The sequence below is a fragment of the Sphingopyxis sp. H073 genome (assembly GCF_001468395.1).
Classification (GTDB): domain Bacteria; phylum Pseudomonadota; class Alphaproteobacteria; order Sphingomonadales; family Sphingomonadaceae; genus Sphingopyxis.
In genome coordinates this window covers 53,349-277,441 of sequence record NZ_LNSG01000006.1, presented here as the reverse complement: position 1 = coordinate 277,441, position 224,093 = coordinate 53,349, and the positions used below count along the sequence as shown (strand labels likewise).

224 protein-coding genes, 1 tRNA gene, 1 pseudogene and 1 riboswitch (1 of these 227 only partly in view) are annotated in these 224,093 nt (G+C 64.2%); of the genes and pseudogenes, 117 read left to right on the top strand and 109 right to left on the bottom strand.

Annotation, left to right across the window (positions count from 1 at the left end; all coding sequences use genetic code 11):
• Together dnaJ and dnaK are read right to left on the bottom strand one after the other, a co-directional pair.
• Positions 1 to 503 carry the 5' portion of a molecular chaperone DnaJ gene (gene dnaJ, locus ATE64_RS13905; protein WP_058454985.1) on the bottom strand. Its footprint begins 634 nt before the window's first position, so only the first 503 of its 1,137 coding nucleotides appear in the window; its start codon is at positions 501 to 503; its stop codon lies off the left edge, out of view.
• 57 nt (positions 504 to 560) lie between these two features.
• Positions 561 to 2,465 (bottom strand): molecular chaperone DnaK, encoded by a 1,905-nt coding sequence (dnaK, locus tag ATE64_RS13900; RefSeq protein WP_058454986.1) that lies wholly within the window; start codon positions 2,463 to 2,465, stop codon positions 561 to 563.
• Positions 2,466 to 2,619: 154 nt separating this feature from the next.
• Here dnaK and ATE64_RS13895 point away from each other — a divergent pair, with 154 nt between their 5' ends.
• The 5 genes from ATE64_RS13895 to ATE64_RS13875 are packed head-to-tail and all read left to right on the top strand — an operon-like array spanning position 2,620 to position 6,130.
• Entirely contained in the window at positions 2,620 to 3,177 is a 558-nt protein-coding gene (locus ATE64_RS13895) for a copper chaperone PCu(A)C (RefSeq protein ID WP_058454987.1), read from the top strand.
• A 6-nt stretch (positions 3,178 to 3,183) separates the two neighbouring features.
• Entirely contained in the window at positions 3,184 to 3,681 is a 498-nt protein-coding gene (locus tag ATE64_RS13890; protein ID WP_058454988.1) for a hypothetical protein, read from the top strand.
• Positions 3,678 to 4,253, top strand: coding sequence for a hypothetical protein (locus ATE64_RS13885; RefSeq protein WP_058454989.1), 576 nt, complete (start codon positions 3,678 to 3,680; stop codon positions 4,251 to 4,253). Before ATE64_RS13890 ends, ATE64_RS13885 begins: the two co-directional genes overlap by 4 nt.
• Before the next feature lie 27 nt (positions 4,254 to 4,280).
• Positions 4,281 to 4,724 (top strand): PH domain-containing protein, encoded by a 444-nt coding sequence (locus ATE64_RS13880; protein ID WP_058454990.1) that lies wholly within the window; start codon positions 4,281 to 4,283, stop codon positions 4,722 to 4,724.
• Between the two features lie 50 nt (positions 4,725 to 4,774).
• Positions 4,775 to 6,130 carry a DNA recombination protein RmuC gene (locus ATE64_RS13875; RefSeq protein ID WP_058454991.1) on the top strand — a complete coding sequence of 452 codons (1,356 nt, stop codon included), beginning with the start codon at positions 4,775 to 4,777 and terminating at the stop codon, positions 6,128 to 6,130.
• Between the two features lie 32 nt (positions 6,131 to 6,162).
• Here the strand turns inward: ATE64_RS13875 and ATE64_RS13870 are convergent, their stop codons facing one another.
• The 8 genes from ATE64_RS13870 to ATE64_RS13835 all read right to left on the bottom strand — a co-directional run bounded on the left by ATE64_RS13870 (position 6,163) and on the right by ATE64_RS13835 (position 12,314).
• Positions 6,163 to 6,858 carry an META domain-containing protein gene (locus ATE64_RS13870; protein ID WP_058455134.1) on the bottom strand — a complete coding sequence of 232 codons (696 nt, stop codon included), beginning with the start codon at positions 6,856 to 6,858 and terminating at the stop codon, positions 6,163 to 6,165.
• Between the two features lie 170 nt (positions 6,859 to 7,028).
• Positions 7,029 to 7,847 (bottom strand): RNA methyltransferase, encoded by an 819-nt coding sequence (locus ATE64_RS13865; RefSeq protein WP_058454992.1) that lies wholly within the window; start codon positions 7,845 to 7,847, stop codon positions 7,029 to 7,031.
• Between the two features lie 4 nt (positions 7,848 to 7,851).
• Positions 7,852 to 8,130, bottom strand: coding sequence for an HPr family phosphocarrier protein (locus ATE64_RS13860; RefSeq protein ID WP_058454993.1), 279 nt, complete (start codon positions 8,128 to 8,130; stop codon positions 7,852 to 7,854).
• Positions 8,127 to 8,555 carry a PTS sugar transporter subunit IIA gene (locus tag ATE64_RS13855; RefSeq protein WP_058454994.1) on the bottom strand — a complete coding sequence of 143 codons (429 nt, stop codon included), beginning with the start codon at positions 8,553 to 8,555 and terminating at the stop codon, positions 8,127 to 8,129. Before ATE64_RS13855 ends, ATE64_RS13860 begins: the two co-directional genes overlap by 4 nt.
• A 14-nt stretch (positions 8,556 to 8,569) precedes the next feature.
• The gene (rapZ, locus tag ATE64_RS13850) at positions 8,570 to 9,511 is read right to left on the bottom strand and encodes an RNase adapter RapZ (protein ID WP_058454995.1); all 942 of its coding nucleotides are present in this window, start codon (positions 9,509 to 9,511) and stop codon (positions 8,570 to 8,572) included.
• A complete protein-coding gene (locus tag ATE64_RS13845) occupies positions 9,508 to 9,954 on the bottom strand; it encodes a serine kinase (RefSeq protein WP_058454996.1) in 447 nt (148 codons plus the stop codon). Before ATE64_RS13845 ends, rapZ begins: the two co-directional genes overlap by 4 nt.
• Positions 9,955 to 10,009: 55 nt before the next feature.
• Complete coding sequence (locus ATE64_RS13840; protein WP_058454997.1) at positions 10,010 to 11,614, bottom strand: ATP-binding protein; 1,605 nt, start codon at positions 11,612 to 11,614, stop codon at positions 10,010 to 10,012.
• Positions 11,604 to 12,314 (bottom strand): response regulator transcription factor, encoded by a 711-nt coding sequence (locus tag ATE64_RS13835; protein WP_058454998.1) that lies wholly within the window; start codon positions 12,312 to 12,314, stop codon positions 11,604 to 11,606. The genes ATE64_RS13840 and ATE64_RS13835 overlap by 11 nt, the downstream gene beginning before the upstream one ends.
• Positions 12,315 to 12,561: 247 nt before the next feature.
• Between ATE64_RS13835 and ATE64_RS13830 the strand changes: the two genes are divergently transcribed.
• Complete coding sequence (locus ATE64_RS13830; RefSeq protein ID WP_058454999.1) at positions 12,562 to 14,163, top strand: phosphoenolpyruvate carboxykinase; 1,602 nt, start codon at positions 12,562 to 12,564, stop codon at positions 14,161 to 14,163.
• Positions 14,164 to 14,210: 47 nt separating this feature from the next.
• Complete coding sequence (locus tag ATE64_RS13825; RefSeq protein ID WP_058455000.1) at positions 14,211 to 14,663, top strand: hypothetical protein; 453 nt, start codon at positions 14,211 to 14,213, stop codon at positions 14,661 to 14,663.
• Here ATE64_RS13825 and ATE64_RS13820 read toward each other — a convergent pair.
• Positions 14,660 to 16,504: a DUF885 domain-containing protein gene (locus tag ATE64_RS13820; protein ID WP_058455001.1), complete on the bottom strand. Its 1,845-nt coding sequence runs from the start codon at positions 16,502 to 16,504 to the stop codon at positions 14,660 to 14,662. The genes ATE64_RS13825 and ATE64_RS13820 overlap by 4 nt on opposite strands.
• 128 nt (positions 16,505 to 16,632) lie before the next feature.
• The gene (locus ATE64_RS13815) at positions 16,633 to 17,049 is read right to left on the bottom strand and encodes a DUF3597 domain-containing protein (RefSeq protein ID WP_058455002.1); all 417 of its coding nucleotides are present in this window, start codon (positions 17,047 to 17,049) and stop codon (positions 16,633 to 16,635) included.
• A gap of 179 nt (positions 17,050 to 17,228) precedes the next feature.
• On the opposite strand from ATE64_RS13815, the gene ATE64_RS13810 reads away from it, so the two are divergent.
• A complete protein-coding gene (locus tag ATE64_RS13810; RefSeq protein WP_058455003.1) occupies positions 17,229 to 17,849 on the top strand; it encodes a DUF937 domain-containing protein in 621 nt (206 codons plus the stop codon).
• Positions 17,850 to 18,048: 199 nt separating this feature from the next.
• Here the strand turns inward: ATE64_RS13810 and ATE64_RS13805 are convergent, their stop codons facing one another.
• The 3 genes from ATE64_RS13805 to rplU form a co-directional block, all read right to left on the bottom strand.
• Positions 18,049 to 18,648, bottom strand: a complete 600-nt coding sequence (locus ATE64_RS13805) for a GNAT family N-acetyltransferase (protein ID WP_058455004.1) — start codon at positions 18,646 to 18,648, stop codon at positions 18,049 to 18,051.
• 241 nt (positions 18,649 to 18,889) lie between these two features.
• On the bottom strand, positions 18,890 to 19,159 hold the full coding sequence (gene rpmA, locus ATE64_RS13800) for a 50S ribosomal protein L27 (RefSeq protein WP_058455005.1): 270 nt from the start codon (positions 19,157 to 19,159) through the stop codon (positions 18,890 to 18,892).
• Positions 19,160 to 19,207: 48 nt separating this feature from the next.
• Complete coding sequence (rplU, locus tag ATE64_RS13795) at positions 19,208 to 19,672, bottom strand: 50S ribosomal protein L21 (protein ID WP_058455006.1); 465 nt, start codon at positions 19,670 to 19,672, stop codon at positions 19,208 to 19,210.
• A 227-nt stretch (positions 19,673 to 19,899) separates the two neighbouring features.
• Here rplU and ATE64_RS13790 point away from each other — a divergent pair, with 227 nt between their 5' ends.
• Complete coding sequence (locus tag ATE64_RS13790; protein WP_058455007.1) at positions 19,900 to 20,421, top strand: hypothetical protein; 522 nt, start codon at positions 19,900 to 19,902, stop codon at positions 20,419 to 20,421.
• A gap of 106 nt (positions 20,422 to 20,527) precedes the next feature.
• Here ATE64_RS13790 and pspF read toward each other — a convergent pair whose 3' ends face one another.
• The gene (gene pspF, locus ATE64_RS13785; RefSeq protein WP_058455008.1) at positions 20,528 to 21,553 is read right to left on the bottom strand and encodes a phage shock protein operon transcriptional activator; all 1,026 of its coding nucleotides are present in this window, start codon (positions 21,551 to 21,553) and stop codon (positions 20,528 to 20,530) included.
• 176 nt (positions 21,554 to 21,729) lie between these two features.
• On the opposite strand from pspF, the gene ATE64_RS21730 reads away from it, so the two are divergent.
• The 10 genes from ATE64_RS21730 to ATE64_RS13740 all read left to right on the top strand — a co-directional run bounded on the left by ATE64_RS21730 (position 21,730) and on the right by ATE64_RS13740 (position 25,438).
• Complete coding sequence (locus ATE64_RS21730; RefSeq protein WP_156416522.1) at positions 21,730 to 21,870, top strand: hypothetical protein; 141 nt, start codon at positions 21,730 to 21,732, stop codon at positions 21,868 to 21,870.
• An 87-nt stretch (positions 21,871 to 21,957) separates the two neighbouring features.
• Positions 21,958 to 22,620, top strand: a complete 663-nt coding sequence (gene pspA, locus ATE64_RS13780) for a phage shock protein PspA (RefSeq protein ID WP_058455009.1) — start codon at positions 21,958 to 21,960, stop codon at positions 22,618 to 22,620.
• Between the two features lie 12 nt (positions 22,621 to 22,632).
• Positions 22,633 to 22,914: an envelope stress response membrane protein PspB gene (pspB, locus tag ATE64_RS13775; RefSeq protein WP_058455010.1), complete on the top strand. Its 282-nt coding sequence runs from the start codon at positions 22,633 to 22,635 to the stop codon at positions 22,912 to 22,914.
• Positions 22,915 to 22,916: 2 nt separating this feature from the next.
• The gene (gene pspC, locus ATE64_RS13770) at positions 22,917 to 23,297 is read left to right on the top strand and encodes an envelope stress response membrane protein PspC (RefSeq protein ID WP_054731198.1); all 381 of its coding nucleotides are present in this window, start codon (positions 22,917 to 22,919) and stop codon (positions 23,295 to 23,297) included.
• Between the two features lie 41 nt (positions 23,298 to 23,338).
• Positions 23,339 to 23,638: a hypothetical protein gene (locus ATE64_RS13765; protein WP_058455011.1), complete on the top strand. Its 300-nt coding sequence runs from the start codon at positions 23,339 to 23,341 to the stop codon at positions 23,636 to 23,638.
• Between the two features lie 14 nt (positions 23,639 to 23,652).
• Positions 23,653 to 23,970, top strand: coding sequence for a hypothetical protein (locus ATE64_RS13760; protein ID WP_058455012.1), 318 nt, complete (start codon positions 23,653 to 23,655; stop codon positions 23,968 to 23,970).
• Positions 23,971 to 23,980: 10 nt separating this feature from the next.
• Entirely contained in the window at positions 23,981 to 24,229 is a 249-nt protein-coding gene (locus ATE64_RS13755) for a hypothetical protein (RefSeq protein WP_058455013.1), read from the top strand.
• 48 nt (positions 24,230 to 24,277) lie between these two features.
• Positions 24,278 to 24,550: a hypothetical protein gene (locus ATE64_RS13750; protein WP_058455014.1), complete on the top strand. Its 273-nt coding sequence runs from the start codon at positions 24,278 to 24,280 to the stop codon at positions 24,548 to 24,550.
• Positions 24,551 to 24,576: 26 nt separating this feature from the next.
• The gene (locus ATE64_RS13745; RefSeq protein ID WP_197410121.1) at positions 24,577 to 24,834 is read left to right on the top strand and encodes a hypothetical protein; all 258 of its coding nucleotides are present in this window, start codon (positions 24,577 to 24,579) and stop codon (positions 24,832 to 24,834) included.
• A gap of 193 nt (positions 24,835 to 25,027) precedes the next feature.
• Positions 25,028 to 25,438 carry a SufE family protein gene (locus ATE64_RS13740; RefSeq protein WP_058455015.1) on the top strand — a complete coding sequence of 137 codons (411 nt, stop codon included), beginning with the start codon at positions 25,028 to 25,030 and terminating at the stop codon, positions 25,436 to 25,438.
• A 265-nt stretch (positions 25,439 to 25,703) separates the two neighbouring features.
• Here ATE64_RS13740 and ATE64_RS13735 read toward each other — a convergent pair whose 3' ends face one another.
• The 6 genes from ATE64_RS13735 to ATE64_RS13710 form a co-directional block, all read right to left on the bottom strand.
• Positions 25,704 to 28,391 carry a TonB-dependent receptor gene (locus ATE64_RS13735; protein ID WP_058455016.1) on the bottom strand — a complete coding sequence of 896 codons (2,688 nt, stop codon included), beginning with the start codon at positions 28,389 to 28,391 and terminating at the stop codon, positions 25,704 to 25,706.
• A 296-nt stretch (positions 28,392 to 28,687) separates the two neighbouring features.
• A complete protein-coding gene (gene clpX / locus ATE64_RS13730; RefSeq protein ID WP_058455017.1) occupies positions 28,688 to 29,956 on the bottom strand; it encodes an ATP-dependent Clp protease ATP-binding subunit ClpX in 1,269 nt (422 codons plus the stop codon).
• Positions 29,957 to 30,145: 189 nt separating this feature from the next.
• Positions 30,146 to 30,796, bottom strand: coding sequence for an ATP-dependent Clp endopeptidase proteolytic subunit ClpP (gene clpP / locus ATE64_RS13725; RefSeq protein ID WP_058455018.1), 651 nt, complete (start codon positions 30,794 to 30,796; stop codon positions 30,146 to 30,148).
• A 400-nt stretch (positions 30,797 to 31,196) separates the two neighbouring features.
• Entirely contained in the window at positions 31,197 to 31,535 is a 339-nt protein-coding gene (gene fdxA / locus ATE64_RS13720; RefSeq protein ID WP_058455019.1) for a ferredoxin FdxA, read from the bottom strand.
• A gap of 173 nt (positions 31,536 to 31,708) precedes the next feature.
• Positions 31,709 to 32,008, bottom strand: coding sequence for an RNA-binding S4 domain-containing protein (locus ATE64_RS13715; RefSeq protein WP_058455020.1), 300 nt, complete (start codon positions 32,006 to 32,008; stop codon positions 31,709 to 31,711).
• Positions 32,009 to 32,018: 10 nt separating this feature from the next.
• On the bottom strand, positions 32,019 to 34,814 hold the full coding sequence (locus tag ATE64_RS13710; RefSeq protein ID WP_058455136.1) for a helicase-related protein: 2,796 nt from the start codon (positions 34,812 to 34,814) through the stop codon (positions 32,019 to 32,021).
• A 295-nt stretch (positions 34,815 to 35,109) separates the two neighbouring features.
• Between ATE64_RS13710 and ATE64_RS22345 the strand changes: the two genes are divergently transcribed.
• The 5 genes from ATE64_RS22345 (at position 35,110) to ATE64_RS13685 (ending at position 41,068) form a co-directional block, all read left to right on the top strand.
• Positions 35,110 to 36,648, top strand: coding sequence for a peptidoglycan DD-metalloendopeptidase family protein (locus ATE64_RS22345; protein WP_058455021.1), 1,539 nt, complete (start codon positions 35,110 to 35,112; stop codon positions 36,646 to 36,648).
• A 61-nt stretch (positions 36,649 to 36,709) separates the two neighbouring features.
• Complete coding sequence (gene hemB, locus ATE64_RS13700) at positions 36,710 to 37,708, top strand: porphobilinogen synthase (protein ID WP_058455022.1); 999 nt, start codon at positions 36,710 to 36,712, stop codon at positions 37,706 to 37,708.
• Complete coding sequence (locus ATE64_RS13695) at positions 37,705 to 38,247, top strand: GNAT family N-acetyltransferase (protein WP_058455023.1); 543 nt, start codon at positions 37,705 to 37,707, stop codon at positions 38,245 to 38,247. The genes hemB and ATE64_RS13695 overlap by 4 nt, the downstream gene beginning before the upstream one ends.
• Positions 38,244 to 40,517, top strand: a complete 2,274-nt coding sequence (locus ATE64_RS13690; protein ID WP_058455024.1) for a fused MFS/spermidine synthase — start codon at positions 38,244 to 38,246, stop codon at positions 40,515 to 40,517. The genes ATE64_RS13695 and ATE64_RS13690 overlap by 4 nt, the downstream gene beginning before the upstream one ends.
• Positions 40,514 to 41,068, top strand: a complete 555-nt coding sequence (locus ATE64_RS13685; RefSeq protein WP_058455025.1) for a gamma carbonic anhydrase family protein — start codon at positions 40,514 to 40,516, stop codon at positions 41,066 to 41,068. The genes ATE64_RS13690 and ATE64_RS13685 overlap by 4 nt, the downstream gene beginning before the upstream one ends.
• 195 nt (positions 41,069 to 41,263) lie before the next feature.
• On the opposite strand, the gene ATE64_RS13680 is transcribed toward ATE64_RS13685, so the two are convergent.
• The 6 genes from ATE64_RS13680 to ATE64_RS13655 all read right to left on the bottom strand — a co-directional run bounded on the left by ATE64_RS13680 (position 41,264) and on the right by ATE64_RS13655 (position 47,292).
• On the bottom strand, positions 41,264 to 41,836 hold the full coding sequence (locus ATE64_RS13680) for a urate hydroxylase PuuD (protein ID WP_058455026.1): 573 nt from the start codon (positions 41,834 to 41,836) through the stop codon (positions 41,264 to 41,266).
• A 78-nt stretch (positions 41,837 to 41,914) separates the two neighbouring features.
• The gene (locus ATE64_RS13675; RefSeq protein WP_058455027.1) at positions 41,915 to 42,592 is read right to left on the bottom strand and encodes an inner membrane-spanning protein YciB; all 678 of its coding nucleotides are present in this window, start codon (positions 42,590 to 42,592) and stop codon (positions 41,915 to 41,917) included.
• Positions 42,589 to 43,515: a signal recognition particle-docking protein FtsY gene (ftsY, locus tag ATE64_RS13670; RefSeq protein ID WP_058455028.1), complete on the bottom strand. Its 927-nt coding sequence runs from the start codon at positions 43,513 to 43,515 to the stop codon at positions 42,589 to 42,591. Before ftsY ends, ATE64_RS13675 begins: the two co-directional genes overlap by 4 nt.
• Positions 43,512 to 44,807: a MiaB/RimO family radical SAM methylthiotransferase gene (locus ATE64_RS13665; RefSeq protein WP_058455029.1), complete on the bottom strand. Its 1,296-nt coding sequence runs from the start codon at positions 44,805 to 44,807 to the stop codon at positions 43,512 to 43,514. Before ATE64_RS13665 ends, ftsY begins: the two co-directional genes overlap by 4 nt.
• On the bottom strand, positions 44,804 to 45,610 hold the full coding sequence (gene dapF, locus ATE64_RS13660) for a diaminopimelate epimerase (RefSeq protein WP_058455030.1): 807 nt from the start codon (positions 45,608 to 45,610) through the stop codon (positions 44,804 to 44,806). The genes ATE64_RS13665 and dapF overlap by 4 nt, the downstream gene beginning before the upstream one ends.
• A 50-nt stretch (positions 45,611 to 45,660) precedes the next feature.
• A complete protein-coding gene (locus ATE64_RS13655; protein ID WP_058455031.1) occupies positions 45,661 to 47,292 on the bottom strand; it encodes an EAL domain-containing protein in 1,632 nt (543 codons plus the stop codon).
• A 246-nt stretch (positions 47,293 to 47,538) separates the two neighbouring features.
• On the opposite strand from ATE64_RS13655, the gene ffh reads away from it, so the two are divergent.
• From ffh to ATE64_RS13635, 4 genes and pseudogenes are all read left to right on the top strand, one after another.
• A complete protein-coding gene (gene ffh, locus ATE64_RS13650) occupies positions 47,539 to 48,999 on the top strand; it encodes a signal recognition particle protein (RefSeq protein WP_058455032.1) in 1,461 nt (486 codons plus the stop codon).
• 40 nt (positions 49,000 to 49,039) lie between these two features.
• Positions 49,040 to 49,510: pseudogene (gene rpsP, locus ATE64_RS13645) on the top strand (30S ribosomal protein S16); the annotation flags it as partial.
• A gap of 222 nt (positions 49,511 to 49,732) precedes the next feature.
• Positions 49,733 to 50,242 (top strand): ribosome maturation factor RimM, encoded by a 510-nt coding sequence (gene rimM, locus ATE64_RS13640; RefSeq protein WP_058455034.1) that lies wholly within the window; start codon positions 49,733 to 49,735, stop codon positions 50,240 to 50,242.
• A 160-nt stretch (positions 50,243 to 50,402) separates the two neighbouring features.
• Positions 50,403 to 51,917, top strand: a complete 1,515-nt coding sequence (locus tag ATE64_RS13635; protein WP_058455035.1) for a serine hydrolase domain-containing protein — start codon at positions 50,403 to 50,405, stop codon at positions 51,915 to 51,917.
• A 54-nt stretch (positions 51,918 to 51,971) separates the two neighbouring features.
• Here ATE64_RS13635 and ATE64_RS13630 read toward each other — a convergent pair whose 3' ends face one another.
• Positions 51,972 to 52,193: a hypothetical protein gene (locus ATE64_RS13630; RefSeq protein ID WP_058455036.1), complete on the bottom strand. Its 222-nt coding sequence runs from the start codon at positions 52,191 to 52,193 to the stop codon at positions 51,972 to 51,974.
• A gap of 100 nt (positions 52,194 to 52,293) precedes the next feature.
• On the opposite strand from ATE64_RS13630, the gene ATE64_RS13625 reads away from it, so the two are divergent.
• The 7 genes from ATE64_RS13625 to ATE64_RS13595 all read left to right on the top strand — a co-directional run bounded on the left by ATE64_RS13625 (position 52,294) and on the right by ATE64_RS13595 (position 57,618).
• The gene (locus ATE64_RS13625; protein WP_058455037.1) at positions 52,294 to 53,211 is read left to right on the top strand and encodes a LysR substrate-binding domain-containing protein; all 918 of its coding nucleotides are present in this window, start codon (positions 52,294 to 52,296) and stop codon (positions 53,209 to 53,211) included.
• Positions 53,208 to 53,945, top strand: a complete 738-nt coding sequence (gene trmD, locus ATE64_RS13620) for a tRNA (guanosine(37)-N1)-methyltransferase TrmD (RefSeq protein ID WP_058455137.1) — start codon at positions 53,208 to 53,210, stop codon at positions 53,943 to 53,945. The genes ATE64_RS13625 and trmD overlap by 4 nt, the downstream gene beginning before the upstream one ends.
• Positions 53,946 to 53,950: 5 nt before the next feature.
• Entirely contained in the window at positions 53,951 to 54,328 is a 378-nt protein-coding gene (rplS, locus tag ATE64_RS13615; protein ID WP_058455038.1) for a 50S ribosomal protein L19, read from the top strand.
• 113 nt (positions 54,329 to 54,441) lie between these two features.
• The gene (locus tag ATE64_RS13610) at positions 54,442 to 55,035 is read left to right on the top strand and encodes a DUF1287 domain-containing protein (protein WP_058455039.1); all 594 of its coding nucleotides are present in this window, start codon (positions 54,442 to 54,444) and stop codon (positions 55,033 to 55,035) included.
• A 46-nt stretch (positions 55,036 to 55,081) separates the two neighbouring features.
• A complete protein-coding gene (locus tag ATE64_RS13605) occupies positions 55,082 to 56,107 on the top strand; it encodes an aspartate-semialdehyde dehydrogenase (RefSeq protein ID WP_058455040.1) in 1,026 nt (341 codons plus the stop codon).
• A gap of 40 nt (positions 56,108 to 56,147) precedes the next feature.
• Positions 56,148 to 56,960 carry an arginine deiminase family protein gene (locus tag ATE64_RS13600; protein ID WP_231729085.1) on the top strand — a complete coding sequence of 271 codons (813 nt, stop codon included), beginning with the start codon at positions 56,148 to 56,150 and terminating at the stop codon, positions 56,958 to 56,960.
• A 49-nt stretch (positions 56,961 to 57,009) separates the two neighbouring features.
• The gene (locus ATE64_RS13595; RefSeq protein ID WP_058455041.1) at positions 57,010 to 57,618 is read left to right on the top strand and encodes a hypothetical protein; all 609 of its coding nucleotides are present in this window, start codon (positions 57,010 to 57,012) and stop codon (positions 57,616 to 57,618) included.
• A 288-nt stretch (positions 57,619 to 57,906) separates the two neighbouring features.
• On the opposite strand, the gene ATE64_RS13590 is transcribed toward ATE64_RS13595, so the two are convergent.
• Genes ATE64_RS13590 through ATE64_RS13580 form a run of 3 tightly spaced genes read right to left on the bottom strand, consistent with a single transcriptional unit; the run spans position 57,907 to position 61,041 of the window.
• Complete coding sequence (locus ATE64_RS13590) at positions 57,907 to 59,490, bottom strand: DHA2 family efflux MFS transporter permease subunit (protein ID WP_058455042.1); 1,584 nt, start codon at positions 59,488 to 59,490, stop codon at positions 57,907 to 57,909.
• A 4-nt stretch (positions 59,491 to 59,494) separates the two neighbouring features.
• Positions 59,495 to 60,601: an HlyD family secretion protein gene (locus tag ATE64_RS13585; RefSeq protein WP_058455043.1), complete on the bottom strand. Its 1,107-nt coding sequence runs from the start codon at positions 60,599 to 60,601 to the stop codon at positions 59,495 to 59,497.
• Complete coding sequence (locus ATE64_RS13580) at positions 60,601 to 61,041, bottom strand: MarR family transcriptional regulator (RefSeq protein WP_058455044.1); 441 nt, start codon at positions 61,039 to 61,041, stop codon at positions 60,601 to 60,603. The genes ATE64_RS13585 and ATE64_RS13580 overlap by 1 nt, the downstream gene beginning before the upstream one ends.
• A 127-nt stretch (positions 61,042 to 61,168) precedes the next feature.
• On the opposite strand from ATE64_RS13580, the gene ATE64_RS13575 reads away from it, so the two are divergent.
• From ATE64_RS13575 to ATE64_RS13565, 3 genes are all read left to right on the top strand, one after another.
• Positions 61,169 to 61,816 carry a 2-hydroxychromene-2-carboxylate isomerase gene (locus ATE64_RS13575; RefSeq protein ID WP_058455045.1) on the top strand — a complete coding sequence of 216 codons (648 nt, stop codon included), beginning with the start codon at positions 61,169 to 61,171 and terminating at the stop codon, positions 61,814 to 61,816.
• Between the two features lie 42 nt (positions 61,817 to 61,858).
• Positions 61,859 to 62,611: an alpha/beta hydrolase gene (locus ATE64_RS13570; protein ID WP_058455046.1), complete on the top strand. Its 753-nt coding sequence runs from the start codon at positions 61,859 to 61,861 to the stop codon at positions 62,609 to 62,611.
• A 73-nt stretch (positions 62,612 to 62,684) separates the two neighbouring features.
• A complete protein-coding gene (locus ATE64_RS13565) occupies positions 62,685 to 64,508 on the top strand; it encodes a M2 family metallopeptidase (protein WP_058455047.1) in 1,824 nt (607 codons plus the stop codon).
• A gap of 50 nt (positions 64,509 to 64,558) precedes the next feature.
• Here the strand turns inward: ATE64_RS13565 and ATE64_RS13560 are convergent, their stop codons facing one another.
• Positions 64,559 to 64,885, bottom strand: a complete 327-nt coding sequence (locus ATE64_RS13560) for a metalloregulator ArsR/SmtB family transcription factor (protein ID WP_058455048.1) — start codon at positions 64,883 to 64,885, stop codon at positions 64,559 to 64,561.
• Positions 64,886 to 64,933: 48 nt separating this feature from the next.
• Here ATE64_RS13560 and ATE64_RS13555 point away from each other — a divergent pair, with 48 nt between their 5' ends.
• The gene (locus ATE64_RS13555) at positions 64,934 to 65,416 is read left to right on the top strand and encodes an SRPBCC family protein (protein ID WP_058455049.1); all 483 of its coding nucleotides are present in this window, start codon (positions 64,934 to 64,936) and stop codon (positions 65,414 to 65,416) included.
• Positions 65,417 to 65,545: 129 nt separating this feature from the next.
• On the opposite strand, the gene ATE64_RS13550 is transcribed toward ATE64_RS13555, so the two are convergent.
• On the bottom strand, positions 65,546 to 65,983 hold the full coding sequence (locus tag ATE64_RS13550; RefSeq protein WP_156416521.1) for a helix-turn-helix domain-containing protein: 438 nt from the start codon (positions 65,981 to 65,983) through the stop codon (positions 65,546 to 65,548).
• Between the two features lie 72 nt (positions 65,984 to 66,055).
• On the opposite strand from ATE64_RS13550, the gene ATE64_RS13545 reads away from it, so the two are divergent.
• Positions 66,056 to 66,859: an SDR family oxidoreductase gene (locus ATE64_RS13545; RefSeq protein ID WP_167541769.1), complete on the top strand. Its 804-nt coding sequence runs from the start codon at positions 66,056 to 66,058 to the stop codon at positions 66,857 to 66,859.
• A gap of 791 nt (positions 66,860 to 67,650) precedes the next feature.
• Here ATE64_RS13545 and ATE64_RS13535 read toward each other — a convergent pair.
• The 3 genes from ATE64_RS13535 to ATE64_RS13525 all read right to left on the bottom strand — a co-directional run bounded on the left by ATE64_RS13535 (position 67,651) and on the right by ATE64_RS13525 (position 70,484).
• Positions 67,651 to 68,412: an SDR family NAD(P)-dependent oxidoreductase gene (locus ATE64_RS13535; RefSeq protein ID WP_058455052.1), complete on the bottom strand. Its 762-nt coding sequence runs from the start codon at positions 68,410 to 68,412 to the stop codon at positions 67,651 to 67,653.
• Between the two features lie 28 nt (positions 68,413 to 68,440).
• On the bottom strand, positions 68,441 to 69,928 hold the full coding sequence (locus tag ATE64_RS13530) for an AMP nucleosidase (protein WP_058455053.1): 1,488 nt from the start codon (positions 69,926 to 69,928) through the stop codon (positions 68,441 to 68,443).
• 73 nt (positions 69,929 to 70,001) lie between these two features.
• A complete protein-coding gene (locus ATE64_RS13525) occupies positions 70,002 to 70,484 on the bottom strand; it encodes a peroxiredoxin (RefSeq protein WP_058455054.1) in 483 nt (160 codons plus the stop codon).
• A 137-nt stretch (positions 70,485 to 70,621) separates the two neighbouring features.
• On the opposite strand from ATE64_RS13525, the gene ATE64_RS13520 reads away from it, so the two are divergent.
• Positions 70,622 to 71,185 carry a YqgE/AlgH family protein gene (locus tag ATE64_RS13520; RefSeq protein ID WP_058455140.1) on the top strand — a complete coding sequence of 188 codons (564 nt, stop codon included), beginning with the start codon at positions 70,622 to 70,624 and terminating at the stop codon, positions 71,183 to 71,185.
• A 3-nt stretch (positions 71,186 to 71,188) separates the two neighbouring features.
• Here the strand turns inward: ATE64_RS13520 and ATE64_RS13515 are convergent, their stop codons facing one another.
• A complete protein-coding gene (locus tag ATE64_RS13515; RefSeq protein ID WP_058455055.1) occupies positions 71,189 to 71,584 on the bottom strand; it encodes a hypothetical protein in 396 nt (131 codons plus the stop codon).
• Positions 71,585 to 72,002: 418 nt separating this feature from the next.
• Here ATE64_RS13515 and ahcY point away from each other — a divergent pair, with 418 nt between their 5' ends.
• From ahcY to trxA, 9 genes are all read left to right on the top strand, one after another.
• Entirely contained in the window at positions 72,003 to 73,418 is a 1,416-nt protein-coding gene (gene ahcY, locus ATE64_RS13510; RefSeq protein ID WP_058455056.1) for an adenosylhomocysteinase, read from the top strand.
• A gap of 170 nt (positions 73,419 to 73,588) precedes the next feature.
• A complete protein-coding gene (locus tag ATE64_RS13505; protein WP_058455057.1) occupies positions 73,589 to 76,624 on the top strand; it encodes a TonB-dependent receptor in 3,036 nt (1,011 codons plus the stop codon).
• 207 nt (positions 76,625 to 76,831) lie between these two features.
• Positions 76,832 to 79,189: a PAS domain-containing sensor histidine kinase gene (locus ATE64_RS13500; RefSeq protein ID WP_058455058.1), complete on the top strand. Its 2,358-nt coding sequence runs from the start codon at positions 76,832 to 76,834 to the stop codon at positions 79,187 to 79,189.
• A complete protein-coding gene (gene tsaE, locus ATE64_RS13495; RefSeq protein WP_058455059.1) occupies positions 79,186 to 79,635 on the top strand; it encodes a tRNA (adenosine(37)-N6)-threonylcarbamoyltransferase complex ATPase subunit type 1 TsaE in 450 nt (149 codons plus the stop codon). The genes ATE64_RS13500 and tsaE overlap by 4 nt, the downstream gene beginning before the upstream one ends.
• Positions 79,620 to 80,609 carry a phosphotransferase gene (locus tag ATE64_RS13490; protein WP_058455060.1) on the top strand — a complete coding sequence of 330 codons (990 nt, stop codon included), beginning with the start codon at positions 79,620 to 79,622 and terminating at the stop codon, positions 80,607 to 80,609. The genes tsaE and ATE64_RS13490 overlap by 16 nt, the downstream gene beginning before the upstream one ends.
• Complete coding sequence (locus tag ATE64_RS13485) at positions 80,606 to 81,325, top strand: nucleotidyltransferase family protein (RefSeq protein ID WP_231729084.1); 720 nt, start codon at positions 80,606 to 80,608, stop codon at positions 81,323 to 81,325. Before ATE64_RS13490 ends, ATE64_RS13485 begins: the two co-directional genes overlap by 4 nt.
• 100 nt (positions 81,326 to 81,425) lie before the next feature.
• A complete protein-coding gene (gene addB / locus ATE64_RS13480) occupies positions 81,426 to 84,395 on the top strand; it encodes a double-strand break repair protein AddB (protein ID WP_058455062.1) in 2,970 nt (989 codons plus the stop codon).
• Positions 84,392 to 87,868 (top strand): double-strand break repair helicase AddA, encoded by a 3,477-nt coding sequence (gene addA / locus ATE64_RS13475; protein WP_058455063.1) that lies wholly within the window; start codon positions 84,392 to 84,394, stop codon positions 87,866 to 87,868. Before addB ends, addA begins: the two co-directional genes overlap by 4 nt.
• Positions 87,869 to 87,901: 33 nt before the next feature.
• The gene (trxA, locus tag ATE64_RS13470) at positions 87,902 to 88,222 is read left to right on the top strand and encodes a thioredoxin TrxA (RefSeq protein ID WP_058455064.1); all 321 of its coding nucleotides are present in this window, start codon (positions 87,902 to 87,904) and stop codon (positions 88,220 to 88,222) included.
• A gap of 39 nt (positions 88,223 to 88,261) precedes the next feature.
• Here trxA and ATE64_RS13465 read toward each other — a convergent pair whose 3' ends face one another.
• The 13 genes from ATE64_RS13465 to ATE64_RS13405 form a co-directional block, all read right to left on the bottom strand.
• Complete coding sequence (locus ATE64_RS13465) at positions 88,262 to 88,873, bottom strand: glutathione S-transferase family protein (protein ID WP_058455065.1); 612 nt, start codon at positions 88,871 to 88,873, stop codon at positions 88,262 to 88,264.
• Between the two features lie 6 nt (positions 88,874 to 88,879).
• A complete protein-coding gene (argJ, locus tag ATE64_RS13460) occupies positions 88,880 to 90,106 on the bottom strand; it encodes a bifunctional glutamate N-acetyltransferase/amino-acid acetyltransferase ArgJ (protein WP_058455066.1) in 1,227 nt (408 codons plus the stop codon).
• Positions 90,107 to 90,312: 206 nt separating this feature from the next.
• Entirely contained in the window at positions 90,313 to 91,749 is a 1,437-nt protein-coding gene (locus tag ATE64_RS13455) for an aldehyde dehydrogenase family protein (protein WP_058455141.1), read from the bottom strand.
• 95 nt (positions 91,750 to 91,844) lie between these two features.
• Positions 91,845 to 93,155, bottom strand: coding sequence for a M20/M25/M40 family metallo-hydrolase (locus ATE64_RS13450; RefSeq protein WP_058455067.1), 1,311 nt, complete (start codon positions 93,153 to 93,155; stop codon positions 91,845 to 91,847).
• A gap of 55 nt (positions 93,156 to 93,210) precedes the next feature.
• A complete protein-coding gene (locus ATE64_RS13445) occupies positions 93,211 to 94,680 on the bottom strand; it encodes a PQQ-dependent sugar dehydrogenase (RefSeq protein ID WP_058455068.1) in 1,470 nt (489 codons plus the stop codon).
• An 80-nt stretch (positions 94,681 to 94,760) separates the two neighbouring features.
• On the bottom strand, positions 94,761 to 95,282 hold the full coding sequence (locus tag ATE64_RS13440) for a hypothetical protein (RefSeq protein WP_058455069.1): 522 nt from the start codon (positions 95,280 to 95,282) through the stop codon (positions 94,761 to 94,763).
• Positions 95,283 to 95,436: 154 nt separating this feature from the next.
• Positions 95,437 to 96,849 (bottom strand): type I glutamate--ammonia ligase, encoded by a 1,413-nt coding sequence (glnA, locus tag ATE64_RS13435; protein WP_058455070.1) that lies wholly within the window; start codon positions 96,847 to 96,849, stop codon positions 95,437 to 95,439.
• A gap of 75 nt (positions 96,850 to 96,924) precedes the next feature.
• A complete protein-coding gene (locus ATE64_RS13430) occupies positions 96,925 to 97,263 on the bottom strand; it encodes a P-II family nitrogen regulator (protein WP_058455071.1) in 339 nt (112 codons plus the stop codon).
• 239 nt (positions 97,264 to 97,502) lie between these two features.
• Entirely contained in the window at positions 97,503 to 99,686 is a 2,184-nt protein-coding gene (locus ATE64_RS13425; protein WP_058455072.1) for a PQQ-dependent dehydrogenase, methanol/ethanol family, read from the bottom strand.
• Between the two features lie 214 nt (positions 99,687 to 99,900).
• Complete coding sequence (map, locus tag ATE64_RS13420; RefSeq protein ID WP_058455073.1) at positions 99,901 to 100,740, bottom strand: type I methionyl aminopeptidase; 840 nt, start codon at positions 100,738 to 100,740, stop codon at positions 99,901 to 99,903.
• A gap of 176 nt (positions 100,741 to 100,916) precedes the next feature.
• On the bottom strand, positions 100,917 to 103,253 hold the full coding sequence (gene clpA / locus ATE64_RS13415) for an ATP-dependent Clp protease ATP-binding subunit ClpA (protein WP_058455142.1): 2,337 nt from the start codon (positions 103,251 to 103,253) through the stop codon (positions 100,917 to 100,919).
• A gap of 165 nt (positions 103,254 to 103,418) precedes the next feature.
• Positions 103,419 to 104,627 carry a cation:proton antiporter gene (locus ATE64_RS13410; RefSeq protein WP_058455074.1) on the bottom strand — a complete coding sequence of 403 codons (1,209 nt, stop codon included), beginning with the start codon at positions 104,625 to 104,627 and terminating at the stop codon, positions 103,419 to 103,421.
• 82 nt (positions 104,628 to 104,709) lie between these two features.
• Positions 104,710 to 104,907, bottom strand: a complete 198-nt coding sequence (locus tag ATE64_RS13405; RefSeq protein WP_058455075.1) for a DUF1192 domain-containing protein — start codon at positions 104,905 to 104,907, stop codon at positions 104,710 to 104,712.
• Positions 104,908 to 105,039: 132 nt separating this feature from the next.
• Between ATE64_RS13405 and ATE64_RS13400 the strand changes: the two genes are divergently transcribed.
• The 5 genes from ATE64_RS13400 to ATE64_RS13385 all read left to right on the top strand — a co-directional run bounded on the left by ATE64_RS13400 (position 105,040) and on the right by ATE64_RS13385 (position 109,547).
• Positions 105,040 to 106,041, top strand: a complete 1,002-nt coding sequence (locus tag ATE64_RS13400; RefSeq protein WP_082657654.1) for an NAD(P)H-quinone oxidoreductase — start codon at positions 105,040 to 105,042, stop codon at positions 106,039 to 106,041.
• A 46-nt stretch (positions 106,042 to 106,087) separates the two neighbouring features.
• The gene (locus ATE64_RS13395; RefSeq protein ID WP_058455077.1) at positions 106,088 to 106,711 is read left to right on the top strand and encodes a glutathione S-transferase family protein; all 624 of its coding nucleotides are present in this window, start codon (positions 106,088 to 106,090) and stop codon (positions 106,709 to 106,711) included.
• 71 nt (positions 106,712 to 106,782) lie between these two features.
• A complete protein-coding gene (locus tag ATE64_RS21725; RefSeq protein WP_156416520.1) occupies positions 106,783 to 107,172 on the top strand; it encodes a hypothetical protein in 390 nt (129 codons plus the stop codon).
• A gap of 593 nt (positions 107,173 to 107,765) precedes the next feature.
• On the top strand, positions 107,766 to 108,401 hold the full coding sequence (locus ATE64_RS13390) for a DUF1013 domain-containing protein (protein ID WP_058455143.1): 636 nt from the start codon (positions 107,766 to 107,768) through the stop codon (positions 108,399 to 108,401).
• A gap of 3 nt (positions 108,402 to 108,404) precedes the next feature.
• Complete coding sequence (locus ATE64_RS13385) at positions 108,405 to 109,547, top strand: MBL fold metallo-hydrolase (protein WP_058455078.1); 1,143 nt, start codon at positions 108,405 to 108,407, stop codon at positions 109,545 to 109,547.
• Between the two features lie 328 nt (positions 109,548 to 109,875).
• Here the strand turns inward: ATE64_RS13385 and ATE64_RS21210 are convergent, their stop codons facing one another.
• The 3 genes from ATE64_RS21210 to lptF all read right to left on the bottom strand — a co-directional run bounded on the left by ATE64_RS21210 (position 109,876) and on the right by lptF (position 112,793).
• A complete protein-coding gene (locus ATE64_RS21210; protein ID WP_082657664.1) occupies positions 109,876 to 110,136 on the bottom strand; it encodes a hypothetical protein in 261 nt (86 codons plus the stop codon).
• Positions 110,137 to 110,488: 352 nt separating this feature from the next.
• Positions 110,489 to 111,583, bottom strand: coding sequence for an LPS export ABC transporter permease LptG (gene lptG, locus ATE64_RS13380; protein WP_058455079.1), 1,095 nt, complete (start codon positions 111,581 to 111,583; stop codon positions 110,489 to 110,491).
• Between the two features lies 1 nt (position 111,584).
• Complete coding sequence (gene lptF, locus ATE64_RS13375; protein WP_082657653.1) at positions 111,585 to 112,793, bottom strand: LPS export ABC transporter permease LptF; 1,209 nt, start codon at positions 112,791 to 112,793, stop codon at positions 111,585 to 111,587.
• Between the two features lie 123 nt (positions 112,794 to 112,916).
• Here lptF and ATE64_RS13370 point away from each other — a divergent pair, with 123 nt between their 5' ends.
• Genes ATE64_RS13370 through ATE64_RS13360 form a run of 3 tightly spaced genes read left to right on the top strand, consistent with a single transcriptional unit; the run spans position 112,917 to position 115,236 of the window.
• Entirely contained in the window at positions 112,917 to 113,390 is a 474-nt protein-coding gene (locus ATE64_RS13370; RefSeq protein ID WP_058455080.1) for a DUF2141 domain-containing protein, read from the top strand.
• Positions 113,391 to 113,393: 3 nt separating this feature from the next.
• The gene (locus ATE64_RS13365) at positions 113,394 to 114,365 is read left to right on the top strand and encodes a diacylglycerol kinase family protein (RefSeq protein WP_058455081.1); all 972 of its coding nucleotides are present in this window, start codon (positions 113,394 to 113,396) and stop codon (positions 114,363 to 114,365) included.
• 10 nt (positions 114,366 to 114,375) lie between these two features.
• Positions 114,376 to 115,236 (top strand): hypothetical protein, encoded by an 861-nt coding sequence (locus ATE64_RS13360; protein WP_058455082.1) that lies wholly within the window; start codon positions 114,376 to 114,378, stop codon positions 115,234 to 115,236.
• A 66-nt stretch (positions 115,237 to 115,302) separates the two neighbouring features.
• Here the strand turns inward: ATE64_RS13360 and ATE64_RS13355 are convergent, their stop codons facing one another.
• The 3 genes from ATE64_RS13355 to ATE64_RS13345 form a co-directional block, all read right to left on the bottom strand.
• Positions 115,303 to 117,270, bottom strand: coding sequence for an ATP-binding protein (locus ATE64_RS13355; protein ID WP_231729083.1), 1,968 nt, complete (start codon positions 117,268 to 117,270; stop codon positions 115,303 to 115,305).
• 107 nt (positions 117,271 to 117,377) lie between these two features.
• Positions 117,378 to 118,580, bottom strand: coding sequence for an aminotransferase class I/II-fold pyridoxal phosphate-dependent enzyme (locus ATE64_RS13350; RefSeq protein ID WP_058455083.1), 1,203 nt, complete (start codon positions 118,578 to 118,580; stop codon positions 117,378 to 117,380).
• Positions 118,581 to 118,675: 95 nt separating this feature from the next.
• Positions 118,676 to 118,912 (bottom strand): acyl carrier protein, encoded by a 237-nt coding sequence (locus tag ATE64_RS13345; RefSeq protein WP_058455084.1) that lies wholly within the window; start codon positions 118,910 to 118,912, stop codon positions 118,676 to 118,678.
• A 163-nt stretch (positions 118,913 to 119,075) separates the two neighbouring features.
• Here ATE64_RS13345 and ATE64_RS13340 point away from each other — a divergent pair, with 163 nt between their 5' ends.
• Positions 119,076 to 119,645, top strand: a complete 570-nt coding sequence (locus ATE64_RS13340; RefSeq protein WP_058455146.1) for a Pycsar system effector family protein — start codon at positions 119,076 to 119,078, stop codon at positions 119,643 to 119,645.
• Between the two features lie 220 nt (positions 119,646 to 119,865).
• The gene (locus ATE64_RS13335) at positions 119,866 to 121,275 is read left to right on the top strand and encodes an MATE family efflux transporter (RefSeq protein WP_058455085.1); all 1,410 of its coding nucleotides are present in this window, start codon (positions 119,866 to 119,868) and stop codon (positions 121,273 to 121,275) included.
• Here ATE64_RS13335 and ATE64_RS13330 read toward each other — a convergent pair.
• Positions 121,217 to 121,789, bottom strand: a complete 573-nt coding sequence (locus tag ATE64_RS13330) for a hypothetical protein (protein ID WP_156416519.1) — start codon at positions 121,787 to 121,789, stop codon at positions 121,217 to 121,219. The genes ATE64_RS13335 and ATE64_RS13330 overlap by 59 nt on opposite strands.
• Before the next feature lie 70 nt (positions 121,790 to 121,859).
• Here ATE64_RS13330 and groES point away from each other — a divergent pair, with 70 nt between their 5' ends.
• The 3 genes from groES (at position 121,860) to ATE64_RS13315 (ending at position 124,829) form a co-directional block, all read left to right on the top strand.
• Complete coding sequence (groES, locus tag ATE64_RS13325; protein ID WP_058455087.1) at positions 121,860 to 122,147, top strand: co-chaperone GroES; 288 nt, start codon at positions 121,860 to 121,862, stop codon at positions 122,145 to 122,147.
• A gap of 63 nt (positions 122,148 to 122,210) precedes the next feature.
• Positions 122,211 to 123,854, top strand: coding sequence for a chaperonin GroEL (groL, locus tag ATE64_RS13320; RefSeq protein WP_058455088.1), 1,644 nt, complete (start codon positions 122,211 to 122,213; stop codon positions 123,852 to 123,854).
• Between the two features lie 222 nt (positions 123,855 to 124,076).
• Complete coding sequence (locus tag ATE64_RS13315; RefSeq protein ID WP_058455089.1) at positions 124,077 to 124,829, top strand: glutaminyl-peptide cyclotransferase; 753 nt, start codon at positions 124,077 to 124,079, stop codon at positions 124,827 to 124,829.
• On the opposite strand, the gene ATE64_RS13310 is transcribed toward ATE64_RS13315, so the two are convergent.
• From ATE64_RS13310 to ATE64_RS13295, 4 genes are all read right to left on the bottom strand, one after another.
• Positions 124,826 to 125,500, bottom strand: coding sequence for a DJ-1/PfpI family protein (locus tag ATE64_RS13310; protein ID WP_058455090.1), 675 nt, complete (start codon positions 125,498 to 125,500; stop codon positions 124,826 to 124,828). The genes ATE64_RS13315 and ATE64_RS13310 overlap by 4 nt on opposite strands.
• A gap of 21 nt (positions 125,501 to 125,521) precedes the next feature.
• Positions 125,522 to 125,603, bottom strand: a riboswitch (ZMP/ZTP riboswitch).
• A gap of 32 nt (positions 125,604 to 125,635) precedes the next feature.
• On the bottom strand, positions 125,636 to 125,836 hold the full coding sequence (locus ATE64_RS13305) for a hypothetical protein (protein ID WP_156416518.1): 201 nt from the start codon (positions 125,834 to 125,836) through the stop codon (positions 125,636 to 125,638).
• Between the two features lie 73 nt (positions 125,837 to 125,909).
• Positions 125,910 to 126,239 (bottom strand): hypothetical protein, encoded by a 330-nt coding sequence (locus ATE64_RS13300; protein ID WP_058455091.1) that lies wholly within the window; start codon positions 126,237 to 126,239, stop codon positions 125,910 to 125,912.
• Positions 126,240 to 126,856: 617 nt separating this feature from the next.
• Entirely contained in the window at positions 126,857 to 127,177 is a 321-nt protein-coding gene (locus tag ATE64_RS13295; protein WP_058455092.1) for a hypothetical protein, read from the bottom strand.
• A gap of 230 nt (positions 127,178 to 127,407) precedes the next feature.
• On the opposite strand from ATE64_RS13295, the gene ATE64_RS13290 reads away from it, so the two are divergent.
• The 5 genes from ATE64_RS13290 to ATE64_RS13270 all read left to right on the top strand — a co-directional run bounded on the left by ATE64_RS13290 (position 127,408) and on the right by ATE64_RS13270 (position 134,237).
• A complete protein-coding gene (locus ATE64_RS13290) occupies positions 127,408 to 128,394 on the top strand; it encodes a metalloregulator ArsR/SmtB family transcription factor (RefSeq protein WP_058455093.1) in 987 nt (328 codons plus the stop codon).
• Entirely contained in the window at positions 128,391 to 129,329 is a 939-nt protein-coding gene (gene metF / locus ATE64_RS13285; protein WP_058455094.1) for a methylenetetrahydrofolate reductase, read from the top strand. Before ATE64_RS13290 ends, metF begins: the two co-directional genes overlap by 4 nt.
• Complete coding sequence (locus ATE64_RS13280) at positions 129,326 to 130,375, top strand: homocysteine S-methyltransferase family protein (protein ID WP_058455095.1); 1,050 nt, start codon at positions 129,326 to 129,328, stop codon at positions 130,373 to 130,375. The genes metF and ATE64_RS13280 overlap by 4 nt, the downstream gene beginning before the upstream one ends.
• A 141-nt stretch (positions 130,376 to 130,516) precedes the next feature.
• Positions 130,517 to 133,141, top strand: coding sequence for a methionine synthase (metH, locus tag ATE64_RS13275; RefSeq protein ID WP_058455096.1), 2,625 nt, complete (start codon positions 130,517 to 130,519; stop codon positions 133,139 to 133,141).
• Positions 133,142 to 133,283: 142 nt separating this feature from the next.
• The gene (locus ATE64_RS13270; RefSeq protein ID WP_058455097.1) at positions 133,284 to 134,237 is read left to right on the top strand and encodes a right-handed parallel beta-helix repeat-containing protein; all 954 of its coding nucleotides are present in this window, start codon (positions 133,284 to 133,286) and stop codon (positions 134,235 to 134,237) included.
• Between the two features lie 4 nt (positions 134,238 to 134,241).
• On the opposite strand, the gene ATE64_RS13265 is transcribed toward ATE64_RS13270, so the two are convergent.
• The 5 genes from ATE64_RS13265 to ATE64_RS13245 all read right to left on the bottom strand — a co-directional run bounded on the left by ATE64_RS13265 (position 134,242) and on the right by ATE64_RS13245 (position 138,613).
• Positions 134,242 to 134,748, bottom strand: coding sequence for a YbjN domain-containing protein (locus tag ATE64_RS13265; protein ID WP_058455098.1), 507 nt, complete (start codon positions 134,746 to 134,748; stop codon positions 134,242 to 134,244).
• Positions 134,749 to 134,834: 86 nt separating this feature from the next.
• Positions 134,835 to 135,164 (bottom strand): accessory factor UbiK family protein, encoded by a 330-nt coding sequence (locus ATE64_RS13260; RefSeq protein ID WP_058455099.1) that lies wholly within the window; start codon positions 135,162 to 135,164, stop codon positions 134,835 to 134,837.
• 35 nt (positions 135,165 to 135,199) lie between these two features.
• Complete coding sequence (locus ATE64_RS13255; RefSeq protein ID WP_058455100.1) at positions 135,200 to 135,757, bottom strand: TspO/MBR family protein; 558 nt, start codon at positions 135,755 to 135,757, stop codon at positions 135,200 to 135,202.
• 76 nt (positions 135,758 to 135,833) lie between these two features.
• A complete protein-coding gene (locus ATE64_RS13250; RefSeq protein ID WP_058455101.1) occupies positions 135,834 to 136,574 on the bottom strand; it encodes a TlyA family RNA methyltransferase in 741 nt (246 codons plus the stop codon).
• Positions 136,574 to 138,613: a thioredoxin family protein gene (locus ATE64_RS13245; RefSeq protein WP_331458605.1), complete on the bottom strand. Its 2,040-nt coding sequence runs from the start codon at positions 138,611 to 138,613 to the stop codon at positions 136,574 to 136,576. The genes ATE64_RS13250 and ATE64_RS13245 overlap by 1 nt, the downstream gene beginning before the upstream one ends.
• Positions 138,614 to 138,749: 136 nt before the next feature.
• Between ATE64_RS13245 and ATE64_RS13240 the strand changes: the two genes are divergently transcribed.
• Together ATE64_RS13240 and proC are read left to right on the top strand one after the other, a co-directional pair.
• Positions 138,750 to 140,423, top strand: coding sequence for an alkaline phosphatase family protein (locus ATE64_RS13240; RefSeq protein ID WP_058455102.1), 1,674 nt, complete (start codon positions 138,750 to 138,752; stop codon positions 140,421 to 140,423).
• 21 nt (positions 140,424 to 140,444) lie between these two features.
• Positions 140,445 to 141,275, top strand: a complete 831-nt coding sequence (gene proC / locus ATE64_RS13235; protein ID WP_058455103.1) for a pyrroline-5-carboxylate reductase — start codon at positions 140,445 to 140,447, stop codon at positions 141,273 to 141,275.
• On the opposite strand, the gene ATE64_RS13230 is transcribed toward proC, so the two are convergent.
• Positions 141,272 to 141,781, bottom strand: coding sequence for a MarR family transcriptional regulator (locus tag ATE64_RS13230; protein ID WP_058455104.1), 510 nt, complete (start codon positions 141,779 to 141,781; stop codon positions 141,272 to 141,274). The two genes, proC and ATE64_RS13230, sit on opposite strands and share 4 nt — an antisense overlap.
• An 89-nt stretch (positions 141,782 to 141,870) precedes the next feature.
• Between ATE64_RS13230 and ATE64_RS13225 the strand changes: the two genes are divergently transcribed.
• From ATE64_RS13225 to ATE64_RS13215, 3 genes are all read left to right on the top strand, one after another.
• Positions 141,871 to 142,956 (top strand): branched-chain amino acid aminotransferase, encoded by a 1,086-nt coding sequence (locus ATE64_RS13225; RefSeq protein ID WP_058455105.1) that lies wholly within the window; start codon positions 141,871 to 141,873, stop codon positions 142,954 to 142,956.
• Positions 142,957 to 143,012: 56 nt separating this feature from the next.
• Positions 143,013 to 143,087, top strand: a tRNA-Gln gene (locus ATE64_RS13220).
• Positions 143,088 to 143,200: 113 nt separating this feature from the next.
• A complete protein-coding gene (locus ATE64_RS13215) occupies positions 143,201 to 145,279 on the top strand; it encodes an integrase (RefSeq protein WP_058455106.1) in 2,079 nt (692 codons plus the stop codon).
• Positions 145,280 to 145,712: 433 nt separating this feature from the next.
• Here ATE64_RS13215 and ATE64_RS13210 read toward each other — a convergent pair whose 3' ends face one another.
• The gene (locus tag ATE64_RS13210; protein ID WP_156416517.1) at positions 145,713 to 146,312 is read right to left on the bottom strand and encodes a hypothetical protein; all 600 of its coding nucleotides are present in this window, start codon (positions 146,310 to 146,312) and stop codon (positions 145,713 to 145,715) included.
• A 444-nt stretch (positions 146,313 to 146,756) separates the two neighbouring features.
• Between ATE64_RS13210 and ATE64_RS13205 the strand changes: the two genes are divergently transcribed.
• The 5 genes from ATE64_RS13205 (at position 146,757) to ATE64_RS13185 (ending at position 152,968) form a co-directional block, all read left to right on the top strand.
• Positions 146,757 to 148,493, top strand: a complete 1,737-nt coding sequence (locus ATE64_RS13205; protein ID WP_156416516.1) for a hypothetical protein — start codon at positions 146,757 to 146,759, stop codon at positions 148,491 to 148,493.
• Positions 148,490 to 149,113, top strand: a complete 624-nt coding sequence (locus ATE64_RS13200) for a hypothetical protein (protein ID WP_058455109.1) — start codon at positions 148,490 to 148,492, stop codon at positions 149,111 to 149,113. The genes ATE64_RS13205 and ATE64_RS13200 overlap by 4 nt, the downstream gene beginning before the upstream one ends.
• Complete coding sequence (locus ATE64_RS13195) at positions 149,110 to 151,545, top strand: AAA family ATPase (RefSeq protein ID WP_058455110.1); 2,436 nt, start codon at positions 149,110 to 149,112, stop codon at positions 151,543 to 151,545. Before ATE64_RS13200 ends, ATE64_RS13195 begins: the two co-directional genes overlap by 4 nt.
• 152 nt (positions 151,546 to 151,697) lie before the next feature.
• Positions 151,698 to 152,444: a hypothetical protein gene (locus ATE64_RS13190; RefSeq protein ID WP_058455111.1), complete on the top strand. Its 747-nt coding sequence runs from the start codon at positions 151,698 to 151,700 to the stop codon at positions 152,442 to 152,444.
• A complete protein-coding gene (locus ATE64_RS13185) occupies positions 152,441 to 152,968 on the top strand; it encodes a PIN domain-containing protein (RefSeq protein ID WP_058455112.1) in 528 nt (175 codons plus the stop codon). Before ATE64_RS13190 ends, ATE64_RS13185 begins: the two co-directional genes overlap by 4 nt.
• Positions 152,969 to 153,214: 246 nt before the next feature.
• Here the strand turns inward: ATE64_RS13185 and ATE64_RS13180 are convergent, their stop codons facing one another.
• Entirely contained in the window at positions 153,215 to 153,808 is a 594-nt protein-coding gene (locus ATE64_RS13180; protein ID WP_011540425.1) for a TetR/AcrR family transcriptional regulator, read from the bottom strand.
• A gap of 73 nt (positions 153,809 to 153,881) precedes the next feature.
• On the opposite strand from ATE64_RS13180, the gene bdcA reads away from it, so the two are divergent.
• Positions 153,882 to 154,595 (top strand): SDR family oxidoreductase, encoded by a 714-nt coding sequence (gene bdcA, locus ATE64_RS13175; RefSeq protein ID WP_003044917.1) that lies wholly within the window; start codon positions 153,882 to 153,884, stop codon positions 154,593 to 154,595.
• Positions 154,596 to 155,147: 552 nt separating this feature from the next.
• Here bdcA and ATE64_RS13160 read toward each other — a convergent pair.
• Both ATE64_RS13160 and ATE64_RS13155 read right to left on the bottom strand, forming a co-directional pair.
• Positions 155,148 to 155,939, bottom strand: coding sequence for a transglutaminase-like domain-containing protein (locus ATE64_RS13160; RefSeq protein WP_231729082.1), 792 nt, complete (start codon positions 155,937 to 155,939; stop codon positions 155,148 to 155,150).
• Between the two features lie 2 nt (positions 155,940 to 155,941).
• Positions 155,942 to 156,877 (bottom strand): VPGUxxT family thioredoxin-like (seleno)protein, type 2, encoded by a 936-nt coding sequence (locus tag ATE64_RS13155; protein ID WP_011540428.1) that lies wholly within the window; start codon positions 156,875 to 156,877, stop codon positions 155,942 to 155,944.
• Positions 156,878 to 157,347: 470 nt separating this feature from the next.
• Here ATE64_RS13155 and rpiA point away from each other — a divergent pair, with 470 nt between their 5' ends.
• Positions 157,348 to 158,034: a ribose-5-phosphate isomerase RpiA gene (gene rpiA / locus ATE64_RS13150; protein ID WP_058455114.1), complete on the top strand. Its 687-nt coding sequence runs from the start codon at positions 157,348 to 157,350 to the stop codon at positions 158,032 to 158,034.
• A 324-nt stretch (positions 158,035 to 158,358) separates the two neighbouring features.
• A complete protein-coding gene (locus ATE64_RS13145) occupies positions 158,359 to 158,853 on the top strand; it encodes a MarR family winged helix-turn-helix transcriptional regulator (RefSeq protein ID WP_231729081.1) in 495 nt (164 codons plus the stop codon).
• A 43-nt stretch (positions 158,854 to 158,896) separates the two neighbouring features.
• Here the strand turns inward: ATE64_RS13145 and ATE64_RS13140 are convergent, their stop codons facing one another.
• The gene (locus ATE64_RS13140; protein ID WP_003044933.1) at positions 158,897 to 159,523 is read right to left on the bottom strand and encodes a TetR/AcrR family transcriptional regulator; all 627 of its coding nucleotides are present in this window, start codon (positions 159,521 to 159,523) and stop codon (positions 158,897 to 158,899) included.
• A 59-nt stretch (positions 159,524 to 159,582) separates the two neighbouring features.
• Between ATE64_RS13140 and ATE64_RS13135 the strand changes: the two genes are divergently transcribed.
• From ATE64_RS13135 to ATE64_RS13090, 10 genes are all read left to right on the top strand, one after another.
• Complete coding sequence (locus tag ATE64_RS13135; protein ID WP_231292902.1) at positions 159,583 to 160,038, top strand: nuclear transport factor 2 family protein; 456 nt, start codon at positions 159,583 to 159,585, stop codon at positions 160,036 to 160,038.
• Entirely contained in the window at positions 160,031 to 160,876 is an 846-nt protein-coding gene (locus ATE64_RS13130; protein ID WP_058455116.1) for an NAD(P)H-binding protein, read from the top strand. The genes ATE64_RS13135 and ATE64_RS13130 overlap by 8 nt, the downstream gene beginning before the upstream one ends.
• A gap of 42 nt (positions 160,877 to 160,918) precedes the next feature.
• Positions 160,919 to 161,197, top strand: coding sequence for a DUF4863 family protein (locus ATE64_RS13125; RefSeq protein WP_003044946.1), 279 nt, complete (start codon positions 160,919 to 160,921; stop codon positions 161,195 to 161,197).
• Between the two features lie 352 nt (positions 161,198 to 161,549).
• Complete coding sequence (locus tag ATE64_RS13120) at positions 161,550 to 162,425, top strand: LysR family transcriptional regulator (protein ID WP_003044949.1); 876 nt, start codon at positions 161,550 to 161,552, stop codon at positions 162,423 to 162,425.
• A gap of 144 nt (positions 162,426 to 162,569) precedes the next feature.
• Positions 162,570 to 163,013, top strand: a complete 444-nt coding sequence (msrB, locus tag ATE64_RS13115) for a peptide-methionine (R)-S-oxide reductase MsrB (protein WP_058455117.1) — start codon at positions 162,570 to 162,572, stop codon at positions 163,011 to 163,013.
• A 1-nt stretch (position 163,014) separates the two neighbouring features.
• Complete coding sequence (gene msrA / locus ATE64_RS13110; RefSeq protein ID WP_003044954.1) at positions 163,015 to 163,554, top strand: peptide-methionine (S)-S-oxide reductase MsrA; 540 nt, start codon at positions 163,015 to 163,017, stop codon at positions 163,552 to 163,554.
• Between the two features lie 139 nt (positions 163,555 to 163,693).
• On the top strand, positions 163,694 to 164,398 hold the full coding sequence (locus ATE64_RS13105) for a glutathione S-transferase N-terminal domain-containing protein (protein WP_003044957.1): 705 nt from the start codon (positions 163,694 to 163,696) through the stop codon (positions 164,396 to 164,398).
• Complete coding sequence (locus tag ATE64_RS13100; RefSeq protein ID WP_003044960.1) at positions 164,395 to 165,363, top strand: magnesium and cobalt transport protein CorA; 969 nt, start codon at positions 164,395 to 164,397, stop codon at positions 165,361 to 165,363. Before ATE64_RS13105 ends, ATE64_RS13100 begins: the two co-directional genes overlap by 4 nt.
• A gap of 63 nt (positions 165,364 to 165,426) precedes the next feature.
• Positions 165,427 to 166,032 (top strand): hypothetical protein, encoded by a 606-nt coding sequence (locus tag ATE64_RS13095; protein WP_231729080.1) that lies wholly within the window; start codon positions 165,427 to 165,429, stop codon positions 166,030 to 166,032.
• A gap of 85 nt (positions 166,033 to 166,117) precedes the next feature.
• Entirely contained in the window at positions 166,118 to 166,570 is a 453-nt protein-coding gene (locus ATE64_RS13090) for a hypothetical protein (RefSeq protein ID WP_003044968.1), read from the top strand.
• Between the two features lie 22 nt (positions 166,571 to 166,592).
• Here the strand turns inward: ATE64_RS13090 and ATE64_RS13085 are convergent, their stop codons facing one another.
• The 7 genes from ATE64_RS13085 to ATE64_RS13055 all read right to left on the bottom strand — a co-directional run bounded on the left by ATE64_RS13085 (position 166,593) and on the right by ATE64_RS13055 (position 170,854).
• The gene (locus tag ATE64_RS13085; RefSeq protein ID WP_011540435.1) at positions 166,593 to 167,873 is read right to left on the bottom strand and encodes an MFS transporter; all 1,281 of its coding nucleotides are present in this window, start codon (positions 167,871 to 167,873) and stop codon (positions 166,593 to 166,595) included.
• Positions 167,870 to 168,118: a DM13 domain-containing protein gene (locus ATE64_RS13080; protein ID WP_003044972.1), complete on the bottom strand. Its 249-nt coding sequence runs from the start codon at positions 168,116 to 168,118 to the stop codon at positions 167,870 to 167,872. The genes ATE64_RS13085 and ATE64_RS13080 overlap by 4 nt, the downstream gene beginning before the upstream one ends.
• 3 nt (positions 168,119 to 168,121) lie before the next feature.
• On the bottom strand, positions 168,122 to 168,592 hold the full coding sequence (locus ATE64_RS13075) for a thiol-disulfide isomerase (RefSeq protein WP_011540436.1): 471 nt from the start codon (positions 168,590 to 168,592) through the stop codon (positions 168,122 to 168,124).
• Between the two features lie 49 nt (positions 168,593 to 168,641).
• On the bottom strand, positions 168,642 to 168,932 hold the full coding sequence (locus tag ATE64_RS13070; RefSeq protein ID WP_003044977.1) for a DUF2218 domain-containing protein: 291 nt from the start codon (positions 168,930 to 168,932) through the stop codon (positions 168,642 to 168,644).
• Positions 168,933 to 169,002: 70 nt separating this feature from the next.
• On the bottom strand, positions 169,003 to 169,296 hold the full coding sequence (locus ATE64_RS13065) for a DUF1330 domain-containing protein (RefSeq protein WP_231292903.1): 294 nt from the start codon (positions 169,294 to 169,296) through the stop codon (positions 169,003 to 169,005).
• Positions 169,297 to 169,355: 59 nt separating this feature from the next.
• Positions 169,356 to 169,787 carry a heme-binding protein gene (locus ATE64_RS13060; protein WP_003044986.1) on the bottom strand — a complete coding sequence of 144 codons (432 nt, stop codon included), beginning with the start codon at positions 169,785 to 169,787 and terminating at the stop codon, positions 169,356 to 169,358.
• A 53-nt stretch (positions 169,788 to 169,840) separates the two neighbouring features.
• On the bottom strand, positions 169,841 to 170,854 hold the full coding sequence (locus ATE64_RS13055) for a zinc-binding alcohol dehydrogenase family protein (RefSeq protein ID WP_041382899.1): 1,014 nt from the start codon (positions 170,852 to 170,854) through the stop codon (positions 169,841 to 169,843).
• Between the two features lie 503 nt (positions 170,855 to 171,357).
• Here ATE64_RS13055 and ATE64_RS13050 point away from each other — a divergent pair.
• From ATE64_RS13050 to gnd, 7 genes are all read left to right on the top strand, one after another.
• Positions 171,358 to 171,963 (top strand): sulfite oxidase-like oxidoreductase, encoded by a 606-nt coding sequence (locus ATE64_RS13050; protein WP_003044992.1) that lies wholly within the window; start codon positions 171,358 to 171,360, stop codon positions 171,961 to 171,963.
• The gene (locus ATE64_RS13045; protein WP_003044996.1) at positions 171,956 to 172,702 is read left to right on the top strand and encodes a ferredoxin reductase; all 747 of its coding nucleotides are present in this window, start codon (positions 171,956 to 171,958) and stop codon (positions 172,700 to 172,702) included. The genes ATE64_RS13050 and ATE64_RS13045 overlap by 8 nt, the downstream gene beginning before the upstream one ends.
• 58 nt (positions 172,703 to 172,760) lie before the next feature.
• Entirely contained in the window at positions 172,761 to 174,026 is a 1,266-nt protein-coding gene (locus ATE64_RS13040; RefSeq protein WP_011540440.1) for a thiolase family protein, read from the top strand.
• Positions 174,027 to 174,078: 52 nt separating this feature from the next.
• Positions 174,079 to 174,360 (top strand): DUF427 domain-containing protein, encoded by a 282-nt coding sequence (locus tag ATE64_RS13035; RefSeq protein WP_003045002.1) that lies wholly within the window; start codon positions 174,079 to 174,081, stop codon positions 174,358 to 174,360.
• Between the two features lie 33 nt (positions 174,361 to 174,393).
• The gene (gene argS, locus ATE64_RS13030; protein WP_040590197.1) at positions 174,394 to 176,130 is read left to right on the top strand and encodes an arginine--tRNA ligase; all 1,737 of its coding nucleotides are present in this window, start codon (positions 174,394 to 174,396) and stop codon (positions 176,128 to 176,130) included.
• Between the two features lie 91 nt (positions 176,131 to 176,221).
• Positions 176,222 to 176,485, top strand: a complete 264-nt coding sequence (locus ATE64_RS13025) for a hypothetical protein (RefSeq protein ID WP_058455118.1) — start codon at positions 176,222 to 176,224, stop codon at positions 176,483 to 176,485.
• A 259-nt stretch (positions 176,486 to 176,744) separates the two neighbouring features.
• On the top strand, positions 176,745 to 177,722 hold the full coding sequence (gnd, locus tag ATE64_RS13020; protein WP_003045013.1) for a phosphogluconate dehydrogenase (NAD(+)-dependent, decarboxylating): 978 nt from the start codon (positions 176,745 to 176,747) through the stop codon (positions 177,720 to 177,722).
• 145 nt (positions 177,723 to 177,867) lie between these two features.
• Here the strand turns inward: gnd and ATE64_RS13015 are convergent, their stop codons facing one another.
• Positions 177,868 to 178,110 carry a hypothetical protein gene (locus ATE64_RS13015; RefSeq protein WP_152998726.1) on the bottom strand — a complete coding sequence of 81 codons (243 nt, stop codon included), beginning with the start codon at positions 178,108 to 178,110 and terminating at the stop codon, positions 177,868 to 177,870.
• A gap of 232 nt (positions 178,111 to 178,342) precedes the next feature.
• Here ATE64_RS13015 and ATE64_RS21715 point away from each other — a divergent pair, with 232 nt between their 5' ends.
• The 5 genes from ATE64_RS21715 (at position 178,343) to ATE64_RS12995 (ending at position 181,373) form a co-directional block, all read left to right on the top strand.
• The gene (locus ATE64_RS21715) at positions 178,343 to 178,576 is read left to right on the top strand and encodes a hypothetical protein (RefSeq protein WP_152998725.1); all 234 of its coding nucleotides are present in this window, start codon (positions 178,343 to 178,345) and stop codon (positions 178,574 to 178,576) included.
• A 38-nt stretch (positions 178,577 to 178,614) separates the two neighbouring features.
• Positions 178,615 to 179,217, top strand: coding sequence for a peptide-methionine (S)-S-oxide reductase (locus tag ATE64_RS13010; RefSeq protein WP_011540442.1), 603 nt, complete (start codon positions 178,615 to 178,617; stop codon positions 179,215 to 179,217).
• On the top strand, positions 179,214 to 180,233 hold the full coding sequence (locus ATE64_RS13005) for an MBL fold metallo-hydrolase (RefSeq protein ID WP_011540443.1): 1,020 nt from the start codon (positions 179,214 to 179,216) through the stop codon (positions 180,231 to 180,233). The genes ATE64_RS13010 and ATE64_RS13005 overlap by 4 nt, the downstream gene beginning before the upstream one ends.
• 67 nt (positions 180,234 to 180,300) lie before the next feature.
• Positions 180,301 to 180,837, top strand: coding sequence for a MarR family transcriptional regulator (locus ATE64_RS13000; protein ID WP_003045020.1), 537 nt, complete (start codon positions 180,301 to 180,303; stop codon positions 180,835 to 180,837).
• 41 nt (positions 180,838 to 180,878) lie between these two features.
• The gene (locus ATE64_RS12995; RefSeq protein WP_003045023.1) at positions 180,879 to 181,373 is read left to right on the top strand and encodes a DUF417 family protein; all 495 of its coding nucleotides are present in this window, start codon (positions 180,879 to 180,881) and stop codon (positions 181,371 to 181,373) included.
• 278 nt (positions 181,374 to 181,651) lie between these two features.
• On the opposite strand, the gene ATE64_RS12990 is transcribed toward ATE64_RS12995, so the two are convergent.
• From ATE64_RS12990 to ATE64_RS12980, 3 genes are all read right to left on the bottom strand, one after another.
• Positions 181,652 to 183,076 (bottom strand): dihydrolipoyl dehydrogenase, encoded by a 1,425-nt coding sequence (locus ATE64_RS12990; protein WP_003045026.1) that lies wholly within the window; start codon positions 183,074 to 183,076, stop codon positions 181,652 to 181,654.
• Between the two features lie 81 nt (positions 183,077 to 183,157).
• A complete protein-coding gene (locus ATE64_RS12985) occupies positions 183,158 to 184,138 on the bottom strand; it encodes a YeeE/YedE thiosulfate transporter family protein (RefSeq protein WP_058455119.1) in 981 nt (326 codons plus the stop codon).
• Positions 184,135 to 185,040: a LysR family transcriptional regulator gene (locus tag ATE64_RS12980; RefSeq protein WP_058455120.1), complete on the bottom strand. Its 906-nt coding sequence runs from the start codon at positions 185,038 to 185,040 to the stop codon at positions 184,135 to 184,137. The genes ATE64_RS12985 and ATE64_RS12980 overlap by 4 nt, the downstream gene beginning before the upstream one ends.
• 407 nt (positions 185,041 to 185,447) lie before the next feature.
• Between ATE64_RS12980 and ATE64_RS12975 the strand changes: the two genes are divergently transcribed.
• The 4 genes from ATE64_RS12975 to grxC all read left to right on the top strand — a co-directional run bounded on the left by ATE64_RS12975 (position 185,448) and on the right by grxC (position 187,433).
• A complete protein-coding gene (locus ATE64_RS12975; RefSeq protein ID WP_160328030.1) occupies positions 185,448 to 186,086 on the top strand; it encodes a peroxiredoxin-like family protein in 639 nt (212 codons plus the stop codon).
• 96 nt (positions 186,087 to 186,182) lie between these two features.
• Positions 186,183 to 186,626, top strand: a complete 444-nt coding sequence (gene msrB, locus ATE64_RS12970; protein WP_003045036.1) for a peptide-methionine (R)-S-oxide reductase MsrB — start codon at positions 186,183 to 186,185, stop codon at positions 186,624 to 186,626.
• Between the two features lie 2 nt (positions 186,627 to 186,628).
• Complete coding sequence (msrA, locus tag ATE64_RS12965; protein ID WP_011540447.1) at positions 186,629 to 187,144, top strand: peptide-methionine (S)-S-oxide reductase MsrA; 516 nt, start codon at positions 186,629 to 186,631, stop codon at positions 187,142 to 187,144.
• 13 nt (positions 187,145 to 187,157) lie between these two features.
• Positions 187,158 to 187,433, top strand: a complete 276-nt coding sequence (gene grxC, locus ATE64_RS12960) for a glutaredoxin 3 (protein ID WP_003045043.1) — start codon at positions 187,158 to 187,160, stop codon at positions 187,431 to 187,433.
• A 73-nt stretch (positions 187,434 to 187,506) separates the two neighbouring features.
• On the opposite strand, the gene ATE64_RS12955 is transcribed toward grxC, so the two are convergent.
• From ATE64_RS12955 to ATE64_RS12920, 8 genes are all read right to left on the bottom strand, one after another.
• Positions 187,507 to 188,418 (bottom strand): cation transporter, encoded by a 912-nt coding sequence (locus ATE64_RS12955; protein WP_011540448.1) that lies wholly within the window; start codon positions 188,416 to 188,418, stop codon positions 187,507 to 187,509.
• Positions 188,419 to 188,564: 146 nt separating this feature from the next.
• Positions 188,565 to 189,278: a hypothetical protein gene (locus tag ATE64_RS12950; RefSeq protein WP_003045050.1), complete on the bottom strand. Its 714-nt coding sequence runs from the start codon at positions 189,276 to 189,278 to the stop codon at positions 188,565 to 188,567.
• A gap of 104 nt (positions 189,279 to 189,382) precedes the next feature.
• Positions 189,383 to 189,775, bottom strand: coding sequence for a RidA family protein (locus ATE64_RS12945; protein WP_003045053.1), 393 nt, complete (start codon positions 189,773 to 189,775; stop codon positions 189,383 to 189,385).
• 159 nt (positions 189,776 to 189,934) lie between these two features.
• Complete coding sequence (locus ATE64_RS12940; RefSeq protein WP_058455121.1) at positions 189,935 to 190,924, bottom strand: cytochrome P460 family protein; 990 nt, start codon at positions 190,922 to 190,924, stop codon at positions 189,935 to 189,937.
• Positions 190,925 to 190,984: 60 nt separating this feature from the next.
• Positions 190,985 to 191,719: a cytochrome P460 family protein gene (locus ATE64_RS12935; protein ID WP_081611190.1), complete on the bottom strand. Its 735-nt coding sequence runs from the start codon at positions 191,717 to 191,719 to the stop codon at positions 190,985 to 190,987.
• A gap of 612 nt (positions 191,720 to 192,331) precedes the next feature.
• Positions 192,332 to 192,568, bottom strand: a complete 237-nt coding sequence (locus ATE64_RS12930; RefSeq protein ID WP_049754565.1) for a DUF5818 domain-containing protein — start codon at positions 192,566 to 192,568, stop codon at positions 192,332 to 192,334.
• A gap of 74 nt (positions 192,569 to 192,642) precedes the next feature.
• Positions 192,643 to 193,305 (bottom strand): thermonuclease family protein, encoded by a 663-nt coding sequence (locus ATE64_RS12925; protein ID WP_003045064.1) that lies wholly within the window; start codon positions 193,303 to 193,305, stop codon positions 192,643 to 192,645.
• A 231-nt stretch (positions 193,306 to 193,536) separates the two neighbouring features.
• On the bottom strand, positions 193,537 to 193,869 hold the full coding sequence (locus ATE64_RS12920) for a helix-turn-helix transcriptional regulator (protein WP_003045066.1): 333 nt from the start codon (positions 193,867 to 193,869) through the stop codon (positions 193,537 to 193,539).
• Positions 193,870 to 194,220: 351 nt separating this feature from the next.
• On the opposite strand from ATE64_RS12920, the gene ATE64_RS12915 reads away from it, so the two are divergent.
• Together ATE64_RS12915 and ATE64_RS12910 are read left to right on the top strand one after the other, a co-directional pair.
• On the top strand, positions 194,221 to 195,090 hold the full coding sequence (locus tag ATE64_RS12915) for a hypothetical protein (RefSeq protein WP_040590188.1): 870 nt from the start codon (positions 194,221 to 194,223) through the stop codon (positions 195,088 to 195,090).
• Positions 195,077 to 195,850 (top strand): hypothetical protein, encoded by a 774-nt coding sequence (locus ATE64_RS12910; RefSeq protein ID WP_058455122.1) that lies wholly within the window; start codon positions 195,077 to 195,079, stop codon positions 195,848 to 195,850. Before ATE64_RS12915 ends, ATE64_RS12910 begins: the two co-directional genes overlap by 14 nt.
• Positions 195,851 to 196,004: 154 nt before the next feature.
• Here ATE64_RS12910 and ATE64_RS12905 read toward each other — a convergent pair whose 3' ends face one another.
• Entirely contained in the window at positions 196,005 to 197,009 is a 1,005-nt protein-coding gene (locus ATE64_RS12905; protein ID WP_231729079.1) for a hypothetical protein, read from the bottom strand.
• Between the two features lie 528 nt (positions 197,010 to 197,537).
• Between ATE64_RS12905 and ATE64_RS12900 the strand changes: the two genes are divergently transcribed.
• Positions 197,538 to 200,942 carry a hypothetical protein gene (locus ATE64_RS12900; RefSeq protein WP_058455123.1) on the top strand — a complete coding sequence of 1,135 codons (3,405 nt, stop codon included), beginning with the start codon at positions 197,538 to 197,540 and terminating at the stop codon, positions 200,940 to 200,942.
• 898 nt (positions 200,943 to 201,840) lie between these two features.
• On the opposite strand, the gene ATE64_RS22035 is transcribed toward ATE64_RS12900, so the two are convergent.
• Positions 201,841 to 202,023 (bottom strand): hypothetical protein, encoded by a 183-nt coding sequence (locus ATE64_RS22035; RefSeq protein ID WP_058455124.1) that lies wholly within the window; start codon positions 202,021 to 202,023, stop codon positions 201,841 to 201,843.
• 136 nt (positions 202,024 to 202,159) lie between these two features.
• Between ATE64_RS22035 and ATE64_RS22030 the strand changes: the two genes are divergently transcribed.
• From ATE64_RS22030 to ATE64_RS12880, 3 genes are all read left to right on the top strand, one after another.
• Positions 202,160 to 202,453, top strand: coding sequence for a hypothetical protein (locus ATE64_RS22030; protein WP_231729078.1), 294 nt, complete (start codon positions 202,160 to 202,162; stop codon positions 202,451 to 202,453).
• Positions 202,454 to 202,734: 281 nt separating this feature from the next.
• Positions 202,735 to 203,379, top strand: coding sequence for a MobA/MobL family protein (locus ATE64_RS12885; RefSeq protein ID WP_058455125.1), 645 nt, complete (start codon positions 202,735 to 202,737; stop codon positions 203,377 to 203,379).
• A gap of 161 nt (positions 203,380 to 203,540) precedes the next feature.
• Entirely contained in the window at positions 203,541 to 203,837 is a 297-nt protein-coding gene (locus tag ATE64_RS12880; protein WP_003045088.1) for a hypothetical protein, read from the top strand.
• Positions 203,838 to 203,981: 144 nt separating this feature from the next.
• Here ATE64_RS12880 and ATE64_RS12875 read toward each other — a convergent pair whose 3' ends face one another.
• Positions 203,982 to 204,767 (bottom strand): hypothetical protein, encoded by a 786-nt coding sequence (locus tag ATE64_RS12875; RefSeq protein WP_003045092.1) that lies wholly within the window; start codon positions 204,765 to 204,767, stop codon positions 203,982 to 203,984.
• A gap of 1,798 nt (positions 204,768 to 206,565) precedes the next feature.
• Between ATE64_RS12875 and ATE64_RS12865 the strand changes: the two genes are divergently transcribed.
• Together ATE64_RS12865 and ATE64_RS12860 are read left to right on the top strand one after the other, a co-directional pair.
• The gene (locus tag ATE64_RS12865; protein ID WP_167541768.1) at positions 206,566 to 209,589 is read left to right on the top strand and encodes a sensor histidine kinase; all 3,024 of its coding nucleotides are present in this window, start codon (positions 206,566 to 206,568) and stop codon (positions 209,587 to 209,589) included.
• Positions 209,586 to 210,215, top strand: coding sequence for a response regulator transcription factor (locus ATE64_RS12860; RefSeq protein WP_197410119.1), 630 nt, complete (start codon positions 209,586 to 209,588; stop codon positions 210,213 to 210,215). Before ATE64_RS12865 ends, ATE64_RS12860 begins: the two co-directional genes overlap by 4 nt.
• Here the strand turns inward: ATE64_RS12860 and ATE64_RS12855 are convergent.
• From ATE64_RS12855 to ATE64_RS12840, 4 genes are all read right to left on the bottom strand, one after another.
• A complete protein-coding gene (locus tag ATE64_RS12855) occupies positions 210,212 to 210,670 on the bottom strand; it encodes a DUF983 domain-containing protein (RefSeq protein ID WP_331458608.1) in 459 nt (152 codons plus the stop codon). The genes ATE64_RS12860 and ATE64_RS12855 overlap by 4 nt on opposite strands.
• Entirely contained in the window at positions 210,654 to 211,568 is a 915-nt protein-coding gene (locus ATE64_RS12850) for an SDR family NAD(P)-dependent oxidoreductase (protein WP_058455128.1), read from the bottom strand. Before ATE64_RS12850 ends, ATE64_RS12855 begins: the two co-directional genes overlap by 17 nt.
• A gap of 58 nt (positions 211,569 to 211,626) precedes the next feature.
• Positions 211,627 to 212,451: an alpha/beta hydrolase gene (locus tag ATE64_RS12845; RefSeq protein WP_058455129.1), complete on the bottom strand. Its 825-nt coding sequence runs from the start codon at positions 212,449 to 212,451 to the stop codon at positions 211,627 to 211,629.
• Positions 212,452 to 212,609: 158 nt separating this feature from the next.
• Positions 212,610 to 213,263 (bottom strand): LuxR C-terminal-related transcriptional regulator, encoded by a 654-nt coding sequence (locus ATE64_RS12840; protein ID WP_058455130.1) that lies wholly within the window; start codon positions 213,261 to 213,263, stop codon positions 212,610 to 212,612.
• Positions 213,264 to 213,941: 678 nt separating this feature from the next.
• Between ATE64_RS12840 and ATE64_RS12835 the strand changes: the two genes are divergently transcribed.
• Positions 213,942 to 214,241, top strand: coding sequence for a 4-oxalocrotonate tautomerase family protein (locus tag ATE64_RS12835; RefSeq protein WP_058457079.1), 300 nt, complete (start codon positions 213,942 to 213,944; stop codon positions 214,239 to 214,241).
• Positions 214,242 to 214,436: 195 nt separating this feature from the next.
• Here ATE64_RS12835 and ATE64_RS12830 read toward each other — a convergent pair whose 3' ends face one another.
• The 10 genes from ATE64_RS12830 to ATE64_RS12790 all read right to left on the bottom strand — a co-directional run bounded on the left by ATE64_RS12830 (position 214,437) and on the right by ATE64_RS12790 (position 222,941).
• Positions 214,437 to 215,432, bottom strand: coding sequence for a zinc-dependent alcohol dehydrogenase family protein (locus ATE64_RS12830; protein ID WP_058457080.1), 996 nt, complete (start codon positions 215,430 to 215,432; stop codon positions 214,437 to 214,439).
• Positions 215,433 to 215,443: 11 nt separating this feature from the next.
• The gene (locus tag ATE64_RS12825; protein ID WP_058457081.1) at positions 215,444 to 215,878 is read right to left on the bottom strand and encodes a DsrE family protein; all 435 of its coding nucleotides are present in this window, start codon (positions 215,876 to 215,878) and stop codon (positions 215,444 to 215,446) included.
• A gap of 219 nt (positions 215,879 to 216,097) precedes the next feature.
• The gene (locus tag ATE64_RS12820) at positions 216,098 to 217,063 is read right to left on the bottom strand and encodes a quinone oxidoreductase (protein WP_058457082.1); all 966 of its coding nucleotides are present in this window, start codon (positions 217,061 to 217,063) and stop codon (positions 216,098 to 216,100) included.
• A 17-nt stretch (positions 217,064 to 217,080) separates the two neighbouring features.
• Positions 217,081 to 218,172: a Gfo/Idh/MocA family oxidoreductase gene (locus ATE64_RS12815; RefSeq protein ID WP_058457083.1), complete on the bottom strand. Its 1,092-nt coding sequence runs from the start codon at positions 218,170 to 218,172 to the stop codon at positions 217,081 to 217,083.
• A 9-nt stretch (positions 218,173 to 218,181) separates the two neighbouring features.
• A complete protein-coding gene (locus ATE64_RS12810; protein WP_058457084.1) occupies positions 218,182 to 218,619 on the bottom strand; it encodes a nuclear transport factor 2 family protein in 438 nt (145 codons plus the stop codon).
• 87 nt (positions 218,620 to 218,706) lie between these two features.
• A complete protein-coding gene (locus ATE64_RS12805) occupies positions 218,707 to 219,528 on the bottom strand; it encodes an alpha/beta hydrolase (RefSeq protein ID WP_156416513.1) in 822 nt (273 codons plus the stop codon).
• A 112-nt stretch (positions 219,529 to 219,640) separates the two neighbouring features.
• On the bottom strand, positions 219,641 to 219,790 hold the full coding sequence (locus ATE64_RS21705) for a hypothetical protein (protein WP_156416512.1): 150 nt from the start codon (positions 219,788 to 219,790) through the stop codon (positions 219,641 to 219,643).
• 116 nt (positions 219,791 to 219,906) lie between these two features.
• Positions 219,907 to 220,596: a response regulator gene (locus tag ATE64_RS12800; protein ID WP_082657649.1), complete on the bottom strand. Its 690-nt coding sequence runs from the start codon at positions 220,594 to 220,596 to the stop codon at positions 219,907 to 219,909.
• The gene (locus ATE64_RS12795) at positions 220,590 to 220,952 is read right to left on the bottom strand and encodes a response regulator (RefSeq protein ID WP_058457086.1); all 363 of its coding nucleotides are present in this window, start codon (positions 220,950 to 220,952) and stop codon (positions 220,590 to 220,592) included. The genes ATE64_RS12800 and ATE64_RS12795 overlap by 7 nt, the downstream gene beginning before the upstream one ends.
• A 111-nt stretch (positions 220,953 to 221,063) precedes the next feature.
• Positions 221,064 to 222,941 (bottom strand): ATP-binding protein, encoded by a 1,878-nt coding sequence (locus ATE64_RS12790; protein WP_167541767.1) that lies wholly within the window; start codon positions 222,939 to 222,941, stop codon positions 221,064 to 221,066.
• A 162-nt stretch (positions 222,942 to 223,103) separates the two neighbouring features.
• On the opposite strand from ATE64_RS12790, the gene ATE64_RS12785 reads away from it, so the two are divergent.
• Entirely contained in the window at positions 223,104 to 224,051 is a 948-nt protein-coding gene (locus tag ATE64_RS12785) for an MBL fold metallo-hydrolase (protein ID WP_058457088.1), read from the top strand.
• The last annotated feature ends 42 nt before the right edge of the window (positions 224,052 to 224,093 follow it).

The following is a 224,093-nucleotide window of genomic DNA, read 5'->3' as shown; positions in this document are numbered from 1 at the left end:
GTCGAGCAGCGATTGGTCCGCGTGCCGGGCTTGGCGCCCGAGCCGTCGCATGCCTCGCAGCGCCCGGCGACGTCGACCTGAATCTCGCGCTCGCAGCCGGCGAAGGCGTCTTCGAGCTTGATCTCCATGTCGTAGCGCAGGTCGGCGCCGCGCGCGGGACCGCGCTGCTGGCGCCCGCCGCCACCAAAGGCCGAACCGAAGATCGATTCGAAAATATCGCCGATGTCGCCGAAATCGGAGGCATTGGCGCCGAAGCCGCCGCCGGGCCCGCCGTTCTGGAACGCCGCCTTGCCGAACCGGTCATAGGCGGCGCGCTTCTGCGGGTCCTTCAGACAGTCATAGGCTTCGTTGATCGCCTTGAACCGCGCTTCGCTGTCGCCGCACCCCGGATTCTTGTCGGGGTGATATTGCATCGCGAGCTTGCGGTACGCCGACTTCAGCGTCTTGTCGTCGGCGTTGCGCTCGACTTCGAGCAATTCGTAATAATCGATGTCGAGCGACATTCTCTGACCCCGTCATCCCCGCCGCGCCCAAAGGACGCGGCGGGGAGAGTTTCCTGCTTACTTCTTGTCGTCTTCGACTTCCGAGAATTCGGCATCGACGACATCTTCGTCGGCCTTCTGCTCGCCAGCGTCGGCGGCGGGCGATGCCGCGGCCTGCTGTTCCTTCTCGTAGATCGCCTGGCCCAGCTTCATCGCGACCTGCGCGAGCGCCTGCGCCTTTTCGGTCATCGCGGCGCTGTCGCCGCCTTCGACGGCCGTCTTGGCTTCGGCGATCGCCGCCTCGATCTCGCCCTTGAGGCCGGGGTCGACCTTGTCGGCGTGCTCTTCGAGCTGGCGTTCGGTCGTGTGGATCAGGCTTTCGGCGTTGTTCTTCGCCTCCGCCGCCTCACGGCGCTTCTTGTCCTCTTCGGCAAACTGCTCGGCGTCCTTGACCATCTGTTCGATGTCGGCGTCGCTGAGGCCGCCCGAGGCCTGGATCTTGATCTGCTGTTCCTTGCCGGTGCCCTTGTCCTTGGCGTGGACCGACACGATGCCGTTGGCGTCGATGTCGAAGGTCACCTCGATCTGCGGCACGCCGCGCGGCGCCGGCGGGATGCCGACGAGGTCGAACTGGCCAAGCATCTTGTTGTCGGCGGCCATTTCGCGTTCGCCCTGGAAGACGCGGATCGTCACCGCCGACTGGTTGTCGTCGGCGGTCGAGTAGACTTGCGACTTCTTGGTCGGGATCGTGGTGTTGCGGTCGATCATGCGCGTGAATACGCCGCCCAGCGTCTCGATGCCGAGCGACAGCGGGGTCACGTCGAGCAGCAGCACGTCCTTGACGTCGCCCTGCAGCACGCCCGCCTGGATCGCGGCGCCGATCGCGACGACTTCGTCGGGGTTCACGCCGGTGTGCGGTTCCTTGCCGAAGAAATCCTTCACGACGTCGCGGACGCGCGGCATGCGCGTCATGCCGCCGACGAGCACGACCTCGTCGATCTCGCTCGCCGAAACGCCGGCGTCCTTGATCGCCTTCTTGCAGGGTTCGAGCGTGCGCTTGATCAGATCCTCGACCAGCTTTTCCAGGTCGGCGCGGGTGATCGTTTTCACCAGGTGCTTCGGCCCGTTGGCGTCGGCGGTGATGAAAGGCAGGTTGACCTCGGTCGTCGCGGCCGACGACAGTTCGATCTTCGCCTTTTCGGCGGCTTCCTTCAGACGCTGCAGCGCGAGCTTGTCCGAACGCAGGTCGATGCCCTCGTCCTTCTTGAAGGTGTCGGCGAGATATTCGACGATCTTGCTGTCGAAATCCTCGCCCCCGAGGAAGGTGTCGCCGTTGGTCGACTTCACCTCGAACACGCCGTCGCCCACCTCGAGAATCGAGATGTCGAAGGTGCCGCCGCCAAGGTCATAGACGGCGATCGTCTTGTTCTCGGTCTTGTCGAGGCCATAGGCGAGCGCGGCCGCGGTCGGCTCGTTGATGATGCGCAGCACTTCGAGGCCCGCGATCTTGCCGGCGTCCTTGGTCGCCTGACGCTGGGCGTCGTTGAAGTAAGCGGGAACGGTGATGACCGCCTGCTCGACCTTTTCGCCGAGATAGGCCTCGGCGGTTTCCTTCATCTTCTGGAGGATATAGGCGCTGATCTGCGACGGCGAATAATCCTCGCCGCCCGCCTTGACCCATGCGTCGCCGTTGGTGCCCTTGACGATCGTATAGGGGACGAGCTCCATATCCTTCTTGGTCATGGGGTCGTCGAAGCGGCGGCCGATAAGGCGCTTCACCGCAAAAATCGTGTTCTCGGGGTTGGTGACAGCCTGGCGCTTTGCCGGCTGGCCGATGAGGCGCTCGCCATCCTTTGCGAAGGCGACGATCGACGGCGTCGTGCGCGTGCCTTCGACATTTTCGATAACCTTGGGCTTCCCGCCTTCCATCACCGCGACGCAGCTGTTCGTGGTGCCGAGGTCGATCCCGATCACTTTGGCCATATTATCAACGTCCTTGTTGCTTCTTGGGCGCCCTCAAAAGGCACGCCTCACATGGAAATGTTGTGGGCGATATAGGTGCGCTTTAGCTTGGCACAAGGGCTTTGACGGCTTATCTGGACGATGAAAATTGACGCATTTCGGGAGTCCCAGAACGATGAAGCCCTTCGCACGCCGCGCTTTGATCGGTGCAGCCCTTGGCGCCGCCGCGCTCACGCTGACCGGGTGCAAGGAGAATCTGGGCGCCGGACCGCAGCTCAATGTGGTCGGCGGCTATATCCAGCTGGGCGCGACGCCCGACCGACCGGCGGTTGGTTATTTCACGGTCACCGGCGGGCCGCGCGATGTAAAACTGATGGCGGTGACCGCCGACCTCGCGCAGCGCGTCGAAATGCACGAGAGCGTCAAGGAAAATGGCGTGGTGACGATGAAGCCGCTGATGAGCGCCGATGTGCCCGCCGAAGGCAAGCTGCAGTTCAAGCCCGGCGGCAAGCATCTGATGATCTGGAACATCAACCCCGCCGCGGTGCGCGCTGGCAAGCTGCCGATGGCATTCGTGTTCACCAACAACAATAACGAACGCATCCTCTTCGACCTGCCGATCAAGCAGGCGTCGGCGGCCGGGGGCGATGAGGGGATGGCGATGGACCATAGCAAGATGGGCCATGGCGCGATGGGGGCTGAAGAGCCGGCTGTGGACGCGGCGAAGAAATAAGCGCGGGTGGCGCGGCCGTCGCGACCCCTCACGACCGGTGAAATCGCGCTCGCCCGGACGGTTTTCGGCGATGCGATCGATTATGCGCGCGTGCGCGTGCGCCGATACAAATGGATATTCTTCCAGCCGCGCCGCATCGTGATGGCGCCGATGGGCGATTTGCATTTCCACCCCAAGGGCGGCGTATATTGCGACGATTTCTCCTGCCCGGCGGGCGGGCGCGACGCGGAATTGCAGGCCAAAGGGCTATTTCTCCACGAAATGACGCATGTCTGGCAGGCGCAGCGGCGCGGGCGCTGGTATCTGGTGCTGATGCGGCATCCGTTCGCGACCTATGACTACAGCCTCAAACCCGGCTGGCCGCTCGAACGTTACGGGCTGGAGCAGCAGGCCGAGATCGTCCGGCACTACTGGCTTCTGACGCAGGGCCGGCTTGTCGGTGGCGCGCCCGACGCCCAATCCTATCGCGCGATCCTGCCGGCCGAGTGGGGAGCGGGAGCGTGAGCGATTTCGAGTTCGTCTTCGCGCTCTACAGCCTGCTTCTCGGCCTCTCGATGGTCGAGCTGCTCGGCGGGCTCGGGCGCGCGCTCGAGGCGCGGTTCGCGGCGGAGGCCGAGAAGGAGCGGTTCGCGATCGGGTGGCTGACGCCGCTCCTCGCGGTGTTCGTGATGCTCGACCTGCTGTCGTTCTGGGCCTCGGCATGGCGCGTGAAGGCGGATGTCGTCGTATCGTCGACCGCGCTGATGGCGGTGGTCGCTTTCGCCGGCCTCTATTTTCTCGCAGCGCGACTCGTTTTTCCCTCGCATCCCGAGGGGTTTGCCAATCTGGATACCCATTATTTCCGCGTGCGCCGACTGGTGTTCGGCCTGCTGCTTGTGCTGCTGGGCGCGCAACTCGCCTATTTCCTCAATCATCCCGACCTGTCGCGGCTACTGTTTCGGCCGTTTCCGCTCGGGATGACGCTGCTCTTCGTCGCGCTCGTCGTGGCGGCGATGGGGGTGAAAGGGCGGCGCGCGAGCATCGCGATCCTGTCGCTGCTGATCGCGCGCTATATTGTTGCCAATCTGATCGTTTAGGCCAATCTGATCATGGGGGAGGTGCATATGCCCGAAGTTCTCGATCGCTTCCGTTCCTCGACTTGGGGCTGGCTGCGCGGCACGCTCGTCGGCTGGCTGACCCTGCTGCTCTGCCTCGTCGGGGTCGGCTTCCTGATCATCCTGGTCCAGTGGATCCGCAATCTCGACATGACCTATGAGCTGACCGAGGACCGGCTGATCCTGCGCAAGGGGATTTTCGTCAAAAGCGTCGACGAGATCGAACTCTATCGGGTGAAGGACGTGCGCATGGATTTCACGCTGATCAATCAATGGGCGGGAATCGGAACGATCAGCATCGATTCATCCGACGAGACGACACGCGAGGGCGCGCTTGTGATGCCGCATATCGACCGTGCGGCCGAACGGCGCGAGGAACTGCGCCGGCTCGTCGACGCGGCGCGGCAGAAGCGCCGCGTGCGCGAACTCGACGTCGCGAGCGATCTCCTCTGAGGGGATTTTAGCGCTAGCCAGAAGGGCGGTGTTCGATCTATGTTCCGCGCATGGATATCACCGCGCTCGTCATCGCCCTTGCCGCTCTCTGTCTCGGCGGCCTGATCGGCTGGCTGCTCGCCGGGCGGCAGGCGGGGGCGCTCAAGGCCGAGCGCGATGGATTGTCCGAGCGATTCAAGGCGGCGGTGGCCGATCTGGCGGCCGAGGCCGAGGCGCGCAAGGCGGCGGACCTCAAACTCGCGTCGCTGCTTGCCGAACAGCGCGCCCGCGAGGAGGCGCACGAGGCGCAGATCGCCCAGCTTCGCGACGCGCAGACGGCGCTCACCGCGCAGTTCCGCGAAGTCGGGCAGGCGATGCTCGGCGAAGCGCAAAAGGCGTTTCTCGAGCGCGCCGAGCAGCGCTTCAAGCAGAGCGAGGAGACGGCGGGGCAGAACCTCAAGGCCTTGCTGTCGCCGGTCCACGAGCGGCTGCAGAAATATGAGGAAGCGGTGGGCAAGGTCGAGGCCGAGCGCCGCGACGCCTTCGGGCTGCTCCACGGTCAGATCGCCGCGATGCGCGAGGGCACCGAACGCGTGTCGAGCGAGGCGGCGAAGCTCGTCAACGCGCTCCGCAACGCCCCCAAGGCGCGCGGGCGCTGGGGCGAGCAGCAACTGCGCAACGTCCTCGAAAGCTGTGGGCTTTCAGAACATGCCGATTTCCAGACCGAGGTCAGCGTTGCCGACGGCGACGGCGGGCGGCTGCGCCCCGACGTCGTCGTGAAGGTGCCCGGCGGGCAGAGCCTCGTCATCGACGCCAAGGTGTCGCTCAACGCCTATCAGGATGCGTTCGGCGCGGTCGACGAGAGCGAGAAGGCGGTGCATCTCGCCGCGCACGCCGCGGCGATGAAGGCGCATGTCAACACGCTCGGCGCCAAATCCTACTGGAACCAGTTCGACGACACCCCCGACTTCGTCGTGATGTTCGTCCCCGGCGAGCATTTTCTTGCCGCCGCGCTCGATCAGGATCATGAGCTCTGGGACTATGCGTTCGAGCGCAAGGTGCTGCTCGCGACCCCGACCAACCTGATCGCGATCGCGCGCACTGTCGCGGCGGTGTGGCGGCAGGAGAAGCTCGCGGGACAGGCGCGCGAGATCGCGGCGCTGGGCAAGGAACTCTATGCGCGCATGTCGGTGATGGGATCGCACATCGCGCGCGTCGGCAAGAACCTCGATCAGGCGACCGGGGCGTACAACGCCTTCGTCGGCAGCTTTGAATCTCAGGTGCTGACGCAGGCGAAGCGTTTCGAGGCGCTCGATGTCGAGACCGGCGACAGGGAAATCGCCCCGCTTCCCGTCGCCGAACAGACCGCGCGCCCGCTGGCGAAGCTAGCCAGCGCTCCAGCCGCAGTGAACGACGCGAGCCAGTAGCACCGTTGCCCCCGCCTGTGCGCGGGCGATGCTCAGATCGCGCGCTTCAATACTGCCGTCTGCCCATCGGCTCCGGTGATTTCCAGCGTGCCGTCGCTCGGGAAGCTCAGGGTAACCGGGCCGCGCATCAGGGCGAAGAAGGCGCTTTCCTGCATCATGCCCGCACCGGGACACGCCATTTTCGTCGCCATCAGCGGCCCTGCGGTCAGCGTGCGGCCTTCGACCTTGTAGCTGCCGGAAAAGCGGTTGCATCCCGCGCTGCCGCTGAGCCGCTCGCCGTCGAATTGCAGCGAGGTCGGGCGGTCGCCCGCTACCGGCGCGCCGCCGATCGACACGAAGGTCCAGCTCGTCCCCGCCAGTTCGCCGGGCGGCAGCACTCCGCCGCCGCAACCCTTCACCGTCTTGCCGTCGGCGGTGACCGTCACCGTGTCGCGATAGCGGCGGTCGCTCATCCCGTCGCTGCATGTCGCGTGCGTGACGTCGACCGTCAGTCGGTCGGTGACATAGCGCTCGCCATTGAAACTCGGGCGCGCACCGGGGTTGGCGACGGCGATCTTCGTCTCGCCATAGTCGCCGTTGTAACCAAGCCGTTCGGGGGTGATCTCCAGCGTCCAGCCGGGCTCGGTGCCGAGCGCGAAATAGGCGGCGGGCTTCGGACCCTGCGGCGGCTCGGCGACGGGTGCGCAGGCAGTGAGGGCGGACAGAGCGAGCAGCGGCAACATACGCATCGTGGGGGCGGCCTTTCCATTCTCGTCACCCTGAAGTTGGTTCAGGGTCCATGGCGCGACCATTTCCTTGGCGTGACGCTGAACGGGGGCGCCGGTCATGGATGCTGAAACACGTTCGGCATGACGAATATGCACTAAATCGGCGCGCGTGTCTCGACGATGAACCGGCGCTAACGCGTCCGCCGCTGGTTCAGCACCTCATAGGCCATGACCGCGGCCGCCACCGCGGCGTTCAGGCTGTCGGCCTTGCCCATCATCGGCATCTTCACGCGCACGTCGGCGGCCGCGGCATAGTCCTCGGGCATCCCCTGCGATTCATTGCCGATGAGGATGAAGGTCGGGGCCGCATAGCGCACCGCCTGATAATCCTGCGTATCGTCGCCGAGCCAGGTCGCCACCAGCTGGCCGGGACCGCTGCGCAGCCAGGGAAGGAATTCCTCCCAGCGTGCCTGCACAAGGCGCTGGGTGAAAATCGCCCCCATGCTCGCGCGGACCGCCTCGACCGCATAGGGATCGGTCGACTCGTCGAGCAGGATCAGCCCGCCCGCGCCGACCGCATCGCCGGTGCGCAGCATCGTGCCGAGATTGCCCGGATCGCGCAGCCGCTCGGCGACGAGCCAGATCGGCGCAGCGGTGCGGTCGAGGTCGGTCAGTGCGGTTTTCGGTTCGGCATAGATGCCGACGATCGTCTGCGCATTGTCCTTGCCCGACAGTTTGGAGAGGATGGCGGGCGTCGTGTCGATCACCTCGCCGCCGTTCGCGAGCGTCGCCTCGACCAGCGCCCGTGCGAGCGGATGCGCGGCGCCTTCCTCGGCGAGGAACAGCCATTGCGGCAGCACGCCTGCCTCGCGTGCCTCGGTCGCGATGCGCAGCCCCTCGGCCAGGAACAGCCCCTCGGCGCGCCGGTGCCGCTTTTCGCGCAGCAGGCGCATCCGCTTGACCAGCGGGTTGGAAAGGCTTTCGATGCGGCTGCGGCGACCGGTCGCCATGGGATCAATCCTCGCCGAAGCTGTCCTTGACCAGCCCGACGAGCTTCAGCAGCGCGGCATCGGCGCCGTCGCCGCGGGTGTGGATCGTGATGCTGTCGCCCTTCGCGGCGCCAAGCATCATCAGCCCCATGATCGAGGTGCCGTTGACGCGCGACCCGCCCTTTTCGACCTCGACCGACACGGTGTCGGGCAGGCGGCTGACGAAGGTCACGAACTTGGCGCTCGCGCGTGCATGGAGTCCCCGCTGGTTGGTGATCTCGACCGTTTCGCTGGCTTCGCTCATGGCCCCACTCCCAACATCTCCGATGCGACGGAGATATATTTCTGGCCCGCTTCTCTCGCCGCGGTCACCGCGGCGCGCAGGTCCATCGTCTTGCGCGCGCTTTCGAGCCGGATCAGCATCGGCAGGTTGACGCCCGCGATCACCTCGGTTCGGCCGCTTTCGAGCAGGCTGATCGCGAGGTTCGACGGCGTGCCGCCGAACAGGTCGGTCAGCATGATCACGCCGCGCCCCTCATCGACGTTGCGAATCGCGTCGGCGATTTCCTTGCGGCGCATCTCCATATTGTCGTTGGGGCCGATGCAGACGGTGGCGATCGCGCGCTGCGGGCCGACGACATGCTCCATCGCGGTCACCATTTCCTCGGCCAGCCGGCCGTGGGTCACGAGGACCATCCCGAGGAGCGGCAGTGCTTTGTCGGTGGGCATGTAATGCGAGACCCTTATCTGTTGCCGACGGCCGCGGGAGCTGCGGGCGGGGGCTTGCCCTCAAGCCCATCTTGCGGCGCCGAGTCAAGATTGCGGTGGGTCAGCACTGGCTCATAACCGGACTCGCGTAGCGTTTGGGCAACACGCGATGCGACATGGACCGAGCGGTGGCGTCCGCCGGTGCAGCCGAAGGCGATGGTGACATAGCTTTTGCCCTCGGCGCGGTAGCGCGGGAGCAGGGTCAGGATCAGCCTTTCGATCTGCGCGACGCTGTCGGCATAGGCAGGATCGGCCATCACATAGGCCGCGACATCGGCGTCGAGCCCGGTGCCGGGCTTGAGCTTCGGATCCCAGTGCGGGTTGCGCAGATAGCGCATGTCGAACACCAGGTCGGCGTTGCGCGGCAGGCCGCGCGCGAAGCCGAAGCTCAGCACATTTAGGACCGGCGCGCCCTCTTCGGTGTCGCCGAACCGCTGGCGGACCTCCTGTTGCAGGTCGTTGCTGCTGTAGTTGGTGGTGTCGACGACATGCTCGGCCCAGCGGCGGAGCGGCTCCATCATCTCGCGTTCGCGCGCGATGCCGTCGGCGGCGGGGCGATCCTCGGCCATCGGATGGCGGCGACGCGTTTCGGAGAAACGGCGTTCGAGCTCGGCGCCGGCGCAGTCGAGGAACAGGGTCTGGACATCGCGGCCGCCGTTCTCGCGCAATTCCTTGATCTGTTTGACGAGCAGCGCGGGCCGAAAGCCGCGGCTGCGGCTGTCGATCCCGACCGCGATCGGCCGATGCGCCTCGCTGCGCTTTACCGGTGCCTCGATCAGCGCATCGAGCAGCGCGAGCGGCAGATTGTCGACGACCTCCCAGCCCAGATCCTCGAGCACCTTGAGCGCGGTCGACTTGCCCGCGCCCGAGAGTCCCGTGACGAGGAGCAGGCGCGGCTCTGCGGCGGCGGCGGTCATCGCTCGGGAGCCAGCCGTTCCAGCGCGAGCAGGATCTTGATCGGGGCGGAGGCTTCGAAGGCCGAGAGCAGCAGCGCGGGAAGCGGATGGCCCGCGACCATCTCGACCTGACCCACCGCCGGCATGCGGTCGTAGCGGTCGCTCAGCCGCACCGCGAGTGCGAGCGGCACCGGCGCGGTCCACGGCTTTTCGACGATGCCGATCCCGCGTACCTCGAGCTTGCCGGCAAGCGCTTCGGGCGGGCGGCACCACAGCCGCTCGCGGTCGTACCAGATATCGCAGCGGTCGTCGGCGACCAGCCGCGCTCCCTTGTCGATCAGCCGCAGCGCGAGGTCGGACTTGCCCTGTCCCGAATTGCCGAGGATCAGCACCCCACCACTGCCCGCCGCGACGCAGCTGGCGTGGATATTCTGGATCTCGGGCTTGGTCCGGCTCGGGAACATCACCGGGGCTTAACGGCGATGTTACGCCGCTGCAAGGAAGATGGGGCGGCGAGCGTTAACCCTGCTCTTCCGATCGTTCGCGCGCGGGCAGGGTGATCAGCAGGCTCGCGCCGCGCTTGCCGTCGTCGCGGTCGCGCGCGGAAATCGTTCCCTGGTGCCCCTCGATGATCGTCCGGGCGATCGCCAGCCCCAGTCCGCTATGCTTGCCGAACGCTTCGTCGCGCGGCCTTTCGCTGTGAAATCGGCGAAAGATGGCCTCGCGCTGGTCGGGGTCGATGCCCGGGCCGTCGTCGTCGACGCGAATATGCACCTCGTCGCCGAGCCTCGTCGCCGCGATACAGACGAGGCCCGCATCGGGGGAGAAGCTGATCGCATTGTCGATGACATTGTCGATCGCACGTTCGAGGCGATGGCCGTCGCCCATCACCGTCGTCGTGCCCTTGCGCGGGCGGGCGAAGGCGATGCGGGGGTTCGGCGCGTTCCGCGCGCGCGCGGCGCGGCCCGCGAGCATCGATTCGATCATCAATCCGATGTCGATCGGCTCGAACAGGGTGCGCGAGAGCTGCGCGTCGATGCGGCTCGCATCGCTGATGTCGGTGACGAGCCGGTCGAGGCGGCGGACATCCTCGTCGGCGATGGCGAGCAATTGCTCGCGCTGCGCGTCGGTCGTGACGCGTCCCAGTCCCTCGATCGCCGAGCGGACCGACGCGATCGGATTCTTGAGCTCGTGCGTCACGTCGGCCGCGAAATGCTCGCCCGCGTCGATGCGTTCGCGCAGCGCCTGCGTCATGTCCGACAACGCGCGCGCGAGCGTGCCGATCTCGTCGCGCCGGCTCGGCAGGCGCGGGACGACGACCTCGCGCGCGCGGCCCAGCCGGACGCGCACGGCGGCGCGCGCAAGCCGGCGCAAGGGGCGGACGATCGTGCGCGCGAGGAACAGCGAAAGAAGGACCGAGGTGATCAGCACCATCGAGACGACGATCGCGAGCCGCAGGCGCTCGGCGCGGACGGTGCGGGTGATGTCGCGCGCGTTGAGCGTCATCATCATCACCTCGGGTGTTTCGAGGTCGACGACGCGCGCCGCGCTGAGCAGCGGGGTGCGTTCGGGGGCGTAGCGGAAACGGCTGCTCGCCTTGCCGGTGCGGAACGCTTCGACGACCTCGGGCCAGGCCCCGCCCACATCGATTCGCGGCTCCTCGAAATCGGGATAGGTCGGCGCGCCGACGATCCAGTCGATGCCGCGGTCCATCGCCCGCGCGGCATCGCGCTTCCATGGCTGCAGATCGGGGTCGCGCAGCGTGTAGGTCGGCGCACCGGTCGTGAAACTGTCCGACAGCTTGGCGCCGCCGGGCGCATAGAAGCGCAGCCGCGATTCGGTCGCGCGGGTGAAGCTGTCGATCAGACGCTGGCGCTGGTCGGGGCGGGCCGCCTCGAGCGCCTCGTCGAGCTGCGCGAGCTGGTCGGCCATCACGTCCATGCGGGTGTCGACAAGGCGGGTGCGATAGGTGTCGAGGTAGAAGAAGCCGCCGCCGAACAGGATGATCGCAAGGATGTTGACCGCAAGGATGCGCGTCGTCAGCGACCAGCGCGCCGACCAGACGAGCGGTGCCTCTTCCTGCTCGGCAAGGCTACCCTCGGGGCGCTTGCCGTCAGCCGTCATCGGAAAAGCGGTAGCCCGCCCCGTACAGGGTCGCGATGGCGTCGAATTCGGGGTCGACCTCGCGGAATTTCCGGCGCAGCCGCTTGATGTGGCTGTCGATCGTCCGGTCGTCGATATAGACATCGTCCTGATAGGCCGCGTCCATCAACTGGTTGCGGCTGCGCACGATGCCGGGGCGCGACGCCAGCGTTTCCAGGATCAGGAATTCGGTGACGGTCAGGGTGACGTCCTTGCCGTCCCAGCTCACCTTGTGGCGCGCCGGGTCCATCGTCAGCCGGCCGCGGCTGATCGGATCGGCGACGGGTTCCTCATCCTCGCTCGGCGACGCACGGTTGAGCTCGACGCGGCGCAGGATCGCCCGGATGCGCGCAATCACCAGCCGCTGCGAGAAGGGCTTGGCGATATAATCGTCGGCGCCCATCGCGAGACCCAGCGCTTCGTCGATCTCGTCGTCCTTGCTGGTCAGGAAGATCACCGGAAGCTGGCTTTTCTCGCGGAGGCGCCGCAGCAGTTCGAGGCCGTCCATGCGCGGCATCTTGACGTCGAACACGGCAAGATCGGGCGGATTGTCGATCAGCGGCTTCAGCGCCGCCTCGCCGTCCGAATAGACGCGCACGACAAAGCCTTCGGCCTGCAGCGCGATCGACAGGGATTGCAGGATATTGCGGTCGTCGTCGACCAGCGCGATGGTTGCCGTCATGCTCTTTCCATTGGGCGGACCAACGAGCGATTAGCCGATAAGGGGCCGAGCGACAACCGGGCCCGACCGGCCGGTTATTTACCCTTTAATCTTTTGACCTCGGCCCTCATCCTCGCTAACGCGGCCGGGATTTCGGAATCGACGTATCCGTCGGCACCCCATGGTCATGCGGGCCCAACGCTTTCGCATGGCATGCCCTGCATACCTATGCATAAGGTGCGGTCGGGACAGAGGAGAGGCGAGAAAAATGACGAAGCTTGCGATCGGCACCGACACCGTCGACACGAAGGCCGACGTAGCCGAAAACCTTGGCACCTCGGCGTTGATCGAGGAAGCAATCCGGGGCGGCGAGGGCCTGCTCGCCAAGGATGGCCCGCTGGTCGTCCAGACCGGCAAGCACACCGGGCGCAGCGCCAAGGACAAGTTCATCGTCCAGGACGACGAGACGCGGGGCACCATCTGGTGGGGCAAGACCAACGTCCCGATGACGCCCGAGCATTTTGCGGCGCTGAAGGCTGACTTCTTTGCGCACCTTGCCGATCGCCCGCGGCTTTATCGTCAGCAGCTGTTCGGCGGTTCGCAGCCCGAGCATCGCGTCGGCGTGCAGGTCATCACCGAATTCGCCTGGCACAGCCAGTTCATCCGCACCCTGCTCTGCCGCCCGACCGCGGCGGAGCTCGCGGCGTTCGTGGCCGAATATACGATCGTCGACCTGCCGAGCTTCCGCGCCGACCCCGCAAAGCACGGCACGCGAACCGAAACGGTGATCGCGGTGAACTTCACCGAAAAGCTGATCCTGATCGGCGGCACGCAGTATGCCGGCGAGATGAAGAAGTCGGTGTTCGGCATCCTCAACTATCTGCTCCCCGTAAAGGGCGTGATGCCGATGCACTGCTCGGCGAATATCGGTCCCAATGGCGACACGGCGGTCTTCTTCGGCCTCAGCGGCACCGGCAAGACGACCTTGTCGGCCGACGCGTCGCGCACGCTGATCGGCGACGACGAGCATGGCTGGTCGGACACCGCGGTCTTCAATTTCGAGGGCGGCTGCTACGCCAAGATGATCCGCCTCTCGCCCGAGGCCGAGCCCGAGATTTTCGCGACGACCAAGCGCTTCGGCACGGTGCTCGAAAATGTCGTGATGGACCCCGAGACGCGCGAACTCGACTTCGACGACGCAACGCTCGCGGAGAACAGCCGCGGCTCGTACCCCATCGACTTCATTCCGAACACGTCGGAAAAGAACATGGGTCCGGTACCGAAGACGGTGATCATGCTGACCGCCGACGCCTATGGCGTGCTGCCTCCGATCGCGAAGCTGACCCCCGATCAGGCGATGTACCACTTCCTTTCGGGCTATACCGCGCGCGTCGCGGGGACCGAGATCGGCGTGACCGAGCCCGAAGCGACCTTCTCGACCTGCTTCGGTGCGCCCTTCATGCCGCGCCACCCGTCGGTCTATGGCAATCTCCTCAAGGAACGCATCGCCAAGGGCGGGGTGCAGTGCTGGCTGGTCAACACCGGCTGGACCGGCGGCATGGCGACGATGGACGGCATCAAGCGCATGCCGATCAAGGCGACGCGCGCGCTGCTCAATGCCGCGCTCGACGGCAGCCTGAACGACGCCGAGTTCCGCAAGGACCCGAACTTCGGTTTCATGGTGCCGGTTGCGGTTCCGGGCGTCGACAGCGCGCTGCTCGACCCGCGCGAAGCCTGGGCCGACAAGGCCGCCTATGACCGCACCGCCCAAACGCTGGTCGGGCAATTCATCGACAATTTCGAGCAATTTGCCGAGCATGTCGACGAAGGCGTCCGTCAGGCCGCGCCGCAGGCGGCCGTCGCAGCATAATCAGCCCGGATCTTCCGGGTGCTCCATCACCCGGAAGGACCGGAAAGATGACCACCGAATTTTCAGCCCGCCTGTTCGCCGGCGACGAAGACATCCGTGCGATCGGCACTGGCCTGCTCGCACGCACTTTGCCGCGCGAGGCGTGGACACACGAAGCGCATCTCGGGGCCTGCCTTTGGCTGCTTTCCGAGCGCCCGGACATCGACGTCGATGCCGAGATTGCGGACATCATCCGCCGCTTCAACGAGAGCGTCGGCGGCGTGAACGACGACACGCAGGGCTATCACGACAGCATCACCCGCGCCTATGTCGCGGGCGTGCGGCTCTTCCTGTCGGAGACCACCGCAACGGGCCTTGCCGAGCGTGTCAACGCGATGCTGCTCTCCGACGTCGGTCGCCGCGACTGGCCGCTGCGCTTCTACAGCCGCGAGCTGCTCTTTTCGGTCCCGGCGCGGCGTGGGTTCGTCGAGCCCGATCTGGCGCCGCTGCCCCAGGTCTAGCCCTTCGTCCCTGCGATATATTCGTCGACATTCTTGGCGAGCACGTCGAGCGGGACGTTGCCGCCCTTGACCACCGTGTCGTCGAAATCGCGGAGGTCGTATTTTGCCCCCAGCGCGGCCTGCGCCCGGCCGCGCTGGCGGACGATCTCGCTGTGCCCGACCTTGTAGCCGCACGCCTGGCCGACCCAGCTGCAATAGCGGTCGACTTCGCTCGCGACCTCGAGCGGGTTCGAGCCGTTTTCCTTGACGAAGAATTCGACCCCCTGCTCGCGCGTCCAGCGTTTCGCATGAATGCCGGTGTCGACGACGAGGCGGCATGCGCGGAAGGCGAGCGACTGAAGATAGCCGAGCCGCCCGACCTCGAAATCGTCGTAGAGGCCGAGTTCGTCGGCGAGCTGTTCGGCATAAAGTGCCCAGCCTTCCGAATAGGCGTTGAACGCCAGCATCGTGCGGATGAGCGGCATCGAATGCGCATATTCTCCCTGCCACGCATGGCCGGGGATCGCCTCGTGCATCGTCAAATCGGGCAGCGAATATTTGCTGTGCAGATCGGTGGTGCGCAGGTTGATCCAGAAGCGCCCCGGGATGCTGCCGTCGATCGACCCCGCGCCGCCATAGGCCGCCGGTGCGCCGGGTTCCTCGGCGAGCGGGAGCCGCTTCACCTCGACATTGCCCTTCACCAGCGTGCGGAAGGCACGTGGCAATTGCGCCCGGATCTTGCCGAGCCAGGTCTGGATATAGGCGACGATCTCGGCGCGGCCCTGATCATTGTCGGGGAATTTGAAGCGCGGATCTTTAGCGAGCTCGTTCATCCGGTCGCCGACCGAGCCGTTGGTGTAGCCGAGCTTCTTGAGAATCGGGTCCATCCGGCCGTGCAGTTCGGCGAGCTGCTCGCGGCCCATCGCATGGACCTCATCGGGCGTCATGCGCGTCGTTGTCGAGGCGCGGAGCGCCCAGGCATAGAATTCGTCGCCATGCGGACGCGCCCACATGCCGGCGTCCATCGTCGCCTTTGGCCGCTGCGCCTTCAACTCGGCGAGCTGGCGTTCGAGCGCCGCCGCGACCGGCCCCTGCACGATCTTCGACGAGCGCGTGGACCAGTCGCCGGCGATCTTCGCCGCGGCGGTGCGGGTGACGAGGCTCTCGACCATCCCGCCGCCCGCCTTCGCGTCGGCGAGCGTCGCCTCGAGCTGCTTGACCGCCTTGTCGATCAGAAAGGCCGGGGCGATGAGGCCCTGGCCCCCCGCGGCTTTGAGGCGTTCGGTCTCGCCTTCGAGAACGCCCGGAAAGGCATTGAGGCGGGCGAGATAGGCTTCGGCATCGGCGGCGCTCTTCACCGGATGGTCGCTGTCGAGGAACTTCGGAATGTCGAGATAGGCGCCGACATTCTGGATCACGACATAGGGCGTGTTGCGCCAGCCGCCGACCGCGACGTCGCCATAGGGCTGCGCGAAGCCGTCGATCGCCACGCTGTAGGCGCTGTCGACGACCGCGAGGCTGGTGCGCGTCGCATGGTCGAGCCCGTCGGTCTTGAAAGCACGGATACGCGCGACGTCGGCCTTCAGCGTGTCGGCGATCGCCTTTTGTCCTGCGGCCGACCGGTCGCCGAGCTTTCCGCGCATCGCGGCACGCGCGCCGGTGTCGATGCCAAGCCCGGTCGCACCTTCGGGCGAGAGGGCGAGGAGATTGTCGGCGATCGAATCGAGCAGCGTTTGCGCCTCGCTATGCTCCGGCGCCTGCAGCGCTGCCACCGGATGCGCGATCGCAAGGCCCGCTGCACCTGCGCCGAGCGTGGCGAGCGTCTGGCGGCGGCTGACGGCGGTGGAAAGAATATCGGACACGAACAGGCTCCCTCGGGCGACTTTGTTGCTGTTGAAACCTGTCTAGGCGGCGGCTCGCGCCGGTCAACGAAAAGGGGCCGGGAAAGCCTGCGCTCTCCCGACCCCTGTCGAAAATTATGGACCGTCGGTCAGTCGGTGAGGTCGGCGGGCACCTTGCCGCCGTTCGCGGCGAGTTCGCGCATCACCGCCTTGTGCAGCCAGATGTTCATTTCCGCGCTGCCGTCGAGTTCGCCGGTATAGCCGAGCTCGGTCGCCAGTTCCTTGCGGTTGGCGAGGCTCGAATCGATGCCGAGCAGCTTCATCAGGTCGACGATCGACGTGCGCCAGTTGAGATCCTGGCCTGCCTTCGCGGCTTCGGCCGACAGGATCGCTTCGACGTCGACCTCGCTGATCGGGGCGGGGGTCTCGGCCGCGGTGGCCATCGCGCTCGTCGCGGCGCCGACCGCGGCGCCGATCGCGCTCGCCGATGCCGACGGGGCTGCGGGTTCTGCGGCCTCGGCCTTCTTGCCGAAGATCGCGTCCTTGATCTTGCCGAAAATGCTCATCTTTTCACTCCCACTAAGATGCGCGGCCATCCCGACCGGGGGGCGAGTCGCGGGGCCACAGGATGGACCTATGCATTTGTAAATGACAGCGAAATGAACGACTCCTCCTGGCTCCCCGACGGGGCTATGCTGGCGCCTATCGGCATGGCTGGATCGCGTGCCGAAGTGGGAGACTTGGCATGAATCTGGCCGACATATTGGCGCAAGCCGGTGGCATCGAATCGATGGCGAAGGAGCTGGGCGTTCCGCCCGGTGTGGCGCAGCAGGGCGCCGAAGCGCTGCTTCCCGCGATCCTCGGCGGCTTCAAGAAACAGGCACAGGGCGGCGGCGGGATCGAGGGTCTCGGCGCGTTGCTCGGCCAGCTCGGCGGCGGCGGGTTGCTCGACTCGGTGCTGGGCTCACAGCCGACCCCGGTCGAGCCGGGCAATGAGGTGCTCGGCCAGATTTTCGGGTCGAAGGACGTCAGCCGCTCGGTCGCCGACCATGCGGCGGGACAGACGGGGATCAGCGCAGGCCTGCTCAAGCAGATGCTGCCGATCCTCGCGATGATGGTCGCGGGTTATATGGCGAAGCAGGGTGGACAGGGGCAACAGGGCGGCGGCGGTCTCGGCGATCTGATCGGCGGCGCGCTCGGCGGTAGCGGCTCGTCGGGCGGCCTTGGCGGAATGCTCGGCAGCGTGCTTGGCGGCGGTGGCGCGTCAGGCGGCGGGCTCGGTGGCCTCGGCAAGATGCTCGACATGGACGGCGACGGCAATCCGCTCGACGACATCATCGGCATGGCAGGGAAGCTCAGGGGGTAACGAGCTTCTGATCGCGTCGTCCGGATCCGGCCGGTAGAGGCCCTAACTAATCCCGTTCGCATCGAGCGAAGTCGAGATGCCCCTGGGTCCAGGCGCTGCTTCGATGGGTGTCTCGACTTCGCTCGACACGAACGGAAATAGGGGACGGTCTGGAAACCACCCCTAAGCGGTCGCTCGACGATTCGGCTCGGGCGTCTCTTCAGGCCGCGATCAGGCGGATTTCCTCGCGAAAGTCGGCATCGATGTCGATCCGGCCGCGCATTGGGGTGACGGCATTGCTGCCGTCCCCGTCGTCGCCTTCCTCGAACAGCGCGCACGCCGCCTCGCCGCCGCGCGCGACACTATAGCGCTGCGCGACCTTGCCGGTCGGCCGGAACCCGAGCTTGCGCAGCACCGCGCCCGATGCCGGATTGTCGACGAAATGCCCAGCCGACAATTTCGGCAGGTGCATCGCGCGGGCAATCCGCAGCAGCTGGCGCCCGGCTTCGGTCGCGAAACCGAGACCCCAATAGGGACGGGCGATCCAGTAGCCCATTTCGAGCTCGCCCTCGGGGCCGGGTGAAATACCACAGCCGCCGACAAGGCGCGGGGCGCCAACGGTGCGGGCGAAGATCAGGAAGCGCGGCTGGGTCGGGTCGATCGGCTGGTTCAGGAACTTCTGCGCCTCTTCCTCGCCATAGGGCCAGGGCGCGCGGGCAAGGTTCCGCACGACCGCCTCTTCGCCGATTGCCCGCGCGAGGGCGGGGGCGTCTTCTTGCCAGCCGGGCCGCAGCAACAATCTTTCGGTACGCGCAAACATTCTTATCACTCCCATTTGCCTGTCGCCCTAGCCGCCACATGGTGACTCTTTGACGACAGTCGATGCGCGAGGGAGATGGATGGCCCTGTTTTCGCGTCCGGAACCGAGGCAATCGACGGCGGACAAGAAAAAAGGGAGTCCGGGGGTGACCCGTCTCCCTCTTTTCGAACCTTGTTTCCGCTTGGGGCGGAAAGGACGGCTCCGGGTCATCCCTTGATGGGCGACCCGTGCAAGATCGCCCTTATTCGGCGGCTTCCGCCATGGCGTCGACCGACACATATTTGCGGCCAAGCTTGCCATCGTGGAATCGGACGCGGCCGTCGGCGGTGGCGAACAGCGTGTGGTCCTTGCCCATGCCGACGTTGACGCCCGCGTACACCTTGGTGCCGCGCTGGCGCACGATGATGTTGCCGCCGATCACTTCCTGACCGCCGAACTTCTTCACGCCAAGGCGCTTGGCCTGCGAGTCGCGACCGTTGCGCGACGAACCGCCTGCTTTCTTATGTGCCATGACCTAAACTCCTTACTTCGCTTGAGGGGCCGAGCTGCGTTACCGCGCTCAGGCTTCCTTCTTGGGGGCCGCCTTCTTGGCAGCGGGCTTCTTTTCGGCGGTCTCGGCCTTGGGGGCAGCGGCCTTCTTCGGCGCGGCAGCCTTTTCGGCGGCGGGAGCAGCGGCGGCCTCTTCGACCTTCGGCGCGGCTTCCTTCTTCGGTGCGGCCTTCTTGGCTTCGCCGACGGCAAGGATGCGCAGCAGCGTCAGCGACTGGCGGTGGCCGTTGCGGCGACGGTAGTTGTGCCGGCGGCGCTTCTTGAACACGATGACCTTTTCGCCGCGGGTCTGGGCGATGATCTCGGCCGAAACGGTCAGACCCTTCGCATCCTTCACCTCGCCGCCGTCACCGGCCAGCAGGACGTCGCCCAGCGACACGGTGTCACCGGCTTCACCCTCGATCTTCTCGACGGCGATCTTGTCTCCGGCGGCAACGCGATACTGCTTTCCGCCCGTGCGCACGATTGCGAACATGGTCTTCCATCCAATCAGAAACTAGAACACCCGCGCTGCCGGTCACCCGCCAAAGCAGGCGAATTTTCCAGCAAGCGGGAAAGACCGCGCACCTAGCGATCTCCGTTCGTGCTGTCAACCGCATATTTCCGTGCTTTTTAACGGATAATGCAGCGAAGCCAAGTTGGCTCCGGGGATTCCGATTCGGCACTTGCCGCCTGCGCACGCGCCCCATATCAGGGGCGGCAATGAAGCGCGCCTCCTTATTCCTGCCTGTCATGGCTGCCCTGACCCTGTCCGCCTGCGCCGGCGGGCCCGGAGCAGGCGGACCGGCGCCGTCGCTGGCCAAGCGCGCGGTTGAAGGGCGGTTCGAAGTGGTCCCGCCGTCGGTCGCGGTCACGCCCCCCGGGCCGTTGCCTACCGACCTTGCCGGCCGGCTCGGGCGGTGGGAAGCCGATTCGACCGCTGCCCAGCAGGCTTTCGCCTCCGAGCGCGACGCGGCAGCCTCGGCGGTTGCGGCGGCTGCTGGCGCGCCGGTGGCGAGCGAACGCTGGGTCGTCGCGCAGCAGGCGATCTCGCGTCTCGTCGCTGCGCGGGCGCCGCTGACCGAGGCGCTGGCGGACCTCGACCGGCTTTATCTGGAGCGCAGCATCGACGAAGCGGTCGACGGCCTTCCCGACATCTACGCTCTGCGTGACCGGCTTGCCGATACGGCGTCGGCGCAGGAGGCGATCATCGAGGCGCTGAGCAAACAGCTGCCTGGGGAGTAACCCCTGCCTGTCGCCATCCCGGACTCGATCCCGGATCCATCGTTCCAGCGCCAGGATGAATGGACCCCGGATCGAGTCCGGGGTGACGAAAAACGGCAGGGCGGCGTTACTGATTCAGCCCATGCTTTTTTAGTGCATGGCGAATCTGGTCGTAGCTGAGGCCCAGCGCCTCGGCCGCGACCTTCTGGTTGAAACGGCAGCGCGCCATCGTGTCGGCCAAGATCTGCTTTTCATAGGCGTCGACCGCGGCGCGCAGGTCGCTGACCGGGCCCGATTGCGGTTCGGGGGCGGTGGGGGCGCCTTCGCTCGCCGCGGCAGCCGCTGCCGGTTTGGCGGTCGCGTTGCGGACGACCGGCTGCCAGGGACTCGCGAAGGGATCGAAGCTCAGCGCGTCGACCGGCCGCTCGGGATCGGCCCAGCGATAGATGGCGCGCTCGATGACGTTACGCAGCTCGCGGACATTGCCCGGCCAGTCGTGGCCCTCCATCGCCGCCAGCGCGCGCGGGCCGAAGCCGGGCCATTCCTCCCAGCCGAGTACCGCCGCCATGCGCTGGCCGAAGTAGGTGGCGAGCACCTCGATATCGCCCTCGCGCGCGCGCAGCGGGGGGAGGGTGATGACCTCGAACGACAGCCGGTCGAGCAGGTCGGCGCGGAAGCGGTTGTCTTCGACCAGCGCGGGCAGGTGCTCGTTCGTCGCCGCGACGATGCGGACGTCGACGCGGATCGGGCGCGACGAGCCGACGCGGGTGACCTCGCCATATTCGACAGCGCGCAGCAGCCGCTCCTGCGCCCCCATCGACATCGTCGCCAGCTCGTCGAGGAAGAGCGTGCCGCCGTCGGCCTCTTCGAAGCGTCCGGCGCGCGTTTTGGTCGCGCCGGTAAAGGCGCCCGCCTCATGCCCGAACAGCTCGCTCTCGATCAGCGTCTCGGGCATCGCGGCGCAGTTCATGATCACATAGGGGCGGTCCCAGCGCGCCGACAGGCGATGGAGGCGTTCGGCGATCAGTTCCTTGCCGGTGCCGCGCTCGCCGATCACGAGCACCGGGCGGTCGAGCGTCGCCGCCTGGCTCGCGCGGTCGACCGCATCCTGAAAGGCCGCCGACTGGCCGATGAACTGCGTTTCGCGTTCCATTCCCAATCATTGGCAAATTTTCCCGCTGAATGGCAAGTCAATTCGCGGCGAGGCCAGGTTTCTGCGTCAAGTTTGGCGCTTTTCTGCCATTGCGGGCAATTGGCACGCCTCCTGCAATGATATTCACGAGCCGGCGCACATCGCTCCGGTGCAGCGAAAAAGGGAAGGTAGAACCCATGAAGACGATGTTTGCCCAAGCCGCCACCTTCGCGCTCAGCGCGTTCGGAGCGCTGGCTATTTTCGTCGGCGTGATCGACCAGCCGAAAGTCCTTTACGACATCGCTGCGGCAACCCCGGCGGTCAGCCATCTGGCCTGACCGAACACTGGTGCCGGGGCACTCTCCCCCCTTGCCCCGCCCCGGCACCAGCATTTCTTAGGACCAAGTTTCGACAGGAGTTTCCAAATGGGTATTTTCTCACGGACCCGCGACATCATCGCCGCCAACGTCACCGACCTGCTCGACCGCGCGGAAGATCCCGAAAAGATGATCCGCCAGATCATCTTCGAGATGAACGAAACGCTCGTCGAAGTCCGCGCCTCTGCCGCCCGCACGATCGCGGACCAGAAGGAAATGCGCCGCCACATCGCCAAGCTCGAAAGCCTGCAGGACAGCTGGAAGGAAAAGGCCGAACTCGCGCTGTCGAAGGACCGCGAAGATCTCGCCACTGCCGCCCTCGTCGAAAAGCAGAAGGCCGGCGACATGGCCGACAAGCTGAAGGCCGAGATCGCCGTCCTCGACGACGCGCTGCAGGGCTATGAAGCCGATATCGCCAAGCTGCAGAAGAAGTTGAGCGAAGCGCGCGCGCGCCAGTCGAGCGTCGTCAACCGCCTCGAAAGCGCCGAGAACCGCTATAAGCTGCGCGAGATGACTAATGGCGACCGCGTCCAGGATGCCTTCTCGCGCTTCGAGATCCTCGAACGCCGCGTCGACGAAGCCGAAGGCCGCGCCGATGCGCTCGGTCTCGGCTACAAGAAGTCGCTCGACGAGGAAATCGCCGACCTGCAGGCCGCCGACAAGGTCGCCGACGAACTCGCCGCGCTGAAGGCCGCGCAGGGCAAGAAGTAAGGAGCCGGACCGATGGAAGAAGTGATCATTGTCCCGATCGTCATTGGCACCCTCTTCCTCGGTCTGCCCTGGCTGATCCTCCACTACATCACCAAGTGGAAGCAGGCCAAGACGCTGACCGGAGAGGATGAGCAGCTGCTCGACGAACTCTACGACACGGCGCGCCGGCTCGAAAACCGCCTGCACACCGTCGAACGCATCATCAGCGCCGACCATCCCGACTTCCGCCCTTCGGTGCGGAGCGATGAAGAGCTGGCGCAACTCGAAAACAACAGCACGAGCCGGAGGAACTGAAGATGTCTGCCAGCCGCACGAAATTCTACCTCGACAAACAGAACGCCAAGTGGAGCGGTGTGTGCGCCGGGATCGCGGATTATAGCGGGATCGACGTCCTCTGGGTTCGCGTCGGCGCGGTCCTCCTGACCCTGATGGGCGGGTTCCCCTGGACGCTGATCGCCTACTGGATGGTCGCCTGGATGGGGACGCCCAAGCCCTTCGCGCTCTACGGATCGAACGAGGAGGCGAAGTTCTGGCAGGGCGTGCGCTCGAACCCCAGCGCCTCGACCCGCGACATCCGCTCGCGCTTTCGCGACATCGACCGCCGGCTCGCCGACATCGAGCTCTACTACACCAGCCACAACCGCCGTCTCGCCGACGAGATCGACGCTCTCCGGTAATCGGCGCGCAGATCGACTGACGGGCAACAGGGAGAATAAGAATGAACTTCGGTGGTCCTGCTTTCGTCCTCGCCATCATCGCCCTGTCGATCGGCGGCTGGATGTTCACCACCTGGATCCGCGCCAAGCACGGCTATCCCGTTGAGAATGAATGGGGCGGCACGGTTCATCGAACCGACGTCGACGCTGATCGAAAAATCACGCTGCTCACGGAGGAGAATGCCAGACTCGTCGGCCAGATCGGCCGGCTCGAGGAACGCATCTCGGTGCTCGAACGCATCGCGACCGACAATCACGGCCAGGCCGCGCAGCTCGCCGACCAGATCGACCGTCTGCGCTGAGAGGATAGACGACAATGGATCTCGTATTGCTCAACACCATCGCCCCCGTTGCCGCCATCGTCGGCCTGGCCGGGGTCGGCGGCTGGGTCTTCACCACCTGGCTTCGCGTCAAGAACGGCTATCCGCTCGAAAACAGCTGGGGCAAGGCGATCTATCCCAAGACGAGCGACGAGACGATCGAGCGCGTCAAGCTGGTCAGCCAGGAAAATGCCCAGCTCCGCGCCGAACTGGGTTCGGTCAAGGACCGCCTTGCAGTGATCGAGCGCATCGTCACCGACGAGGGGCATCGGCTGAGCCATGAGATCGAGGCGCTGCGGCGCCCCGCGAACTGAGGAACATATCATGGAAAATATGATCTACGCGCTGATCCCGCTCGCGCCGTTCATCGTCGGGGGGCTGTTCATCTGGACCAAGCACCAGCAGAAGATGATCGAAAAGCAGTCGGAAATGACCGCCGAGAAGGCGGCGCAATATGCGGCGCAGACCGAACGGCTCGAAGCCCGCGTCCGCGTCCTCGAACGCATTGCCACCGATCGCGGTGTCGATGTCGCCGAAGAGATCGAAAAGCTGCGCGACGCGCCGCTCAACTGACACCGACAAAAGACCACAACAACAAGAAACAAGCGAAAGGATCCCCCCATGAACCCCTTTGAAATGGTCATCGGCATCGTCCTCATCGTGACCATCGGCAGCATCGTCCGCGCGAAATATGGCGTGCGCCGCGATCGCCACGGTAATGAAGTCTATGTCGCGAACAACGCCGCGACCGAAGCCGAGACTAGGGCGCTGCAGGCAGAGATCCGCGCGCTCAAGGAGCGCATCCAGGTGCTCGAACGCATCGCCACCGACAATAACCGCGCGGTCACGCTCGACCAGGAAATCGAGAGCCTGCGCGACCGGTCCCTCCCCTGAGACCTTGACGAAGAAGGAGCCAACCCATGGGCACCATGACGTCTGACCTCGCCACCAACCTGATCACGGCGGCGGTCGCGCTGTCGGCGCTGTCGATTATCAGCCTTGCTGCGCTCCGCGGCTGGCGCGACTGGATCCAACTGAAGCGCGAGGAACTCGCGGCGGGCCACGGTCCCGCGGCGAACGACCCCTCCGTCCCGCACGCCGGATCGCGGATCGAGATCGCCGACCTCAAGGAACGGCTGCGCAAGCTCGAAGCCATCGCGGCGGGGGTCGATCTGTAACCACCCATTTCTCATGGTCACCCTGAACTTGTTTCAGGGCCCATGGCCGGAGCCCCCCAAGCGCGGCGAATATCGAGAGCGGGGGGCCATGTATGCTGACACAGCGAAACCATGGCCGCAGCCAGCATGGCGAGTGTTGAAGCGAGGGGCAAAGCCCTTTCCTCCGCCCCCCAAATCTGCCACTGGCGCCGCCATGCGCAGCCTGACCGACATCTTCGAAGAATATGACTTTCTCGACGGCGACGATCGCTATCGCCTGCTGATCGAGCTAGGCCGGGAACTCGAGCCGATGCCCGACGCGCTCAAGACCGACGCGACCTTGGTCCGCGGCTGTTCGGCCAGCGTCTGGGTTTATCCGGTACCGCAGGACGGCGGGCGGCTCCATTTCCTCGCCGACAGCAATGCCGCGATCACCAAGGGGATCGTCGCGCTGGTCCTTGCGGCGGTGCAGGACCGCCCGGCGGCCGAAGTCGCGGCGATGGACGTCGCCGCCGCGCTCGCCCCCTTCGACCTCACGCGCCAGCTCTCGTCGAACCGCACGCAGGGCGTCCCCAACATGATCGCGCTTGTGCAAGACACCGCGCGCCGGATCGCCGCGGACTGAACCGCCTGCCGCTCCGGCCGGTCGAGCTGCTTTTGGCGGCATCGGGGTGGATTCCAGCCTTTCAGTTCACGTCCTGCTGAACTTGTTTCAGCATCCATGGACCGAGCGTTCGTCCGGCGTCGCGCCGAAGGAAACGGCAGACCATGGACCCTGAAACAAGTTCAGGGTGACGATGGGAAGATGTCGACCTCCGGTCGATAGCCGCAAAAGAAAAAGGGCGCGGGAGTTTCCTCCCGCGCCCGATTTCCTGGTCGTTCGTTGGGGCCTAGAAGCCGACGACGATCGAGCCGATGAAGGTCCGCGGCGAACCGATCTGGACGAACGGCACCGAGTTGTTCGCAAGCTGGCCGTCGAAGCCGCCGACATAGAGCTTGTCGAACAGGTTCGACACGTTGAGCTGGAAATAGACCTTGTCGCCGAAGCCCGCCCAGTCGAGGTTCAGACGGGCGTCGAGATCGACCAGCGTGTAGGCCGGCGCCTTCGCACCATAGACGACCGTGTTGGCGACGCCATTGACCGTCTGGTACAGCGGCGTGTTCTGGTCGTTGACGTAACGCGGGCCGGTGCGCTTCACCTGCACGCCGAGTTCGACCGGGCCGAGCTGGCCCTGGGCGCGACCGCCGAAGGTGTAGGTCGGCGAACCCGATTCGCGCTTGCCCTTGGTCAGCGCGAACGACTGCTGGCCAACCGCCGTACAGCCATAGAAGCCCGCTGCGACGTCGGCCGCGGCGCACGTGCCGAGACGGACATTGTCCTTGATTTCCGACTTCAGGTACGAACCGAAGGCATAGACCGAGAGTTCGGGGATCGGGCGGTACGAGACGCTGGCGTCGATGCCATATTTGTCGACGCGGCCGAGGTTACGGTAAACGTTACGCTCGGTCTCGGGATCGAACGACGAAGCGAGACGATCGTGGAAGATCGTGTACCAGGGACCGATCTGCGCCTGGACCTTGCTCGTCGAGTAACGGACGCCGACGTCGAAATTGTCGGTGGTTTCGGGCTTCGGATTCGCCTGATCGGTGTCCGTCGGGAAATAGAAGGCGTTGTAGAGATTGTCCGTACCCGGGACCTGAACGCCTTTCGAATAGTTGGCGAAGATGCTGATGTCGCCCGTCGCGTCGAAGGTCAGGCCGACGTTCGGCGTGAACTTGTTATACTTGCGGATGCGCTGCTGCGGACCCTGCACCGGCGCGGTGACGCCAGGGGCGATGGTGACGGTCGGGTTCGCTGCCAGCCAGGCCTGCAGGCCAGCGGTGTTCGTGCCGAAGCATTCGACGAAGCCGGTCGCGCTCGAGGTCGCGCAATAGTTGTTCAGGTCGCGCTTAAACATCTTGTACGAACCGCCGACCTGCACGGTCAGGGCGCCGAATTCGCCGCGATATTCGCCGCCGACGAGGTTCAGCGTCGCGATCGACTTGCGGTCGCGCTTCTGCAGGACGTTGCCCGACGCATCGGCCAGCGGGTCGTTGACCGGGAAGACGTCGAAGGGCTTGCCATTGGCCTGCAGGAAACCCGTTTCGCCGGTCTGGCGGTGGCGTGCGCGGTCGAGGCTGTAGAACACGCGGAACGTGTGTTCGTCGTTCAGCTCATAGCGCAGACCGGCGATGACGCCGTAGCGACGGGTCTGCGTCTGGCTGGGCGCGAGGACGCGGACGGTGTCGAGCAGGTCGCCGTCGCCGTTGAGATCGCGGCCATAATAGGGAGTGCCGCCGATATAGCCCATCTGGCAGCTCACCGTCGCGCTGTTCGGCGTGGTGTTGCAGTTTGCGGCGCCGCCGGTCGGGTTGACGTCGCGGCGCGCTTCCTGGCCGACGACCGTGCCGCCGCCGTTCGCCTTCACATATTGGAAGCTGGGGTCGACCGTCAGGACGAGGCCCTGCGCCAGCGTGAAGCGCGAGTTGACGCGGATATTGCCGGTATTCGAGGGGTTGTACCGCTCGTCGAACGTCGAGCCGCAGCTGTTGGCAACGTCTGCCTGACCCGGGCGCGCGGCCGAGTTGATCGTGCACTTGGCGATGCCATAGTCACGGTCGTCCTTGCTCTGCGGGAAGATGTTCGGGACGAAGTTCGACGCGATGTTATGGACGTCGCGAAGGCCGACCGAACCGAAGAAATTGTTGCGGTTCTGGTTGTAGTGGCCAGAGATCGCAACGAAGTCGCCGTCATCGCCGATCGGCTGATAAAGCTTGGCGTTATACTGCTGCTTGTGGATCTTGCCGGTGCGCGAATCGATCGCAGCGCGCGCTGCCGTGGTCGGCGTCGCGGCGTAGGCCGGCTGGTCTTCGTTGCCGAACACCGTGTCATTCTCTGCGTTGCTTGCCGAGATGAACAGGCGCGTGCCCCAAGGGGTCAGGACGCCGCTGTCGATCATGCCGAAGATGCGGAAGAAGCCAAAGTCGCCGGCCGAGCCGACCAGCTTGACGCCGAACTCTTCGCCCGGCGTGCGCGTGCGATAGTTGACGGTCGAACCAGAGGCCGCGGCGGTCGGGCTGTCGACGTCGGTCGAGCCGAGGTTGACGTTGACCTGCTCGATCAGCTCGGGGTCGAGTTGCTGGTTCGAATAGAGCGCATAGTTACCCGAGTCGTTCAGCGGAATACCATCGAACGTCTGGTTGATGCGGGTGTTGTCGAAGCCGCGGATCGACAATTTGCCGCCCGCCGAGCCGAAGGGGTCGTTGTTCTGGAAGCTGACGCCCGGAAGCTGGTTGATGATGTCGTTGATCGTCTGGCCGGGCGCCTGGCGTTCGATGAACTCCTGCGTCAGGACGGCTTTCGCTTTGGTGGTGTCGGGCGTCTGGACGCCGGCGACGCCGCGGTTGGTGGCCGTGCCAGTGACCACGATTTCGTTTTCGAAGTCCTGCGAACCGGTCGACTGGGCGAAAGCCGGGGTGGAGAGCAGCGCGACCGGAATCAGCGCGGCGCTGGCGGCGAGCGTATGGCGGAATTTCATTTCAGGATGTCCCCTTGGTGGTGCGTTCGGCAGACGCGCGACAAAGGGCGCCCCTGACCTGCGAGCGCCCCTGAAGCCCGCATGTGGCACGATTGTGACAGCAATTGTGACAGTGCAAGCCGGGAGGGGAGGCGCGGCCGGTGAAAGGCTAAAAAAGCGCGAATTTTCGTGACCCAAGCCAAACTATCCACAGGGTGAGCGGCTTTTTTTTGGCGAACTGTTGCTGCAATGCAACAAAAAGGGGCGCCGCGCATTGCGCGCGGCACCCCGTCATGTCCGGAAAAGGCGGTCGCGACTCAGGCGGCGTCGCCGGCTTCCTTTGCCTTGTCGGCATAGACGCGCACCGGATCCTTGCGGCCTTCGACGACGTCCTTGTCGACGACGATCTCGACGACGTCGGTGAGGTCGGGCAGGTCGAACATCGTGTCGAGCAGGATCGCCTCGACGATCGAGCGGAGGCCGCGCGCGCCGGTCTTGCGTTCGATCGCCTTTTTCGCGACCGCGATGAGCGCATCGTCGGTGAAGGTCAGCGACACTTCCTCGAGGTCGAACAGCTTCTTATACTGCTTGACCAGCGCGTTCTTGGGCTCGCCCAGAATCTTGACCAGCGCGTCGATGTCGAGATCCTCGAGCGTCGCGATGACCGGCAGGCGGCCGACGAATTCGGGGATCAGGCCGAACTTCAGCAGATCCTCGGGCTCGATATTCTTCAGCACCTCGCCCGCGCGGCGTTCGTCGGGCCCGGCGACATGCGCGCCGAAACCGATCGACTTGCCCTGCAGGCGGTCGCCGATGATCTTTTCGAGGCCGGCGAAGGCGCCGCCGGCGATGAACAGGATGTTCGTCGTGTCGACCTGCAGGAATTCCTGCTGCGGATGCTTGCGGCCGCCCTGCGGCGGAACGCTGGCGGTCGTGCCTTCCATCAGCTTGAGCAGCGCCTGCTGCACGCCTTCGCCCGACACGTCGCGGGTGATCGACGGGTTTTCGGCCTTGCGGCTGATCTTGTCGATCTCGTCGATATAGACGATGCCGCGCTGCGCCTTTTCGACATTATAGTCGCTGGCCTGGAGCAGCTTCAGGATGATATTCTCGACATCCTCGCCGACATAGCCCGCCTCGGTGAGCGTCGTCGCGTCGGCCATCGTGAAGGGCACGTCGAGAAAACGCGCGAGCGTCTGCGCGAGCAGGGTCTTGCCGCTGCCCGTCGGGCCGACGAGCAGGATGTTCGACTTCGCGAGTTCGACGTCTTCGCCGCGACCCGAGTTGGCGAGGCGCTTGTAATGGTTGTGGACCGCGACCGACAGCACGCGCTTGGCCTTGTTCTGGCCGATCACATAGGCGTCGAGATGCTGGCAGATTTCCAGCGGCGTCGGTACCGCGCCGTCCTTGCGCGCGGCGACCCCGCCCTTGATCTCTTCGCGGATGATGTCGTTGCAAAGCTCGACGCATTCGTCGCAGATGAACACGGTCGGTCCGGCAATCAGCTTGCGGACTTCGTGCTGCGACTTGCCGCAGAAGGAGCAGTAAAGAGTGCTCTTGCTGTCCGAGCCGCTCAATTTGGTCATATAATATCCTCTGGCGGACCCAAATGGGGCGCCGATTCCTTTATCCTAATCCCCGGCCACCCAATTACAATATGGCAATTGGGTGACATGGGTACAATGTCCGGTCTGGCACAGGTCGGCGAAAGAGCCGTCAAGAAACGCGGTTACTGACGGTTCTGCGTTGCTTGATCCGGGCGCGCCGCGCGTTGCTCAGGGCGTCGGGCCTTCGCTGATTTCCTTGGGCGACTCATCGCCGGGCAGGCCCGGACGGCGGTCGTACACATGGTCGACGAGGCCGAAGGTCTTGGCTTCGTCGGCCTCGAGGAAGGTGTCGCGGTCCATCGCCTTCTCGATCTCTTTCAGCGACTTGCCGGTATATTTGACATAGAGGTCGTTCATCCGCTTGCGGATGCGCAGGATTTCCTTGGCCTGGATCTCGATGTCCGATGCCATGCCGCGCGCGCCGCCCGACGGCTGGTGGATCATCACGCGCGCATTGGTCAGCGCGACGCGCATCCCGGGCTCGCCCGCCGCGAGCAGGAAGCTGCCCATCGAGGCGGCCTGGCCGATGCACACCGTGCCGACGCGCGGACGGATATATTGCATCGTGTCGTGGATCGCCATGCCCGCCGTGACGACGCCGCCCGGCGAGTTGATATACATATAGATGTCCTTCTTCGGATTTTCCGATTCGAGGAACAAGAGCTGTGCGACGATCAGCGAGGCCATATTGTCCTCGACCTCGCCGGTGACGAAAACGATCCGTTCGCGCAGCAGGCGCGAGAAAATGTCGAAGCTGCGTTCGCCGCGACTCGTCTGTTCGACGACGACGGGAACAAGGGCGGCCAGCGGATCGATCATCGGGATTAAGTCCTTACATTTATCGGGTTGCCGCGCCGAGGACCGGCGGGCTGCCCCTCCGTCGCCCTACATCGGCGGCAAGACGGAGCGTTTCAAGGGGGCAAATTGTTGGGGCACGGATTACGGTGTGCCGCCTCTATGTCGGCTGCGGGGTGCGGAGCTGTCTTTACCTGCTCGTCATGCTGGCTGCGGCGATGGCCTCGCTGTTTCAGCATCCATGGCCGGCGCTCTAATTCTATGCCGCGCTGAAGGAAACGGCAGACCATGGACCTTGAAACAAGTTCAGGGTGACGATATTCTGAGCGTCCGCAATTGACCAAAAGGGAGCGCGGGACACCAACCCGAAAAAGAAAAGAGGCGGGAATGACCCGCCCCTTTTGCCTTGCCGCCGGTGCGGCGATCAGTCGCCTTCGCCGGGCTCGGCGGAGAAATGGTTCTCGTACTTGCCCTCGACGCCCTTCCATTCGTCGGCGTCGGCGGGGCTGTCCTTCTTGACCGTGATGTTCGGCCATTCGGCGCTGAACTTGCTGTTCACTTCGAGCCACTTTTCGAGACCGCTTTCGGTGTCGGGCAGGATCGCTTCGGCGGGGCATTCGGGTTCGCACACGCCGCAGTCGATGCACTCGTTCGGATTGATGACGAGCATATTCTCGCCCTCATAGAAACAGTCGACGGGGCAGACCTCGACGCAGTCCATATATTTGCACCGGATGCAGGCGTCCGTCACAACATAGGTCATGGGCTTTTGCTCCCTTGGCCGGCGGCACCCTTGCCGTCCGGATGATCGTTCGACCCGCCTCTATGCCGCGCGAACGCGGCGCGTCAACGCAAAGCGACAGTTGCGAATCACTCTCATTCTGTAGGCCAACGGCGCCGGTTTCGGGCGACAGCTTTTCCTTCGCCGCCGATAGCTCAGATGGAGGCGACGGGTGCTCCGGCATCGAGCCGGATATAGCAGGCCTGCGCTTCGGGCGCGGGGCCGCGGCGCCCGGGGAGGGTGAGGAGGCGGATCACCTCGATGCGCTCGCCGACCGGCAGCACCAGCGTTGCACCGGCATGGACCGCGGCCGAGGGGCGGGTGATGCGGCGGCCGTCGAGGCGGATATGTCCCGCCGTCACCATCGCCTGCGCGATGCTGCGCGAGCGCGCGAAGCGCAGATACCAGAGCAGCTTGTCGAGCCGGATGCTTCCTGCGGCGCCGGGACTGGCCATCGGCGCGCCGTCAATCCTTGCGCACGTCGGCGAGCAGCGCGGCGAGGCCCGCGAACGGGCTGTGCGGCGACGGGCCGCGCCGTTGCGGGCGGTCGGGGCGCGGCGAGCGCGGCGCGGCGTTGGCGGGGGCCGGGATTCCATGCTTCTGACCGGGCTTCTGGCCATGCTTCGGTCGCCGGCCGCTGGCCTGCTTGGCGTGCGAGCGCTCTGCCTTACCCTTGGCGGCGGCGGTGTTTTCGTGCGGTTGTTCCTTACCATGCTTGCGGCGCTGACGCTTGTCGGGATGCTTGAGCCCCGCCCAGCGCCAGCGTTGCAGCGCCGGGTCGCCGACGGTGCGGAAGCCGAAGCTTTGCAGCAGGGCGCGGCGCGTCTCCTCGTCGAGGCCTAGCGAGGTGGCGAGCGCGGGGTCGATCGCGAACCCCGGCGGCGAGGCGGCGGTGGCGTCATGGCCGTCGTCGGCATGATGCCCGTCATGATGGTCGTCGTCGCCCGCACGCGCCTTGCCGGGGATCGCCGCCGCCTGGATGCGCGCGGCGTGCGCCTGACGCGCGAGCCGCTCGGCCATGTCGATGCGCAGCCAGCCCGCGGCGCAGCGGCGGAAGCCGGCGATGCGCAGCCCGGTGTGGCTGCCGGTCTTTTGCAGCACCGCGCCCTGCGGCGGCAGGGCGGGCACGCTCTCGCCCTGCTGCGCTGCGAGCAGCGCGGCGCGCCAGCGCACCGCCTCGGGCTTCAGAAGCTGGTGGTGAAAGATGTCGAGCGAGCCGATGGTCAGGCCGAGCTTGCGGAGCTGCGGCCGCTCTTCGGCGCTCATCACCTCGAGCTGCGCTTCGACCGAGGCGCGCGGGACGGTGCCGCCGCCATCGACGAGCGCGGCGAGCAGCGCGCGGACGCGCGGCGGGGTGAAGAGGTCGCCCGCGGCTTCTCCCATCGTGGCGAGCGGCCCCGCGTGGCGCGCAAGCTGCTGCGCGACGAAAATCTGCAACCGCTCCGAGATCGCCTGAACCTGCTGCGGCTCGAGGCGGCGCAGCGATGCGTCGATCTGGATCGCGGGCTGGACGAGCGTCGGCCCGCGCGCGAGCGTCGCGACGATGTGTCCGTGCCAGGCGAGGCGCGGCGCGCCGCCGGCTTCGCTGACGAGCGACAGCGCATTATCCTCGCCTGCGGCCAAGGTCGCGGCGCGGCGCGCGAGTTCGCTGCGCAGATGCTTTTCCGCCGCGGCAAGGAGCAGGCGGTGGTCGCTTGCCCGCGCCCGCGCATCGACCTTGAACGAAAAACCCTTGAGCGTGCCGATCGGCTCGCCGTCGACCGCGACGGTGCCGTCGACGGCGACCGCGACGGGAAGCGAGGCGTGACGCTGCCCCGCGTCGCGGATCAGCAGCGCGAGGCGGCGGTCGACGAAACGCTGGGCGAGCGCGGCGTGCAGCGCATCCGACAGGCGCGATTCGAGATCCTGCGTCCGCTCGGTCCATCCGGCGCCGCCCGCGATCCAGTCGCCGCGCTGCGCGATGAAACAGAGCGTGCGGACCGCGGCGATGCGGCTCGCGAGCTGGTCGATGTCGCCGTCGGTGTCGTCGAGCCGCGCGAGGCGTTTGGCGAACCAGTCGGGATCGATCATCCCGTCGCCGCTCGTCCGCCATTGCCAGAGCCTCAGCACGGTACGGCTGTGATGCTCGGCGCCCAATTGCTCGAAATCGGGGAGGCCGCAGACGTCCCACAGGCGCGCGACCGCTTCGGGCTCGTTCCCGCGCATCCGCACTTCCATGTCGCCGGCAAGATGCTTCAGGACCGCGATGTCGACCGCCTCGGGCGCGGGGCGCAATGTCGGCTGCCCCGGCGGCTGCGCAAGATCCGCGAGCAGCACGTCGAGCGTGTCGTAGCGCGGGGTCGGGTTGCGCCAGAACAGGCTGGCGAGCGGCGGGAAATGATGTCCCTCGATCGCCAGGATTTCCTCGGGCGTGAAGCCGCCCTGCGGCAGGCCGACGGTGCCGAAGCTGCCGTCCTGCTGGTGGCGACCCGCGCGCCCTGCGATCTGCGCCATTTCGGAAATCGTCAGGCGGCGAAGCCGGCGTCCGTCGAATTTCTGCAGGCTTGCGAAGGCGACATGCTGGACGTCGAGGTTGAGCCCCATGCCGATCGCATCGGTCGCGACGAGATAGTCGACCTCGCCCGCCTCGAACATCGCGACCTGCGCATTGCGCGTCTTGGGGCTGAGCGCGCCCATCACGACCGCTGCGCCGCCCGAAAAGCGGCGGAGCATTTCGGCGATCGCGTAAACCTCTTCGGCCGAGAAGGCGACGATCGCCGATCGTTTTGGCAGCCGCGACAGTTTCGACGTCCCGGCATAGCTCAAGGTCGAGAAACGCGGGCGCGTGACGATTTCGGCCTCGGGAACGAGGCTGCGGACCAGACCCCTGGTCGTCGCCGAGCCGAGGATCATCGTCTCCTCGCGCCCGCGTGCCCGCAGAAGGCGGTCGGTGAAGACATGGCCGCGCTCGGGATCGGCGCCGAGCTGGACCTCGTCGATGCCGACGAAGGCGACGTCGCGGTCGACCGGCAACGCCTCCATCGTCCCGAGCAGGTAGCGCGCGCCCGGCGGCATGATGCGCTCCTCGCCCGTCACCAGCGCAACCTCGGCCGCGCCCTTGATCGCGACGACGCGGTCGTAAACCTCGCGCGCCAGCAAGCGCAGCGGGAAGCCGATCATGCCGCTCGCATGGGCGGTCAGGCGCTCGACCGCCAAATGGGTTTTGCCGGTGTTGGTGGGGCCAAGGACAGCCTTGACCGGAGTGGAAGAGAAGGACGTCATTGTCGTTGGCGCCACGCTGACACGCTCGCGCCCGCCGCGCAACAGCCGATCGTCGGACGGTGCAGGCGAGCGCGCATTTTTCCGCGCGCGACACACCGCATCGCGCCGCCGCCACGGCCCACCGCAGGACTCCCGCGATACCCAGCCATTAAATTGACTTTAACGACCTTTCTTTACAGACAGCGGGCCGAAAAGATCATTCGGCGGCCGGGTCAAAGGGAGGCCCGTCGAGCGGGGGTTGCATTTTTTGTTCCAGCGCCACGAACCCATATCGGGTCACGAGCCCATTGCGGTTATGTCCGGCAATACGGCCGTGCTGTCGATGGCGCAGGCAATTCCGTTTCGCCCCGTGCGCGCCGATCCCGAACCGCTGTCGTGGCGCGACCGGCTGGCGCATCTCGACCTTGTTCCCGATCTCGGCGCCGATATCGGTTCGCAGGATTGGTGGCGCGGCCTCGCGACGCTGACCCTGCTGTGCGGCGCGGCCATTTCGACCTTCCCCGGCGTCAAGCCGCTGTCGGTGCGGGCGCCTGCGCTCGACGCCGCCGATTTTAACGAAGCCCGCGCGCAGATGATCGTGCCGCTGGCATTCGGCGGCGACACCGGCCGCCACATGGCGGCGACCGACGCCGTTCGCCCGCTCGCCCAGACCCCCGAACGCCCGCAGATCGAATTGACCGCAACCCTGGGGGCAGGCGACAGCTTCGCCCGCGTGCTCGAACGCTCGGGCGTCGGCAGCGGCGACGCGCAGGCGATCGCGGCGCAGGTGTCGAGCGCCGTCCCGCTTGCCGACATCGCGCCGGGCACGCGCGTCGACCTGATCCTCGGCCGCCGCGCCGCGCGCACCATGCCGCGCCCGGTCGACGCGCTCGCGATGCGCGCGCGCTTCGACCTTCGGATCGAGATGGAGCGAGAGGGCGGCCGCCTCGTCATGCGCCGCATCCCGATCGCGGTCGATTCGACCCCGCTGCGCATCCGCGGCACGGTCGGCGGCAGCCTCTATCGCTCGGCGCGCGCGGCAGGCGCCTCGCCCGAGGTGATCCAGTCGTACCTCCGCGTCATCGGCCGCCAGATTTCGGTCGGCAGCGACATACGGTCGAGCGACCAGTTCGACATCATCGTCGACCATCGCCGCGCCGAAACGGGCGAGAGCGAGACCGGAAAGCTGCTCTACGCGGGTCTCGTCCGCGGCGGGAAGGCGAAGCTGTCGATGATCGAATGGACTGTCGACGGCCGCACACAATGGTTCGAGGCATCGGGCGTCGGCGAACAGCGCGGCGGCATGGTCCGCCCGACCAATGGGCGCGTGACCTCGACCTTCGGGATGCGCCGCCATCCGATCCTCGGCTATCGCCGGATGCACAGCGGTGTCGATTTCGGGGGCGGCTATGGCGCCCCCATCTATGCCGTCAGCGACGGCTTCGTGTCGATCGCCGGCCGCACGGGTGGCTTCGGCAATTATGTCAAGCTCAGCCATGGCGGCGGGCTCGGCACCGGCTATGGCCATATGAGCCGTATCGCGGTGCGTCCGGGCCAGCATGTCTCGCGCGGGCAGGTGATCGGCTATATCGGGTCGAGCGGCCTGTCGACGGGTCCGCACCTCCATTACGAGGTCTATCGCAACGGCGTCCCGGTCAATCCAATGTCGGTCGCGTTTGTGACGCGCGCGCAGCTCGAGGGCAAGGCGCTCGCCGACTTCCGCGCGCGCATCCGCCAGCTCACCTCGGTCGCGCCGGGCGCCGCGATGTCGGCGGTCGTGGCGAAGCCTGCCGAGGGCCCCAAGCTCGGTTCGCTCGCCGACGTCGCAGAGAAGCGGGTCGGCGGCGGCATCTGACCGCGCCCCGCGCGCACCAATATCCATTTGCCCTCGGGCTCGGCGCCGCTATGCACGCGGCATGACTCATGCCCCCTTTCCCGACCTGCGTCTCCGCCGCACGCGCCGCACCGGCTGGAGCCGGGCGATGGTGCGCGAGCATCACCTGACGCCGTCGAACCTGATCTGGCCGCTCTTCGTCTGTCCCGGCGACGGCGCCGAGGAGCCGATCGCGAGCCTGCCGGGCGTGTCGCGCTGGTCGGTCGACCGGATCGTCGACCGCGCGAAGGAAGCCGCCGCCGCCGGCATCCCGTGCCTTGCGCTGTTCCCCTACACCGAGCCCGCGCTGCGGAGCGAGGACGGCGCCGAAGCGCTCAACCCCGACAATCTGATGTGCCGAGCGACCGCCGCGATCAAGCAGGCGCTCGGCGACGACATCGGCGTCCTCACCGACGTCGCGCTCGACCCCTATACCAGCCATGGACAGGACGGGCTGATCGGCGACACGGGCTATGTCCTCAACGACGAGACGGTCGAGGTGCTGGTCGGGCAGGCGCTGAATCAGGCGCGCGCGGGCGCCGACATCATCGCGCCGTCGGACATGATGGACGGCCGCGTCGGCGCGATCCGCGAGGCGCTGGAGACCGAGGGTTTCGGTCATGTCCAGATCATGAGCTATGCGGCCAAATATGCCTCGGCCTTCTATGGCCCGTTCCGCGATGCGGTCGGCTCGCGCGGGCTGCTCAAGGGCGACAAGAAGACCTACCAGATGGACCCGGCGAACGTTGAGGAGGCGCTGCGCGAGGTCGAGCAGGATCTCGCCGAGGGTGCCGACAGCGTGATGGTGAAGCCCGGTCTGCCCTATCTCGACGTCGTGCGCGCGGTGAAGGAGCATTTCGCCGTGCCGGTCTATGCCTATCAGGTGTCGGGCGAATATGCGATGATCGAGGCGGCAGCGGCGGTAGGCGCGGGCGACCGCGACGCGCTGGTGCTCGAAACCCTGCTTGCATTCCGCCGCGCGGGCGCGTCGGGGGTGCTGACCTATCACGCCCTGCACGCCGCGCGGCTGCTCGGCGCATGATCGAGACCGCGCGACTGATCATGCGGTCGTGGCGCGACGAGGACATCGCGCCGTTCCAGCAGATTTGCAGCGATCCCGATGTGATGGCGACGCTCGGCCCGCCGCTCGACATGGACGAGACGGCGGCGCTGATCGGGCGGGTCCGCGCGATCGAGGCGGAGCATGGTCACACATTTTGGGCGCTCGAACGCAAGGAGGACGCGCGGCTGATCGGCTGGTGCGGGGTGATACGGGGCAGCGCAGGCCCGGTCGCGGGCAAGGCCGAACTCGGCTGGCGGCTCGCGCGCGACGCCTGGGGTGCGGGCTATGCGAGCGAGGCGGCGCGCGGCGCGGCGGACTGGGCGCTGGCGCATCTTCCCGACGACGACGACCTCTGGGCGATCACCTGGGAAGGCAATGGGCGTAGCCGCGCGGTGATGGAGCGGCTCGGCATGGCCTATCGGGCGGGGCTGGATTTCGATCATCCAAAGCTGGCGGAGGGCGATCCGCTGCGCCGGCATGTCACCTATTCGATAGCGAGGACCAAGGCCGCAGCATGACGAACCGCGAAGCATCGAGCCCGCGCCGCTGGCTGTTCGTGCTGACGATCCTCGTCGGCAGTTTCCTGCTCTTTCAGGTCCAGCCGATGGTCGCGCGCATGGTGCTGCCGAAACTCGGCGGCGCGCCCGCAGTGTGGAACAGCGCGATGCTCGTCTATCAGGCGCTGCTGCTCGGCGGCTATGCCTATGCGCACTGGCTCGGCCGTTTTGCGGTCCGGCGGCAGGCGACGATCCATGTCGCGCTGCTCCTCGTCGCGGCGCTGTGGCTGCCGATCGGCATTGCGAGCCTTGCGCCGCCCGCGCCGGGGCAGGAGGCGCTTTGGGTTCCGCTGCTCCTGCTCGCCTCGATCGGTCCCGTCTTCTTCGCGGTGTCGGCGCAGGCGCCGCTGATGCAGCGCTGGTTCGCCGCCGACGCGCGCGCGGGCGATCCCTATTATCTCTATGCGGCGTCGAACCTCGGCAGCTTTGCGGGGCTGATCAGCTATCCGGCGCTGGTCGAGCCCTCTATGCCGCTGGCGACGCAGAGCTGGCTGTGGACTGCGGGCTATGGCGTGCTGGTGCTGCTCGTCGCGGCAAGCGGCGCGGCGCGCTGGCGCGGCGAGGCGGTCCACGAGACCGAAAGCGTCACTGCTGGCGAATCGCGCCCGACGCTGCGCCGCCAGATCCACTGGCTGCTGCTCGCGGCGGTGCCGTCGGGGCTGATGCTGTCGACGACGACGCATCTCACCACCGACATCGTCGCGATGCCGCTGCTCTGGGTGCTGCCGCTCGGTCTCTACCTGTTGAGCTTCGTCATCGCCTTCTCGACCGCTGAGCGCCTGACGCAGGTTTTCACGACGATCGCGCCCGCGGTCCTGCTGTCGGTCGGCGGGTTGGCGTTGCTCAGCACCAGCGGGGGTACGATGCTCGTCGCGCTCGCGGCGCTTGCGATGCAGTTCATCGTCGCGGTCGCGCTGCACGGCTATCTCTATCATCTGCGCCCCGCAACGCAGCACCTGACGCTCTTCTATCTCGTCATGTCGGCGGGCGGCGTGCTTGGCGGCTTGTTCGCGGCGCTGTTCGCGCCGCTGCTGTTCGACTGGGTCTATGAGCATCCGTTGCTCGTCCTCGCCGCCGCCATGCTGCTGCCGCTGCCGGCCTTGTTCCCTTGGGACAAATGGGCGAAGCTGTCTCCCGCGACCGCGCGGACGATCGTCGCCGCGCTTATGGGGGTCGCCGCCTTCGCTTGCTGGAAGATGGTGCATTTGTGGCTCGGCCGGATCGAGGGCGAGGTTGCGATGTGGGGGATCCTGCTCTTCGTCATCGGGCTGCTCGTGATCGGCTGGCGATGGGCCTTCGTCCTGTCGCTCGCGATGCTGATGCTGGGGGTCGGCGGCTGGGGCACGCTGCAGGAAAGCTTTACCGGCAATCGCGTGCGCAGCTATTTCGGCGTCTACACCGTCACCGATTATCCCGCCGAACATCAGCGCCGGTTGGCGCACGGCACGACGCTCCACGGGCTGCAGCGTACCGACGCCCCCCACCAGCTCGAACCGACGACCTATTACGGCCACCAGTCGGGGGTCGGCCTGACGCTCGACCGGGCGGAGGAACTGGCGGGCCCGACGGCATCGGTCGGCCTCGTCGGCCTCGGTGCCGGGACGCTGTCCTGCTATCGCAAGCCCGGCCAGCGCTGGACGATCTTCGAGATCGACCCGGCGATGGCGAAGATCGCGCGCGACCCGTCCAAATTCACCTTCATCAGCGAATGCGCCCCCGACGTGCCGATCGTGATCGGCGACGCGCGGCTCCAGATCGCGAAGCTGCCGCCGGCGCAGTTCGACATATTGGTGATCGACGCCTTTTCTTCCGATGCGATCCCGCTGCACCTGCTGACCGCCGAGGCGATCGGCATCTATGCGCGCGCGCTGAAGCCGGGCGGGGTGCTGCTGATCCACATCTCGAACCGCTTCTTTGAGCTCGAGCCGGTGCTGTCGACCGAGGCGCGGGCGCGCGGCTGGTCCGCGGCGATCCGTATGGACACGCGGCCCGACGAACTCAGTGGTCGCGATGACATCGGCGCCTTGACCGGATCGAACTGGGTCGCGCTGACCGCAACATCTGCGCGGTTGCAGCAGTTGACGGGCGGGCTGAAGCCGCGCGAAAAGGCCGAGGCCGACGGCGTGTGGGTGCCGCTCGAACGGCGGGCAGGCTTCCAGCGCTGGACCGACGATTATGCCTCGACCCTGCCGGTCCTGCTGTGGGGCCATCTTATCGGAAGGCGCGAATGACCTATAAAGACGTCAGCATCATCGCCGTGAACGGCAAGGCGCCGCAGATCGACCCCAGCGCCTTCATCGCGCCGGGATGCCGGATCATCGGCGACGTGACGATCGGCCCCGACGTCAGCATCTGGTACAATTGCGTGCTGCGCGCCGATGTCAGCCATATCGTCGTCGGCGCGCGCTCGAATATCCAGGACGGCAGCGTCGTGCATTGCGACGGTCCGATGCCGCACCGGCCCGAGGGGTACCCCACGATCATCGGCGAGGATGTGCTGATCGGCCATCTGGCGATGGTGCATGGCTGCACATTGGCGGATCGCGCCTTCGTCGGGCTCAAGGCGACGGTGATGAACGGTTGCGTGATCGGCAGCGACGCGATGCTTGCGGCGGGCGCGTTGCTCACCGAGCACAAGGAGATTCCCGGCCGCGAGCTCTGGGCCGGATCGCCCGCGCGGCGTGTGCGTGATATCGACGATGCGCAGGCCGCGGGGATGCAGATGGGCGTCGCGCACTATGTGCACAACGGCCGCATGCACAAGGCGGCGGTGGAAGGGTAAGTAAATCCTCCCCGTGGCGAAGCCATGGGGAGGGGGACCGCTGCGAAGCAGTGGTGGAGGGGCCGCGACGGTGCGCCATCGCCCCTCCGTCAGCCCTGCGCCGAAGGCGCAGTTTATCCTGAGCGACTGCCGCAGGCAGGCAGTCGAAGGGGGCTGCCACCTCCCCATCGCTGCGCGACAGGGAGGATCGTCACATCAGCTGAAGTTCACCATCGCATAGAGCATCGGGATCGACAGCAAAGTGTTGGTCCGCGAAAAGATCATCGCGGTCTTGGCCGAGGCCGCCTTGGTCGCATCGTCGGCTTCGACGATGCCGAGGGCCTTCTTCTGGTTCGGCCAGATCACGAACCAGACGTTGAACGCCATGATCAGGCCCAGCCACATGCCCGCGCCGATCAGCTTGTACGGATCCTGGAAGCTCAGCGCCGGGATTGCATATTTGGCGTGGAAAGCGATGGCGAGTCCCAACAGCACCGTGATCAGTGCTGCCCAACGGAACCAGAAAAGCGCCGCCGGGGCGATATGCTTGCCCACCGCGGGTTTCAGTTCGGCCGGGATCTTGGGCATCGTCGGGATCTGCACGAAGTTGAAATAATAGAGCAGCCCGATCCACAATATGCCGAAGAAGGTGTGCAGCCAGCGCAGGATCGCGTTGCCCGCGGCGATCCCGTCCTCGAAATTCTGGCCGTTGAGACCGAGCATCAGGATGATCGCAAGTACGAGGCCTGCGCCGAGTACGGCGTGCAGATTACCGAAAAATTTGTCCATGATAGTCCCCCTCCATCTGTTTTGCCTCCGCGCGACCCGGAAGCGTGAAGGGGGATATGCCAGCGAGTGGCGGCGGGCTCAAGCTTGCTTGTCGGCGCCCTCGGTAACCGCAAGGCCGTGCTTCAGCATCACCGGCACCTGCGTCAGCGTGAAGAGGAAGGAGAGGGCGGTGACGCCCCAGACCTTGATCGTCAGCCAGAGGTCGAAACTCATCTGCTTCGCCTGGATGAGTTCGTACATCACATGGTTGGCGACGCCGAGCGCGGCGAAGAACAGGCCCCAGTTGCGCGACAGCAGCAGCCAGCCCCGTTCGGTCACCCCCTCGAGCGCCGATTGCAGCAGATATTTGAGCATCGGCTTCTTGAGGAGCCAGCCGCCGAGCAGCAGCACCGCGAAGGCGGCGTAGATGATCGTGGGCTTCATCACGATGAAGCGCTCGTCGTGGAACCAGATGGTCAGCGCGCCGAAACCGAGGACGAGGATGCTCGACATCCACAGCATCGGCGAAATGCGCCCGAGCTTCCACTTCGAGACGATCATCGCGACGATGATCGCCGCCATGAAGGCGACGGTGCCCTTGATCGCGCCGGTTGTCGCGGCGAACGCGCCGGTGCCGCCGGAGGAGAATTTATAGGTCAGGAAGAAGACGAGCAGCGGCCCGAAATCGATCGCGAAGTTGAGCCAGCCATGTTTGGCAGGCGGCGGCGCGGGGATCGGCTCGGGGCCGCCCGGAAGCTGGTCTATCTGTTCGCTCATCGGATGTTTCCGGCAATGATGCCCGCGATCTCGTCGGCGTCGAAGGGGCGAAGATCGTCGATCGTCTCGCCGATGCCGATCGCGTGGATGGGAAGGCCGTGGCGCTCGGCCGCGGCGACAAGAACGCCGCCGCGCGCGGTGCCGTCGAGCTTGGTCATCACGAGCCCGGTGACCCCCGCGACCTCGCGGAACACGTCGATCTGCGACAACGCATTCTGCCCGGTCGTCGCGTCGAGGACGAGCACAACGTCGTGCGGCGCGGCGGGGTTGAGGCGGCCGAGCACGCGCTTGATCTTCGCAAGCTCGTCCATCAGCTCGCGCTTGTTCTGGAGCCGCCCGGCGGTGTCGACGATCAGCACGTCGATGCCGGTCGCGGTCGCCTGCTTCACCGCATCGAAGACGATTCCCGCACTGTCGCCGCCTTCGGGGCCGGCCATGATCGGCACGCCGAGCCGTTCGGCCCAGACTTTGAGCTGGCCGATCGCGGCGGCGCGGAAGGTGTCGCCAGCGACGAGCATCACGCCATAATCCTGTTCCTGGAACAGGTGCGCGAGCTTGGCGATGGTGGTGGTCTTCCCCGATCCGTTGACGCCGATCACCAATATGACCTGAGGGCGGGGGAAGGCGTCGATGTCGAGCGGCTCGGCGACGGGGCGCAGCACCGCGGCGATCTCTTCCGCTACCACCTTGCGCAACTCGTCGGTGCCGTTCGCGGCGACGTCGCGGCGTTCGGACAGGCGGTCGCGGATGCGCGCGGCCATATTGGGGCCGAGGTCGGCGGTGATCAGCGCATCCTCGATCCGGTCGAGATCGTCGTCGTCGAGCCGCGATTTGCCGGTGAGCCCCGACAGATTTTCGCCGAGCCGCTCCGACGTGCGCTTGAGACCGCCGAGCAGGCGTTCGCTCCAGCTGAGGCCGCTCATGCCGCGAGCATCCTGTCGCCCTCGCGCGCGGTCAGGCGAACCGGCAGGATGCTGCCAGGTTCGGCGGGCGTCGCCAGCGTCAGCGCTGCGAAATTTTCGGCATGGCCGGTCAGCCCGTCGCGCTCGACGAGCATCGACGCGGTGCGGCCGATCTGTGTATCGAGCCAGGCGGTGCGGCGGCGCGCGTTGGCTTCGCGGAGCTTGGCCGCACGCTCGCGGGCGATGGCGCGGCCGACCTGCGGCATCCGCGCGGCGGGGGTGCCGGCGCGCGGGCTGTACGGAAAGATGTGGCCGAAAACGATGTCGCAATCGTCGATCAGGGCCATCGAATGGGCGAACATGGTGTCATCCTCAGTGGGGAATCCGGCGATCAGGTCGGCGCCGATCGCGATGTCGGGGCGGGCGGCCCTGAGCCGTTCGGTCAGGCGCACGGCGTCGGCGCGGCGGTGGCGGCGCTTCATGCGCGTCAGCACCATGTCGTCGCCCGCCTGCAGCGACAGATGGACGTGCGGCATCACGCGCGCCTCCTCAGTCAGCAGCGCGAACAGCGCATCGTCGATGCGGTTCGGGTCGAGCGACGAGAGGCGCAGGCGTTCGACGGGCAGCGTCAGCAACGCTTCGACCAGCGCCGCGAGGCTGGTGCCGCTGTCGTCGCCATAGCTTGCAAGATCGACCCCGGTGAGGATGATCTCGCGCTGGCCGCGATCGATCGCCGTGCGGGCGGCGTCGAGCACCGCTTCGGTTGTTGCCGAGCGGGCGGTGCCGCGGGCGAGCACGGTCGCGCAGAAGGTGCAGCTGTGCGAGCAGCCCGTCTGGACGCCGAGGAAGGCGCGCGCGTGATCGGCGCCGGAGAGGGCGGGTTGGTACGGTGCGGGTTTATCAAAAGTCATGTTCCCCCGCGAACGCGGGGGTCCATCTCCCGCCGGTGCTATTTCGCGCCTGCCGGTGATGGGTCCCCGCCTTCGCGGGGACACGGGGGCTTTATAGCTTTTAACCAAACCCTTGGCATCGTTGCGTACCACTCGCGCGCCCATCGCAGCAAAGGTTTCGGCCTCGAGCTCCGCCGCGCATCCCGTCACCACGACCTCGGCCCCCGGCCGCTCGCGCAACGCGCGGCGGACCGCTTGCCGCGCCTGCCGGACGGCTTCGTCGGTCACGGCGCAGCTGTTGAAGACGATCGTGTCGCGCGCGCCCGCCGCCCTGGCCGCGGCGCGTACCGCCTCGCCCTCGGCGATGTTGAGCCGGCAACCGAAATTGACGACCTCGACGCGGTCGGCGAGCGCAATCGTCATCCGAAGCGCGTCCAGTCGGTCTCGCCGTCATAGACGCGCGTCGCGGCGCCGCTCATCACGATCGGCTCGCCGGGCGCCCAGCGGATGATCAGGTCGCCGCCGGGCAGCGACACGGTGACGGGCGATTTGACCAGCCCGGCGCGGATTGCGGCGACCGCGGTCGCGCACGCCCCGGTGCCGCACGCCTGTGTCAGGCCCACGCCGCGCTCCCAGACGCGGAGCTGGAGCTGGTTCTCGCCGTCGAGGCTCGCGACATTGACGTTGACGCGCTCGGGGAACAGCGGATCGGTCTCGATCCGCGGGCCGAGTTCGTCGAGCGCGACGGCGTCGGCTTCGGGCACGAAAAAGACGATATGTGGATTGCCGACATTGACCGCGGCGCCATGTTCCAGCTCGTCCCAGGCGACGGGCATGTCGCGCGTGTCCATCGGCATCGCGAGCGGGATATGCTCCCAGTCGAACACGGGTTCGCCCAGCACCACCTCGGCACCGCCGTCGGCAGGGGTGACGCGCAGCATCCCGCCCAGCGTCTCGATCACCGATGGTTCGCCGAGCAGCGTGGCGACACAGCGCGTCGCATTGCCGCACGCCTCGACCTCGCTGCCGTCGGCATTGAAGATGCGCATCTTCACATCGGCGCTTGTCGAGGGTTCGAGCAGGATAAGCTGGTCGCATCCGATGCCGAAGCTGCGGTCGGCGATCGCATGGGCGCGCGCCGGGGTCATCTCGACGGGACGCTCGCGCGCGTCGATGACCACGAAGTCGTTGCCCAGCCCATGCATCTTGGTGAAGCGGTCAGCCATAGCCGCGCATGTAAGGGCGCGGGGGCGGGAAGTCTAGCGACCTGGGTGCGTCACGCCGTCTTGCGGAGCGGTTCCTCGTCGCCGGCAGGCGGGGGAGGCAGCGGCCGGGCGCTCTCGCGCAGCAGGCCGCGGTCGGCGAGCAGGCGCGCCGTGTCCGCGGCGGATGCCGCGCGGCCATAGTACCAGCCCTGGCCCTTCGAACAGCCGAGCCGGGTGAGTTCGATCGCGGTCGCTTCGTCTTCGACACCCTCGGCGGTGATCGGCATCGCGAGGCTTTCGCCGAGGCGGACGATCGCGACGACGATCGCCTGCGCGTCGGGGCTGCCGCGCATCGCCGCGATGAAGCTGCGGTCGATCTTGATCCGGTCGAACGGCAATGCACGGAGATGCGAGAGCGAGCTGTAGCCGGTGCCGAAATCGTCGAGGCTGAGCGAGACGCCCTGATTCTTGAGGCTGGTGACGATCGAGCGGACGAGCGGGAGGTTTTCGAACAGCGAGCTTTCGGTGATCTCGACCTCGAGCTGGTTCGCTGGGAAGCCCGTCTCGACGAGCAGCTTGGTAAGCTTCTGGCTGAACCAGGGGTCTTTCAGCTGCTGCGGTGAAATGTTGACCGCAAGCACGATCGACGGATCCCAGCTCTTGGCGATCTCCATCGCGTCGCGGACGACGCGCAGCGACAATTCGCCGATCAATCCGCTTTCCTCGGCGACCGGGATGAAGCGTTCGGGCGGGATCAGGCCATATTCGGGCGATTCCCAGCGCATCAGCATCTCGAAGCCGAGCAGGCGGCCGCTGGCGATGTCGACCTGCGGTTCGAAATAGGGGATGAATTCGCCGCGCGGCATGCCGTCGCGAATGCCGGTTTCGATCTGGTTGCGGATCTGCACCGCCATTTCCATGCCCGCCTGGAACCAGCAGTGGCGGTTCCGCCCCTCGTCCTTGCAGTGATACATGGCGATGTCGGCCTGGCGGACCATCGTTTCCATCGTGATGCTGGCGTCGGTCGCGAGCGCGATGCCAAGCGACGCGCCGATCCGGATCTGCTGCGAATCGTGCGCGACCGAATCTTCCAGCGCGGTGACCAGCGCCGCGGCCAGTGCGTCGATCTCGGCGCGCGCGACGGGCTCGAAGGGGAGCATCGCGACGAACTCGTCGCCGCCGAGCCGCGCCTTGGTAGCGGTCGGGGGCAGGATTTCGTTGATGCGCTCTGCGGCAACCTGCAGCACGCGGTCGCCGGCGGCGTGGCCGTGGATGTCGTTGACGGTCTTGAAATGGTCGAGGTCGAGCAGGAACAGCGCGACGTAGCGACGCTCGCCAGTCGCTTCCGCGATCATCCGCTGCCCCTGCGCGAGCAGGGCACGGCGGTTGAGGAAGCCGGTGAGCGGATCGGTGTCGGCGAGGTAGCGCGCGCGCTGTTCCGCCTCGGTGCGTTCGCGGATCTCGCGGTTCAGGTCCTCGTAGCGGCGCCAGCCGAAGAGGATCAGCGCGATATTCAGGATCATCGCGGCGGCAAGCACCTTGTCGGGCCCCCCACCGAGGCCGATGATCGTCTGCACGATCGACTGCATCACGCTGCCGCCGGTGCCGACGAACAGCAGGATCGCGGCCACGACGATCCCCCCGGCGAACATGTCGCGCCGCGCGTCCTCGCTGCGGTCGCGCGCTTTCGGTTCTGCTGTCATGTAACTATTCCCACCCATCGCAGCCATAGTGGCGGCGAGCGGTGAAATTTGCGTTAAGTGCGAACCGACGCCGTGCTTGCCTTTTGCCGCCGTTTTGCGTAATGGCGCCCCGTTCGGACGCATCTTGCGGACGGGCAGATACGACATCCGCGACGGAAAACACTGTCCACGGATACCGCTGGTTGGCGAGGTTTCGCTCACCGGCGTGTTTTGCGTTGCGGTCGTCAGAAAGGGTTTTTTAGGCGCATGTTCGACAGTCTGAGCAATCGGCTTGGCGATGTTTTCGGAAAGCTCCGCGGTCGCGGCGCGCTGACCGAGGCCGACGTGCGCGCGGCGATGCGCGAAGTGCGAATCGCCCTGCTCGAAGCCGACGTCGCGCTGCCCGTCGTGCGCAGCTTCGTCGATCAGGTCACAGACCTCGCGATCGGCCAGAATGTCCTCCGCTCGGTGACCCCGGGGCAGCAGGTGGTCAAGATCGTCAGCGACGCGCTGACCGAAATGCTCGGCTCCGAAACCGCCGAGCTCGAAATCGCCGTCACCCCGCCCGCCGTCATCATGATGGTCGGCCTTCAGGGCTCGGGCAAGACGACGACGACCGCGAAGATCGCCAAGCGGTTGAAGGACAAGGAGCGCAAGAAGGTGTTGATGGCGTCGCTCGACGTCAACCGCCCCGCCGCGCAGGAACAGCTCGCCGTCCTCGGCAGCCAGATCGACGTCGCGACGCTCCCGATCGTCGCCGGCCAGCAGCCGGTCGAGATCGCCCGGCGCGCGCTGCAGGCGGCGAAGCTGCAGGGCTATGATGTCCTGATGCTCGACACCGCGGGCCGCCTCCACGTCGACCAGCAGTTGATGGACGAGATGCAGGCGGTGTCGCGCACGGCGAACCCGACCGAGACGCTACTCGTCGTCGACAGCCTGACCGGTCAGGACGCGGTACAGGTCGCGCAGCGCTTCACCGATCAGGTGCCGCTGACCGGCGTCGTGCTCACCCGTATGGACGGCGATGCGCGCGGCGGTGCCGCGCTGTCGATGCGCGCGGTCACCGGCAAGCCGATCAAGTTCGCGGGCACGGGCGAAAAGCTCGACGGGCTCGAACTCTTCCAGCCCTCGCGTATCGCGGGCCGCATCCTCGGCATGGGCGACGTCGTCAGCCTTGTCGAACGCGCCGCCGAGACGATCCAGGCCGAAGAGGCCGAGGCGATGGCGAAGAAGATGGCGAAGGGTCAGTTCGACCTCGACGATCTTCGCACACAATTGAACCAGATGCGCCGCATGGGCGGCCTCGGCGCGCTCGCCGGCATGATCCCCGGCCTCAAGAAGGCGCAGGCGGCGATGGCGGAGAGCGGCGCCAACGACAAGATGCTGATTCACTTCGATGCGATCATGAGCTCGATGACCCCCAAGGAACGTGCGAAGCCGGAGATCATCACCGCGAAGCGCAAGATCCGCATCGCGAACGGGTCGGGGACGACGGTGCAGCAGGTGAACCGGGTGCTGAAGATGCATCAGGAAATGTCCACCGCAATGAAGAAGATCCGCAAGATGGGCGGCCTGAAAGGGCTCGGCGCGCTGTTCGGCAAGGGCGGCGGCATCCCCGGCATGGGTGGCGGCGGCATGGGCGGCGGCGGTGGCCTCGGCGGGCTGCCCGGGCTCGGCGGCGGGGCGATCCCGCCCGACCTCGCCAATCTGATCAACAAGAAGAAATGATTTCGACCAACTCTACTATTTGAACGTAAAGGAAAATATCATGGCTACCTCCATTCGCCTTTCGCGCGGCGGTTCGAAAAAGCGCCCCTATTACAAGATCGTCGTCGCCGATTCGCGCAGCCCGCGCGACGGCCGCTTCATCGAGCGTCTCGGCAGCTACAACCCGCTGCTCGCCAAGGACAATCCGGAGCGCGTGAAGCTCGACGCCGAGCGCGCCGCGCATTGGCTGAGCGTCGGTGCGCAGCCGACCGACCGCGTTGCCCGCTTCCTCGACGCCGCCGGCGTCAAGGAACGCGCCGCTCGTAACAACCCGAAGAAGGCCGAACCCGGCGAAAAGGCCAAGGAACGCGCCGAAGAGAAGGCCGCGAAGATCGCTGAGGCCGAAGAAGCTGCAGCCGCTGCCGCCGCCGCTCCGGCGCCGGAACCCGAAGTCGAAGCGCCGGCCGCTGAAGAAGTCGCTGCCGACGAAGTTGTTGCCGAAGAAGCCGCTGCTCCCGAAGCTGCTGAATCGGATGCGACCGGTTCGGTGAAGAGCGAAGAAACCGCCGAAGCGGTGGCCGACGCCGTCGCCGAAGAAGTCCCGGCCGACGCTACCGCCGACGACGCGACCGCGATTGCCGAGGAAGTCGCCGAAGGCGGCCCGGTGGCCGAAGAAGCTGCGGCCGAAGAAGCTCCGGCTGCCGAAGAAGCGCCCGCTGAAGAAGCCGGCGAAGAAAAGGCCGAAGGCTAAGCCTTGGCCGACGCAAACCGCCCCGTCACCCTCGCCGCCATCGCCGGCGCGCATGGGGTGCGGGGCGAGGTGCGACTCAAGCTATTTGGCGAAGGCGCAGAGGCTCTCCGCGCCTTTTCCGTTTTCGACGCGGGCGGGCGGAAACTGACGCTCAAGTCGGTGCGTCCCGCGAACCAGGGTGCGGTCGCGATCTTTGCCGAAGTGCGCGACCGCAGCGCGGCCGAAGCCTTGCGCGGCACGGTGCTGACCGTGCCGCGCTCGGCGCTGCCGCCGCTCGGGCCGGGCGAATATTATCATCACGATCTGGTCGGCCTACCGTGCGTCTCGACCGATGGCAGCGCCATCGGCCATGTCGCTGCGGTCGAGAATTTCGGTGCCGGCGACATCCTCGAAATCGAGAAACCGGCCGAGCCCGGCAAGAAGCCCGTCCGGTTCATGGTGCCGATGAACGCGCAGGCGGTTCCGGCATGGACCGACGACGGCGTGACCGTCGACGCGGCGTTCGTCGAGTAACGGGCGCTCCCTTATTGCTCGTCACCCCGGACCTGTTCCGGGATCCATTTTCCGGCGCTGGCGGCAATGGACCCCGGATCAAGTCCGGGGCGACGAAGGAGTATGATTGTCGACGGTCTCACCCGCTGTTAGCCTGACCGGGATTTGCCAGGGAGGGACTATGCGCTGGGAAACAGGCTTCGCTTTTGCTCTCATATTTGCGGGCGCGGTTCCCGCCACGGGGCAGGAAGGCGGGCCCAAGACCCTCGACCAGCTCGCTCCCGAAATCGATGCGCTCTTCGCGAAATTCCAGGCTGACCAGCACGTCCCCGGCCTCGTCTATGGCGTCGTGAAGGACGGCAAGCTCGCCTATGTGAAGGGCGTCGGCGTCCAGAATATCGACGACAAGCGGCCCGTCACCCCCGACAGCCTGTTCCGTATCGCCTCGATGACCAAGGCCTTCACCGCGCTGTCGATCCTGAAGCTGCGCGACGACGGCAAGCTGCGGCTCGACGATCTCGCCGAGGACTATATCCCCGAGATGAAGGGCTGGACCTACCCGACGAGGGACAGTCCGCGCATCCGCATCCGCGATCTGCTCCAGCATGTCGGCGGTTTCGTCACCGACGACCCCTGGGGCGACCGCCAGCAGGTGCTGCCGCAAGACGAATTCACCAAGATGATCGCGGCGGGCGTGCCGTTCAGCCGCGTACCGCAGAGCCAACATGAATATTCGAACTTCGGCTACGCCTTGCTCGGCCGGATCGTGTCGAAGGCGTCGGGCATGGCGTACACCGACTATGTCCGGCAGACGATCCTGACCCCGCTCGGCATGACGAGCAGCGGTTATGACGCGCCGCAGGCCCCGAAAGCGCGCTATGCGCTCGGCTATCGCTGGGAGAATGAGCGCTGGACCGCCGAGCCCGAGATGGTCGACGGCGCGTTCAACGCCATGGGCGGGCTGCAGGTCAGCGCGCGGGATTATGCGAAATGGGTCGCCTTCCTGCTCTCGGCCTGGCCCGCGCGCGACGATCCCGATCGCGGGCCGGTCAAGCGGTCGACGGTGCGCGAGATTGCGCAGGGGCTCAATTTCGTCGCGGTCACGAACCGCATCGGGTCGAGCGGCGGAACTGCGTGCAAGCTGGCGACGGCCTATGGCATGGGGTGGCGCGTCGCGCAGGACTGCGACCTCGGCCTCACCCTCGCGCATGGCGGTGGCTATCCGGGATATGGCAGCCATGTGATGCTGATGCCCGATCATGGCGTCGGCGTCTTCGCGCTCTCGAACCGCACCTATGCAGGGCCGTCGGCGCCCGCGTGGGACACGGCCGTCGCGATGCACAAGGCGGGGTTGCTCGAGGTTCGCGCGGTGGCGGTTTCGCCGGCGGTTGCGGGCCTCTATGCTTTGTCGAAGGCGGCTTATGCGGCGGGGAACCTGGGCCCTCTTCGGGGCAGGTTGGCGATGAATTTCCTGATGGACCGCTCGGCGGAGAATTGGACGGCCGAATTCGCGCGATTGAAGGCGGAGGTCGGCGAATGCCCGGCGGACGAGCCGTTGGCGCCGACGGGCGCGATGTCGACGGCGTTTCGCCTCAAGTGCACGAAGGGCAAGCTCGACGGACAGTTGCTGCTGGCGCCGACCCGGCCGGCGACGGTCCAGGCGCTGCGCTTTCGTGTCGTCAGGGACGCGCCCTGATATTTGGGCCTGCCGCCCCGTTGCAAGGGGGGTGGGGCGGCAGGCCTGCGCCGCTCAGCGGCGTTTCGTGACGCGCGCCGGCACCGCCCGCTTCGCGAGGCGGCGCGCCGGGACGGCGCAGTCGAAATAGGAATCTTCGCCCGGCGCATGGATCGGGGTGACAAGGTCCACGAACGCGCGGAACCTGGCGCCGAGCCATTTGATCGCGCGATCGATATCGGCGCTCATCCGTTCGTGGCCGTGTACCCAGCCGCGCATGAAATGCTCTTCCATCATGGCCTGTCTCCTGTCTTGGCCCCCTTCAAATGCGCCTGACGAGACGGCAAAGCCAACAAAAGCTTTGCTGGATATCATAAGTAGAGCTTATATATCGCCGATGTCGAAACTTCCGCCCCTTGCCGCCGTTCGTGCCTTCGAGGCGGCCGCACGCCTGCAGAATTTCTCGCGCGCCGGTGAGGAACTCGGGATGACGCAGGCCGCGATAAGCTATCAAATCCGCCAATTGGAGCAGCGGCTCGGCCGTGCGCTGTTCGTGCGGGAGAAGGGACGGGTGCGCCTTTCCGAAACCGGGCAGCGGCTGTTGCCGACAATAAGCGGAGCTTTCGCCGCGATGGGTGACGCCTTCGCCGCGATCAGCAGCGACGATGCGGAGGTGCTGACGATCAGCGCCGCGATCACGCTCGGCGGCACCTGGCTTAGCGCGCGGATCGGCCGCTTCCAGCTTCGCTACCCCGACCTTGCCGTCCGGTTGCTGATGTCGAACGACCTCGTCGATTTTGACGCGACCAGTGTCGACGTCGCGCTGCGCACCGGCAACGGTCACTGGCCGGGGCTGCGCACCGACTTTCTGTTCCGCAGCCATGTGACCCCGATCTGTTCGCCGGTGTTTCTTGATGCGAACCATATCGCGACGCCCGCCGACCTGCTGCGCGCCGAGCGTTTGGCGCCCAACGATCCCTGGTGGGCGGGCTGGCTGGCACAGGCGGGCATCGGCACGCCCCCGCCGCCGCGCCGCGGGATCGAACTCGACAGCCAGTTGCAGGAAGCGATCGCGGTGCAGGGCGGCTTCGGCATCGCGCTGATGACCCCGCTCTACTGGCGGACCGAGCTCGAGACGGGGCGGCTCGTGCGGCCGTTCGAGACCATTTACGAGCCCGGCACCGGCAATTTCCTCGTCCACCGCGACAATCGGGTGGGGGTGCGCAAGATCGAGCGCTTCCGCGAATGGCTGCACGAGGAGCTGGAGATGGATCGCCAGATGATCCCCGAGCCGCTATGGGAGCCGCTGCCATGAGTTTCGCCGCCGTTCCCCTGACGCTTTATCCCGACATGTTCCCCGGTCCGCTGGGGCACAGTATGGCGGGACGCGCACTCGAAAGCGGCATTTGGTCGTGCGCGCCCGTGCAGATCCGCGACTTCGCCACCGACAAGCATCGCACCGTCGACGACACCCCCGCGGGGGGAGGTGCGGGGATGGTGCTCAAGGCCGATGTGCTGGCGGCGGCGGTCGATCACGCGAGCGCGGCGCACCCGGACCTCCCGATCCTCGCCATGACGCCGCGCGGAATGCCGGTGACCCAGGCCCGCGTGCGCGAGATTGCGGCAGGGCCGGGTGCGATCATCCTGTGCGGTCGGTTCGAGGGATTCGACGAGCGCCTCTTCGATGCCAGGCCGATCGAACAATTGTCGATGGGCGACATCATCCTGTCGGGCGGCGAGATGGGGGCGCTGTTGCTGCTCGACGCTTGCATTCGGCTGCTTCCCGGCGTAATGGGCGCGGCTTCAAGTGGTGATGACGAATCGTTTGAAAACGGTTTGCTCGAATATCCCCACTATACCCGACCTGCCATATGGGAAGGGCGCACGATCCCCGAAGTGCTGCGATCGGGGGATCATGCGAAGATCGATGCCTGGCGGAAACGTCAGGCGGAGACGGATACTCGGTTACGCAGGCCGGACCTTTGGGAGCGTCATGTCGATGCTCGGGACCGACCTGCCTCTGGCGCGCGGCGAAAGAATAAGGACTAGAGGACATGAACCTCATCCAGACGATCGAAGCCGAAGAAATTGCCAAGGCCGGCAAGACGATCCCCGAATTCCGCCCCGGCGACACGCTGAAGGTCGGCGTGAAGGTGGTCGAAGGCGAACGCACCCGCGTCCAGAATTTCGAGGGCGTGTGCATCGCGCGCTCGAACAAGGGCATGGGCTCCAACTTCACCGTGCGCAAAATGTCGTTCGGCGAAGGTGTCGAGCGCGTCTTCCCGCTCTATTCGCCGAACATCGACAGCATTACCGTCGTCCGCAAGGGCGCCGTGCGCCGCGCGAAGCTTTACTATCTGCGTGGTCGCACTGGTAAATCGGCGCGTATTGCGGAACGCCGCGATTACCGGTCGGAAGCCGGCGAAGGCTAAGGAGAGCTTCTCTCACCCAAAGCCGAAACAGCTTTCAAAAACGACCGGTTCCGCCAACAGGCAGAGCCGGTCGTTTTCATTTGGGCGAAACGAATTTGCTGCAGCCGTCCCCCTTGTTCCAACCGACACGGCGCGCCTTCCTCGGCGCGGCGCTCGCGCTCGGCTTTTCGGGAAATGCGACGGCTGCAACCGATGCGCAGCGGCTCGTTGCGGCGGCGCGCAGGCAGATCGGTGTCACGCTGCGCTATGATCCCGCCTATACGGTGCTCGCCTTCCCGAACGGCGATGTCGAGCGGGTGAAGGGTGTTTGCACCGATGTGGTGATCCGCGCCTTTCGCGACGCGCTCGCGCTCGACCTGCAGGCCCTTGTAAACGCCGACATGCGCGCCAATTTCGGGGCCTATCCGAAGAATTGGGGTCTCGGCCGCCCCGACCGCAATATCGATCATCGCCGCGTTCCCAACCTTGTAACCTTCTGGCGGCGGCAGAAGGCGGCGGTGCCGGTCACCGATGCTGGGGACGACTGGCGTCCGGGCGACATCTTCACGCAAATGGTCGGCGGGCGCCTGCCGCATACCGGGATCGTGTCGGACAGGAAGAATACCACCGGCACGCCGCTGGTGATCCACAATATCGGCGGCGGTGCCCGCGAGGAGGATGCGCTGTTCGCGCATCCGCTGACCGGCCACTTCCGCTGGAAAGTTTAAGCCTACCCAATGTTTTCAACCGAGTTCTACGCTGAGGAGTGAGTAAATGGGTTATCGTATCGTTGTCGCCGGCGCGACGGGCAATGTCGGGCGCGAAGTGCTCGCCATCCTGGCCGAGCGTGAATTCCCGATTGCCGAACTGGCCGCGGTCGCATCGTCGCGCAGCCAGGGCGACGAGATCGAGATCGGCGATACCGGCAAGACCGTCAAATGCCAGAATATCGAGAATTTCGACTGGACCGGCTGGGACATGGCGATTTTCGCGATCGGCAGCGACGCGACCGCGATCCATGCGCCCAAGGCCGCCGCGGCGGGCTGCGTCGTGATCGACAACTCGTCGCTCTATCGCATGGACCCCGACGTGCCGCTGATCGTGCCCGAGGTGAACCCCGACGCGATCGACGGCTATGTGAAGCGCAACATCATCGCGAACCCCAATTGCTCGACCGCACAGATGGTCGTCGCGCTGAAGCCGCTGCACGATGCCGCGAAGATCAAGCGCGTCGTCGTTGCGACCTATCAGTCGGTGTCGGGCGCGGGCAAGTCGGGCATGGACGAGCTTTGGAACCAGACGCGCCAGATCTTCGTCGGCGACGAAAAGGACGTGCAGAAATTCACCAAGCAGATCGCCTTCAACGTCATCCCGCATATCGACAAGTTCCTCGACGACGGGTCGACCAAGGAAGAGTGGAAGATGGTCGCCGAAACCAAGAAGATCCTCGACCCGAAGATCAAGGTCACCGCGACCTGCGTCCGCGTGCCGGTGTTCGTCGGCCACTCCGAGGCGATCAACATCGAGATGGAGGATGAACTGTCGGCCGAGGACGCGCAGCGCATCCTCCGCGAAGCGCCGGGCGTGATGCTCGTCGATAAGCGCGAGGATGGCGGATACATCACCCCCGTCGAGTGCGTCGGCGACTATGCGACCTTCGTCAGCCGCGTGCGCGACGACAGCACCGTCGACAATGGCCTCAATCTCTGGTGCGTCAGCGACAATCTCCGCAAGGGTGCGGCGCTGAACGCGGTCCAGATCGCCGAACTGCTAGGCCGCCGGCACCTGAAAAAGGGCTGAGGCCGATCCTCCCCATGGCTGCGCCACAGGGAGGATGGTCGTGGCGGTGGCACGGCGTTCGGGCTATGCCCCTCGCATGACCAGCCCCTTCGCCTTCACCCACGCGCTCTGCCGCGCCCCGGCGCCGTCTGCCGTGAACGGCATCCGCGCCGGTGGTGGTCCCGACCCCGATTTCGCCATGCTCGTCGCCGAGCATGGCGCCTATGTCGCGGCGCTCCGTGATCTCGGCCTGATGGTCGACGTCCTCCCGCCGCTCGACGACTTTCCCGACGCGCTGTTCACCGAAGACGTCGCGCTGACCTTTCCTGGAGGCGCGATCCTGCTCCGCCCCGGAGCGGAAGCCCGCGCGGGCGAGGTGGCGCATATCCGCGAAGCGATGGCGGTGCGGCATCCGGTCCTGCTCGAAATGACCGTCGGGCATGTCGAGGGCGGCGACGTGCTGCGGCTCGCCGATCGGGTGATCATCGGCCTCTCCGACCGGACCGACCGCGCCGGCGCCGAGGAACTGGCGGGGCTGCTCGCTGAGCTCGGCTACCGCGCCGAGGTTGCAGAAACCCCCAAAAGCGTCCTGCATTTCAAGACCGGCTGCAGCCTGATCGACGAGCGGACCGTGCTTACGGTCCCCGCGATGCGCGACTGCCCCGAATTCGCCGGGTTGGAAGTCGTGGTCACCCCGCCTGGCGAAGAGGGCGCCGCGAACATCCTGCGCGTTCGCGACACGGTGCTGATCGGCGAGCGCTGGACGGCGACGCAGGCGATGCTCGCCGCGCGGGGGGTGCCGTATCGCACCATGGCGACCGACCATGTCGCGCGGCTCGATGCGGGGCTGAGCTGTATGTCGCTGCGCTGGTAATCGCGCGCGGCGGTGGCATAAGGATCGGGACGCGAAACAGGAGGCGGTGATGCGGGCATGGACGGGCTTGGTGATGCTGGGACTGCTCGCGGCGTGCAAGCCTGCCGACAAGCCCCCTGCCGACGAGACGGCCGTGCCCTCGGCGCCGCCGGTGCCCGAGGCGAAGGCCGACGGTCCCGCTGCCGCCACGACCGCAGTCGCGCTCGACGCCGAGGGGCTGCGGTTCATCGACAAGGCCAGCGGCAAGGCGAGCCTCCTTGCTTTCGGCGTTCCGCGCGAGCAGGCCGAAAAGGCGCTCGCGAACGTCGCGGGCAGGGCCGACGATCGCAGCGACAACAATGAATGCGGCGCCGGGCCGATGGCGTTCACGCGCTTCGACGCGATGACGCTCAATTTCCAGGACGGCAAGTTCGTCGGCTGGTTTCTCGGCAACGAAAAGGGCGCGAAGGATTATTCGACGGCGAGCGGGATCGGCATCGGGACGACGCGAGCCAAGGCGAAGCAATCGGTCACGATCACCGATATCGAGGACAGCACGCTCGGCGAGGAGTTCAGCATCGGCACCGGTGACACGGTCGTCGGCGGCATGTTCGCCGAGCCCGGCGACGCGGCCAAGGTCGACGCGCTGTTCGCGGGCGTGAACTGCTTCTTCCGCTGACGACCGTTATGTGCCCTTCGCTCCTCCCTGTGGCGCAGCCATGGGGAGGTGGCAGCGCGAAGCGCTGACGGAGGGGCAATACCGCCGCCGTTGCGGCCCCTCCACCACCGCCTTCGGCGGCGGTCCCCCTCCCCATCGCTGCGCGACAGCGAGGATCGCTCCATCATCGTCATCCCGGACTTGATCCGGGATCCACGGCGGCGGCGAAGTCATGGACCCCGGATCAAGTCCGGGGTGACGAATGAGGATCAGCGAACGACCGCTCCTCACCCCAAAGCAGCCACTACCCTAATGCCCCATGTCGGCCATTGATGCCTTCGGTCCACCCGGTTTCGGCGGCCGCAGCAACAGCACCAGCGGCACCGCGGCGAGCGTCACCCACATCATCAGCCAGAAATCGTCGATATAGGCGACCATCGCCGCCTGCCGGTTGATCTCGGCATTGACCATCGCCATCGCGGTGTCGCCGACGATACCGAAGCGGTCGGCGGTCGAGGCGTCGAGCATGCTCGTCGAGCTGTTGGTGACATGGCTGACAAGGTCTTCGTGGCTGCGCTGGATATTGGCGCCGAGCAGCGTCGTGACCACCGAGATACCGACCGACGCACCGATGCTGCGCAGCAGATTGAGCAGGCTTGACCCGTCGGTGCGGTACTGCGGCGGGATCGTCGCAAAAGCCATGGTGTTGAGCGGGATGAAGACCAGCCCCATGCCGATACCCTGGACGAGGCCGCTGACGATCACCGGCCGCATCCCCATCTCCAGCGACCAGTGGCTCATCTGCCAGAGCGACAGCGCCGCGATGGCGAGGCCGGTGCCGACCATCCAGCGCGCGTCGACCTTGCCGAGCAGTTGGCCCGCGACCCACATGCTCATCAGGATGCCGATCCCGCGGACGGCGAGCACCCAGCCGGTGTCGATCACCGGCCAACCGAACAGATTCTGGAGCATCGGCGGCAGCAGCGCCATCGAGGCGAACATCACGATGCCGATCACGACCATGAAGCCCATCGCGGTGACAAGGTTGCGGTCTGCCATCATCTGCCGGTTGAAGAGAGTGTCGCGGCTGGTGCAAAGATGGACGACGAACATCCACAGGCACGCGATCGCGACCGCCATCTCGATCCAGATCTCGCGGCTGTCGAACCAGTCGAGATGCGCGCCGCGGTCGAGCATCAGCTGGAGCGCCGAAAGACCGAGCGCCAGCATGGAAAAGCCGAACAGGTCGAACCGGCGGTCGCGCCTCCGCGTCGCGGGAAGCAAAGCCCACATCATCGCAAGCGTCAGCAGCCCGACGGGCAGGTTGACGTAGAATACCCAGCGCCAGTTGACCGACTCGGTCAGCCAGCCGCCCAGGATCGGCCCCAGGATCGGTCCGATCATGATCCCCATGCCCCAGATCGACATCGCGCGCGCCTGTTTCTCGGGCGGGTTGATGTCGAGCATCACCGACTGCGAGAGCGGGCCGATGAAGGCCGCGCTGATCCCCTGCAGGAAGCGGAAGGCGACCATCTGTTCGAGCGACTGCGCCGCGCCGCAGGCCATCGACGCGACGATGAACCCCGCTATGGCGCCAAGGAACAACTCGCGGCGGCCGATGCGATCGGCAAGCCAGCCGGTGATCGGCATCGCGACCGCCGATGCCAGGATATAGCTCGTCAGCACCCAGGTCACCGTTTCGCTCGTCGCGCCGAGCGCCGATTGCATGTGCGGGATGGCGACGTTGGCGATCGTCGTGTCGAGAATCTGCATGATCGACGCGCCCATGACCGCGACGGTCAGCAGGCCGCGAAAGCGGACCTGCTGATGCAGCGGGATCGCATCGTCGACCGCCGTGGCTGGCGACCGGCGGAGAAAGGCGCGGCTCGCCACGGCCTTACTTGTCGGTGAAGACTTTGACGTCGGCCGACAGCCCGGCGATCATGTCGCGCGAGGGCTTTTCGTCGAAGGCGATCCGCACCGGCACGCGCTGTGTCACCTTGACCCAGTTGCCGGTCGCATTCTGCGCCGGAAGCACGGAGAATTCGCTGCCCGTGCCCGCGCCGATCGTCAGGACATGGCCGCGCACCTTGAGCCCCGGATAGGCGTCGAAGCTGATTTCGGCGCGCTGGCCGACGCGCATGTTCGCAAGGTCGGTTTCCTTGAAGTTCGCCTCGACCCAGGGGTGCAGCGTGTCGACGATCGTCACGGCGGGCAGGCCTTGCACCATCATCTGGCCGACCAATAGCCGGTCGGACTGCGCGATACGCCCCGCGCTCGGTGCACGGACTTCGGTGCGGCCGAGATTGACCTCGGCCTGCGAACGCTGGACCTTCGCCGCCTCGACCTGCGGATTGATCCCGTTCGCGCCGGTAGCGAGCTTCGAGCGCGCCTCGGCGGCGTCGGCGCGGGCTTGCGCCAGCGCGGCGCGTGCCTGTTCGACCGCATGTTTCGAGGCGTCATAGGCGGCCTTGGTCGTGAAGCCCTTCTCCATCAGCGCAGCCTGGCGCGCGAAGTTCGACTGGGCGAACGCGACACCTTCTTCGGCCGCCTTGATATCGACCCCCGTGGTGGCGAGGCTCGCCGACAGGTTGCCGACATCGACGTTGGCGGCGTCGATCGCGGCATTCGCCTGCGCGACACTCAGCGCATAGGGTTCGCCGTCGATGCGGAACAGCAATTGCCCCCGCTGCACCATCTGGCCGTCCTTGACCGCGACCTCGGTGATCCGGCCGCCGACTTCGGCGGCGATCGAGACCTTGTCCATCTGGACATAGGCATTGTCGGTCGACACCGATCCGCCGCTCGTCAGCCAATACCAACCGCCTGCGGCCAGCAAAACGGCGGGCAGGGCGAACATCAGCAGGCGAGCGCGCCAGCTCGGCCCGGGCTTGCCTGCGGCGGCAGTGGCCGCCTGCGCCGGAGGCGGCACCGGGTCGGCCTTGGGTGCGCGCGCCGGCGCGGCGTCTTCGGCCTTGGTGCGGGAAGGGGAGAGCTGGTCCATTATGCGGTCTCTCTTAGGCATTCGCGGCGGGAGAGGTTGGCGCGCACCTTTTCGACGAGCGTCACGAGCTGGTCGACTTCGGCGGCGCTCAATCCTTCGGTGGCTTCTTCGGTGAGTTTTTCGGCGATCGGACGCATCGCGCCTAGCATGTCGCCGGCGCGCGCCGTCAGATAAAGGCGCCACGCGCGGCGGTCGGTGGGATCGGCCCGCCGCTCGACGAGCCCCGCTTCGGCGAGCCGGTCGACCATCCGCGAGAGGGTGATCGGCTCGACCTCGATCAGTTCGGCGAGCGGGCCCTGCCTTATGCCCTCGTGGCGCTTCAGATAGGTGATCATGCGCCATTGCAGTGCGGTGATGCCGGTGTCACGCGTGCGTGCGTCGAAGGCGCGACGGAACAGCCGCGCACTGTCGTTGAGCAGATAACCGATCGTCTCACTCATGGCAGCGGATATAATAGCAATTGCTACTATATTCAATCCTGATGTGTCGTCAGAGGGAAATATCTGATTTGGTGTTAAATTCCTTTACAATGCTTGCGCTGGGGCGCTTTTTGGGCAGGATAAGGGTATGACTCTGACTGCCGACCTCTTCTGGTCCTTTCGCTCGCCCTACAGCTATCTCGCCATCGGCCGCTACCGCGCGCTGGCGGCGAGCCATGACCTGTCGATCAACCTGCGCCCGGTTTATCCGCTTGCGATCCGCCAGCCCGACTTTTTCGAACGCAATCACCCCAACTGGCTGAGCTACACGATGCGCGACATGATCCGCGTCGCGCAATTCCACGGCATTCCCTTCGGACCGCCGCGTCCCGACCCGATCGTGCAGAATGTGATGACACGCGAGATCGCAGCCGAGCAGCCCTATATCTATCGTCTGACGCGATTGGGGCAGGCTGCGTCGCGGCGCGGCCGGAGCCTGGGCTTCTGTCACGAAGTGGCTCAGCTCATCTGGGGCGGGGCGCAGGACTGGCACCTTGGCGATCATCTCGCGGGCGCGGCGCGGCGCGCGGGGCTCAGCCTCGCCGAACTCGACGCCGAGGCGGAGGCCGATGCCGAGGCGCTCGACAACGAGATCGCGGCGAACCAGGTCGCGCTCGAGATCGCGGGCCATTGGGGCGTGCCGACCTTGGTGTTCGATGGCGAGCCTTTCTTCGGCCAGGACCGGATCGAGATGGCAAAGTGGCGCATGGAGCAGAAGGGCTTGCAGCCGCGCTGATCGGCCTTGCCCAACCCATCGCCGAGGGGGCATAGGCCGCGCATGAGCATCGAACCCCGATTTTTCGTGGCGCGCGACGGCGTGCGGCTGGCGTGGCGCGAGATGGGGGAGGGGCGCCCGCTGGTGCTGCTCCACGGCCTGTTTTCGAACGCCGAGGTCAACTGGATCAAGTTCGGCACCGCCGCGCGGATCGCCGCGGCGGGGTTTCGCGTCGTGATGCCCGACCTGCGCGTCCACGGATCGAGCGACGCGCCGCACGAACCCGAACATTATCCGCCCGATGTGCTCGTGCATGATCTGGAAGATCTGACCGGGCATCTTGGCGTCTCCGATTTCGACCTCGGCGGCTTTTCGTTGGGCGCACGCACGAGTACCCGTGCCGTGGTTGCCGGGATGAAACCGCGCAAGCTGATCCTCGGCGGCATGGGCCTTGCGGGGCTTGCCGGGTGGTCACAGCGCGGGCAATTCTTCCAGCGCGTGATCGCCGACTATGAAACCGCGAAGCGCGGCGACGACACGTGGATGTCGATCCAGTTCATGAAGACGATGAAGATCGACCGCGTTGCGGCGCGCCTGCTCCTGGACAGCTTCACCGATACCACCCCCGACATGCTCGCGGCGCTGACGATGCCGACCTTGCTCGTTTGCGGCGAGCAGGATCAGGATAATGGGTCGGCCGGGGAACTGGCGGCGGTGCTGCCCGACGCGACGCTCAGCATCATCCCCGGCACGCATATGTCGAGCGTCACGCAGCCCGAGATGGGCGCGGCGATGGTTGCCTTCCTGATGGCTTGACCCTGCCCGCGGGCCGGTCCAGATTGCCGCCATCGCGCCCGAGAGCGCATCAGAATATCCAGAGGACGCCCCCATGAAAGCCATTATTTCAACGCTGTCGCTTGCCCTGTCGCTCGCGGCGGCAACCCCCGCCTTTGCACAAGCCGCTCCTGCCGCCCCCACGGCTGCGGATGCCGATGCCTTCGTCGCCGCGGTCGAAAAGGACCTGTTCGACTATACCGTCGAGAGCAGCCAAGTGAACTGGGTCAACGCGACCTATATCACCGAGGATACCGACGCGATGGCATCGCGGATCAACGCGGTCGGCACCGAAAAGTCGGTCAAATATGCGCTCGAAGCCGCCAAATATGCCGGCGTGGCGGGGCTCAGCGCCGACACGAAGCGCAAGCTCGATATCCTGCGTACCGGCATTGTCCTGCCCGCACCGACGACGCCGGGCGCGGCGACCGAACTCAACACGATCGCGACCGACCTGCAGTCGCAATATGGCAAGGGCCGCGGGACGCTGAACGGCAAGGAAATCTCGGGCTCGGACATCGAAGCCGAGATGGGCAATCTCAAGAACACGCCCGCCCAGTTCGCCGAAATGTGGACGAGCTGGCACGACCAGGTCGGCGCGCCGATGAAGGACGACTATGTCAAGATGGTCGGCATCGCGAATGCGGGCGCGAAGGAGCTGGGCTTCGCCGACACCGGCGCGATGTGGCGATCGGGTTACGACATGCCGCCCGAAGAATTCGCCAAGCTGACCGAAAAGATCTGGCAGGATATGAAGCCGCTGTACGTGGCGCTGCACACCTATGTCCGCTGGAAACTCAACGAGAAATATGGCGACGCGGTGCAGCCGAAAACCGGCCCGATCCGCGCCGACCTGCTCGGCAATATGTGGGCGCAGGAATGGGGCAATATCTACCCGCTCGTCGCGCCTCCCGGCACCGGCGACCTTGGCTATGACATCGGCGACCTGCTGACCGAAAAGGGTAAGGGGCCGCTCGACATGGTCAAGGCGGGCGAGAATTTCTATTCGTCGCTGGGGATGGCGCCGCTGCCCGACACCTTCTGGAAGCGCAGCCAGTTCCTGAAGCCCGCCGACCGCGAAGTCGTGTGCCACGCCTCGGCGTGGGACGTCGACAACAAGGACGATCTGCGCATCAAGATGTGCATCAAGGTGAACGCCGACGACTTCATCACGATCCACCACGAGCTCGGTCACAACTACTACCAGCGCGCCTATAACAAGCAGCCGTTCCTCTATTTGAACGGCGCAAACGATGGCTTCCACGAAGCGATCGGCGATTTCGTCGCGCTGTCGATCACGCCGCAATATCTGGTCGACATCGGCCTGCTCGACAAATCGAAGGTGCCGAGCGCCGACAAGGACATCGGCCTGCTGCTGCGGCAGGCGATGGACAAGGTCGCCTTCCTGCCCTTCGGCCTGCTCGTCGACCGCTGGCGCTGGGGCGTCTTCGACGGCTCGATCAAACCCGCCGACTACAACAAGGCGTGGACCGACCTGCGGCTGCAATATCAGGGCATCGTCCCGCCGGGTGAGCGGCCGGCGAACGCATTCGACGCGGGCGCGAAGTACCACATCCCCGGCAACACGCCCTACACGCGCTATTTCCTGGCGCGCGTGCTGCAGTTCCAATTCTATCAGGCGGCGTGCAAGCAGGCGGGCTGGAAGGGGCCGCTCCACCGCTGCTCCTTCTACGGCAACAAGGAAGTCGGCGCGAAGCTGAATGCGATGCTCGAAATGGGCGCGTCGAAGCCGTGGCCCGACGCGCTGCAGGCCTTCACCGGCAGCCGCGAAATGTCGGGCAAGGCGATGGCCGCCTATTTCGCACCGCTCAAGAAGTGGCTCGACGAGCAGAACAAGGGCAAGCCGTCGGGCTGGTAAGCCGGGTTCGATCGAAATGGAGAGGCCGGGGTGGCGACGCCCCGGCCTTTTTATTGCGCCTCGACCGATTGCTTGAGCCGCGCCAGCCGCACGCTCGCGGCGGCGGCGTGCGGGCCGATCCAGCGATCGTGGATGTCCTGGATCGGCATCGCGTTCAGATGATTCCATCGCTCGCGGCCGCGCCGCTCGGCGATCACCAGCCCCGCGTCCTCCAGCACCTTCAGATGCTGCATCACCGTGCAGCGGTCGATGTCGGCGAAATGGCCGCACAGCGCGCCGGTCGTCAGCGGCTGGTCCTTGAGATCATCGAGGATCTGTCGCCGGATCGGCGAGGCGAGCGCCTTGAAGGTCGCATCGAACTGGTCGTGAATTGACATGTTATATAAATATAACATAAAAGGCTTCGACTCAAGCGGAGAGTGGGTATGGAGCTGAAGTTCAGGGTCGCGGCGCGGATTGCGAAGCCGGTGCACGAGGTGTTCGAGGCGGTCGCCGATCCGGCGCAACTGTCGCATTATTTCACCACCGGCGGCGCCAGGGGGCGGCTGGAGACCGGCGCAACGGTGACGTGGGACTTCCACGACTTTCCCGGAGCCTTTCCCGTCTATGTGATCGAGGTGGTGCCGGATGAGAAGATCGTCCTCGAATGGCAGGCGAGCGAAGGCGAGGCGCACAATGTCGAGGGCAGCGAGCCGAAGGACGCCGATTACCGCACGCGCGTGACGATGAGCTTCAAGGGCCTCGACGACGGCCGCACGCTGGTCGAGATCGCCGAGGAAGGCTGGCGCGAGAACCAGGGCGCGCTAAGCGCCTCCTATGGCAATTGCCAGGGCTGGTCGCAGATGCTCTGCGCGCTCAAGGTATGGATCGAGCACGGCATCAATTTGCGCGAGGGCATGTATCGATAGCGGGGCGATCGGAAGGGGTGAGCGAACCGCCCTTACGTCACCCCGGACTTGATCCGGGGACCATGACTTCAAGGCCGCCAATGGATCCCGGATCAGGTCCGGGATGACGAGAGAAAACACCGTCGCTTTTCAGTCCGGATATTCGAAGCGCAGCGGGCGCGTGCCGAGCGGGGCGCCGGTGTTGGCATCGATCACCACCGGCCGCACCGGTTCGCCGGTTTCGACATCGATCTGGCGCGTCAGCGCGCCCTTGCCATTATATTTGCGTCCCCACGCGCCGATCGCGGCGAGGATCGGCAGGAAGTCGCGGCCCGCTTCGGTCAGCAGATATTCGTCGCGCGGCGGGCGCTGGCTGTAGCGCCTTTTCTCGATCAGCCCCGCGTCGGTCAGCGCCGCCAGTCGCCGCGACAAGATGTTCGGCGCGATGCCGAGGCTGGTGCGCATCTGGTCGTAGCGTGTCAGGCCGCGCTCGATATCGCGCAGGATCAATATGCTCCAGCGATCGCCGACGCGCATCAGCCCACGGTCGACGGGGCAGGTGCCCGAATTATTTTCGTCGATAGCCATTGAAGTCATATGGGGCAGTTACTATCATTTTGCAAGTGACCCGCTGCGGGCCGCCTGCAAAGGAGAATGACGATGACTATCCCCACTGGAACGGCCCTGATCACGGGCGCCTCGACCGGCCTTGGCGCCGTTTATGCCGACCGCCTCGCCAAGCGCGGTCACGACCTGATTCTCGTCGCGCGCAACGGCGCGCAGATGGAAGAACTCGCGGCAAAGCTGCGCGCCGACACCGGCGTGGCGGTCGACGTGATCGCCGCCGATCTGACCAAGGGCGACGATGTGGCGCGGATCGAGCAGCGTCTGCTCGACGACGCGGCGATCACTTTGTTCGTCAACAATGCCGGCATGTCGCTCAACGGCGGCACGCTGGAGAATAGCGCGGCCGAGATCGAAACGATCATCGCGCTCAACATCACCGCCGCAGCGCGGCTTGGCATAGCGGCGGGCAAGGCGTTCGGCGCGCGCGGCAAGGGCGCGATCGTCAACATCGCCTCGGTCCTCGCGCTCGCGCCCGAGACGTTCGAGGGCGTGTACAGTGGCTCGAAGGCGTTTCTGCTCAATCTCAGCCACGCGCTCGCCGCGAACGGCCGCGACAAGGGATTCCATGTTCAGGCGGTTCTACCCGGTGCGACGCGCACCGAAATCTGGGAGCGGTCGGGCAAGGATGTCGATGCTTTTCCCGCCGAGATGGTGATGAGCGCGAGCGACCTCGTCGACGCGGCGCTGCTCGGCCTCGACCGCGGCGAGGAAGTGACGATCCCGCCGCTCGCCGACGAAGGCCAGTGGAAGGATTATTACGCGGCGCGGCTGGCGATGGGCCCCAACCTGTCGAAGCGCGATGTTGCGGCGCGCTACCGCGTGAACGAAGCGGTTTGACTGGACGCGAGGGCGGCGATCAAAAGCCGCCCTCCCAACGTCTCGAACGACGAAAGCTGCCCTAACAATCATCGTCACCCCGGACTTGATCCGGGGTCCATGACTTCAGCGCTGCGGTGGATCCCGGATCAAGTCCGGGATGACGAATGACAGCATACGGCCGATTCCGGACATCAGCCTCCGCGCATGCACTCGCCGACTATAGGCTCAAGTAAACCCTCATCGTAAGCGCCATAATCTTTAAAGGCCTCGCGTTCAGAAGCTTTCTTGACAATGCAGCCGCACAGTTGGAGGCGCGCCGACGAGTTGGGTTCAAGCTTAACCGCCTTCGCTTCGCATGCCTCAATGCGTGCGCTTTCGGTGCTACCCGAAGCGTCTAGGGCCTCAAGCTCACTGTTAGTGCCTGACGCGTTCCAGAGGATCAGTGGGATGCCCACAATTACGAAGAGGAGGCCGAAGCCCTTGGGTGCCTGCGTGCCAATCATGGCTCGGTGATGGCAGATACAGGTAACAAGATGGTAAACTCTGCAGGGTCCGCTTCCCACCCCAAAGCAGGCGCCGCAGTCAAATAGGGCCTTTCCTACATTATCCGCCCGTGCCAGCCTTTGTCAGGCTCTTTCTTCTGGCGGGCAAAAGCGGTCGATCTGTCGGCCGGTGCAAGGCACGCGAGATGCGTTCGGCAGTCCTCCCGGTCCAGAACGGGCGACGCATAAGGCTGAACTTTCCTGAACTTTGGAAATTCGGGCTGCGATGACAAGAGAAGGCGTGAGGCTTGTCCACCCCAATGCGGTCTAGGCATTCCGCGCCATAAGTCCGCCGTCGACCGGGATCACCGCGCCGGTGATATAGCTCGCCGCGGGCAGCGCGAGGCTGAGCGTCATATGCGCGACCTCCTCGGGTTCGCCATAACGGGGGAGTGCGGTGCGGCGCCGCGCGAAGATTGCCTTGTCCTCCTCGGGAACCTTGTCGGTCATGCCGGTGCGGATCGGGCCGGGGCAGATGCAGTTGACCGTGATGCCCTCCTTGCCGAGGTCGACCGCGAGCCCGCGCGTGAGCCCGACGACGCCCGATTTGGCCGCGACATAGGGCGTGTCGCCGGGCGTTGCGCCCAGCCCCTCGGTCGAGGCAATGTTGACGATGCGCGGCGCGTCGCTTTGGCGCAACCACGGCAAGGCGGCGCGGACCATGCGTTGGTGCGCGGTCAGCATCACCGCAAGCGCGCGGTGCCAGATCGCTTCATATTCGTCCTCCGCATCGAGCGGGGCGAAGCTCGAGACGCCGGCGTTGTTGATGAGGATGTCGATGCCGCCGAAATGCGCCGCGACGGCGGCGACGGTCGCCTTGATCGCCTCGCCGTCGGCGACGTCGAGCGCGAAGGCCTTGGCGTTTGGACCGGCTTCGGCGGCGACGGCTTCGCAGGCGGCGAGGTCAAGGTCGGTGACCGCGACCTTCGCGCCTTCGCTCGCGAGCAGCAGCGCGGTGGCGCGGCCCATACCGCTCGCCGCGCCGGTAACGATGGCGACGCGCCCCGCGATGGACCGCGACAGCGTCAACGGAACGGCGGCTCGTTGCCCCCGCCGTTCATCTGAACGGCGGCTCGTTGAATGCGCGCAATTTCCGGCTGTGGAGCTTGGCGCCCTCGTCGCGCATCGTCTCGCACGCGCGAATGCCGATCTGGAGGTGCGCGGCGATCGCTTCCTCGTAGAAGCGGTTGGCCTGCCCGGGCAGCTTGAGCTCTCCGTGGAGCGGCTTATCGCTGACGCAGAGCAGGGTGCCGTAGGGGACGCGGAAGCGATAGCCCTGCGCGGCGATCGTGGCGCTTTCCATGTCGATGCCGATCGCGCGCGACTGCGAGAAGCGGAGCGCGCTGTCGGTGTAGCGCAGCTCCCAGTTGCGGTCGTCGGTGGTGACGACGGTGCCGGTGCGCATGCGCTTCTTGAGGTCGGCGCCGGTGGCGCCCGAGACCGCCTCGGCGGCGCTGGCCAGCGCAACCTGCACTTCGGCGATCGGCGGGATCGGGATGGCGACCGGCAGCACCGCGTCGAGGATATGGTCGTCGCGAAGATAGGCGTGCGCGAGCACATAGTCGCCGATGCGCTGGCTGGGACGGAGGCCGCCGCAGTGGCCGATCATCAGCCACGCTTCGGGGCGCAGCACCGCGAGGTGGTCGCAGATCGTCTTGGCGTTCGACGGGCCGACGCCGATATTGACGAGCGTGATGCCGCCGCCATCGGGCGCGATGAGGTGATAGGCGGGCATCTGGTGCCGCCGCCACGCGCTGTCGGCGACGAGCGCGCTCGCGTTGACGCCCGGCTGGTCGACGTAGAGTCCCGCAGCGCCGGCGAGCGCGGTGTAGCGGCCCTGGCCAACCTGCGCGCCCGCCCAGGCGACGAATTCGTCGACATAGCGGTGATAGTTGGTGAAGAGGATGTAGCGCTGGAAATGCTCGGGCGCGGTGCCGGTGTAGTGGCGGAGGCGCGCGAGGCTGAAATCGGTACGCAGCGCGTCGAACAGCGCGAGCGGTTGCGACGCGGCGGGGTCGGCGCCGAACAGGCCGTCGGCGAGCTCGTCGCCGATGTCGGCGAGCTCGGTGGTCGGGAAGTGGCGCGCGAGTTCGAGCGGGGTGACCCCGCCCATATCCGACCCGTCGCTGGCGTCGAGCACATAGGGGAAGGGGATCTGCTGCCCGGTGCGCGTCACCTCCAGCGTGATGTCGTAGTGGCGCGCGAGCAGGGTCAGCTGATCGCGCAGATAATCGGCGAACAGATCGGGGCGCGTCACCGTGGTTTCGAAGGTGCCGGCGCGCTCGAAGCGACCGAAGGACAGATTATGACCCTTCTGCCCCTCGCGCTGCTCGCCCGTGGTGGTCAGGCGGATCGCCGGATAGTCGAACAGACCCGTCGCGGCGGCGTCGGCCGGGGGTAGCGTGCGATCGTGCACATAGGCGGCGATGGCGGATTTGAGATTGGAAACCGACGTGCGGAACTTGTCCTGAAGTTCGGCAATAATGCCCTCGACGAGAGCGGTAGGGTCGGCGATGTTCTGATTGTTCGATGCGTCTGATGTCATCGCGTCGCTGTTGCACGAAAATGTGACGAAAGGGAAGAGGGCGGCCCAGATTGCTGCGCCGCCCCGAAATTCCTTACAGCTGTTCGAGCATATGGTCGGCGCTCGACACCTTGAATTCGCCGGGCGCTTCGACGTTGAGCTGTTCGACGACGCCGTCATTGACGATCATCGAGAAGCGCTGGCCGCGCTTGCCCATGCCGAAGGCGGTGCCATCCATCGTGAGACCAACCGCATCGGCGAAGGCGCCATTGCCGTCGGCGAGCATCGTGACGGCCTCGCCGGCGCCCGCGCTCTTGCCCCAGGCGCCCATGACGAAGGCGTCGTTGACCGCGGTGCAGACGATTTCGTCGACGCCCTTGGCCTTCAGTTCGTCAGCCTTGTCGACGAAGCCCGGCAGATGCTTCGCCGAGCAGGTCGGGGTAAAGGCGCCGGGGACCGAGAAGAGCGCGACCTTGCGGCCCTTGAAATAGTCGGCGGTCGTCACCTGTTCGGGACCGTTCTCTGTGACCTTGACGAAGGTCGCGTCGGGCAGCTTGTCGCCTGTCTGGATTGTCATCGGGGGCATCCTTTCGTTGGAGGGGATCGTGTCGGACGCGACATTGGCTTGGCGTCGCCCGGAGTCAAGCGCGTCCGGTTCGGACAATTCATGGAAAGGCGCTGGACCCCGCCGCGATGGCGGGGCATGATATCGCCATGGAGAATGCCCCGACCTTCTTCACCGGCCAGTTGCTGCTCGCGCTGCCCGGGATCGGCGACCCCCGCTTCGAACATGCGGTGATTGCGATGATCAGCCATGATGCGGAAGGCGCGATGGGGATCGGTATCGCCGACCCGATCGACGGGATGACCGTCGGCGCGGTACTCGACCAGCTTGAAATCGACCATGACGATCCGCTCGATCAGCCCGTCTATCTCGGCGGGCCGGTCGAAACATCGCGCGGGTTCGTGATCCACAGCCGCGACTGGGGCGGCGAGGGGGCGGTGCAGGTCGCGGGCCGCTGGATGGTGTCGAGCTCGCACGACATATTGCGTGCGATCGGCCAGGGGCGCGGGCCGAAACAATGGATGGTCGCCTTGGGCTATGCGGGCTGGTCGCCGGGACAGCTCGAGGGCGAGATGGTGCGCCACGGCTGGCATGTGACCCCGGGCAGCGACGCGCTGATATTCGAAACGCCGCCCACCAAGCGCTGGCAGGCGGCGTTTGCCGAAGCGGGAGTGGACGCCCGCCTGCTCACCACCGAAGGCGGCGAAGCGTGATCCTCAGCGTGCGAGGGCGAGGAGCGGCTTGCCCTGATTCAGGTGCGACAGCGCGGTGCGCGCCGCCCAGCGCGAATCCATATAGGTGCCATTCGCAAGCTCGACGTCGTAGCGGATATCGCTGGTGATCGCGGCCTTGTAGGCGGTCTGCGCATCGGCGGTCTTGCCGAGCCGAGCATAGGCGGTGCCGAGATTGATCAGCCGCGAGGGATCCTGCGGGTCGATGTCGCTGTGCGTCAGCTTGTCGACCGCGAGCGCATTCTGGCCGGCCTTCAGCTCTTCATAAGCGACCGAAAGCGGAGCGAGACCCTCTTCGTCCGAACCGGTAACGACGATCGATTGTGCCGCGGCAGGGGTCGCGAAAGCGAGCGCGACGAGCGGCAGCAGAAATTTTTTCATTGTCTGTATCTCCCCGAAAACTTTAGCCGATTTTCTCGCTCGCGCCGGGAAAAGTCAATATTTCGGGCTCTATGTAACAGTGCTGTCACAAAGAGGAATTAAGCTAAACGCTAAGGCGCATTGTAAGTCAAGATTTTCAGTATCTTGGCGTCCGGGGCCCGCTGTCACACGGTGGGTCCCCCGGCTGTCACATTTCTGCGCGCGAAAAATTTATTTTCGGCCGTCTCGCATTTCGGGGCGCCGAGTCGTGCGCAACGCGCGCGGGTACCGCAGCGCGCAAGTTCGCTCCCGCTCCGCCGATCTTGCGGATATAAAGAAAAGTTTATATTTGATCGAGGGCTCGCTTTCGGCTAGGGCGCGCACGAAAATTTCGTGACCGCTCGCCTGCGGTCGTACTCGCCAGACTGGAGAAAACCCCGTGGCCACTCTCGCCGCCGACACCCGCGACTATGTCGTTGCCGACATCAGCCTTGCCGACTTCGGGCGCAAGGAAATCAACATTGCCGAAACCGAAATGCCCGGCCTGATGGCGCTGCGCGCCGAATATGGCGCGGCGCAGCCCCTCAAGGGCGCGCGCATCACCGGTTCGCTGCACATGACGATCCAGACCGCGGTGCTGATCGAAACGCTGACCGCGCTCGGCGCCGAAGTCCGCTGGGCGACGTGCAACATCTTCTCGACGCAGGACCATGCCGCCGCCGCGATCGCCGCGTCGGGCGTGCCGGTATTCGCGGTGAAGGGCGAGAGCCTCGCCGATTACTGGGACTATGTCGGCCGCATCTTCGACTGGGGCGTCGAAGACGGCACGACCGCGAACCTGATCCTCGACGACGGCGGCGACGCCACGATGTTCGCGCTGTGGGGCGCGAAGCTCGAAGCCGGCGAGACGATGCCGGCGCCCGAGAATGAGGAAGAGATCGAAATGCAGCGCGCGCTGAAGGCGTTCGTTGCCGCCAACCCCGGCTACCTGACCAAGACGGTCAAGGCGATCAAGGGTGTGTCGGAAGAAACGACGACCGGCGTCCACCGTCTGTACCACATCGCCAAGAAGGGCGAGCTGCCCTTCCCCGCGATCAACGTCAACGACAGCGTCACCAAGTCGAAGTTCGACAACCTCTATGGCTGTAAAGAGTCGCTCGTCGACGCGATCCGCCGCGGCACCGACGTGATGCTGGCGGGCAAGGTCGCGACCGTTGCCGGCTTCGGCGACGTCGGCAAGGGCTCGGCTCAGTCGCTCCGCAACGGCGGCGCGCGCGTTCTCGTCACCGAAATCGACCCGATCTGCGCGTTGCAGGCGGCGATGGAGGGTTTCGAGGTCGTGTCGATGGACGAAGCCGTGAAGCGTTCGGACATCTTCGTCACCGCGACGGGCAACGCCGACGTGATCACCGCCGAGCATATGGCGGCGATGAAGAATATGGCGATCGTTTGCAACATCGGCCACTTCGACAGCGAGATCCAGATCGCGGCGCTCGCCAACTACAAGTGGACCGAAGTGAAGCCGCAGGTCGACCTGGTCGAATTCCCCGACGGCAAGCAGATCATCATCCTGTCGAAGGGCCGCCTCGTGAACCTCGGCAACGCGACGGGGCACCCGAGCTTCGTGATGTCGGCGAGCTTCACCAACCAGACGCTCGCGCAGATCGAGCTCTGGACCCGCAGCGAGCAGTACAAGAACGACGTCTATGTCCTGCCAAAGCATCTCGACGAAAAGGTCGCGGCGCTGCACCTCGAAAAGCTCGGCGTGCATCTGTCGAAGCTGACGCAGAAGCAGGCCGACTATATCGGCGTGCCGGTCGAAGGCCCGTTCAAGCCCGACCATTATCGTTACTGAGCGTTCATAGTCCTTACCGGACGTTCACAATTTGTTGCGTTTGGGCCACATCGCTCCCCGAAAATCGGGGCGCGGGGTGGCCCTTTCGCGTTATCGCGTTGACTTGTTAGCCGTTTGATCCTGATCTGGGGCTAGCCGGGGGGCATGACGATCAGGAAGGAGTTCCGGGGATGATCACCTCGCGCGACATGCGGGCTGGCTTTTACACGAGCATTTCGGCCCTCGCTTTTTTTGCTTCTACCGTTCCGGCCTACGCCCAGGACACGGCAACCGACACCCAGAGCAGTGACACCGCGGCGCCGGCGGACGAAGGGTCCGGCGACGAGATCATCGTCACCGGCTCACGCATTCCGCGCGCCGGTTTCGACACGATCCAGCCCGCGCTGGTCACCACCGCCGAACAGATCGACAAGCGCGGCTATACCAACATCGGGCAGGCGCTGTCCGAGCTGCCGGCCTTCGGCGTTCCGGGAAACAGCAATGTCGGTGCGCAGGCGGGCTCCTTCGGCGCAGGCCAGACCTTTGCCGACTTCTTCTCGCTGGGCAGTCAGCGCACGCTGACCCTGGTCAACGGGCGGCGCTTCGTGTCGTCGAACACGTCGTCGATCTTCGGTCCCGTCGCGGCGGGCAGCCAGGTCGACCTCAACGTGATTCCCGAGACGCTGGTCGAGCGGATCGAGACCGTCGCCGTCGGCGGCGCGCCGATCTATGGCTCCGACGCCATCGCGGGCACCGTCAACATCATCCTGAAGAAGGATTTCGAAGGGCTCGAGTTGAAGGCCCAGACCGGGATTTCAGAGCGCGGCGACGCGCCCGAGTATCGCATCAACGGCCTGTGGGGCATGAACTTCGCCGACGGACGCGGCAACATCACCGTCAGCGGCGAATGGAATCGTGCGACCGGCCTCTCCACCGAGGACCGCTTCCTGACGAGCGCGCGCGGGCCGTTCTTTACGACCGCCGCCGATCCGAGCGCGCCGTTCCAGCAGCAGCTCTATTATGGCCAGCGCTATAATATCTTCACCAGCAGCGGGGTACCGCTGGCGGGTGACAGCATTCCCGAATTCGCGGGCATCTTCGACCAGCAGGGCAATGTGCTGACCTTCAACGAGTCGGGCCGCCTCGTCCCGCTCGATTTCGGGACTCGGACGGGCAGCCTGATCGAAAGCGTAGGGGGCAACGGATTCCCGCTGGCCGATTTCGGCAACCTGGCGACGAACACCGAGCGCTATCTGGGCAACGTCCTCGCCAATTTCGAGATCAACGACAATATCCGCTGGTTCGGCGAAGGCTGGTACGCGCACAGCAAGGGAACGAACCTGCGCGACCAGCCGGTGTATAACACCGCGCTGTTCGGCAACGCCGGCGATCCCGACGGCAATTTGATCTTTAACCTCGACAACCCCTATCTCGACCCTGCCGATCGCGCGATCATCGCGGCGAATCTTGCCCCCGGCGACACGCAGTTCCTGCTGACCCGCGCCAACACCGACCTCGCGAGCGGCCGCGCATCGACGACGGTCGAGGTCTATCGCTTCGTCACCGGCTTCCAGGGCGAATTCGGGGCCGGCGACCGGACGTATAATTGGGAAGTGTCGGCGAACTACGGTCATTCGGAAACGCGTGGCCGCGAACGGGTGATCGTGCAGCAGAATTTCCTGAATGCGCTCGATGCAGTCGATCAGGGCGTGTTCAACGGCGGCGCGCCGAACGGCAACATCATCTGCCGTCCGGGCTATACCAACGCCAATATCGCGACACTCAGTTCGACCTGCGCGCCGCTGAACCTGTTCGGGGTCGGCCGCTTCAGCCAGGAAGCGCTCGATTATGTTACGACGATCGCCGACCCCACGGCGAACAATTCGCAGCTCGTGCTCAACGCGAACATCAATGGCCCGCTCTTCCGCCTGCCGGGGGGCGATGTCGTTCTGTCGCTGGGGTATGAGCACCGCCGCGAGAAAACGTCGTTCGACCCCGGCACCTTCTATTTCGGCGAGGATGACGGCAACGGCGGGCGCACTCAGTTCGGCCGATCGATCCCGATCGACCCCGTGAAGGGCAAGTTCAACACGAACGAATTCTTCGGCGAGCTTTTGATCCCGATCATTTCGCCGGACATGAACACGTTCATCCACTCGTTCGAATTCGATGGCGCTGCGCGCTACATCGACCATTCGATCGCCGGTGGCGACTGGACATGGACGGCGGGCGGGCGTCTGACGCCGGTCGAGGGTTTCACGATCCGCGGCAACTTCACCCGCTCGGTGCGCGCGCCCGCGATCACCGAAATCTTCAACCCGACCTCGCAGGCATTCGATACCGCGAACGATCCGTGCGACGCGCGCTTTGTCGATTCGGGGCCGAACCCGTCGCAGCGCCGGGCGAACTGTATCGCTGCGGGCATAACCGACCCCGACAATTTCACGTCGAACATCGTCGATTTCACGTCGCCGATCTCGGTGTCGGGCAATACCGACCTACAGAATGAAAAGGCGAACAGTTGGACGGTGGGCACGGTCATCCGCCCGCGCTTCGTACCGGGGCTGACCGTCGCGGTCGACTGGGTCAACATCAAGCTGAAGAAGGCGATCGTGACGCTCAATACCGAGCAGACGCTCGAGGCTTGCTATGACTCGGCGAATTTCCCGCCGGCCATCTGCAACGCGATCGACCGCGATCCGGCGGGGCAGGTGACGTTCGTGCGCACTGGCTATGCCAACGCCGCCTCGCTGAAATTCGAGGGGCTGACCGCCGAAATCGCCTATCGCCGCGAAGTGGCGCCCGACACGACCTTGGGCCTGTCGCTGAACTATCTCTACCTGAACAAGCTCGAAACGCGGGTCGGTTCGGGCGATATCGACACGGGTCGGGGCGAGATCGGCGATCCCAAGCATTCGTTCACGGCCAATATCAACATCGACCACGGCCCGGTGAACTTCCTGTGGCAGACGCAATATTTCGGCAAGAGCGTCTGGGATGCGGACGCGGCGCCCGATGCCTATGAATATAACGGTGTCGGCGACTGGTGGCTGTTCAACGCGTCGCTCGGGTTCGACGTCGCGAAGAATTTCGAGATGCGCGTGATCGTCGACAACGTCTTCGACAAGGCGCCGCCTTTCCCGGCGCCTGCCGCGGGCGGCACGATCACCTATTATTCGGGCATTCTCGGCCGCTATTTCCGCGTCGCCGGCAAGGTCAAATTCTGATCCGAAGGGGGCGGTGGGCGCTTCCTCCCCGCGAGGAAGCGCCCATATCGCCCTTTCCTTTCGTCCGCCGCTGCGCTTCCTTCCACCGACGCGGCGAGGCTCCCGGTCGCGATGTCATAAATCCCGATACGCCTGACGATTGAACAGCGCTCGCGCAATCGATAGGGGCGGACGGATGGTGTCCGGCGATCCTTCCTTTTTCAGACCATGCAGCTGAGCCCCGGCGCGCTCTTTGCCATCGGGCTGTTCGCCGCGCTCTGGCTGCTCGCCGGGCTGTGGGCGATCGGGCGCGGGGTCGCGATGCAGCGGCGCTCGGCCTTCATTGCGGGGCAGACCGACCGGCTGGCGAGTCTGGTCGAGGCCTCGCCGCAGCTTCCCGTCATCGTCCGGCCCGACTGGCGGATCGAGGCGGCCGAGCGGCTGTCGCGCTGGTTGGGGCTGCCGCAGGGGCCGCGCAATTTCGACGAGCTGCGCGGGATTGACGCGGGGCTCGACCCTGCCGGGCACGAACAATTGCGGCAGGCGATCCTCGGCGCGCAGCGCGGTGCGAAACCCTTCACCCTCAGCCTGAAGCCGCTGGGCAGCGCGCGGACAATCATCGTTCATGGCGCGGCCGCCCCGCAGACGGTCGGCGGCGCGGGCAGCGTCCTGCTGTGGCTCAGCGACGCCACCGAAGGGCAGCATTCGCTGGCGCAGGCGCGCCGCGAGCGCGACGAGGCGCTGGCGGCATTCGAGGCCTTGTCGGGGCTCATCGAGGCCGCGCCCTTCCCGATGTGGTTCCGCGAGGCCGACATGCGGCTCGCGCTCGTCAACGCCGCCTATGTCCGCGCGGTGGAGGCGACGAGCGCAGCGGCCGTGATCGAGGAGGGAGTCGAACTGTGCGAACCCGTCGCGGGGATCAGCGCGACCGACGCCGCCGAAGCCGCGCGCACCGCGGGCGCCGCGCAGCAGCGCACCGTGCCGGTGACGATCGAGGGCGAGCGGCGGATCATGCGCGTCGTCGACGTGCCGCTCGCCGCCGAGGGCGGGCGCGTGTTCGGCATTGCGGGCTATGCGATCGATATTCAGGAGCTGGAGAGCGAGCGCGGGGCACACCGGCGTTTCGTGACGACCCAGCGCGAGCTGCTCGACCGGCTGTCGGCAGCGGTCGCGCAATTCGGGCCCGACCAGGGGCTGGTGTTCGCGAACCAGCCCTTCCGGCGGCTGTTCGCGCTGTCGGCCGAGGATGTGTCGGAAGGACGCAGCTTCGCGCGCTTGCTCGACCTCTGGCGCGAGGGCGGGCGCACGCCCGAGGTGCGCGACTATCCCGAATGGCGGCAGGCGCATGTCGACTGGTTCGCGAAGCCCGACGCGAGCGAGGAGGACTGGCTGCTGCGCGACGGCACGCACCTGCACGTCGTCGCGCAGCCGACCCCCGATGGCGGCCTGCTGCTGATCGCCGAGGACCGCACCGAGCAGGTCCAGCTGGCCGGGGCGCGTGACACGCTGCTCCGCGTCCGCACCGCGACCTTCGACAATCTGTTCGAGGCGATCGCGGTGTTCGCACCCGACGGGCGGCTGCACCTGTGGAACCAGCGATTCCGCCGCTTGTGGAACGTCGACGAGCATATCCTAGCGGGGCACCCGCGCGTCGATGCGCTGATGGGCGGGCTCGCCGACCGGCTTGCCAAGCCGAGCCAGATCAGCGTGATGCAGGAGGTGATCCGCGCCGCGACGCTCGAACGGACGCAGCGTGTCGGCGAGATCCGCTTCGCCGACGGACGCCATTTCGATTTCGCGTCGATTCCGCTGCCCGACGGCAACGCGCTGCTGATCATGCTCGACATCACCGCCAGCCGGAAGATGGAGGGCGCGCTGCGCGAGCGGAACGAGGCGCTGGAGGCGGCGGACAAGGTCAAGACCGCCTTCCTGTCGCGGATGAGTTACGAACTGCGCACGCCGCTGACCTCGATCGGCGGGTTCGGCGAGATGCTGCAGTCGGGCTATGCCGGCGAACTGCCCGTCGCCGCGAAAGCCTATATCGACGCGATCATGGATTCGGTGGCGGTGCTCGGGCGGCAGATCGACAATGTGCTCGACCTTGCGCAGGGCGAGGCCGGGACGCTGGCGGTCGAGCGCGCGCCGGTCGATGTCCGCGCGCTGCTCGACAAGGCGCTGGCCGAAGCGAAGCCCTTCGCCGCCGCCGAGAAGATCGAACTGGCCGGGCAGATGTCGAACATGCTCGGCACGATCGAGGGCGACGCCCCCCGCCTCGCGCGGCTGGTGGCGGGGCTGCTCGACAATGCGATCCGTTTTACCGCGCCGGCGCGGCGCAGCGGCGGGCGCGTGCTGCTGCACGCCGATGGCGACGAGAAGGGGATCGAGTTCGTCGTTTCCGACAATGGCCCCGGGATGCCCGATGCGGTCGCAGCGATCACCAGGGGCACGCAGGCGGGGACGCAAAGCGGGGGTATCGGCCTCGCGCTCGCGCGCCAGCTCGTCGCCGCACACGGCGGGACGATGGAAGTATTGAGCGAGAAGGGGCAGGGGACGCTGGTGCGCGTGAGCCTGCCGCGCGGGGCATGAGCTTTCGTACGGATTATACGTTGGCCGACGCCGAGCGCATTGGCGCGGTGATCGGCGCGGCCTTGGTGCCGGGTGATGTCGTGCTGCTGTCGGGCGACCTCGGCGCAGGCAAGACGACACTTGCGCGCGCGATGCTCAAGGCACGCGGGCTTGCGGGTGAGGCGCCGAGCCCGACCTTCGCGATCGTCCAGCCTTACGCACCGCCCGAGGTCGATTTGCCGATCGCGCATGTCGATCTCTACCGGATCGAGCAAGAGGACGAGTTGATCGAGCTTGGGCTCGACGATTATCTCTATGACGGCGCGCTGCTGATCGAATGGCCCGAGCGGCTGGGGGGCCAGGGCTGGCCCGAGGCGCTGGCGCTGCGGATTTCGGGCGCGGGCGACGCGCGCGTCTTGACAGCCGAGGTGCCGGCGGCTTGGGAAACGCGATGGCCGCTCCGATGATTCCGCCCGCCCACGCCCCGGCGTTCCTCGCCGCGCATGGCTGGGGCGACGCCCAGATATTGCCGCTTGCAGGCGACGCATCCTTCCGCCGCTATTTCCGCGTGCGTGATGGCGACCGGCGCGCGGTGCTGATGGACGCGCCGCCGCCGGACGAAGACCCGCGTCCGTTCATCGCGGTTGCCGAATATCTCTGTAACCACGGTCTCAACGCGCCGACGATCCTGGCGCGCGATCTGGAGCAGGGGCTGCTGCTGATCGAGGATTTCGGCGACGTGCGGCTCCGCGAGACGGTCGACGAGCAGCTGCACAAGGAGAGCGATTATTACGCGGGCGTGACCGACCTGCTGGTGCACCTTCATGCGCGTCCCGCCATGGACGGGCTGCCGGTGCATGGGCTCGATCAGTGGCTGGACGAGGTGATGCTCTTCACCGACTGGTATTGCCCGGCGCTCGATATCGAGGTCGATCGCGACGGCTTCCGCGCCGCATGGCAAGCGGCGCTGGCGCCGGTCGAGGTCGACGGGTTGCCACGCGTGACGGTGCTGCGCGACTTTCATGCCGAGAATATCATGCTCGTCGCGGGTCAGGACGGCGTCGCGCATTTCGGGCTGCTCGATTTCCAGGACGCGCTGGTCGGCCATCCGGCCTATGATCTCGCCTCGGTGCTCGAAGATGCGCGGCGCGATGTGACGCCCGCGGTCGAGACGGCGATGCTCGATCGCTATGTCGCGGCGACCGGGCAGGGCGCGGCGTTTCGGGGTGCCTATTGGGCCCTCGCGGCACAGCGCAACACGCGCATTCTGGGGGTCTTCGTCCGGCTGTGGAAGCGCGACGGCAAGCCCGGATACCGCCAGTTCCAGCCGCGGATGTGGAGGCTGCTCGAACGCGACCTCGCCCACCCCGCGCTTGTCCCCGTCCGGCAATGGTTCGACGCCAATGTCCCGCCTTCGAAACGGGCGGAGGCGTGGACGTGAGTGTGAAAATCGAAAGCGCGATGGTGATGGCGGCGGGCATCGGCAAGCGCATGCGCCCGCTCACCGCGACGCGGCCGAAGCCGCTGGTGCGCGTCGCCGGCAAGGCGCTGATCGACCACAGCCTCGACCGGATCGAGGCGGCGGGGATCGACCACGTCGTGGTCAACGTCCATTATCTGGCCGACGCGCTCGAAGCGCATCTCGCGGCGCAGAAGCGCAGCTTCACGATCGCGGTGTCCGACGAGCGGGAGCAATTGCTCGAAACCGGCGGCGGGATGATGAAGGCGCTGCCGCTGCTCACGGGCGATCCGATCCTGATCGTCAACAGCGACAATATCTGGACGGACGGGCCGCAGGACAGCATCGCGAATCTCGCGCGCCATTGGGACGATGCGAAGATGGACGCGCTGCTGCTCGTGATCCGGCAGGCGAGCGCGACAGGACATGGCGGCAAGGGCGATTTTCACATGGATCCTACGGGCAAGCTGTCGCGGCGCAAACCGGGGCGGATCGCGCCCTTTGTCTATACCGGCGTCCAGCTGGTCTCGCGGCGGTTGCTCGTCGATGCACCCGAGGGGCCGTTTTCGACCAATATCTTCTGGGACCGCGCGATCGCGGCGGGGCGGCTCTTTGGGCTGTCGCATATGGGGCAGTGGTTCGACGTCGGGACGCCGGCTGCGATTGCGCCGACCGAAGCCGCATTGGGCGAGGTCTAATCATCTCAATTCGTCATTGCGAGCGCAGCGAAGCAATCCAGAGTTGCGTAAACCGCCCCGGATTGCTTCGCTGCGCTCGCAATGACGATGTGTGAATCCGATGGCTGACGCGAAGCCCGTCATCTTCTCCATCCCGGTCCACCGGGCCTTCGCCGACGCCTTCGCCGCCGGAATCATCGCGCGATACGCCGACGGCGCGCTGGGGCTGGCCGAAGGGCTGATCCTGCTGCCGAGCAACCGCGCGCGGAGCGCGGTGCAGGCGGCCTTCGTGCGCGCGGGCGGGACGGGATTGCTGATGCCGCGGTTGGCGGTGATCGGCGATGCGGACCTCGATGAGTCGGTGGCGTTGTCGCTCGATGCCATCGACGATGACCCGATCCCCCCCGCGATCGACGCGCTGCGGCGGCGCCTGCTGCTCGCCGAACTAATCGAGCGATACACGCCCGCGGGCGAGCCGTCGATCGTCGGCGCCGCGGCGTTCCAGCTCGCCGACGGGTTGGCGCGGGTGATCGACCAGCTGCATTATGAGGAGGTGCGCGTCGGCGATCTCGTCGATCTCGACCTCGGGGCATTCGCCGAACATTGGCAGGCGTCGCTCGGCCGGCTCAGGCTGCTCGTCGATCATTGGCCCGCGGTGCTCGCCAAGACCGGCAGCATCGACCGGGCGGAGCGGCGCAACCGGTTGCTGGGGCGCGTGACCGCGGGATGGCGCGCGGCGCCGCCCGCGCCGTTCGTCGTCGCTGCGGGCATTACGACCGCCGCGCCTGCGATCGCGCGGTTGCTGCGCACCGTGGCCGATCTGGAGCGCGGAATGGTCGTGCTGCCCGGCCTCGACCGGGCGATGGCGGCCGAGGAATGGGAAGCGCTCGGCCCGACGCGGCCCGATCCCGAAAATCCGGCGCGGCCGCTGGAGACGCATCCGCAATATCATCTGAAGTTGCTGCTCGACCGTATGCGCGCGAGCCGGGAGGAAGTAGTCGAATGGGATGCGGCCTCGGCGTTCGACGGGCCCGAAGCGCGCACCCCCTTCGTTTCTTTGCTCTTCGCGCCCGCCGACTATAGCGCGCAATGGCAGGCGGCGGGCGACCTGTCGGCGGCGACCGCGGGGATTTCGGGCGCCGTTTTCGCCGACGACGGGCAGGAGGCGCAGGGGATCGCGCTCTTGATGCGCGAGGCGGTCGAGACGCCGGGGCGCACCGCGGCGCTGGTGACCCCCGACCGCGGGCTCGCCGAGCGCGTCGCGGCGGCGCTGGCGCGCTGGGGCATTTCGGTAGACGACAGCGCGGGGCAGCCGCTTTCGCGGACGCCGCCGGGCGCGCTGCTGCTGCTGCTGGCGAAGCTGGCGTCGGCGTTCGATCCGGTCGCTTTGGTGTCGCTGCTCGGACATCCGCTGGTACGCAAGGGTGAGGGAAGGTCGGCGTGGCTCGACCAGCTGCGGCGGCTCGACCTGCTGCTGCGCGAGCCGGGGTTGCTGCCGGGATGGGACGGGGTGAGCGCGCGGATTGCCGCACGTGCGGCCGATCCGCGGGGACACGGGCACGGTCTCGCGGTTCAGCTACAACCTTGGTGGGACGAGGTTTCGGGCGCGCTCGGCGTGGCACTTGCCCCCTTCGCCGGACCGACGCCGCCCGCGACCTTGCTGGCGGCGCTGCAACGGGCGGCCGAATGGCTCACGGGCGACGCGATATGGGCGGGGCCGGCGGGGCGGATGCTCGCCGAGCTGTTCGACCAGTGGGCGCTTGCGCGCGGCGATGGGCCGGCGCTCGTCGATCCCGCCGATTTTCCGGAGATGCTGGGGCAATTGTTGGCCCAGGCGAGCGTGCGGCCGCCCTATGGCGGGCATCCGCGCCTGTTCATCTGGGGCCTGCTCGAGGCGCGCTTGCAGCGCGCCGATCTGATGATTCTCGGCGGGCTCGACGAGGGGCGCTGGCCCGCCGCGACGCAGCCCGATCCGTGGCTGGCGCCGGGCATTCGCCGCCTGCTCGGCCTGCCCGCGCCCGAGCGGCAACAGGGGATGGCGGCGCATGATTTTGCGAGCGCGCTGGCGGCGCGCGAAATCGTCGTCACGCGCGCGCAGCGGAGCGGCGGCGATCCGGCGGTCGCGTCGCGCTTCTGGCTGCGGCTCGCGGCGCTGGCGGGCGATCTGCCCGAACCGGCGCCGGGCGGGGTAGCGCTGACCCGGCTCGTGGCCGAACTCGATCTGCCGACGGGCGTCGTGCAGCCGGTGGGCAGGCCGGCGCCGCGCCCCCCGGTCGAGGACCGCCCGCGCAAGATCAGCGTCACCGCGGTCGACCGGCTCGCGCGCGATCCTTTCGCCTTTTATGCGAACCAGATGCTCGGCCTGTCGGCGCTCGATCCGCTGAGCGCCGCGCCCGATCCGCGCTGGCGCGGAACACGCGTGCACAGATTGTTCGAGGATTGGGTGCGCGGCGGCGCGACACCTCAAGGGTTCGAGCATGAACTGGCGGCGCTGCGGGAGGACGCTGCGCTCGATGCGATCGCGCGCGCTTTCTGGTTGCCGCGGATCGAGCCGGCGCTGCGCTGGGCGGCGGTGCAGGTGTGGGATCGCGCCGATCGCAAACCGCTCGACGTCGAGGTGAAGGGTGCGATCAGCGTCGATGGCGTGACGCTGCACGGCAAGGCCGACCGAATCGACCGCGATGCCGAGGGGCGGTTGGCGATCGTCGATTATAAATCGGGCGGCGCGCCGAGCGCGAAGGCGGCGTTCGACAGGCTCGACAACCAGCTCGGCCTGCTCGGGCTGATCGCGCGCGAAGGCGGGATGGAGGATATCGCCGCCGCGCCGGTCGAGGCACTCGAATATTGGAGCCTGCGGCCCGATCGCCGTGCGGGCGGCGCGGGGAAGATTTCGAACACTTATGGGTCGCGCAGCGATCTCAAGAGCGCCGATCAGGCGATCGACCATGCCGCCGACGCGCTGTCGGAACTCGCCGCGATCTACCTGTTCGGCGACGCGCCCTTCGAGCCCGGCGAGGTGGCGGGCTATGGCGAGTATGACCAGCTCATGCGGCGCGACGAATGGTTCGGCCGCGGGGAGGAGGGCGCATGAGCCGGCCCGGCGGCCTCGCGACGCTCGACCCGCGGCAGGGCGCCGCCGCCGATCCCGAAAGCCATGTCTGGCTGGGCGCGTCCGCGGGGACGGGCAAGACGCAGGTGCTGTCGGCGCGCGTGCTGCGACTGATGCTTGCCGGGGTGTCGCCCGAAGCGATCCTCTGCATCACCTTCACCAAGGCGGGCGCCGCAGAGATGGCGCATCGCATCCACGAGCGGCTCGCGGCGTGGGTGCGGATGGACGACGGCGATTTGCGGCTCGACCTGCGTGCGCTGGGACTGGAGTGGGACCGGCCGGGGCTGATGACGCGTGCGCGGTCCTTATTTGCGACGGTGATCGACAGCCCGGGCGGTGCGATCCGGGTGCAGACAATCCACGCCTTTTGCCAGACTTTGCTCGCGAGCTTCCCGCTCGAGGCGAAGCTGCTGCCGGGCTTCCGCGCGATCGAGGAGGATGAGGCGGCGGCGTTGCAGCGCGCGGTGCTGAGCCGTCTGCTCGAAGAGGATGACGAGCGCGACGTTCTGCGCGAGGCGGCGGCGATGTTGTCGCGGCGGCTGGGGCAGGAGGCGGCGCTCTCTTTCCTGTCGAGCTGCGCGGCGGCGTTCGGCGGGCCGCGTGCGGCGCTGCCGCCGTCGGCGCACGACCTGCGGGCGGCGTTCGACCTGCCGGGCGGCGATCCCGATGCGTGGATCGCGGGCGCGCTCGCGGCGGGCGCGATCGACGAGGACGATATCAGGGCGGTCGCGGCGAGCGGCGCCGATTGGGGCACCAAGACCGGGCTCGCGTGCAACGATGCGATGATCGGCTGGCTGATCGCCAATCCGGCGAAGCGCGCCGCGATGCTCGGCGAATTGCTCGGCTGTTTCCTGACCGGCAAGGGCGAGCTGCGCGCCGATTTTGCGGGCGAAAAGGGGCGGATGACCGACTGCGTCGAGAACGCGGTGCGGATCGTCGATGCGGTGCAGGGCCTTCTCGGAACCGTGACCGCGATGCGCGTCGCCGACGACCTCGCCGCGGCGTGGAAGCTCGGGAGCCGCTTTGCCGAGGCTTATGCGCTCGCGAAGCGCGAACGCGGGCTCGCCGATTTCGACGACCTCATCACCCTCGCCGGATCGCTGCTGCGCGTCAGCAGCTTCGGCGAGTGGGTGCGCTTCAAGCTCGACCAGCGCACGGACCATATCCTCGTCGATGAAGCGCAGGATACGAACATGCGCCAGTGGGGGATCGTGCTGTCGCTGGCCGAGGAATTCTTCGCGGTGAACCCCGAAGACGCCGAACGCGTGCGCACGCTGTTTACCGTCGGCGATCGCAAGCAGGCGATTTTCGGCTTTCAGGGCACCGAACCCAAGGCATTCGCGACGGCGCGCGAGCTGTTCCATATTCTCGGCGAGCGCGCGGGACAGGATTTCCGCAACGTTGACCTGGTGTCCAACTATCGTTCGACGCCTGCGGTGCTGGAGGTGGTCGACGCCTGGCTCGCGGCGGGTGGTACGTCCGACATGGGGCTAGACGGCGAGGAGCCCCCGCATCGTCCCTTCCGCTCGGGCCACGCCGGCCAGGTCGAGCTATGGCAGCCGCTGCCGGTGGGCAAGGCGCTCGACGCCGAGGCCCGGGAGAGCGATGAAGGAGTCATCGAAGGCGAGGGCGACGGAAGCGCGCCCGCCTCCGATCCCGCCTCGATGCGGCTCGCGAAGGCGATCGCGGCCGAGGTGCAGGCGTGGATCGCGCACGGCAAGGACGGGCGGCCGGTTGCGCCGGGCGATATCATGATCCTTGTCCGGCGGCGCCGCGACCTCGCAGCGCGGATCGTCGCGCGGCTGCAGGCGCTGCACGTCCCGGTCGCGGGTGTCGACCGTTTCGCGCTGACCCAGCCCCTGGCGATACAGGATCTCATTGCGGCGATGCGCTTTGCGGTGCAGCCGCTCGACGACCTCAATCTGGCGTCGCTGCTCGTGTCGCCGCTGATCGGCTGGTCGCAGGACGAGCTTTACGCGCGCGCGCATCGGCGTGGCCGCGCGGCGCTGTGGGAACATCTGCGTGCGACCGAGGGCGACGTTCCGGCGGTGGCGATGGCCGCGCTGCGGCACCTGCTCGGCATGGCCGATTTCACGACGCCGTTCCGTTTTCTGGAGACCGTCCTGTCGGGGCCGATCGACGGGCGGCGCAAACTTTACGCGCGACTGGGGCGCGAGGCGCGCGATCCCATCGACGAGCTTCTGAATCAGGCGCTGGCGTTCGAGAGCCGCGAGACCGTGTCGCTGCTCGGCTTCCTGACGCAGGTCGAGAGCAGCGCCGCCGATATCAAGCGCCAGACCGAGGCGCGCAGCGACGTCGTGCGCGTGATGACGGTGCACGGGTCGAAGGGGTTGCAGGCGCCGATCGTGATCCTGGCCGACGCGACCGACGACCCCGGGATCGGGCACCGCCCGTTCAGCGTCGATGTTGCAGCGTGGGAGAAACTGCCGGTCTTTGCGCTCCCCGCCGACGAGCGGCATGGCGCGCTGGCGAAGGCCTATCAGGACGCCGCCGACGCTGCGTCGCAGGAGCATTGGCGGCTCTTCTACGTTGCGATGACGCGCGCCGAGGAAATCCTGATCGTCGCGGGCGTGACCAGCAAGGCCGACCGGACGATCCCCGAAGGCAGCTGGCACGCGGCGGTCGAATCGGTGCTGCCGGACATGGGCGCCGAATGGGAGAATGCGGGACCGCTATGGGGCCGGCGCCGCGTCCACCGCGCCAATGCGAGCAAATGGGCGCGGAGGGAAAAGGCGGAGAAGGTCGCGGCGCCTGCGCTCGTGCTTCCCGAATGGGCGCTGAAACCCGCCCCCGCGGAGGCGCGCCCGCCGCGCCCGCTGGCGCCATCGGCGCTTGGCGAGGACGATGTCGCGGTGCCGCCGCAGGGGACGGCGCGCGTTGCGGCGGTCGAGCGCGGGTTGTTGCTCCATGCGCTGTTCGAACGGCTGCCACCGGTTGCGGCGGCGCGGCGGCGCGAGGCCGCGCTGCGCTGGCTCGGCTTGCAAGCGGGGCTGGATGAGGCAACCCGGTCGGCGATGGCCGATGAGGTGCTCGCGGTGCTCGACGATCCCGCGCACGCGGCGCTTTTCGGCCCCGGCAGTCTGGCCGAGGTGCCGCTGTCGGCCGTGGTGGACGGTGCGGTCGTGGCGGGGATCGTCGACCGGCTGCGCGTCACCGACGACGCGGTGACGGTGATCGATTACAAGACGGGGCGGCATGTGCCCGAAAGCGCCGGGGGGGTGCAGCCGGCCTATCTCCGCCAGATGGCGGCCTATCGCGATGCGCTGCGCGTGATCTTTCCGGGCCGGCGGGTCGAGGCGGCGCTGCTCTACACCGCCGCACCGCGGCTGATTGCGCTCGATAACGCGCTGCTCGACACGCACAAGCCCGGCTTGGCGGCAACCAAGGCGAATTTGCCGGGTTCAGCCCTTGAGCAGGACGCGCCGACGCCTTAGCTTGGGACCAACGATATTTCAGGAGTTCAGATCATGGGTACCAAGGCCATTACCGACGCCAGCTTCCAGAGCGATGTTCTCGACAGCGACACCCCCGTGCTGGTCGATTTCTGGGCCGAATGGTGCGGTCCGTGCAAGATGATCGGCCCCTCGCTCGAGGAAATCGCCGACGAACTGGGCGAGAAGGTCGTGATCGCCAAGATCAATATCGACGAAAACCCCGACGCGCCGAGCAAATATGGCGTGCGCGGTATCCCGACGATGATCCTGTTCAAGAACGGCGAGATCGCCGACACCAAAGTTGGCGCAGCGCCGAAGAGCGCGCTCAAGGGCTGGCTCGAAGGCGCCCTTTGATCGAACATCGGGCCCCGGCCGAAGCCGGGGCTCCTTGTTTCAGGTCAGCGGAATCATGACCTGGCCGGCATAGCCCGGCCGCATTTTCAGCCGCGCGTACCAGTGCTCGACATGCGGCAGCGACGGCCGCTCGATCGCGAGCGAAAAATAAGTATATACATAAACGCCCATCGGGATGTCGCCGATTCCGAACGCGGCGCCTGACAGCCACGGCGTGCGCGACAGCGCTTCGTCGAGGATCGCCATCTGCTTTGCCGAGGCCGCCGCCGACGCCGCGATCGCTGCCGCGTCGCGCGCTTCGGGCGTCCGGCGCACGAGATTGAGGAAGGCGTCGCGCTGCGCATCGGCATAGCCGGTCTGCCAGTCCATCCATTTATCGCCGACCGCGCGAGCGGCAGGATCGGTCGGCCAGAAGCGTGTCCCGCCGTGCCTCGCGGCCAGATAGCGCAGGATCGCGTTCGACTCCCACAGGGTGACGCCGTCGTCGTCGATCGTCGGGATCAGTGCATTGGGGTTCTTCGCGAGATAGGCGGCATCCATCCCGAACTGACCGCCGACATCGCGGCGCTCGAACGGCAGGCCAAGCTCGACCGCGAACCATGCGACCTTCTTCACATTGTGCGAATTGAGGCGACCCCAGATCGTGAGCATCGCGGCTCAGCTCCGATAGTCGGCGTTGATGCTGATGTATCCGTGGGTCAGGTCGCACGTCCACACGGTCGCACGGCCTTCGCCGAGGCCGAGGTCGGCGCCGACGCGGATGTCCCGTCCTTTCAGGTGCGCCGCAACCGGCGCCTCGTCATAGCCGTCGACGGGCAGGCCATCCTTGGCGACCCAGTGATCGCCGAAGCGGATCGCGAGCTTGTCACGGTCGGCGGGTTCGCCGGCCTTGCCCACCGCCATGACGACGCGGCCCCAATTGGCGTCCTCGCCCGCGATGGCGGTTTTCACGAGCGGCGAATTGGCGATGGCCAGCGCGACCCGTTTGGCGCTGGCGTCGCTGGTCGCGCCGGTAACCTGAATTTCGATGAATTTCGACGCGCCTTCGCCGTCGCGCACGACCTGATGCGCGAGATCGAGGGCGACTTCGCGGATCGCCGCGTAGAGCGCGTCGGCGCCCGGATCGTCGCGGGTCGTCAGCGTGGCATTGCCCGCCCGCCCCGTCGCGAAGAGCAGCACCGTGTCGCTGGTCGAGGTGTCGCTGTCGACGGTGATGCTGTTGAAGCTGCCGCCGGTCGCCTCACCGAGCATGTCCTGCAACAGCGCGGGCGCGACCGCGGCATCGGTGAAGATATAGCCGAGCATCGTTGCCATGTCGGGCGCGATCATCCCCGATCCCTTGACGATGCCCGCTACGTGGACGGTCGTGCCGCCGACGATCGCGCTCGCTGCCGAACCCTTGGCGAAGGTGTCGGTGGTGCAGATCGTTTCGGCGGCGGCCTCCCACGAGCAGGGCTGGGCGGTGAGCGCGGCTGCAACCCCGGCACGCGCCTTGTCCTTGGGCAGCGGCACACCGATCACGCCGGTCGAACTGACGAAAACTTCGCTGGCGTCGCAGCCGAGATGGCCCGCGACCTGCGCCATGATCTGCTCGACCGCCTCGCGCCCCCGATAGCCGGTGAAGGCGTTGCTGTTGCCCGCGTTGACGATCAGCGCACGGCCCTTGCCACCTTTGACCTGTTCGCGGCCGAGTTCGACTTCGGACGAGCAGCAGACATTGCGCGTGAAGACGCCCGCGACCGTGGTGCCCGCTGCGAGCTCGACATAGGTGAGGTCGCAGCGATCCCAGTTCTTGTACTGCGCGCGCGCGACGCGGCGCGTGACCCCGGCGATGTCGGGGAGGGCGGGGAAGGCGGCGGGAGCGAGCGGTGAGCGGGTGGTCATGGGGATGCGCTTAGCCCTCCCTCGCACAAAGAAAAACCCCTCCCGAGGTGAAGGGGCTTTCGATCCTCCCTGTCGCGAAGCGATGGGGAGGTGGCAGCGCGCAGCGCTGACGGAGGGGCTGATGACACTATCGTTGCCGCCCCTCCACCACCGCTTCGCGGCGGTCCCCCTCCCCATGGCCTTCGGCCACAGGGAGGATCTTTGTCTTACGCCGGAATGCCGCTGATCGACTTCACTTCCATGAAATCCTTGAGGCCGAACACGCCGCCCTCGCGGCCGTTGCCCGACGCCTTGTAGCCGCCGAACGCCGCGCCCGGGCCGGGGCCCCAGGCGTTCACCGCGACCATGCCGGCGCGCAGCTTCGGCGCGACTTCGGCCGCCTTGGCGGGGTCGCCAGAGACGACCGCCGACAGGCCATATTCGGTGTCGTTGGCGATCTCGACCGCTTCGTCCAGCGTGTCATAGGCCATGATCGTCGCGACCGGGCCGAACACCTCTTCCTTCGCGATGCGCATGTCGGGCGTAACGCCCGAGAAGACCGTCGGCTTGATATAATAGCCGCGGTTGACGTTGCTTGGCAGGCCGGTGCCGCCGGTTTCCAGCGTCGCGCCCTCGTCGATCGCCGACTGGATCAGGCCCTGGATCTTGTCGAACTGCGCCTTGTTGACGACGGGGCCGATGTGGCCGCCCTCGCTCATCGGGTCGCCGACCTGCGTCCCGTCGAACATCGCCTTGATCACGCCGACCGCCTCGGCCTCGCGCTCCTTCTGGACCAGGATGCGCGTCGGCGCGATGCAGCTCTGCCCGGTGTTGACGAGCACGCCCTGCACCGTCGGCGGCAGCACGGCTTGCAGGTCGGCGTCGGGCAGGACGATGTTGGGCGATTTGCCACCGAGTTCCTGATGGACGCGCTTGACCGTGTCGGCCGCCGCCTTGGCGACGAGGATGCCGGCGCGGGTCGATCCGGTGAAGCTGACCATTTCGATGCCGGGATGCGCGCTGATCGCGTTGCCGACGGTCGGGCCGTCACCCTGCACCAGGTTGAACACGCCGGCGGGGACGCCCGCGGCTTCGAGGATCTCGGCGAAGATCACCGCGTTACCGGGGCATTCTTCCGATGGCTTCAGGACCATCGTGTTGCCCGCGGCGAGCGCCGGCGCGACCTTGAGCGCGATCTGGTTGAGCGGCCAGTTCCAGGGCGTGATCATGCCGACGACGCCGATCGGCTCGTAGGCGATGACCCCCGCGGCATATTTTTCGGTGAAGCTGAAATCCTTGAGTGCGGCGATCGTGCCGAGGAAGCCGCCGATGCCGGCGCCGACCTGGGCAGTGCTGGCGAAGCTGACGGGGGCGCCCATTTCGCTCGCCATCGACTTGGCGAGATCGGCGCCGCGTTTCTTATATTCCTCGACGATGCGGTTCAGCAGATCGAGGCGTTCCTCGCGCGTCGTCTGCGAGAATGTCTTGAAGGCTTCCTTCGCCGCGGCCACCGCGTCGTCAACGTCGGCGGCGGTGCCGAGTACGACGGTCGAGGCCGTTTCTTCGGTCGCGGGGTTGATGACGTCGTGGAGCTTGCCGCCCTTCGAATCGACCCAGCGGCCGCCGATGTAGTGCTGTTTCAGGTGGGTTTCGGTGTCGCTCATCGTCATTCTCCCAATCGCGGTGAATCCGTCTCGGATTGCTACCTAATCACTGTGGCGGATGAATCAAGAAAAGGCCAACTGCCAATTGCTGCCGTTCAGCGCTTTTCAGCAGAAAGGCGTGACATCAGGATGGCAGCGCGGGTCGCCTGCCGCGAAATGCTGGGGATATCGACCGCCTCGCCGGGCGCATGGTCGCCGGTGCTGTACGGGCCGAGTCCCGCGAGGCCATCGACGTCGGCAGCGACGAAGCTGATATCGCCCGCGCCGCGCTTCAACGGATCGAGCGGCGCCATTTCGGCGAGGCCGAGGTCGCGGTTCACGCCGTTGAGCTTTGCGAGCAGGGCCTTATTGCCCTCGGTCGGCGCCATCGGCGGATAGCCGCCGGGGTCGAAGCTGATCTTCGCGTCGGTGCCGGGGGCATGGTCGGCGACGATCGCGGTCATTTTCGCTTTCACGCGCTCGATCTGCTCGGGTGACAGCGCGCGCAGGTCGCCGCGCGCGACCGCGGTTCCGGCGATGATGTTCGTCTTGCCGCTGACGCTCGCGCGAATGCCGCCCGCATCGAGATCGGCCTGCTGTCCGCCGGCGATCAGCCCGACGTTGAAGGTCAGGTTCGGCTCGGGCAGCTCGGTGCGGAAGCGGTGGAGGATGCGCGTCAGTTCATAGATGGCACCGTCGCCCGCGGCGGCGCTGAAGATGCCCGAACTGTGACTTGCCTTACCGGTCGCGGTCACAGTCCAGCTGTCCGACGAGCGGCGCGCGACCGATCCCATATCGGCGCCATTGACCCGCACAAGGCCTTCGAAATCGAGCGCAACGTCGGCGCGCTTGCCCGCGGCGATCAGGTCGGCGCGCGCCTTTTCGATCGGACTGCCCGAGTCTTCCTCGTCGCCGGTCATGTGGAATTCGATATTGGCATTCTTCAGCGTTCCCGCCGCCTGCATCGCGCGCAGCGCAGCAATGACGACGACCATCCCGCCCTTGTCGTCGCCCGCGCCGGGGCCCTCGCCCATATCGCCCTGGCGGGTAAATGACTGGAAGGGTGAGTCGGGTTCGAACACCGTGTCGAGGTGCGCGATCAGCAGCAGGCGCTTGGCCCCCGGTTTGCCGACGTGCGTCGCGATCAGATGGCCGGCGCGGCCGGTGTCGCGCATGTCCTTCCATTCGACCTTGAAACCGAGCGGTTCGAGTTCGGCGCGCATCATCGCCCCGACCTTTTCGACGCCTTCCAGATTCTGCGAGCCGCTGTTCTGGTTCACGAGCTTCTCGAGCAACGCGAGGCCGCGGCCTTGCTCGGCCTCGACGGTCTTCGCCATCTTTGCCTCCGCCGGGCTAAGCTTCGCCTGCGCAGCGGGCGCCAAGGCGAGCTGCACGGCGACGAGAACAGCGAAAGGCAATGATTTCATGGGGGACTCCTCTGGACGTCCCCTTGTGGCTGGTACAACGCCCCGCCGCAAGCGGTCAGCCGGGCCGGACCATGAAGATGTCCCCGCCGATGCTGACGATGAACAGATTGCCCGCGCTGTCCTCGCCGAACGAGGCGATCGAACTGAGTGTTCCGGCATCGGGTGCGAAATCCTCGTTGCGCCGGGCGAGGCGCGATGAGGGAAGCGTTTGACCCGCCACTAAGCTGGAGAAGGGGATAGACCAGATATTTCCCGAGACGAAGTCGGCGAAGACATATTGGCCCTGCAGCGAGGCCACGGGCCCGCGATAGACATAGCCGCCGGTGATCGAATTGCCTTGCCGCGGCCCGCTGCCATGACCGTATTCGACGACCGGATCGCTCAGGCCGCCGGGCGGCGTGCCCGAAAAGGTCTGCGTCCCCTCCTTGAAGCGCCAGCCGAAGTTGAGGCCGGGCTGGGTCGTGGTGACGAGGTCGACTTCCTCGACCGCGCCCTGGCCGACATCGCCGATGACGAGCGTCGAGCCGTTGAACGAGGCGCGAAACGGATTGCGGAGGCCATAGGCATAGACATAGGGATCGCCGCCGCCCGAAAGGAACGGGTTGCCCGGCGCGGGAGCATAGCTGCTGCCGTTCGCGCCGACGGTGAAACGCAATATCTTGCCGAGGCGGATGTTGGTGTTTTGCGCATTGTTGCCGGGGTCGCCGCCGCCCCCGCCGTCGCCGATGCCGACATAGACGAGGCCGTCGGGGCCGAAGCCGATCCAGCCGCCGTTGTGGTTGTCGGCGCCGGGATGCGGCACGCTCAGCACTGTATCGTAGCTGGTCGAGCTGTTGGGCTGCCCCAGCGTGTAGCGGCGAACCTGCACCGTGCCGTCGGCGGCGGTCGCGACTGCCAGCAGCCGCTGCGACGTCGCATGGTCGGGATAGGCGGCGAGACCGAGCAGCCCGCGCTCGCCGCTCGTCGAAATGTCGGTGATGTCGAGCACGCGCGTGCGGCTGCCGTTCGCGGGATCGAAGCGATAGACGTCGCCTCCCTTCTCGACGACATAGACATTGGTGCTGCCGGGGATCGGCGCGACATAGAGCGGCTGGCTGAAGCCGGTGCCGACGCGTACAACCGATAGGCCCTCGCGGCTGTTGGTCACCGTGATATTCACGGGCTGGGTGGCGCTGGCGCTGCCGTCGCTGACGCGGAGCGTCACCGCATAGACATTGTCGCCATTGGCGTCGCCGGGCAGGTCGTAATCGGGCGCGGTGTTGAAGCGCAGCGCCCCCGCCGAGGTGATCGAAAAGAGCGCCGCGTCGGCGCCGCCGTCGATCGTGAAGGTCAGCGGATTGCCGTCGGGGTCGCTCGCGGCGGCCTGATAGACGGCGGTCGTGTTTTCGGTGACGCTGGCGGTTTGCGCCGACGTGAAGCTGGGCGGTGCGTTGTTGGCCGGCGGCGGGGTGCTGCCACCGCCGCTTCCGCCGCCGCAGGAGGCGAGAAGGAGGGGCGCGGTGATGAAAAACAGGCGCGTTCGCATATCAATGCCCTTTGCGATCCGCCCCCGCCGGCAATCTGCCATCGGCGGGCGGGCGTCGCAACCGGCAAAGACGCGCGGCGTTAAGCGGGTTCCTTTACCTCTTCGAAATCGTCGAGCTTGTTCAGCGCATCGCGGCCGAGCGCGTGGAGCTTCAACGTGTTGACCGAAAGCCCCGCGGTGTCGTGCCCGGTCAGCTCATCGATGGTAAAGGACACGCGCGTCTGGCCCGGCGTCAGTTCCTCGAAGGAGAATTTGAGGCCCGCCTGGATCGCGCCGTCGTCGACACTGTAGATGATGTGCGTCTCGCGCGGGATTTCCATCGCGACCGCCAGCTTGACCTTGGTCGCATCGGGACGTTCTTTCGGCGCGATCTGCGCGAAACCGGGGTCGCCCTTCTGGACGACCAGTTCATAGAGCCGCGTCGACCCGCCGTTGGTGACGAGCGGGATTCCGTCGAACTGGCTGCCGTCGGTACCGAACATCTTCTTGAACACCTGCTCGCGCGGCGCGGCGACGGTTTTTGTCTGGCTGACGAGCTCGGCCATCCTGCCGCAACTGCCGAGTAGCAGCGCGGCACCGATCAGAAGCAGGTTACGCAACATGAAATTTCCCCCGAAATCCGGGGTCGTCTAGCATTGAGGTTTTACGAAAGGGTCAATGCGAAAAGGCGGACAATTGACCCTTTGCTCGCAAAATAAAAGGGGCGCCCGGTCCCCCCAGACCGGACGCCCCCTACGCGTCGCTGATCGCTGCCGATCAGGCGCTGTAGTACATGTCGAACTCGACCGGGCTCGGGGTCTGTTCGAAGTTGTAAACTTCGGGCCACTTGAGTTCGATATAGGCGTCGATCTGGTCCTTGGTGAACACGTCGCCCTTCAGCAGGAACTCATAGTCGGCAGCGAGGCTGTCGAGCGCTTCGCGAAGCGATCCACAGACGGTCGGGACTTCGGCCAGCTCTTCCGGCGGCAGGTCATAGAGGTTCTTGTCCATCGCGTCGCCGGGGTGGATCTTGTTCTGGATGCCGTCGAGGCCCGCCATCAGCAGCGCCGAATAGCAGAGATAGGGGTTCGCCATCGCGTCGGGGAAACGGAATTCGACGCGCTTTGCCTTGGCGCCCGCGCCGTAGGGAATGCGGCACGACGCCGAACGGTTGCGCGACGAGTAGGCGAGCAGCACCGGTGCCTCGAAGCCGGGGACGAGCCGCTTGTAGCTGTTCGTCGTCGGGTTGGTGAAAGCGTTGAGCGCCTTGGCGTGCTTGATGACGCCGCCGATGAAATAGAGGCACATGTCGGAAAGGCCGGCGTAGCCGTTGCCCGCGAACAGCGGCTTGCCCTTTTCCCAGATCGAGATGTGCGTGTGCATCCCAGAACCGTTGTCCTGACGGATCGGCTTCGGCATGAAGGTCGCGGTCTTGCCGTAGGCGTTGGCGACCTGATGCACGACATATTTGTAGATCTGCATACGGTCGGCGGTTTCGGTCAGCTTGCCGAAGGTCAGGCCAAGCTCGTGCTGCGCAGCGGCGACTTCATGGTGGTGCTTGTCGCAGGGCAGGCCCATTTCCAGCATCGTCGAAACCATCTCGGCGCGGATGTCGACGGCGCTGTCGACCGGCGCGACAGGGAAGTAGCCGCCCTTGGCGCGCGGACGGTGACCGAGGTTGCCGCCTTCGTAAGCGCGGCCGGTGTTGGTCGGCAGTTCGATATCGTCGATCTCGAAGCCCGACTTGTTGTAGCCGGTTTCGAAGCGGACATCGTCGAACATGAAGAATTCGGCTTCGGGGCCGACATAGACGGTGTCGCCGATGCCGGTCGAGGCGACATAGGCCTCAGCCCTTTTGGCAGTGGTGCGCGGGTCGCGGGCGTAGCCTTCGCCGGTCGACGGCTCGACGATGTCGCAGAACATCACCAGCATCGGAGTCGCCGAGAACGGATCGTCATAGACGGCGTCGAGATCGGGCTTCAGGATCATGTCCGACTCGTTGATCGCCTTCCAGCCTTCGATCGAGGAACCGTCGAACATCAGGCCGTCTTCGAGCGCGTCCTCGTCGATCACGCCGGCGCACATGGTGAGATGCTGCCACTTGCCTTTCGGGTCGGTGAAGCGCAGGTCGACCCATTCGATGTCGTTGTCCTTGATCCGCGCGATGATTTCCTTGGGCTTGGTCGCCATGGTCTGAACTTCCTTCTTGCGATGATGACCGGCTTTGCCGGGTCTTGTTGAACAGGATCGGGGAGCGGGACGGGTCTAGAGCGCGTCCTCGTTGCGTTCGCCGGTGCGGATGCGGAGCGCGGTTTCGACCGGGATCACGAAAATCTTGCCGTCGCCGATGCGACCGGTCTGGGCGGCCGCGGCGATCGCCTCGACGACGCGCTCGGCGAGCCCGTCCTCGACGATGACTTCCAGCTTCACCTTGGGCAGGAAGTCGACGACATATTCGGCGCCGCGATAGAGTTCGGTGTGGCCCTTTTGACGGCCGAAGCCCTTTGCCTCGGTCACGGTGATGCCGCTGACTCCGACGTCGTGCAGCGCTTCCTTCACTTCGTCGAGCTTGAACGGCTTGATGATCGCCTCAATCTTCTTCACGCGTCTTGTCCCCCACTGGGCATGTCTGGTGCCTGCAGCCAAAGCCGGATCAGGGCCCGCCTGGTCCGGTTCGCTCCTCCATGAGTCGCCGCAAGGCCCCGTCATCTTGCACCAATCAAGACCCGTGCCAATTGGCGAATCGCAAGCTTTCGGTAAGATTTGTGACAGGAAGTTGCGCCGCTGCCCAAGCGGTGTGCAACGGCGCAACTCTTGTGATCAAAAAATAGGCAAAGGCCGCGTCAGCGCCCCATCGGCGCCGCCGTGTCGGCCAGATTGGCCTTGGTCCAGTTCGACCGGTCGATGACATAGGCGCGAATCGCCTCGACATCGGCGGGGGTGAGTACCTTGGCGAAGCTGACCATGCCGCGATCCTTGAGCGCACCGCCCAGGATCACGCCCTTCCACGCCTCGGCATTGGCGAGCGTACCCGAGACGCGCAGGTCGGGGGTGAAACCGTTGCCGATCGCGCTGTCGCCGTGACAGACCATGCAATAGCGCCCGAAATGCGCCTTGCCGGCGGCAATCTGCCCGGGCGTGCCGATCGGCGCGGGCGGGTTCCATGCGAGCGTCGTGGTTGCCGGCGGGACAGGGAGTTTCGCGGTGCCGCCGATCTTGAGCACGACAAGGCGCGGCAGGTTGGGCACCTTGCGCGTCACCCCGCCCGCAACCCCGGCGACGAGCGGGAAGGCGCCGCCCTTGCCCGTCTGGAACGCGACATATTGCACCCCGCCGACGCGGAAGGTCGAGGGCGCGCTGACGATCCCCGATTGCATGTCGAGGTCGAGCAACTGCTTGCCGGTGTCGGCCGCATAGGCACGAAAGCGCCCGGTGCTCGTCCCCTGGAAGACGAGGTTGCCCGCGGTGGTCATCGTACCGCCGTTCCACGCCGCGGGATAATCGACGCCCCACGCGACCTTGCCGGTGCGCGGGTCGAAGGCGACGAGGCGGCCGCTGGTGGCGGCGACCGCGGCCTTGAACGCGGCCTTGTCGTCGGGCAGCAGCGTCTTGTTGAGCGAGGTGCCGACGTTGAAACCCAGCACCTTGCGCCGGTCGAGTTCGTCCATGTCGGCGAGATAGCCCTGCGGAATCTGCTGCGCGGGGATATAGACGAGGCCTGTCGCGGGGTTGAAGCTCATCGGATGCCAGTTGTGCGCGCCCAAGGCCCCCGGGATCGCGATGAAGGGTTTGCCGGTCTTGTAGAAGCGCGCCTCGGGCTTCTCGATCGGGCGACCGGTCGTCATGTCGTAGCCGCTCGCCCAGTTGATCCCGTCGACGAAGGGCTTGGCGTCGATCAGCTTGCCGTTGGTGCGGTCGATCGTGAAGAAAAAGCCGTTCTTCGGCGCATGGTACAGCACTTTCGTCGGTTTGCCGTTCACCGCCTGCTCGGCGAGGATGATCGGCTGGGTCGCGGTATAGTCCCACGTTTCGCCGGGCGTTTCCTGATAATGCCATTTATATTGGCCGGTGGCGGCGTCGAGCGCGACGACCGATGAGAGGAACCAGTTGTCGCCTTCGCCATTCGAGCGCGTGCCGTGGTTCCACGGATTGCCGTTGCCGACGCCAAGATAGATCTGGTCGAGATCCTTGTCGTAAACGATCGCGTCCCACACGGTGCCGCCGCCGCCCGAGGTCTGCCACTCGCCCTTGTCGGACCAGGTGGCGTTGGCCTTGCTCGCGAAGATATCGTCCGACGCTGCGCCGTCCTTTTCCTTCTTCGGATTGGGCGCGGTGTAGAAGCGCCAGCGTTCCTTGCCGGTATCGGCATCGTACGCGGTGACATAGCCGCGCACCCCGAACTCGGCGCCGCCGTTGCCGATCAGCACCATGTCCTTCACGACGCGCGGGGCGCCGGTGATCGTATAGGGCTTCGAGGTGTCGAAGGTCTGCGTCGACCAGAGCTCCTTGCCGGTCTTGCGGTCGAGCGCGATCAGGCGGCCGTCGAGTGCGCCGACGAACAGCTTGTCGCCCCAGACGGCAACCCCGCGGTTGACCACATCGCAGCAAGCGCTGACCGCGCGCTCGCCGGGCACCTTGGGGTCGAAGCTCCAGAGCTGCTTGCCGGTTGCGGCGTCCCACGCGTCGACCTTCGACCAGGCGTGGCTGACATAAAGCGTGCCGTCGACGACCACAGGGGTCGCTTCCTGCCCGCGCGCGTCTTCCAGGTCGGCGAACCAGGCGATACCGAGCTGCCCCACATTCCTGTCGTTGATGTCGGTCAGCGGGCTGAAGCGCTGTTCGTCGTAACTGTAACCGATGCCGGCCCAATCATCGCCGTTGCCGCCGGTCTTGAGCAGGGCCTCGCTGGCCTTTTCGGCGTCGTCGAGCGAAGCGCCCGAGATACTCTCATTCTTCGATGCGTTGCACGCCGCCAATGCCAGTAGTGCGCCGCCCAGCAGCGCGGCCTTCAAGACCCGTTTCGCCATCCCATTCTCTCCCGACGCCTATGCTTGACGTTAACGTCAAGACTGCGCCCGAAGTATCGGGCACGCAAGCAGGAAAATGGGGGGTGGAGGAGGGGGCTTCCCCGCAATAATAACGCGATCGTCACCCCGGACTTGATCCGGGGTCCACAAAGGCGATTGCAGAGCCGGAAGTCATGGATCCCGGATCAAGTCCGCGATGACGAACTCGTCGGGATCAATTCCAAGGCGGTGCGTTCAGGCCCTTCGGACTGGCGGTGAAAATCTCGCACCCGGTGTCGGTGATACCGATGCTATGTTCGAACTGCGCCGAGAGTGAGCGGTCGCGCGTTACCGCGGTCCAGCCGTCGGGCAGCATCTTCACCGCATATTTTCCGGTGTTGATCATCGGCTCGATCGTGAAGAACATGCCGGGGCGCAGTTCGGGCCCGGTGCCGGGACGGCCCGCGTGGACGACCTCGGGCGCGTCATGGAACATCTGGCCGAGCCCGTGGCCGCAGAAATCGCGGACGACGGAATAGCGATGGCGCTCGGCGTGGCTCTGGATCGCGTGGGCGACGTCGCCCATGCGGTTGCCGGGCTTCGCCTGCTCGATCCCGAGCATCAGGCATTCGTAGGTGACGTCGACAAGACGCTTCGCCTTGATCGGCACGTCGCCGACCAGATACATGCGGCTGGTGTCGCCGTGCCAGCCGTCGATGGTCGTCGTGACGTCGATATTGACGATGTCGCCATCGCGCAGCGGCTTGTCGTCGGGGATGCCGTGGCAGACGACATGGTTGATGCTGGTGCAGCAGCTGTGCGTGAAGCCGCGATAGCCCAATGTCGCCGGGATGCCGCCGCCGTCGAGCATCATCGTGCGGACGAGATCGTCGATCGCGCTGGTGGTCACGCCGGGCTGGACGAAGGGAACGAGCGCGTCGAGGATTTCGGCCGAGAGCCGGCCCGCCTTGCGCATTCCGGCAAAGCCAGCCTCGCCGTGCAGCTTGATCGTGCCGTCGCGAACGCGGGCGGGCGCCGATGCTTCGTCGGCGGTTACGGAGACATAGTCGTACATGGGGGTGATATAGTCGCGCTGGCCTCAAAAAGCGAGGGGCGGTAATGAAAGCCCCTCCCGCTTGCGGGAGGGGTTTGGGGAGGGGCTGTGGCGTTACAACCCTCCCCGCTGCGACTAGCGAGCAAGCTCGCAAGTCTCGCTGCCCCTCCCGCAAGCGGGAGGGGAGCTATTTGGCTTTACTCCGCCGCCTTCTCGGGCTTGGCCTTTGCCTTGCCCTTGCCGGCCTTGGGCGCGGCGGGGGTGATTTCGAAGGTCAGCGGGTTGCCGACATGGGCGTCCTCGCCGGTCTTCAGCTTGACCTTGACCTCGCCGCCGTGGACCAGCTTGCCGAAGAGCAGTTCCTCGGCGAGCGGCTGCTTGATCTTTTCCTGGATCAGGCGGCCCATCGGGCGCGCGCCATAGAGCTTGTCATAGCCCTTGCCCGTCAGCCATTCGCGCGCCGCGTCGTCGAGCTGGATGTGGACGTTGCGGTCGGCAAGCTGAAGCTCCAATTGCAGGATGAACTTGTCGACGACGCGCGCCACGACCTCGGGGGGCAGATAGCCGAAAGGCACGATCGCATCGAGGCGATTGCGGAATTCGGGGGTGAACATGCGTTTCACCGCCTCTTCCTGCACATCCTCGCGCGTCGACTGGCCGAAGCCGATCGACTCGCGCGCCATGTCGCTGGCGCCTGCGTTGGTCGTCATGATCAGGATGACGTTGCGAAAATCGACCGTCTTGCCGTGGTGGTCGGTCAGGCGGCCATTGTCCATCACCTGCAACAGGATGTTGAACAGGTCCGGATGCGCCTTTTCGATCTCGTCGAGCAGCAACACGCAATGCGGGTTCTGATCGATCGCATCGGTGAGCAGGCCACCCTGATCGTAGCCGACATAGCCCGGAGGCGCGCCGATCAGGCGGCTCACCGAATGCCGTTCCATATATTCGGACATGTCGAAGCGCTGGAGCGGGATGCCCATGATATGCGCGAGCTGCTTCGCAACCTCGGTCTTGCCGACGCCGGTCGGGCCGCTGAACAGATAGTTGCCGATCGGCTTCTCGGGATCGCGGAGGCCCGCGCGCGACAGCTTGATCGCCGACGATAGCACCTCGATCGCGGTGTTCTGACCGAAGACGACGCGCTTCAGGTCGGTCTCGAGCGTTTCGAGCACCTTCTTGTCGTCGCTCGACACCGACTTGGGCGGGATGCGCGCCATCGTCGCGATTACCGCCTCGATCTCCTTCGCGGTGATCGTCTTGCGGCGCTTCGACGGAGGGACGAGCATCTGCATCGCGCCGACCTCGTCGATCACGTCGATCGCCTTGTCGGGCAGCTTGCGGTCGTTGATGTAGCGCGACGACAGCTCGACCGCCGCGTTGATCGCGTCGGCGGTGTATTTCACATTGTGATGGCTCTCGAACGCTTCGCGAAGGCCCGCGAGGATCTTTTTCGTATCCTCGATGCTCGGCTCGATCACGTCGATCTTCTGGAACCGGCGCAGCAGCGCGCGGTCCTTTTCGAAGTGGTTGCGGAACTCCTTGTACGTCGTCGAACCGATGCAGCGGATGACGCCGCCCGACAAAGCGGGCTTCAGCAGGTTCGATGCGTCCATCGCGCCGCCAGACGTCGCGCCGGCGCCGATCACCGTGTGGATCTCGTCGATGAACAGGATCGCGTGCGGCAGGCCTTCGAGTTCGGAGACGACCTGCTTCAGCCGCTCCTCGAAGTCGCCGCGATAGCGCGTGCCCGCGAGCAGCGCGCCCATGTCGAGCGAATAGATCACCGCGGGCAACAGCACCTCGGGCACGTCGCCTTCGACGATCTTGCGCGCGAGCCCTTCGGCGATCGCCGTCTTGCCGACGCCGGGATCGCCGACATAGAGCGGATTGTTCTTGCTGCGGCGGCAGAGAATCTGGATCGTCCGATCGACCTCGGCGCTGCGGCCGATCAGCGGGTCAACCTTGCCGCCCTTCGCCTTCTCATTGAGGTTGACGGTGAACTGGTCGAGCGCGGTTTCCTTCTTGGATTTGCCCTCGCTCTTGTCCTTCGTCTCTTCCTTTTCCTCGGGCTCGGCGGTGGGCGACGGCTTGCCGCCCTTGCCGACGCCGTGGCTGAGGTAGGAGACCGCGTCGAGCCGCGTCAGGTCCTGCTGTTGCAGGAAATAGACGGCATAGCTTTCGCGTTCGGAGAAGAGCGCGACGAGGACGTTGGCGCCCGTCACCTCATCCTTGCCCGACGACTGGACGTGCAGGATCGCGCGCTGGACGACGCGCTGGAAGCCCGATGTGGGCGACGGATCGCTGTGCCCCTCGACCTTCAGGCTGTCGAGTTCGGTGTCGAGATAATGGACGACCGCCGATTGCAGGTCGTCGAGCGCAACGCCGCACGCGCGCATCACTTCGGCGGCATGATCGTCGTCGATCAGCGCATAGAGCAGATGCTCGAGCGTCGCATATTCGTGATGGCGCTCCGAAGCGGCCTTCAGCGCGTTGTGTAGTGTCTTTTCGAGGCTTTCCGAAAAGGACGGCATGGTCTTCATCTCCTTGCGGGGACCAGGCCGGGGAGAGCGGCCCCCTTAGGAACATAAGGTGGCGATGCCGCCGCCACACCGCAAGGGAAAAGCGGAGGCGAATGTGAAATTGCCGTGACACTGTTGTATTATGGTTAACAACGCATGGCCGCGTCCGCGACCCGGCTAGCGTCCTGCGGCGGCCGTTTGTGTGCTCGTCCTGCCTGTTGCGAGGCGGAACAGTGGGACCGTGAGCGTCGTTGAAAGCAGCGCCAGCGTCACGAGCACGGCAAAGACCGTCGGGGTGATGAGCCCCGCCTGCGCGAGGATCGTCGCCGCGACGATCTCCATCAAGCCCTTGCACTGGAGCAGCAGGCCGAGCCGCGTGCGTTCGGTTGCTGGCAGGCTGGCATCGGGCGGCGCCAGATGCACCGCCGCCAGCTTGGACGCACCCGCTATCAACAGCAGGAGCATAGCGGCGCCGATGGCGGCCACGGTGACGACCGCGCCGTCGATGCTGAGACCGCGATGCGCGAAGAAAAGCGGGGACAGGCCGAACAGGGCGACCTTACCGACCAGTTCGGGCCGCAGTCGTTCGGCGAGCGGTTTCGGCGCCATCGCCCCCGCAAAATAGGCGCCGAGCAGTTCGTGCAGGCCGAGCGTCGCGGTGCTCCACGACCCGGCCGCGAGATAGGCGACACCCAGCGCGATGGTGATCGCCGGATGGTCGGGCAGGAAACGGCCGATCCGGCTCCGCAGAGCGGCCATCGCCGCGATGAGGGCGATCGCGGCGATCGGAAACCGGCCACCCGGGAGTGGCGCGCCGCCCTCGCCGCGGTGGAGGAAGAGCAGCAGCGCGAGGCCCGACCACAGGATCGCATCATCGAGCGCAGCGATGCGCAGCGCGAGATGGCCGAGCGGTCGGTCGGCGACCGGCAATTCGCGAACGATGCCGACAAGGACGGGCAGCGCGCTCACCGAAAGGCAAAGGCCGATGGCGGCCGCGGACAGCAGCGGTGACACCCCCTGCGGGCGCGCCAGGACCGCGTCCATCGTCCCCGAGACTGCAGCCGCGAAGCCGACCATGAACGGCAGCGAGAGCGCGGCGAGCGCGGCGCCCACAAGCCGGCCGTCGAGGCGCGGCGCATGGTCGGTGGTCGTTCGGGTTTCGAGCCCGGCACTGAACGCCAGTGCCAGCACGCCGAGCCATCCGATCGTGTCGCCGAGCGGCGAGGGGCCCAGCACCGACTTGTCGAAGCCGAAGCGGTCGGCGGCGATCGCCACCGCCAGCCCGGTCAGGATCGGCAACACCGCCAACGGGACCGCGCCGCGAACGAGGCGCCAGCAGAGCAGCGGCACCACGAGGAAACAGAGCAGGTCGATGACGAACGCCATACGCGAGGATTATCGGTCGGGCCGTCGCGCGACAAGGATTTTGTGAACGTTCTCTCTGGGCGTCGGCGCCGTTGCGCTGCGCCTACCCCTTGCGGAACAGCGCCTCGGCGCTTGCCTTGAAAGTTCCCGCAGCGGCCTTGTGCGCCTTCACGCGCGCGATCTCTGCTTCCAGCACCGCGATGCGGTCGTCGAGTTCGGCGACCGACAGCGGATCCAGCACCTGTTTCGTCAGCGCCGCGAGCACATCGTCGCGGCGGCGGGGAAGGTCGTCATCGTCCATGGCGCATCCTTTCTCTCGCTGGTCCCTGATTTGCCCGGCTCCGTTTTGAAGGCGCGCGACTGTTGACCCGTGTCGCACCTCTGTCAATAAGGCGCGCCAAGGGACGATTTCATCAGTGGGGGATTAACCAGCGTGACCAGCCTGCCAGCCGAAATGACCGTGATCGCGATCCGCGAGCCGGGCGGACCCGAGGTGCTGGTTCCCGAAACCCGCCCCGTGCCGCCGCCCGGCCCGGGCGAGGTGCTGATCCGCGTCGCCGCTGCCGGGGTGAACCGTCCCGACGTCTTGCAACGCATGGGCTTTTATCCGCCGCCGCCCGGCGCGTCGGATCTGCCGGGGCTCGAGGTCGCGGGCACCGTCGTCGCGGTCGGGCCGGCGGGCGATCGCGAACTGCTGGGCCAGTCGGTCTGCGCGCTCGTCGCGGGCGGGGGCTATGCCGAATATTGCGTCGCGCCGGGGGGAAGCTGCCTTCCGGTGCCGCTGGGCTTTTCGATGGAAGAGGCGGCGGCGCTGCCCGAGACCGTGTTCACCGTCTGGCACAATCTGTTCGAGCGCGCCTATGTCCGCGACGGCGAGACCGCGCTGATCCACGGCGGCACCAGCGGCATCGGCACGACCGCGATCGGGCTGTGCAACCTGTTCGGGGTCCGCACGATCGTCACCTGCGGCAGCGCAGATAAGTGCGCCGCCGCGACCGCGCTCGGCGCGACCCACGCGATCGATTATTCGGCGGAGGATTATGTCGAGGCGGTGAAGGGTCTGACCGGCGGCAAGGGGGTCCAGGTCGTGCTCGACATGGTCGGCGGCGATTATGTGCCGCGCAACATCGAGTGTCTCGCCGACGACGGGCGCCATGTCTCGATCGCGTTCCAGCGCGGCGCGAAGGCCGAGGTCGATGTGTCGCAGATCATGCGCCGCCGCCTGACGCTGACCGGCTCGACGTTGCGCGCGCGTAGCGCCGAATTCAAGGCTCTGCTCGCGGACGAGATTCACCGTACGCTCTGGCCGCGCCTGTCCGAAGGCGGCTGGAAGCCCGCGATGGACCAGAGCTTCCCGCTCGCCGAAGCCGCCGCCGCGCACGCACGGATGCAGGCAGGCGCGCATGTCGGAAAGATTGTGTTGAGGCTGTCCTGATCTGGCGCCGTCTTGGTGCGGGGACGACAGCGAGAGGAAGCAGCGGATGAGCGACCGGCCTATCCTTCACGAATATGCGCCGAGCGGAAATTGCTACAAGATCCGGCTGACAGCGGCGTTTTTGGGTGTCGCGCTCGACCGGCGCGAATATGACATCATGAAGGGCGAGACGCGGACGCCTGAGTTCATGACATCGGTCAATGCCAACGGCCGCATTCCGGTGCTCCAGATCAGCGACAAATTCCTGCCCGAAAGCAACGCTGCCTGTTTCTGGCTGGCCGATGGCACGCATCTCGTTCCCGACGACCGCTTCGCACGCGCCGACATGCTGCGCTGGATGTTCTGGGAGCAGTATAATCACGAACCCAATGTCGCGACCCTGCGCTTCTGGATGGGGTGGATCGGCGACGCGAATTTGACCGATGTCCAGCGGGCGCTGCTGCCCGGCAAGATCGAGGCGGGAAAGGCCGCGCTCGCGTTGATGGACGAGCATCTGGCGAAGCACGACTGGCTCGCGGGCGGGGCGCTCTCGCTCGCCGATATCGCGCTTTATGCCTACACGCATGTCGCGGAGGAGAGCGGCTTCTTCGCGCTGGCCGATTATCCGGCGGTGCAGCGCTGGCTCGCGCGGATCGAGGCCGAGCCCGGATTTGTGGCGATGGAGGCATAGCTGAAGGTCCGGAAACGACCGATTGCGGTCGTCGCGCGAGCTCGCTACCATTTCTCAGAGAGGGATAATTGGTGAGCATTTTTCGCAGATCAAAGCCCGCTCCCAATCCGCTTGCAGAAGAGCCTATTTGGCTGATTCCGTTGCATGTGAAGGCTGGTGCCGAACAACTTCCTTCCCCGTTTACCGGCGCATATGTGCAGGTTTTCTGTCGAGGAGAAACCGCTACGACAGCGGCGTGGGCGGCGATCCAAGCTATTGAGGCGATGGGGTATTCGGTCCCGGAGAATCCGACGTCGGCAAATCAATGTAGAGCTGCAGATTACGAAGCTGTCGTTGCGGCGAACTGGCCCGGACTGAAGGGTGAATTACCGAGCCAAGCAGAGTTTTACGAGCGCATCGCCGATCACCGTGTCGTGCTTGGGCCCTTCGGGGCGTATGAAACACCCGCGGATGGCAGCTAACCATCCCATTTCACCCGGTCGCCGCTGATCTGGATCGAATGTCGGGAAACGACAGGAAGCTGACCTATCTTTCATCGTCACCCTGAACTTGTTTCAGGGTCCATGGTCTGTCGTTTCCTTGGGCGCGGCGCCGGATGCAAGGCCCGGCCATGGATGCTGAAACAAGTTCAGCATGACGAGAATTGAAAGGCTGGAAACCACCCCAAAAGCAGACACCGCCTTCAAACAGGCCTTTCCTACATCATCCCTTTGTGCCAGCGTTAATCCGGCGCTTTCATCTGGTGGATAAATGCGGTTGCGGTCCAGCTTGCGCCTGCGGACGGGGCAAGTCGTGCGAGAGGTGTCGGGCAATCCTCCCGGTCCAGAACGGGCGACGCATGAGGCTGAACTTTCCTGAACTTTGGCACCCGGGCCGCGATGATGAACGCAGGCTTGACCGCTTTCCCACCCAAGGCCGCCCTCGAATCCGAGCACTTGCCCCTTTCGTCAAACCGGCATATATCCCCCGCCAATGTCCGGCCGCCCCGCGAGGGGCGGCCCTTATTATTTCCGCTGGAGATTTCGCCATGGCCAATGCCAACGCTACCCCGCTGATGCCGCATGCGACCGCCGCCTGGCTGGTCGACAACACGGGGCTGACCTTTGCCCAGATCGCCGAATATTGCGGTATCCACATCCTCGAGGTGCAGGCGATCGCCGACGAGACCGCGGCGACCAAATATACCGGCCGCGACCCCGTCCGCGCGCACGAGCTGTCGATGGACGAGATCGAAAAGGGCCAGAAGGATCCGAACTACAAGCTCAAGATGAGCGTGCAGGCGCAGGATACGATCCGCCGTACCCGCGGCCCGCGCTACACGCCGGTCAGCAAGCGCCAGGACAAACCCGACGGCATCGCCTGGATCCTGAAGAACCACCCCGAGGTGTCGGACGGCGCGATCGGCAAGCTGATCGGTACCACGCGCAACACGATCGGTGCGATCCGCGACCGCAGCCACTGGAACAGCGCGAACATCGTGCCCAAGGATCCGGTGACGCTTGGTCTCTGTTCGCAGCGCGAACTCGACGCGCTGGTCGCCAAGGCCGCGAAGAAGGCCGGCATCAAGGCGCCCGAGGACAGCCGTCTGGAGGGCGACCGCGAAGCGCTGCTCGAAGAGCTGCGCGCCGAACGCACCGCCGCCGCCGAAGCGCGCGCGGCCGAGGAAGCCGACGCCGACAGCGAAGCCTGACGCATGGTCGGGGGCGGCGACGAGGATCATATTCCGGCAGCCAGCGGCTCGCCGGACGCGTCGCTGACCCAGGACGACAGCTTCACCGCGACGAGCCACGCCGGGCTGACCTATCCGTGGGGCGAGGCCGCGCCGGCACCCGGCGAGACGATCCGCATCGCCGACGGCATCAGCTGGGCGCGCATCCCGATGCCGGGGTCGCTCGGCCATATCAACAGCTGGCTGCTCGACGACGCCGACAGCGAAGGCCGCGAGGGGGTCGCGGTCGTCGACACCGGCATCTGCCTGACCGCCTGTTCGGACGCGTGGAAGGCGCTCTATGCCGGGGCACTCAAGGACAAGCGGATCACACGGGTGTTCGGCACCCACCTCCATCCCGACCATATCGGGCTCGCGGGCTGGATCGCGAAGAAGCAGGGCGTCAAACTCTGGATGACGCGCGGCGAAATGCTGACCGCGCGCGCGATCGTGGCCGATTCGTCCGAAGTGGCGCCCGACGAGGTGCTCGCCCAGTCGCGCGCCGCCGGTTGGGACGAGGCCGCGATCGAGCAGCAGCGCGCAAGCGGCTGGAACATGTTCCAGCGGATGATCTTTGCGCTGCCGCGCAGCTATGTCCGCATCGCCGACGGCCAGCGACTCGATTTCGGCAAGCATGTATGGCGCGTCGTCACCGGGTCGGGACACAGCCCCGAACATGCGTGCCTGTGGAACGAACGCGAGGGCGTGCTGGTTTCGGGTGACCAGGTGCTGCCGCGGATCAGCTCGAACGTGTCGGTCAATATCACCGAGCCCGACGCCGATCCGCTCGGCGAATGGCTGGCGTCGATCGACAAGCTGATCGCGACCGTGCCCGCCGACGTCGTCACCTGCCCCGCCCATGGCGAGCCTTTCAAGGGTCTGCACGTCCGCCTGATGGCGCTCCGCGACGAACATCGGATGCGGCTCTACAAGGTCGCGGAGGCGGTCGCCGAAAGGCCGATGCGCGCGGTCGACACCTTCGCGCTGCTGTTCAACCGCCCGATCGCCGGCCACAACCAGAATCTCGCAACCGGCGAGGCGCTCGCGCACCTCAAGCGGCTAGAGGTCGAGGGCCGCATCCGCAAGGAGGATCGCGGCGGGGTGTGGTGGTATCACGGGGTCGCGTGACGCCGTCGGCTTTGGGGTGGAAAGCTGACGCTTCGAAAATGCCTTATGGCGCGTTCTGCGCGCCGCTGAGAAGCCAAAGTCCAAGGCTGATGGCGCCGCAAAACAGTACCGCAAAGATTACAAATAATGGGCCTCTCGGGTCGTCTCTGTTACCCTTAGGAATAAACAAGCCTAGAATGACATCCCACATCAGATTTCCGTTCAATCAAAAGTGCACCGTATCACCCTAATGCAACTAGGCACCAAAGTTCGCAATCGGTCGTTTCCGGTCATTTAACGCCGCTGGCGACTGATCGGCCGAGATGGGGTGGGAAGCGGACGGGAGAGGTTAGGCAACGACGACGCCTTCGCCGACAATGCCGCCTTCCCACAGGTAGAGTTTACCAGCTTCTCGGACGGCAGATGCACCGTCTTCGCCAAATATGAAGTGAATGCCGATGCGACGACTTTCGCCAGGAGCAATTGGCTGATCACGCAGTAACAAAATGGCATCCCAGCCCTGCCACGGTTGATCGTTCGAGATCATAATAGGGCATCCCCAACCGGGAAGCGCAGGCCCCTTGCGGCCGCCGGCATCGGTTTCGTACATCTGCAAATCCGCAATGATATGGGGATCGGCTGTGCGTTGAAATTCTATGCGAGCGGACATTGGCGCTTACTCACTCGTATTCGCAACGTCCGCAATCGGTCGTCAGGCGACCACAGGTTCGTCATCGGTGGAACCAGACCTACCATGTCGTACTGCCTGTCTGATTGCTGCTCGCACTTGGACGCGAAGATAATCGGCGCGATGTTCTTCCGCTACCGTTGCGCCTTGTGTCGCGATTTTCTCAACGGTGGCGTCTTCCCACTGTTGATAGGTCCAATGTTCCTCGCTCATCTATGCACCATGGCTCAGTGATGGAGCGTCCGCAACCGGTCGTTACCGGCCGTTCTCTACCCTATTCCTCGGTCCGGATCAGGATCATCTCGCCGATCAGCGCGAAGAGGATGAACGGCCCCCACGCCGCGAGGAAGGGCGTGTAGGCGCCGAGATCGCCCATCGCGAGCGCGAAATTGTCGGCGACGAAGTATGCGAAGCCGAGCGCCATGCCAAGGATCGCACGGACGAACAGCTTGCCCGAACGCGCGAGGCCGAAGGCCGCGACCGCGCCCAGCAGCGGCATCAGGATCGCCGACAGCGGCCCCGAAATCTTGTGCCACAGCACGCCCTTCAGCGAATCGACCGGTCGGCCCGCTGCCTCAAGCTCGTCGATGGCGGTGCTGAGCTCGGTGAAGGGCAGTTCGTCGCCGTCGACCTGCGCCAGCGTGAACTGGTCGGTGCCGACCCCCTTCATCGCGACGATCGTGCCGAGCGGTTCGAGCGTTCCCGAACGGCGGATGAAGCGCCGCGCGTTGGTCAGCTCCCAGCCGCCCGCGACGGGCTTCGCGCTGTCGGCCTTCAGCATCGACGACAGCACGCCCTGCGTGCGTTCATAGACGGTGACGTCGCGCAGCACGACGGGGCCGCGCGTTTCGACCGTGCCGGCGTTGATCAGGTCGTTGCCCGCGCGCACCCAGATGTTGGCGCGCACCCCGCTGTCCCTGGGCACTTTCGCATATTCGACCTTCTGCCAGGCGCTGAGCGCCGCGGTCGAGCGCGTGACGATGCGTTCGTTGAAGGCGAAGCTGATCCCCGCGACGAGCAGCGCGGCGAGGAACAGCGGCGCCAGCACCTGGTGCGCCGACATGCCCGACGCCTTCATCGCGATGACCTCGCTGTTCTGGTTCAGTGTCACCAGCGTCAAAATGGTGCCGAGCAGCACCGAAAAGGGCAGAAAGGTCTCGATGATCTGCGGGATGCGCATCCCGACATAGCGCCAGACCTCGCTGTCGCCATTGCCCGCGACCGCGAGGATCTTGCCGCTCTCGCCGAGCAGGTCGAGCGTCTGGAGGATGAGCACCAGCGCGAACAGGATCGAAAAGCTGCGGATCAGGAACATCCGCCCGACGTAAAGCGCCATCGTGCGCGACGGGAAAAAGTGGAGCTGGTGCATGTCAGGCGGCTCGCGGCTTCCGCTGGAAGGCGCCGACCAGGCGGCGGATCTTCTGTCCCGCCTTTGCCGCGAAGCGTTCGAGCGCGCCGATCGGCTGGCCGCCAGGGACATAAGCGACGGTGTAATACATCCAGATCGCCAGCCCTGCGAACAAGAGGAAGGGCACCCACAGCGCGATCAGCGGGTCGACCGCGCCGCGCGCGCCGAGATCCTCGGCATATTGGTTGATCTTGTGCTGCGTCACCAGCAGCACGATCGACAGGAACACCCCGAGCGCCGAGGTCGATCGTTTGGGCGGGATCGCCAGCGCCACCGCCATCAGCGGGATCAGGAACATCGACATCACCTCGACGATCCGGAAATGGAAATTGGCGCGCGATTCCAGCCGCGTCTTCAGCGACTCGTTCTTGTCGCGCCCGGCGACGAGCAGTTCGGGGATCGTCAGTTCGCGGTCGGCGCCGCCGCGCAGGCGGAACGCCTCGATCTTCGGCAGCGGGATCGGCAGGTCGTGGTTGTCGAAGGTGAGGACACGCGGCACCGCGAATTTCGGCGATTCATGGATCAGTACGCCCTGCGACAGGCGCAGGATGATCGTGTTCGGATCGTCGGTCGCGAGGAATTGCCCGCGCGATGCGGTCGCCGACACGCGCTGGCCGTCCTTGTTTTCGCCGCGCACGAAGATGCCGCGCAGCGACTTGCCGTCGTTGTAGCTTTCCTCGATGCGCAAGGTCATGCGGTCGCCCAATTTGGTGAACTCGCCGACCTTGATCGAGGCGCCGAGCGCGCCCGACCGAAGGTCGAATTGCAGCCCCTCATAGGCGTAGCGGGCATAGGGCTGGATGAAGCCGACGATCGCGAGATTGAGCGCCGCGAGCGCGATCGCATAGGCATAGGGAACGCGCAGCAGCCGCCCGAACCCCATGCCGACGCCGCGCAGCACGTCGAGCTCGCTCGACGTGGCAAGCCGCCGGAAAGCAAGGAGAATCCCCAGCATCAGGCCGATCGGGATGCCGAGCGAGAGATATTCGGGGATCAGGTTGGCGAGCATCCGCCACACGACGCTGACCGGGCCGCCTTCGGTCGCGACGAAATCGAACAGCCGCAGCATCTTTTCGAGCACAAGCAGCATCGCCGAAAGGACGAGGGTGCCGAGCATCGGGAAAAACACCAGCCGCGCGATATAACGGTCGATGGCGGGTAGCTTGTTCAATCTTTGGTCGCCCCATCACCATGATTTGGCCGCAAATGATTCCGATATGCCGATTCACGGGCAACAGGGACCCATGTCAGCGTGACGGCTGGCGTGGCTATAACCACTGGGAGCTATTGCGTCATGTCGAAATTTACGTCGGCGTCGCTCTGCGTGGCTCTGCTGTCCATGTCGGTGGCAGCGAACGCAGAGGGGCAGGTCTTACCGAACGACCTCGCCAAATGCCGGAGCGGGCCGTCCACCCTGGTCCAGATCAGCGGCGTCAAGGCCGGATCGGGCAAGATCCGTGTCCAGAGCTATCGCGCCAACGCGTCCGAATGGCTGGCCAAGGGCCGCTGGCTTACGCGCATCGAAGTCCCCGCGCGTGCGTCATCGATGACCGTGTGCGTGCCGCTTCCCCAGGCCGGCGCCTATGGCATCGCGGTGCGCCACGATTTCAACGGCAACGGCAAGACCGATCTGTCGACCGACGGCGGCGGGATGTCGAACAACCCGAGCATCAACATCTTCAACCTCGGCAAGCCGAGCTACAAGAAGACGGCGTTCGAGGTTGGCAATGCACCGAGAACGATCTCCATCACCATGAAATATATGTAGCCGATGGCCAGCGTCGCCCTTCTTTCCAATCCGCGTTCGACCGGCAACCGCTCGCTGTTGCCGCAGGTTCGCGAATTTTGTGCGGCGCACCCCGACATCTTCCACTATGAAGTGGAGGACGTCGGGCAGATCGGCGAGGCTATCCGCACGATCGCGATGGTCAACCCCAGCGTCGTCGCGATCAACGGCGGCGACGGCACGGTGCAGGCGGCGCTCACCGAACTCCATTCGGGCGGCCATTTCGACGGTTCGCCGCCGCCGGTCGCGGTGCTTCCCAACGGCAAGACCAATCTGATCGCGCTCGACCTCGGCGCCGAGGGCGATCCGATCAAGGCGCTGCAGCGCGTGCTCGACCTCGTCCATTCGGGCGAGCTTCAGGAGCATGTGATCGAGCGCCAGTTGATCGCGCTCGACAATGACGGCGGCCGGCCGGTGCTCGGCATGTTCCTCGGCGGCGCTTATCTTGCCGACGTGATGCTCTATTGCCGCAACCGAATCTATCCGCTTGGCCTGCCGAACGGCATTTCGCACATTCTTGCCGCAATCCTCGGGCTGTTCGCGATCATTTTTGGCCTCGGCGGCGGGCGGCTCCCGCCGAAGCCCGAGCCGATGACCGTCTCGCTGGTTCGCCAGGGCGAGTTCAAGGGCAAATTCTCGCTGCTGATCGTCACGACGCTGGAAAAGCTGCTGCTCAGTATCAAGACCAGCGAAAGTCACGGGACCAATGGGCACATGAAGCTGCTCGCGACCGACAGCAATGTCGGTGCGCTCTTCCGGATGCTCGGCGCGACGTGGCGCGGGACGCTGGGGCAGAAGCCGCTCAACGGGGTGCATTTCCAGCAAGGCGACGAAATCCGCATCGAGGGCAAGCGTTCGAACGTCATCCTCGACGGCGAAATTTTCGAAGCGAAGAACGGCAGGCCGATCATCCTGACCTCGACGCAGCCGGTACCGTTTCTGCGCCTCGCGGCCTGACGCCCGCCTTATGTCCGATATCCGCGCCCTCGTCCGCGAAGAGCTTGCGACGCCGGTCGATCCGCGCGCCGCGGCAATGGCCGCGGCGATCGCGGTCCACTATCCGGGCAGCGCGCGTGCGGTGCTGTTCTATGGCTCGTGCCTCCGCGAGACGCAGCTCGACGGGCTGATGCTCGATTTCTACCTGATCGTGTCCGACTATGGCGATGCCTTTCCCAAGCGCTGGATGGCGCTCGCCAACCGGCTGGTCCCGCCGAACGTCTTTCCGTTTCAGCACGGCGGGCTGATCGCCAAATATGCGGTGCTGAGCGAGGCCGACTTCGACCGGCTGAATGGCGCCGAAACGCGCAATGTGTCGGTATGGGCGCGCTTCGCGCAGCCGTCGCGACTGGTCTGGGCGGTCGACGATACCGCGCGCGACCGGGCGATCGCGGCGGTCGCGCGCGCCGCGCCGACCTTGCTCGCGGCGGCGGGGCGCGTCGAGGGCGAGGCACCGCTCGACTGGTGGCGCCGCGCCTTCGCGCTCACCTATTCGGTCGAACTCCGCGCCGAGCGCACGAACCGCGCGCAATCGGTGGTCGATGCCGATCCCGATCGCTACTTGCGGTTCAGCGAACCGGCGATTGCCGCGATTCCCGCGAACGCGCGCGGCGGCGGCTGGGCGCGGCGGCGGATCGAGGGCAAGCTGCTCAGCATCGCGCGGCTCGCGAAGGCCAGCCTGACCTATGCCGGCGGGATCGACTATCTGGCGTGGAAGATCAATCGTCACGCGGGCACCAAGATCGAGATCAAGCCCTGGCAACGCCGCTGGCCGCTCGTCGCCGCGCTGACCCTGGTGCCGCGCCTGATCCGGGGCGGGGCGATCCGTTAGGCATGCAACGCCGGTGACTATGGACCCCGGATCAAGTCGGGGGTGACGAAAAGACAAGCTGTCGCTTCAGCTCGCCAGCCGCTGCCCCTCGGGCCGTCCGTCGCCGCAGCGCCGGATCGCCTGATCGAGCGCGGTCAGGGTGAAGGGCTTGCGCAGCACGTCATGGTCGCCGAAGGCCTCGACCTCGCCCGCGTCGCCCGCATAACCGGTGACGAACAGGATCGGGAGGGCCGGCCAGCGCCGCCTGAGCTGAGCGACCATTTCGGGGCCGGTGAGCTGCGGCATCAGCACGTCGGAAAGGACGAGGTCGAAACCGCCGTGGCGTTCGACGATCGCCTCTGCGTCGAGCGGGTTGGCGCAGGCGACCGCCTTGTGTCCGAGCTCCTCGACCGCATCGACGGTCGCGGCGAGCACGCGCTGGTCGTCCTCGACGACAAGGATGTTCAGCGCTTCGGCGGGGGACGAAGCGGCCGGATCGGCGTCGGCGTTGCTATCCGCCAGCGCCGCCGCCTCGGCTTTCGCCACGGGCAACAGCATCGCAACGCTGGTGCCTTCGCCCTCGGTCGAATGGATCTGCACCTCGCCGTCCGACTGACGGCAGAAGGCGAAGACCTGGCTCATGCCGAGCCCGGTGCCCTGACCCGCGGGCTTGGTGGTGTAGAAGGGGTCGAACACCCGCTCGAGTACTTCCGCCGACATGCCGCAGCCGGTGTCGATGACCTGCACCGCCAGCGCGGCGGTCTGGTCCTGCTCGTCGGCGAGGGTGCGGATCGTCAGCGAGCCATGCCCCTCCATCGCGTCGCGTGCGTTGACCGAGAGGTTAAGCAGCGCGTTCTCGAACTGCTGCCGGTCGATCCAGCAGGCGAGGCCGGGGCTGTTGAGATCGAGCGTCAGCGCGATGCGGTCGCCGATCGTGCGCTCGATCAACTCGGCGAAGCTGGCGATGCAGTCGTCGACGACGACCATTTCGGGGCGCGCGGGTTCGGAGCGCGCGAAGGCGAGCAGGCGGCGGGTCAGGTCGGCGGCGCGGTTGGCGCCGTCCATCGCGTTCGACAAATGGCGCTGCGCCTTTTCGGGCGCGGTGACAACCAGCCGCTGCGCGAGCTCGAGCCCGCCGACGACGACCGCGAGCATATTGTTGAAGTCGTGCGCGATGCCGCCGGTGAGCTGGCCGACCGCTTCCATCTTCTGCGCCTGCCGCAGCTGCGCCTCGGCGGCCTCGCGCTCGCTCATCTCGCTGCGCAGCGCGACGTTCGCTTGTTCGAGCTCGGCGGTGCGCGCTTCGACCGCGGCCTCCAGCTGCATGGCGCGGTCGCTCTCGGCCCATTGTTCGCGGCGCGCGGCGCGGCGTTCGCTTTCGGCGCGGACCAGCGACACGGTCGCGGCAATCGCGATGACCGCGGCGGCGGCGCCGAGCAGCGAAAAGAGCAGGATCGCTTGGTTGAGGCTCGCGCGGTCGGCCGACGCGACGCGGTTGCGCTCGGCGAGGATCGTCCGCTCGTTGCGGATCAACTCGGACAAGAGCCGGTCGATACGGGTCAGCGCGGCGTCGTGACCGGCGGCATTATATTTGGAGATGGCGGCGACGGTCTGGCGATAATTGGCGCTGAGTGCCGCGTCGCCGAGCTGCTCGCCGCGCACGTTGAGTTCAGCGGTCAATTGCTTGACGAGCGCGTCCTGCTTGGGGTTGTCGCGGACATTGCGTTGCAGCAGCGTCAGATATTGCTGCGACAGCCCCCATTGCTGTTGATAGACGCGGCCGTCCTCCTTCTGCAGCCCGACCGCGAAGCGCCCGAGCGCAGCCTCGGCGCGCGCGAGCGCGGCGTCGAGGCTGCGCGTCTGCGAGATGATTTCCAGGCTGTGCGCCTGCCAGCCTAGCGAGCGGTCGTAGCTGTCGTTGGCGCGGGTGAGCAACAGCACGAGCGCGCCGACGATTCCGGTCAGGATCGCGCCGAGGACGATCGTCAGCCAGAAGCGCAACCGCTCCCGCCGATCCTCGGTTTCATTGTCGATATCCCGCTCGAACACGCTCATCTTCTACCGGACGCGCGCTTTACCGCAAAGCCGCGAAGGCGCCGCGCCGGGGCAACGCCTTCAACTCGCCGCGAAAAGGAATCCGCTGGTCGGCGCGGCGGTCCGGTTCAGCCAATGATCTGCGCGCGCTTGCCCGCGCGCTCGAAGCGGCCAAGGATCTCGTCGACCTGGTCGCTGGTGTGCTCGGCGCAGAGCGAACAGCGCAGCAGCGTCATCCCCGCGGGGGTTGCGGGCGGACGGGCAAGGTTCACGTAAAGACCTTCCTCGAGCAGCGCTTCCCACATCATCGCGCCCTTTTCGAGGTCGGGCATGATCACCGCGATGATCGCCGACTGCGGCTCTTCGGTGCCGAGCTGGAAGCCGAGCGCGCGGAGGCCCGCGTGGAGTTTCTTGCTGTTCTCCCACAGGTGCGCGCGCTTGTTCGACCCGTGCATCAGCTTGCGGATGCTCGTCGCGGCGGTCGCGACGACGCTGGGGGGCAGCGAGGCGGTGAACACATAGGGGCGGCAGACGAGCCGCATGATCTCGAACTTCGGGTGGTTCGACACGCAGAAACCGCCGACGGTGCCGACGCTCTTCGAAAAGGTGCCGATGATGAAATCGACATCGTCGATCACGCCCTGCGCCTCGGCAACGCCGCGGCCATGCTCGCCGATAAAGCCCATCGAATGCGCTTCGTCGACGAGGACCATCGCGCCATTTTCCTTGGCGATGCGGACCATCTCTTTCAGCGGCGCGATGTCGCCGAGCATCGAATAGACGCCCTCGAGCACGACGAGCTTGCCCGCCTCGGCGGGCAGGCGCTTCAGCCGCTTTTCGAGCGCCTCGATATCGTTGTGGCGAAAGGCGACGATCTCGGCATCGCCCATCTTGCATCCGTCATAGATCGATGCGTGGCTGTCGATGTCGAGAATGACATAATCGCCCTTGCCCGCAATCGTCGAAATGATCCCGAGGTTCGCCTGATAGCCGGTCGAGAACACCATGGCGTGGTCCATGGCGTAGAATTCCTTGAGCGCCTCTTCGCATTCCTTGTGGCCCTGATAGGTGCCGTTGAGGACGCGGCTGCCGGTGGTGCCGCTGCCGAACGTGTCGAGCGCCTCCTTGCCCGCGGCGATGACATCCTCGTCGAAGGTCATGCCCATATAATTATAGGTGCCGAGCAGGATCGTCTCGCGCCCGTTGCAGATCGCGACGGTCGGCGAGAGCACTTTCTCCATCACCAGGCTGAACGGGTCGGTGACGCCGGTCGCGAGCAGATCCTCGCGCTGCTGGATCAGCGGGTCGAATTTCGAGAAGAGGTCGGTCATTTGAGTTCTTCCGTGTGCCCCGGCGAAAGCCGGGGTCCAGATGGGTGGTGCGTCGTCGCGATGGGCCCCGGCTTTCGCCGGGGATCACGGATGCGTCAGCCCTGCAGCTTTTCGACTGCCGCAACCAACTGGCCGACCGTCTCGATCTCGGCCTGCTGGTTCATGCTGATGATGATGTCGAACGTGTCCTCGACCTCGGCGACGAAATCCATCACGGTCAGGCTGTCCCATTCGAGATCGCCGGCGAAGGTGGTGGCGTCGGTCAGCGCGACGCCTTTCTTGTTGAAAGGTTCGATCAGGCCGAAAATCTGGTCCTTGAGGGCGGTGCTCATCTGGTGCGTCCCATAATGGAAGAAAGTTGCGCGCGGGAATGCCGCGATGCTTCCCGCTTGGCAAGCGAATGCGGCGGGAATCGGGCAGCATCTTGCCGTTTACGGCGCGCCATGCCATCCCGATCACGGGTCGCTGAAGCCTTCGGGCAGGGGACAGGACTTTATGGACAGCGAAAAATCGAGCGTGACGCCGGAGCCGGCGACGGGCTTTCCGTCCAACGCGGTGCATCTCGTCCGCACGACGCAGCAGATCACGATGCAATTGTCGCAGATGGCGGATCAAAAGGCGTCGATCCTGATGGGCGCGACCTTCGTCGTCTTCACGCTCGCGGTCGGGCAGGCGCGCTCGGGCGGCGGGGCGCTCGCGATGCCGCTGACGATCCTCGCGACTTTCTCGTTCCTTTCGGCGCTGCTGGCGGTTTCGGCGGTGCTGCCGCGTGTCGGCAAGGCACCGCCCGTCGTTTACAAGGACGGCAAGGACCACAGCAATATCCTGTTCTTCGGCCGCTTCGAGCAGATGGAGGAAGATGAATATATCGCGGCGGTCAAGGCGCGCCTGCGCAGCGAAGAGGATATGTACGAGGCGATGCTGCGCGACACCTATCAGAACGGGATCGTGCTGGCGCGGCGCAAATATCGGTATCTTGCCTATGCGTACCGGCTGTTCGTGACGGGGCTGACGTTGACCTTCGTGGCCTTCGGGGTCGAGATGGCGATGCTGCGGGTGGGATGATGCAGCGACGCACCAGGTAATATCATTCGTCATCCCGGACTCGATCCGGGATTCACTCACGCGGCGCTGGAGGAATGGATCCCCGGTCAAGTCCGGGATGACGATGAAAATGTTGGCAGATGCATTGCTGTTGCCTTTGTGCCACCCCCTGCAGACAAATAAACCGCCCGCGCCGGACCACACTTGAACCCCCAAGCCGTCCCGCCTATCCGGGCCGGCTATGCTGGAGCAGGCCCACCCCCTGACTGCGGATCGCCCGCAGGATTTCCGCGCCGAGTTTCGCGCGACGCTGGCGCTCGCCGTGCCGCTGGCGGCGGCGAACTTGCTCCAGATGATGGTCCACGCGATCGACGTCATTTTCGTGGCCCGGCTCGGCGACAAGGATCTGGCGGCCTCGTCGCTCGGGGTTTCGATCTTCGGTCTGTTGCTCTGGACCGGCACCGGCCTCGTCAGCGCCGCCGCGCCGCTGATCGCCGCAGAACTCGGTCGCCGCAAGCATAGCGTGCGCGAGGTGCGCCGCACCGTTCGCATGGCGCTGTGGCTGAGCGCGCTCGTTTCGCTGGTGTTCATGGCCGTTTGCGCGGCGGGCGGGCCGATCATGCGCGCGACGGGGCAGCCCGAGGAGCTGACCACGCGCGCGGCGAGCTTTTTGCTGATCCTGATGCTCGGGATGTTCCCGATGATCGCGGCGGCGGTGCTGCGCATTTTCGTCTCGGCGCTGGGTCGCCCGACGATCGCGACGATGATCACTTTCTTTGCGCTCGGCACCAATGCGCTCGGCAACTGGGCGCTCGTCTTCGGTCACCTCGGTATGCCCGCGCTCGGCCTCCACGGTTCGGCGCTGTCGAGCATCATCACGAGTACGCTGATCCTGCTCGCCTATGTCGTTGTGATCCAGAGCGACCGGCGCTTGCGCCGCTATCGCCTGTTCGGCAACTGGTGGCGCAGCGAATGGAGCCGCTTCGTCGAGATGCTGCGCATCGGCACCCCGATCAGCCTGACCATTCTGGCCGAGGCGGGGCTGTTCACCGGCGCGGCCTTCCTGATGGGGCGCATCGGCGAAGCGCAGCTTGCCGGGCACACGATCGCGCTGCAGGTCGCCGCGCTCGCGTTCCAGATCCCGTTCGGGGTCGCGCAGGCGGCGACGATCCGCGTTGGGCTGGCTTATGGTGCGCAGGATCATCGCGGTATCGGGCTCGCGGGCTATGCCTCGCTCGCGCTCGGCATCGGCTTCATGGGTTTTACCGCGATGCTGATGTGGTTGTTCCCGTCGCTCGTCCTGTCGATCTATGTCGACGTCGATGCCGCGCGCAACGCTGCACTGGTCGGTTTCGCGATGCAGTTCCTCGTCGTCGCCGCGGCGTTCCAGCTGTTCGACGGTGCGCAGGCGGTCGCGGCTGGCGTGCTGCGCGGGTTGCAGGACACGCGCGTGCCGATGATCATCGCGGTCTGTGGCTACTGGATCGCCGGATATGGCACCGCGATCTACCTCGGCTTCTGGACGCCGCTTCAGGGCGTGGGCGTCTGGATCGGGCTCGCCGTGGGCTTGATCGTCGTGGCCGCGCTGCTGCTTACGCGCTGGCGGATGCGGGCGCGATTGGGGCTGCTTCCTTCAATCGCTGCTGGCTGAATTGGTGCGCCAGCTGGTTGAGGCGCCGGGTCATCGCGACCAGTTCGTCACGACTGGTCAGCATCGGCGGGCGCTGCGCGTTCGATGAATTCTGGAAACTCAGCCGGCTGGTCACCGTCCGGCCATCGAACACGAGTGCGACTTCGAGCACCGAATGGACGATATCGGCTCTGACAGGTAGAAGCTGCTGGATAGCTGCAACGCGAACGTCGAGACGCTTCGGGTTGCGGAACCGATCGCGCGCCTTCTGTAGAAGGGTCAGCTTCTGGCTGAATGGCTGTCCCGGACTCGCCTTCACATCGGTCCTGCCGATATATTGCATAACCGCCGATTCGAGGCGGGCAAAGGCGTCCAAAAAATCGCATCGCAGCAACTGCGCATCATTTCGAAGCACCGTTAGATCGGTGGCGTCGCTGCCCTTGATGATCGGAATTTCGTACCCCATCTCAGCGGCGTAACGCGCCGCCGAAAATTTTCCCTTAATCGCCTTGACGCTGTCACAACCCCCACCCATATGCCGGCTGTTAGCACTCGCACCCCGTGAGTGCTAAAACGACATCCATTGCATCTCTGGAGGGATATCCATGCAATTTCGTCCGCTGCACGACCGCGTGCTCGTTCGCCGTATCGAAGCCGAAGAAAAGACGGCCGGCGGCATCATCATCCCCGACACCGCCAAGGAAAAGCCGCAGGAAGGCGAAGTCGTCGCCGTCGGTTCCGGCGCCAAGGCCGAAGACGGCAAGGTCACGCCGCTCGACGTCAAGTCGGGCGACCGCATCCTGTTTGGCAAATGGTCGGGCACCGAAGTCAAGGTCGACGGCGAAGAGCTGCTGATCATGAAGGAATCGGACATCCTCGGCGTCATCGCCTGAGTGATTTGATCGAATCTCGAGTGAAGTTGCGCAGTTTCCTGCGCCTTTGAAAGGAATAAGCCCATGGCTGCTAAAGACGTCAAATTCTCGCGCGACGCGCGCGAACGCATCCTGCGCGGTGTCGACACCCTCGCCGACGCGGTGAAGGTCACCCTCGGCCCCAAGGGCCGTAACGTCGTGATCGACAAGAGCTTCGGCGCGCCCCGCATCACCAAGGACGGCGTGACCGTCGCCAAGGAAATCGAACTCAAGGACAAGTTCGAGAATATGGGCGCCCAGATGCTGCGCGAAGTCGCATCGAAGGCGAACGACAAAGCCGGCGACGGCACCACCACCGCGACCGTGCTCGCCCAGGCGATCGTGCGCGAAGGCATGAAGTCGGTTGCCGCCGGCATGAACCCGATGGACCTGAAGCGCGGCATCGACCTCGCGGTCACCAAGGTCGTCGAAACGATCAAGGCACAGTCGAAGCCCGTTTCGGGCACCGCTGAAATCGCTCAGGTCGGCATCATCTCGGCGAACGGCGACAAGGAAGTCGGCGAGAAGATCGCCGAAGCCATGGACAAGGTCGGCAAGGAAGGCGTGATCACCGTCGAGGAAGCCAAGGGCCTCGATTTCGAGCTCGATGTCGTCGAAGGCATGCAGTTCGACCGCGGCTATCTGAGCCCCTATTTCATCACCAATCCGGAAAAGATGCTCGTCGAGCTGGCCGATCCGTACATCCTGATCTTCGAAAAGAAGCTGTCGAACCTCCAGTCGATGCTTCCGATCCTCGAAGCCGTGGTGCAGTCGGGCCGTCCGCTCCTGATCATCGCCGAGGACATCGAAGGCGAAGCGCTCGCAACGCTCGTCGTCAACCGTCTGCGCGGCGGCCTGAAGGTCGCGGCCGTCAAGGCGCCGGGCTTCGGCGATCGCCGCAAGGCGATGCTGCAGGACATCGCGATCCTCACCGCCGGTGAAATGATCAGCGAAGACCTGGGCATCAAGCTCGAGTCGGTCACGCTGAACATGCTCGGCCAGGCGAAGCGCGTCACGATCGACAAGGACAACACCACCATCGTCGATGGTGCTGGCGACCATGACGCGATCAAGGGCCGCGTCGAACAGATCCGTGCGCAGATCGAAACGACGACCAGCGACTACGACAAGGAAAAGCTGCAGGAACGTCTGGCGAAGCTCGCCGGCGGTGTTGCCGTGATCAAGGTCGGCGGCGCTTCGGAAGTCGAAGTGAAGGAACGCAAGGACCGCGTCGACGACGCGCTCCACGCGACCCGCGCCGCGGTCGAGGAAGGCATCGTCCCCGGCGGCGGTACCGCGCTGCTGTACGCCACCAAGGCCCTCGCAGGCCTGTCGGGCGTCAACGAAGACCAGACCCGCGGTGTCGACATCATCCGTCGCGCGCTGCAGGCTCCGGTTCGCCAGATCGCCGAAAACGCGGGCTTCGACGGCGGCGTCGTCGCGGGCAAGCTGTTCGACCAGAACGACAGCAACTTCGGCTTCAACGCCTCGACCGACGTCTATGAAGACCTGGTCAAGGCCGGTGTCATCGACCCGACCAAGGTCGTCCGCACCGCGCTGCAGGATGCGGCCTCGGTCGCCGGCCTGCTGATCACGACCGAAGCCGGCATTGCCGAGACGCCCGAAGACAAGCCGGCGATGCCGATGGGCGGCGGCGGCATGGGCGGCATGGGCGGCATGGACTTCTAAGTCCGTACCGTTCGGCGCTCAGCCAACTAGAAACGGGGCCGGGGGAGCGATCCTCCGGCCCTTTTTCCTGTCCTCTCTCATCGTCACCCCGGACTTGATCCGGGGTCCATTCAAGCGGTCGTGGCGATGGATGCCGGATCAAGTCCGGCATGACGAAGGAGGATATCGAAATAGGATGGCCGGGGCATTGCCAGTTCACCTCGGGCAACATAGCTAGACGTGATGTTTCTGCTCTACGCCCTTGCCGCATCCGCTATCGCCGGCGATCCCGCTCCGATCGAACGCTGCGGCTATCGCATCGTGCAAGGCTACCCGCACGATGCGACCAGTTTCACCCAGGGCCTCTTCTGGGACGAGGGGCATCTCTACGAAGCCACCGGTCAATATGGCCAGTCGCGCGTCGCGCGGCTCGACCTCAAGACCGGTCGCGCGCTGATCCAGACGAAGCTGCCGTCGGACCAGTTCGGTGAGGGCATCACCCGCTGGGGCGACCAGATCGTCGGCGTAACCTGGCAGAATGGCGTGGGGCATCGCTGGTCGATCAAGGATCTGAAGCCGCTCGGGACCTTCAAATATGACGGCGAGGGGTGGGGCGTGACGATGGTCGGGGACAGCCTCGTCCTCAGCGACGGATCGTCGGAGCTCAAGTTTTTCGATCCCGCGACGATGACGGAACAGAAGCGCATCACCGTCCGCTTCGGTGGCCGTCCGCTGGCGATGCTCAACGAGCTCGAAACGATCGACGGTCAGGTCTGGGCCAATGTCTGGATGACCGACCTGATCGTGCGCATCGATCCGGCGAGCGGCGACATCAAATCCTACATCGATCTGACCGGGCTCAGGCAGGATGCGGGTGCGACGGGCGGCGACAGCGTGCTCAACGGCATCGCGTGGGACGCCAAGAAGAAGCGGCTGTTCGTCACCGGCAAATATTGGCCGAAGCTTTACGAGATCGCGCTCGCCGACTGCGGTTAGGCTCTCAGCGCCGCCTCCATCCGCGCCGCCGCAGCATCGTAGACGCGGGCCTTCAGCCCCTCGGTGATTACCGCCGGCGTCCGGTCGGGATGGCCGCCGGCGAAGGGCGGGGCGGGGTCATATTCGATCGCGAGCTGGATTGCCTGCGCCACCGCATCGCCCTTGATCCGGGCGATCAAGCTCAGCGCGAAGTCGAGTCCCGAGGTCACGCCGCCGCTGGTGACGACGGGGCCGTCCTCGACGATCCGTTCCGCCTGGTGGGCCGCGCCGACAAGCGGCAGCAAATGCGTGTAGCCCCAATGGGTCGTTGCGCGCTTGCCCTTGAGCAGCCCAGCGCGGCCGAGCAGGAAGGCGCCGGTGCAGACGCTCGTGACCCATGCGGCGCCTGCCGCCTGCCGTGCGATGAAGTCGATCGTCGCCGCGTCGCCGAGCGCGTCGACGACGCCGTGCCCGCCGGGAACGCACAGGATGTCGGCTTGCGGCGCGCTGGCGAAATCATGCGTTGGCAGGATCGCAAAGCCGCTGTCGGTCGCGATCGGATCGAGGCTTTGGGCCGCGCCGACCAGGGTCGCGCCGGGCATCCGGCAGAGTGCCTGCGCCGGCGCGGTGAAGTCGAGCTGCGTGATGCCCGGAAAGAGCAGGAAGACGATGGTGATCGGGGTTTCGGTCATGCGGATGGTCCCTCTTCGGCAGTGGATCACCCAGGCGCGCGGCTTACATCGGCCCCGCTTCCCGATGGAACTCCACCTTCTTGCGCCAGTCGCGGGACAGCGTCATCCTAATCCCGCCGCGCTTCGAGGGGAAGACTATTTTGCCGTTTCTTCCCTGGTGGCGGCCTCGTCGGCTGCCGGCGCGGCGGCGTCGCGGCTTTCCAGCATTTCGGCGGCATCGTCGAGCGCCTTGGCCTCGCTGACGGTCACGCCGCCGGGGCCGGGCTCATTCTCGGTGCGGCTGCATCCCGCCGCCAGCATCGCAAGGGCCGCGGCGGGCAGGAAATATCGCATCATCCACTCCAGCAAAAAGGGGCCCCATCCGGCAGGATGGAGCCCCTCGATATCAGCCAGAAGGCCAGCCTGCGACTTACTTCTTGTCGTTGGCTTCGGCCTTCTTGGTTTCGTCGGCAATCTTGTCGCCCGCGGCCGCGGCGGCGTCGCCTGCTGCGTTCACGGTGCCTTCGACGGCATTGCCGGCCTTGTCGGCGGCGCCTTCGACAGCGGCGCCGGCATCCTTGGCGGCATCGGCAGTCGCGTCGGCAGCGTCGGTGGCGGCATCGGCCGCGGCATCACCGGCGGCGGCGGCATCGTCGGCAACTGCGCCCGCGGCTTCCGACGTTTCTTCCTGCGCCTTTTCCGAGCAGGCGGCGAGGCTGAAAGCGGCCGCGGCCATCGAGGCGATGATGATCTTGCGCATGGGGTCTCCCTCTATCCAATATAATGGCCGAAAAGCCATCATGCCGAGATTAAACGGCGATGCGCGGCTTGGCAACCGGCGAGCATCCGCCGAGCAGAAAGGCGCGAAAAGGAGGGCGATTCGCTATTTGCAAACGCATGACGGACCGTCCGGTATCGGGCGGTTAGCTGCCATTTGCGACCGATCCGGCTTCGATGACCGGTTTCGACTGAAGGTGACCTATCCATCATCGTCACCCCGGACTTGATCCGGGGTCCATGACTTCAGCGCTGCGGTGGATCCGGGATCAAGTCCGGGATGACGAATGACAGCATACGGCCGGTTGCTGCCATAAGATCCTCCCCATCGACTTGCGATGGGGAGGGGGACCGCCGCGAAGCGGTGGTGGAGGGGCGGCGGGCGTTAGCGAGCGCTGCGCGCTCGGCCCCTCCGTCAGCCCTTCGGGCTGCCACCTCCCCATCGCAAGTCGATGGGGAGGACCATAACGGCAGCTCACCACCCCCATAGCCGTCATCCTCGGCCGAATTTGCAATCGACATGATCGCCAAAAGGAAAGGGGCCGCCAGCGCGTGCCGACGACCCCTCGATCCTTTCGGCCGCAACGGCCGGAAAGAAGCTTACTTCTTGGCTTCTTCCATCGCGCCCTTGGCGGCGTCGGTCGCTTCCTTCGCAGCGTCGGCGGCTTCGGTCGCCTTGTCGGCAGCCTTGGCAGCGTCGCCAGCGGCAGCGGCATCGGTCGCTTCCTTGGCGGCGTCGCCAGCGGTCGCAGCTGCGTCGGCAGCGCCTTCGGCAGCCTGCATCGCGCCGTCGGCAGCGCCTTCGACGGTTTCGGTCGCCGGGGTTTCGGTGGTGGCGGCGTCGTCGGCAGCCTTTTCACCGCAAGCGGCGAGGCCCATCGTGGCGGCCAGAACGAGCGACAGAGTGATCGATTTCTTCATATGGGAATACCCCTCTCGGTTTGAACGGATCGACCGGCATGGGAACCAATCGATCCCGTGAACTTGCCAATCGCGGGCAGAATTACCGCCTCGCCAAATGGCGTGCAATGACCTTTTTTCAAGGATGCCCGCCATTTGTCGTAATTTCGGGCCTGCCGATTCGCCAGCGGCGGAAATCGCGGCTTGCGGACTGGTTGACCAGATATAAAGAAAGCTTTATATGTGAATATATGACCGAGCTGCTCGACATTTTTCGCGCCCTTGCGGACCCCACGCGCCTGCGGGTCGTCGCGCTGCTGCGCGAGATGGAACTGGCGATCGGCGAGCTGGCCGCGGTGCTCGACCAGAGCCAGCCGCGCGTATCGCGCCACGTCCGCATCCTCGCCGAGGCAGGGATTGTCGAGCGGCGGCGCGAGGGGAGTTGGGTGTTCCTGCGGGTCGTCGAAAAGGGTCCCGTCGCCGATATCATCGCGCAGGCGGGCGGCTGGCCCTTTTCGGCGCGCGAGGCGCTGGTGATCGCGCACGATGCGCGCCGGCTGGCTGCGGTGCGCGACGAGCGCGCGGCGGCCGCCGAGCGCTATTTCGCCGAACATGCCGCCGAATGGGATGCGATCCGGTCGCGCCACGTCGCCGAGAGCGAGGTCGAGGCCGCGATGCTCGCGATGATGCACAATCGCCGGCTCGGTCATCTGCTCGACATCGGTACGGGAACGGGCCGGATGGCGGAGATTTTCGCGCCCACCGCGCGCCGGATCACCGCGCTCGATCGCAGCCCCGAAATGCTCCGCATCGCGCGCACGAAACTGTCGGGCCAGCCGCTGCCGATCGACCTGGTTCAGGGCGATTTCCTGCATCTGCCGCTTGCCGACGCCAGCACCGACAGCATCGTCATCCATCAGGCGCTCCATTTCGCGCACGAACCCGACCGTGTGATCGCCGAGGCGGCGCGCGTGCTGCGCGGCGGCGGCCATCTGCTGATCGTCGATTTCGCGCCGCATGAGGATGAGGAGCTGCGCACGCTCGGCGCGCACGCGCGCCTCGGCTTTTCGGATGCGCAGATCCGCGGCTGGTTCGCCTCGGCGGGGCTGCTGCTCGAAACCACCCAGACGCTGGAAGGCGGCGACCTGGCCGTGAAGCTGTGGCTCGGCCGCCGGCGCAGCGACGAAGATCAACCCCCCGTCGCCGAGGGCGGGCAAAATAAAAGGCTGGCCGCATGACCTCGAACCTCAACTCGCTGGCGGAGGCGCGCCGCGCGGCGGCCTCGCCGCTGTTCGCCAATCTGGATGGCGACATCGGCGTCAGTTTCGAGTTCTTCCCGCCGAAGACCGAGAAAATGGAGGCGCAGCTGTGGGATACGTTCCGCACCCTCGAACCGCTGGCGCCCAGCTTCGTCTCGGTGACCTATGGCGCCGGCGGATCGACGCGCGAGCGCACGCACGCCACCGTCGCGCGCATCGCGGCCGAAAGCGCGGTCCCGCCCGCGGCGCATCTGACCTGCGTCGAAGCCTCGCGCGCGGAGATCGACGAGGTCGCGCGGGCCTATTGGGAGGCGGGCGTGCGCCATATCGTCGCGCTGCGCGGTGATGTGCCCGGCGGCGAGCCCTATCGCGCGCACCCGGATGGCTATGCCAATGCAATCGAACTGGTCGCGGGACTGAAGGCCGTGGCGCCGTTCGACATTTCGGTCGCCGCCTATCCGGAGGTGCATCCCGATGCGTCGTGCGCCGAGGCCGACCTCGACAATCTGAAGCGCAAGCTCGACGCGGGCGCGACGCGAGCGATCACGCAGTTCTTTTTCTCTCCCGAGGCCTTCCTGCGCTTCCGCGATGCGGCGGCGGCGGCGGGGATCGCCGCGCCGATCATTCCGGGCATCCTGCCGGTGTCGAACGTCTCGCAGACGCGGCGCATGGCCGATATGTGCGGCACTGCGATCCCGGCGTGGATGGTGTCGCTGTTCGACGGGCTCGACGATCATCCCGCCGCGCGCCAGCTCGTCGCGGCGACAATCGCCGCCGAAATGTGCCGCCGCCTTTACGCCGGCGGGGTCCGCGATTTCCACTTCTATACCTTGAACCGCGCCGAACTCAGCTATGCGATCTGCCACTTGCTGGGACTGCGGCCGGTCGCGAACGCAAAGGATCAGGCGGCATGACATCAGCACGCGAAGCGCTGCAGGCGGCGGCGAAGGAGCGCATCCTGCTCACCGATGGCGGCTGGGGCACCCAGATCCAGCTCCGCAAGCTGGCCGAGGGCGATTATGCTGGCAGCCTCGGCCTGTCGCACGATCAGAAGGGCAATAACGACATCCTCGCGCTGACGCGCCCCGATGTCGTGACCGCGATCGGCGAGGCCTATCTGGCGGCCGGGTCGGATATCGTGTCGACCAACACCTTCAGCGCGAACCGGATCAGCCAGGCCGATTATGGTGCCGAGGCGCTCGTGGCCGACATCAATATCGAAAGTGCGCGGCTGGGTCGTGAGACCGCGGTGAAATATGAAGCGATCGACGGGCGTCGTCGCTTCGTCGCGGGCGCGGTCGGGCCCACGAACAAGACGCTGTCGCTGTCGCCCGACGTCAACAACCCCGGCTTTCGCGAGATCGATTTCGACGAGCTCAAGGACGTCTACCTCGAACAGGTCGTTGCACTGGCCCAGGGCGGCGCCGACTTCATCCTGATCGAGACGATCTTCGATACGCTCAACGCCAAGGCGGGGATCGCCGCGACGCTCGAGGCCGAGGCGAAGGTCGGGCGCGAGCTGCCGCTGATGATCTCGATGACGCTGACCGACCTGAGCGGCCGCAACCTGTCGGGGCATACGGTCGAAGCCTTCTGGTACGCGGTGCGCCATGCAAAGCCGCTGACGATCGGGCTCAACTGCTCGTTCGGCGCGGCGCAGCTTCGCCCGCATGTGAAGGTGCTGTCCGAACTCGCCGATGCGCTGGTGATGGTCTATCCGAACGCGGGCTTGCCGAACGAGCTCGGCGAATATGACGAGCTGCCCGACACGACCGCGGGTCTCGTCCGCGAGTGGGCCGAGCATGGCCAGGTCAACATTCTCGGCGGCTGCTGCGGATCGACCCCGGCGCATATCGCCGCGATGGCGAAAGCGATCGAGGGGCTGCCGGCGCGGCAGATTCCCGAGGTGGCGGTGCGTACGCGGCTGGCGGGGCTCGAGCCCTTCACGATGGCGGCATAATTCCCCTCCCGCTTGCGGGAGGGGCGAGGGGAGGGCCTGTTTGCTTCCCGTCGCCCGAGATTTGAGACAGACCCTCCCGTGATGGGAGGCACGTGACTCCCATCACCCCCTCCCACCAGCGGGAGGAAGAAGAAGAGCCCGATGACCGAGAATAGTTCCGCCTCCTCCAGCTTCGTCAACATCGGCGAGCGCACGAACGTCACCGGCTCGGCTGCGTTCAAGAAGCTGATCCTCGCCGACGACTATACCGCGGCGGTCGAGGTCGCGCGTCAGCAGGTCGAGAACGGCGCGCAGGTGATCGACGTCAATATGGACGAAGGCCTGCTCGACGCCGAATATGCGATGACGACCTTCCTCAAGCTCATCGCCGCCGAGCCCGATATCGCGCGTATCCCGGTGATGATCGACAGCTCGAAATGGGACGTGATCGAAGCCGGCCTCAAATGCGTCCCCGGCAAGCCGATCGTCAATTCGATCAGCATGAAGGAAGGCGAGGAACCCTTCCTCGCCCACGCGCGCAAATGCATGGCCTATGGTGCGGCGGTCGTCGTGATGGCGTTCGACGAGGTCGGACAGGCCGACACCAAAGAGCGCAAGATCGAGATTTGCGAGCGCGCCTACAAGCTGCTCACCGGCATCGGCTTCCCGCCCGAGGATATCATCTTCGACCCCAATATCTTCGCCGTCGCGACGGGGATCGAGGAGCATGACAATTATGCGGTCGATTTCATCGAGGCGGTGAAGGAAATCCGCATCCGCTGCCCGCACGCGCATTTTTCGGGTGGTCTGTCGAACCTGTCGTTCAGCTTCCGCGGCAACGAGGTGGTCCGCCGCGCGATGCACAGCGTCTTCCTCTATTATGCGATCCCTGCGGGACTCGACATGGCGATCGTCAACGCAGGCCAGCTCGACGTCTATGACACGATCGACCCCGAACTGCGTCTGGCGTGCGAGGATGTGATCCTCAATCGCAAGGTCGAAGGCGAAGACCTGACCCCGACCGAGCGCCTGATCGCGCTCGCCGAACGCTACAAGGGCAAGGATGCCGCGCAGGAAAAGGCGGCCGAGGAATGGCGCGGCTGGGAGGTGCGCAAGCGCCTCGAACATGCGCTGGTCAAGGGCATCGACGCGCATATCGTCGACGATACCGAGGAGATGCGGCAACAGATGGACCGTCCGATCGAGGTGATCGAGGGCCCGCTGATGGACGGAATGAACGTCGTTGGCGACCTGTTCGGATCGGGCAAGATGTTCCTGCCGCAGGTGGTGAAATCGGCGCGCGTGATGAAGAAGGCCGTGGCGCATTTGCTGCCCTTCATCGAGGCTTCGAAGGAACCCGGCGCGAAGGGCAAGGGCAAGGTCGTGATGGCGACCGTCAAGGGCGACGTCCACGATATCGGCAAGAATATCGTCGGCGTCGTGCTGCAATGTAACGGCTTCGAGATCGTCGACCTCGGCGTGATGGTGCCGTGGAGCAAGATCCTGGAGGCGGCGAACGAGAATGACGCCGACATGATCGGCCTCTCGGGCCTGATCACCCCTTCGCTCGACGAGATGGTGACGGTGGCGGAGGAGATGCAGCGCGCGGGCATGACGCTGCCACTGTTGATCGGCGGCGCGACGACGTCGAAGGTGCATACGGCGCTGCGGATCGACCCCGCATACAAGGGGCCGGTGCTCCACGTTCTCGACGCGAGCCGTGCGGTCGGGGTCGCGACCTCGCTGGTGAGCGATACCGGGCGCGACGCGTTCGTCGATGGCTACAAGTCCGAATATGAGCATATCCGCGACGTGCGCGCGGGCAAGGGACAGAGCGTGCTGCTCAGCATCGAGGAAGCGCGCGCCAACTATTACGATGCCTATCTCAGCGACAAGCCCGCGCCGCCGCTGCAACCCGGCCTGCACCGCTTCGACGATTGGTCGCTCGAGGATTTGCGCGAATGCATCGACTGGACGCCCTTCTTCCGCGCGTGGGAACTCCACGGCACCTATCCGTCGATCCTCGACGACGAGGTGGTCGGCGAGACCGCGCAAGCGCTGAAGGCCGACGCCGACGCGATGCTCGACAAGCTGATCGCCGAGAAATGGCTGACCGCGCGCGGTGTCTGCGCCTTCTGGCCGTGCGCGCGCGATGGCGACAGCGTGACGATCCACCTCGCCGATGAGGAGCGCCATGTGACGCTTCCCTTCCTGCGCCAGCAGATCAAGAAGAGCCGCGACCGCGCCAATATGTGCCTCGCCGACTTCATCGACCCCGCGGGCGACTGGATCGGCGGATTCGCGGTCGGCATCCACGGCATCGAACCGCATTCGGAGCGCTTCCGCGCCGACAAGGACGATTATTCGGACATCCTGCTGAAGGCGCTCGCCGACCGTTTTGCCGAGGCGTTCGCCGAGCGGCTGCACCAGCATGTCCGCACGACGCTGTGGGGCTATGCGCCGGGCGAACAGCTCACCAACGAGGCGCTGATCAAGGAGGAATATCGCGGCATTCGGCCGGCGCCGGGCTATCCGGCGTGCCCAGATCACAGCTTGAAGCCGATCCTGTTCGACCTGCTCGCGGCCCACGAGAACGCCGGGCTGGTGCTGACCGAAAGCTTTGCGATGCTGCCGACGGCGGCGGTCAGCGGTTTCTATTTCGGCCACCCCGAAAGCCAGTATTTCGGCGTCGCGCGGATCGGCAGCGACCAGCTCGAGGATTATGCCGCGCGGCGCGGGGTCGATCTTGAGACCGCCACGCGCTGGCTGCGCCCGAATCTGGATTGATACCAAAAGCTCGTCCCCCCGGATTTGATCGGGGGTGACGACGGTTTAATATCTCGATGCAGGGTCGTCCGATAGCGAGACAGGCGCGCGATTAACCAGCTTCGGGCACGACGGACGCGGCGGAAACCGCTATAGACCGCGCATGTTCATGGCTCTCCTTCGCCGGCCGTTGCTGCCGCTGCTCGCCCTGCCGCTGCTGCTCGCGCCGGCGCCGCTCCCCGCCCAGACCGGCGGCGCGCCCTTCAGCGTCGACGGGCGTGGCTTCAACCGCCTGCAGGATGCGGTCGATGCGATCGGCGACGGCGAAGCGACGATCCGGATCTCGTCCGGATATCACCGCGACTGCGCGGTGCAGACCGCCGGCCGCATCGCCTTCGTCGCGGTCGAGCCCGGCCGAGCGATCTTCGACGGCGTGACCTGCGAGGGCAAGGCGGCGCTCGTCCTGCGCGGGCGCGGCGCGAAGGTCGACGGCATCGTCTTCCAGAACCTGCGCGTCCCCGACGGCAATGGCGCGGGCATCCGCCTCGAACAGAGCGATCTCGACATTGCGAACAGCCTGTTCCGCAACAGCGAGGAAGGCATCCTCACCGGCGACGACGCCGAAGCGACGCTGACGATCGACCGATCGACCTTCTCGCGGCTCGGCCGCTGCGACCGCGGGCTCAGCTGCGCGCACAGCGTCTATACCGGCCTCTATGGCCGCGTGGTGGTGACGCATACCCGCTTCGAAAAGGGCAGCGGCGGCCATTATCTCAAGACCCGCGCAGCCGATGTCGAGATCGTGGACAACAGCTTCGACGATACGCAGGGGACGGCGACCAACTATATGATCGACCTGCCGTCGGGGTCGGTCGGCCGGATTGCGAACAATCTGTTCGTGCAGGGTCGCGACAAGGAAAATTACTCGGCGATCATCGCGGTCGCCGCCGAAGAGCGCAAGAACCCGTCGCGCGGGCTGGTCGTCGAGGGCAATCGCGCGAGCATCCCCGAGGGGATCGGCCGTCAGTCGGTATTCGTCGCCGACTGGAGCGGCGAACCACTCGCGATCGGCGCCAACACGATCGGACCGGGACTGAAACGCTTCGAGAAGAGGTGAGGCGTTACGCCTCGCCGCGCGTCTCGATCAGCGACGCGGCGAGCGCCTCCGCGGGGGTCTTGCCGCCCCACAGCACGAACTGGAACACGGGGTAGAAGCGCTCGCACTCGTCGATCGCACTTTCGATCAGCGTTTCGGCAAGGTCGAGCGGCAGCTGCGCGTCGTTGCCGAGCAGCATGCCGTGGCGGAACAGGATCGTGCCGCTGTTCGACCAGAGCTCGAAATGACCGAGCCACAGCTGTTCGTTGATCAGCGCCAGCGCCTCGTGCGCGACCGTGCGCTTGTCTTCGACGACGCGGATGTCGGGGAAGGCGAGCAGCTGGATCACGCCATCCTCGGCGCGCCACACCGCGCGCAGTTCGTAAGTCGTCCAGCTGCCCTGCGCGGTCGCGACGATCTCGTCCTCGCCGACCATCTCGTGCGGCCAGTCGTGCGCGGCGAAATAGGAGGCGATCATGTCGATCGGCGCCGCTTCCTGGCCGTCATCGTCGTCGTAGATATCGTCGGTCATGCGCGGGCCTTAGACCGAAAGCGGCGAAGACGCGAGTCCGCGTCCCGCCGCCTTCGGGGACTGTCCTGTGCATAAATGGGCGGGCGTCAGGCCTTGGGTTTGCGCGGAGCCGATTTGGCGGCGGGCTTTGCAGCCGGCTTTGGCGCGGCAGCAGCTTTCGGCGCCGCAGCGGGCTTCGACGCGCCTTCCAGCTTGTCGAGCCGCGCCTTTAGCGTTTCGGCTTCGGCGCGCGCCTTGGCGGCCATTTCCTTCACCGCCTCGAATTCCTCGCGGCTGACGAAGTCCATGCGGCCGACGAATTCCTTCGCGCGCTCGCGCATTGCGGCTTCGGCCTCGCGGCCGGCGCCCGCGACGGTTCCGGCGATGCCGTTGATCATCTTGGCCAGATCGTCGAAAATCCGGTTTTCGCTTTGCATTTCACTTCCTTCCAGGGGGGAGAACCCGTTGCCCTTCATCCTATCTGGGTAGTCGCGGCGGGGATCACAACCCCTTCGTTTTCAGCATTGGGATTGGCTTGATCGATCTGGAAATTCAGCACGCTCGCGAAACAGAGCCACGCGATATAGGGCACGAGCAGCCATGCCGCCGCCTTGCGGATCGGCAGGAAGGCAAAAAAGGTCGCGACCGTCACCATCAGGATGAAGATGATCAGATAGAGCGCGCTCGTCACCTGATGCGCGCCGAAGAACAGCGGCGACCAGGCGAAATTGGCGATCAGCTGGACGAAGAAGAGCAGCAGTGCAAAACCGCGCCCCTTCGCACCGCGCGCATGGAGCACCATCGCGAGCGCCAGACCCATGCAAATATAGAGGATCGTCCATGCGACGCCGAACACCCATCCCGGGGGAACGATGCTCGGCAGATCGAGCGCGGCGAACCAGCGATTGTTGTAGCCGCTGTTTGACAACAGTCCCATCAGGCTGCCGACCAGCACGATCGACGGCACGGTGACCATCGCCCAGCGCCAATAGGACATGCGTAACTGGCCGGGCGTAGCAATCTCGGTCATGCGGATCTGGTCCCTGAATCTTTGAACATATCGGCGATTCTGCGGATGACAGGTGTCGCGGCTGGAATTTGCGCCGTCAAGCGGCTCGCTTGGTCGCAGCAATCAGGAATTCGACATTGCCTTCGGGACCGGTGATCGGGCTTTCGACCAGATCGAGCACATCCCAGCCTTCGCCGGTCAGCCAGCCGCGGACTTCGCCGCAGACGCGTTCGTGCACCGCGGCGTCGCGCACGACGCCCTTCTTGCCGACCTCGTGCCGCGCCGCCTCGAACTGCGGTTTGATAAGCGCGACTAGGCGTGCGCCGTCTTTCGCGAAGCTCATGGGCACCGGCAGCACCTTCGACAGCGCGATGAAGCTGGCATCGCAGACGATCAGATCGACGGGCTCGGGAATATGGTCGGCAGTCAGGATGCGCGCGCTCGTCTGTTCGTGGACGATCACACGCTCGTCCTGCCGCAATTTCCACGCAAGCTGGTTGGTGCCAGAGTCCACCGCATAAACCCGCGCCGCGCCGCGGCTCAGCAGCACGTCGGTGAAGCCGCCGGTCGACGATCCGACGTCGATCGCGACCGCGTCCGTCACGTCCCAGCCGAGATGGGTCAGCGCATGATCGAGCTTGATGCCGCCACGCGACACCCACGGATGGTCGCGGCCCTTGACGCTGACCTCTGCTTCCTCGGCGATCTGCTGACCCGCCTTGTCGATCTTGCGGTCGCCGACGAAGGCGAGCCCGGCGAGGATCAGCGCCTGCGCCCGCGTCCGGCTCTCGGCAAGGCCGCGGTCGACGAGCAGCTGGTCGGCGCGCTGTTTCGCCATCAGCCGCCGGCCTTGTCGATGAGCAGACCGGGGGTCAGAATCTGCGGCAGGATTTCGGGCTCGCTCGCTCCCGGTGCATACCAGAGATAGAGCGGCACGCTGTTGCGGCCATGGTCGGCCAAGGTGCGCGTGATGACGGGGTCGCCGTTCGTCCAGTCGCCGACGAGCGTCACGACTCCCTTTGCCTCGAACGCCGCCTGCACCGCCTCGCGGTTGATCGCGCCTGCCTCGTTCGCCTTGCACGACAGGCACCAGTCGGCGGTGAAATAGATGAACACCGGCTTGCCTGACTTGCGCGCCTCGGCAAGCGCGGCGGGCGAGAAGGTCGATCCTGCGCCGTCGGCCTGCCGCTCGGCCTGCGCCACATCACTCACCGTTCCCGCCAGGCTCACGACGAACAGCAGCCCCGCCGTATAGAGCAGCCACGCGCGCCGGTCGCCGCGCTGGATCGAGCCGTAGTGGGCGAGCAGCACGACCGTCATCGCGACGGCGACGAGCGGCCAGACGATCAGGTTACCGTCGCCGACCTGGCGCCACAGCAGCCAGCCGAGCGCGAGCGCGGTCAGCCCCATCGGCAGCGCCATCCATTTGCGGAACTTTGCCATCCACGGTCCGGGTTTGGGCAGCCGCTTGCGGAGCGCGGGCACGAAGCCGATGGCAAGGAAGGGCAGGGCAAGCCCGAGCCCGAGCCCGCCGAAGATCGGCAGCGCCGCCCAGGCAGGCAGCACCAAGGTCGCGCCGAGCGCCGCGCCGAGCAGCGGTCCACTGCACGGCGTCGCGGCGAAGGCGGCGAGCGCGCCGGTCCAGAAGCCGCCCGCGGCGCCGCTCTTTTCGGTGAGCGCCTGGCCGCCGCCGAACGAAGGGAGCTCATAGCTGCCGAGGAGGTTCATGGTGATTGCGATCGCGAGGATCAGCAGCGCGAGCACGCTGACCGGATGCTGGAGCTGGAAGGCCCAGCCGACCTCTTCGCCCGCAGCGCGAAGCGCAAGCAGCGCGCCGCCGAGCAGCAGCGCGGTCAGCACGGCGCCGCCGGTATAAGCCAGCGCCTCGACCTTCGCCGCGCGCGCGTCACCGCCCGACCGGGCGAGGCTCAAAGCCTTGAGGCTGAGGATCGGAAAGACGCACGGCATCAGGTTCAGGATCAGTCCGCCGAGGATCGCGCCGCCGAGTGCGGTCCAGAACAGGTTCATGTCGACCGCGCGGGGCGCGACCGCGATCGTTTCGCCTTTTGCGGGAACAGCGCCGGGCTCGAAATGCACGGTGAGCCCGCGGCCGTCGCCGAGCTTGAGCAGGCCTTCGGCGCGCCCGGCCGCGTCGCCCTTCGCCGCCGTCTCGACGATGATCCAGTCGCCGTTGCGGCTGAAGCCCTGCGCTGCCGGGTAGTCGACGATATTCTGCGTTTCGAGAAACAGGTGCGGCGCGTCGAGCGTGGTGCCAACCGGCAGCGGGATGGCGAAGCGCACGCGGTCGCCCTTGCGCTCCCATTTTCCCGCCCGGTCGAGCGGTTGCGGCAGTCTGGCGCGCCACGGGTCGAATTGCGTGCGCGTCGCGGGCGCGATCTGGCCGTCGCCCGCCTTCAGCGCGACCGAGATCACCGCCTTTTCGGGCACGCACACCTTGTCGGTGCAGGCGAGCCAGTTGGCGATGCCGGTCAGCGTCAGGTCGGTTCCCGGCGCGACGCTCTTGTCGACCTTTACATCGGCGAGCAGCGCATAGGGATGCTCATAGACATGGTTCATCATGCCGAAGAGGATCAGCGGTTCGGGAACCGGATAGCGAAACGGGCTGACGGTGACCCCTTCGGGCGCGTTCCATTCGACCGACAGGCCGAAACCCGCGTCGCCGCCGTTGGTCCAATAGCCGTGCCAGCCCTTCTCGGGCGTCATCGTCAGCGCGAGCGACGTGCTTCCGCCGGGGGTCGGGGCGGGCGATTCGGCGACGAGCTTTGCCGTGATGTGCGGCGGTTCGGCGCGCGCGGGTGCGAGCGACAGCATCGCGAGCGCGAGCAGGGCCAGCAGCGCGCGTCCCAGGCCTGTCACAAAAACGTCTTTCCGCAATTCCACACTCCGCCTGTCGCCGTCCTTCGTTCCGGGCTTGCCATATAGGCGGCTTTCGTCGAGAGGACAGCCCGCGCTGACGACCCCCCAATCGGAGAAGCTGCCCGTGAAGACGAAAATGCTCGCCACCGCCGCAAAAATCACGCTGGCCGCCCTGCTTTCGATCACCGCGACGGGCGCGGTGCTTGCACAGAGTTCGGGTGCGCCCCCGGCGAAGGTTACGGCATCAACCCCCGCGCCCAAACTTGTCGTCGTGATCGCGGTCGACCAGTTCTCGGCCGACCTGTTCGCCGAATATCGCAGCCACTTCACCGGCGGGCTCGCGCGCCTCGCTTCGGGCGTCGTCTTCCCGGCGGGCTATCAGTCGCACGCCGCGACCGAAACCTGCCCCGGCCATTCGACGATCCTGACCGGCAACCACCCGGCGCACACGGGCATCATCGCCAACAATTATTTCGACCTGTCGGTCTCGCGCGACGACAAGCGGGTCTATTGCGCCGAGGACGAGACCGTCGCCGGCACGACCTCCGGCAGCGGAAAATATGCCCCGTCGGTGAACCATCTGCTGGTGCCGACGCTCGGCGACCTGATGAAGGCGGCGAACCCGAAGGCGCAGGTCGTATCGGTCGCGGGCAAGGACCGCGCGGCAATCATGATGGGGGGGCACAAGGCCGACGAGCTGATGTGGCTCGTCCCGACCGGGCTGACCGGCTACCGGGGTACGACGTTGTCGCCGACCGCGCAGCAGGCGGGCACCGCGATCGCCGCCGCGATCGCGCAGCCGCGCCCGGCGGCGACGCTGCCGGCGGACTGCGCGTCGCATGACATCGCGATTCCGCTCGACAAGGGCGGCAGTGTCGGAACCGGCCGCTTCCAACGCGACGGCGGCGACTTCCGACGCTTCATGGCGTCGCCCGAGGCCGATGGCGCGGTGCTCGCGGCGGGCGCGGCGCTCCGTCAGGCGCGGGGGCTGGGCGAGGGCGATACGACCGACCTCCTCATCCTCGGCCTGTCGGCGACCGACTATGTCGGCCACAGCACCGGGACCGAAGGCAGCGAGATGTGCATGCAGATGCTCGCGCTCGATCGCGAGCTCGGCGACTTCTTCGCCCGGCTCGACGCGACGGGGATCGACTATGTCGTCGCCTTGACCGCCGATCATGGCGGCCACGACCTGCCCGAACGCAACCGCCAGAATGCCTGGCCGGCCGCCGAGCGCGTCGACAAGGCGCTCGATCCCGACGCGATGGGCAAGGCGGTCGCCGAAAAGCTCGGCCTGCCGCAGCCCCTGCTCTACAGCGACGGCCCGTTCGGCGACATGTATCTGTCGAAGGCGCTGACCCCGTCGCAGCGCAAGGCGGCGATGACCGAACTGCTCGCCCGTTATCGCGCGCATCCGCAGGTCGAGGCGGTCGTGACCGGCGAGGAACTGGCCAAATATCCGATCTCGAAGCGGTCGCCCGACGTGTGGAGCCTGATGGACAAGCTGCGCGCCTCGTACAATGTGCAGCGCTCGGGCGATTTCCTTGTTGTGCTGAAGCCGCGCGTCACCCCGATCCCCGAATCGGGCATGGGCTATGTCGCGACGCACGGATCGGTGTGGGATTATGATCGCCGTGTGCCGATCCTCTTCTGGCGCAAGGGGCTTACCGGATTCGAGCAACCGAACGCCGTGATGACGGTGGACATCCTGCCGACGCTCGCGTCGGTGATCGGCGTGCCGCTCGACGCGGGCAAGATCGACGGGCGCTGCCTCGACCTCCTCTCGGGACCCGAGAGCAGCTGCCGCTAAGCAAAGAAGAAACAGGACAAGATGACGAAGAGTTTGGCGAATTTCACCGGCCGGATGCTGCTGGTCGGCTGCGGAAACATGGCGGGCGCGATGCTCGATCGCTGGCTGCAGGCGGGGCTCGATCCGTCCGCGGTCGCGATCGTCGATCCGTTCGCGCAGCCGCGCGAGCATATCGCCCACTTTGTCTCGCTTGCCGAATGGAAGGCGGCCGGCGGCGCGGCCAACTGGATCATGCTCGGCATGAAGCCGCAGCAGCTCGGCGAGGTCGCCGCCGACCTCGCCTCCATCGTCACCGACGACGTCCATCTCCTCTCGATCCTCGCGGGCGTCTCGCTCGCCGACCTCGCGCAGCGCTTTCCCGATGCAAGGGCGCAGGTGCGCATCCTGCCGAACCTCGCGGCGCGGATCGGTGCGGGTGTGTCGGCGGTGGCCAGCCTCGGCGACGCCGATGCGGCGGCGGTCGATGCGTTGCTGGCGCCGCTGGGGACCATTGTCGCGCTCGGCGACGATATGACGATGGATCTCGTCACCGCCTTCACCGGCAGCGGTCCGGCCTTCGTGTTCCGGCTGATCGAATCCTATGCGGCGGCGGGCGAACGTCTCGGCCTGTCGCCGGACGACGCGCTCAAGCTGGCGACAGCGACCTTCGGCGGCGCCACCGCGCTGCTCGCCGAAAGCGGCGAGAAGCCGGGCACGCTGATCGCGCAGGTGGCGAGCAAGGGCGGGACGACGCAGGCGGGGCTCGACGTGCTCGACAGCGACGGCCAGATCGCCGCGCTGCTCACCAATGTGCTGCGCGCGGCGCGCGACCGTGGCCGCGAACTCGCCGACATCGCGCGCGGCGACGCCTAGTTTTCGGTCCCCAGCTTCGCGGCGCGCGCGCGGTCGCGCGGCGTCATCAGCGCCTCGTTGACGTGCCAGAAGCCGGTCACCGCCTGCTGCCCCGCGTGGGTATAGGCGCGGCTCATCGCGTCGCGCAGCGGCTGAAAGATCGCCGCCTCGACCGCGCGCCCGGCGGCGGTCAGGCGTAGCTCCTTTTGCCGGCGGTCGCGGTTGCCGGGGCGCGTCGCGAGGAAATCGCGCGCCTCAAGCTCCTTCACGACACGGCCGAGCGACTGTTTGGTGATCCCGAGCAGGGCGAGCAGGTCGGAAATCGTCAGCCCCGGCGCGCGCGCGATGAAGTAGAGCGCGCGGTAATGCGCGCGGCCCAGCCCGTTTTCGGCCAGCCGCACGTCAGTCGCGCGCCACAGCGCGCCATGCCCTAAAAACAGATATTCGATCCCGCGACGCACTTCCTCTTCGCGCAAGAAAAGGGCAGAGGCGGCGGGAACTTGTGAAAGAAAATTTTCATCCGGCATAGCGACTACCGTTGCGCGCGCGGCGCCTCTTTGGCAAGAGGCGCGCATATTCTTGTCCCGAGTCACGCCCCAGATCACAAGGTTTTGCCATGCTTGCTCCCGCTTTCGCCCGCCTGCCGCACCCGAATCCGACGGCGGACGAGGTACGCGCGGCGGCGATTGCCGATCCGGTTTTCGGGCGCGTCTTCACCGACCATATGGTCTCGATCCGCTATTCGGACGCGAAGGGCTGGCACGATGCGCAGGTGATGCCGCGCGGGCCGCTGCTGCTCGATCCGGCGACGGCGGTGCTTCATTATGCGCAGGAAATCTTCGAAGGGCTGAAGGCGTACCGGCTCGACGACGGCTCGATGGCGCTGTTCCGCGTCGAGGCGAATGCCGCACGCTTCAACGCCAGCGCACGGCGCATGGCGATGGCCGAAATCCCCGAGGAACTGTTCATCGGCGCGGTGAAAGCGGCGGTCGAGGCCGATGCCGACTGGTTCCCGCCGGTCGCGGGCGGCGCGCTGTACCTCCGCCCCTTCATGTATGCGAGCGAGGTGTTCCTGGGCGTCAAGCCGGCGTCGGAATATCATTTCCTCGTCATCGTCTCGCCCGTCGGCAATTATTTCAAGTCGGGCGCGCCCGCGGTGTCGCTGTGGGTGTCGGAGCATTATACGCGCGCCGCGCCGGGCGGCACCGGCGCCGCCAAATGCGGCGGCAATTACGCCGCCAGCCTGATCGCGCAGCAGGAAGCGATCGCCAAGGGGCACGACCAGGTCGTCTTCCTCGACGCCGCCGAACATCGCTGGATCGAGGAACTGGGGGGCATGAACATGTTCTTCGTGTTCGACGACGGCAGCATCGTCACCCCGCCGCTGACCGGCACGATCCTGCCCGGCATCACCCGCGATGCGATCATCACGCTCGCGCGCGACGCCGGCCTGACGGTGCGCGAGGAGCCTTATTCGATCGACCAGTGGCAGGCCGATGCCGAGAGCGGTCGCCTGACCGAAAGCTTCGCCTGCGGCACCGCCGCGGTGGTGACCCCGGTCGGCAAGGTGACGCGTGGGCAAACGAGCTTCACCATCGGCGCGGGCGGTCCCGGGCAGGTCACGACGACGCTGAAGGACAAGCTCGTCGGCATCCAGCGCGGCCTCGCGCCCGACCCGCATGGCTGGGTCACGCGGCTCTAAGGGCTGCCTTGCAATCGGCGACCGCGCGTTCTAGAGCGCGCGTCGCACCGGCGCGTTGGGGCGTAGCCAAGCGGTAAGGCAGCGGTTTTTGGTACCGCCATGCGCAGGTTCGAATCCTGCCGCCCCAGCCAGCCGGTGCTGTGCCTCAGCCAAGGGACGGAAAACCCCAGGTTTCTCCCTTAACTGAGCAAGGCCGACCATCGCAGTGGCATCAATTGCTACCAGTGGGTGGAGCCAGTGCCTGATGCCAGCAATCGAAAATGTGAACCGTCGCGGGGCCACCTACTGGTGGCGTCGCCGGGTGCGCTTCGTTGGACGGCTTGAACGTCCTATAACCATCGTAACAACGGTCAGCCTTTTGACGAAGGACCAGTCGGTCGCGCGACGGCGCGCGGTCGCGATGACCAGCCGAAGCGAGGTTGTGCGAATGAGCTTATACGAACGGATCGAGCAGGAAGGACTGACCAGCGAGCAGGTGAACCATCTCTTTCGAGAGGAGATGGTGCGGTATCGCAACATGCTGGCGCATCAGTTGGCGGTGATCGAGAAGGACGGTGAGGGCAATGTCACCGCTCGCTTCCACCAGATGCTCTCGATCTATGCAGCGTTTAACGGCGATTTCATCGCAAATGGCTTCGACGACTATATGGGCATCGATTACATCGGGTCATTCGACAAGCGCTTTCCGTCGCTGGACGAAGAGGCCCGCGCCAATCTTTATGCGATGCTTTCCCAAGCCGGCGATGTTCCCGGCAATTTGCTGAATGAGGCAAAGGCATTGCTGGAGCGGCTCGGCATCGAGCCAGCGGCTGACCGAATCGAAATTGCCCGGCAGGTCATGTGTGGGGCACGGTTGACGGCCGCGGCAACCTACGACAGCCCCGAGGTTCGGGCGATCGAACACAGCTTGGCGCTGATGAACGCGCTCGGGCGAGCGCCTCTGCTGACTTCGATGCCTCCCCCGATCTCCGCCCCTGCGCCTCCAAACGCGTGGAACGCCAGCACCATTGTGCCTGCGTCAGCGTCGACACTCACCGATGTGCAGACCCATTATGCCACCCTTAGCCCGGTGCAGGCAGTAGAAAAATATATGGAGCTGAAACCAAAGGCGCGCGGACGGGAAGATGCGCCGGTCCTGGCCGAGGGTGCGAACCCCAAAAAGCGCAAGTCGCAGCCGAAGGTCTGGGGCGCCAGCCAGAAGCGCCAGTTCAAGGCCGCGCCCTTTCTGTTCGGCAAGTCAAATAATGGCAAGGCCATGGCAGCAACATGCCAGGAAGACCTGAACCAGTTTTACGACCTGTTGAACCGGTTACCGTCGTCGCATCATAAGTCGCCTCGACACGAAGCGATGTCGCTGGAGGAAATTTGCAGCGAGGCGCTCGATCGTCTTACTGAAGAAGAGGAGCGCGGCGAAGAAATCTCGTTCGCGATTGGCCTCGACGTAGGAACCATCAATCGTCATTTCGCCAACCTCAAGAGATTGTGTGCGTGGCTTGCGACGAAAACGCCAATGGCGCCTCTCGATTTTTCAGATTTTATCCTCGATGAGGACGACAGGGACGAGCGCGACGAGCGCGACCCCTATACGATTGCGCAGGGTGAAGAATTGTTTCGTCTCGGCATCTGGACCGGCGGTACGGGCGTCGATTTGCCTCAGCGTTTGTCCGTGACGCCGGGAGGCTCGATTTGGCACGACGCAGCCTATTGGGTCATGCCGCTGGTCTGGTATTCAGGTATGCGGCGCGAGGAAGCTTGTAAGCTTTTGGTCGATGATATCGGCGAAGAAGACGGTATCTTTTTTGTCAACATCAGGAAAACTTCTGCGGGCGGCGTCAAGAACGCGACCAGCGTTCGTAAGATTCCTGTTTGCGAAGAGCTGCGTCGCTTGGGCTTCATGCATTATGTCCAAGCCATGAAGGAAGCTGGCGAGCAGTACCTCTTTCCAGAAATCCAACCCGGTCGCACAGGGCGTGCGCTGGGAGATGTATTTTTCAAAAATATATGGCTTCACATTAAGCCACGTCTGAAACTCGTAAAGCCGGGACAGGCGGTTCACAGCGGTCGGCATATGGTCAGCACTGAATTGAAGATGTTGCAGACATTCGAAGAATTTCGGTCGGATCTTCTCGGTCAGAAGCATGGCGGCGAAAATGCCAACCGATACGCGAGCGCCACACGCCTCCAGATCCTGCTTGATGTCGTGAACCAGATACCCAAAGTGACCGCCCATCTGCAAGATACCGTAGAAATCCGGTTGCTACCCGTTTGCATGCGCGGCGCGCGGCCAACTCGCGAGAGCGCCGGGCGGCGCAAGCGCGGTTGACACCATGTCGGACTAAATATCGAATAGTCGCTGGGTGGCTAAGCCATCGTTTACGGCTGCTATGCGCCTATCTAAGTCGTAGCCGGCCATCTGACGGGTGCCTGTAACCTGCCGTTCCCGCATGTAGGGAACAGGCGTAGGCAATGCGTCTGATTTGAGACATCACAGACGGTGCAGTGAGCGTCGTAAACTTGCCGTTCGCTTGAATCTGGACCGCGTGGCCACCGCGCATGCCAAAACGTTCGTGTAGCAATTTCTAAAAGTCATCTCGGCTCACTGACGGAGAGAGGTTTGGACCTTCCGGTCCACGAGGTTTATGAGTTTCAATCGATTATTCGGGTTGCGCAAGTTGTCCGTTTCTTATGAGTGCCTCGTGTAAGGATGCTGTAGCAGCGCGTGCTATGTCGCTTGTCCTGCCAACCGAAAAAAGCCGTCAGTATTTCTCGTAGCTTGGGTTGTAATATTGGTCGGCAAACTCTCCGAGCACAGAGCGCGCCGTCCGGAGTGCCTTCATGGCCTCGGGTGTTGCGACCTTCGCGGGAGCTACATCTTCTTTGGTGAGCTGCAATATGATACGCATCAGGACCGCCATCGCTTGCCGAACAAGATCGAGCGTATCTTCGTGTGCCCAAAAGTCGCCAAACTCACGCTTCCGGATAATGTCCCCCCACCTCCCATTTCGCATGTAGAGCAAGACGCCATCGATGCAGCCGGGTGTGCCGTGCACGATGTTATTACGTATAACAAACCCACTCCGAGCAGCTTTACACCAAGTCTCGATCATATTCCGCACATCGCCAGCTTCAAGTCCAGCAGCGAAATGCTCCAACATGCCGATCAAATCCGTGATATTCTTATTGTCTGTATCAGGCCGAGTTCCGGCTGGATTCATCTGCCGTAGGGTCCAAAGCGCACGCTCCAAATGATGTTCGATAGCTGCACTGAAGGTGATGATTGCGGCAACCTTCTGACCGACCACGAGATTCAAGCCCAACCTGTCTTGCACTAAATCGGCGTGGCCATATTCGATCATGTCTTTTATCATGCTCTCTTTTGGCCATACAGTTGCTTCTGGGCAATAGTGGCAACGTCCCATACCTTTCTGAGCGGGGGGCTTCGCGCATGCGTCTGACCTGTCGGGCAGAGTAGGTGATCTCTGAGAGGTACGGCACTCGTCTATTGCCGTAGCGATCGATCGGGGCGCCTCTTGCCGTGCCGTTATATCGGACAAAGCCGGCATTATCGTGTGTATCGGCGCTTGGGTTGAGACGCAGTCTGCTGATTCTTTTAAGGCGTGCGAAATCGCCAGCCCGGAGGGCACTACGAAGGCTGATCGACCCATCGAAATTTTCGGCTAGACAGCTTCTTGCATGCCTCGCATGGTGGTCGCGCAGTACTTCGCTGGCAGCGTAAAATCGCCGATCAATAGTGAAGGCTCAGGGGGAAATAGGCAGATCGGATGGTGTTGGCACTTGTTATGAACCCGACCGTTCGGGATGTCCTCGATCGGCTCGACACAGACTTTTCCGCCGTCGCTGCCGCCGTTGGTAACGGCGAGTTCGCCCTTTGGGTTGGATCGGGTATATCGGGTCGTTCACCCAATCTTGGCGGGTTGATCGAAAGGGCATTAGAATTTCTGCGCTCCGCCGCTGTCGATCCAGCGACTATGGCGACTTATCGGCCCGCGTTTGACGAGGCGATTGACCTTGCCGAGACGGACCAGGCAGACGTGGCGCCCCATCTTAACACATTGCTGTGCAATTGGCCGGAACAGCTGCGGAATGCCGTCGTTGACCGGCTATGGAAGAAGTATTCCGCGCTGCTCGATATCAGGATTCAAGGCAAGGATGAGGATTTTATCCTTTGGGAGGCTATAGACATTCGTGACGCGTTCGCTGCGCCTGCGCCGCCCGCGGCGGAGCACCTGTGTATCGCCATACTTGTTCTGGAAGGTGCAATTTCCGATATTGCGTCAGCTAACTGGGACGGCTTCATCGAAGCTGCTGTGGAGCAACTTGGCCCCGGCCGCGAGGGCAATATTCAGGTTGTCGTCGACCCTGACCAATTGCGGGACGGCGCCGCAAAAGCGCGGTTGCTCAAGTTTCATGGCTGTATTATCCACGCCACCGATCAGCCAAATCTCTACCGGAAATTTCTGACGGGGAGCACCACGCAGATCAATGGCTGGGCAGGCAAACCTTTATTCAAGCCGATGGTCGACCGCGTTACCGCCGTGGCGACGGACAAGAAGGCGATGCTGGTCGGCTTGTCGCTGCAGGACGTCAATCTACAGATACTATTCGGAAATGCTCGCGAGGCACATCCATGGCCATGGCCATGTGCTCCATCCGCTCAAGGCCATGTGTTCTGCAATCAAAAAGGCTTAGGGCCTGAGCATCTCACGATGCTGAAAAGCGTATATTTGAACAACTACAACACGGACATAGCCGGTATCAAAGCGAGCGCTTTATTGCAGGCGTGGCCGGAGCAAGTCTTGCTCGCGCTGGTTTTGCGGATTGTTACTGATAAGCTAAATACTTTCTTGCTGAAACATCTCGAAGGATCGCTGCTCGCACCGGATGTGCAGAGCCTTTCGCTAGCGCTGCGCAATTTGCGGAACGCGGCCGCCGAGCATGCAACCGGGGACCGAACCGCCTTTACCTATTCGGCGATCGCCAGTTGGACAAAGCTGCTCGCGATCTTCCGCAGCGGGGGATTGCCCCTTCATCCTGCTTCATATTCCGCGATAAACGACAACGTCGTCGCACTGGCCGCCAACGACCAGAATGCGGTCGCTGCTGGATTCGGAACGCTTGCCACCATGTTGTCGCTGCTGCAGTCGGGTGCCGACAATAAGCGATGGACAATCGGTTCCGCTGGCGCGCAACTCGCCGAGGGCGCGTTGACGGGCTTGGGAGAGTATCCGGGCGCGCAGGCCACTCCAATATTTCTCGTGCGCGGGGCAGCGGAAGCTATCGAGCTTCAGAAAGCGGGGAGCTTTAGCGATGGCGCAATTGTAATTCATGGCGATGATCTCTGGACGATGATGCAACCGGCTGGTCCGGCCGCAGCCCCGACTTCCGGCCGAACGCGAAAGCGGGCACCGGGACGGACCGGCAAAATCACGAGGCATGTGTGCCTTAAACGACTGATAGAAAACTCGGATACTATGGCCGATCTGCATGATCGCTTCGCAAAAGCGATGGCACTATGAGTGACTCCATTCTTGTCGCGACGCTGGTTCGCCGCCTCGAATCCGCAGGGTATGAGCGACTGCCAAGGCCGTTCCGGGTCGCGTCCGTCGAGTTTGATTTCGCTGCGACATTACGTGGCAAAGGCGCGCGGGGACTCGACCTAGTTCTTGTGGTGGACACTGCGACGGGAAGTCCCGACGATCGCTCAAGCGACGATGTTAGGAGCCGCGTCGAGGCCTTGAGCCGAGCACTTGACGTGACAGGGTCGCGATATACTTTAACCTTGGTAATCGTCGGAGCAGTGGTCACGGACGATGTTCGGGTACTTTCCGAGACGTGCCGCGTGCTGGCCGTCGCGGCGATCGATCTGAAAAGTGCCGACGGTAACACGCTGGGGGACGAGAGCCCCTTCGACGATTATATCCGCATTCTCTTGCCGCTGCGACTTCCCCCAGGTGAAAGAGAGCGCCACGAGGATGGACCCACTGGTACGCTTGGCCTGATTTCTGGTGAATTGGAGTCTTCCGTCGACCAGATTCTGGTCCAGGATTTAGTCCGCGGTTCCTACCGCGGCGAACAGGGGGTTCGGGCCGCGCTCGGCAAGCGTATCGATACAGTGCTCGGGGAGACAACAGAATGACTGACGTTCGTCTCGCCAGCCTGCGCGTCACTAACTTTCGGAGCATCCGGGGCAGCATTTTCGCCCCACTCGATGCGCAGACTATTTTGGTGCACGGAGAGAATGGCGTTGGGAAGACCAGCTTGCTTTCTGCAATTGAATTGGCTCTGCGAGGAGGAATCGAGTTCCTCGAACTCGCCGACAGGAAATATGATGAGCAGTTGCTGCATCGTGCGCCCGAGATCGACCAAGGGCAAATCACGCTGACCACACGGGGCTTGGAGCGTGCAAATCTCTTCGATGTGAAAATCCACAAAGCCGGGCATAGTACGACGTCTAAGCTTGATCGGCGCTTGGGAGATTTCTTCAAAGAGCGCTGCTATCTCCCTCAGGCACTGCTGAATCAATTGCTGCAGATCTATCAAAATTCAAGTGAAGCAGCGGCTTCGCCACTGGCGAGCTTTGTCTCGGCTTTGCTAGGCCTTGAGCGATTGGATGCGATTGAAGCGGGGTTAGCGCCCGTCGATGATATTCGCAATTTGCGAAAAGTCTCCAGGAAGCTGACGGACTTCGAAGGTGAGTTGAGCAAGGTAGAACGGGAGATTGCGGAACGGCGCCAACGTTCAGAGGAACTCGAGAGCATTATCGCTGGAGCGGCCGGAGACATTTATGATGTGCTCGCGGACGCGCACCTGGATTCGGCAGAGGATTTTCCGGATGATGATCTTCCCAAGCGTGAGGCGTTGCTAAATGAAGAAGACAATGCGGCCCTGACCAAGATTGAACATTTGCATCGACGAGTAGAACATCTTGAAATCCAGAATGCTTCCGCATCAGAAACCGATGGCGAGGCCGAGGAGCATTTATCCGAGGCTCACCGACGCGCCTCGGAACAGCTTGAAAAATGGCGCGCGAATTTCGAGCTCTTGGTTACAGATTTGATCGGCCGCATCGCCGAGACGCTTCCCGCCACCAGCCTGCCTACCGAGCTCTCCGACATTGCTGAGTTGGCGCTCCGGGAACTTCAGTCGCGCGCAAATGCCGTCGTGGATCAGGCCACGCGGCAGCAGACCGACAGCCGTAGATCCGGCGAGATTGTCGAGCAATTGGCGGTCGCGCGTCGCAATCTGGCGACGGCTGAAAGCGAGATAGAGAAAATTTCGAAAGATCCCGATGGCTTGGGCTCCCTGTTGGCGGAGATCGCCGCGCATATCCAGGGCGACATTTGCCCCGTCTGTGATCGCGACTTCACCGAGAAGAAGGCGGGGTCGCTAAGCGAGCACGTCAATAACCGTGTTCAGACGTTGTCCTCGGTGGCAGAGCGAATGCTCAGCCTCGGATCGGTGCGAAGTGATTTGCAAAGCCTCATCGCGCGCCTTGAACGCGAGGCCACCGAGCTCAATTCTCGCGCACTTTCGCCGGATGCAGTCGTAGTGCTTCAGAAATCGTCGGTAAACGTGGGTCGCCTGGCGCATGACCTGCAAGAGAACCGCGCAGCGTTCGAAGTCGGATCTCGTTACATCCGCGAGGAAGCGGACGCTCGACGACGCCTAGCCGGTCTGCAGTCGCGCAATGCCGACCGTCGCGCAACAATGAGCATTCTGAATGAGATTTCTCTAGATGCGGGCATCCCGCAAGCGCAGGATCAAGACACTGTCGCCATGACGCTTGGCCGAATGTTGGACACGCTCACCGAGCGATCGAGAAAGTTGCAAGCTCGTATTAGCGCGCGCCGACGCGCGATCGAGATGCTCGACTATATCGACCGCGAGCGCGCCGCAAAAGCCAAGATCGATGCAGAGATCAAAGCGCTCACAAACCGGCGAAAGTCATTGAAACTCGCCTTGGCCCGTGGCGCTGACATTCGCTCTTCCGCACAGTCGATCAAAGCAGCGGTTGAGACGGTCCGAGCACGAATCATTCGACGGGAATTTAACGACCGCCTTAATGCCCTATGGAGGGATCTTTTCGTCCGCTTGGCTCCAAGCGAGCCGTTCCTGCCGGCGTTCCAAATTCCTGAAACCGTCACGCAAAATCTCCAGCCGAAGCTAATCACCCGTCATCGTTCAGGTATCATCGGCGGCACGCCAGGGGCGATGCTAAGTGCCGGCAACCTTAATACTGCTGCATTGACCTTATTCGTGGCGCTTCACCTAACAATGAAACCCGAGCTCCCTTGGCTGATCCTCGACGATCCGGTACAATCGATGGACGACGTTCACATCGCCCATTTCGCCGCGTTGCTTCGTACGCTCGCAAAAGAGCACGGACGCCAAGTTATCATTGCCGTGCATGATCGACAGCTCTTCGAATATCTTCGGCTTGAGCTCAGTCCAGCCTACGAAGGTGACACTTTGCAAACGCTGGAGCTAACCCGGCGCAAGGATCAGGACACGCTCTGCGACCAAACTTCGTACACATATCGCGAAGAGACCGCGCTGCGCGCGGCGTAGGTCATTCAGGGTGAGGGGCGCAGTTTCGACGCTGAAGGGCAGAGATCGCCAAGACAGAATGAGGCCAATATGGATCAGCGACTTGTCTCGACCGTCCCGCCGCATCCGCGATATTCATTGTCTCGCAAGCAAAGTGTGTCACAAGTTGTCCGATGGACCTAGAGTTCACCTTCCGGATCTCGGGCAGCTATTCGCCCGACGACATCCCCCTTGAGCGCCTCGGGGAATATCTCAAGGCGCTGGGCGAGCTATTTGGCGAGCGCGCCAATGTCCATTTTCGCAGTCTGGAATTGGGGTCGACTGTCGTCCGCGCGATCGTCGATCACGCCGCGGTGCCCAAAGTCGAAGCGCGGATTCAATGCATTGCTACCGGAAACGCAGGAGCAGCGCTCGCGAAGGCGTACGAGCGTATCGACGCCCTTTTGCGTGACGACAATGCTACTGGCGAGATTGCCGACTCAAGCGGTCAGGTAATCCACGTTGACTTTCCAGGCCGCAAGCGCGTGGAGCCCATGGTCTACGGACCGATTAAGCAACAAGGCACGCTCGACGGGACAGTTTTTCGAGTGGAAGGCCGCGATTCGACAGTTCACGTCGGCATCATGGATGGCGAAAGGAACTATTCGCTCGAGGCCCCTGCCGCGATGGGCAAGCAGCTCGCCGCGCTATTCCGAGCGGGTCCGATCCGATTCCGCGGCATGGGCACTTGGTTCCGCAGTGGAAATGGAGCTTGGGATCTCCGCAAATTTGTCATCGATGGTTTCGATGAACTGGATGATGGGCCACTGAGCGCGGCGATCGCCGACATACGAAATGCTCCGGCTTCGGATTGGCGAACAATGGACGATCCGTTCAGGTCACTCGGGGAAGAACGTGATGACGGGGAGAGCACGCATTGATTGCGGCAATCGACGCATCCGTCCTGCTGCTCATGTTCGACCCGGAGAGCGGCGCTCCGCTCGGCCCTGACGGTGAGCCAGTCGATCGCTGCAAAGATCGGGTCGATCATTTAGTCGATCGATTGTCTAGGAGCGGCGGGCGTCTACTTGTCCCTTCTCCGGCGCTCTCTGAGCTTTTGGTCGGAGCAGGCCCTGCCGGCCCAGAGTGGATGTCGCGGCTCAGTAACAAGCGAGCAATCCGCATTGTGCCATTCGACGCTCTCGCGGCGGTCGAATGCGCTGCGCTCGCACGAGATCGGGGTTCCAGAAATTCTACCTCGCCGCGCGCGAAGGCGAAATTCGATGAGCAGATCGTGGCGATCGCAAAGCTTCACGGAGCCGTCGAGATCTATTCAGACGATAGCGATATTCGAAAGCTCGCTTCTCCCGATATCGCCGTAATTGGCGTTGCCGAGCTTCCGTTGCCGCCAGCCGCAGCTCAGGGAAGCTTGGACTGGGACAATTTCGAGCCTGTCGGTGAGTAGCAAGATAAGACGAAGCAATTTAGGGCATTCTCCTATGCGGGATCGGGTCTGGGCTACCCGCAATTGGTCGATTGCGCCCCATCCGACAGATCGGCGACGGCGAATGTCCGCTTTCGAACTTTCCTGCCTGAAACGCGCCTGCCCGAAATCGGCCAGTACTGTCCACAGGGCGCATCAGGGGCATCTTCGGTCAATCGTGCTAGCTCTAATCGGCCGGTTATTCACCACCTTCTGATCATGCTGCTATCAAGCCGGCAGCACCTGCGTGAGAACGCTGCCTGCAAGCCGCGCTGTAGCGAGGAGGCGCGATAGGTCGTGTCCGCTTCGCGCCTTTGCCGAAAGCCCGGACATCGTCGTGGCGACAAAATCGGTCACTTGATCGGCCGCCTCCGGATGGCGCGCCGCGATATAGTCATGGATGAACGTTTCCGCACCGAGGTTGAGCGCGCGAGCGGCTTCGCGCGCATCGTCGTCGTTGCAACGCGTGCCTTCGAGTACAAGGCACCCGCCTGCCGCCGGGTTGAACGCATAGCGACGCGCGGCCTCCTCCAGCATAGCCGCAACGGCATCGGCGACGGGGACGTCGGGACGCAGAATGTCCGCGAGCGGAATCGCTTCGGTGTCCGTCCAATAATCGAGCACGCGCTGGTAAAGTCCGGCTTTGCTGCCGAAAGCGGCGTAAAAGCTTGGCGGATTGATGCCGAGCGCGTCGGTGACATCGGCGACGCTGACGGCGTCATAACCGCGTTCATGGAAAAGTTGCTGCGCAGTCGCCACCGCTGCCTCGGGATCGAACTTACGTGGACGGCCACGCGTGCGGGATCTATTTGTAGTAACCATTACAAAATGCCTTGACGATGGCTTTCGCGATATTATGTAGTGGACGATACATTAATAAGCAAGGAGTCTCCCGATGTCCAACTTTCAAGGAAAATCCGTTCTGGTCCTCGGCGGCAGCCGCGGAATCGGCGCGGCGATCGTCCGCCGTTTTGCGTCCGACGGCGCCAAGGTCGTCTTCACCTACAACGGATCGCGCGAGGCGGCCGAGCAGCTGGCGACCGAAACCGGCACCAGCGCGGTAGCGACCGACAGCGGCGACCGCGACGCAGTGATTGCACGCGTGCGCGAGAGCGGCCCGCTCGACATACTGGTCGTCAACGCCGGCTTCGCGCTGTTCGGCGACGCGCTCGACCTCGATCCCGACGACGTCGACCGGCTGATCCGCGTCAACGTCACCGCCCCCTATCATGCGTCGGTCGAGGCCGCGCGGCAGATGCCCGACGGCGGCCGCATCATCGTGATCGGTTCGGTAAACGGCGACCGCATGCCTCTCCCCGGCATGGCCTCCTATGCACTGAGCAAATCGGCGCTGCAGGGCATGGCGCGCGGACTGGCCCGCGATTTCGGACCGCGCGGAATCACGATCAATATCGTGCAGCCCGGCCCGATCGATACCGACGCCAACCCCGAGGACGGACCGATGCGCGAGCTGATGCACAGCTTCATGGCGATCAAGCGCCACGGGCGGCCCGAAGAGGTCGCTGGCATGGTTGCTTGGCTGGCTGGCCCCGAAGCGGGTTTTGTCACTGGCGCCATGCACACGATCGACGGCGCATTTGGTGCCTGAGGTGGAGCAGGGGACGGTCGCAAGACCGCCCCCTTTGCCGACGGTCGCGCCTTAAATGGCAAGATTTGGCCGTGAGCAAGCCCTGACTTACGGTCAGCAGATATGTCCATCCAGCGGTTCAATGCCATGTGGGCGGAATAAGTGCTCTATACGCGAATCTACACGAAAGAGCGGATCTGCCGCTACTTGCTCGCGACAGCATTCTGGCATCTCTTGCTGAGTATCAGGGACAAGCGCCGATGGACTGTGAAGCTCGGCGCGACTTTGCTGGTCCTCGCTGGGGTCACGTTTGTCTGGGTGACGCTCGCTCTCCACCTCTATGGCTTCAACATGGTTTTTTGATGCCGGCGGCGGGTGGTCAGTCGTTTTCGCGCGATCGGCGCGGTCGAGCCGCCTTTCGGGGAGCAGCCCTGCGACATTTCGCGGCATGTCTTTATCGAGGCCGCACCGCTTGTAGGGACGCCCTTCGAAGCCAAGGACATCGCCATCGACGTCGACTCCCCGGAGAGGAGCGCAACGGCGCGCAGCGACATGTGATGTGTCAGGCCTCGTCTAGTTCAGGGCTTCAAATGCTTCCATGATCCGGTCACGAGTCCGCCTGTCAGGTGCAACTTCCGACATGGCGAACAGGCTTGCCTTGGCGCCCTCGACATCGCGGGATTGCAACTGCAGACGCGCCAGATCTTGCCAGGCCTCGAGGCGCCTCGGTGCGACCCTGGTTATCCGCTGATAAATTGCGAGACCCCGCTGATGATCCTTTTCCTGCTCTGCGCGGATTCCCTGATTGTTCAGCAGCCGGGCCAGCACATCGCGATTGCTCATCCGCACGGCGCTGAGTGCGGCGGCGCCGCCTTCCTGGCCTAGACTCGCACGGTACACCGCTGCAACTTGTCCCGCTGACAGCACAGCGCCTCCGGCAAACGGATCGAGCACCACCGGATTCTTCTCGCCCAGCTGGACAAGCACCTTGCCGGGGAGATTGAGCACATAGGCGCTCCAGCCCGTCCGGCGGGCCATGGCGACATAGAGGATCGACAGTGCAATCGGCAGGCCGCGCTTTCGGTCCAGCACCCTGATGAAGTCCGCGTTGACGGGTGCATCATAAGTTTCATCGTCGCCAACGAACCCCAGTTCGCCGTGCAGAACGCGCGAAAGCGCCGCGGCCCGTTCTTCCGGAAGGAACGCGCTTCGGCCTTCAGCGCACACCCGGTCCTCAATATCTTCGAGCATGTCGAGATAATGGGCGATGTCCGCATTTTCATGATCGAGTTGGCTGAGAGCGAGCGATGCCAGGTCGAGCAGGATATCTTCGTCTTCGATGAGGCCGATGGCAGCAATATCCATGATCATGTCTCCTTTTCGACCAAACCAAGCCGCTGCGCCAGCACGGGCCGGCTTTCGCGAATGTCCTTGCGATAGGCTTCATTCTCGCCCGGTGCTTCTAGCCGCGGATTGGCTAGCCACGCGCATTGTTGCGGGCTGAGAAAGTCCGCGAGCGGTGTGCGATAGGGTATAGCGAGGTTGATCTGCGTGCGCTGAGCCGGCGTCAGCGGCAGATGGCGCGCCGCATTTTTGCGCAGATAGAATTGCGGTTCACCGTCAAGCGCGAACCCGCCACTGTCGATCGCGCCAAATCCCTCCTCGTGGGCATAAGCATCGAGTTCGGAACGCGCCGCCGCGCGGGGATCGAAATGGACCTGCACCACTTCCTCGCCATCGATCCAGCCAGCGTCGGTCGTGATGACCGCCGGATGCTGCGCGAGGCTCGTTTCGCCCGACCAGAAGCACGGCGTCGTGTAGGTCGCCGATTTGCTGAGGCCATTTTCGATCAGCAGGTCGCGCCCCAACAGGCGGAAGTAGCCAGGAACGTCGCCGCCGAGCAATTCCAGCACGGCGACGATCTTTTGGTGCAGAGCCGGCGCATCATAACGATCGGCGAGCTTGGGCAGCAACTCGGCGCCATCGGGCCCGAGAAACCGCACCACGGGATTATTCCATGATGGCTCGTCGAAGCGGCGCAGGATCTCGGCGTCCGCCCCCGGGCGGTTGTTGAAGATGGCCACGGGCACGAACCGATCTGCGATAAGTTCCACCATCAAGGGATGGGTCAGTACATCCTGCCCGAAACGCACGCACGTCGAGCAGCCCGGCACCTCCTGAAAGAGCAGCAGAACCGGTTTTCTCTGCTCGGCTGCGACCGCGAGACCGGCGTCCAGATCGCGCAGCCAGGCGACGTCGCCGAGCTCGCGATGCTCGCGCAAGGAAACTAGATTTTGTTGCATGGGTCTAATCTAGTGAGGGCGGTTCGCAATACAATGCGAGCGGGGCTATCGCGAAGTGATTCCAGAGCCGGCTCAATCGTGTCGTAATCCGAAAAGGCTAAGTTCCAATTGCATCGATTTTCGGTTCCAGTTTTGGTTGAAGAGCCCTCCATTTGGGTCGCACGGATGCACATAACTGTTCGCGTCTTCCCTTGCTTTGCAGAATCAGTCCTGCATCTGCGCCCTGCGTCCGCGCGGCGCAGTTGAACATGGGCGCGGAACGTCAGACGGTGAGATCGAAGGCATAAAACGCAAAACAGATATATGCGCCATTCATATACGTATCCGTGCACCTCATGGGCGGCAGCGCGACAATTTAGAGAGGAAGTGGTAACGGCCTACCGAGTTGGAAGCGTCAAACCTTGTTCGCGCGACTGCATTCCGCAGGTATTAAGGCTGGCCGCTCGGCCAGAAAGGAGGGGTCTCGCTCCATGTCCAACTTCGTCGCTGAGAAATCGATCGCGGCGGTGAGAGCAGTCGATGAGGTTCGCGATGGCATGCTTGTCGGGTTAGGGACCGGAAGCACCGCCGCTTATGCCGTGAAAAGCCTCAGCGAGCGCATCAAGCACGGCCTTCGCATCACCGCGGTCGCCACATCCCAAGCGACCGAAGCTCTAGCTCTCCGTCTTGCGGTGCCGCTTGTTCCCTTTCAACAGCTTAGCGCTGTCGACCTGACGATCGACGGCGCCGATGAAATCGATGACCGCTTCCAAGCCATCAAAGGGGGAGGCGGCGCCCTGCTTCGCGAGAAAATCACCGAGTCCGCATCCACGCGCGTGATCATCATCGCCGATTCCAGCAAGCTTGTTGCGCAGCTCGGCAAATTCCCTCTGCCCGTGGAGGTGGTTCCTTTCGCCACCGAGTTTGTTCGTGCACGCCTGTCCGCACTCGGAGCCCGTGTTACTGTTCGCGAAGCGGGTGGGACGCCCTATCTCACGGACCAGGGCAATTACATCCTGGACGCAGCTTTGGATGAGATACCAAGGCCGCGCGAGATCGCCGCCGCGATCACCACAATCCCGGGCGTCCTGGAGCATGGACTGTTCTTGGATGAAATCGATACAATCATGATTGCGCGCGGTGACATGGTGGAGGTGCGACACCGGGGTGAAGCTTGAGGTCTTGCATATCATCACCTGCGCGGCGTCGATGGCGGCGCTGACACATTCTTAGCCGCGACCTCGGGCATTTTTTTAACCCGTTCGTCGCGCGCCATAGCCCCAAGGTATCAATCCAGCCCGGCGCCTTGATAAGATGGAAGTGATTTTTTTGGCGCGCGCTATCAGTCGGTGGAATCAAAACCCTTTTAAAACCGAGATTTCCTCGCCGGACGCGCGGATAAAAGGAGGCTAGTCTATGACTTGCTGTCTATGCCCCGCGCACATATAGACGCGCCGATGGATGGACCTCGAGACCGCAATATATTTGGGGCGTTCGCACTGATGATCAGCGACGACATCGTTCGCGCTAGTTCATCGCGGGCACCGGAAGCTGGCCCCGCCGCCTCAGCGCTGGCGCTACTCGCGCACCAGCCCGGGCTCTCGATCCGCATGCTTGCGGTCGGGGTAGGCCTTTCCCATGCAGGGACGGTTCGCCTGGTGGATCGATTGGCTACCGAGGGATTGATCGAACGCAGGGAGCATTCGTCAGATGGGCGCACGCGGGCCCTCTACCTCACTCCAACCGGAAAGATTGCGAGCGACGAGGTTCTTGCTTCGCGCGACGAGGTGATTGCCGAAGGATTATCGATCCTGAAGCCCGACGAACTGAAAATCCTATGCGACATGGCTGAACGCGTCCTGCGCGATCGCCTGGAAAACCTGGAGCATTCCTACCGCATCTGCCGCCTGTGCTGCTATGACGGCTGCACCAACTGCCCCATCGACGCCGAATTGCACGAACGGGGGGTGGAACGCGGGAAAAGTGGCGACGGGTAGGGCTCGCAATTTGCGGACGTGATGGGCCGATCTGGAAGGCAAATTACGAAGGCGCGCTTGCGCGAAGCGCGGCGCCCGTGACGAGGGCAAGCCGCTTGATGTAGGCGCGATCCGATCGTCCCCCCAATACCGCGATCCGCCAGTATAACGGGGCTGCGATGAGGTCGGCCGCCATCTCACGGTCCACCAAGGGCGACACTTCCCGGCGTTTGATCGCCCGATTAATCAGGCCATTGATCCGCTCGCGCCGTGCGCGCTGGAAAGGCCGGATCGCCATTTCCAATGCCGGCGTCCGCTCGATCTCGCCATGAAGGTCGGTCAGAATCCGTCGCACCTTGGGATGCCTCAGAACGCGGCGGATGGCGAGGAGCACCGCTTGCAGATCAGCCTCCAGCGAGCCGTGCTCTTCCACATCGGTCATCGTCAACCCGACATGCGACAGCAAATCGCTGGCCATCGACACCTTGTCCGGCCAGCGGCGGTAAAGCGCAGCCTTGCCGACCCCTGCAGTTCGCGCCACCCGTTCGAGGCTCAGACCCGCATAGCCAGTCCTTGCCCATTCTTCGAAGAAGCTGCGCGTCAGTGCATTCGTTACGTCAGCACGCATGACCGCTGCTCCGCTGAGAACACGGGCTGCTTTCGGATTTCCGTCGGAACGCTTGTGTTCCATCGATGCCTTCCTATATATCTCAGCGGAACGCTACCGTTCCAACCGATTGGGATTAGTTCATGACAGACAGTGTGGAAAGCTTTTCAGCGATGCTTCGAAAGGCATTGGGTGATCGTCTCGCTCCCGATGCTGCCACCTTTCTCGACATGGTGGCTGAAAATGGGGTGATGGAATTTCCTTATTCGCCGCCAGGCCTTCCGACCCGGTTGGTTGGAAAGGCTGCTATCGCGCGTCACCTTGAAAGCCTTGGTGACATGATAGCCTTCGACCGCATGGGTGAGCCGACCATTCACGCCACGACCGACCCCGATGTTACCATTGTCGAGTTCGAAGGCTTCGGAAGCGGCGTTGCGACCGGGGAATCCTATGACCAACGCTACATATCCGTGATCCGGACGGACGCCGGGCGGATTATGCACTATCGCGATTACTGGAACCCGCTGGTGGTGCTGCGCGCGCTTCGCGGCAGCGCGGTTGTCGATGCCCTTGTCGGCGGAGCGTCAGACCATGGTTGATCGGGTCTTGGTGACTGGGGGCACGGGCAAGACGGGCGCGCTGGTTGCGCAGCAGCTTACGGCACGCGGTGTCGAACCCCGCATCGCAACCCGCAACGCCACGATGCCGGAGCAGGTTCGCTTCGAGTGGGGCGACGTTGCCTCCCACCGTACCGCGCTCGACGGTGTGGACGCGATCTACTTGGTCGCTCCTACCGACCGAACGGACCACCTGACCGTCATGCGCCCGCTGCTGGAACAGGCCGTGGCACAAGGAGTGGCCCAGCTGGTGCTGCTGAGCGCATCGTCTATCGACGAGGGCGGGCCGATGATGGGTGAGGTTCATCGTTGGCTCAACGCCAACGCGCCTCGCTGGACGATACTGCGCCCGAGCTGGTTTATGCAGAACTTCGTTACGCAGCATCTCCCGTCGATCATCAACGAGGGTTGCATCTACTCGGCGACGAAGCATGGGCGTATCCCGTTCATCGACGCAGCCGACATAGCGGCGGTCGCAGTCGAAGCCTTGGTGGATCCAGTTTTCGGGTCAGGAGAAAGGATCCTGACCGGTCCTGAAGCTCTCTCATATGACGAGGTTGCGGACCGAATCACCGCCGTGGCCCAGCGCCCCGTCCACCACTGCCGGTTATCGGTGGAGCAGCTTGCACGCCGCTACGCCGGGTTCGGCATTCCTGAGGGATATGCGGACACGCTCGCGCGCATGGACGACGCGATCTCATATGGGTCGGAGGACAGGACCACAACAGAGGTCGAGCAAATAACGGGACGCATGCCAACCAAGCTGACCGCCTTCCTCGCCGCTCACAGAGAGGCATATCAGGGGCGCCAATCAGGCTGACGGTGACCCGTCCGCTAAGAATGAGACCACGGTACCGAGGTGGTGGCTGGCCGGCAGCCGGGCGCCGACACGATATTCGTTGGTCATTGTCACGGCCATCCCTATGGTGAGATCGATCTGGTGATTCCGGTCGATGATGCGGTGGAGCTCGCCGGGCCCGGCGATTGGCAGGGTTTGGGCTGGGTTTGCGCGGCGCGCGACACGCTGCATTTCCTCAAGGTGCGTAACGGCGCACTGATGACCCTAAATTATATGCCTGCGGGCCGTATCCTGTATCAGTTCGATCCCGCCGAGATCCGGGCGCGGAGGGGCGGCGCATAGGGCCCCGTCGCAGAGCAAGGCGGCGCAAGCTTTAGATCAATCTAGTTCTTCAGACGCCTCGAGGTGTCCGGACAGCTAAGAGCCAGCCTCGCGAATACACGTGAATATTGTCGCTGTCATATGCGTCGGACCGCCGTCTGGAGGCTTCGCCGTTGTGTTCCCAGACCTTTCGGCAGCCCGAGCGCACGGCCACGGCCACGGCTACGCATCGCATCGCGTATAAAATATATGCGCCGCGCATATAGACAAAGCTGCACACTATGATTATATGCGTCGCGCATACTTATTTCGCCTCTCCCAGGAACGCGGTCTTTCGGAAGAAGCATCAGTCAGGCGCATGGATCGACGGACTATGGAACTCAATCAGGTCAGCTATTTCATCAACTTGGCCAAGACGCTGAATTTTACAGCGGCCGCTCGCCTGAGCGGTGTGTCGCAGCCGAGCCTGACCCGCGCAATCCGCCGCTTGGAAGAGGAGCTCGGCGGGCCGCTGATTCACCGCGACGGGAAAAACAGTCGCCTGACCGGCCTTGGCCGGGACGTCGAGACAGAATTCCGGCGCATGCTGGTGGCGATGCGAAGCGTCCGCAATCATTCCGAGAACTGGGCGATGGGGATGCACCGTGTTCTGGATGTGGCGGTCGCGCCGACTGTCGGACCGCAGGAGTTTGCCGCGTTTTTCGAGAGCGCGTTGGCGGAGGTGCCATCCATTGAAATCAAGCTGCACTCGCTTCAGCCGAACGAGGACACCTCGGACATTCTGTCCGGAAAATATCATGCGTGCATCATGCCGCGCGAGACAAGGCCGGAGCCTAAGCTCGATGTGCATCCGCTATTCAGAGAGCGCTTCGTACTGGGCTGTTCTGCGAGCCATCCCTTGGCATCCCGCGAAATCGTGCGCGGAGAAGACCTGCTCGAGTTTCCTTTCGTCGATCGCCTCAAGTGCGAGTTTCGCGATCAGATCCTCGATCATTTCGCGCGGCACGACCTGCTCATGCAGCCCCGCTTTCGATCGGACCGCGAGGACTGGGTGCAACACTTCGTCGCCGATGGCACCGCCATATGCATTCTTCCGGAACGATCCGCCACGGCGCCCGGTCTTGTTACGCGGCCGATCGAGGGATTTGCCCTGGAGCGCGAAGTCGTGATCGCGACGGTATCTGGCTCCACCGCACCCGTCGAGATACGGAAGATCGCGCAACTGGCAGCCGGATATGCGTGGCACTAAACCCCGTCGCGAGAGCGTCGGTGCTATGGAAACTATAGGCACAGCCTATTGGATAAATCCTAGGCGCACTGCGATAGTCGGCGCAGTGACTGACACGATAAGCGGCGGCTTTTTCGCCCTCTCAGATCAATATCGGAGACTATCATGAAGTTCGAAAAGTCGCAGGAAGCTGTTGATCTCCTTACTGCCGAGCAGCGCTACGTCACCCAGGAGTCGGGCACCGAGCGGCCCTTCACGGGGGAGTATGATGACAACAAGGAACCAGGCATCTACGTCGATATCGTGTCGGGAGAGCCTTTGTTCGCCTCGACCGACAAATTCGACTCGGGTTCTGGCTGGCCCAGCTTCACCAAGCCGATCGTTGCAGCAAATGTGAACGAGTTGCGCGACAGCGCGCACGGTATGGTGCGGACGGAAGTCAGATCGGTGCACGCCGACAGTCATCTCGGTCATGTATTCCCGGACGGTCCCTCCGATCGCGAAGGTTTGCGCTACTGCATTAACTCCGCGTCGCTTCGCTTCATTCCGCGCGACGAGATGGAGAGCGAAGGATATGGCGAATATCTCGATCAGGTCGAGGAGGCCTGACATGCACCAGCGCGCTATTCTCGCCGGCGGATGTTTCTGGGGCATGCAGGATCTGATCCGCAAGCAGCCCGGCATCGTATCGACCCGTGTCGGCTACACCGGCGGCGATGTCCCGGACGCCACTTATCGCAATCACGGCACGCATGCCGAAGGGATCGAGATCATCTTCGACCCGGCAGTGACGACCTTCCGCAATATCCTGGAATATTTCTTCCAGATCCACGACCCGACGACCAAGAATCGCCAAGGCGGTGATATCGGGCTCTCCTACCGGTCGGGCATCTATTATGTCGACGAGGAGCAGAAGCGCGTCGCCGAGGACACGATCGCCGATGTGGATGCCTCCGGACTGTGGGATGGCAAGGTGGTGACAGAGGTCGTGCCGGTCGGAGATTTCTGGGAGGCCGAGCCGGACCATCAGGATTATCTCGAGAAACGCCCGGGCGGCTACACCTGCCATTTCGTCCGTCCCGGCTGGGTGCTTCCAAAGCGCCAGAAAGTTGATGATGATCAGTCCGCGGCGGGGACGGCAGCGGGATAGGCTTAACTGCTGTTGCCGCTCCGCCGATCCCGTTCGCAATCTTCATGACCGCGTCGTACAACGACGCGGTCATCCAACTCTGCTTCAGAGAGACGGGTCGGTCCATATAGTCGCCATCGCAGCACAGGATCGCAGATTTATGCCAGACCTCTCGACCTTTCCTATTACGCAGCGCTGGCCCGCATTGCATCCCGATCGCCTGCAACTCTACGCCGCTCCCACCCCCAATGGCGTCAAGGTCTCGATCATGCTCGAGGAGACCGGCCTGGCGTACGAGCCCCACCTGGTCGATATCTCGAACAACGAGTCGAAGGATCCAGCGTTCGTATCGTTGAACCCCAACGGCCGCATACCGGCGATCATCGATCCGGCTGGTCCTGACGGCAACCCTATCGCCATATGGGAATCGGGCGCGATCCTCCTCTACCTAGCCGACAAAACCGGCCAGCTCAATTCGAGTGCGCCCGCGCAGCGTTACGAGACGCTGGCTTGGGTATTCTTTCAAGTATCCGGCGTCGGGCCGACCTTCGGTCAGCTTGGTTTTTTCCTGAAATTTGCCGGCAAGGACTATGAGGACAAGCGCCCTCGGCAGCGCTTTATCGATGAATCCAAGCGTCTCTTGGGGGTGCTGGACCGCCAGCTCGAAGGCCGCGAATGGCTTGTCGATGATTATTCGATCGCGGACATTGCGACACTTGGGTGGGTCAACGCACTGGCCGAAGTCTACGCGGCCGGCGACATCCTCGGCCTCGGCGAATATTCGAACGTCCAGACATGGCTCCGCCGCGGGCTGGCGCGGCCCGCGGTGCAGCGCGGCCTGCGCATCCCTGCGAGACCGGCATGAGCGTCATCGCTGCTTATTATTACAACAAGGGCCTGCGGGTCCGCGAAATCGCGATCGACGAGCAGGTCCAGCTCGATAAGGATCGCTCCGGCTTTTGCTGGATCGCGCTTCGCGAGCCCACCGCCGACGAGCTTAAAGCGATCCAAACGACGTATAACCTCCATCCGTTGGCAATCGACAACGCGATGCACCCGCTCTGCCCGCCCAAGCTCGAAGCGTATAATGAAGAGCTCTATGTTGTCGCTCAGACCGCCGAGCTGGATGGAGACCAGATCCGCTACGGCAAGATGGCGATCTTCACCGGTCACAACCATCTCATCAGCGTACGGCACGGCAACGGCGGAGCGCTCGGCAATCTTCGCGAGCAACTCGAGGCTTCGCCGGCGCTTTTTGGCAAAGGTGTCGACTATGTGCTGCATGCGATCCTGCACCGGATCGTCGATCAATATCTTCCCATCTTCGAGATGATCGAGGATGACGTTCTGGCGATGGAGAGACGATCGCTCGACGACTTTCTCGGACGGGCAGAAATCGACCGCATCTTCGGGCTGAGAAGCGAACTCACGCGCTTCCAGCGCACGCTCGGCGCTATGGCTGAACTGGTCCGGAAACTCGTCCGAGGCCATTTCCCCTGCATCAGTTCAGAAGTCAGACCCTATTTCAGCGACGTCGCGGATCATGTCGCTCGCGTGCAGACCATGGTCGATGGCCTCCTGCAGGTTCTGTCCACCGTCTTCGAGTTCAGCAGCCTGTTGGAAGCGCAAAGAACGGGCGTGACCACGCGCCAGCTCGCGGCCTGGGCCGCCATATTGGCGGTCCCGACGGCCATCGCCGGGATATATGGCATGAACTTCAGGAACATGCCCGAGCTGGACACGGTCTATGGCTATTTTGTCGTGCTCGGGTTGATGACGATGTTCTGCCTGTACCTGTTCGTGCGGTTCAAGAAGGCCAAGTGGATATGAATAGCGCGCGTTTGCTTTTCATCTCCGTCAGCTGAGCCGCAACAGCCTCCCTGATATTAGAGCGTGTCCAATGCCATGCAAAGCCAAGGTGCAACAATGACATCCCAAGTGACCGACGTCCTAGCAGCAGTCCAGTCCTTCGTCGCGAAGGGCTACGACCGCGAGTACCGCGTCAAGGACGGCCATCTCATCGATCTCGAACTGGGATCAACGCTCGATCCATGCGCGATAACCGTCGATGCGGCGTTGCGCCTCGAAAGCGGGGATGATGGAGAAGACGCGTCCAACATATACGCGATTACCGATCCCGCGACCAACCATAAGGGTCTGCTGATCGACGCCTTCGATGTCTTCGACGAAATCTGTCACCGCGACCTTTCCGAGCGGCTTGTCGCGGATCGGCAAACGACGCCAGCGGGCGACGAGGATGTTCCGAGCAAGCACGGCCTGCGCAAAGTCTACAAGAATGAGTTTGAGCGCGATCCCGAGCGCTATGTGCTGCGCGAGGGCTTTCCAGACTTCCCGCCATGCCCTTTCGGCGGCGCCTTCAGCATTCTCGGCTTCGATACCGCCGAGCAATCCTATGTCTGGCTTGTAACCAGCATCATCCGGGATTCCCGGCTGATCAGAGCGCCCTACCAGGGAGATGACGCCCCAGGCGACGAGTAGCGGGCCGGCGAGCCCAATGGGGGCACTCCCGCGGCGGTGACGGACCGAAGCACGAACTTTCGAATGATCCAAACACAACGAGGTGATGATGAACTGGAATAAAAGCCACATCCGCGAAACCATGCTTTCGCTGGAGACTGCCGCCCTGCATAGCGCTCGCACCAATTATCTGGATTATGTCTCCATCGCTCAGCTGGATCGGAGCGAGCCGATCGAGAATGACGAGCAGGCGCAGGCCGAAGTCGCGAGCGACTTGGCTGAAGCGCTTGACGACACATTGCACGACTATGCCGATAAACTTGAAAAGCTCAGGACGATCGACTTCGGCCCCAAGTCGGCAGTGGAGGAGGGTGCTGTCATCAAACTGTCGGGGCGCCATTTCGTGATCGCAGTGTCAACGAGCAAGTTCACCTGTGATGGGCGTGAGTTCATGGGCATTTCAACGATGGCGCCGATCTTCGAGGCGATCGAAGGAGCACGAACAGGAGAGACCGTGCAGTTCAACGGCCGGGACCTCATCGTAGAAGATGTAGAATAGGACGCCCGTCGCAGTAGGCGCGCTAGTGCCGGGCGGCCTCCGTCTCTGACTCCATGCATATCATCACATCAAGAGATCCCGTGATCATCGGTGTGCTTGGAGAGCGGGCAGCCTTGGCGTGGATGCGGCGCCTTGGCTGGCTGCTCCCGATAGCCAACACCGCCAATATGGCAAGCAATGCGGCCGCATAAAGGAACAGCCCACCGGGGCCGGCGATAGTCATCGCAGCACCCCCGATAAGGGGTCCGGCGGCTGTCCCGATCCCGTTGAGCAGCAGAAGCCCGCGGGCGGTACCGAGCAGCCGGCCGGCCGGAAGGTCGTCGTTGGCAACCGCGAGACACAATGAATAGATCGGGATGCCAAAGCCGCCGAACAGCGCGCCCGCCGCGAGGAGCAGCGGCAGGGGCGCCCCTACCGCGAGGGCGACGCCGACGGCCGCCGCTGCGGACGCCAGGGCCGCAGCGGCGATGACAAGGTTCCGCGACACGCGATCCGAAAGCCAGCCGAGGGGCCACTGCAATAGGAGCGTCCCACCCAGCACCGCAGCCATGAAAGCGGAGATGCCGCCGACATCGAGTCCGATCCTCTGGGCGAAGTTCGGGCCCATGCCCCAAAAACCGCCGATAGCCAGGCCAGCGAGGAAAGCGCCAGCCGCAGCGAGCGGTGATGCGCGCACGAGGTCGCTGAACGCGACCCGTTCCTGTGTCACCTGCGCCGGCGGATGGCTGGGCAGCAAGGTGATCGGAACCACCGCCGCGGAAATTAACAGCGACACGATAAGGAACAAGGTCATGTCGGCGGGCGGGGCGACGTTGAGCAAGGCCTGGCCGATGGCCCATGAGCCCATCGAGACGACTCCGAAGATCGACAGGAGTTGGCCGCGCGTGGATGGCACTGCATGGGCGTTGAGCCAGCTCTCCGTTGCGAGGATCATGCCCGCGTAGGCGAAGCCCGTGATCAGGCGAAGCGGTATCCAGGCGATCGGTTCCACGAGCGCAACATGGAGAAGGGCAGTCATCGAGGCGATCGCCGCAAAGCCGGCAAAGGTTCTGACATGACCCACGGCGACGATGATCCGCGGCAACATGAGCGCGCCGATCGTGAAACCGGCGAAGTAGAACGACATCATCGCGCTGATCGCGCCGGACGAGAAGCCCTCCTGGCCGGCCCTGACGATCAGGAGCGTGCCCAGCAAACCATTACCCAGCAGCAGAGCCGCGACGCTCGCCAGCAACGCCGCCACCGGTGCGAGCTTGAGGCCACGTCGGCCCGCCGACCGCATGCTATCCATCGCCGGGCTCATTTTAGCGCCTGACGCGACGGTCGATACGCTGCCGCGCTGATGAACTGGTCGAACGCTTCGCACCAGATGACGACCGTGTTGTAGTCGCGAACATCGATCCCGACAGGCACGTCGACGATGGCCTGATAGGCTGCCGGCTTCGGCGGCCTGGCCGCGGTGAGGATTGGCAGCGTGTAAATGCCGGCCGCAAAACCAATGCCGAGCATTGCGAGGTGGCTGGCGGTCAGGAAGAGCCAAGGCCGCACGGATTACACCAGCTCCAGATCCTTTACGATCCTGTCCGCGTCGAGATGGAAGTCCGAGAAGACGATACGGCCGCCAGCGTCAATGATCGAGAACCAGGGCGTTCCTCGCGTGCGATAATCCTCCATGAAGGTAGGCAGCGTCGCGCCGACCAGTGGTTCATCATGGCCGAAGGCGACAGGAAGCGCATATTCGAGCTGGTTCACACGCAACTTCTCGAAGGTGTTTTCATCCGCACCTTCGAAGACGGTCTGGATCACCGCAAATCCCACGCCCCTGGGGCTCAATGCACTATGCAATCTTTGTAGCGTCGGGAAGCCATGCACATGGCAGCCGCGGCACCAGTGCTGGAAGGCGAACAGGATCTTTGGGCCGGAGCCGAGATCCGACAGCTTGAGCGGCCCGGTGCTTTCTCCGTCCGCGCCGATCCATTTCTGCACCCGAAGATCCGGCGCTTGGGGTTCGAGCATGCTCATCTGATCCTCCAGCGCGATGAAGAACCGCGGCGAATTGTGGTGCGCGCTATCATGATATGTCATTCCAAACGCATCGGACCCCGGTGTCGTGCTCCGCGACGCGATCAACAAGCGTGGCGACCGATTGCTTGGTTGCATCGAAACGTTCGCGATCTTTGCCCACGAGCCTCAAGGAGAGGCTGTCGCCGTCCGCAGTTAATATAAGCTCGCCGCCCGGAAGCTGGATTTCGGCTGTCAGCGCGTCATATCGAACCGGGTAAGTATGAACCCACGCCTCAGCGAGTCTCGTCAGATATCGACTCGATTCGATCGTAGCGATGCGTGCCTCGGCCTCGATCATTTAGAAACTTCCGGTGTTGGTGTTTGGGCGCACAGCTCTTGGTCAGTACCGCCATTATAATGCGGGGGAGTCAACGCAGCCCCTCGACGATAAACCCGCGGTAGCGGGCACCGGCGAAGCGATGCGCAGCAACAGCTTGGTAGGCGGGGCTATGATACCAGTCATGCGCGGCTTGCATCGTGGGGAACCGCAAGATGACGGCGCCTTCGATCGGCGACCCCTCCAAATTCTCCATCGCGCCATAAGCGGCGAGAAAAGTGACGTCATGCCCATCGAACGACGGGCCGACGCGGGCAGAATAAGCCGCGAGTTCATCCACATCCGTGGTGTCTTCCCGCGTGAATACGACAAACGCTTCCATCATAAGATCCTTCGCAAGGTGAGATCTGCCGGCCATCGCCACCGACGATGGCCTGACAGTCGTCAGGCTGGCAGTTCGAACCCGATTTTCTGGAGTGCCTCAACGCAGGCATCCTGGTCCTGCTGATAAGTGCCTCCGGAGATGCCGATTCCGCCGATCAGCTTTCCGTCCTCAAGGATCGGATAGCCGCCACCGACGGCGACCATCCGGGGGCGATAGGCCAGCGGCGCCACTTTGGGATCGTTGCTCACATAGTCGTTCCAGACATGGGTCGGATATCCAAAGGAGGCGGAACTCCACGCTTTGTCGATGGCAACATCGACGGTGAGAAACGGCGCGTCGTCGGTGCGCTCGAACGCCCGCAGATACCCGGTTGCGTCGACGACGGCGACGGCAGCCGGGATGCCGATTGCACGGGCGGCGGTTATCGCTGCGTCGATGAGGGCGACTGCGGTTTCACGGTTGATCGAGGCAGTGGCAATGGACTTGGTAATGGGATTTCCTTCGCCGCGGCGTTATCGTCCGGCGTTACTTGGACTGGAAAAGATCAGAATCCTTCGAGGACGGTCTTGCCTTTCGCCGCGCCACTTTCGATCAGTGCGTGCACTGTCTTCAGATTGGCAGCATTGATCGGCGACAGTCGCTCGGTCAGTGTCGTACGGATTTTGCCCTCATCGACCAGCACGGCCAGCGCGTCGAGGATCTTGCCCTGCTCATGCATATCGGGCGTGCCGTAGATCGACCGGGTGAACATCAGCTCATGGTGTATCGACACCGCCTTGCGCTTGAACAGCATGATGTCGAATGCCGTGGGATCGTCGATCAGCGCGAACCGCCCTTGCGGCGCGATCAGCTCGGCGATGTCGGCGGCATGCTGCTCTGTATGCGTGGTCGAAAAGACGAACGCGGGAGCGCCGATGCCAAGCTCGGCAATCTGTGCCGCGAGCGGGCGCCTATGGTCGATGACATGGTGCGCGCCAAGCTCCTTCACCCACTCCTGGGTTTCCGCTCGGGAGGCGGTGGTGATGACGGTGAGGTCTGTGCGCTGGCGCGCGATCTGGATCGCGATCGACCCGACCCCACCCGCGCCACCGATGATGAGGATCGCCGGCGCCGCACCGGGGACTGGCTTCGCCACGTCGAGGCGATCGAACATCGCCTCCCAGGCGGTCAACGTCGTTAGCGGCAGCGCTGCTGCTTCCGCCCAGTCGAGCGAGGCGGGTTTGCGACCGACGATCCGGGCGTCGACAAGATGGAACTCGACATTGGTGCCGGGCCGGGTGATCGATCCGGCATAATAGACCTCGTCGCCCGGCTGGAACTGCGTCACGTCGGGGCCGACCTCGCGCACGATCCCGGACGCATCCCACCCCAGCACCTTCCATTCACCATCGGCTGGCGGCGAGCTGCCGCGGACCTTATAGTCGACCGGGTTCACCGAGACGGCCTTCACCTCAACCAGGATATCATATCCTGCCGCGACAGGCTGGGGCAGCTCGATGTCGACCAGCGCAGCATCCTCGGCGATGGGTCCCGGGACCTTGTAACCAACGGCTTTCATCAATGTCTCCATCTTGCTGCGCCCCGAAGTCTCGATCGATCAGAGCGCCACTTCTTCGAAAATTCGCACGGGGTTCAAGGGTTTCGCACGCAGGACTATGAAGATGTGCACCGACTATTTCCAATAGCGGCGGAACATAGTTTCCATACCTTGTTGCCGTTCTATCCCTGAGAGGCGCTTACGAAGCTGTGAGGCGCGGCAGCCAACCTGGAAAGCAGGCGGACCGAGCCTCATGCCGTGCCTAAATCTGCAGCCGACGTGATGCGCGCGTAATTTATTCAAAGCTATAAAAACTATAGCGATAGGGTATTGGGAAATCGGCCCGGCGTCGCGTTATAGTCCATAAGCATCAAATCACCGATTCACGAAAATGCGATCATCGAAAATCCGATGAAGCATCGGGCGTTTCAGGCTTCAAGCCATCGGTTCGTACCGCGGCCACGCGTATCAGGTCTGAAGTGAAGCCGGTTATCGTCTGTCGCATCGAGCAAAAAGGGGGCACTATGGTCACCAGAGGTTTCACCGGTCGCGGTTCAAGTGGCGACCAGTCCGGCCGGATTCCGCCGGGTCAGCATCTCGTGGAGAATTTTCCGGTTCTCACGGCGGGGCCGACGCCGAACGTGGAGCTGGCTGATTGGAAATTCACCGTCAAAGTCGGCCCGAAGCCGGTCAAAGTGTGGAACTGGAGCGAGTTTAACGCCCTGCCAAAGACCAAGGTGACCAAGGATATTCACTGTGTGACCTCTTGGTCCAAGCTGGATACCATATGGGAGGGCGTCCTCATTGAAGACATCCTTGCGGATGCAGGGCTCGACCGGCCCACTGATTTCGTCCTGGCGCATTCCTACGACGATTATTCGACAAACGTCCCGCTGGCGGACCTGCTGTCCGGGAAAGCGATGGTCGCTCTCAAATTTGCCGGCCAGCCGATTACCCGCGATCATGGCGGGCCGGCGCGTCTGCTGGTTCCGCATCTGTACTTCTGGAAGTCCGCCAAATGGGTGAAGGCGCTGCAATTCACAACCCGTGACGAGGCCGGCTTCTGGGAGCTGCGCGGCTATCATATTTACGGCGATCCGTGGCGCGAGCAACGATACACCGATGACTGACAACGGCACGCAAACCGCGTCATGGCAATCATGCGTGATCGAGGAAATCGTCCAGCAGACGCCGAGCATCAAAAGCTTCTTCCTCCGATTGAGCAGGCCGTTCGCGCACATCGCAGGCCAACATGTCGATGTCCGGCTGACCGCGCCTGATGGCTATAGCGCGATGCGCAGTTACTCGATCGCGTCATCGGCAGCCTCGTCCCCGATCATCGAGCTCGCTGTCGAACGCCTGCCCGATGGCGAGGTGTCGGCCTATTTTCACGATATCGCGATAGTCGGCGATGAGATCGAGCTTCGCGGTCCGCTCGGCGGGCACTTCCTATGGCCTGAACCTGCCGTAGACGCGGTGCTGTTGATCGGAGCAGGCTCCGGGCTCGTGCCGTTGATGGCGATGATCCGGCATCGCCGCACACAAGACCCGGCCGTGCCAACCGCGTTGCTCCTGTCCGCGCGCACCGCTGAGGATGTTCTGTTTTCGGAAGAACTACATTCCGTCGAGATCAACGATGCCGCATTTGTCCTGGCGCTGGCGATCACGCGCGAAGATCCGATCCGCGCATCGGATTTCGGGCGGCGGATCGACAGCGCCATGGTCGAAGAGGTTCTCGCCCGGCTTCACCGAAAGCCCACACAGATATTCGTTTGCGGATCCAACGATTTCGTCAACATTGCGACCGAGGGCGCGCTGCTGGCCGGGGTCGACCCCTCGATAATCAAGACCGAGCGCTATGGTGGTTAGCGGCGCATACTCCGTCGCGCCCCACCTTTCACCCTGCGGATAATATTTGGAGATCGTCATGAGCCGCTTTGCTGAACCCGTCTTTGTTGCCGCCGGCCTTCGCACTCCCTTCGGCCGCGGCGGAGGGGCTTTGGCTGCTTATGATGCCGTCTCTTTGTCCGTCCCTCTTGTGCAGGCGATGGCGGCGCAAGCAGAGCCGGATCTTCTCATCTGGGGTACCGTGATCCCGAATTTGGGTTGGAGCAACATTGCTCGCGAGACCTGGCTTGACGCCAAGCTCAATCCGAATGTCCCCGCATTTTCGGTCGTTTTGGCATGCTCTACCAGCATGACGGCGACTTTCGCTGCGGCAGGGATGCTGGGCGGAGGAACCGATCTCACGATGGTGGGCGGTGCCGAAGTCATGAGCCGACCTCCCATCGCTTTGACGGCCGATGCATCGAAGCGGCTCACCGACCTCTTTGCGCAAGATCCAGCGGCGGCGCTTGCGGCCCTCCAGTCTCTTGCCCTCCACGACTATGTGCTCCCGACCAAGGGATGGGCCAACCGGATCACCGGCAGGACAATGGGCGATCATATGGAGGACACCGCCAAGGCCTGGCGGATCTCGCGCGAGGCGCAGGACGATTGGGCGCTAAAGAGCCACCAGCGGTCGGTCGCTGGTTGGGAGCGAGGTTTCTTCGACGATCTCGCGATTTCCCTTCCTGAACTGGCGCGCGATGCGAACCCCCGCGCCGATACGTCGCCCGAACGGCTTGCCGCACTCAAGCCCGTCTTCGATCGCGACAGTGGCAGGGGAACGCTGACTGCCGGCAACAGCTCGCCGATAACGGATGGCGCCGCCGGTTGCTGGGTGGCAAACGAAGCCGGCGTGGCACGACTGCCGGCGGGCACCCCCTACGCGCGGCTCATCGATTACGAGGTGTCGGCCGTCGATTTCCACACCGAGGGTCTGTTGATGGCACCCTCCTATGGCATTCCACGTCTGCTCGCGCGGCATCAACTAAGCTTCTCCGATATCGCTCTTTGGGAAATCCACGAAGCCTTCGCCGCCCAGGTCCTGGCGAATGTCGCGGCCATCACCGACCGGGAGTGGGTGCGCGAAACCGCCGGTGTCCAGTCGGATTTGGGCGACTTCGACTGGGACCGCGTCAATCCCAACGGGGGCTCGGTAGCAATCGGTCATCCCTTCGGCGCGACAGGCGCGCGCGACCTCAGCCAGGCAGTGAAGGAGCTCTGGGACATGCCGAGCGGATCACGGGCAATCGTCAGCATCTGCGCCGACGGCGGCCAAGGCACCGTCGCACTCCTCGAACGCCCCTGATTCACGGGCCGCTGCGAACGCCGTGCCATTGACAATATGAGAGGATATTCCGTTGGTCTCAGCAGTTTGGAACGACACCACCATCGCCGCAAGCGACGAGACAATCGTCGTCGAGGGAAACCACTATTTCCCACCTTCCGCGGTCAATCAGGAGCTCCTTGAAGCGAGCGCACACACTTCTGTCTGCCCGATCAAGGGCACCGCGAGATACTTCCATATCCGCGTAGGCAGCGCGCTCAACGCGGACGCGGCTTGGTCATATCCCGATCCGAATCCGGTTGCGGAAGCCATCCGGGATCACATCGCTTTCTGGAAAGGCGTAGAGGTTGGATAGCAGCCAAGGCGCAGCGGGCCTTCGCTGATGGCTGTGTCGCTTCATGCGCGCATCCTTGATCATCTCGCGCGGGTAATTGGCGATCTGCAGGTGGCGGGGGACGTTCCTGCGGGCCTCGACCGGGCGGGGCTGACCGTGGAGCGTCCGCACGACCCGGCGCATGGCGATCTGTCGACCAACGCGGCGATGGTCCTGGCAAAACTTACCGGCACGCATCCGCGCCAACTCGCTGAGAAGTTGGCGGGCCGGTTGGCCATGTTGGAGGATGTTGCAGACGTGGCCGTCGCTGGCCCGGGCTTTGTAAATATCCGGCTGACCGACCAGGCCTGGCAAAACGAGCTGGCGGTGATTGCGGACCAGAAGGACCGCTACGGCATGTCGCCCGTCGGCGCGGGCAAGACGGTGAATATAGAGTTTGTCTCGGCCAACCCGACCGGTCCGATGCATATGGGGCACTGCCGAGGGGCAGTGGTCGGAGATGCGCTCGCCAACCTGCTCGCTTTCACCGGCCATCGCGTCATCCGCGAATATTATATCAATGATGCCGGCGGGCAGGTCGATATTCTCGCTCGCTCGGCACACCAGAGATATCGCGAGGCGTTGGGCGAGAGCCTCGGCGAGATAGCGGAAGGTCTATACCCGGGCGATTATCTGAAGCCGGTCGGGGAGGCGCTGGCCGCCGATTTTGGGGGCCGCTATGCCGACGCCCCGGAGACGGACTGGCTCGCAATCTTTCGTGCGCGGACCGTTGCCGCGATGATGGAGACGATCCGCGAAGATCTGGCGCTGCTCGGCATAAGTCACGACCGCTTCGCGTCGGAGGCGGACCTCGTCGCTGCCGGAAAGCCGGATGATGCCGAGGCCTGGCTGCGCGAGCGCGATCTTGTCTATGACGGCGTTCTCGAACCTCCGAAGGGTGAAGTCTCCAAGGACTGGGAGCCGATCGCGCTGCCGCTGTTCCGGTCGACGAAATTTGGCGATGACCAGGACCGTCCTATCCGTAAACCGGATGGGAGCTGGACCTATTTCGGCGTGGATCTGGCCTATCATTTCGAGAAGGCGCGCGATGCCGACGAACTGATCGACATCTGGGGCGCCGATCATGCCGGGACCGTGATGCGCATCGTTGCCGCCGCCGAAGCTCTAACCGAAGGCAGGAAGCGGTTCGACGTCAAGCTGGTGCAGATCGTGCGGCTGCTGCGCGCGGGTGAGCCGGTCAAGATGTCCAAGCGCGCAGGCAATTTCGTCACGCTGGCCGATGTCATTCGAGAAGTCGGAAAGGACGTCGTTCGCTTCATGATGCTGACCCGCAAAGCGGAAGCGTCCATGGACTTCGACTTTGCGACCGTCGTCGAGGCATCGAAGGATAATCCGGTCTTCTATGTGCAATATGCCCATGCGCGGATTTGCTCGCTAGCAAGCCGCGCGGCCGAAGCGGGTATCGAGTTGGGCGACCCGCCCGATCTCGCTCTTCTGGACGGTCCGAGCCTTACGCTTGTGAAGCGTGCGGCAGAATTCCCCCGCATCGTCGAGGCGGCTGCGGCAGCGCGCGAGCCGCACCGGATCGCCTTCTTCCTTGAGGGGCTGGCCGCGGAATTCCATGCGCTGTGGAACACAGGAAATGCCGACCCGACGCGCCGCTTCGCCTACCCGGAAAACCTGCCGGTTAGCCGCGCGCGGTTGTTCCTGGCCGCCGCGATCGGGCAGGTCATCCGCAACGGCCTGGCGCTGATGGGGGTTGAACCGACACATGAGATGGAGAGGGCCTAGTCGAATGCGCGCTTGTTCCTGGGGCTCGTTGCGCGCGCCAGAGTTGGCGGGCCCGAACATGCTGTGCGTCTTCTGATACTGGTGGAACGAGATGGAGCTTACCGATTTCGACGCTGCCTTCAAAAGGCTTCCCGAGGGTCATAGCGAAGGCATTCACGAAGGCCGGCGTTTCGGCTTGATCGTCCGGCGGTCCGACGACGGGCGCCGCAACAGCCTGTTTGCCAGGGAGTTGGGTGGGACCGACATCGTCAGCTTCAACCTGTATCGGTTCACATCAGGCAAAACATCGCTCAAGCCGTGCGAGATGTCTGCGAAAAAGGTCGTGGATTTCGTGCTTGGCTTCCAACCGGACTGAGGGTGTCGCAGTCGCTGCTCTGTTCGCAATGTCCGCCCCGGCACTGCGCATGTCGCTAAATGGGTATCGAAACTATAGCGCCTGGTTATTGGACTTCGTCTGGCGATGAACTCATCCTCCATTCAGTGCCAAGGCGCGGCGAAATTTGCATACTCATGGTAACCTGCCAGCGAGCGGTGCGGTCTCGTTGGATCGTGACGGCGGGGCGTTGGTCGGAACTGTCCGCGCCGGGTGAACTTCTGACAGAAGGATTTGAACAATGCGTCTTGCAATGATCGGCCTCGGCCGCATGGGTGCCAATATCGCGCGTCGGCTGATGCGCGGCGGCCACGAGGTCGTCGCCTTCAATCGCGATCCGGCCGCGGTTACTCAGCTCGCCGGTGAAGGTGCCATCGGAGCGAATTCGCTTGAAGATGTCGTCGCCAAACTCACTGCGCCGCGGATCTTCTGGGTAATGCTCCCGGCGGGCGCTCCCACCCAAGACACGGTCGACAAGCTGATGGAATTGTCGGAGCCCGGCGACATCATCATCGATGGCGGCAACAGCTTCTACAAAGACGACATCAAATGTGGTGCTGCGGCAAGGGACAAGGGGCTCCATTATATCGATGTTGGCACATCAGGCGGGATATGGGGGCTCGAACGCGGTTATTGCATGATGATCGGCGGCGACAAGGAGATCGTCGATCTGCTGGATCCCATCTTCGATACGCTCGCGCCGGGCTATGGTTCGATCGTCCGCACCATTGGACGCGACGCGCCCGACAGTCGCGCCGAGCGCGGCTATATCCACGCCGGCCCAACCGGCGCCGGGCATTTCGTCAAGATGGTCCACAACGGAATCGAATATGGCCTGATGCAGGCCTATGCCGAGGGCTTCGACATTCTCAAGGGCAAGTCCTCCGAACGGCTCGAGCCTGATGAACGCTTCGACATCAACCTGACCGACGTGGCCGAAGTCTGGCGTCGCGGCAGTGTCATCTCGTCCTGGCTGCTCGACCTTTGCGCGATCGGCCTGGCCAGGGATCCGATGCTCGAGCAATTCACCGGCCAGGTCTCGGACTCTGGCGAGGGCCGGTGGACGATCGATGCGGCAATGGAAGAAGCCGTCCCGGCCTATGTCCTTTCGGCCGCCTTGTTTGCGCGCTACCGCAGCCGCGTCGACCACACTTTTGGCGACAAGCTTCTCTCGGCGATGCGCTTTGGCTTCGGTGGGCATGTCGAGATGCCGCAATAAGTGACGCGTCACGCTATCCGGCGCTATGAAAACTATAGGCACAGCCTATTGGAAAAACGTCTGGCTCACTGCGATAGTCGGCGCAACGGCTGACACAGAAGCGACGGCGTGCCTGACGCTGCGCCCCAGGATGAATGAGAGCGTCTTAGCCGAACGGACAATCTTCAACGGCGCCGCGGTTCGTTAAAATAGGTACGGCCGCGAAGACGATGAAGAGAACAAGGGAGCTCGCGCCACAGTGCTGCACCTCATCGAGCCAGAGATACTTCCATCCGGCGCCTTCATCTTCACGCCGATGGAACTGACGGTAATCGCACTGGCGCGGAGCGAGAAAGGCCAAAGGTTCGGATCGCGAGCCGGTCTCGCGCAGGCCCTCTTCAAGAAACATCAACTTCTCCCGGGACGGCGTGCAAATGGGACACTCGCTGATCCCCGGCTCGAAATACTCCGCGCGTTCGTTAACCTCCTGCATCGGCGGGGCCAGCGGTTGGCTGCGGCGACCCAGACATTACGCGAGGCCGGCTTCAGCAGCGTGCAGGAAACCTGGCTTCGTTCGGAATGTGCACGGCCGCTCTGACTTACTTCGTACCTTGAACCTTGCTGCCGGAAGGCAACCATTTATGATCAATATCTTCGGAACTTCCCTTTGGTTCAAAGACAACAAACCCCGTGCTTGGCGCGCATTGCGACTTGCATCGGTCGCTTTCGTGATCCTCGGGTTAGTCGGCCTGTATTTGCGCCCAGCGATGATGCATGTCCACAGTCCACTGCTACTGGGCGTTCTTATCGGCGCGCTGATGCTTACATTGATTGCGTCCGCAGCCAGAAGGCTCAGGCGCGCGAGACGGCGCTGATCCGCAGAAAGAAATACGTCTAGGCGCGAGAGGTGAAGATGGCGAAGATCGGCTTTGGAGGGGGGTGCCATTGGTGCACCGAAGGGGTGTTCCAGGCGCTGCGCGGCGTTGCGCAGGTCGACCAGGGCTTTGTCCAATCGGACGCTCCGGCAGATAGCTGGTCAGAAGGGGTGATCGTCACCTTCGATCCTTCAATCATTCCGTTGGCAACGCTGTGCGAGGTGCATCTGAGAACGCATTCAGCCACCCGGGCCCGCTCTCCTAGCGACAAGTACCGCAGCGCGATCTATATTTTCGATGACAACCAGCGGCATGAGGCCGAATTGGCGATCGTCCGATTTGCCGAGGAATTCGGCAATACGGCGCATACCCTGGTTCTGCCGTTCAGAAGCTTCAAGGCTTCGGACGAGCGTTACCAGAACTATTATCGAACCGATCCGAGCCGACCCTTCTGCCGCCGCTTCATCGATCCCAAGCTGGACTATATTCGGCAGCATTTTTCGGAAGTGGCCCTGCCTGAACCGAACTCTGTCGCCGAGCACGCTGTCGATCGCGACAATGTCTCGCAAGACCCCGCCAGCGCTGGGATAATGACTGACAGTTCTTCATCCATCGCAACTCAATCAAGGACGTCGCCATGATGATCAAAAAGCCATTCACTATTCTCCCTCTCGCCCTGGCGCTGCTTGGCCCGATATCCTCTTCTCCCGGTTTAGCGGCTCCGACGCCCGCCGCGGTGCCCGACACCATAGCCGGGACCGTCCGCCAGACCGCTCCCGCAATTTATCGATTTACGATTGGCGATGCCCAGATAACGGCATTGTCGGATGGGTCGGTCCCGCTGGACCTGCACCAGTTGCTGCGCGGCGTCTCGGCGCAAACGATCGACGAAATTCTTGCCCGCAGTTTCCTAGCCAATCCCGCAGAGGCTTCGATCAACGCTTATCTGATCGACTTCAACGGGCGGCGGATCCTTGTCGATGTCGGTGCCGGCGATCTTTTCGGCCTAGGCAACGGCGGCAGGCTGCTCGAAGCGCTGGCAGCAGCTGGGGCCGCGCCGGAGACAATCACCGACATACTCATCACCCATGTCCACAGCGACCATAGCGGCGGTCTCACGAAGGCGGGCAAGATCGTCTTCCCGCGCGCGACGGTCTATGCCGGCGGTGCAGATATTCGCTTTTTCTCCGATGTTGCCAACGCGGCTAAAAGCGGGATCGACAAGCGCTTCTGGACCCAGACCGAGCAGACGCTGACGCCCTATGTCACGGCCGGCCGGGTGAAGCCGATCGATACCGATGGCGAAGTCGTGCCGGGCATTCGTGCCGAACTGCAGCCTGGGCACACCCCGGGCACCGCCTTCTACACCTTGACCAGCAAGGGGCAGAGTATCGTCTTCGTCGGCGATGTCATCCACGCCGGCGCGGTTCAATTTCCACGCCCCGACGTGACGATCACTTTCGATGTTCGCCAGGACGAGGCGCGCGCCGTGCGGAAAGCCGCGTTCACCCGCTTCGCTCGCGACCGTATGATGATTGCGGCGCCCCATCTTCCGTTCCCGGGGGTGGGTCACATTGCCGCCGACGGATCCGGCTACCGCTGGTACCCCATCGAACAGACGGATCGCGAGCCCATGAAGGAGAGGCTCAAGCTCTGAAGCTCGCATCGCCTCTTGCATTCTCCAGCCGCTGCGCTATTTATATGCGCGACGCATATATACTGGAATGCGATTGACCAAGGACGCTTCACCTTCCGATCGGCTGATCAATCTCTTCGGCGCCCTCGCGCAGGGGGTGTCGGATGAGATGCGCGGTGCGATATCACAGCGCTTTCCGGCCGGCGGGGAGACCGCGGCGGCATTGAGCCTCATCGGCCATGAACCGGGCCTTTCGATCGACCAGATCGGCAAGGCCCTGCGCCTGTCGCATGCCGGTGCTGCCCGCGTGGTCGAACGGCTGGTCGCTCAGAATTTCGTCTCGAAATCGCAATCCCCCGGCGATCGCCGCGTCATGCACGTGTCGTTGACGTCCGGCGGCGAGACGGAACGCAGGGCGCTCCTGAATCTGCGCAGCACAGCGATCACCGGGTTGCTCGCTGCGGTCGGCGAGAAGGACCGCGCTGCGCTGGAGCGCGTCGCGGAAACCATCCTCGCGTCATTGCCGCGCGACGAAGTGCGCGCGCGCACGACCTGCCGTTTCTGCGACGAAGAGAAGTGCACCAACTGTCCGACCGACATCGTCGGTCCCGGAATTACAAACTGACGCCTCTCGCCACATTTCCATCAACAAAAAGGGCATTGATTATGAGCTTATTGGAGAAATATTCATTCAGCGTCCCCGAGCATCAAATGCGCGAACTCGCTCTGCTGCGATGGGCCCTAGTCATTGTCTTTCTGTGGTTCGGCGGCATGAAATTCACGGCTTATGAGGCGCAAGGCATTGCCCCATTCATCGAACACAGCCCGCTTATGAGCTGGCTTCACCCGCTGTTCGGCGTCCAGGGCGCCAGCCAGTTCATCGGCACGATGGAACTCGCCACGGCCGCTGCCCTGATCCTCGGTGCATTCAAACCGATTTTCTCGGTCCTCGGCGGCGCCATGTCGGTGGCGACCTATACCATCACCTTGACATTCTTCTTGTCAACGCCTGGTGTCGCAGAGCCGACCGCCGGCGGGTTCCCGGCCATTTCGGCCATCCCCGGGCAATTTCTGTTGAAAGACGCCGTTCTGCTTGCCGCTTCGCTGGTATTACTCTCGGCGGCTATCCGACGGAAAAAGCCTGCCGACGCCCAGGTCTAAGGCACCAACAAACCGCAAGTTACGATGCGGACCTGTGGCGGGGAGCGTGAGGCTCCCCCAGCGACAGGCGCCGCGAGCTTGCTCATCGATCCTCGCGGGCTTTCCGCCCCACCGGGGAGGTGAGGCCGGAACGCTATGCTTCGCTCGCGCGAGCAGGAAATCAGGGCGGATCTCCCCCTCGGCCGTGCGCGATCCAGGCTCGGGCAAAGGCTCTGCCGGATTTGCGCCGTTGCAAGGTGCCGATATTCTATCCGAGCCGAAGGCGGGCACCGCTTGGCCTAGCCTCCCGGACCACAGTCGATGCAGCGCAGCGGCGGATTCGGTCCGAACCCGAGATGGTGGTTGAGGTGGCGAAGCGCGGTGCGCAGCCCTTCCTCAATGACAGGATGATAGAAGGGTCGTTCGAGCAATTCGGCGACGGTGAGCCGGCTCTCGATCGACCAGGCGAGGAGATGAGCGAGATGTTCCGCCGCTGGACCGAAGATTTCGGCGCCAAGCAGCAACCCGCTCGGCCGATCGCCATAGACGCGCAGCAATCCCCGGTTGAGCCCCAATATGCGAGCCCGTCCCTGGTCTTCGAACGACACTTCGCCGATGGCGAAATCCATCCGGTCGCGAAGAAGGTCGGCATGGCTGCGCCCGGCGATGGCGATCTGGGGATCGGTGAAGACGATCGTCAACGGGGTCCGGCGCGCGCGGCGATAGCTGTGCGGATAGCGCGCGGCATTTTCGCCTGCCACCCGGCCTTCGTCCGCGGCCTCGTGAAGGAGCGAGAGATCGACCGCCGAGTCGCCCGCGATGAAGATGTCGCTGTAACTGGCGCGCATCGACAGGTGATCATAAGTGGGGACGCCATGGGCATCGAGCGTGAGCGAGGTGTTTTCCAGTCCGAGATTGTCGACATTGGCCCGTCGGCCTGCGGCCGCGAGGAGATAATCGAACCGCTCCTCGCCCCCCGCTGACCGGACGATCACAGCGTCCCCGTCGCGCGCGACGCTTGCATCGGCTGCCATCCAGTCGATAGGAATTTCGCTCGAGAACTGTGCCGCCGCATAAGCCGCGACGTCGGGATCGGTGAGCGGGCCGACGCTGCCGCCGCGCCCATAGATATGGGTGCGGACACCGAGGCGATGCAAAGCCTGCCCGAGCTCCAACCCGATCGCGCCGGTGCCGAAGACTGCAACCGAGGACGGCAGATCGGTCCAGTCGAACAGTTGGTCGTTGAAAATCAGCCGATCGCCCGCCGGTTCCAGGCCTGCGGGTACGACCGGCCGCGAGCCCGTTGCGATCACGATGCTGCGCGCGCTGATCTGCTTGCCGCTCGCAAGTTCGAGCCGATTGTCATCGACAAAACGCGCCTGCTCGCGAAGCAGGCCTCCGGGTGCAAACCCCGCAATCGCCTCGGTGGCGAAGCTAACAAAGTGGTCGCGCTCGGCGCGGACGCGGTTCATGACCTGCACACCATCGACCTCGACGGGTCCGGCGCGAAGTCCGAACAGGCCGACGCTTTCGGCACGGTGGCGCGCCTCTGCCGCAGCGATCAGCAATTTGGAGGGCATGCAGCCAACGCGGGCGCATGTGGTCCCCAAGGGGCCGCCATCGATCATGACGACGCGATCGCTATATTTGAGCGCTTCCCGGTACGCCGACATTCCAGCGGTGCCCGCGCCGATTATCGCCACGTCATAGTCGAAATCGGTCATCCCGCTGTCCCTTCCTGATTACACGATGCGCATATTGCGCGCATCGAGCGCGCAAAAACAGTTGGCCCGTGGGCATGGTTTCTATGCCCTGCGGGAATAGTTTGTGGCGGCGAAGATGAGCATGAGGGTCAATGTCATCCCGAAATAGGCGGTCAGGGCATGGGGAGCGAAGGAGGGCAGCCCGTAGACGATGATGACCCCATTGCCGCCCGGGATGAGCTGGGTGGCCAACCCCATGATGGTGCCGCCGACGAGATGCCGCGAGCCTTGACGCCAGTTGGTGCCGCGCAACCGGAAGCCGGCGGAGCGGACGGCTGCAAATAGTCCGCCGCCGATCATCATCGCGGTGCCCAAAAGCGCCGGCAAAGGAGAAATCGGGGCGAAATCGTGCATGACGAGCTGCGAGGGGTAGCTGGACAGGAGGCCCAGATAGGTCCAGCTCCCGGCGCAGGCGTACAGCAGGCCGCCGCCGATGCCGATGATGAGCATGGCCTCGAAGGGACGCATCCGCGCGCGTCCAAGCAGCATCTTGCGCCAGCGCGACCGGCGGCGCAACAGTCGCAGGCGCGGCCAGCTCCACCAGCAGACTGCGGCGAAGGCCAGCCACGCCGCTATCGCGGCGAGCGGTGACGTCGCAAGCAGCGAGGGCTCGGGAATTTGCTGGGGCCTGTAGACTTTGGATATGAACGAGGCGCCGATTACCCAGCCGGCGAGGGTCAGAAGATATCCGAGCCTGCCGCCGGTCAAATGCGCGAGTGTTCCAAAGCCGCAAGCCTGGTTCGCCCACGCGCCGATCCCGTAAAGACACCCGAACAGGAAAGCCTGGATCAGCTGGTCGTAGCCCGGGGACAGATGGAAAACAGCTGGTGCGGTCCATGCCAGTGGAACAAGCAGAAGCCCTGACCAGCAAGCCGCCGTCGCGAACCCGATGAACTTGTCGGGTCGGCGCCGCACGACAAGATCCTGCGCCGCAACGACCACGCAGACCGTCCCCCGCCTGATCGCGAAACCCATCGCAAAACTCAGCATCGAAGCAGCGATGGCAACCGCAATAGCGTTCATGAGAGCAAGCCGGGTCGCTCATCGGCAAAGATCGCGTTCATCTGCGGGCGGAGCCAGTCGAGAAAAGCGCGCACTCTCGCGGTCTGGTCGCGGCCAGCCGGCAGCAGGGCCCATAGATCAATGTCTTCGAGCATATGGTTGGGCAGCAACTCGACAAGATCGCCGGTATCGATCAGATCGGCGACGAAGGGCCGGGGCAACATCGCATAGCCGAGACCGGCAAGCGCTGCCGACCGGGCTGCGTCGTCGCTGTCGAGAATGAGCGCAGGATGCACCATGATCGCGATGCGCGCGCTGCCATCGCGGAAGACCCAGCTATTCTTCGCATGATGAAGGCGCGAGATGATCGCGGGCTGCCCCATGAAATTGTGCGGGGCGTCGAGACCATTTTCGGCCTTGTTCGCGACCAGCGCCATCCGCGTGCGCGCCATGCGAGAGGCGACGAGCGCGGTGTCGGCGAGCGTGCCAATTCGCAGCGCGATATCCACGCCCGATGCCACGACATCGGTTTCGCGATCGGTGATCTCCAGATCGAGCGTGACTTCGGGAAAGCGATCAGAGAATTCCCGGAGACGCGGCACGAGATGCAGCCGGGCAAGGCAAGTCGGGACCACGACGCGCACCGGTCCGGCGAGACGGCCCCCGTCTTCCTTGGCGGCAATCTCCGCGGCGGCGGCGGCTGCAATCGCACGCTCGGCGCCGTCGCGGTAGCGACGGCCCGCCTCGGTGAGCGTCAGGCTGCGGGTTGAGCGCTGGAACAGCCGGACGCCGAGATAGGCCTCAAGCTGCGCCACGGCTTTCGAAATCGATGGCTGACCGACATTGCGCCGTCGCGCCGCCGCGGAAAAGGAACCCGCCTCGGCCACGGCGAGGAACTGCTCCATGACGGCAAGTCGATCCATTTCATTCCCCTGCGGAATAGGTCCTATCGACTCAACCCATCTGCCGCAAGCAATCGCTACAGCCTAAATACGGCTCATCCGCAAAAACGGACCCGAGACAAAGCCTCCTGGAGTTTTGAGATGACCATCATGAATGCCAGATCAGAACCGACGCCGCTTTCGCGGCCCTGGATCGCGGGGTCCGTTTCCTTGCGGGTTGCGGCGGCCTTCCCTTACCGCCGCAAAAGCCTCGAGCCCGGACGCGACGTCCGAGCCGGTAATTCCCCTTCCCGGCTTCGTCGCTTCGCTCGATCCACCTTGGGCTGGGCGTGACTCCCGGCGCCCGGCTCGAGGTGGACATTGAAGGAAAGGCTGGCGCGAGCCGCGCCAGCCTTTCCCCTCCCCAATTTTCGATGCAGAAGAGTCGAATGAACTTCCGAACGGACATGAGCATGATCGAGCAAGCCTATTTCCAGGCAGCCGGCGACGAGGGGAGGGTGGCAATCGCCGAAGGCGATCGGCAGATCCTGGCCATGGGCATCGAGGTCTCGGCTGTCCAGGCCGGAGATGTCGCGCCGGAGTTCCTGCTGGAAAACGCCCTCGGCGGCACAGTCTCGCTGCGTGGCCGATTGATTGGCGGACCAGTGGTCCTGAGTTTCTTTCGCGGCGGATGGTGCCCCTTCTGCCGCGCCGAACTTCGGGCGATGTCGAAGGCGGCGCAAGCGGTCGAGGATAGAGGAGCGAGCCTGCTCGCGATCTCCCCGCAGCCGCTCGCCGACAGCATCGCAATGGCGCGGGCCGAGGAAATGACGCTTCCGTTGCTCGCCGATCGCGGAATGACGGTCGCGAGCGATTATGGCCTCGCCTTCGAACTGCCCGAGAGTATGCGCCGGGCGGCGCTTGCGGACGGGATGGTCGCAGGCGACGACGGCGCCGACTGGCGCATTCCGATGCCGGCAACCTATGTGATCAGTACCGACGGGATCATCAGATATAGTTTTCTCGATCCCAATTATCGCAACCGGCTCGACCCGGCGGTTCTCATGAGCATCCTCGACCGCCTCTGAGCCAAATTTCGAATTTCGGGACTGTCTCCACCGGCGCGCATGCGGCGCACCGGGGTGGAAAGACGTGCCGCAACTGTCAGACAAAGGAGATATCGAATGACCTACCTCAAGACCAGCGAAGCCATTGCGAAGCTGACGCCCCAACAGCGCCATGTCACCCAGGAAGGCGGCACCGAGCGTGCCGGCAGTGGGGAACTGCTGCACAATAAGGAGCCCGGCATCTACGTCGATATCGTCAGCGGCGAGCCCTTGTTCGCCTCGACCGACAAATTCGATTCCGGCAGTGGATGGCCGAGCTTCACCAAGCCCATCGTCCCCGCCAATGTCGATGAAATACGCGACGACAGCTACGGGATGATCCGCACCGAGGTGCGCTCGGCTCATGGCGACAGCCACTTGGGACATGTGTTTCCCGACGGTCCGCGCGACCGTGGCGGCCAGCGCTACTGCATCAACTCGGCTTCACTCCGCTTCGTCCACCGCGATGACATGGAAGCCGAGGGCTATTCCGAATTTCTGAACCAGATCGAGGAGAATTGATCATGACCGAACGTTCCATCCTTGCCGGCGGCTGCTTCTGGGGCATGCAGGACCTGATCCGCAAACTCCCCGGCGTCGTCAGCACCCGTGTCGGTTACAGCGGCGGCGATGTGCCGAACGCGACCTATCGCAACCACGGCACGCACGCCGAGGCGATCGAGATCAATTTCGATCCCGATCAGATCAGCTACCGCCGGATCCTCGAATTTTTCTTCCAGATCCACGATCCGACCACGCGCAATCGCCAGGGCAACGACCGCGGCGGGAGCTATCGCTCGGCGATCTATTATGCCGACGAAGCGCAGCGTGAAACCGCGTTGCAGACGATCGCGGACGTCAACGCATCCGGCCTCTGGCCGGGAAAGGTAGCGAGCGAGTTGGAGCCGATTGGCCCCTTCTGGGAGGCGGAGCCGGAGCACCAGGATTATCTGGAGCGCCGTCCCAATGGTTACACCTGCCACTTTCCGCGCGCCGCCTGGGTCCTTCCATCGGCCGGCGAGCGGTCTGAGGCAGCTTGATCGGAGACATGAAATGAAACCGAACATAACCCTCTATACCAAGGACTATTGCCCCTTTTGTCACCGGGCCAAGGCGCATCTTCGCGCCAAGGGGGTGACCGACTGGATCGAAATCGACGTCGAAGATGATCCGGTGCAGTTCCGTGCAATGCAGACAGCGTCTGGTGGACGCAGGACGGTTCCGCAGATCTTCATCAACGGTACGCATGTGGGCGGGTCGGATGATCTGGTGGCGCTCGATGCCGACGGCGGCCTCGATTTGCTGCTGCGCGAAAAGATGCTCGTCTGAAACTAACGGGCGTCCGCCGAACAGCGGGCGCCCGTTTGCGCGTTACCGTGAGCCGCCCCGGAGTTGCTCGCGCTTAGAGCCAACGGCGATCGGCCGTGAAGTCGATCGTGAGCCAATATCCGGGGCGCAGCCCGCCCATCGCGTCCGCAAATTCCTGACGAATGGCGTCCTGCTCGCCAAGCGTCATCGTGGTCGATGCCGCGGCACCGACAAAGCCGATCTCGATAAACCCTGCGCGGCCGACCTGGGTCACATAGGATTGATGCTCGACGAAGCCGTGCCGTGCCGCGACTTCGCGTGCGATGCTGCTGACCTGCGCATCGAGATCGGCTGGCGCGATCTGCAGTATCTCGCGACCGGCCGCTGCCAAGGCCCGAAGGGGAAGCGGAGCCAGGAAGATTGCAAGGAGGATGAGGATTGCCGGATCGAAATAGGCCGAGAGCTTCTCCGCCTGCGTTCCCTCGAGCACGACCGCGGTGACAAATGCGGCGCTCAGCCCGGCGTTGAGAAGTGCGCCGAAAAGCCACGCGGCCGCGTCGATATTCAGAAGCGAGGACCCGAGGCCGCGAGCGCGGCGCCGGATATAAATATACATCCCGAAGCCGATGAGCGCGCTCGCGCCGGCATATCCGATACCGGGCCCGAAACTCACGTTCCGTCCTCCCATCATCACGGTGTCTACTCCGTCAATCAATGCATAGGCGCAGGCGAGGAGCAGAACGCTGCCGTTGACGAACCCAAGCATCGGCTCGATGTGCCAGTAGCCATATTGGAACCGGCGGTCTGCGCCACGCGCGATCAGCCGCGCGGCGAAAAAGGCGGCCAGCGTAAGCCCTGCGTCGGCAAGGCTGTACACACCGTCGAACAAGATCGACTTTGCGCCGCTCAACAGGCCAATAGCGATGCCAACAAGGGAAAGGGCGAGGGTGCCGGTGGCGGAGAACAGGAGAAGCCGTTGTTCCTTGCGCTCCGAATGCGGTCCCAATTTCCATCTCCAATATTACAGCGGTCCAAGGGCCGTCACCTGAGGCTGTTATCGTAGCGAGTTACGCTGCCGGCGATGTATTTCCAACTGGCCTGACCTAAGGATGAAGCTGCAGTAAGATCTGCTATTCAAGCCCGCCCCGCATATCAAACATGATGTTGCACCAGCAGAAACGCCGAAAGAAAGCCCGTCACGGTAATCAAACCGATCATCGGCGGCGCGTGATCGAAGGCTTCCGGGATCATGGTTTCCGCGAGCATCGCCAGCACCGTGCCTGCAGCGAAACAGAGAATGACCGTCGTTGCGTCGGTTGAGACTGATCCCAAAGCAAAATTCCCGAAGGCGGCTGTGAGCCCTATCAGGAGCGGGATGCCCGCCCAGATCGCGTAAATGTAGCGTCGTGATCGTCCAGCCAGCTTCATCCCCGAGGCGCTTGAGAGTCCCTGAGGAATGTTGGCGAGGAAAAACCCGGCGACGACGCCCATCCCGATCTTCCCGCCGCCAACCATAGACAGGCCGATCACGAGTGCTTCGGGAATGCCGTCAAGAACCGTCCCAACAGCAATCGCGACGCCGCTTCCGGCATGCTCATTTTCGGTCGTTTGCTTCACGCATTCGCCGCAACGTTTCCTATTTTTCGCGCCGCTTGTGGCGAGATACCAGTTGATGCCGCTGAAGATTGCCGCCCCTCCCAGCAACGCTGTGATCGCAGCGGCGGACATGCCAGTTTTGATTGCGTTCCCCATAAGCTCGACAGCGACAATGGCGATAAGCACGCCGCCGCCAAACCCCATCACGGTCGCGATGAGGCGATGAGACAGCCGGTTTGAAAACAGGTCCGCGACAACGGCACCGATCAAAAGGCCGCTGGCTGTAAACAGGCCCCAAAGGCCAGCTCCGAGGAAATCAGCGATGACGCGACTTTCTTTCGTTTCGGATTTTACTGGCCTAGCACGGGTTGCGGTCAGTCTGGAATGCGGGCGATTACCTTGATCTCGAAATCGAATCCGGCCAGCCAGTTCACACCAAGTGCTGTCCAGTTCGGATAAGGCGCTTCAGTGAAGATCTTGCTCTTCACGGCCATAATCGTTTCGAACTGATTTTCGGGATCGGTATGGAAAGTCGTTAGATCGACGATGTCGTCAAATCCGCATCCCGCAGCCAGCAGGGTCGCTTCCAGATTTGCGAAGGCCAGCCGAACCTGCTCCGCGAACTCTGGTTCCGGCGAACCGTCTTCACGACTTCCGACCTGGCCGGATACGAAAAGCAAACGATCCGACCGGATCGCTGCGGAATATCCATGCTCTTCGTAGAGAGCATGTCGGTTTGCGGGGAAAACCGCATCACGTTTGGCCATGTGTCATTCCTTTGATTGAGGACATTCGGGCCTTGGCAAAAAATCGCCCTTGGCTGAATAGTCCGTTGAGTTGTTTTGTGCCTCAAGCATCAATCTGACTAGCCACCTTCAGTGGCTCATGCGTCTTACCGCCGCTCGCGAGCGGGAAGCCGCCGTCGACTACTGTGCGACGCTTTTCAGATAGACGATGATATCGCGGCGCTGACCCGGATCCTTGATCCCGTTGGGGAAGAGATTTCCCATGCGATTCCCGGGAATGAAGGATTTTGGCGCCTCGATATGTTTGTCAATATTGTCGGCTGTCCAGGTTATGCCGGAATTCCGTATCTGGTCCGAATAATCAAAGTTTGGCACGGTGCCCGCCTTGCGGCCGACGACGCCAGCCAGCGTTGGTCCGATGCCGGCACCACCAAGGTTTATGGAGTGGCATGCCCTGCAAGTCTTGTCGAAAGCCATCTTGCCTGAAGCCACGCCGCTCGTCATGGCCTGCGTTGCGACGGCGGGAACTATCCCGGGCGGGTTACCTCTATGTGAATTCACCGGCAGGCCGACTTGGCCTTTCTCACCCAGCGCTGGGTAGGCATAGGTGTAAACCCATTCGGATGACTTGGCCGGAATGTGGCATGATTTGCAGTCGGTTTGGTAATTCGTCGCCGTTTGCTTCTTGGTGTCGGTCGGGTCGAATTGCGCCCAGCCCCACCCGTCACCCCAGAGGGGGTTGCCCGCGAACCGTCCCTTGCGATCCTTCACCATGAGGAACCAAATCTTGCGATCACCGGCCCAGGATGCGCGGCCTGTGACGAGGTCGGCGCTCTTCGCAATTGTGACTTCCTTGATCAAGACTGCGCCGTCAGGAAATTTCCCCGCGCTCCGAAAGGCGTCAACATCCGCCGGTCGGGAATAGACGGAATGAATTTCTGCCTCTCCCGAGGGCGCCGTGACCGACCAGGTGCCAATGAACATGTAACTCTCGGGGAAGTCTGCGGGAAAGGAGATCGTCCCATCTTTGTTGACCAGCGACGCGTAAGTATCGTCGGGCGCACCCGCATCGCTCTTTTTGCCGCAGGCTGTGGTGAACAGCGCGACGGCGCAGATGACCGCAATGGTCTTCCCGGTCAGCAAATCGTCGTTCCTATGAGCACTGAGCATGGCCGCTGCTCTTGCATCGCCTGTCGCGCCGCAGACGCCGATGGCTGCAGCAGCGTCATGTCAACCGCGGGGGAGCGGTAGCGGATCGAGTATGGGCTTGTAGAATTTGATGTAGACCATGTCTTCTGCATTGGCGATGTGGCACCCCGCGCATTCGTCGACGGATTTGAGCGCTGCCGTGGCCAGATAGGGCGGAGCGGAATGATTGAAGTTGAAATAGCCCCAGCCATTTGAATCGGCGAACCGTTTGCTGTCCTTGACTGAAACGTCGAGGCCATTGGGCGGACCGGGAAAATATCCTCGCCCGGATGGTGCCGTCGTTGATCCGTCAGGAAATTCGCCTTTCGGATCACTGACGAGCTGTAGTTCCTTGATCATCATGGTGCCTTCAGGCCATTTGCCGGTCGCCCGATAGGCCTTGAAGGCTGCTGGCTGCGTGTAGACATTGTGGAACTCGGGAAAAGACGCTTTCCCGCCGTTAAGACCGTGCGGTGTCAGCGGCGCCCCGAGGAAGACCAACTCGCGAAAGTCTTTTGGTTGGACCAGCTGTCCTTTGGCATCCCAAACGGGCGGGATATCGATCTCGGGATAATTGGGGTCGCGAGCGACGGCCGCTTGCGTTCGCGGTTCCGCACTGTCGGATTTCTCGCCTTCCCCTGATGCGCCGCCGCAAGCCGAAAGTGTCGATAGCAGGAAAGCCGCACTCGCGACGCTCAAAAACGATTGATTATAGACTGGAGTCACGGCACCCGTCCTCTTCTTGAAATCAATATATGGTATCTGATCATCAAGCATCGTGGGAGAGATGTCCAATAGCCGGTCGGTATAGTTTCAATAGTTTGAAGGCCTATAATTTTTATATAACCCATTGAACTAAGTGATTTTATTGGTCGGTTCAATGTTTTCGACAATTTATGTGCCGTTCAGCTAATGAGTATGCTGGTCGTTGCTCGACCGACGACGTTGAGCGCGAGCTGCTCAACCTACGGGGTATATGCAACGCAAAATCTTCGCCCGGATGAAATCGCCAGATCGAGAATCGGTTGTGCGAGCCGCAGTCGCCCATGGCCAGCCGGCGCACGGCGAACGTCCGCTTCTCTTCGGTTCAGACTGAAAGCGGCCTGACCGAAAACGGCCAGAGTCGGCGGTATCGCACGCCTGAATGTGAGTTCGGGGGGTGTCGCCTATTCCGTAGGATTTTGTCGCCACCAAGCGTGGATTAATCGCTTTCCTACAATATTTCGCGCTGTCATGCCGAGCCTATGCAAGTACGCGGAACCAAATGGCGCGACCGGGCGCTCGCTATCGAATTCTGGATTGCGACCGCGTTGATGGGTGGCTCATTCCTCGTCGGGGCATGGCAGGCGCTCAAATATTTGTTCTAGCGGTGCAGGTGGTGCAGTGGGGCTACGCGCCGGCCGCCAGCGGCGAAGAAGCAATATTCTCGGGAGCCACACCGTCGACATCGACCAGGTCTTCACCGACCACGATGCCGGTAATGCGAACACGCTTTTCGATATGGTCGACCGGAACGCGGTGGAGGTCGAGGCGCCACCGACCGCCAAGGTCACGGCGAAGCGAGAATCCGCCCGCGTCGCGGAGCAAGGTTCCCGTCTCTTCGATTCTCGTGCCGATCATCATCATGTCGTTGGCCTACCCAAAGTCGCAACACCGCGCCAGAAACTTTGGATGAAGGCCTTTCAACCCAGCCTAAATGCTCAGCGCCGCCGAAATGGCTCGCAAGCCACCCCGTCACCGTCGCCATCCATTTCTGGCCGATATCCCGGCTGACCGCGGTATAACGGCGCAGCACCCGCTGCCCATGCCGCATTGCAATTGCGGTAATAGACGCCGGACGGCGCCGGTGATGCAATAGGCTGACGCACGGCGGATGCCTGCGGCTTGGGCCGATGTGCCCTGGGATTGGCGGCCCGATAGTCCGCTGGCTTTTGGAAGTCGGAACTCCAGATGCCTAGTTTGAGGGCCTTGGCGCGCGCCTCGGCGCCGAGATAGCGATCGCTAAACTGAGGCAACGCAACTGCAAGGCCCGCTTCGACCATGGCTTGGCCTAGATCTATCTGCCGCGCGGTGCAGCTGGCGACGATCCGGTCATAGTCATCAACATCGCGCTGCTCACAGCGCAATTCGGCACCATTCACCAATTGCCCCAATTTCGCCATCGCTTCTTTCCCACATGCCCAGCTTTGACCCTGCCGCGAACATGTCTGATAAAGCTCGGGGGCATCGACGCCATGTAAGCGGACGGCAATCCCTGCCATGTCGAGGGAGTCGCCGTCCTTTGCACGGCCCGTTCCACTAATGTCCTGCGCGGACGCGGAAAGCGGGGTCAGCGCGAGTGCGATTACAAAAAGCCATTTCATGGGAAGGATTCTAGCGCGGTTAACTTACCAATTTCTTGAACATCCTCGATCGATCGAGCCGAATGTCCGCTATGCGAATATTCGTCCCAAAGACCGGCTGACAGAACCGGCAATAGCCGAATCGACCAAAGCGCCGACCGCGCCGAACTCCTTTGCTGCGGACGTGGCGCCGGTGACGACCACGACGGTATGGGTAGGGCATTAGAACCAGTGCTAAGAGCGCCCGCTCCGCTACCGCCCGGACCGACGGTTCTGCATTCCCTTTATAATGTCTCCAAGAACCAAGCGATCTTGGTGATCGAGAGATTTCAGATCACGGTACATGACGAGCAAATGCTCGTCATCGCTATCTTCGTCCGGCTTCTCCCCGACAAGGCTTGCGATAGATACCTCAAAATGATCGGCGAGCTTTCGGACAAGTTCGATCGACGGATTCTTGGCGGTGCCTTTCTCAAGCTCCCAGATATGCGCCTTCGACGCACCGATGGCGTCAGCCACTGTTTGAAGCGATTGCCGCTTTGCCGTGCGAAGGTTCTGCAGCCTCATCGCCAACGACATGTCCATGACCTCCCTCGACACAACCTAACATGAGAGCAACGCCATAGGAATCAAAGAGCGTTCGGTCAAACGAACGACTTCGTCCGACCGATTGACTCTAGTCGTTGTCTGATATAGCGAACGATAACGTAACTACGAATCTTACTGATGGCATCGCATGAACCACCGTCGGGATACCATTCCCCACCCTCGCATCTGGGCAGTCCACTCGGCAGCGAAACCTGGGGTCTCGGACCGATCATCGCTTGGCCGACATGCGAAAATGATACGCACTCGGAGACCGCCCCGGGGGCAGCACCATGACGCGTAGCCGGAAGCGATCAGCATCCGTGCCGCAGATTAAGTTGGAGAGAAGAAATGGCTAAAACCACCAAGTCCAAGGCGCTAGTGCCCGCTGGGCAGCGCAAGACGTCCGTGATGCGAAAGGCAGCCACGGTTGCCGTTGCGCCGGCCACGGACGGCACACTGCTGCCGATCCTCGGCTCCGACCTCGCTCTGGCGAAGCTGATCGGCGACGGAGGCGATGTCATGCGAGAGGGCGGCGTCGTTCTCGTAACCGGTCGCGCTTATGCGACCCGCGCGTGCGTCGTTCCCGCGGAAGAAATATTCTATGATCAGGCAGCGCGGCCCGATGGCAAGGGGCCGTGGCTCGGAGAGGCGGACAAGATCAGCTGGCGCGACGAGGCGAGTGGCTATGACTGCATCATCTTGCGTGACACGGAAGATGGTTTTCTGTCCGGATATGTCGGCATTCCCCACGACCACCCACTCTGGGGCTGGGATAATGGCGCAGTTCCGTCGGACATCGGGATCGAGGTGCATGGCGGTTTGACCTATTCAAGACTGTGCGAGGAAGGGCCGAGTCCGGCGCGTCGTTTAGCCGTCGAGGCGCGCCGTATCTGCCACGTGACATTACGCCCGGCGGTCTACCATCCGGTAACGCACGCTACCGATCACCGGGTCGAAGACCCGCACGCATGGTGGTTCGGCTTCAGTTGCGATCATGCGTACGATCTCATTCCCAGGCATGCGCAGGGTTCCTCCAGGCCCAAGTCATCGGAACTCGCACGGACCTATCGCGACGATGCCTATGTTGTCCGGGAAACGGTTGCGCTCGCTGCCCAGCTGCGCGCGATCGCGGAGGGGGACGCAGCGCCCCAGCGCGACGACCAGCCGCCGCCGATCGGCCTCGATCCCAGTCGCGGAGGTGGCCGTGGCCGACTTTGATCGCCACGCCAGCGAGCTCCCATGGGGATGGTGGTTTCGAGCCAATCCGCGCGGCTACGAGGATGCAGCGGGACGCCATTGGTCGAGCGTCAGGGACGCCTTCTGGGAAGGAGAACTTGGCTTCCCGCCGGTCCACTTCGCACCCGAACAGCATGAACTGATGCTGAGGGTAATGACCGCGATCAATGCGAGCTGGTTTGGCACGGAGAGCAACCACGATGTTTTCGGCGGGGACATGATGTTCTGGCGATTCTATCAGTGCTGGCTCGCCAGCATCGGTATGGTCGAGACATCGGAGGGGAGGAACGTCTTCGATGGGGGATTGAGCTCATTGGGGAAGTCGGTCCTCATGATGCTGCAGGCCACGCGCGAGCCGGAATTCGAGCGCCTGCCGATGTCGGCGGTTGTGGCGGCGGTCAGTGCGAGCAAGGGGCTCGACGCCGAGGCACGAGAGCGGGCGCTGATCACCTTTGAGCAGCAGGTTGGGTTTCGTCGCCATCTGTTCGCGCGCGAAGATTTGGGAAGTCGATACCTGGTGACGTTGACCGGACTTAAGGTTGGCGCGCGGATGCCGACGCGCAATATCGCGTGGTCGCAGTCCTTCGCCGATGCAAAATCGCGTGACGACCTCTTCGCCTGGCTCGCCGAGCGGGTGCACCGTTGGGATGATTGGGGTGAAATCGCCTACCGAAAGGGCGCGTCTGCGCTGACAAGCCATTTGTTGTCCGTCATCGTCGGTGCGGGCGGTCTAGCTCGGTGAATCCTATTCGGTGGCGCAATTAGTGCTGTGCTGGCGTGATCACGACGAGGCGGCGCCGCTATTACTGTGCGCGACCGCTAGCTTAGGGAGCCTCGGCCCCAGCTCCAACGAGGCAGGTAAGTGAAAGGAGCCAACCCGCGCCGAACGAAGTGTGTTATAGCTCGAGACGCGCGCATATTGCTGATAGTTCATTTTGAACCAACGGGTGATCAACTGCGGTCTCGAACATGTCGGCGACCGGTGGTGCGTCCGGTCGGGCGTTAAGCCGAATATCCCCTGTAGACGACCGCGCGTACAGTTTCCGAATCTTATTGGGGCCGGCCCGGAGCCACTCGACAAGTCTCTGGGCAACGACCGGATCTGTTCGAGGTGCTTCCCGACGTGGCGGCCACAGCTTTTCATTGTCTTGACCATTGCGGCTCGGCGGAGTGTCCATCTGCAGCGGCTCGGCAACGGCAGCCATCGGCTGGACGTCATCTTCAGGTTCCGGGTTGTTATGATGCGCCTTTCTCTGCTCGGCGGTGAGCCAGCGGTTTACCTGCTCGATCTTGTTCGGATCGCGCAAATAGCTACAGATGAGATGCGTAGTGTCCGACGTCGCGCCGCCTCGGCGGATGATGGTCTCCAACTGCCTGATTGCTTCTTCGCGATTACGGATCGCTTGACGAAGCGCTTTCTGCTCATCGGCAGAGAATGCATCCATCTCGAACCCGATGACGCTCGTTGAGCGCTCCGCTTTTGGCCGCGCTTGGGTGCGCGGTTTAGCCGGCACAGATCGGATCATATCGTCGTAGAAGAGGCGTGCGATCGCAAGCCGGAGCTCTGCCCAGCGCAGCTCTATCGCCCGCTGGTCAGAGTATCCGGCGACGTAATTGTCGTATGCTCTGATGAAGTAAGCTTCGGACCGGCGCAATTCACTGATCGTCGCCTCAAGCTTTAGGCCCGGGTTGCGCAAGGTCTTGCGGAGGTCGGCAAAAGCCGGTCCATTCAGATCCTGGCCCGCGAACATGGTTTCGATCGTGACGATTTTGCCACTCGCTTGGGCGGCTTGGATGATGGCGACTTCAAGTTCGCGCGTCAATTTTTCCATCTGGGCAGAATGCGCAGCCATACCTTCGACGATTACGCGCGCCATGGCCTCGGCAAGCAAGTTTTTCATGATTATCTCCTTGCTTGGTCGGTAGGTTGGAGCCCCGGTGAACGACGAGCCATTCTGTCGCTGATAAGGCACGGCTCGTCGCTAAAACCTGACATTCAAGCTCGTTGTTCCACTGCAAATTGGTGCATGGATATTACAACGAGCATTTAAATATCCAAAGACCGGATATTGGGTCGACTTCGCCGCCACCGAGATCGGGTATCGTTGCAAGTCAGATAGTATCTGAAGCCGATATTCTCTCATGCTGAGAGATATCCGGTTCGAGTTCAAAATCTCTTAACTAAATATCTTGCGAAATATCGGTAATGTATCCATAATATCTGAATAAGATATCGAGAATATATCGGGAGTAACTGAATATTTTTTGCGAAATAGGTTAGCTGCCCATTCTTCGATTGTGGAAGCTAACATCAACATGATATCCTTCGGATTAGGAAGGTCGGTTTCGCTCGGGACTTCCCGAGCGGGCGCCTGCCGCGGGCTGGTAGGACGGGCGCTGCCCGCCTTTGGAAGCGTGGACTGGAGATCATGGATCCGATCGGAACTTTTCGTAGGCGCGCGGTAAAGCGGATCATCCGTGACTTGCCGCTCGACCTGGCGGAGACCGAACTCGACGATCCCCTGGGGCTCCTGCGCGGCAAGGTTCGGGCCAGCCTTGATTCCGCGCAGCGCTGGGAACGCGGGAAAGCGGCTCCCGCCCGTCGAGCGTGGTTCGGCATTCCGAGCGTGCCGGACACGTCGCGGCTGACGAGCGCGGCGGGGGAGCGCAGCTTCCACCTGGCGCGCAACGTAACTCGCGAGCGATCGGCGGCCGCCTTCGATGATTATGCGACGGGTAAGATCGGCGATCCGAATGCGGAGCCAGAGCTGGCGGCAGAGGAGCGGCGCCCTGCGGCGTTCGACCGCTATACGCAGGATCATGGCCAAGACGATCGCCAGATCCTCATCACGACGCTCGATCCGGATCCGGTCAAGCGAGCCAGGCAGTGGGACGCGGTCGAAGCGCACGAGTTTGGGCGGCGCCAGAACAAATCCGCCGGACCGCCGCGTCTCAACATCAAATATGAACTCGCGCCTGAGTTTCTGGCCAGCGCTGCGCGTCGCAACGATTGTCCCGAAGGTTTGCGTGACATCCTCAACGCCGAGCAGAGGCGAGTGGATGGCGGCAAGGCGCTCGGCGAAAAGCGCCAGTTGGTTGGTGTGCCGTGGATCGATCCGGAGGCGCCTGCCGCGCTGAAGTGGCTGGAGGCACTGCCCGGCTGGCCGGATGCGGCTCCGCCAGTGAAGCTCAGCGAAGGTCGCGGCAGCTATGCGGTCATCGCGGGCGAGGCGGAGCTGCCCGCCCATCTCGACGGTGCGGCGCACGAACGCATTCTCGTTGGCGCGAACGCCTGGGTGCAATCGCTCGCCAATTCTGACAGCGGCGATGCTGACGCAAAGCGGGTCGTGCCCGCCCTGTTCGTGCGGCATGAACCCGACGCGCTCAATAACCTGACGAACTGGCACCTGCACTTCCAGGTCGGTAAGCGTACGGTGACCATCGATGGCGACGGTGAACTGGCGTTCGACGCCCACGTCGTGCCGCAAATCGCGACCAGCTTCATGAAACCGTTCCGCTGCGAGATCGCGCGACTCGTCAACGTCGAACTGAAGGCCGCTGACGCTGACTATCGGCTTTCGCCAGAAACCTACGCCAAGATGGGGCTGGATGCGCAAACCATGCGCAAGGTAGGTGGCAAAGCCACCGTACTCGAACGCGCGGGAGATACGCCGGATGTGTCGCTCGACAATGCAGCGATCGGCTGGGCGCGGGTGCTCGCGCAGCAGGTGGCGAAGCGCGATGCGGATTTCGCGGATGCCGATGCGGCTTTCGAATTACGCGAAGCGCGCGTGCGCGAAGTCCGCACTTCTGACGACCGCGACCGGCTGGAGCGGCTCGCGCGCGAGCTTCGCGATCACGAGCATACCGCGATCCGGTTGCGCGCCGAGGCCGCCGAGATCGAAACGCTGTGCGCTATGGCACGCAGCCACCCGCGTATCGTTGCGCGATTTGCCCCGGGCTATGCAGACAAGGCGCGTAAGGACGGACACGATACCTATCTGTCGGACGCGTGGACCCGGCGGGGTAACGAGGCCGAAGCCTATCTCGATGAACTCGAACGGGAGTTGGTCGTTGAACAGGCCGCGATGGCCGAGCGCCGCGAGCAGGCGAAGTTTCTTGAACGCACCGCCGCCGATCTTCGCGAACGGCTCGAGCGAGACCTGAGACTTGCGATCCAGAACCCTGAGCCGACGCGCGTTGTCGACGCAATGCTGTCCAGCGAGGTCAGCTCCGCAACGATGCTGGATCCCAATGCGGTGATGAAGCGCATCGCCGAGACGCCGCTCCTTCTCAGCGAAGTCGACGGACGCTTGGTCGTGCTTCCCGCCAACGATCCTCAGGATTTGATCCACGGCGTCGATTTGAATGCCGCACCCTATCGAAAGCGGCTTCCGGCGATCCGCGATACCCAGCAGAAAGAACTCGCCCAGGTCGGCGCGTTGTTGGCGAAGCGCGGGCCGGCAGGTCTGGATGATGATAATCTCGTCGACAAGAGCGCGTGGCTGCAGACGGCGGTGAGGCGCTGGCGCGATACTCCCGAGATTGGGCGGCGGATCAAATTGCGCGATCTGCGCTTGAAGGCGGCCCGCGAAATCGCGTCAGGCCGCCAGCTGGAGGCCAACCAAGAATTTGCACTGTCGCCGCCTCGCGCGCTCGATCAGCCCTTACCGACCATGGCATCGCTCGGCGCACGCGGACTCGATATGGTGGGGCTGGGCGAGCTCACACCTGGCCGCGAACCACAGCCGGTGCCCGCATGGCTTTCGCCGCGTGCAGAGCTGTCGCGAGAATTTGATATTCCCGCCGAAGACTCTGTTTCCGTCGCGCCGAAGCAGGCCAAGATCCTACGCGATGTTCGCGCTGACGACTATCTACCCATCCATCACAATGGGCGAGAAAAGTTTGCTGATTTGTATAAGCGGCTTGCCGACACCTCAATCAATGGGCCGTTTCCCGACAAACCGACCATCAACGAGCTCCAGATGCTACAATCGGTCATCGAGACCTATCCTGTTCGCATCGTGCACTGGCGCGGCGCGCTACAGATCGATCTGCGCGACGACCCACGCGGCTGGTTCGATACCCCTTACATCCGGAGTGCTGCGGGACAGGACCTGCTTTCGACAATCGTCGATAAGCGTGTGCAGATGTTCAGGAACCTACCCGATCTCGATCCGGCGCGCCGGCCAACGGCTTGGGACGTGGAGCAGAAGCGACGGGCATCTTGGCTTGATCGACCTGCCACGCACGTCGCGCCGGTGCCTGCCGAATTAATGGACGCCCACCAAGGTGCCGATCCTGCCGTGCTGTGGCGCCGTGCGCCTGTCCCTTTCCTGTTCGCGCGGCGTGCGGATGCCGAGGCACCGGACACGGTGGAGACGCTGCGCGACGCCCTCGGGTCTCGCGCCGAGTGGCTGGCACTGCCCGACTTACGCGCCCGCACCCGCGCCGCCTGGTTCGTCCAACAGGAGACGCGGAGCGATATCCTGCATGATCTTATGGTCGATTCCGGCTTGCGGCCAGCCGCGCCGCTGCGGGCAAACGAAGCGGACCGGTTGCTGCACATGGGCGATCCGCTGCTCGACGAAGAGTGGCTGCTGATCAAGCGCGGTTCGGTGCGGTTCGATCCGCCGAAGGCGGCGGACCGGTTGAAGCGCGCGTTGGCATCGGCTCGATCCAGCGAGGATATGGCGGCTGCCGCGGCGATCATGGCGTTCGGGATCAAGCGGCGAACAGCGAAACAAAATGCGAAACGGTCGAAGCCATCTAAGGGCCGTAATCCCTACGATCGCGGGCTGCCCGGCCGAGAGCCCAGCGGGCGCGGACGCTGAAGGCCTCATTGTCAGGAAATCATGCTCCTTGTATCGACTCTCACCCCCAAGACGACGCGAACACAGTCGCGCGTTCTCGTAATTCTTTCTGGCCGGGATCGCGCGCTCGCATAGAGGATTCCGATTACCCAGAGAAACTTCGCAGCTATATTAAAGATTTATTCATCTTTAGGGTCTATATGCCCGGCACAGTTGCGAACATGCGGCGGGGATAGCATCCCAAGTCGGTGACCTATGAATTTGTGATTCGCGCCAATTTTCGAGCTCCGCATCTGCTGATGCGGGCTTGAATGGCGTTCGAGGTCATGAATGAACCAGCCTAAACATTGCTGCCAAGCAGCCATGGCTTCGCTCGCCGAGCGAGGAAACCATAGCCATGGGAAATGCACAGAACACAAAGCAGTCGAATAAATTATCCCTTACATCCCCCGCACTCCCCCGCGGTTCGGATGTCTGGGCAAACGCTTCTCCTTCCGGGCTGTCAGCGGCAAAATTGCCGTTCGGCGGCAAATCGTCGAATTGCATCGGTTCGAAGGTTAGTAGCGGTTCGGCCGGATCGTCAGTCCGCCCGGAGCCTGGAGGCGAAAGTCGTGCTAACCTAATTGTTGAATTGCGCGAAGCGCGCGTATCAAAGGGTTGGTCGCGAAAGGTCATGGCCAAGCATGTCGGAGTGTCGCCCCAGACAATTACGCGGCTCGAAAAGGGTGTCGGCACCGTGTCAACGCTTGTGGCGGTAATGGACTCAACCAATTTCATGCTGACAGGTCTGAGTGCCGGTAAGACGCTGTTCGAAAAGCTCCGCAACACCCGTATCAAACACGGAAAGTCGCTGGAGAATTTGGTTAGGCGAACCGGACTGTCGCACACGGCCATCCTCGACCTCGAAAATGGTGCGGGATCAGTTGAAGACTTGCTGCGCCTGCTGGCAGCGCTTGCGCCGAGAGCTCGGCGTCAAGCTCCCGCTCGAGCGTATTGGGCGCTGGGTCAGAAGGAAGATCGTGATTCCCGCTTCACCCCGCCAGATTTCATGGACAATATTTATAAAGCGTTTGGCGAAATAGATCTCGATCCATGCGCTCACAAACTCAGCCCTGTCCTAGCGCGTCGTAAGATATTGGCCAGCAAGGGCGGCGACGGACTTAGCCAGACATGGTCAGGGCGTCTCGCTTTCGTCAATCCGCCGTACTCATGTGCCCTGCAGTGGCTACGCCGAGCTCATGGGCAATGGTCATGCGCTGCGCGTCGCGACCGCACGCCTGATGCTGTGGGCGCATGTCGAAGCGTTCCGCAGCGCGCGACCGGAACCTTTCTTCGAGACGATGCTGGCCCTGCGCGACTGGATCGACGCCAGCGAGTATCTGAAGGCCGCGCTCGCCGATATCGGGAACTCACGCCCAATCCGCCGTGCAGACTCGTTCGCGCATCATTATCGCGACTATCGACAACGCCTTGCTGCGGGCGATGAGACTGCGCGATGGGTCAGCTTCGAAGACGGGCTGTTCCATGCCTGAGCGAGCGTACTCGTAAGCCCACCATGGAACGACAAAATGGCCTCGCTGCTCGGGTCGCGCGAGCAGCGAGGCCTGCGAGCGTGCATATGCATAACGCTTCGCATGCGATGGGCCGCTGTCATGCCCGTCAGGGCACGGTCTAGCGACCAGCGTTAAATATCCGGTGAATCGACGTCCAGCAGCCGCTGCGGCGCCGTCTCGCCATCCCTCCATCACACATAAACTCAGCAAGGGGGCCGCAGCGATGCGGTCCCTTTCTCCTTTATAGAAAGACGTACCAAATGACGACCATCCACAACATCCGACCGTTCAACACCCGCTATGTGATCCGGGACCGGTCAAGCCGTTATACGCCCGAACTCTTGCGCACCCACCGAACCGCGCAGGCGAGCTACGCTTACATCAACCGCCAGAATAGCGTCGATGAATGGGGGCCGACGCCGAACTGGGCGTCGCGCTCCGACCTCGCGGCGGCGGGCCGATGTGCTCCTGCCCGCGCCGCTGGACCCAAGCTGGGGGGAATTGCGCTGTGGGCACAAGCGGACGAGAATGCGGCCCGGTATCGGCCCGACGAGCCGACCATCGCGCATTGCGTTGGCAGTCTGCCGCGCCATGAGGACCTCGCCTTCTGGCGCAATCTGATCGAAGGCTTTGCCGAGGACTATCTCGTGGCCCGCGGCATGGTCGTCGACTGGGCGATCCATCACCAAGCGGAAACCGACGATCAGCCCGAAATCGCACCGCACGTGCATTTCCTCATTACCTTGCGAGGATATGACCCGGAGCACCGCGATTACGGCAAGGTTCGCCAGAACTGGCTGCGGACGGACAACTCTCGCAAGCGCCTCGCCGAGCGTTGGTGGGACCGTACCGGAATCGTCCCGCCCGAATATGTCATGGCAGCGACAGCGCAAAAATCCCGCTGAGATCGGGTCGGCACCGAGCACCGGTAACGCCCGGTGCCGAACACCCTGAATATCGCATTGCCTGTTCTGGCTTCAGAAGGATCGGATAGCGAAGTCTTCAAACCAGAACAGGAGAGAAATTGAGCGGAGAGGGTGATCTGAAGGTCGGAGGAGAAAATAGAATGTTTATCGTTGAACTAACTGCTGTAGTCATTGCCGCGTATGTCACGGCCCTCGTTATGCGCGAAATGCCGCGCCTGTTTGCATTGCTCGTCGTCCAGATCGCTGACCGGCTGTCGGGAGCTAGGCGCACTCACATCGTGGAAGCACTTAACGGTCGCCAAGTCCCAGTGACTTGGGCGGCAACGTCGGAAGATCGCAATTTGTTGCACGCCGCCATGCGCTCCACGATGCGTGTGACGACGTTTCGCTCGCTCTATCCTCTGAACCGCTGGAATCGGCTGTTAGGCCCATTTTGACTGTGACAATTTCCCAGAATGATTTGCATGAGCTTCGCCTCGCCCGCCAAACACGGCATTCTTTAAATTCGAACCGTGCGACGTCGCGGAGCCAGTGTATCCAAGGAAGCGGAGATCTCAGATGATGGCTTTTCGGGCGAATGCTTACCTCCCGGTCAATTGGCGATAGAGTGACACGATTTCCGACTTTGATAAGCTCGGATTGCCCGCCACGTTGAGCGCGACCTTGGCGAAGTTGAGCCGTTTCATTATTGGCTCCACATTACCTCGAATGAAATAGTGGGAAGACGGACTCCGCGTGAGGTCTCGGTGCACGCGACCTGCTCGCGCACCGACGCGCTGTATCGCGAAGTCGGCTCGTTCTGGCGTCGTCCAACTCCAATCCCGATGGTGGAATGCGACATGTTGCAACTCTCGCAGGTCATCGCGACGCTCCCAGATTTGGAATACAGCCGGTACATCGTACGGCTTGGACCTGAATAGGAACGCGTCACGCTGCACAGTCTCCTCGTGGATTAGATGGAAGTTACGATCAAGGCGATTTTCTATGGAGGCCTTCCGAATTGATCTCGGCAGTATGAGTGCGATGACACTCGCCTGGCACGCAGCATGGTTGAAGAAGCGCACTGCTATACTGGCATTCCGGCCGAACGGCGGATTGCCGATCACAGCCACCTCTCGTTCGCTGCGGATTTCAACGCATAGGAAATCAGCTGTGCGGATACCCGGATATTTTGGATCAACATCAAACGCGAGGCTCTCATGGGGCATCAGTCTGAAAAACGATCCGGTGCCAGCGCTCGGCTCGACTAGCTGATATTGGTTCGGATCAAAATACTCCTGGAACACGCCATATAGTTTTCGTGCGACTTGTTGACACGTATAATACTGATCGAGCAGTACATCCTGCGGCTTTGGCCAAATTTTCATTTTTCACTCCTTGGAGACAATATTCCATCTCGTCGGACGTGATTATTTCGCCGACCCTGAGTTATAGGATCGTCGCAATGTCATCCCAAGCTACTCAGAAGTTTTTTTCATTTATTCGAATTTCAATAGATCTGGGCGCAAGGTAACGGGTGCCCGCCCGCACCGCGGGTGGCCTCCAGTCATATTTTCTGGAAGCATTATCGCAGCGCTGCTACCTGAATTGACGCGCTTAGTCGGTGGACAGGCAAGATTGCAGCACTGATTTAGGTGTATTTGCCGCGCGGGCAGCCCTTTTCTCGCGGACTAACTTGGTAGACGCGGTACGAGGGGTTTTTCTGATTGCTGACGAGATAGGACGGCGCCTACGAGGCGCGGTTGCTATGGAGAACCTTTTTCATTCGGGCGAGAGCGGGCGGCATGCGATGTGCAAATTAACGCCGTGACATCGCTTAACAACGCGCTGCGCAAGAGCCCAGGGGCCCGTACTCGTACGCAGCACCGAAGCTCTATTGCAGTTGGTCTGTGATGCCACTAACTGTAGCCAGTGAGTGTAGCCAGTCGCAACTGGTGCCACGCGAGAATGGCCGAAATCAGGGCTTTTTGAGGTGCAGCTTTTCCTTAGGTGAGGTTCCTGCCGCCCCAGCCAGCCGGTGTTTTCAGAAGCGCTCGCAAGCTATCAGAGCGTCTCCACTAACTCAATAAAAACAATGAGTTATTTTGAGACGGAATCGCGATTCCGCTCAGGTCGTCCCCTTGCAGCTCGACCCGTTTTTGGTCAGATTGTTGGTAGCAATTCCGCTCTTACCAACAAAACGCGCGCGCACAGGATTCGAACCTGTTCGCGTGAGCGACGCGCGGCCGACCTCTTCTCGCGCGATCTGTGGGGCGGGGCGTTCGGCTGATGCAGGCGGCAGACCCAGAGCGTCGGAACGCTTTGGCACGCTCGTCAAAAATTTATGGCCAGAATGAAAAGGCCATCGGGGCCTGCCGGAAGCAGCCTGACCGGCGGAAGAAGTCCCTCGCTTGTTCTGTCGACATCGAACCGGCTGAGGCGCCGTGATAAACGTCGGCGCCGCGCGACATGGGGCGGTCTAATCCTCCGCGCAATGCGATCAGGCCGTCGGCCTTCACTGAATCAACGTTCCGGGCATCTGCTCATGACCGCGTGGTTCACCGGATCGCGCGTTTTGCGGTGCTGGTCGCGTCCCTGCTGTTGCATGACTTTAAACTGTTTTCGCGACCCGCTCAGGACTTGCCCGGGAGCGTAATGGTTCTTCGCCCGAACGAGCGAGCATCTGCCGAATAGGCGCCCGGCCCTCCGAGCATCAGCGCGGCGAGAGCCGACAGATGGCAAAGTAGCATCGCCGTGCTTTCCCCGACGGGAGGCTCCCACAGCGTCATGAATATGCCAGTCAGGGCGGCCGCTCGGGTCCGAAGGCCGAGAAGCAGGGCAAGGGCCAACAGTCCCGTCAGCCAGGAGTGGATAGCGGCCGCAGGCAGCGGGTCCAGAGCCAGCGAAGCGGCGTTGGAGAAGCGCATCAGCAAAAGGCCAGCGCCGAGGGTCCCCGCAGGATACTCGGGAAAGAATGATCGCATGGCTGAGCGATATGAGCGCGGCGGTCGCCAAGATACATCCCGATATTGGGTATCGCAGACTTAGCCTTTTGGGGATGAAGAGCGTTCGCGATGAGCGTAGAACGGCATTGCTGGATCGCTGCTATGGGGTATGCAGGTGGGCCATTTGAAGACATCTGCACCGAAGACCTATTGGCGTCGAGCCCCTCTATTGCTTCTGGCGATGTCGCTGATTGCAGGAACTATGCTCGCGGAGCGACCGGCCTTCGCTCTCGATCCTAATCGCGGTATTGACCAGTATCGACATACGCGCTGGACCCGTGACGATGGCGCGCCCGCCCCGATCCACGCCATCGCGCAAACACCCGACGGATATCTGTGGTTGGCGAGCGGCGAGGGCCTGTTCCGGTTCGACGGGATCGCCTTCGAGCGAATGGATGCAGCCGTCGAGGACGAGACCGGAGGGCCACGTACGCTCCTGGTTGCGAAAAACGGTGACCTCTGGACGAGCTACTCCGCGTCGGGACGCTTCGCCGTCTACCGTCGCGGCAAGCTCTCCTTCGTCCCCACCCCGCGCTTCGACGGGGAAGTCGTACATATGATCCAGACGCCGGATGGCGATATCTGGGCGGCAATCGGACAGGTCGGCAGGCCCCTTCTGCGTTATCGGAAAGGATCGTGGACCGAAGTCCAGCCGACAGCGGGTCATGGGCGGGATAGCAACACCGGCCTTGCGGTGACGCGCGACGGAGCGCTTTGGGCGGCATATCGCGACAAGATCTTCCGCAAGCAAAATGGAAGCGAGCGCTTCGAGCTCATGATTTCGCAGCCCGGCATGCGGTCTCACCTCTCTGTCGACCCGGAAGGGCGGCTTTGGGCACGCGACACGCTCGGCGTCCGGCCGGTGACAGGACCCGGCGGCCGCTGGTCGGGCAAGCCGGCTGCATTCAACTATCCGACCAACAAGGTCCGGCGCGGCTTCACCATCAAGTTCGACAGGGATGGAAACCTCTGGGTCGCGCGGCGCGGCGACGGGATCGAGCGGCTTCGGATGCCTTCTGCGCTCGGCCCGGACCATGCGCCAGCCCCGTCGACGGAATTTCTCGCAGCCGATGGCCTGACGTCGGATGCGACGATCGCAGTCTTCGAGGATCGCGAGGGAAATATCTGGGTCGCGACGTCGCTCGGGCTCGACCGGTTTCGCAACGCCAATGTCGCTGTCGAGAAAGCGCTGACCAAGCCAGCCGCTTATGGCGACATCCTGCATGTCGCTCGCGATGGAAGCGTCATCATTGCGCAGGCGGACAGCATCTATCGCGCCCGGCCCCGCGCTGCGCCCGAGCTCGTGGAGGGAGGTACTGGCGAGCCCGAGGCGATTTGCGACGGACCCGGAGGGTCGATTTGGGTCGTGCTGGGCGACCGAATCCTTGTCATATCTCCCACGTCGCGGCGCTCGCTCGCCCGCCCGCTGGGTACCGAGACGGGGATTTACGGATGCGGTCTTGATCGCTGGGGCCGGATGTGGATGACCGCGGCGGGAAGCGGCCTCTTCCGGCAGACCGCGAACGGCTGGTTCAACATCCCGGCCAAGGCCGAAAAGCAGGAATTTTATCCGACCCAGATGGTGCGCGATCCCGCGCAGGGGGATGTCTGGATGATCTGGGGTACCGACCGCTTTGCCCGCCTCGATGCCGAAGGCCAGACTCTCTTGACCGCCAATCGCCCGTCGCTCGGCACGATTTATACGATGGCGCCGACCCGCGCCGGCATATGGATCGCCGGAGCGGATCGCTTCGGCCGTCTGAAGGATGGAAGGATCACGTCCTTCGGCTTCGCTCGCGTGCCAGGGTTGCGCGGTGTGAACGGGATCGTTCAGACCGCGGACGGGGAGACATGGGCGCTCGGCTACCAAGGCTTTGTGCGCATGCGGTCCGCCGACCTTGACCGCGCCTTGAGCGATCCAAAATTCACGGCACCTTACCGCCTGTTCGACTTCGTCGACGGCCTTCCGGACCGATACGCCCGGCAAAGCATGCAATCGCTCGTTCAGGGTGGCGATGGGCGAATCTGGGGAGCGACGCTCGCCGGGACGGTGTGGATCGATCCCGCGCATATCACGTCGAACAAGCTGCCGCCGCCCGTCGCAATCGGAACGCTGATCGCGGGCGGCATCAAATATTTCGATCCGAAGCAGATTCGGCTCCCGGCTGGCAGTTCGTCGCTGACCTTCGGCTTCGCAGCGCTCAGCCTCGGCGTACCCGAACGGGTCCAGGTCCGGTATCGGCTGGAGGGTCAGGACGCGGAGTGGGTCGACCCTGGGCGCCGCCGACTGGCAAGTTACACGAACCTCGGGCCCGGCACCTATCGTTTTCGCGTCATCGCCGCGAACGAGGACGGCGTATGGAACCGGAAAGGCGCGGTCCTGGAAGTCACCATTCCTCCGACTTTCTTGGAATCGATCTGGTTCAAGATGCTTGTCGGGCTTTTGCTGCTTGCGCTTGGCGCGGCCGCTTATCTGTTTCGGGTCCGACAACTCGAGGCGCGCCTGCAGGGCCGTTTCGACGTCAGGATCGCAGAACGCGAGCGCATAGCGCGCGAACTGCACGATACGCTTCTGCAGGGCTTCCAGGCGCTCATGCTCCAGTTCAAGGCAGGTGTTAATCGGCTGCCGGCAGGCGAACGCAAACCGCTCGACGAGGCACTGGCCCGGGCGCAGGGCATATTGGTCGAGGGCCGCGACCGCGTGCGCGACCTCAGGGCCCCGCGCAGCGACACGGGTCTGGAGACGGTTCTTCTCGACCTCGCCCGGGATATCACGACCGGCTCCGGGATCGACGTGCGGATGACCAGCGAGGGAACGCCGCACGGCCTCCACCCGATCGCCTTCGAGGAAATCGAACGGATCTGCGAAGAAGCGATCCGGAACGTCGTTCATCATTCGGGAGCTGGGTCGCTCCGGATCGATCTGCTGTGGGGCGCCCGCGACCTCAAACTGGCGCTTCGCGACGACGGCAGGGGAATTCCGGAGGATGTCGCCTTGCAAGGCTCGCGCGCCGGTCATTACGGGCTTGTCGGGATACGCGAACGGGCCGATCGCATTGGCGCCGAACTGACGATAAGCAGCCGACCCGGCCGGGGGACGGAGGTCGCGCTGTCGATTCCGGCCGCTGCGGCGTATAGTAGCCGTCCCGTCGGTATCGTGCAGCGGCTCCGCTCGCTGTTTCCCTTGCGAAAGCGCATGCCTTGAAACCAGACCATCCGACCCGCCTCCTCATCGTCGACGATCATGTCATGTTGCGCGAAGGTATCGCCGCCATCGTCGCGCCCGAGGCGGACATGCATGTCGTTGGCGAAGCCGAGAATGGCGCCGAGGCTGTCGAACTCCACCGCAAGCTCCGCCCGGATCTGACGCTGATGGATCTCCAGATGCCGGTGATGTCGGGTCTCGAGGCTATTACCGCGATTCGCTCCGAATCCCCCAATGCCCGCCTTGTCGTGCTGACGACTTACTCCGGCGACGTGCAGGCGGTGCGGGCGCTCAAGGCAGGTGCATGCGGCTACCTGCTCAAAAGCTCGCTCATCGATGAGCTGCTGACCGCCATTCGTTCGGTGCATGCGGGGCGCCGCTACGTTCCGGCCGACGTCGCGCAGGAGATCGCCATTCATGCCGCAGAGGAGCCTCTGAGCCCCCGAGAAATCGCCATTCTCGAGCAGGTCGCAACGGGTAAGGCGAACAAGCTCGTGGCCTGGGAACTGTCGGTTTCGGAAGAAACAGTGAAGGCGCATCTGCGCACCATTTTCATCAAGCTCGGCGTCACCGATCGCACCCAGGCGGTCACGACCGCGCTCCGCCGGGGCATCATCACGCTTTAATCTGCGGCTTCAGCCGCCGGCGTGCCTGTCCCTGACGCGCGCGTTGAGGTCCCTCCAGGATGCCTCGGTCCCTGCTTCCTCGCCCTGTTCACATATTGCGATGCCACCAGCCACCCCTTAATCGGCCGGAGGGCGAGAACGCAGGGGACGGTTATCAGCGGAAGCGAGACGAGCAGATGCACCCACCACGGTGGCCTCAGCATGACTTCGAATCCGACGACGAGGAACAGCAGCGGAAAGGTGATGAAGCAGAGCGCGAAAAAGGCCGGACCGTCGTCGGGGGTCGCGAAGTCGTAGTCGAGACCGCAGCTCGGACATTTGTCCGCGATCTTGAGCCAGCCGTGAAACATGATGGCCTTGCCGCAGCGTGGACAAAGCCCGCGAAGCCCGATGCCATATATCCAGCGCCAGTCGTGACGCTCCTCGCGTCCGGTGTCGTCAGCCGAGGAAGGCAAGCGACGTTTCCCATAGCCGGTCGGCATTGCCGGGATCGAGCGCATAGCCGGCGACGCCGCCACTGAAGTCCGTCGGCCTCGCCGTGATACGCGGTGCCTCGTTGCAATCCTCGAAATAGAGGCCGCCGACGCCCGCAAGCAGAGGTGAGGCAGCTAGCAGGACCGAGGTCGCTGCGCCTTGCTCGACCGTCTTTCTGAGCTCTACCGGCGTCCGAAGACCGCCCGTATGCTGTTGGAGACCCGTTGCGATCGCGCCCGGATTGAGTGCGTTCGACAGGATGCCGTCATCCTTCCAGTGATGTGTCAGCGCGACTGAGAGGAGAGCGCAGGCAGATTTGGATTGCCCATAAGCGCCGATCGGCGTGTAGGGGACGAAGTCGAATGCAAGATCGTCGAACAGGACCGGGCTGAACCAGTGCCCGCTTGAGCTGAGCGATACCACGCGCGCGCCGTGCGCGGCGGCGAGAGCCGGTCGCAGCCACTGGGTCAGCGCGAAATGGCCAAGATAGTTGGTGCCGAACTGGAGTTCATGTCCTTGAGGCGTTTTCTCGAGTTCGGGCGTAGCCATGATGCCGGCATTGTTGACGAGAATGTCGAGGGGCCCTTGCCAGTCGTCTGTGAAACTGTTCACCGATTTGAGGTCGGCGAGATCAAGACGCCGGACTTCAATGGCAGCATTGCCCGTCGAGGCGCGGAGAGCGTCAGCAACCGGCTGCGCTGCTTCGGGCCGGCGCACGGCGAGGGTGACGGCCGCGCCTGCCGATGCCAGCGCGCGCGCCGTCTCGACGCCGATTCCGGCGGCCCCGCCAGTGACGATCGCCCGCTTCCCATGGAGGTCGACATCCCGAATGACCTCGTCGGCCGTGCTACGGGAATTGAAGGGCGTCGAAAATCTCATGATTACTCCTTGCCGGGAGCGGCGCACGAATTGGCGGCCGCTCCCGGGATGATGGACATCAGCTCTTGAGGAACGCGGCGATGTCCGGGTTGATGATGTCGGGGTGGCTGGCGAACATGCCATGCGGCAGGTCCTTGTAGACCTTGAGCGTCCCTGCCTTCAGCAGCTTGACCGCGAGCGGCGCCGAATCCGCGAAGGGAACGACCTGATCGTCTTCGCTGTGCATCACCAGCGTCGGAACATCGATCATCTTCAGATCCTCGGTGAGATCGGTTTCGGAAAAAACCTTGATGCAGTCGTAATGCGCCTTGGTTCCGCCCATCATACCCTGGCGCCACCAGTTGCGGATCAGACCTTCGTATATCTTGGCGCCCGGCCGGTTGAATCCATAGAAGGGCCCGCTCGCCACATCGAGGTAGAATTGCGCCCGGTTCGCGGCGAGCGCGCTGCGGTAGCCATCGAAGACTTCGATCGGCGTGCCCCCGGGATTGGCGGCAGTTTTCAGCATCAGCGGCGGGATCGCGCTGATCAGCACCGCCTTGGCGACGCGGCCGTTGCCATGGCGCGCCACATAGCGCGTCACTTCGCCGCCGCCAGTCGAATGCCCAATGTGAATGGCATTTCTGAGATCGAGCGCGTTGGCCAGTTCCGCCACGTCGGCGGCGTAGGTGTCCATATCATTGCCATGGTCGGTCTGCGTCGACCGGCCGTGGCCGCGGCGGTCATGCGCGATCACGCGATACCCTTTCGCAAGGAAGTATAGCATCTGGTTGTCCCAGTCGTCCGAGCTCAGCGGCCAGCCGTGATGGAAGACGATCGGCTGACCCTCGCCCCAATCCTTGTAGAAGATTTCGGTGCCGTCCTTGGTGGTGATCGTGCCCATGGGTTTGCGTCCTTTCCGGGTTGAGGGGTGGGATGATGTCGCCGGCGCGGCGGCGGCAGCAATCGGAAGCGTCGCGGCGACGGTCGCGCCGACCGCGCCAAGCAATATGTCGCGCCGGGAACCGGAGAGTGCGGGCAATGCAGAATCTTGTTGGGTCGTCATGTCTGTCCTCCTTCGGTTTTGAATTTCCTGAGATTCGGCGGCAGCATCTCCCAAAGCCGGACGAGTTCGCCGACCGAACGGGCGCGAAGCTTGCGCTTGAGATTGCCGCGGTGGATTTTTACGGTGATCTCGCTGATCCCGAGGTCATAGGCGATCTGCTTGTTGAGCTTGCCGAAGGCGACAGCGCCCATCACCTGCCATTCGCGGGGTGTCAGTTTGGCGACCCGCTCCATCGTCTGACGCGCCGAGCGATCGACGTCACGCCGCATGCGGTCGCGGTCGAGTGCGAGGTTGACGGCCTCGCGCAGAGCCTTCTCGCCGACGGGCTTCAGGAGAAAATCGACGGCGCCATTCTTCATCGCGCGAATGCCCGTCACAAAATCTCCGCCGCGCGAGACATAGACGATCGAGCGTCTGAGGCCGCGCTCGCGCAGATATGCCTGGAATTCCAGTGCGCCCGGGAGCCATGCGTCGATGAGATAACAGGTCGCGCAATCAGGAAGCACGGCCTCAAGCAGCCTCGGCAGCGACGAAAAGGCGACGGCCGAATGACCCGCAGCGGTGAGGCGGCATTTGAGCGCATCGCGCGTTGTCGGTTCGCCGTCGACGATTACCACGAGCGTTTCCGCTTCGCTCGCGAGCGCTTCCACGGCTGTCGCGGTCGTACCGTTCGGGGCAATGACGCTGGCCGCATCGGAGCGAGCAACTCCCAGTCCAGGATAGCTACGGGGCGGGGGAGGGAGAGGCGTCCTGGACTGGGGGCCGGGGGAGAGCGAGGCGGTCATTGAAATCGGTCCTTTTCGACACGTCTTTCTGAGGCCATCATCCCCCTCGCGCGCGTCTTGATCCATCCCGAGCCAAGCTAGAGGGCGCATCCCAATTCGAGTGACGCATACCTTATTCCGTCTCGCGAAGAGCGGACGCGGAGCGAGCTAAACCGCGATAAATGCCCAAATCTATCGAGTATCGCCAAAGTCAGCCGCCGCTCCGGGTTACTCCCCAGTTGGCTGCGAAACCGATAGGGCCCGCGAGGATATTTGCGGCACATTCAGTCGTTGTTACGGCGCTCTGGTACAATGATGGTCCCACGGCAGATCGGGAGAGGCATGGAACTCTTGGTCTCGCCCATCTGCGGAGCATCTTCTCAAAGCTCCACGTCTCAGATCGGACGCAGGCGGTCACAACGATGCTGTGGCGGGCATCATCGGCGCAGTTTCCGGGGAGCGATAACTCATACCAAGGCATGACTACCGATCGCGAGTGATGTGGGGGAAGCTTGCCCGGCACGAACGGTTGCCGCTGGTAGCCGAGACCAGGAAGGATCGATCATGCCCTTTGTGAACGTCAAGCTCGTCGACGGCGTCTTTACCCCCGAGCAGAAGCACGAAATGGCCAAGGCACTCACCGACGTCATGGTGCGGTTCGAAGGGTCCGAGGCCTTTCGCGAAGTCGTCTGGGTTCTTATCGAAGAGCTTCACACCGATGGGTGGCACATCGGCGGGCGGCCGTTCGCGGGCCCCGCGTCGCTCATGCAGTCGCTCGAGAAGTCGAAGGCGACCGTCGAGATGATCGACGGTCAGCCCAAGACCCGCGCCGAATTCGCCGCGCAGCTGCCCCCCCTCAGCTGACGCGCGTTCGGCGCTACCAGAAGGCGGCGGGCCCAGGCGGTCCGCCGCCTCCACCTGGAGGGGATGCTCATGACGCCTTTACCCTGCGAAGCCACGAGCGTTACGTTCGGGTCGTCGGCATTCAATATTCCGCGCACCAGATGACAAGGCCGGACGATCTGTCGATCGCCCGGCCTTGCAGCGCAGTCGTCGGGATCAGAGCGCGACGTCGATCACGAGCTTGCCCTGCGCCGAACGATCGGCGATCGCGGCATGCGCATCGGCGGCCTCGTCGAGCGTGAAGCGACGCGGGTCGAGGCGCGGCACCAGCTTGCCCGCTTCGACGAGCTTCGTCGCTTCGGCCATGATCTCGCCATGATGGGCGCGGCCTTCGCCTGTGAGGAGCGGCAGGAGCGTGAATACGCCCGAGTAGGTTGCGGCCCGGAACGACAGCGGCGCGAGCGCGTGCGTGCCCCAGCCGAGGCAGCTCACGACATGCCCGAAGCGCTTGACCGCGACGAAAGCGGTGTCGAGAACCGGCCCGCCGACCGTGTCATAGACGAGATCGAAGCCGGTGCCGCCGGTCAGCCGCTCGACATAGTCCGCGACGGCTTCCTCGCGGTCGATCGGGATCGCGCCGAGCGATGTGAGGTAGTCGGCGCGGTTTGAATGGTCGACTGCGAAGACCTTTGCCCCGCGTGCGAGGGCGATCTGGACCGCGACATGACCGACGCCGCCGGCGCCGCCGAGTACGAGGACCGTCTGGCCGGCGCGGACCCCGGCGCGGTCGACCAGCCCTTCCCAGGCAGTGATCGTGACGAGCGGCAGGGCGGCTGCCTCGCGCATCGAGATGTTGGCGGGCTTGCGGGCAAGAAGCGCGGCGTCGACCGCCGCATATTCGGCGAGCGAGCCCTGGACGTTACCGACGCCGCCGGTCATGCCCCACACCTCGTCGCCGGGCTGGAAGCCCGTGACGTCGGTGCCGACTTCCTCGACCACCCCGGCAAGATCCATGCCGAGGATGCCGGGGAAGCTGTGCCGCGCATGCGCCGCCTGGCCGGCCCGGATTTTCGTGTCGAGCGGGTTCACGCCGCTCGCATGCGCGCGCACCAGAACCTGGCCGCTCCCGAGCTCGGGACGCTCGGTCAGCACCGACCGGAAGGGCGCATTGGCCTCATCGAGGATCAAAGCCCGCATCGAATTCTTGGTCATGATGATATCCTTTATTCGGTGATCTTGACGAAGCCCTGCTGGACGAGCTGAATCGTCCGGGCCATCGCGTCGAGGTTGATCCGGATGCCCGGCAGAAGATCGGCATTGACCCACCCGTTCACCTTGGCCGTCGCGCCGCACAATTCCATCTGGACGCCCACCGCCTGGAGATCGGCGACAAGCTGCTTGTAGGGATTGCCGGTCGCGATGTTGCGCGCCGCATTATAGGCGTCGTCGTGTAGCGCGACATGGCCGGCATTGGTATGGAAGACCGTGATTACCTCCGCGGCAGCGCCCCAGTCGGCAATGTCCGCCGTGATGAGACCCAGATGGAACAGCGCGGCCGGCAGGTCGCCTTCAAAGGCGAGGCCTCCGATACTGTGCACCGATTTTACCTCGGCGAGCTTGACGGGGATGTCGATGGTGAGGAGCCTTGCGTCGGACATGATGATTTCCTTTCGCTGTCCGGGCCGGTGCGGACCGGAGGGGAGAATTTGTCTTGCCTGACGAGAATATGCTCTTCCCTGCCCGGGAAAATTCATACGTTGGTTTCGGATGGGGGAGGCCGTGCAGACGCGATCGCCCCCGGCAGGGAGGGCTGCCGGGGGCGCACGGGGCGGGGCCTTGGGAGGACGCCTGGGGCTGGGCGGACCGCCGCCGCCGTGTCAGGGTTTCAACAGGAGCTTGCCCGTCGAACGTCGCGACTCGATGTCGCGGTGTGCATCCGCTGCGGCAGCGAGAGGATAGCTCTGCCCGACATGAAGCCGGAGCTGGCCCGATCGCATCCAGTCGAACAGCTGACGGGACCGCGCCAGCAGCGCGTCGCGGTTGCGGACATGGTGCATGACCACCGGGTAGGTGATCTTGATGCTCTTCGGGATCGAGAAGGGATCGATCGGTGGAAGCGGCTCCATGAGCGGCCCGAACAGCGCGAGCGTGCCATGATAATCGACCAGATCGAGCGAGGTGCGAAAGCTCTCGGCGCCAGTGCCGTCATAGACGACGTCGACGCCGCGGCCGGCGGTGATTGCGAGCACCTTATCGCCGATTTCATCGCCGCGCCCGACGAGGACATGGTCGGCGCCGGCCTCGCGCGCGAGCGCGACCTTCGCCTCGCTCGATACGCGCGCGATCACCTCGCCGCCGAGGAGCTTGATCATCTGCGTGAGCAGCAGGCCGACGCCTCCCGAAGCCGCGTGAACCAGCGCGACGTCCCCGGGCTTCACCGGGTGGCTTTCAAACACCAGATTGCTCGCGGTGAGGCCCTGCATCATAATGCCCGCGCCATCTTCGAACGAGAGATCGTCGGGAAGGGGTACCAGCTGGTCGGCCGGGGCAATGAGCTGTTCGGCATAGCTCCCCCACGCGAAATACCAGGCAACGCGGTCGCCGGGTCGAATGTCGACGACCCCCGGCCCGACCGCCAGCACCGTGCCGGCGCCTTCGACCCCGGGCACGACCGGAGCCGACTTGCCCGGCGTCAGGCCCCGGCGGGTGCCGGTATCCATGAAGTTGACGCCGGCGGCGCTCACCGCGACGAGTGCTTCACCGGCGCCCGGCGAGGGCAGCTCGGCTTCTTCGATCCCCAGCGCTTCGGGGCCGCCGAACGCGCGAACGACAATCGCTTTCATATTCCGTCTCCTTGCTCTCAGGCCGCACCGACGGCGCTGCCGCGCTGCGCGATCGTGTCGATCAGCCGGTGGAGTGCGACGGCATCGTCGAAGCTTGGGGCAAGCGACGTCCCCCCGAGCATGTCCGAGGCGAGCCGTTCATAGGCGAGGGCGACGCTTTGCGCCGGGCCGGCCTCGAAGCGCGTTGCGCCATAGCGCTCGGGAATCTCCAGGGCGTGGAGCGTCTCTTCGCCGCGCGCGCCGCGAAGCTCGAAGTCGCCAATCCCGACATATCCGACGGGAGCGGTCAGGATGAGATCGCCGGCGGTGCCGTTGATCTCGACGTGGAAATTGGTGCCGCGCGACAGGCCGCCCCGGAAATGGGCCGAAAGCGCCGCGCCATTGCCGAGGCGCCCCGCGACCATCACCTGGTCGGCGACGGTCATCGGCACTTCGGCGCCCGTCTCCTCGATGCGAATGGTGGGGCGCGCCGTGCCGAGTACCGCCGACAGGTTGTCGAACTCGCTGCCGAGGACATGAAGGAGGCCGTCGAGCGAGTGCGCGAACGGCACGTTCAGCATCGCCGCCCCGCTTGCCGGATCGAGCGTGTAGGCGAAGCCCTCGCTCAGCGTTTCGCCCCAGACGATACCCGAGCCGATCATCGTCGCCGAGAGCGGCTTGCCGACATAACCCTCGGCGATGAGGTCGCGCATATGGGCGAAGGCCGGAATGGCACGGGTCTGGAGGCCGATAGCGGTGCGAACGCCGTGCCGCGCCGCAAGGTCGCGCATTGCAGTCGCCTCCGCGAGGCTCGTCCCGAGCGGCCACTCCGAAAAGATGGCCTTCCCGGCAGCCGCCGCTTTCGCGACGAGATCGCGATGCTCGAGCACCTTCACCGCGACGACGACAAGATCGACATCGCCATGCGCCACCAGCTCGTCGGCGGAGCCGAAAGCATGGTCGACGCCATATTTGGCGGCAGCCGCCGCGGCGACCTCGGGGCTGTGATGGCTGACAGCGGAGATGCGATACTGGGGAAGCTGCAGCAGGGCGGGGACATGGGCCGTGCTGGCCCAACCCTTGTCGGGATGCACGCCGATGATGCCGACGTTGATACGATCCTTGGTCATGATGGATTCCTATGCCTGGATGATGTCGAGGATGGTGCGGCGCAGCTCGAGCGCGGCGATGCGCCAGCCGTCGGGACCACGCTCCCAGATTTCGTGATAATGGCCGTAGCCGTTCATCCTCGCGGTCTCTCCCGGAGCGGCGTCGGGGAAGACAATAAGGTCTTCCATCGACCAGACCGCGGCCACGCGGCCGTCGGGGAGTTCGTCGATCTCGGCGTTATGGACCTGGTGGATCGACCGGCCCTTTTCGAGGAACTGGCTCGACAGGGCAACGAATGCGTCGCGCTCGTCGAAGGCGAACAGGAGATCGCCGTCGGGGCCGAACATGCGGATCTTCGGGGCTTCGGCGAGAAGCCCCGCGAAGGCCTCCCACTGCTTGGTGTCGATGAAGCGGCAGTAGCGGGCTTTCGCCGCTGCTACTTCGTCGGTCGGGCTCTTTATAGTCATGCTGTTGTTCCTGCGTCTGGAGGGGAGAAAGACCGGAGCAGGCGTCGCCCGCGTTTCGCGGGTCGGCGCCTGCCCTTCGGGTTCGGGTCAGCTCTGGATGAAGGCGAGGAGGTCGGCGTTGACCTGCTCCTTCATCGTGATCGGCATGCCGTGCGGGCCGCCTTCGTAAATCTTGAGCTGCCCCTGCGGGAGGAGGCCCACGGAGAGGCGCGCCGAGGCATCGATCGGGACGATCTGGTCGTCCGAACCGTGGAGAACCAGCGTCGGGATCGTCATCCGCTTCAGGTCTTCGCTATAGTCGACCTCGGAAAATTCATGGACGCAGTCATATTGGCCCTTGAGGCCGCCCATCATGCCCTGCAGCCAGAAATGGTCGCGGGTGCCTTCCGAAATCGCCGCTCCGGCACGGTTGTAGCCGAAGAAAGGCGTCGTCAGATCCTTGTAGAACTGGCTGCGGTTGTCGAGCAGCGCGGCGCGGATGTCGTCGAAGGCCGCGAGCGGCGTCCCGTTGGGGTTGGTCTCGCTTTGCAGCATGACCGGCGGCACGGCGCTGATCAGAACCGCCTTGGCGACGCGGCTGGTGCCGTGACGGCCGATATAATGGGCAACTTCGCCGCCGCCCGTCGAATGGCCGACGAGAATGATGTCCCGAAGGTCGAGTGCCTCGATCAGGGCCGCGAGGTCGTCGGCATAATGGTCCATGTCGTTGCCGTCCCAGACCTGGTCGGAGCGGCCATGGCTGCGGCGATCATGCGCGATGACGCGATAACCCCGTTCGCCGAGGAACTGCATCTGGCTGTCCCAGGCATCGGCCGAGAGCGGCCAGCCATGGCAGAAAAGGACGGGCTGGCCGGCACCGAGATCCTTGTAGTAGATCGAAACGCCGTCGGGGGTCTTGATGAAGCTCATGATCCTACTCCTTGCTCATGCGCGAGAGATTTCGCGGGATTGGCGGGAGCATTTTCGGGTCGCGCGGGCACGCTTCCCATCATTCTTAGGTTTTAATTATGGCCCGGCGGGCTCAGTCGAAGACGTTCGCCGCGGGCGGGTCGCTCGCCGGAAAACTGTCTTCGAGCGCATGATCGATGCGCTCCTCGGTCGCGGCACGCGGGTCGGGTGTCCGCGCGGCTTCGAGGTCGGGGCGCTGGCTTGCGGTATCGGATTTCGACATGATCTGCCTCCACGGCGGGCACGGCTGTGCCGCTTGCAGAGCGAAGATAGGATCGCCGCGGGCCATGATGATTCACATCTTGGTATGACTGGACGGCCCTCGCGCCGTGCGCAGGATCAGCGGTTGAAGCGGCTCGCCGATGCCTCGCGCGCGCCCAGTTCCTCGGCCATCCGGACGAGGTCGGCGAGCGAGTCGGCCTGCATCTTGCGGGTCATGTTTCCACGGTGGATCTTCACGGTGATCTCGCTGAGCCCGAGACGCGCGGCGATCTGCTTGTTCATCAGGCCGGCGGTCACCAGTCCCATGATTTCACGCTCGCGGTTGGTGAGCGCGTTATAGCGCTGGCGGGTGCCGTCGAGCGCCGCGCTCGCGGCGCGCCGCACTTCATCCTTGCGGATCGCATCCGAAACTGCTGCCAGAAGCACATCGTCGGAAAGCGGCTTGGCGAGGAAATCGAGCGCTCCCGCCCGCATGCCGCGCACGGTCATCGGGATGTCGCCATAGCCGCTCATCAGGATGACCGGCACGGGGATCTCGTTGCCGGCGAGCTCTTCCTGGAAGTCGAGGCCGTTGGCATCGCCGAGATTGATGTCGAGCAATAGGCACGCCGCACGATCGACGCTGTCGCACATGACGAATTCCGAGGTCGAGGCGTAGGTCTGGACCGAGAACCCCTCAGCGCGCAGCAGGCTCTCGATGCTGCCGCGGATATCGGGATCGTCGTCGAGCACGCACACGAGCGGCGGCAGCGGCGGCGCGTTTTCGGGCGCCGTCTCGGCGCCGCCGCGGTTTTGCCTGATCAGCATAACACATCCTCCAGCTTGTCGATGAGAAGGTCGCCGTCGATCGGCTTCACGAAGAAGCCGGCCAAGCCCTGTTCCTTGGCGTCCCGGCGGACGACATCGGTCGGAAAGGCCGTCATGAGGATCACCGGCAGTGACGGTCGGTCGCGCGCAATCTTCCGGTGGAGTTCGAGGCCGTTCAGCCCGGGCATGTTGAAGTCGGTGAGAAGGCAATCGATGATGTCGCGGTGGGACGAGGCGAGGAAGCTTTCCGCGCTGCGAAAGCAGAACGGGCGATAGCCCGCCGATCGCAGCAGGCTTTCGATGCTGGTGCGGACATCTTCATCGTCGTCGACGACGCCCACCAATTTACTCGGCACGTCACTTCTCCTGACAGGAGCCTCCGCAACAGCAGCTGAGTGGCCCCGCCGCCATCATACCTAAGGATGATGTGGGCCCGGTATAGCATGGCGGCGGCGGCTCCGACCCGCCTAAACCGCGACCGGGATGGTGAAGCTGATCGTTGCCCCGCCACCGGGATTGTTGGCGGCGGAAATGCGCCCGCCATGCGCCTCGACGATCGATCGCGAAATCGACAGCCCCATGCCCATTCCGTCGGGTTTCGTCGTGTAAAAGGCGTCGAACAGGGCATGCGGTTCGATCCCGACGATACCGCTGCCGCGATCCACGACAGCGATGTGCGCCATGCCCTCCGTATCGATCGTGGCCGTAATCGATATATCGCCCCCCGGTTCGGCCCCCGCGCTTGCATGGATTGCGTTCATGACGAGGTTCACCAGAATCTGCTGGATCTGGATACGGTCGGCCGCGATGCTGATGTCCGAGGGCTCGATTTCGGTGCGGATCGTGATGCGTGCCGCGCACGCTTCGCGATCGACCAGCGCCAGCGCTTCGTCAACGAGCTCGGCGAGCGAGATCGCTTCGATCTGGGCGCTGCCCTTGCGCGCGAGGTTCCGGACCCTCGCGATGATCGTGCCCGCGCGCTCGCTGTTCGCGTCGATCCGCTCGATGCAGTTCGCCACTTCGTCAAGGTCGGGCGTGTCGCGCTTGAGCCAGCGGCGTGCCGATTTCGCATAGGTCATGATCGCCGACAGCGGCTGATTGACCTCATGGGCGATGGAGGCCGCAAGCTGACCGAGAATCGACACGCGCGACGCATGGGCGAGTTCGATCATGTTGCGTTCGAGCCGGGCGCGGTCCTCATTTCGCTCGGTCATGTCTATGGCCATGATGAGGACGCGCGACCAGGGTTCGCCCTCGGGGACGAGTCTCACGCGCAGGACTACGTCGATCGGCTTGCCCTTGAGATTAGTTATCCGCGTCTCGACCTCGACCAAATCCTCGCCGCTTGCCAGCCGCGCGAAAAGCGTCGCAAGCGCGAGGCCGTTCGTCTCGGGATAGCGTGCGATGACATTCTTCCCGATCAATTCGCTCCGATCGGCAACGCCGAAGAGCGTCGCGGCCGCCTGGTTAGCCTCATGGATATGCGGCGTTGCCGCCACCTTCCGGAGCAGGTCCGGATTGGCGATGAGATAGGCTTCCAGATTTTCGCCATCGGGAGCGATCGTCGCGAGGAGCTGCCGCACCCCGGTCCAGTCGGTCTCCCACGCGGCGAACCCGGCGGCATCGAAAATGGCCTGGTAGCGATTTTCGGAGGCGCGACGAGCCGCATCGGCCCGGCGCTGCTCCGACAAATCGATGCTTGCCTCGATCAGCCCGTCGGGCGCGCCGGCGAGATTGCGACGGCGCACCATGCGCGTCGATACCACAAAAGGCGCGCCGTCCTTCCCCACGCCCGCCATCTCTTCGGTAAGGTCGCCGCTCTGCTCGAGCCGTTGTTTCGCGGCCTCGCGCGGGGCATCGAGCGTGATGAGGTCGTCATAGGCCCTGCCGACCGCCTCCTCCGCGGACCAGCCATAAATCCGCGCCGCGCCTTCGTTCCAGCCCGCCACGCGGTCATGACGATCGAGGACGATCACGCTGTCGTGCGTCAACGCGAGGATATTGGCCTGTTCGCTGCAAAGCTTCCTCGTGCTGAGAATGCCGTAGGAAAGGATGGTGGTGACACCGATCGCGGCGAGGCTGACGCCGAGCCGGACATGCGCGGCGCCGACCGGCTCGCCCCAATGACCGGCAAGGAAGGCAATCATTGCCGCGATCGCGGCGACTATGCCGCCCAGCGCGACCATGACCGGTCTGCCGCCCCGCGTCAGCAGGATGATGCAGACCGTATATAATACGGCGATTGCCCCGCCGAGCGGGCTGAACATGTCGACCGCGAAGATGCCGATACCGAGCGCCAATGCGAGCAGCGCGAACGCGGTTGACCCTGTAAGCCTTGTCCCCATCGGCCCCCTCCGGACGGACAGCATATGTGCTGCTGTCTGCCGCCATCGCACCGGACCGGATGACCGGGCAAGCGCAATCGGCGGGTCTAAACCTTCATATTAGTTACTCGCCCTCTCAACTGACCGATGATCGGCTCCTCGCAACAGCATCGGAGTCATATCATGAGCAATATTCTGTTTCGCCGCCCGGGTCTGGCCTCGAGCGCCCTCCTTGCATTGGCTCTTGCCGTCGGCGCACCGGCGCATGCCGACGAGGCTGCCAAAACGCCCTATGACATCATCAATACGGCGACCGCGGCTTCGCCGGTCACGCCCACCGCGCTGCGCGGCAATGTGACCGTGCTCGACGGCGCCGGCGGTTCGATCGTCGCGCTCGCGGGCCCGCAGGGGCTGCTGCTCGTCGACGACGGCATCGCGGTGTCGCGCGCAAAGATCGAAGAGGTGCTGACGGGCCTGCGTCCCGGCGGCCTCAACTTCGTCATCAATACGCATTGGCACTGGGACCACACCGACGGCAACGGCTGGGCGCATGAAGATGGCGCGACGATCATCGCGCATCGCAACACCGCCGCTCACCTCGATAAGTCGATCCGCGTCGTGGAATGGGGGCACACCTTCGATCCGGTGCCTGCGGGTTACCGTCCGGCGATGCTCGTCGATGAAGAGAAGGTCATGACCTTCAATGGCGAGACCGTCGAGATCCGCCATTATATGCCCTCGCATACCGACGGCGACCTTTCGGTCTATTTCCGCAAGGCGAATGTTCTCGCGACCGGCGATACCTGGTGGAACGGCGTCTATCCGTTCATCGACTATGTCGCGGGCGGCGGCATCGACGGCATGATCCGTGCGGCTAACTGGAACATCGAGAAGTCCGGGGCGGAAACGATCGTCGTGCCTGGCCACGGCCCGGTCGGATCGCGCGCCGATCTCGTAGCCTTCCGGGACATGCTGGTCACGATCCGCAACCGCGTCGCGGCGTTGAAGGCACAGGGCAAGTCGCTCGACGAGACGATCGCTGCCAAGCCGTCGGCCGAATTCGACGCGAAATGGGGCGGCGGGGTGATCAATCCGGCGCTCTTCACCCAACTCGTCTACCGCGGCGTCTGAACCCTCTCTCCCCCCTGGGCGGCGACCGGAACCCGGTCGCCG

Bases quoted from the DNA above. Each gene is read 5' to 3' on its own strand.
- ATE64_RS13580 (WP_058455044.1), bottom strand. From the start codon at position 61,041: ATGAGTGAGACGATCGGTTATCTGCTCAACGACAGTGCGCGGCTGTTC.
- ATE64_RS13270 (WP_058455097.1), top strand. From the start codon at position 133,284: ATGTTCATGGCTCTCCTTCGCCGGCCGTTGCTGCCGCTGCTCGCCCTG.
- ATE64_RS12825 (WP_058457081.1), bottom strand. From the start codon at position 215,878: ATGTCCGACGCAAGGCTCCTCACCATCGACATCCCCGTCAAGCTCGCC.
- ATE64_RS12900 (WP_058455123.1), top strand. From the start codon at position 197,538: ATGGATCCGATCGGAACTTTTCGTAGGCGCGCGGTAAAGCGGATCATC.
- ATE64_RS12810 (WP_058457084.1), bottom strand. From the start codon at position 218,619: ATGACTATAAAGAGCCCGACCGACGAAGTAGCAGCGGCGAAAGCCCGC.
- ATE64_RS21705 (WP_156416512.1), bottom strand. From the start codon at position 219,790: ATGTCGAAATCCGATACCGCAAGCCAGCGCCCCGACCTCGAAGCCGCG.
- lptG (WP_058455079.1), bottom strand. From the start codon at position 111,583: ATGCACCAGCTCCACTTTTTCCCGTCGCGCACGATGGCGCTTTACGTC.
- ATE64_RS13635 (WP_058455035.1), top strand. From the start codon at position 50,403: ATGCGCTGGGAAACAGGCTTCGCTTTTGCTCTCATATTTGCGGGCGCG.
- ATE64_RS13845 (WP_058454996.1), bottom strand. From the start codon at position 9,954: ATGTTCCCGAGCCGGACCAAGCCCGAGATCCAGAATATCCACGCCAGC.
- ATE64_RS13680 (WP_058455026.1), bottom strand. From the start codon at position 41,836: ATGGACAAATTTTTCGGTAATCTGCACGCCGTACTCGGCGCAGGCCTC.
- ATE64_RS12945 (WP_003045053.1), bottom strand. From the start codon at position 189,775: ATGGCCAAACGTGATGCGGTTTTCCCCGCAAACCGACATGCTCTCTAC.
- ATE64_RS13490 (WP_058455060.1), top strand. From the start codon at position 79,620: ATGGCCGCTCCGATGATTCCGCCCGCCCACGCCCCGGCGTTCCTCGCC.
- ATE64_RS13405 (WP_058455075.1), bottom strand. From the start codon at position 104,907: ATGGACGATGACGACCTTCCCCGCCGCCGCGACGATGTGCTCGCGGCG.
- ATE64_RS13365 (WP_058455081.1), top strand. From the start codon at position 113,394: ATGGCCAGCGTCGCCCTTCTTTCCAATCCGCGTTCGACCGGCAACCGC.
- pspA (WP_058455009.1), top strand. From the start codon at position 21,958: ATGGGTATTTTCTCACGGACCCGCGACATCATCGCCGCCAACGTCACC.
- ATE64_RS13440 (WP_058455069.1), bottom strand. From the start codon at position 95,282: ATGTTGCGTAACCTGCTTCTGATCGGTGCCGCGCTGCTACTCGGCAGT.
- clpA (WP_058455142.1), bottom strand. From the start codon at position 103,253: ATGCCGTCCTTTTCGGAAAGCCTCGAAAAGACACTACACAACGCGCTG.
- ATE64_RS13690 (WP_058455024.1), top strand. From the start codon at position 38,244: ATGACGAACCGCGAAGCATCGAGCCCGCGCCGCTGGCTGTTCGTGCTG.
- ATE64_RS12800 (WP_082657649.1), bottom strand. From the start codon at position 220,596: ATGCTGATCAGGCAAAACCGCGGCGGCGCCGAGACGGCGCCCGAAAAC.
- trmD (WP_058455137.1), top strand. From the start codon at position 53,208: ATGAGTTTCGCCGCCGTTCCCCTGACGCTTTATCCCGACATGTTCCCC.
- ATE64_RS12850 (WP_058455128.1), bottom strand. From the start codon at position 211,568: ATGAGATTTTCGACGCCCTTCAATTCCCGTAGCACGGCCGACGAGGTC.
- ATE64_RS13410 (WP_058455074.1), bottom strand. From the start codon at position 104,627: ATGGCGTTCGTCATCGACCTGCTCTGTTTCCTCGTGGTGCCGCTGCTC.
- ATE64_RS13305 (WP_156416518.1), bottom strand. From the start codon at position 125,836: ATGATGCGATATTTCCTGCCCGCCGCGGCCCTTGCGATGCTGGCGGCG.
- ATE64_RS13155 (WP_011540428.1), bottom strand. From the start codon at position 156,877: ATGCAACAAAATCTAGTTTCCTTGCGCGAGCATCGCGAGCTCGGCGAC.
- ATE64_RS13360 (WP_058455082.1), top strand. From the start codon at position 114,376: ATGTCCGATATCCGCGCCCTCGTCCGCGAAGAGCTTGCGACGCCGGTC.
- argJ (WP_058455066.1), bottom strand. From the start codon at position 90,106: ATGACCACCCGCTCACCGCTCGCTCCCGCCGCCTTCCCCGCCCTCCCC.
- ffh (WP_058455032.1), top strand. From the start codon at position 47,539: ATGTTCGACAGTCTGAGCAATCGGCTTGGCGATGTTTTCGGAAAGCTC.
- ATE64_RS13045 (WP_003044996.1), top strand. From the start codon at position 171,956: ATGACTGACAACGGCACGCAAACCGCGTCATGGCAATCATGCGTGATC.
- msrB (WP_058455117.1), top strand. From the start codon at position 162,570: ATGAAGTTCGAAAAGTCGCAGGAAGCTGTTGATCTCCTTACTGCCGAG.
- ATE64_RS13895 (WP_058454987.1), top strand. From the start codon at position 2,620: ATGAAGCCCTTCGCACGCCGCGCTTTGATCGGTGCAGCCCTTGGCGCC.
- ATE64_RS12820 (WP_058457082.1), bottom strand. From the start codon at position 217,063: ATGAAAGCGATTGTCGTTCGCGCGTTCGGCGGCCCCGAAGCGCTGGGG.
- ATE64_RS13860 (WP_058454993.1), bottom strand. From the start codon at position 8,130: ATGAGCGAAGCCAGCGAAACGGTCGAGATCACCAACCAGCGGGGACTC.
- grxC (WP_003045043.1), top strand. From the start codon at position 187,158: ATGAAACCGAACATAACCCTCTATACCAAGGACTATTGCCCCTTTTGT.
- ATE64_RS13105 (WP_003044957.1), top strand. From the start codon at position 163,694: ATGCCAGACCTCTCGACCTTTCCTATTACGCAGCGCTGGCCCGCATTG.
- ATE64_RS13240 (WP_058455102.1), top strand. From the start codon at position 138,750: ATGCTCGCCACCGCCGCAAAAATCACGCTGGCCGCCCTGCTTTCGATC.
- ATE64_RS12875 (WP_003045092.1), bottom strand. From the start codon at position 204,767: ATGAAAATTTGGCCAAAGCCGCAGGATGTACTGCTCGATCAGTATTAT.
- ATE64_RS13335 (WP_058455085.1), top strand. From the start codon at position 119,866: ATGCTGGAGCAGGCCCACCCCCTGACTGCGGATCGCCCGCAGGATTTC.
- ATE64_RS13695 (WP_058455023.1), top strand. From the start codon at position 37,705: ATGATCGAGACCGCGCGACTGATCATGCGGTCGTGGCGCGACGAGGAC.
- ATE64_RS13545 (WP_167541769.1), top strand. From the start codon at position 66,056: ATGACTATCCCCACTGGAACGGCCCTGATCACGGGCGCCTCGACCGGC.
- ATE64_RS12785 (WP_058457088.1), top strand. From the start codon at position 223,104: ATGAGCAATATTCTGTTTCGCCGCCCGGGTCTGGCCTCGAGCGCCCTC.
- ATE64_RS13585 (WP_058455043.1), bottom strand. From the start codon at position 60,601: ATGGACCAGCTCTCCCCTTCCCGCACCAAGGCCGAAGACGCCGCGCCG.
- metF (WP_058455094.1), top strand. From the start codon at position 128,391: ATGACCTCGAACCTCAACTCGCTGGCGGAGGCGCGCCGCGCGGCGGCC.
- glnA (WP_058455070.1), bottom strand. From the start codon at position 96,849: ATGGCGACCAAGCCCAAGGAAATCATCGCGCGGATCAAGGACAACGAC.
- ATE64_RS13805 (WP_058455004.1), bottom strand. From the start codon at position 18,648: ATGTTTGCGCGTACCGAAAGATTGTTGCTGCGGCCCGGCTGGCAAGAA.
- ATE64_RS12925 (WP_003045064.1), bottom strand. From the start codon at position 193,305: ATGAAATGGCTTTTTGTAATCGCACTCGCGCTGACCCCGCTTTCCGCG.
- ATE64_RS13210 (WP_156416517.1), bottom strand. From the start codon at position 146,312: ATGATCGAATATGGCCACGCCGATTTAGTGCAAGACAGGTTGGGCTTG.
- ATE64_RS13815 (WP_058455002.1), bottom strand. From the start codon at position 17,049: ATGAGCATTTTCGGCAAGATCAAGGACGCGATCTTCGGCAAGAAGGCC.
- ATE64_RS13880 (WP_058454990.1), top strand. From the start codon at position 4,281: ATGCCCGAAGTTCTCGATCGCTTCCGTTCCTCGACTTGGGGCTGGCTG.
- rapZ (WP_058454995.1), bottom strand. From the start codon at position 9,511: ATGACCGCCGCCGCCGCAGAGCCGCGCCTGCTCCTCGTCACGGGACTC.
- ATE64_RS13625 (WP_058455037.1), top strand. From the start codon at position 52,294: ATGTCGAAACTTCCGCCCCTTGCCGCCGTTCGTGCCTTCGAGGCGGCC.
- ATE64_RS13265 (WP_058455098.1), bottom strand. From the start codon at position 134,748: ATGACCGACGATATCTACGACGACGATGACGGCCAGGAAGCGGCGCCG.
- ATE64_RS12915 (WP_040590188.1), top strand. From the start codon at position 194,221: ATGGCTAAAACCACCAAGTCCAAGGCGCTAGTGCCCGCTGGGCAGCGC.
- msrB (WP_003045036.1), top strand. From the start codon at position 186,183: ATGACCTACCTCAAGACCAGCGAAGCCATTGCGAAGCTGACGCCCCAA.
- pspF (WP_058455008.1), bottom strand. From the start codon at position 21,553: ATGGAACGCGAAACGCAGTTCATCGGCCAGTCGGCGGCCTTTCAGGAT.
- ATE64_RS12830 (WP_058457080.1), bottom strand. From the start codon at position 215,432: ATGACCAAGAATTCGATGCGGGCTTTGATCCTCGATGAGGCCAATGCG.
- ATE64_RS13685 (WP_058455025.1), top strand. From the start codon at position 40,514: ATGACCTATAAAGACGTCAGCATCATCGCCGTGAACGGCAAGGCGCCG.
- rplU (WP_058455006.1), bottom strand. From the start codon at position 19,672: ATGTTCGCAATCGTGCGCACGGGCGGAAAGCAGTATCGCGTTGCCGCC.
- ATE64_RS13830 (WP_058454999.1), top strand. From the start codon at position 12,562: ATGACGAAGCTTGCGATCGGCACCGACACCGTCGACACGAAGGCCGAC.
- ATE64_RS13330 (WP_156416519.1), bottom strand. From the start codon at position 121,789: ATGGGTGGGGGTTGTGACAGCGTCAAGGCGATTAAGGGAAAATTTTCG.
- ATE64_RS13595 (WP_058455041.1), top strand. From the start codon at position 57,010: ATGCGGGCATGGACGGGCTTGGTGATGCTGGGACTGCTCGCGGCGTGC.
- tsaE (WP_058455059.1), top strand. From the start codon at position 79,186: ATGAGCTTTCGTACGGATTATACGTTGGCCGACGCCGAGCGCATTGGC.
- ATE64_RS13000 (WP_003045020.1), top strand. From the start codon at position 180,301: ATGCGATTGACCAAGGACGCTTCACCTTCCGATCGGCTGATCAATCTC.
- ATE64_RS13195 (WP_058455110.1), top strand. From the start codon at position 149,110: ATGACTGACGTTCGTCTCGCCAGCCTGCGCGTCACTAACTTTCGGAGC.
- metH (WP_058455096.1), top strand. From the start codon at position 130,517: ATGACCGAGAATAGTTCCGCCTCCTCCAGCTTCGTCAACATCGGCGAG.
- ATE64_RS13835 (WP_058454998.1), bottom strand. From the start codon at position 12,314: ATGACGGCAACCATCGCGCTGGTCGACGACGACCGCAATATCCTGCAA.
- ATE64_RS13715 (WP_058455020.1), bottom strand. From the start codon at position 32,008: ATGGCCAGTCCCGGCGCCGCAGGAAGCATCCGGCTCGACAAGCTGCTC.
- ATE64_RS13570 (WP_058455046.1), top strand. From the start codon at position 61,859: ATGAGCATCGAACCCCGATTTTTCGTGGCGCGCGACGGCGTGCGGCTG.
- ATE64_RS13295 (WP_058455092.1), bottom strand. From the start codon at position 127,177: ATGAAGAAATCGATCACTCTGTCGCTCGTTCTGGCCGCCACGATGGGC.
- ATE64_RS13140 (WP_003044933.1), bottom strand. From the start codon at position 159,523: ATGGAACACAAGCGTTCCGACGGAAATCCGAAAGCAGCCCGTGTTCTC.
- ATE64_RS12930 (WP_049754565.1), bottom strand. From the start codon at position 192,568: ATGATGATGATCGGCACGAGAATCGAAGAGACGGGAACCTTGCTCCGC.
- rpiA (WP_058455114.1), top strand. From the start codon at position 157,348: ATGTCCAACTTCGTCGCTGAGAAATCGATCGCGGCGGTGAGAGCAGTC.
- ATE64_RS12885 (WP_058455125.1), top strand. From the start codon at position 202,735: ATGACGACCATCCACAACATCCGACCGTTCAACACCCGCTATGTGATC.
- ATE64_RS13515 (WP_058455055.1), bottom strand. From the start codon at position 71,584: ATGAAAAAATTTCTGCTGCCGCTCGTCGCGCTCGCTTTCGCGACCCCT.
- ATE64_RS13070 (WP_003044977.1), bottom strand. From the start codon at position 168,932: ATGATCGAGGCCGAGGCACGCATCGCTACGATCGAATCGAGTCGATAT.
- ATE64_RS13735 (WP_058455016.1), bottom strand. From the start codon at position 28,391: ATGAAATTCCGCCATACGCTCGCCGCCAGCGCCGCGCTGATTCCGGTC.
- ATE64_RS13280 (WP_058455095.1), top strand. From the start codon at position 129,326: ATGACATCAGCACGCGAAGCGCTGCAGGCGGCGGCGAAGGAGCGCATC.
- ATE64_RS12920 (WP_003045066.1), bottom strand. From the start codon at position 193,869: ATGGACATGTCGTTGGCGATGAGGCTGCAGAACCTTCGCACGGCAAAG.
- ATE64_RS13255 (WP_058455100.1), bottom strand. From the start codon at position 135,757: ATGACCGAGATTGCTACGCCCGGCCAGTTACGCATGTCCTATTGGCGC.
- ATE64_RS13355 (WP_231729083.1), bottom strand. From the start codon at position 117,270: ATGAGCGTGTTCGAGCGGGATATCGACAATGAAACCGAGGATCGGCGG.
- ftsY (WP_058455028.1), bottom strand. From the start codon at position 43,515: ATGAGCGGCCTCAGCTGGAGCGAACGCCTGCTCGGCGGTCTCAAGCGC.
- ATE64_RS13015 (WP_152998726.1), bottom strand. From the start codon at position 178,110: ATGTTTCTTGAAGAGGGCCTGCGCGAGACCGGCTCGCGATCCGAACCT.
- ATE64_RS13215 (WP_058455106.1), top strand. From the start codon at position 143,201: ATGCCAGCAATCGAAAATGTGAACCGTCGCGGGGCCACCTACTGGTGG.
- ATE64_RS13100 (WP_003044960.1), top strand. From the start codon at position 164,395: ATGAGCGTCATCGCTGCTTATTATTACAACAAGGGCCTGCGGGTCCGC.
- ATE64_RS13345 (WP_058455084.1), bottom strand. From the start codon at position 118,912: ATGAGCACCGCCCTCAAGGACCAGATTTTCGGCCTGATCGAACCTTTC.
- ATE64_RS13565 (WP_058455047.1), top strand. From the start codon at position 62,685: ATGAAAGCCATTATTTCAACGCTGTCGCTTGCCCTGTCGCTCGCGGCG.
- ATE64_RS12790 (WP_167541767.1), bottom strand. From the start codon at position 222,941: ATGGGGACAAGGCTTACAGGGTCAACCGCGTTCGCGCTGCTCGCATTG.
- groES (WP_058455087.1), top strand. From the start codon at position 121,860: ATGCAATTTCGTCCGCTGCACGACCGCGTGCTCGTTCGCCGTATCGAA.
- ATE64_RS12845 (WP_058455129.1), bottom strand. From the start codon at position 212,451: ATGGGCACGATCACCACCAAGGACGGCACCGAAATCTTCTACAAGGAT.
- ATE64_RS13810 (WP_058455003.1), top strand. From the start codon at position 17,229: ATGAATCTGGCCGACATATTGGCGCAAGCCGGTGGCATCGAATCGATG.
- ATE64_RS21730 (WP_156416522.1), top strand. From the start codon at position 21,730: ATGAAGACGATGTTTGCCCAAGCCGCCACCTTCGCGCTCAGCGCGTTC.
- ATE64_RS13560 (WP_058455048.1), bottom strand. From the start codon at position 64,885: ATGTCAATTCACGACCAGTTCGATGCGACCTTCAAGGCGCTCGCCTCG.
- addB (WP_058455062.1), top strand. From the start codon at position 81,426: ATGGCTGACGCGAAGCCCGTCATCTTCTCCATCCCGGTCCACCGGGCC.
- ATE64_RS13075 (WP_011540436.1), bottom strand. From the start codon at position 168,592: ATGAGCATGCTCGAACCCCAAGCGCCGGATCTTCGGGTGCAGAAATGG.
- ATE64_RS13840 (WP_058454997.1), bottom strand. From the start codon at position 11,614: ATGACGGCTGACGGCAAGCGCCCCGAGGGTAGCCTTGCCGAGCAGGAA.
- trxA (WP_058455064.1), top strand. From the start codon at position 87,902: ATGGGTACCAAGGCCATTACCGACGCCAGCTTCCAGAGCGATGTTCTC.
- ATE64_RS12815 (WP_058457083.1), bottom strand. From the start codon at position 218,172: ATGACCAAGGATCGTATCAACGTCGGCATCATCGGCGTGCATCCCGAC.
- ATE64_RS13710 (WP_058455136.1), bottom strand. From the start codon at position 34,814: ATGACGTCCTTCTCTTCCACTCCGGTCAAGGCTGTCCTTGGCCCCACC.
- ATE64_RS13065 (WP_231292903.1), bottom strand. From the start codon at position 169,296: ATGATGGAAGCGTTTGTCGTATTCACGCGGGAAGACACCACGGATGTG.
- ATE64_RS13145 (WP_231729081.1), top strand. From the start codon at position 158,359: ATGATCAGCGACGACATCGTTCGCGCTAGTTCATCGCGGGCACCGGAA.
- ATE64_RS13455 (WP_058455141.1), bottom strand. From the start codon at position 91,749: ATGAGCGACACCGAAACCCACCTGAAACAGCACTACATCGGCGGCCGC.
- gnd (WP_003045013.1), top strand. From the start codon at position 176,745: ATGCGTCTTGCAATGATCGGCCTCGGCCGCATGGGTGCCAATATCGCG.
- ATE64_RS12835 (WP_058457079.1), top strand. From the start codon at position 213,942: ATGCCCTTTGTGAACGTCAAGCTCGTCGACGGCGTCTTTACCCCCGAG.
- rpmA (WP_058455005.1), bottom strand. From the start codon at position 19,159: ATGGCACATAAGAAAGCAGGCGGTTCGTCGCGCAACGGTCGCGACTCG.
- ATE64_RS12980 (WP_058455120.1), bottom strand. From the start codon at position 185,040: ATGGATCGACTTGCCGTCATGGAGCAGTTCCTCGCCGTGGCCGAGGCG.
- ATE64_RS13300 (WP_058455091.1), bottom strand. From the start codon at position 126,239: ATGCGCAAGATCATCATCGCCTCGATGGCCGCGGCCGCTTTCAGCCTC.
- ATE64_RS13760 (WP_058455012.1), top strand. From the start codon at position 23,653: ATGGATCTCGTATTGCTCAACACCATCGCCCCCGTTGCCGCCATCGTC.
- ATE64_RS13520 (WP_058455140.1), top strand. From the start codon at position 70,622: ATGGAGAATGCCCCGACCTTCTTCACCGGCCAGTTGCTGCTCGCGCTG.
- ATE64_RS13755 (WP_058455013.1), top strand. From the start codon at position 23,981: ATGGAAAATATGATCTACGCGCTGATCCCGCTCGCGCCGTTCATCGTC.
- ATE64_RS13870 (WP_058455134.1), bottom strand. From the start codon at position 6,858: ATGCGTATGTTGCCGCTGCTCGCTCTGTCCGCCCTCACTGCCTGCGCA.
- ATE64_RS13525 (WP_058455054.1), bottom strand. From the start codon at position 70,484: ATGACAATCCAGACAGGCGACAAGCTGCCCGACGCGACCTTCGTCAAG.
- ATE64_RS13090 (WP_003044968.1), top strand. From the start codon at position 166,118: ATGATGAACTGGAATAAAAGCCACATCCGCGAAACCATGCTTTCGCTG.
- ATE64_RS13505 (WP_058455057.1), top strand. From the start codon at position 73,589: ATGATCACCTCGCGCGACATGCGGGCTGGCTTTTACACGAGCATTTCG.
- ATE64_RS13630 (WP_058455036.1), bottom strand. From the start codon at position 52,193: ATGATGGAAGAGCATTTCATGCGCGGCTGGGTACACGGCCACGAACGG.
- ATE64_RS13160 (WP_231729082.1), bottom strand. From the start codon at position 155,939: ATGGATATTGCTGCCATCGGCCTCATCGAAGACGAAGATATCCTGCTC.
- ATE64_RS13855 (WP_058454994.1), bottom strand. From the start codon at position 8,555: ATGCCCACCGACAAAGCACTGCCGCTCCTCGGGATGGTCCTCGTGACC.
- ATE64_RS22030 (WP_231729078.1), top strand. From the start codon at position 202,160: ATGGGCAATGGTCATGCGCTGCGCGTCGCGACCGCACGCCTGATGCTG.
- ATE64_RS13745 (WP_197410121.1), top strand. From the start codon at position 24,577: ATGGGCACCATGACGTCTGACCTCGCCACCAACCTGATCACGGCGGCG.
- ATE64_RS12805 (WP_156416513.1), bottom strand. From the start codon at position 219,528: ATGAGCTTCATCAAGACCCCCGACGGCGTTTCGATCTACTACAAGGAT.
- ATE64_RS13040 (WP_011540440.1), top strand. From the start codon at position 172,761: ATGAGCCGCTTTGCTGAACCCGTCTTTGTTGCCGCCGGCCTTCGCACT.
- ATE64_RS13865 (WP_058454992.1), bottom strand. From the start codon at position 7,847: ATGGCGACCGGTCGCCGCAGCCGCATCGAAAGCCTTTCCAACCCGCTG.
- ATE64_RS12880 (WP_003045088.1), top strand. From the start codon at position 203,541: ATGTTTATCGTTGAACTAACTGCTGTAGTCATTGCCGCGTATGTCACG.
- ATE64_RS13465 (WP_058455065.1), bottom strand. From the start codon at position 88,873: ATGCTCACGATCTGGGGTCGCCTCAATTCGCACAATGTGAAGAAGGTC.
- ATE64_RS13675 (WP_058455027.1), bottom strand. From the start codon at position 42,592: ATGAGCGAACAGATAGACCAGCTTCCGGGCGGCCCCGAGCCGATCCCC.
- groL (WP_058455088.1), top strand. From the start codon at position 122,211: ATGGCTGCTAAAGACGTCAAATTCTCGCGCGACGCGCGCGAACGCATC.
- rplS (WP_058455038.1), top strand. From the start codon at position 53,951: ATGAACCTCATCCAGACGATCGAAGCCGAAGAAATTGCCAAGGCCGGC.
- ATE64_RS13190 (WP_058455111.1), top strand. From the start codon at position 151,698: ATGGACCTAGAGTTCACCTTCCGGATCTCGGGCAGCTATTCGCCCGAC.
- ATE64_RS13450 (WP_058455067.1), bottom strand. From the start codon at position 93,155: ATGAAATCATTGCCTTTCGCTGTTCTCGTCGCCGTGCAGCTCGCCTTG.
- ATE64_RS13350 (WP_058455083.1), bottom strand. From the start codon at position 118,580: ATGACCGACCTCTTCTCGAAATTCGACCCGCTGATCCAGCAGCGCGAG.
- ATE64_RS13290 (WP_058455093.1), top strand. From the start codon at position 127,408: ATGACCGAGCTGCTCGACATTTTTCGCGCCCTTGCGGACCCCACGCGC.
- ATE64_RS13445 (WP_058455068.1), bottom strand. From the start codon at position 94,680: ATGCGAACGCGCCTGTTTTTCATCACCGCGCCCCTCCTTCTCGCCTCC.
- ATE64_RS13825 (WP_058455000.1), top strand. From the start codon at position 14,211: ATGACCACCGAATTTTCAGCCCGCCTGTTCGCCGGCGACGAAGACATC.
- ATE64_RS13765 (WP_058455011.1), top strand. From the start codon at position 23,339: ATGAACTTCGGTGGTCCTGCTTTCGTCCTCGCCATCATCGCCCTGTCG.
- ATE64_RS13665 (WP_058455029.1), bottom strand. From the start codon at position 44,807: ATGACGATTGCGCTCGCCGACCGCGTCGAGGTCGTCAATTTCGGTTGC.
- ATE64_RS13500 (WP_058455058.1), top strand. From the start codon at position 76,832: ATGCAGCTGAGCCCCGGCGCGCTCTTTGCCATCGGGCTGTTCGCCGCG.
- ATE64_RS13395 (WP_058455077.1), top strand. From the start codon at position 106,088: ATGAGCGACCGGCCTATCCTTCACGAATATGCGCCGAGCGGAAATTGC.
- ATE64_RS13530 (WP_058455053.1), bottom strand. From the start codon at position 69,928: ATGACATCAGACGCATCGAACAATCAGAACATCGCCGACCCTACCGCT.
- ATE64_RS13130 (WP_058455116.1), top strand. From the start codon at position 160,031: ATGGTTGATCGGGTCTTGGTGACTGGGGGCACGGGCAAGACGGGCGCG.
- ATE64_RS13005 (WP_011540443.1), top strand. From the start codon at position 179,214: ATGATGATCAAAAAGCCATTCACTATTCTCCCTCTCGCCCTGGCGCTG.
- clpP (WP_058455018.1), bottom strand. From the start codon at position 30,796: ATGATCGATCCGCTGGCCGCCCTTGTTCCCGTCGTCGTCGAACAGACG.
- ATE64_RS13055 (WP_041382899.1), bottom strand. From the start codon at position 170,854: ATGAAAGCCGTTGGTTACAAGGTCCCGGGACCCATCGCCGAGGATGCT.
- ATE64_RS13200 (WP_058455109.1), top strand. From the start codon at position 148,490: ATGAGTGACTCCATTCTTGTCGCGACGCTGGTTCGCCGCCTCGAATCC.
- pspB (WP_058455010.1), top strand. From the start codon at position 22,633: ATGGAAGAAGTGATCATTGTCCCGATCGTCATTGGCACCCTCTTCCTC.
- ATE64_RS13050 (WP_003044992.1), top strand. From the start codon at position 171,358: ATGGTCACCAGAGGTTTCACCGGTCGCGGTTCAAGTGGCGACCAGTCC.
- ATE64_RS13390 (WP_058455143.1), top strand. From the start codon at position 107,766: ATGCCGCATGCGACCGCCGCCTGGCTGGTCGACAACACGGGGCTGACC.
- ATE64_RS22345 (WP_058455021.1), top strand. From the start codon at position 35,110: ATGTCCGGCAATACGGCCGTGCTGTCGATGGCGCAGGCAATTCCGTTT.
- ATE64_RS12985 (WP_058455119.1), bottom strand. From the start codon at position 184,138: ATGAACGCTATTGCGGTTGCCATCGCTGCTTCGATGCTGAGTTTTGCG.
- ATE64_RS13555 (WP_058455049.1), top strand. From the start codon at position 64,934: ATGGAGCTGAAGTTCAGGGTCGCGGCGCGGATTGCGAAGCCGGTGCAC.
- ATE64_RS12865 (WP_167541768.1), top strand. From the start codon at position 206,566: ATGTCGCTGATTGCAGGAACTATGCTCGCGGAGCGACCGGCCTTCGCT.
- ATE64_RS13550 (WP_156416521.1), bottom strand. From the start codon at position 65,983: ATGGCTATCGACGAAAATAATTCGGGCACCTGCCCCGTCGACCGTGGG.
- ATE64_RS13875 (WP_058454991.1), top strand. From the start codon at position 4,775: ATGGATATCACCGCGCTCGTCATCGCCCTTGCCGCTCTCTGTCTCGGC.
- ATE64_RS13225 (WP_058455105.1), top strand. From the start codon at position 141,871: ATGCTTGCTCCCGCTTTCGCCCGCCTGCCGCACCCGAATCCGACGGCG.
- ATE64_RS12905 (WP_231729079.1), bottom strand. From the start codon at position 197,009: ATGAAAAACTTGCTTGCCGAGGCCATGGCGCGCGTAATCGTCGAAGGT.
- ATE64_RS13120 (WP_003044949.1), top strand. From the start codon at position 161,550: ATGGAACTCAATCAGGTCAGCTATTTCATCAACTTGGCCAAGACGCTG.
- map (WP_058455073.1), bottom strand. From the start codon at position 100,740: ATGTACGACTATGTCTCCGTAACCGCCGACGAAGCATCGGCGCCCGCC.
- ATE64_RS13205 (WP_156416516.1), top strand. From the start codon at position 146,757: ATGAACCCGACCGTTCGGGATGTCCTCGATCGGCTCGACACAGACTTT.
- dnaK (WP_058454986.1), bottom strand. From the start codon at position 2,465: ATGGCCAAAGTGATCGGGATCGACCTCGGCACCACGAACAGCTGCGTC.
- pspC (WP_054731198.1), top strand. From the start codon at position 22,917: ATGTCTGCCAGCCGCACGAAATTCTACCTCGACAAACAGAACGCCAAG.
- ATE64_RS12935 (WP_081611190.1), bottom strand. From the start codon at position 191,719: ATGCTTGATGATCAGATACCATATATTGATTTCAAGAAGAGGACGGGT.
- bdcA (WP_003044917.1), top strand. From the start codon at position 153,882: ATGTCCAACTTTCAAGGAAAATCCGTTCTGGTCCTCGGCGGCAGCCGC.
- clpX (WP_058455017.1), bottom strand. From the start codon at position 29,956: ATGACCAAATTGAGCGGCTCGGACAGCAAGAGCACTCTTTACTGCTCC.
- ATE64_RS12940 (WP_058455121.1), bottom strand. From the start codon at position 190,924: ATGCTCAGTGCTCATAGGAACGACGATTTGCTGACCGGGAAGACCATT.
- ATE64_RS13180 (WP_011540425.1), bottom strand. From the start codon at position 153,808: ATGGTTACTACAAATAGATCCCGCACGCGTGGCCGTCCACGTAAGTTC.
- ATE64_RS12995 (WP_003045023.1), top strand. From the start codon at position 180,879: ATGAGCTTATTGGAGAAATATTCATTCAGCGTCCCCGAGCATCAAATG.
- ATE64_RS21715 (WP_152998725.1), top strand. From the start codon at position 178,343: ATGATCAATATCTTCGGAACTTCCCTTTGGTTCAAAGACAACAAACCC.
- ATE64_RS13605 (WP_058455040.1), top strand. From the start codon at position 55,082: ATGGGTTATCGTATCGTTGTCGCCGGCGCGACGGGCAATGTCGGGCGC.
- ATE64_RS13250 (WP_058455101.1), bottom strand. From the start codon at position 136,574: ATGGCGAAACAGCGCGCCGACCAGCTGCTCGTCGACCGCGGCCTTGCC.
- ATE64_RS13750 (WP_058455014.1), top strand. From the start codon at position 24,278: ATGAACCCCTTTGAAATGGTCATCGGCATCGTCCTCATCGTGACCATC.
- addA (WP_058455063.1), top strand. From the start codon at position 84,392: ATGAGCCGGCCCGGCGGCCTCGCGACGCTCGACCCGCGGCAGGGCGCC.
- ATE64_RS13575 (WP_058455045.1), top strand. From the start codon at position 61,169: ATGACTCTGACTGCCGACCTCTTCTGGTCCTTTCGCTCGCCCTACAGC.
- ATE64_RS13260 (WP_058455099.1), bottom strand. From the start codon at position 135,164: ATGCAAAGCGAAAACCGGATTTTCGACGATCTGGCCAAGATGATCAAC.
- ATE64_RS13010 (WP_011540442.1), top strand. From the start codon at position 178,615: ATGGCGAAGATCGGCTTTGGAGGGGGGTGCCATTGGTGCACCGAAGGG.
- ATE64_RS13370 (WP_058455080.1), top strand. From the start codon at position 112,917: ATGTCGAAATTTACGTCGGCGTCGCTCTGCGTGGCTCTGCTGTCCATG.
- fdxA (WP_058455019.1), bottom strand. From the start codon at position 31,535: ATGACCTATGTTGTGACGGACGCCTGCATCCGGTGCAAATATATGGAC.
- ATE64_RS21210 (WP_082657664.1), bottom strand. From the start codon at position 110,136: ATGTACGAAACCGATGCCGGCGGCCGCAAGGGGCCTGCGCTTCCCGGT.
- ATE64_RS13135 (WP_231292902.1), top strand. From the start codon at position 159,583: ATGACAGACAGTGTGGAAAGCTTTTCAGCGATGCTTCGAAAGGCATTG.
- ATE64_RS13385 (WP_058455078.1), top strand. From the start codon at position 108,405: ATGGTCGGGGGCGGCGACGAGGATCATATTCCGGCAGCCAGCGGCTCG.
- msrA (WP_003044954.1), top strand. From the start codon at position 163,015: ATGCACCAGCGCGCTATTCTCGCCGGCGGATGTTTCTGGGGCATGCAG.
- ATE64_RS13310 (WP_058455090.1), bottom strand. From the start codon at position 125,500: ATGACCGAAACCCCGATCACCATCGTCTTCCTGCTCTTTCCGGGCATC.
- ATE64_RS13340 (WP_058455146.1), top strand. From the start codon at position 119,076: ATGGACAGCGAAAAATCGAGCGTGACGCCGGAGCCGGCGACGGGCTTT.
- ATE64_RS13230 (WP_058455104.1), bottom strand. From the start codon at position 141,781: ATGCCGGATGAAAATTTTCTTTCACAAGTTCCCGCCGCCTCTGCCCTT.
- ATE64_RS13425 (WP_058455072.1), bottom strand. From the start codon at position 99,686: ATGGCGAAACGGGTCTTGAAGGCCGCGCTGCTGGGCGGCGCACTACTG.
- ATE64_RS13025 (WP_058455118.1), top strand. From the start codon at position 176,222: ATGGAGCTTACCGATTTCGACGCTGCCTTCAAAAGGCTTCCCGAGGGT.
- ATE64_RS13740 (WP_058455015.1), top strand. From the start codon at position 25,028: ATGCGCAGCCTGACCGACATCTTCGAAGAATATGACTTTCTCGACGGC.
- msrA (WP_011540447.1), top strand. From the start codon at position 186,629: ATGACCGAACGTTCCATCCTTGCCGGCGGCTGCTTCTGGGGCATGCAG.
- ATE64_RS12990 (WP_003045026.1), bottom strand. From the start codon at position 183,076: ATGACCGATTTCGACTATGACGTGGCGATAATCGGCGCGGGCACCGCT.
- hemB (WP_058455022.1), top strand. From the start codon at position 36,710: ATGACTCATGCCCCCTTTCCCGACCTGCGTCTCCGCCGCACGCGCCGC.
- ATE64_RS13315 (WP_058455089.1), top strand. From the start codon at position 124,077: ATGTTTCTGCTCTACGCCCTTGCCGCATCCGCTATCGCCGGCGATCCC.
- ATE64_RS13790 (WP_058455007.1), top strand. From the start codon at position 19,900: ATGAAGCGCGCCTCCTTATTCCTGCCTGTCATGGCTGCCCTGACCCTG.
- dapF (WP_058455030.1), bottom strand. From the start codon at position 45,610: ATGGCTGACCGCTTCACCAAGATGCATGGGCTGGGCAACGACTTCGTG.
- ATE64_RS12975 (WP_160328030.1), top strand. From the start codon at position 185,448: ATGAACTTCCGAACGGACATGAGCATGATCGAGCAAGCCTATTTCCAG.
- ATE64_RS13655 (WP_058455031.1), bottom strand. From the start codon at position 47,292: ATGACAGCAGAACCGAAAGCGCGCGACCGCAGCGAGGACGCGCGGCGC.
- proC (WP_058455103.1), top strand. From the start codon at position 140,445: ATGACGAAGAGTTTGGCGAATTTCACCGGCCGGATGCTGCTGGTCGGC.
- ATE64_RS13085 (WP_011540435.1), bottom strand. From the start codon at position 167,873: ATGAGCCCGGCGATGGATAGCATGCGGTCGGCGGGCCGACGTGGCCTC.